This window comes from Pseudomonas sp. SWI44, from assembly GCF_002947915.1.
Lineage (GTDB): Bacteria > Pseudomonadota > Gammaproteobacteria > Pseudomonadales > Pseudomonadaceae > Aquipseudomonas > Aquipseudomonas taiwanensis.
The window spans coordinates 5,354,495-5,585,180 of the sequence record NZ_CP026674.1 but is presented as its reverse complement, the minus strand read 5'-3'; the positions used below and the strand labels follow the sequence as shown (position 1 = coordinate 5,585,180).

At 61.2% G+C, this 230,686-nt stretch carries 199 protein-coding genes and 9 pseudogenes (2 of these 208 cut by a window edge); 85 read left to right on the top strand and 123 right to left on the bottom strand.

From position 1 onward, the window contains the following. Positions 1–4 carry the beginning of a hypothetical protein gene (locus C4Q26_RS28535; protein ID WP_238346476.1) on the bottom strand. Its footprint begins 236 nt before the window's first position, so 4 of the gene's 240 nt are visible here — the first part of the coding sequence; its start codon is at positions 2–4; its stop codon lies beyond the left edge, outside the window. Between the two features lie 28 nt (positions 5–32). Between C4Q26_RS28535 and C4Q26_RS26290 the strand changes: the two genes are divergently transcribed. The 4 genes from C4Q26_RS26290 (at position 33) to C4Q26_RS26275 (ending at position 3,494) form a co-directional block, all read left to right on the top strand. Next, on the top strand, positions 33–911 hold the full coding sequence (locus tag C4Q26_RS26290) for a Dyp-type peroxidase (protein WP_104883936.1): 879 nt from the start codon (positions 33–35) through the stop codon (positions 909–911). Between the two features lie 89 nt (positions 912–1,000). Next, positions 1,001–1,909, top strand: a complete 909-nt coding sequence (locus tag C4Q26_RS26285; protein WP_027906956.1) for an aldo/keto reductase — start codon at positions 1,001–1,003, stop codon at positions 1,907–1,909. Positions 1,910–1,912: 3 nt separating this feature from the next. Continuing rightward, positions 1,913–3,211: an NTP/NDP exchange transporter gene (locus C4Q26_RS26280; protein WP_104883935.1), complete on the top strand. Its 1,299-nt coding sequence runs from the start codon at positions 1,913–1,915 to the stop codon at positions 3,209–3,211. 112 nt (positions 3,212–3,323) lie between these two features. Further along, complete coding sequence (locus C4Q26_RS26275) at positions 3,324–3,494, top strand: general stress protein (RefSeq protein WP_023380570.1); 171 nt, start codon at positions 3,324–3,326, stop codon at positions 3,492–3,494. 61 nt (positions 3,495–3,555) lie between these two features. Here C4Q26_RS26275 and C4Q26_RS26270 read toward each other — a convergent pair whose 3' ends face one another. Next, the gene (locus C4Q26_RS26270; protein WP_104883934.1) at positions 3,556–5,337 is read right to left on the bottom strand and encodes a phosphoethanolamine transferase CptA; all 1,782 of its coding nucleotides are present in this window, start codon (positions 5,335–5,337) and stop codon (positions 3,556–3,558) included. A 203-nt stretch (positions 5,338–5,540) separates the two neighbouring features. On the opposite strand from C4Q26_RS26270, the gene C4Q26_RS26265 reads away from it, so the two are divergent. Beyond that, positions 5,541–6,092, top strand: coding sequence for an ATP-dependent Clp protease proteolytic subunit (locus tag C4Q26_RS26265; protein ID WP_023380572.1), 552 nt, complete (start codon positions 5,541–5,543; stop codon positions 6,090–6,092). A gap of 93 nt (positions 6,093–6,185) precedes the next feature. Next, complete coding sequence (locus C4Q26_RS26260) at positions 6,186–6,434, top strand: DUF6555 family protein (protein WP_023380573.1); 249 nt, start codon at positions 6,186–6,188, stop codon at positions 6,432–6,434. A gap of 27 nt (positions 6,435–6,461) precedes the next feature. On the opposite strand, the gene paaZ is transcribed toward C4Q26_RS26260, so the two are convergent. The 15 genes and pseudogenes from paaZ to paaF all read right to left on the bottom strand — a co-directional run bounded on the left by paaZ (position 6,462) and on the right by paaF (position 22,023). Next, positions 6,462–8,513: a phenylacetic acid degradation bifunctional protein PaaZ gene (paaZ, locus tag C4Q26_RS26255; RefSeq protein ID WP_104883933.1), complete on the bottom strand. Its 2,052-nt coding sequence runs from the start codon at positions 8,511–8,513 to the stop codon at positions 6,462–6,464. A gap of 24 nt (positions 8,514–8,537) precedes the next feature. Next, entirely contained in the window at positions 8,538–9,770 is a 1,233-nt protein-coding gene (locus C4Q26_RS26250; RefSeq protein ID WP_023380575.1) for an OprD family porin, read from the bottom strand. 33 nt (positions 9,771–9,803) lie between these two features. Further along, a pseudogene (locus tag C4Q26_RS26245) lies at positions 9,804–11,372 on the bottom strand (cation acetate symporter); the annotation flags it as partial. Next, complete coding sequence (locus C4Q26_RS26240; RefSeq protein ID WP_023380577.1) at positions 11,363–11,671, bottom strand: DUF485 domain-containing protein; 309 nt, start codon at positions 11,669–11,671, stop codon at positions 11,363–11,365. The pseudogene C4Q26_RS26245 and the gene C4Q26_RS26240, both read right to left, overlap by 10 nt. A gap of 117 nt (positions 11,672–11,788) precedes the next feature. Further along, on the bottom strand, positions 11,789–12,865 hold the full coding sequence (gene paaE / locus C4Q26_RS26235) for a 1,2-phenylacetyl-CoA epoxidase subunit PaaE (protein ID WP_023380578.1): 1,077 nt from the start codon (positions 12,863–12,865) through the stop codon (positions 11,789–11,791). A gap of 15 nt (positions 12,866–12,880) precedes the next feature. Beyond that, the gene (gene paaD, locus C4Q26_RS26230) at positions 12,881–13,414 is read right to left on the bottom strand and encodes a 1,2-phenylacetyl-CoA epoxidase subunit PaaD (RefSeq protein WP_027906951.1); all 534 of its coding nucleotides are present in this window, start codon (positions 13,412–13,414) and stop codon (positions 12,881–12,883) included. Then, positions 13,401–14,159, bottom strand: a complete 759-nt coding sequence (gene paaC, locus C4Q26_RS26225; protein WP_023380580.1) for a 1,2-phenylacetyl-CoA epoxidase subunit PaaC — start codon at positions 14,157–14,159, stop codon at positions 13,401–13,403. The genes paaD and paaC overlap by 14 nt, the downstream gene beginning before the upstream one ends. An 8-nt stretch (positions 14,160–14,167) precedes the next feature. Then, the gene (gene paaB / locus C4Q26_RS26220) at positions 14,168–14,449 is read right to left on the bottom strand and encodes a 1,2-phenylacetyl-CoA epoxidase subunit PaaB (RefSeq protein WP_004374528.1); all 282 of its coding nucleotides are present in this window, start codon (positions 14,447–14,449) and stop codon (positions 14,168–14,170) included. Positions 14,450–14,474: 25 nt separating this feature from the next. Continuing rightward, complete coding sequence (gene paaA, locus C4Q26_RS26215) at positions 14,475–15,464, bottom strand: 1,2-phenylacetyl-CoA epoxidase subunit PaaA (protein ID WP_023380581.1); 990 nt, start codon at positions 15,462–15,464, stop codon at positions 14,475–14,477. 344 nt (positions 15,465–15,808) lie between these two features. Further along, positions 15,809–17,128 (bottom strand): phenylacetate--CoA ligase PaaK, encoded by a 1,320-nt coding sequence (gene paaK, locus C4Q26_RS26210; RefSeq protein WP_023380582.1) that lies wholly within the window; start codon positions 17,126–17,128, stop codon positions 15,809–15,811. Positions 17,129–17,240: 112 nt separating this feature from the next. Next, positions 17,241–18,461 carry a 3-oxoadipyl-CoA thiolase gene (pcaF, locus tag C4Q26_RS26205; protein WP_041925495.1) on the bottom strand — a complete coding sequence of 407 codons (1,221 nt, stop codon included), beginning with the start codon at positions 18,459–18,461 and terminating at the stop codon, positions 17,241–17,243. Then, positions 18,454–18,909, bottom strand: a complete 456-nt coding sequence (paaI, locus tag C4Q26_RS26200; RefSeq protein WP_023380584.1) for a hydroxyphenylacetyl-CoA thioesterase PaaI — start codon at positions 18,907–18,909, stop codon at positions 18,454–18,456. Before paaI ends, pcaF begins: the two co-directional genes overlap by 8 nt. After that, positions 18,902–20,419 (bottom strand): 3-hydroxyacyl-CoA dehydrogenase PaaH, encoded by a 1,518-nt coding sequence (gene paaH, locus C4Q26_RS26195; protein ID WP_104883932.1) that lies wholly within the window; start codon positions 20,417–20,419, stop codon positions 18,902–18,904. The genes paaI and paaH overlap by 8 nt, the downstream gene beginning before the upstream one ends. Positions 20,420–20,421: 2 nt before the next feature. Further along, the gene (paaG, locus tag C4Q26_RS26190; protein ID WP_104883931.1) at positions 20,422–21,213 is read right to left on the bottom strand and encodes a 2-(1,2-epoxy-1,2-dihydrophenyl)acetyl-CoA isomerase PaaG; all 792 of its coding nucleotides are present in this window, start codon (positions 21,211–21,213) and stop codon (positions 20,422–20,424) included. A 36-nt stretch (positions 21,214–21,249) separates the two neighbouring features. Then, on the bottom strand, positions 21,250–22,023 hold the full coding sequence (paaF, locus tag C4Q26_RS26185; RefSeq protein WP_023380587.1) for a 2,3-dehydroadipyl-CoA hydratase PaaF: 774 nt from the start codon (positions 22,021–22,023) through the stop codon (positions 21,250–21,252). A 352-nt stretch (positions 22,024–22,375) separates the two neighbouring features. Here paaF and paaY point away from each other — a divergent pair, with 352 nt between their 5' ends. The 3 genes from paaY to C4Q26_RS26170 all read left to right on the top strand — a co-directional run bounded on the left by paaY (position 22,376) and on the right by C4Q26_RS26170 (position 24,873). Next, positions 22,376–22,975 carry a phenylacetic acid degradation protein PaaY gene (paaY, locus tag C4Q26_RS26180; RefSeq protein ID WP_023380588.1) on the top strand — a complete coding sequence of 200 codons (600 nt, stop codon included), beginning with the start codon at positions 22,376–22,378 and terminating at the stop codon, positions 22,973–22,975. A gap of 77 nt (positions 22,976–23,052) precedes the next feature. Then, a complete protein-coding gene (gene paaX, locus C4Q26_RS26175) occupies positions 23,053–23,976 on the top strand; it encodes a phenylacetic acid degradation operon negative regulatory protein PaaX (RefSeq protein ID WP_023380589.1) in 924 nt (307 codons plus the stop codon). 315 nt (positions 23,977–24,291) lie between these two features. Continuing rightward, complete coding sequence (locus tag C4Q26_RS26170) at positions 24,292–24,873, top strand: nucleosidase (protein ID WP_027906948.1); 582 nt, start codon at positions 24,292–24,294, stop codon at positions 24,871–24,873. A 249-nt stretch (positions 24,874–25,122) separates the two neighbouring features. Here the strand turns inward: C4Q26_RS26170 and C4Q26_RS26165 are convergent, their stop codons facing one another. Beyond that, positions 25,123–25,554 carry a DUF4019 domain-containing protein gene (locus C4Q26_RS26165; protein ID WP_158664927.1) on the bottom strand — a complete coding sequence of 144 codons (432 nt, stop codon included), beginning with the start codon at positions 25,552–25,554 and terminating at the stop codon, positions 25,123–25,125. A gap of 744 nt (positions 25,555–26,298) precedes the next feature. Here C4Q26_RS26165 and C4Q26_RS26160 point away from each other — a divergent pair. Next, positions 26,299–27,744, top strand: a complete 1,446-nt coding sequence (locus C4Q26_RS26160) for a hypothetical protein (RefSeq protein ID WP_158664926.1) — start codon at positions 26,299–26,301, stop codon at positions 27,742–27,744. Between the two features lie 756 nt (positions 27,745–28,500). Here C4Q26_RS26160 and C4Q26_RS26150 read toward each other — a convergent pair. Both C4Q26_RS26150 and C4Q26_RS26145 read right to left on the bottom strand, forming a co-directional pair. Beyond that, entirely contained in the window at positions 28,501–29,469 is a 969-nt protein-coding gene (locus C4Q26_RS26150; protein WP_104883927.1) for a hypothetical protein, read from the bottom strand. Continuing rightward, positions 29,460–30,164 (bottom strand): hypothetical protein, encoded by a 705-nt coding sequence (locus tag C4Q26_RS26145; protein ID WP_104883926.1) that lies wholly within the window; start codon positions 30,162–30,164, stop codon positions 29,460–29,462. The genes C4Q26_RS26150 and C4Q26_RS26145 overlap by 10 nt, the downstream gene beginning before the upstream one ends. Before the next feature lie 1,253 nt (positions 30,165–31,417). On the opposite strand from C4Q26_RS26145, the gene C4Q26_RS26135 reads away from it, so the two are divergent. The 4 genes from C4Q26_RS26135 to C4Q26_RS26120 all read left to right on the top strand — a co-directional run bounded on the left by C4Q26_RS26135 (position 31,418) and on the right by C4Q26_RS26120 (position 36,903). Further along, on the top strand, positions 31,418–31,873 hold the full coding sequence (locus tag C4Q26_RS26135; RefSeq protein WP_104883924.1) for a hypothetical protein: 456 nt from the start codon (positions 31,418–31,420) through the stop codon (positions 31,871–31,873). A gap of 67 nt (positions 31,874–31,940) precedes the next feature. Next, positions 31,941–32,693, top strand: a complete 753-nt coding sequence (locus tag C4Q26_RS26130) for a hypothetical protein (protein WP_104883923.1) — start codon at positions 31,941–31,943, stop codon at positions 32,691–32,693. 32 nt (positions 32,694–32,725) lie between these two features. Next, positions 32,726–35,035, top strand: a complete 2,310-nt coding sequence (locus tag C4Q26_RS26125) for an AAA family ATPase (protein WP_104884081.1) — start codon at positions 32,726–32,728, stop codon at positions 35,033–35,035. Further along, positions 35,032–36,903, top strand: a complete 1,872-nt coding sequence (locus C4Q26_RS26120) for a UvrD-helicase domain-containing protein (RefSeq protein WP_104883922.1) — start codon at positions 35,032–35,034, stop codon at positions 36,901–36,903. The genes C4Q26_RS26125 and C4Q26_RS26120 overlap by 4 nt, the downstream gene beginning before the upstream one ends. Positions 36,904–37,229: 326 nt before the next feature. Here the strand turns inward: C4Q26_RS26120 and C4Q26_RS26110 are convergent, their stop codons facing one another. Further along, on the bottom strand, positions 37,230–38,162 hold the full coding sequence (locus C4Q26_RS26110; protein ID WP_104883921.1) for a LysR family transcriptional regulator: 933 nt from the start codon (positions 38,160–38,162) through the stop codon (positions 37,230–37,232). A gap of 105 nt (positions 38,163–38,267) precedes the next feature. On the opposite strand from C4Q26_RS26110, the gene C4Q26_RS26105 reads away from it, so the two are divergent. Beyond that, the gene (locus tag C4Q26_RS26105) at positions 38,268–39,011 is read left to right on the top strand and encodes an SDR family oxidoreductase (protein ID WP_104883920.1); all 744 of its coding nucleotides are present in this window, start codon (positions 38,268–38,270) and stop codon (positions 39,009–39,011) included. Between the two features lie 16 nt (positions 39,012–39,027). Further along, positions 39,028–39,705, top strand: coding sequence for a type 1 glutamine amidotransferase domain-containing protein (locus C4Q26_RS26100; protein ID WP_104883919.1), 678 nt, complete (start codon positions 39,028–39,030; stop codon positions 39,703–39,705). A gap of 164 nt (positions 39,706–39,869) precedes the next feature. Here the strand turns inward: C4Q26_RS26100 and C4Q26_RS26095 are convergent, their stop codons facing one another. Then, complete coding sequence (locus tag C4Q26_RS26095) at positions 39,870–41,039, bottom strand: hypothetical protein (protein ID WP_104883918.1); 1,170 nt, start codon at positions 41,037–41,039, stop codon at positions 39,870–39,872. A gap of 101 nt (positions 41,040–41,140) precedes the next feature. Then, positions 41,141–41,734, bottom strand: a complete 594-nt coding sequence (locus C4Q26_RS26090) for a hypothetical protein (RefSeq protein ID WP_158664925.1) — start codon at positions 41,732–41,734, stop codon at positions 41,141–41,143. 436 nt (positions 41,735–42,170) lie between these two features. Here C4Q26_RS26090 and C4Q26_RS26085 point away from each other — a divergent pair, with 436 nt between their 5' ends. Then, complete coding sequence (locus tag C4Q26_RS26085; protein WP_104883916.1) at positions 42,171–43,106, top strand: hypothetical protein; 936 nt, start codon at positions 42,171–42,173, stop codon at positions 43,104–43,106. Between the two features lie 621 nt (positions 43,107–43,727). Here C4Q26_RS26085 and C4Q26_RS26075 read toward each other — a convergent pair. From C4Q26_RS26075 to C4Q26_RS26050, 6 genes are all read right to left on the bottom strand, one after another. Continuing rightward, positions 43,728–44,471 carry a hypothetical protein gene (locus C4Q26_RS26075; RefSeq protein WP_158664924.1) on the bottom strand — a complete coding sequence of 248 codons (744 nt, stop codon included), beginning with the start codon at positions 44,469–44,471 and terminating at the stop codon, positions 43,728–43,730. Between the two features lie 29 nt (positions 44,472–44,500). After that, on the bottom strand, positions 44,501–45,445 hold the full coding sequence (locus tag C4Q26_RS26070; RefSeq protein ID WP_104883913.1) for a hypothetical protein: 945 nt from the start codon (positions 45,443–45,445) through the stop codon (positions 44,501–44,503). After that, positions 45,442–49,908: an AAA domain-containing protein gene (locus C4Q26_RS26065; RefSeq protein ID WP_104883912.1), complete on the bottom strand. Its 4,467-nt coding sequence runs from the start codon at positions 49,906–49,908 to the stop codon at positions 45,442–45,444. Before C4Q26_RS26065 ends, C4Q26_RS26070 begins: the two co-directional genes overlap by 4 nt. A gap of 233 nt (positions 49,909–50,141) precedes the next feature. After that, entirely contained in the window at positions 50,142–51,347 is a 1,206-nt protein-coding gene (locus tag C4Q26_RS26060) for a hypothetical protein (RefSeq protein ID WP_104883911.1), read from the bottom strand. A gap of 754 nt (positions 51,348–52,101) precedes the next feature. Next, positions 52,102–52,455 (bottom strand): hypothetical protein, encoded by a 354-nt coding sequence (locus tag C4Q26_RS26055; protein ID WP_104883910.1) that lies wholly within the window; start codon positions 52,453–52,455, stop codon positions 52,102–52,104. 155 nt (positions 52,456–52,610) lie between these two features. Next, on the bottom strand, positions 52,611–53,402 hold the full coding sequence (locus C4Q26_RS26050) for a hypothetical protein (protein WP_256583337.1): 792 nt from the start codon (positions 53,400–53,402) through the stop codon (positions 52,611–52,613). Between the two features lie 28 nt (positions 53,403–53,430). On the opposite strand from C4Q26_RS26050, the pseudogene C4Q26_RS29000 reads away from it, so the two are divergent. Together C4Q26_RS29000 and C4Q26_RS26040 are read left to right on the top strand one after the other, a co-directional pair. Then, positions 53,431–53,537, top strand: a pseudogene (locus C4Q26_RS29000) (integrase); the annotation flags it as partial. 683 nt (positions 53,538–54,220) lie between these two features. Further along, complete coding sequence (locus C4Q26_RS26040; protein ID WP_104884080.1) at positions 54,221–55,042, top strand: CmcJ/NvfI family oxidoreductase; 822 nt, start codon at positions 54,221–54,223, stop codon at positions 55,040–55,042. Positions 55,043–55,143: 101 nt separating this feature from the next. Here C4Q26_RS26040 and C4Q26_RS26035 read toward each other — a convergent pair whose 3' ends face one another. Beyond that, entirely contained in the window at positions 55,144–56,112 is a 969-nt protein-coding gene (locus tag C4Q26_RS26035) for an LLM class oxidoreductase (protein WP_104883908.1), read from the bottom strand. Between the two features lie 60 nt (positions 56,113–56,172). Here C4Q26_RS26035 and C4Q26_RS28995 point away from each other — a divergent pair, with 60 nt between their 5' ends. Beyond that, on the top strand, positions 56,173–56,307 hold the full coding sequence (locus C4Q26_RS28995; RefSeq protein WP_371919570.1) for a hypothetical protein: 135 nt from the start codon (positions 56,173–56,175) through the stop codon (positions 56,305–56,307). A 302-nt stretch (positions 56,308–56,609) separates the two neighbouring features. Beyond that, the gene (locus tag C4Q26_RS27985) at positions 56,610–56,786 is read left to right on the top strand and encodes a hypothetical protein (RefSeq protein WP_158664923.1); all 177 of its coding nucleotides are present in this window, start codon (positions 56,610–56,612) and stop codon (positions 56,784–56,786) included. Between the two features lie 149 nt (positions 56,787–56,935). On the opposite strand, the gene C4Q26_RS26030 is transcribed toward C4Q26_RS27985, so the two are convergent. The 7 genes from C4Q26_RS26030 to C4Q26_RS28525 form a co-directional block, all read right to left on the bottom strand. After that, entirely contained in the window at positions 56,936–58,717 is a 1,782-nt protein-coding gene (locus C4Q26_RS26030; RefSeq protein ID WP_104883907.1) for a monovalent cation:proton antiporter-2 (CPA2) family protein, read from the bottom strand. 228 nt (positions 58,718–58,945) lie between these two features. Further along, positions 58,946–59,449, bottom strand: coding sequence for an Hsp20/alpha crystallin family protein (locus C4Q26_RS26025; protein ID WP_104883906.1), 504 nt, complete (start codon positions 59,447–59,449; stop codon positions 58,946–58,948). A 26-nt stretch (positions 59,450–59,475) separates the two neighbouring features. Next, positions 59,476–59,847, bottom strand: coding sequence for an Hsp20/alpha crystallin family protein (locus C4Q26_RS26020; protein ID WP_104883905.1), 372 nt, complete (start codon positions 59,845–59,847; stop codon positions 59,476–59,478). Between the two features lie 27 nt (positions 59,848–59,874). Next, on the bottom strand, positions 59,875–60,330 hold the full coding sequence (locus C4Q26_RS26015; protein ID WP_104883904.1) for an Hsp20/alpha crystallin family protein: 456 nt from the start codon (positions 60,328–60,330) through the stop codon (positions 59,875–59,877). A 189-nt stretch (positions 60,331–60,519) separates the two neighbouring features. Beyond that, positions 60,520–60,990 carry a phosphate-starvation-inducible PsiE family protein gene (locus C4Q26_RS26010; RefSeq protein ID WP_103444535.1) on the bottom strand — a complete coding sequence of 157 codons (471 nt, stop codon included), beginning with the start codon at positions 60,988–60,990 and terminating at the stop codon, positions 60,520–60,522. A gap of 59 nt (positions 60,991–61,049) precedes the next feature. Next, positions 61,050–63,821 (bottom strand): heat shock survival AAA family ATPase ClpK, encoded by a 2,772-nt coding sequence (gene clpK / locus C4Q26_RS26005; RefSeq protein WP_104883903.1) that lies wholly within the window; start codon positions 63,819–63,821, stop codon positions 61,050–61,052. Between the two features lie 104 nt (positions 63,822–63,925). After that, the gene (locus C4Q26_RS28525) at positions 63,926–64,273 is read right to left on the bottom strand and encodes an Hsp20 family protein (RefSeq protein ID WP_256583336.1); all 348 of its coding nucleotides are present in this window, start codon (positions 64,271–64,273) and stop codon (positions 63,926–63,928) included. A gap of 291 nt (positions 64,274–64,564) precedes the next feature. On the opposite strand from C4Q26_RS28525, the gene C4Q26_RS26000 reads away from it, so the two are divergent. Then, on the top strand, positions 64,565–66,781 hold the full coding sequence (locus C4Q26_RS26000; protein ID WP_104883902.1) for a bifunctional diguanylate cyclase/phosphodiesterase: 2,217 nt from the start codon (positions 64,565–64,567) through the stop codon (positions 66,779–66,781). 166 nt (positions 66,782–66,947) lie between these two features. Here C4Q26_RS26000 and C4Q26_RS25995 read toward each other — a convergent pair whose 3' ends face one another. Both C4Q26_RS25995 and C4Q26_RS25990 read right to left on the bottom strand, forming a co-directional pair. After that, positions 66,948–67,142, bottom strand: a complete 195-nt coding sequence (locus tag C4Q26_RS25995) for a hypothetical protein (RefSeq protein WP_104883901.1) — start codon at positions 67,140–67,142, stop codon at positions 66,948–66,950. A 448-nt stretch (positions 67,143–67,590) separates the two neighbouring features. Further along, entirely contained in the window at positions 67,591–68,334 is a 744-nt protein-coding gene (locus tag C4Q26_RS25990) for an SDR family oxidoreductase (RefSeq protein WP_104883900.1), read from the bottom strand. A 133-nt stretch (positions 68,335–68,467) separates the two neighbouring features. Here C4Q26_RS25990 and C4Q26_RS25985 point away from each other — a divergent pair, with 133 nt between their 5' ends. From C4Q26_RS25985 to C4Q26_RS25970, 4 genes are all read left to right on the top strand, one after another. After that, positions 68,468–69,364: a LysR family transcriptional regulator gene (locus C4Q26_RS25985; RefSeq protein ID WP_256583335.1), complete on the top strand. Its 897-nt coding sequence runs from the start codon at positions 68,468–68,470 to the stop codon at positions 69,362–69,364. A gap of 562 nt (positions 69,365–69,926) precedes the next feature. Beyond that, positions 69,927–70,220, top strand: a complete 294-nt coding sequence (locus tag C4Q26_RS25980) for a putative quinol monooxygenase (RefSeq protein WP_104883898.1) — start codon at positions 69,927–69,929, stop codon at positions 70,218–70,220. Between the two features lie 10 nt (positions 70,221–70,230). Next, positions 70,231–71,250 (top strand): zinc-binding alcohol dehydrogenase family protein, encoded by a 1,020-nt coding sequence (locus tag C4Q26_RS25975; RefSeq protein ID WP_104883897.1) that lies wholly within the window; start codon positions 70,231–70,233, stop codon positions 71,248–71,250. A gap of 19 nt (positions 71,251–71,269) precedes the next feature. After that, complete coding sequence (locus C4Q26_RS25970) at positions 71,270–71,845, top strand: SGNH hydrolase domain-containing protein (RefSeq protein ID WP_158664922.1); 576 nt, start codon at positions 71,270–71,272, stop codon at positions 71,843–71,845. A gap of 94 nt (positions 71,846–71,939) precedes the next feature. On the opposite strand, the gene C4Q26_RS25965 is transcribed toward C4Q26_RS25970, so the two are convergent. After that, entirely contained in the window at positions 71,940–72,890 is a 951-nt protein-coding gene (locus tag C4Q26_RS25965; RefSeq protein ID WP_023380594.1) for a GlxA family transcriptional regulator, read from the bottom strand. 106 nt (positions 72,891–72,996) lie between these two features. Between C4Q26_RS25965 and C4Q26_RS25960 the strand changes: the two genes are divergently transcribed. Next, positions 72,997–73,794 (top strand): SDR family oxidoreductase, encoded by a 798-nt coding sequence (locus C4Q26_RS25960; RefSeq protein ID WP_023380595.1) that lies wholly within the window; start codon positions 72,997–72,999, stop codon positions 73,792–73,794. 21 nt (positions 73,795–73,815) lie between these two features. Next, a complete protein-coding gene (locus C4Q26_RS25955) occupies positions 73,816–74,580 on the top strand; it encodes an SDR family oxidoreductase (protein WP_023380597.1) in 765 nt (254 codons plus the stop codon). 176 nt (positions 74,581–74,756) lie between these two features. Here C4Q26_RS25955 and C4Q26_RS28520 read toward each other — a convergent pair. Further along, positions 74,757–74,902: pseudogene (locus C4Q26_RS28520) on the bottom strand (SDR family oxidoreductase); the annotation flags it as partial. Positions 74,903–75,070: 168 nt separating this feature from the next. Between C4Q26_RS28520 and C4Q26_RS25945 the strand changes: the two are divergent. Beyond that, entirely contained in the window at positions 75,071–76,027 is a 957-nt protein-coding gene (locus C4Q26_RS25945; protein ID WP_027906945.1) for a LysR family transcriptional regulator, read from the top strand. Between the two features lie 20 nt (positions 76,028–76,047). Here C4Q26_RS25945 and C4Q26_RS25940 read toward each other — a convergent pair whose 3' ends face one another. Further along, a complete protein-coding gene (locus tag C4Q26_RS25940; RefSeq protein WP_023380599.1) occupies positions 76,048–76,509 on the bottom strand; it encodes a RidA family protein in 462 nt (153 codons plus the stop codon). 263 nt (positions 76,510–76,772) lie between these two features. Here C4Q26_RS25940 and C4Q26_RS25935 point away from each other — a divergent pair, with 263 nt between their 5' ends. Together C4Q26_RS25935 and C4Q26_RS25930 are read left to right on the top strand one after the other, a co-directional pair. Beyond that, positions 76,773–77,459: a hydrolase gene (locus C4Q26_RS25935; RefSeq protein WP_023380600.1), complete on the top strand. Its 687-nt coding sequence runs from the start codon at positions 76,773–76,775 to the stop codon at positions 77,457–77,459. Positions 77,460–77,554: 95 nt separating this feature from the next. Further along, positions 77,555–77,938 (top strand): helix-turn-helix domain-containing protein, encoded by a 384-nt coding sequence (locus C4Q26_RS25930; protein WP_023380601.1) that lies wholly within the window; start codon positions 77,555–77,557, stop codon positions 77,936–77,938. 91 nt (positions 77,939–78,029) lie between these two features. On the opposite strand, the gene C4Q26_RS25925 is transcribed toward C4Q26_RS25930, so the two are convergent. From C4Q26_RS25925 to C4Q26_RS25900, 6 genes are all read right to left on the bottom strand, one after another. Then, positions 78,030–79,883 carry a DUF1302 domain-containing protein gene (locus C4Q26_RS25925; RefSeq protein ID WP_104881763.1) on the bottom strand — a complete coding sequence of 618 codons (1,854 nt, stop codon included), beginning with the start codon at positions 79,881–79,883 and terminating at the stop codon, positions 78,030–78,032. 172 nt (positions 79,884–80,055) lie between these two features. After that, positions 80,056–81,240 (bottom strand): acetyl-CoA C-acyltransferase, encoded by a 1,185-nt coding sequence (locus C4Q26_RS25920; RefSeq protein ID WP_023380603.1) that lies wholly within the window; start codon positions 81,238–81,240, stop codon positions 80,056–80,058. Between the two features lie 21 nt (positions 81,241–81,261). Beyond that, positions 81,262–81,696 (bottom strand): thioesterase family protein, encoded by a 435-nt coding sequence (locus C4Q26_RS25915; protein WP_023380604.1) that lies wholly within the window; start codon positions 81,694–81,696, stop codon positions 81,262–81,264. A gap of 2 nt (positions 81,697–81,698) precedes the next feature. Then, on the bottom strand, positions 81,699–82,862 hold the full coding sequence (locus C4Q26_RS25910; protein WP_023380605.1) for an iron-containing alcohol dehydrogenase: 1,164 nt from the start codon (positions 82,860–82,862) through the stop codon (positions 81,699–81,701). A gap of 41 nt (positions 82,863–82,903) precedes the next feature. Then, the gene (locus C4Q26_RS25905) at positions 82,904–84,691 is read right to left on the bottom strand and encodes an acyl-CoA dehydrogenase C-terminal domain-containing protein (RefSeq protein ID WP_104883895.1); all 1,788 of its coding nucleotides are present in this window, start codon (positions 84,689–84,691) and stop codon (positions 82,904–82,906) included. Then, positions 84,688–85,926, bottom strand: a complete 1,239-nt coding sequence (locus tag C4Q26_RS25900; protein ID WP_023380607.1) for a 3-hydroxyacyl-CoA dehydrogenase — start codon at positions 85,924–85,926, stop codon at positions 84,688–84,690. The genes C4Q26_RS25905 and C4Q26_RS25900 overlap by 4 nt, the downstream gene beginning before the upstream one ends. A gap of 100 nt (positions 85,927–86,026) precedes the next feature. Here C4Q26_RS25900 and C4Q26_RS25895 point away from each other — a divergent pair, with 100 nt between their 5' ends. Together C4Q26_RS25895 and C4Q26_RS25890 are read left to right on the top strand one after the other, a co-directional pair. Next, the gene (locus tag C4Q26_RS25895; RefSeq protein ID WP_023380608.1) at positions 86,027–86,926 is read left to right on the top strand and encodes a LysR family transcriptional regulator; all 900 of its coding nucleotides are present in this window, start codon (positions 86,027–86,029) and stop codon (positions 86,924–86,926) included. A gap of 101 nt (positions 86,927–87,027) precedes the next feature. Beyond that, a complete protein-coding gene (locus tag C4Q26_RS25890) occupies positions 87,028–88,986 on the top strand; it encodes an alkyl/aryl-sulfatase (protein ID WP_023380609.1) in 1,959 nt (652 codons plus the stop codon). A 19-nt stretch (positions 88,987–89,005) separates the two neighbouring features. Here the strand turns inward: C4Q26_RS25890 and C4Q26_RS25885 are convergent, their stop codons facing one another. From C4Q26_RS25885 to C4Q26_RS25875, 3 genes are read right to left on the bottom strand one after another with little or no spacing between them, the layout of a single operon-like run. Then, a complete protein-coding gene (locus C4Q26_RS25885; protein ID WP_104881758.1) occupies positions 89,006–89,305 on the bottom strand; it encodes a DUF202 domain-containing protein in 300 nt (99 codons plus the stop codon). Beyond that, positions 89,298–89,684 carry a YidH family protein gene (locus C4Q26_RS25880; protein WP_104883894.1) on the bottom strand — a complete coding sequence of 129 codons (387 nt, stop codon included), beginning with the start codon at positions 89,682–89,684 and terminating at the stop codon, positions 89,298–89,300. Before C4Q26_RS25880 ends, C4Q26_RS25885 begins: the two co-directional genes overlap by 8 nt. A 13-nt stretch (positions 89,685–89,697) precedes the next feature. Next, complete coding sequence (locus tag C4Q26_RS25875) at positions 89,698–91,035, bottom strand: DUF1329 domain-containing protein (RefSeq protein WP_104883893.1); 1,338 nt, start codon at positions 91,033–91,035, stop codon at positions 89,698–89,700. Between the two features lie 149 nt (positions 91,036–91,184). On the opposite strand from C4Q26_RS25875, the gene C4Q26_RS25870 reads away from it, so the two are divergent. After that, positions 91,185–92,147 carry a LysR family transcriptional regulator gene (locus C4Q26_RS25870; protein ID WP_104881756.1) on the top strand — a complete coding sequence of 321 codons (963 nt, stop codon included), beginning with the start codon at positions 91,185–91,187 and terminating at the stop codon, positions 92,145–92,147. Here C4Q26_RS25870 and C4Q26_RS25865 read toward each other — a convergent pair. From C4Q26_RS25865 to C4Q26_RS25855, 3 genes are all read right to left on the bottom strand, one after another. Beyond that, entirely contained in the window at positions 92,132–93,448 is a 1,317-nt protein-coding gene (locus C4Q26_RS25865) for an MFS transporter (RefSeq protein WP_023380614.1), read from the bottom strand. The two genes, C4Q26_RS25870 and C4Q26_RS25865, sit on opposite strands and share 16 nt — an antisense overlap. 61 nt (positions 93,449–93,509) lie before the next feature. Further along, positions 93,510–94,673, bottom strand: a complete 1,164-nt coding sequence (locus tag C4Q26_RS25860; protein ID WP_023380615.1) for an acyl-CoA dehydrogenase family protein — start codon at positions 94,671–94,673, stop codon at positions 93,510–93,512. A gap of 15 nt (positions 94,674–94,688) precedes the next feature. After that, the gene (locus C4Q26_RS25855; RefSeq protein WP_027906936.1) at positions 94,689–96,236 is read right to left on the bottom strand and encodes an AMP-binding protein; all 1,548 of its coding nucleotides are present in this window, start codon (positions 96,234–96,236) and stop codon (positions 94,689–94,691) included. A 227-nt stretch (positions 96,237–96,463) separates the two neighbouring features. On the opposite strand from C4Q26_RS25855, the gene C4Q26_RS25850 reads away from it, so the two are divergent. Continuing rightward, positions 96,464–99,007: an excinuclease ABC subunit UvrA gene (locus tag C4Q26_RS25850; RefSeq protein WP_104883892.1), complete on the top strand. Its 2,544-nt coding sequence runs from the start codon at positions 96,464–96,466 to the stop codon at positions 99,005–99,007. A gap of 106 nt (positions 99,008–99,113) precedes the next feature. Here the strand turns inward: C4Q26_RS25850 and C4Q26_RS25845 are convergent, their stop codons facing one another. Continuing rightward, positions 99,114–100,496, bottom strand: a complete 1,383-nt coding sequence (locus tag C4Q26_RS25845; RefSeq protein WP_023380618.1) for a cytosine permease — start codon at positions 100,494–100,496, stop codon at positions 99,114–99,116. A 248-nt stretch (positions 100,497–100,744) separates the two neighbouring features. Here C4Q26_RS25845 and C4Q26_RS25840 point away from each other — a divergent pair, with 248 nt between their 5' ends. Both C4Q26_RS25840 and C4Q26_RS25835 read left to right on the top strand, forming a co-directional pair. Continuing rightward, the gene (locus tag C4Q26_RS25840) at positions 100,745–101,878 is read left to right on the top strand and encodes an MFS transporter (RefSeq protein ID WP_104884079.1); all 1,134 of its coding nucleotides are present in this window, start codon (positions 100,745–100,747) and stop codon (positions 101,876–101,878) included. A gap of 81 nt (positions 101,879–101,959) precedes the next feature. After that, a complete protein-coding gene (locus tag C4Q26_RS25835) occupies positions 101,960–102,928 on the top strand; it encodes an endonuclease (protein WP_023380621.1) in 969 nt (322 codons plus the stop codon). 57 nt (positions 102,929–102,985) lie between these two features. Here the strand turns inward: C4Q26_RS25835 and C4Q26_RS25830 are convergent, their stop codons facing one another. Together C4Q26_RS25830 and C4Q26_RS25825 are read right to left on the bottom strand one after the other, a co-directional pair. Next, complete coding sequence (locus tag C4Q26_RS25830) at positions 102,986–103,366, bottom strand: hypothetical protein (protein ID WP_371919381.1); 381 nt, start codon at positions 103,364–103,366, stop codon at positions 102,986–102,988. A gap of 193 nt (positions 103,367–103,559) precedes the next feature. Further along, entirely contained in the window at positions 103,560–104,717 is a 1,158-nt protein-coding gene (locus C4Q26_RS25825; RefSeq protein ID WP_104883891.1) for an ATP-binding protein, read from the bottom strand. 208 nt (positions 104,718–104,925) lie between these two features. Between C4Q26_RS25825 and C4Q26_RS28180 the strand changes: the two genes are divergently transcribed. Further along, positions 104,926–105,093 (top strand): hypothetical protein, encoded by a 168-nt coding sequence (locus tag C4Q26_RS28180; RefSeq protein ID WP_167332793.1) that lies wholly within the window; start codon positions 104,926–104,928, stop codon positions 105,091–105,093. Here C4Q26_RS28180 and C4Q26_RS25815 read toward each other — a convergent pair. After that, positions 105,090–106,391 (bottom strand): ATP-binding protein, encoded by a 1,302-nt coding sequence (locus C4Q26_RS25815; protein WP_027906933.1) that lies wholly within the window; start codon positions 106,389–106,391, stop codon positions 105,090–105,092. The two genes, C4Q26_RS28180 and C4Q26_RS25815, sit on opposite strands and share 4 nt — an antisense overlap. A gap of 6 nt (positions 106,392–106,397) precedes the next feature. Then, positions 106,398–107,099, bottom strand: coding sequence for a response regulator transcription factor (locus tag C4Q26_RS25810; protein WP_023380626.1), 702 nt, complete (start codon positions 107,097–107,099; stop codon positions 106,398–106,400). Between the two features lie 157 nt (positions 107,100–107,256). Here C4Q26_RS25810 and C4Q26_RS25805 point away from each other — a divergent pair, with 157 nt between their 5' ends. From C4Q26_RS25805 to mobA, 3 genes are all read left to right on the top strand, one after another. Continuing rightward, a complete protein-coding gene (locus C4Q26_RS25805) occupies positions 107,257–108,432 on the top strand; it encodes an efflux RND transporter periplasmic adaptor subunit (RefSeq protein WP_104881750.1) in 1,176 nt (391 codons plus the stop codon). A gap of 11 nt (positions 108,433–108,443) precedes the next feature. After that, positions 108,444–111,566: an efflux RND transporter permease subunit gene (locus C4Q26_RS25800; RefSeq protein WP_104883890.1), complete on the top strand. Its 3,123-nt coding sequence runs from the start codon at positions 108,444–108,446 to the stop codon at positions 111,564–111,566. A 61-nt stretch (positions 111,567–111,627) separates the two neighbouring features. Beyond that, positions 111,628–112,209 carry a molybdenum cofactor guanylyltransferase MobA gene (mobA, locus tag C4Q26_RS25795; RefSeq protein WP_023380629.1) on the top strand — a complete coding sequence of 194 codons (582 nt, stop codon included), beginning with the start codon at positions 111,628–111,630 and terminating at the stop codon, positions 112,207–112,209. A gap of 92 nt (positions 112,210–112,301) precedes the next feature. Here mobA and C4Q26_RS25790 read toward each other — a convergent pair whose 3' ends face one another. The 5 genes from C4Q26_RS25790 to peaA form a co-directional block, all read right to left on the bottom strand. Then, positions 112,302–113,975, bottom strand: a complete 1,674-nt coding sequence (locus tag C4Q26_RS25790; RefSeq protein ID WP_104881748.1) for a fatty acid CoA ligase family protein — start codon at positions 113,973–113,975, stop codon at positions 112,302–112,304. Between the two features lie 102 nt (positions 113,976–114,077). Beyond that, positions 114,078–115,199 carry a quinohemoprotein amine dehydrogenase subunit beta gene (peaD, locus tag C4Q26_RS25785; protein WP_104883889.1) on the bottom strand — a complete coding sequence of 374 codons (1,122 nt, stop codon included), beginning with the start codon at positions 115,197–115,199 and terminating at the stop codon, positions 114,078–114,080. A gap of 31 nt (positions 115,200–115,230) precedes the next feature. Next, positions 115,231–115,554, bottom strand: a complete 324-nt coding sequence (gene qhpC / locus C4Q26_RS25780; protein ID WP_023380631.1) for a quinohemoprotein amine dehydrogenase subunit gamma — start codon at positions 115,552–115,554, stop codon at positions 115,231–115,233. Between the two features lies 1 nt (position 115,555). Then, the gene (gene peaB / locus C4Q26_RS25775; protein ID WP_027906928.1) at positions 115,556–116,986 is read right to left on the bottom strand and encodes a quinohemoprotein amine dehydrogenase maturation protein; all 1,431 of its coding nucleotides are present in this window, start codon (positions 116,984–116,986) and stop codon (positions 115,556–115,558) included. Between the two features lie 49 nt (positions 116,987–117,035). Further along, positions 117,036–118,601 carry a quinohemoprotein amine dehydrogenase subunit alpha gene (gene peaA / locus C4Q26_RS25770; protein WP_104883888.1) on the bottom strand — a complete coding sequence of 522 codons (1,566 nt, stop codon included), beginning with the start codon at positions 118,599–118,601 and terminating at the stop codon, positions 117,036–117,038. Between the two features lie 480 nt (positions 118,602–119,081). Here peaA and C4Q26_RS25765 point away from each other — a divergent pair, with 480 nt between their 5' ends. Then, the gene (locus tag C4Q26_RS25765) at positions 119,082–120,575 is read left to right on the top strand and encodes an aldehyde dehydrogenase (protein WP_104883887.1); all 1,494 of its coding nucleotides are present in this window, start codon (positions 119,082–119,084) and stop codon (positions 120,573–120,575) included. Between the two features lie 622 nt (positions 120,576–121,197). On the opposite strand, the gene C4Q26_RS25760 is transcribed toward C4Q26_RS25765, so the two are convergent. The 5 genes from C4Q26_RS25760 to C4Q26_RS25740 form a co-directional block, all read right to left on the bottom strand. Beyond that, positions 121,198–122,178: an RHS repeat-associated core domain-containing protein gene (locus C4Q26_RS25760; RefSeq protein ID WP_158664921.1), complete on the bottom strand. Its 981-nt coding sequence runs from the start codon at positions 122,176–122,178 to the stop codon at positions 121,198–121,200. Positions 122,179–122,275: 97 nt separating this feature from the next. Next, positions 122,276–123,568, bottom strand: a complete 1,293-nt coding sequence (locus C4Q26_RS25755) for an NAD(P)/FAD-dependent oxidoreductase (protein WP_027906926.1) — start codon at positions 123,566–123,568, stop codon at positions 122,276–122,278. Continuing rightward, entirely contained in the window at positions 123,561–124,238 is a 678-nt protein-coding gene (locus C4Q26_RS25750) for a S8 family serine peptidase (RefSeq protein ID WP_104883885.1), read from the bottom strand. The genes C4Q26_RS25755 and C4Q26_RS25750 overlap by 8 nt, the downstream gene beginning before the upstream one ends. Continuing rightward, entirely contained in the window at positions 124,228–125,961 is a 1,734-nt protein-coding gene (locus C4Q26_RS25745; protein ID WP_023380638.1) for an ABC transporter ATP-binding protein, read from the bottom strand. Before C4Q26_RS25745 ends, C4Q26_RS25750 begins: the two co-directional genes overlap by 11 nt. 3 nt (positions 125,962–125,964) lie before the next feature. After that, positions 125,965–127,878, bottom strand: coding sequence for a sigma-54-dependent Fis family transcriptional regulator (locus tag C4Q26_RS25740; protein WP_023380639.1), 1,914 nt, complete (start codon positions 127,876–127,878; stop codon positions 125,965–125,967). Between the two features lie 516 nt (positions 127,879–128,394). Between C4Q26_RS25740 and C4Q26_RS25735 the strand changes: the two genes are divergently transcribed. The 5 genes from C4Q26_RS25735 to alkB all read left to right on the top strand — a co-directional run bounded on the left by C4Q26_RS25735 (position 128,395) and on the right by alkB (position 134,753). Further along, a complete protein-coding gene (locus C4Q26_RS25735) occupies positions 128,395–129,723 on the top strand; it encodes a hypothetical protein (RefSeq protein ID WP_104883884.1) in 1,329 nt (442 codons plus the stop codon). Positions 129,724–129,755: 32 nt separating this feature from the next. Further along, positions 129,756–131,990, top strand: a complete 2,235-nt coding sequence (locus tag C4Q26_RS25730) for an Ig-like domain-containing protein (RefSeq protein WP_104883883.1) — start codon at positions 129,756–129,758, stop codon at positions 131,988–131,990. A 15-nt stretch (positions 131,991–132,005) separates the two neighbouring features. Next, complete coding sequence (locus C4Q26_RS25725) at positions 132,006–132,479, top strand: curlin-associated protein (RefSeq protein WP_023380642.1); 474 nt, start codon at positions 132,006–132,008, stop codon at positions 132,477–132,479. 16 nt (positions 132,480–132,495) lie between these two features. Beyond that, complete coding sequence (locus C4Q26_RS25720; RefSeq protein WP_104883882.1) at positions 132,496–133,941, top strand: curlin; 1,446 nt, start codon at positions 132,496–132,498, stop codon at positions 133,939–133,941. A gap of 167 nt (positions 133,942–134,108) precedes the next feature. Then, positions 134,109–134,753 (top strand): DNA oxidative demethylase AlkB, encoded by a 645-nt coding sequence (gene alkB, locus C4Q26_RS25715; RefSeq protein ID WP_104881743.1) that lies wholly within the window; start codon positions 134,109–134,111, stop codon positions 134,751–134,753. A gap of 161 nt (positions 134,754–134,914) precedes the next feature. Here alkB and C4Q26_RS25710 read toward each other — a convergent pair whose 3' ends face one another. The 19 genes from C4Q26_RS25710 to mnxG all read right to left on the bottom strand — a co-directional run bounded on the left by C4Q26_RS25710 (position 134,915) and on the right by mnxG (position 156,272). Further along, positions 134,915–135,766 carry a CsgG/HfaB family protein gene (locus C4Q26_RS25710; protein WP_023380645.1) on the bottom strand — a complete coding sequence of 284 codons (852 nt, stop codon included), beginning with the start codon at positions 135,764–135,766 and terminating at the stop codon, positions 134,915–134,917. 35 nt (positions 135,767–135,801) lie between these two features. After that, the gene (locus C4Q26_RS25705; protein WP_023380646.1) at positions 135,802–136,215 is read right to left on the bottom strand and encodes a curli assembly protein CsgF; all 414 of its coding nucleotides are present in this window, start codon (positions 136,213–136,215) and stop codon (positions 135,802–135,804) included. Beyond that, positions 136,212–136,604: a curli production assembly/transport protein CsgE gene (gene csgE, locus C4Q26_RS25700; RefSeq protein ID WP_023380647.1), complete on the bottom strand. Its 393-nt coding sequence runs from the start codon at positions 136,602–136,604 to the stop codon at positions 136,212–136,214. The genes C4Q26_RS25705 and csgE overlap by 4 nt, the downstream gene beginning before the upstream one ends. Next, entirely contained in the window at positions 136,601–137,128 is a 528-nt protein-coding gene (locus tag C4Q26_RS25695) for a type II secretion system protein (protein ID WP_027906923.1), read from the bottom strand. The genes csgE and C4Q26_RS25695 overlap by 4 nt, the downstream gene beginning before the upstream one ends. After that, a complete protein-coding gene (locus C4Q26_RS25690) occupies positions 137,103–137,477 on the bottom strand; it encodes a type II secretion system protein (RefSeq protein ID WP_023380649.1) in 375 nt (124 codons plus the stop codon). Before C4Q26_RS25690 ends, C4Q26_RS25695 begins: the two co-directional genes overlap by 26 nt. Positions 137,478–137,482: 5 nt before the next feature. Further along, entirely contained in the window at positions 137,483–137,956 is a 474-nt protein-coding gene (locus C4Q26_RS25685) for a type II secretion system protein (RefSeq protein WP_104883881.1), read from the bottom strand. Next, on the bottom strand, positions 137,953–139,827 hold the full coding sequence (locus C4Q26_RS25680; RefSeq protein ID WP_023380651.1) for a secretin N-terminal domain-containing protein: 1,875 nt from the start codon (positions 139,825–139,827) through the stop codon (positions 137,953–137,955). The genes C4Q26_RS25685 and C4Q26_RS25680 overlap by 4 nt, the downstream gene beginning before the upstream one ends. Next, complete coding sequence (locus C4Q26_RS25675; protein ID WP_023380652.1) at positions 139,824–140,324, bottom strand: hypothetical protein; 501 nt, start codon at positions 140,322–140,324, stop codon at positions 139,824–139,826. The genes C4Q26_RS25680 and C4Q26_RS25675 overlap by 4 nt, the downstream gene beginning before the upstream one ends. Next, on the bottom strand, positions 140,324–140,875 hold the full coding sequence (gene pilO, locus C4Q26_RS25670; RefSeq protein WP_027906922.1) for a type 4a pilus biogenesis protein PilO: 552 nt from the start codon (positions 140,873–140,875) through the stop codon (positions 140,324–140,326). The genes C4Q26_RS25675 and pilO overlap by 1 nt, the downstream gene beginning before the upstream one ends. Beyond that, entirely contained in the window at positions 140,862–141,404 is a 543-nt protein-coding gene (locus C4Q26_RS25665) for a PilN domain-containing protein (protein ID WP_023380654.1), read from the bottom strand. Before C4Q26_RS25665 ends, pilO begins: the two co-directional genes overlap by 14 nt. 1 nt (position 141,405) lies before the next feature. Continuing rightward, on the bottom strand, positions 141,406–142,185 hold the full coding sequence (locus tag C4Q26_RS25660) for a hypothetical protein (RefSeq protein ID WP_023380655.1): 780 nt from the start codon (positions 142,183–142,185) through the stop codon (positions 141,406–141,408). Continuing rightward, entirely contained in the window at positions 142,169–143,944 is a 1,776-nt protein-coding gene (locus C4Q26_RS25655; RefSeq protein ID WP_023380656.1) for a GspE/PulE family protein, read from the bottom strand. The genes C4Q26_RS25660 and C4Q26_RS25655 overlap by 17 nt, the downstream gene beginning before the upstream one ends. Positions 143,945–144,004: 60 nt before the next feature. Next, complete coding sequence (locus tag C4Q26_RS25650) at positions 144,005–144,541, bottom strand: response regulator (RefSeq protein WP_177429852.1); 537 nt, start codon at positions 144,539–144,541, stop codon at positions 144,005–144,007. Between the two features lie 237 nt (positions 144,542–144,778). Next, on the bottom strand, positions 144,779–145,420 hold the full coding sequence (locus C4Q26_RS25645; RefSeq protein WP_023380658.1) for a SurA N-terminal domain-containing protein: 642 nt from the start codon (positions 145,418–145,420) through the stop codon (positions 144,779–144,781). A gap of 12 nt (positions 145,421–145,432) precedes the next feature. Further along, complete coding sequence (locus C4Q26_RS25640; RefSeq protein WP_371919568.1) at positions 145,433–147,070, bottom strand: ABC transporter substrate-binding protein; 1,638 nt, start codon at positions 147,068–147,070, stop codon at positions 145,433–145,435. Between the two features lie 29 nt (positions 147,071–147,099). Next, complete coding sequence (locus tag C4Q26_RS25635; protein ID WP_104883879.1) at positions 147,100–147,765, bottom strand: SCO family protein; 666 nt, start codon at positions 147,763–147,765, stop codon at positions 147,100–147,102. After that, entirely contained in the window at positions 147,762–148,427 is a 666-nt protein-coding gene (locus C4Q26_RS25630) for an SCO family protein (protein WP_023380661.1), read from the bottom strand. The genes C4Q26_RS25635 and C4Q26_RS25630 overlap by 4 nt, the downstream gene beginning before the upstream one ends. Then, entirely contained in the window at positions 148,424–150,400 is a 1,977-nt protein-coding gene (locus tag C4Q26_RS25625; RefSeq protein WP_023380662.1) for a cytochrome D1 domain-containing protein, read from the bottom strand. The genes C4Q26_RS25630 and C4Q26_RS25625 overlap by 4 nt, the downstream gene beginning before the upstream one ends. A gap of 16 nt (positions 150,401–150,416) precedes the next feature. Then, complete coding sequence (gene mnxG, locus C4Q26_RS25620; RefSeq protein ID WP_027906918.1) at positions 150,417–156,272, bottom strand: manganese-oxidizing multicopper oxidase MnxG; 5,856 nt, start codon at positions 156,270–156,272, stop codon at positions 150,417–150,419. A gap of 322 nt (positions 156,273–156,594) precedes the next feature. Between mnxG and C4Q26_RS25615 the strand changes: the two genes are divergently transcribed. Beyond that, positions 156,595–157,458 carry a GGDEF domain-containing protein gene (locus tag C4Q26_RS25615; protein WP_104881739.1) on the top strand — a complete coding sequence of 288 codons (864 nt, stop codon included), beginning with the start codon at positions 156,595–156,597 and terminating at the stop codon, positions 157,456–157,458. 106 nt (positions 157,459–157,564) lie between these two features. Next, entirely contained in the window at positions 157,565–157,900 is a 336-nt protein-coding gene (locus tag C4Q26_RS25610) for a hypothetical protein (RefSeq protein ID WP_023380665.1), read from the top strand. 57 nt (positions 157,901–157,957) lie between these two features. Here the strand turns inward: C4Q26_RS25610 and C4Q26_RS25605 are convergent, their stop codons facing one another. Then, a complete protein-coding gene (locus C4Q26_RS25605; protein WP_104883878.1) occupies positions 157,958–160,765 on the bottom strand; it encodes an amino acid adenylation domain-containing protein in 2,808 nt (935 codons plus the stop codon). Positions 160,766–160,963: 198 nt separating this feature from the next. Beyond that, positions 160,964–161,155 (bottom strand): DUF1289 domain-containing protein, encoded by a 192-nt coding sequence (locus tag C4Q26_RS25600; RefSeq protein WP_104883877.1) that lies wholly within the window; start codon positions 161,153–161,155, stop codon positions 160,964–160,966. Between the two features lie 442 nt (positions 161,156–161,597). On the opposite strand from C4Q26_RS25600, the gene C4Q26_RS25595 reads away from it, so the two are divergent. Next, entirely contained in the window at positions 161,598–162,614 is a 1,017-nt protein-coding gene (locus tag C4Q26_RS25595; RefSeq protein WP_104883876.1) for an IS30 family transposase, read from the top strand. Between the two features lie 149 nt (positions 162,615–162,763). On the opposite strand, the gene C4Q26_RS28990 is transcribed toward C4Q26_RS25595, so the two are convergent. From C4Q26_RS28990 to C4Q26_RS25555, 12 genes and pseudogenes are all read right to left on the bottom strand, one after another. Further along, positions 162,764–163,009, bottom strand: a complete 246-nt coding sequence (locus C4Q26_RS28990) for a hypothetical protein (protein WP_353843712.1) — start codon at positions 163,007–163,009, stop codon at positions 162,764–162,766. Continuing rightward, positions 162,946–163,242: a DUF4265 domain-containing protein gene (locus C4Q26_RS28985; protein WP_371919567.1), complete on the bottom strand. Its 297-nt coding sequence runs from the start codon at positions 163,240–163,242 to the stop codon at positions 162,946–162,948. The genes C4Q26_RS28990 and C4Q26_RS28985 overlap by 64 nt, the downstream gene beginning before the upstream one ends. 352 nt (positions 163,243–163,594) lie before the next feature. Beyond that, positions 163,595–164,437 (bottom strand): annotated as a pseudogene (locus C4Q26_RS28515) (RHS repeat-associated core domain-containing protein); the annotation flags it as partial. Between the two features lie 410 nt (positions 164,438–164,847). Next, positions 164,848–165,237, bottom strand: a complete 390-nt coding sequence (locus tag C4Q26_RS28980) for a hypothetical protein (RefSeq protein ID WP_371919612.1) — start codon at positions 165,235–165,237, stop codon at positions 164,848–164,850. A gap of 54 nt (positions 165,238–165,291) precedes the next feature. Further along, a pseudogene (locus C4Q26_RS28975) lies at positions 165,292–165,603 on the bottom strand (DNA/RNA non-specific endonuclease); the annotation flags it as partial. 107 nt (positions 165,604–165,710) lie between these two features. Beyond that, positions 165,711–167,703: pseudogene (locus C4Q26_RS25575) on the bottom strand (RHS repeat-associated core domain-containing protein); the annotation flags it as partial. A 5-nt stretch (positions 167,704–167,708) separates the two neighbouring features. Then, positions 167,709–168,137 (bottom strand): SMI1/KNR4 family protein, encoded by a 429-nt coding sequence (locus C4Q26_RS25570; protein WP_104881734.1) that lies wholly within the window; start codon positions 168,135–168,137, stop codon positions 167,709–167,711. A gap of 39 nt (positions 168,138–168,176) precedes the next feature. Continuing rightward, a complete protein-coding gene (locus C4Q26_RS28510; RefSeq protein ID WP_256583334.1) occupies positions 168,177–168,308 on the bottom strand; it encodes a hypothetical protein in 132 nt (43 codons plus the stop codon). Position 168,309: 1 nt separating this feature from the next. Further along, positions 168,310–168,426: pseudogene (locus C4Q26_RS28970) on the bottom strand (hypothetical protein); the annotation flags it as partial. An 81-nt stretch (positions 168,427–168,507) separates the two neighbouring features. Continuing rightward, positions 168,508–168,746 (bottom strand): annotated as a pseudogene (locus tag C4Q26_RS28605) (RHS repeat-associated core domain-containing protein); the annotation flags it as partial. Continuing rightward, positions 168,694–169,887, bottom strand: coding sequence for a hypothetical protein (locus tag C4Q26_RS27975; protein WP_158664920.1), 1,194 nt, complete (start codon positions 169,885–169,887; stop codon positions 168,694–168,696). The pseudogene C4Q26_RS28605 and the gene C4Q26_RS27975, both read right to left, overlap by 53 nt. Before the next feature lie 229 nt (positions 169,888–170,116). Next, positions 170,117–170,593, bottom strand: a complete 477-nt coding sequence (locus C4Q26_RS25555) for an isochorismatase family protein (protein ID WP_023380672.1) — start codon at positions 170,591–170,593, stop codon at positions 170,117–170,119. Positions 170,594–170,790: 197 nt separating this feature from the next. On the opposite strand from C4Q26_RS25555, the gene C4Q26_RS25550 reads away from it, so the two are divergent. The 5 genes from C4Q26_RS25550 (at position 170,791) to C4Q26_RS25530 (ending at position 174,870) form a co-directional block, all read left to right on the top strand. Continuing rightward, complete coding sequence (locus tag C4Q26_RS25550; protein ID WP_104883874.1) at positions 170,791–171,189, top strand: hypothetical protein; 399 nt, start codon at positions 170,791–170,793, stop codon at positions 171,187–171,189. A 102-nt stretch (positions 171,190–171,291) separates the two neighbouring features. Next, entirely contained in the window at positions 171,292–171,630 is a 339-nt protein-coding gene (locus tag C4Q26_RS25545; protein WP_023380674.1) for a hypothetical protein, read from the top strand. Between the two features lie 200 nt (positions 171,631–171,830). Further along, a complete protein-coding gene (locus tag C4Q26_RS25540; RefSeq protein WP_104883873.1) occupies positions 171,831–173,072 on the top strand; it encodes an MFS transporter in 1,242 nt (413 codons plus the stop codon). 359 nt (positions 173,073–173,431) lie between these two features. Then, entirely contained in the window at positions 173,432–174,052 is a 621-nt protein-coding gene (locus C4Q26_RS25535) for a LysE family translocator (protein WP_104881731.1), read from the top strand. A 164-nt stretch (positions 174,053–174,216) separates the two neighbouring features. After that, the gene (locus C4Q26_RS25530; protein WP_023380677.1) at positions 174,217–174,870 is read left to right on the top strand and encodes a tetratricopeptide repeat protein; all 654 of its coding nucleotides are present in this window, start codon (positions 174,217–174,219) and stop codon (positions 174,868–174,870) included. Between the two features lie 3 nt (positions 174,871–174,873). Here C4Q26_RS25530 and C4Q26_RS25525 read toward each other — a convergent pair whose 3' ends face one another. Then, a complete protein-coding gene (locus C4Q26_RS25525; RefSeq protein WP_023380678.1) occupies positions 174,874–175,644 on the bottom strand; it encodes an IclR family transcriptional regulator C-terminal domain-containing protein in 771 nt (256 codons plus the stop codon). 221 nt (positions 175,645–175,865) lie between these two features. Between C4Q26_RS25525 and C4Q26_RS25520 the strand changes: the two genes are divergently transcribed. From C4Q26_RS25520 to C4Q26_RS25500, 5 genes are all read left to right on the top strand, one after another. Continuing rightward, positions 175,866–176,675, top strand: coding sequence for a shikimate dehydrogenase (locus C4Q26_RS25520; protein ID WP_104883872.1), 810 nt, complete (start codon positions 175,866–175,868; stop codon positions 176,673–176,675). A gap of 4 nt (positions 176,676–176,679) precedes the next feature. Then, complete coding sequence (locus C4Q26_RS25515) at positions 176,680–178,413, top strand: FAD-dependent oxidoreductase (protein ID WP_104883871.1); 1,734 nt, start codon at positions 176,680–176,682, stop codon at positions 178,411–178,413. After that, positions 178,398–178,718, top strand: coding sequence for an NIPSNAP family protein (locus C4Q26_RS25510; RefSeq protein WP_104883870.1), 321 nt, complete (start codon positions 178,398–178,400; stop codon positions 178,716–178,718). The genes C4Q26_RS25515 and C4Q26_RS25510 overlap by 16 nt, the downstream gene beginning before the upstream one ends. Before the next feature lie 119 nt (positions 178,719–178,837). Continuing rightward, positions 178,838–180,550, top strand: a complete 1,713-nt coding sequence (locus tag C4Q26_RS25505) for an FAD-dependent oxidoreductase (RefSeq protein ID WP_104884075.1) — start codon at positions 178,838–178,840, stop codon at positions 180,548–180,550. A gap of 130 nt (positions 180,551–180,680) precedes the next feature. After that, positions 180,681–182,006 carry an MFS transporter gene (locus C4Q26_RS25500; RefSeq protein ID WP_104883869.1) on the top strand — a complete coding sequence of 442 codons (1,326 nt, stop codon included), beginning with the start codon at positions 180,681–180,683 and terminating at the stop codon, positions 182,004–182,006. An 89-nt stretch (positions 182,007–182,095) separates the two neighbouring features. Here the strand turns inward: C4Q26_RS25500 and C4Q26_RS25495 are convergent, their stop codons facing one another. The 3 genes from C4Q26_RS25495 to C4Q26_RS25485 form a co-directional block, all read right to left on the bottom strand. Further along, positions 182,096–182,911, bottom strand: a complete 816-nt coding sequence (locus tag C4Q26_RS25495) for a sugar phosphate isomerase/epimerase (RefSeq protein WP_104883868.1) — start codon at positions 182,909–182,911, stop codon at positions 182,096–182,098. Between the two features lie 80 nt (positions 182,912–182,991). Then, a complete protein-coding gene (locus C4Q26_RS25490; protein WP_104883867.1) occupies positions 182,992–184,041 on the bottom strand; it encodes a Gfo/Idh/MocA family protein in 1,050 nt (349 codons plus the stop codon). 147 nt (positions 184,042–184,188) lie between these two features. Further along, the gene (locus C4Q26_RS25485; protein WP_023380688.1) at positions 184,189–184,968 is read right to left on the bottom strand and encodes an IclR family transcriptional regulator; all 780 of its coding nucleotides are present in this window, start codon (positions 184,966–184,968) and stop codon (positions 184,189–184,191) included. Positions 184,969–185,156: 188 nt separating this feature from the next. Between C4Q26_RS25485 and C4Q26_RS25480 the strand changes: the two genes are divergently transcribed. Next, a complete protein-coding gene (locus tag C4Q26_RS25480) occupies positions 185,157–186,869 on the top strand; it encodes an FAD-dependent oxidoreductase (RefSeq protein WP_027907376.1) in 1,713 nt (570 codons plus the stop codon). 33 nt (positions 186,870–186,902) lie between these two features. Here the strand turns inward: C4Q26_RS25480 and C4Q26_RS25475 are convergent, their stop codons facing one another. From C4Q26_RS25475 to C4Q26_RS28505, 4 genes are all read right to left on the bottom strand, one after another. Further along, positions 186,903–187,652 (bottom strand): hypothetical protein, encoded by a 750-nt coding sequence (locus C4Q26_RS25475; RefSeq protein ID WP_049818773.1) that lies wholly within the window; start codon positions 187,650–187,652, stop codon positions 186,903–186,905. 75 nt (positions 187,653–187,727) lie between these two features. Then, complete coding sequence (locus tag C4Q26_RS25470; protein ID WP_023380692.1) at positions 187,728–189,368, bottom strand: DUF5666 domain-containing protein; 1,641 nt, start codon at positions 189,366–189,368, stop codon at positions 187,728–187,730. Further along, positions 189,365–190,207: a DUF6502 family protein gene (locus tag C4Q26_RS25465; RefSeq protein WP_027907373.1), complete on the bottom strand. Its 843-nt coding sequence runs from the start codon at positions 190,205–190,207 to the stop codon at positions 189,365–189,367. Before C4Q26_RS25465 ends, C4Q26_RS25470 begins: the two co-directional genes overlap by 4 nt. A gap of 198 nt (positions 190,208–190,405) precedes the next feature. Next, on the bottom strand, positions 190,406–191,113 hold the full coding sequence (locus tag C4Q26_RS28505; RefSeq protein ID WP_256583332.1) for a hypothetical protein: 708 nt from the start codon (positions 191,111–191,113) through the stop codon (positions 190,406–190,408). A gap of 287 nt (positions 191,114–191,400) precedes the next feature. Here C4Q26_RS28505 and C4Q26_RS25455 point away from each other — a divergent pair, with 287 nt between their 5' ends. Further along, positions 191,401–191,871, top strand: coding sequence for a YMGG-like glycine zipper-containing protein (locus tag C4Q26_RS25455; RefSeq protein ID WP_104883866.1), 471 nt, complete (start codon positions 191,401–191,403; stop codon positions 191,869–191,871). Positions 191,872–192,023: 152 nt separating this feature from the next. On the opposite strand, the gene C4Q26_RS25450 is transcribed toward C4Q26_RS25455, so the two are convergent. Genes C4Q26_RS25450 through C4Q26_RS25435 form a run of 4 tightly spaced genes read right to left on the bottom strand, consistent with a single transcriptional unit; the run spans position 192,024 to position 195,451 of the window. Beyond that, positions 192,024–192,560, bottom strand: coding sequence for a membrane integrity-associated transporter subunit PqiC (locus C4Q26_RS25450; RefSeq protein WP_104883865.1), 537 nt, complete (start codon positions 192,558–192,560; stop codon positions 192,024–192,026). Between the two features lie 29 nt (positions 192,561–192,589). Continuing rightward, entirely contained in the window at positions 192,590–194,230 is a 1,641-nt protein-coding gene (locus tag C4Q26_RS25445) for an intermembrane transport protein PqiB (RefSeq protein WP_104883864.1), read from the bottom strand. Continuing rightward, positions 194,214–194,858: a paraquat-inducible protein A gene (locus C4Q26_RS25440; protein ID WP_023380698.1), complete on the bottom strand. Its 645-nt coding sequence runs from the start codon at positions 194,856–194,858 to the stop codon at positions 194,214–194,216. Before C4Q26_RS25440 ends, C4Q26_RS25445 begins: the two co-directional genes overlap by 17 nt. After that, complete coding sequence (locus C4Q26_RS25435; protein WP_023380699.1) at positions 194,855–195,451, bottom strand: paraquat-inducible protein A; 597 nt, start codon at positions 195,449–195,451, stop codon at positions 194,855–194,857. The genes C4Q26_RS25440 and C4Q26_RS25435 overlap by 4 nt, the downstream gene beginning before the upstream one ends. Positions 195,452–195,782: 331 nt before the next feature. On the opposite strand from C4Q26_RS25435, the gene C4Q26_RS25430 reads away from it, so the two are divergent. Beyond that, complete coding sequence (locus C4Q26_RS25430; protein WP_023380700.1) at positions 195,783–196,457, top strand: DUF3313 domain-containing protein; 675 nt, start codon at positions 195,783–195,785, stop codon at positions 196,455–196,457. Positions 196,458–196,546: 89 nt separating this feature from the next. Here the strand turns inward: C4Q26_RS25430 and C4Q26_RS25425 are convergent, their stop codons facing one another. Further along, positions 196,547–197,374 carry an amidohydrolase gene (locus C4Q26_RS25425; RefSeq protein ID WP_104883863.1) on the bottom strand — a complete coding sequence of 276 codons (828 nt, stop codon included), beginning with the start codon at positions 197,372–197,374 and terminating at the stop codon, positions 196,547–196,549. A 149-nt stretch (positions 197,375–197,523) separates the two neighbouring features. Here C4Q26_RS25425 and C4Q26_RS25420 point away from each other — a divergent pair, with 149 nt between their 5' ends. Beyond that, positions 197,524–198,477, top strand: coding sequence for a LysR family transcriptional regulator (locus tag C4Q26_RS25420; protein WP_027907368.1), 954 nt, complete (start codon positions 197,524–197,526; stop codon positions 198,475–198,477). A gap of 22 nt (positions 198,478–198,499) precedes the next feature. Beyond that, a pseudogene (locus tag C4Q26_RS28500) lies at positions 198,500–198,699 on the top strand (2,4-dienoyl-CoA reductase); the annotation flags it as partial. A 92-nt stretch (positions 198,700–198,791) separates the two neighbouring features. Here the strand turns inward: C4Q26_RS28500 and C4Q26_RS28170 are convergent. Further along, positions 198,792–199,238, bottom strand: a complete 447-nt coding sequence (locus C4Q26_RS28170) for a hypothetical protein (protein ID WP_177429850.1) — start codon at positions 199,236–199,238, stop codon at positions 198,792–198,794. A gap of 175 nt (positions 199,239–199,413) precedes the next feature. On the opposite strand from C4Q26_RS28170, the gene C4Q26_RS25415 reads away from it, so the two are divergent. The 6 genes from C4Q26_RS25415 (at position 199,414) to C4Q26_RS25390 (ending at position 207,205) form a co-directional block, all read left to right on the top strand. Beyond that, positions 199,414–199,845: an anti-virulence regulator CigR family protein gene (locus tag C4Q26_RS25415; protein ID WP_023380705.1), complete on the top strand. Its 432-nt coding sequence runs from the start codon at positions 199,414–199,416 to the stop codon at positions 199,843–199,845. Between the two features lie 303 nt (positions 199,846–200,148). Continuing rightward, positions 200,149–200,697, top strand: a complete 549-nt coding sequence (locus C4Q26_RS25410; protein ID WP_023380706.1) for a phage tail protein — start codon at positions 200,149–200,151, stop codon at positions 200,695–200,697. Between the two features lie 34 nt (positions 200,698–200,731). Then, positions 200,732–201,289, top strand: a complete 558-nt coding sequence (locus tag C4Q26_RS25405) for a phage tail protein (protein WP_023380707.1) — start codon at positions 200,732–200,734, stop codon at positions 201,287–201,289. Positions 201,290–201,327: 38 nt separating this feature from the next. Further along, on the top strand, positions 201,328–201,867 hold the full coding sequence (locus C4Q26_RS25400) for a phage tail protein (RefSeq protein WP_023380708.1): 540 nt from the start codon (positions 201,328–201,330) through the stop codon (positions 201,865–201,867). Then, the gene (locus C4Q26_RS25395) at positions 201,834–202,373 is read left to right on the top strand and encodes a GNAT family N-acetyltransferase (protein ID WP_104883862.1); all 540 of its coding nucleotides are present in this window, start codon (positions 201,834–201,836) and stop codon (positions 202,371–202,373) included. The genes C4Q26_RS25400 and C4Q26_RS25395 overlap by 34 nt, the downstream gene beginning before the upstream one ends. A gap of 149 nt (positions 202,374–202,522) precedes the next feature. Beyond that, positions 202,523–207,205: a putative Ig domain-containing protein gene (locus C4Q26_RS25390; RefSeq protein ID WP_158664919.1), complete on the top strand. Its 4,683-nt coding sequence runs from the start codon at positions 202,523–202,525 to the stop codon at positions 207,203–207,205. Positions 207,206–207,255: 50 nt separating this feature from the next. Here C4Q26_RS25390 and C4Q26_RS25385 read toward each other — a convergent pair whose 3' ends face one another. Next, the gene (locus tag C4Q26_RS25385) at positions 207,256–207,747 is read right to left on the bottom strand and encodes a GNAT family N-acetyltransferase (protein ID WP_023380711.1); all 492 of its coding nucleotides are present in this window, start codon (positions 207,745–207,747) and stop codon (positions 207,256–207,258) included. Positions 207,748–207,840: 93 nt separating this feature from the next. On the opposite strand from C4Q26_RS25385, the gene C4Q26_RS25380 reads away from it, so the two are divergent. Then, on the top strand, positions 207,841–208,509 hold the full coding sequence (locus C4Q26_RS25380) for a bifunctional 2-polyprenyl-6-hydroxyphenol methylase/3-demethylubiquinol 3-O-methyltransferase UbiG (protein ID WP_023380712.1): 669 nt from the start codon (positions 207,841–207,843) through the stop codon (positions 208,507–208,509). A gap of 66 nt (positions 208,510–208,575) precedes the next feature. Here C4Q26_RS25380 and C4Q26_RS25375 read toward each other — a convergent pair whose 3' ends face one another. Next, complete coding sequence (locus C4Q26_RS25375) at positions 208,576–209,457, bottom strand: hypothetical protein (RefSeq protein WP_104883860.1); 882 nt, start codon at positions 209,455–209,457, stop codon at positions 208,576–208,578. Positions 209,458–209,662: 205 nt separating this feature from the next. Here C4Q26_RS25375 and C4Q26_RS25370 point away from each other — a divergent pair, with 205 nt between their 5' ends. The 4 genes from C4Q26_RS25370 to C4Q26_RS25355 all read left to right on the top strand — a co-directional run bounded on the left by C4Q26_RS25370 (position 209,663) and on the right by C4Q26_RS25355 (position 213,768). Further along, the gene (locus tag C4Q26_RS25370; protein WP_104883859.1) at positions 209,663–210,643 is read left to right on the top strand and encodes an aliphatic sulfonate ABC transporter substrate-binding protein; all 981 of its coding nucleotides are present in this window, start codon (positions 209,663–209,665) and stop codon (positions 210,641–210,643) included. A 16-nt stretch (positions 210,644–210,659) separates the two neighbouring features. Then, on the top strand, positions 210,660–212,051 hold the full coding sequence (locus C4Q26_RS25365) for an LLM class flavin-dependent oxidoreductase (protein WP_023380715.1): 1,392 nt from the start codon (positions 210,660–210,662) through the stop codon (positions 212,049–212,051). A 106-nt stretch (positions 212,052–212,157) separates the two neighbouring features. After that, on the top strand, positions 212,158–212,994 hold the full coding sequence (locus C4Q26_RS25360; protein WP_023380716.1) for a bifunctional allantoicase/(S)-ureidoglycine aminohydrolase: 837 nt from the start codon (positions 212,158–212,160) through the stop codon (positions 212,992–212,994). 168 nt (positions 212,995–213,162) lie between these two features. After that, positions 213,163–213,768, top strand: a complete 606-nt coding sequence (locus tag C4Q26_RS25355; protein WP_104881720.1) for an START domain-containing protein — start codon at positions 213,163–213,165, stop codon at positions 213,766–213,768. 102 nt (positions 213,769–213,870) lie between these two features. Here C4Q26_RS25355 and C4Q26_RS25350 read toward each other — a convergent pair whose 3' ends face one another. From C4Q26_RS25350 to C4Q26_RS25335, 4 genes are all read right to left on the bottom strand, one after another. Continuing rightward, a complete protein-coding gene (locus C4Q26_RS25350; protein WP_104883858.1) occupies positions 213,871–214,578 on the bottom strand; it encodes an anti-sigma factor domain-containing protein in 708 nt (235 codons plus the stop codon). After that, a complete protein-coding gene (locus C4Q26_RS25345; protein WP_027907362.1) occupies positions 214,575–215,123 on the bottom strand; it encodes a sigma-70 family RNA polymerase sigma factor in 549 nt (182 codons plus the stop codon). Before C4Q26_RS25345 ends, C4Q26_RS25350 begins: the two co-directional genes overlap by 4 nt. Positions 215,124–215,253: 130 nt before the next feature. Then, positions 215,254–215,781 carry a DUF3455 domain-containing protein gene (locus C4Q26_RS25340; protein ID WP_023380720.1) on the bottom strand — a complete coding sequence of 176 codons (528 nt, stop codon included), beginning with the start codon at positions 215,779–215,781 and terminating at the stop codon, positions 215,254–215,256. Between the two features lie 317 nt (positions 215,782–216,098). Beyond that, a complete protein-coding gene (locus C4Q26_RS25335; RefSeq protein WP_027907360.1) occupies positions 216,099–216,578 on the bottom strand; it encodes an Lrp/AsnC family transcriptional regulator in 480 nt (159 codons plus the stop codon). 160 nt (positions 216,579–216,738) lie between these two features. Here C4Q26_RS25335 and C4Q26_RS25330 point away from each other — a divergent pair, with 160 nt between their 5' ends. From C4Q26_RS25330 to C4Q26_RS25320, 3 genes are all read left to right on the top strand, one after another. Next, complete coding sequence (locus C4Q26_RS25330; protein WP_023380722.1) at positions 216,739–218,565, top strand: tyrosinase family protein; 1,827 nt, start codon at positions 216,739–216,741, stop codon at positions 218,563–218,565. After that, complete coding sequence (locus C4Q26_RS25325; RefSeq protein ID WP_023380723.1) at positions 218,562–220,298, top strand: hypothetical protein; 1,737 nt, start codon at positions 218,562–218,564, stop codon at positions 220,296–220,298. Before C4Q26_RS25330 ends, C4Q26_RS25325 begins: the two co-directional genes overlap by 4 nt. A gap of 61 nt (positions 220,299–220,359) precedes the next feature. Beyond that, a complete protein-coding gene (locus C4Q26_RS25320; RefSeq protein WP_104883857.1) occupies positions 220,360–221,964 on the top strand; it encodes a hypothetical protein in 1,605 nt (534 codons plus the stop codon). Positions 221,965–222,030: 66 nt separating this feature from the next. On the opposite strand, the gene C4Q26_RS25315 is transcribed toward C4Q26_RS25320, so the two are convergent. Further along, entirely contained in the window at positions 222,031–222,573 is a 543-nt protein-coding gene (locus C4Q26_RS25315; RefSeq protein WP_023380726.1) for an Rrf2 family transcriptional regulator, read from the bottom strand. 278 nt (positions 222,574–222,851) lie between these two features. On the opposite strand from C4Q26_RS25315, the gene C4Q26_RS25310 reads away from it, so the two are divergent. From C4Q26_RS25310 to C4Q26_RS25285, 6 genes are all read left to right on the top strand, one after another. After that, the gene (locus C4Q26_RS25310) at positions 222,852–224,054 is read left to right on the top strand and encodes an NAD(P)/FAD-dependent oxidoreductase (RefSeq protein WP_104883856.1); all 1,203 of its coding nucleotides are present in this window, start codon (positions 222,852–222,854) and stop codon (positions 224,052–224,054) included. A 230-nt stretch (positions 224,055–224,284) separates the two neighbouring features. Further along, entirely contained in the window at positions 224,285–225,910 is a 1,626-nt protein-coding gene (locus C4Q26_RS25305) for a methyl-accepting chemotaxis protein (RefSeq protein ID WP_104881716.1), read from the top strand. A gap of 533 nt (positions 225,911–226,443) precedes the next feature. Then, positions 226,444–227,505, top strand: coding sequence for a 3-deoxy-7-phosphoheptulonate synthase (locus tag C4Q26_RS25300; RefSeq protein WP_023380731.1), 1,062 nt, complete (start codon positions 226,444–226,446; stop codon positions 227,503–227,505). 78 nt (positions 227,506–227,583) lie between these two features. After that, positions 227,584–227,865 (top strand): peptidylprolyl isomerase, encoded by a 282-nt coding sequence (locus tag C4Q26_RS25295; protein ID WP_023380733.1) that lies wholly within the window; start codon positions 227,584–227,586, stop codon positions 227,863–227,865. Between the two features lie 16 nt (positions 227,866–227,881). Continuing rightward, complete coding sequence (locus C4Q26_RS25290) at positions 227,882–229,726, top strand: extracellular solute-binding protein (protein WP_104883855.1); 1,845 nt, start codon at positions 227,882–227,884, stop codon at positions 229,724–229,726. Next, positions 229,723–230,686, top strand: the 5' portion of a protein-coding gene (locus C4Q26_RS25285; protein ID WP_023380737.1) for a microcin C ABC transporter permease YejB. Its footprint extends 95 nt past the window's final position; 964 of the gene's 1,059 nt are visible here — the first part of the coding sequence; the start codon lies at positions 229,723–229,725; its stop codon lies beyond the right edge, outside the window. The genes C4Q26_RS25290 and C4Q26_RS25285 overlap by 4 nt, the downstream gene beginning before the upstream one ends.

Genomic DNA, 230,686 nt, shown 5'->3' with positions numbered 1-230,686 from the left:
GCATTCGGGCTTTTGCCAAGGATTAGCCTGACATGCCGTATCAGCAAGGTCTGCTTGCCACGCCGGTGCCAGCCCACGCCCGTCACCTGTTCTTCGCCATCGAATCGCTCGAGGCGTTGCCCTCCGTTCTCGATGCCCTGCAACCACAGGTCGATGGACGCAGCCTGATCCTGGGTATTGGCGCACCGCTGGCCAAAGCGCTGGCTCGCGACATCGAAGGGCTGCGGCCGTTTCCGCTGCTGGACGCGGTGGTCGAGAACCCAAGTACCCAGCATGCCTTGTGGCTGTGGCTGCGGGGTGAAGAGCGCGGCGATCTGTTCCTGCGCGCCCAGCAGCTTGAACAATCGCTGAGCCCGGCCCTGCGCCTGGTGGACAGTGTCGACGGTTTCCTGCACCGCGCAGGCCATGACCTCACAGGTTATGAAGACGGTACCGAGAACCCGCGGGACGAAGCGGCGGTCGAGGCGGCCATCGTCGCTGGCGACCACGTTGGCCTGAGCGGCTCCAGTTTCGCCGCTTTCCAGCTGTGGAAGCATGACCTGAACTACTTCAAGTCGCTGCCCCAGCCTGAACAGGACGACATCATCGGTCGCCGCCTGAGCGACAATGAAGAGCTCGAAGACGCTCCGGAATCGGCCCACGTCAAGCGCACCGCCCAGGAAAGCTTCGAGCCAGAGGCCTTCATGGTCCGCCGTTCAGTGTCCTGGACCGACTCGCGTGGTGCGGGTCTGGCTTTCGTGGCCTTGGGCCGCTCGTTCGATGCTTTCGAGCTGCAGCTGCGCCGCATGAGCGGTCTCGAGGACGGTGTCATCGATGCATTGTATCGTTTCAGTCGCCCGCTCACTGGCGGCTACTACTGGTGCCCGCCGATGACCGAAGGTGCGGTGGATCTGCAGCGTTTGCTCGGCTGATCGCTAAACATCCAGATACAGAAACACCCGGCGGCCACGGATAGAGCAACTAGCCTTGGAAGTTTCCGACAGATGACGGGAGCTTTGCCATGTACGCACGTCGCGATGTCCTGCGCGCTGGGGCGACGCTTGGTCTGATGGCCGCCAGCCCCTGGCTGCGGGCGGCCAACACCGACGGGCTGATTACCCGCACCATCGCCTCTACCCAGGAAGCCTTGCCAGTGATTGGGGCGGGCACGTCAGGCAGTTTCGAGGTCCAGGCCGGCTCCGCGCAGTACCAGCAGCTCAAGGTCGTTTTGAAGGCCTTTTTCGAGGGTGGCGGCAAAGTCATCGACACCTCACCCAACTACGGCGGAGCGGATGCCATCCTTGGCCAGTTGCTGGAGGAGGGCGGATGGCGCCAGCAGTGTTTCATTGCCACCAAGATCGCTGCCAACAGCCGCGCCGATGCCCAGGAGCAATGGGCGGGTACCCTGCGCAGCCTGCGCACCGACAAGGTCGAGCTGTTGCAGGTGCACAACCTTCGCCAATGGCAGATCCAGCTGCCCTATGCCCGCGAACTCAAGCAGCAGGGCAAGACCCGTTACGTGGGCATTACCCATTACCTCAACAGCGGCCATGACGACGTGGCCGAGATCGTGCGCCGCGAGCCGCTGGACTTCATCCAGATCAATTACTCGGTCAACGCCCCGGACGCGGCGCGGACCTTGTTGCCGTTATGCCAGGAAAAAGGCGTTGCGGTGCTGATCAACCGGGCATTCGACGATGGGCGTCTGTTCGCCCGGGTCAAGGATATGCCCCTTCCGGGATGGGCTGGCGAGGCAGGCATCGGCAGTTGGGCGCAGTTGTTTCTCAAGTTCGCCATCAGCCATCCGGCGGTCACCACGGTGATCCCAGCCACCGGCCGCCCGGATCGCCAGCTCGACCAACTCAAGGCCGGGCACGGGCCGCTATTGACCCAGGCGCAGCAACAGGCGCTGATCGAACAGTTCGCCTGACCCATGAACACCTGGCGGCGTCGACTGGGCAAGGGGCTGAACTGGCAACCAGGGGAAGGCGCAGCGGTGGTGGCGGGCCTGGTGCTTTTCTATCTGCTGTTCACCGGCTATTTCATGCTGCGTCCGGTGCGCGAAACCATGGGCGTGGCGGGCGGGGTGGATAACCTGCAGTGGCTGTTCACCGGGACCTTCTTCGCTACCCTAGTGAGCCTGCCTTTGTTTGGCGTGCTCGCCAGCCGGGTACGCCGACGCCATATCTTGCCTTGGACCTACGGTTTCTTCGCCAGCAACCTTCTGTTGTTCGCTGTGCTCTTTGCCCGCAATCCGGATGATATCTGGGCAGCACGGGCCTTTTACATCTGGTTGTCGGTGTTCAATCTGTTGGCCATCTCCCTGGCCTGGAGCGTGCTCGCCGACATCTTCGACAACGAACAGGGCACGCGGCTGTTCGGGCTGCTGGCCGCCGGGGCCAGCCTGGGCGGGCTCAGTGGGCCGATCCTCGGCACCTTGTTGGTGGCACCCCTCGGCCACGCAGGCTTGCTGCTGCTGGCCACCGCTTGTCTGCTGGGCAGTATCGTTGCCACTGGGTATTTGCAACGTTGGCGGGCGCGCCACCCATTGCCCGCCATTTCCGAACACCCACCCTCCAAACCTCTGGGCGGAAATCCACTGTCTGGCGCCACCGCCGTGTTGCACTCCTCGTACCTGCTGGGCATTGCCGGTTTCGTGGTGTTGCTGGCCAGCGTCAGCACCTTCCTGTACTTCGAGCAGGCGCGGATCGTCAGCGAGACATTCACCGACCGCACTCGCCAGACCCAGGTTTTCGGGCTGATCGACACCATCGTCCAGGCCCTGGCGATTCTCACCCAGCTGTTTCTCACCGGACGTCTGGCCCGATATCTGGGGGTTGGTGTCCTACTGGTGGGGGTGCCGCTGGCAATGGCGGTCGGTTTCGTCTGCCTTGCGCTGTATCCAGTCTTTGCGGTGTTCGTGGTGGTGATGGTGGTGCGTAGGGCCGGAGAGTACGCATTGGTGCGACCGGGTCGGGAGATGCTGTTCACGGTGCTGACGCCCGAGGACAAGTACAAGGCCAAGAACTTCGTCGACACCGTGATCTACCGCGGCGGCGATGCGCTGAGCGGTTGGCTCAAGCGCGGGCTGGACGTGATGGCCGACCATCCCCAATTGGCCATGGTCATTGGCGCTCTGCTGGCACTGGGCTGGGGGCTGACCGGCAGTTGGCTGGGGCGACGTCATGGCCAGTCGCTTGGTGCGCCAAATACAGACTCCCCGCATATTTAACGCCACCGGTCAGAACCCTTCTTTTGAAAACGAATCCCTGCGGGAGACCGCACTCCGAACCTATGTACGGCGTACTGCCGTGCATATCCGAAGCCAAATGAGGTTAAAGACCATGGCTAACAAAGAAAATGGCCGCCAGGGTAGTCAAGGCGGCAGCAAGAACCCTGGCAACTTCGCCAACGACCGCCAGAAGGCCTCCGAAGCGGGGCGCAAGGGCGGCCAGTCCTCCGGCAGCAACATGGACCACGACCGCGAGTCGGGCCGCAAGGGCGGTCGCACTTGAGTGAAGGCGCTGCAGTGCCGGGCATGTCCTGGCACTGCATTGCCGCGTTTCGCTCAACCTCTCAGATCTTGCCAGGGGTAGGATTGGCGGCGTTCGCCGTGCCCTGCACCCGGGTGGCCTTGTCCAGGGTATCCTGCGGCAACTGGTCGAACTCATGCAGACCGTCCTTGCGATAGGGGTCGCCAATCCAACGTGGCGCCGCCACGAATTGCGAACTGACCAGGCTCTTCTTCGGCTCGTAGCGGTCATAGCTGAGCCCCGCGAGGTCTGACAGCGTATGGATCAGGTGCGAGCTGCTGTAGGCCCGGTTGGCCATCGCCTGGAAGTCGCGCGGATGCGTGGCCTGCCAGCTTGGCGAGGTCCAGAGTAAGAATGGAATGGTGTACATCGGCCGGGTCGGGGCGCCTTCGTTACGTCCCAGGCGGTCATGATTACCCGAGCTGTACACATCTTCGCCGTGGTCGGACAGGTACATCAGGAAGCCATTGGCAGCGCTTGCCGAGTAACGTTTGATCAGGCTCGAAACCACGTAGTCGTTATACAACACCGCATTGTCGTAGAAATTGTAGGTGTCTGCCTGGCTGTCGGTGAGCTGAGGCGGAACACCTTGCCGGTCTGTGAAGCGATCGTAGGCCTGCGGGTAGCGATAGCGGTAATCCATGTGCGTCCCTAGCAGGTGGACGATGATGAACTTGTTCGGTGCGGGGTCTTGCAATGCCTTCTCGAACGGTGAAAGCACCACGTCGTCATACTGGCTGGCGTTCTGATTGCGCTGGTTGTTCAGGTAGACCTGCTCGTCGGTCTGCTGGGAGAACGTGGTCAGCATGGTGTTGCGCTTAGTCATGGTCTGCTGGTTGGTGATCCAGAAGGTCTTGTAGCCCGCCTGTTTCATCAGGTTGATCAACGATGGATCGGTGAGGAAGCGGTCCGGGTTCTGCTGGTCACCGAACGTCAGGATCTGCTGCATCACCTCGATGGTGTAAGGGCGAGGCGAAACCACGTTGTGGAATACCGTCAGGCCTTTGTCGCTGGCCGCCAGAGCGTCGAGATTCGGGGTGGTCGGACGGTTGTAGCCATACAGGTGCATGTGTTCGCGGGTTGTGGATTCGCCCAGCACCAGCACCAAGGTGCGCGGTTCGGTACCGCTGCTGTCATGGAGATTTTTCAAGGGCGGCAACGAGGCGTTGCGGGCCAGCAGTGCCTGCATGTTGTCCAGTTGCTGGCGATACTGCCGGTAGCCGACCAACAACTGCCAGGGGACCGCCGGTTCCATGCGCTGCTCGACCTTTTCCATCGCGTCGGCAAAATTGCGCTGCTGATTGACCATCTGTTTGTAGAAGGGGTAGACGAGGTTCGCCGCCAACAGCAGAACAACTACCGGAACGCGACTGCGAAGAGGCAGCGAAACCGGGCGAATGCGCTTCCATAGCAGCACGGCGACCGCGGTGTACAGCAGCAGTGCCAAGCCCAGCCAGATACTGAAGTACTGGCTGAAGTACTCGCTCGCCTCTGCAGTGTTGGACTCGAACATCACGAAAATGACGCTTTGCGAGAACTCCTGGCGATAGATGCCGAAGTAGCTCAAGCCCACCAGGGAGGCGCCCCATAGCACCAGGCCAATCACTGCCGCGGTGGCGCGGGTGAAGCGCGGCAGCAATAACACCGGGGCAAGCCAGAGGCTGCTCAGGAACAAGGCGTCGCGAAAACCGGCAAAGCCTGTGGTACCGCTGAACAGCAAGAGCGCCTGGGTGACGCCGGAGAAGTACCAGAAGAACAGAAGTAGCCAGCCCAGGCCGGCCCAGTCCAGGCGTTTTGCGGTGGAAGGGGATGTAGTGTCTGACACGTTTGCCTCGTTGAACCATGGCGGCCGCGAGTCCTGCGGCTGCCGGAAAGGCCGTGACGCTAAAGGGAGGACTGTGAAAATAACGTCAACAGAAAGTCGCCGATGGGTCATTTCGAGGGAACTTTGCCAGCGCTTGGAGATTCCACCCAAGGGAGCTCTTTTTTGATGAGCGCCCCTGGGCCACCCCGAATGCGGAGACCAGCATGGCCAGACATATCATCCACTTCACCGGACCTATCAACTCGTCCACCTGTGGCAACCTGATCAGCACGTGCGGCAAGGCGATCCAGCAGGGCGCCGATGTGTTGCAGTTGAACATCGCCACCATGGGCGGTGAATGCAGTTACGGTTTCACCTTGTACAACTTCCTACGTAGCCTGCCCATCGCGTTGCATACCCACAACCTGGGTACCGTGGAGTCGATGGGCAACATTCTGTTCCTCGCGGGCGAGCACCGCACGGCCTGCAGCTACAGCAAATTCCTGTTCCATCCGTTTCACTGGACACTGCATGGCTCGGTGGACCATGCGCGGATGGCTGAGTACGCCATGAGCCTGGACTATGACTTGCGCCTCTATGCGCAGATCGTTGCCGAAAGAACCGAAGGCAGTGCCGAAGCCCTGGATGTACCTCGCTACCTGATGGCCTACCCGCGCATTCTGGGCCCCCACGAAGCGCTGCAAAGCGGGCTGATCCACGCCATCGACGAGCTCGCGATCGGTTCCGAGGCCACCCAATGGAGTGTGCATGCGTGAAACCCCTCTCAGTCGCTGAACAGCGTTTTGAATTTTCTGGAAAAACCCTGATCCATCAAAGGCTCATCCACGGAGAACAGGAGGCCCCCTGCGATGCCTAGCCCACAGCTGTATATCATCGACTATCAACTGCACGGCCAGCCGCGCAGCTTCATCATCCGCCTGGACCGGCTGGACAACGCCGACGCCTGGCATTGGGCCAGCTGTGACGCGGGGATCGGGGTGATTCCGAAGTTCGGGCGGGAAAAGCTCAGGAAAGTCAGCCGTCCGATGGCTGAGCGCTATGGCATCACCGAGGTCAGCTGGCGAGCTTCCGGTGACCGTCAGCGGCCCCCGCAGTGAGGCCTGCAGGGGCGCGCGTTCGCACACTCAGGAGCGTTTGAGCACCAGGGTCAGGATGTCGTAGCTGGCGACCAGCTCGCCCAACTGGTTGGTGACCTCCACGTCCCAGGCCACCACGCCTTGGGGTTGGCCAAGAGGACTGGTCTTGCCTTGGTCGATCTTGCGCTTGCAGGTCAAGCGCGCCTGAATGGTGTCGCCAATGCCAACCGGGTTGATGAAGCGCAGGGTGTCCAGGCCGTAGTTGGCCAGCACGGGCCCGGCGCCGGGGGAGACGAACAGCCCGGCAGCGGCAGACAGCACGAAGTAGCCATGGGCGATGCGCTTGCCAAACTGCGATTGCTTGGCGGCGATCTCGTCGAAGTGCATGTAGAAATGATCGCCCGACAGGCAGCCGAAGTTGACCAGGTCGGCTTCGGTGACGGTGCGACGGTGCGTCAGCAGCGACTCGCCGATGCGCAGGTCGTCGAAATGGCGGCGGAACGGGTGAACTTCGGTTTCGATCACTTCAGCGCCGCGGACATACTCGCCGGTGACGGCGGTGAGCATGCTTGGCGAGCCTTGCACGGCGGCGCGCTGCAGGTAGTGCTTGACCGCACGCAAGCCGCCCAGCTCTTCACCGCCGCCCGCTCGGCCGGGGCCGCCATGTTTCAATTGCGGCAGCGGCGAGCCGTGGCCGGTGGACTCTTGCGCGGCCTCGCGGTCCAGCACCAACAGACGACCATGCCAGGCGGCTGCAGCCGGAATGGCCTTGGCTGCCACTGCACGGTCGGCGGTGACCAGCGTCGCCACCAGGCTACCTTTACCACGGGCGGCCAGAGCCAGGGCCTCGTCCAGGTCGTCATACGCCATCAGCGTGCTGACTGGGCCGAAGGCTTCGATATCGTGGGCTCCGCCCTCGGCGTGAGGATCCCGGGCCTGAAGCAGGGTCGGGGCGAAGAATGCACCCTCGGCAACACCTTCGCCCACTGGGGCAAAGCCATCACCCGCACCGAACAGCTGGTCGCAACTTTCCAGCAGGCTGCTTACGCGCTCGCCGACATCGCGCTGCTGGTCGTGGGACGCCAGGGCCCCCATGCGCACACCTTCGACCGAAGGATCACCCACCACCACCTTGCTCAAGCGTTCACGCAAGCGGGTAGCGACAGCGTCAAGGTGCTTGGCTGGAACGATGGCGCGGCGGATCGCCGTGCACTTTTGTCCGGCCTTGGTGGTCATCTCGCGCACCACTTCCTTGATGTACAGTTCGAACTCTTCGCTGTCCGGGGTGACGTCCGGCCCAAGTATGGCGCAGTTGAGTGAGTCGGCTTCGGCGGTGAAGGGCACAGAGTTGCGCACCAGGTTCGGTGTTACCCGCAATTTGGCGGCGGTATCGGCGGAACCGGTGAAGGTCACCACATCCTGGCCTTGCAGGCGGTCGAGCAAGTCGCCTGTGCTGCCGATCACCAGTTGCAGGCTGCCGGCCGGCAACAAGCCGGACTCGTTCATCAGGCGCACCACGGCTTCGGTAAGGTAGCTGGTGGAGGTCGCCGGCTTGACGATGCACGGCATGCCAGCCAGGAAGGTCGGGGCAAATTTCTCGAGCATGCCCCAGATTGGGAAGTTGAAGGCATTGATGTGCACAGCCACGCCGGCGCGCGGCACCATGATGTGGCTACCGGCGAAATGGCCTTTTTTGCCCAATGGAATCGCCGGACCTTCATGCACCAGGTTGCCGGACGGCAGTTCGCGGCTGCCAATGCCTGCATAGGAAAACAGCGTGGCGTTGCCGCCTTCGATGTCGATCCAGCTGTCGGCGCGGGTAGCGCCGCTGTGGTGGGACAGGGCGTAGAGCTGTTCTTTGCGCTCGGCCAGGTAAAGGGCCAGAGCCTTCAGGCGGGCAGCGCGCTGCTGGAAATCCATGGCCATCAGTTCTGCAAGGCCACGTGCCCGGGCGAAGTCCACGGCTTCGGCGAAGTCCGGGCGCTCTTCGTGGCTATAGGCCAGGACGTGACCGTCCAGGGCACTGCGCAGGGCCTGGGCGCCGTGCTGGCCGATCCAGCGGCCGGCGATGAAACTCTGCAGGGTTGGGGCGTCGGACATGCTGTTCTCCTCAAGAAGGCGCTGTTACCACAGCGCCAGGGTGTAGCCGATGATCAGGCGGTTTTCGTCCACGGCATTGGTCAGGCCGTTGCCGGAACGGAAGGTGACGTTGCGCCAACGCAGGCTGACGTCCTTGAATGGGCCGCTCTGGATGACGTAGGTAAGGTCGGTGTCGCGCTCACGCTCACGACCATTGCTGAGCGTGGCGGTCTCGGCATGGCGGCCGTCGGTGTAGCGGGTCATGAAACTCAGGCCGGGGATGCCCATCGCCACGAAGTCGTAGTCGTAGCGCACTTGCCAGGAGTCCAGCCCGGCACGGGTGAAGGTGTTGTAGGTCACCAGGTTGACGGTGAACGGGTCACCGCCGTTGACGAATGGAAAGGCGCTGTCGCCGGACATCTGCTGCCAGGTGGCGGTGAACTTGTGGGCCTTCACGCCCAGTGTGAACAGGGCGTTGAAGTTGCGGTTGTCGATGTTGCCCGCGCGCTCGGCACCGTCGCCGCGGCTGTCGAAGTAGCGCAGGTCGCTACGCAAGCTCACGCCTTCGCCCAGGGGCTGGGTGTGCACCAGGCCGACGAACTGCTGGCGGTAGATCTCGTCGAGCTTGGCGTAGTAGTAGCTGACAGTGGCCTGCGGGGTGATGGCGTAGCTGCCACCGGCCAGGTCCAGGTGATCGCTGCTGGCGGCGCCGTAGCCCATATCGTCGCGGCCGGACGAGTCGCGCAGGTTGACTTTGCTCAGGCGCCCGGCGTTGACGGTCAGCCCATCGATGTCCTGGCTGGTCAGCAGTCCGCCCTGGAAGGTCGACGACAGCAGGCGGGTGTCGTTGTACACCACCACTGGCAGGATCGGTTGCAAGGTGCCCAGGCGCAGCGTGCTCTTGGAGACCCGCACCTTGCCGGTCAGGCCCAACTCGCTGTAGTCATCCACCGGCTCATGGCTGTTCGGTCCGAACGGCAGCAGGCCGGTGTTGCGCCGGTCGCGGCTGGAGTCGAGCTTGATGCCAAGCTGGCCCATGGCATCCACACCAAAGCCCACGGGACCTTCGGTGAATCCCGATTCCAGTCGTGCGGTGAAACCTTGGCCCCATTCCTCGGCCTTGGCCTGGGGAGCGTTAGCCTGACGGAAGTCGCGGTTGATGTAGTGGTTGCGCAATTCCAGCCGTGCATGGCTGTCGTCGATGAAGTCCGCCATGGCCGGCAAGGGCAGGGCAAGTGTGGCGAGCCAGGCGGCTGAAGTCAGATGCGTGCGGTTCATTGTTTTTTTATCCGACATGATGCTGTTCTGGGGTCAGTGCTTGCTGGCGCCAGCGGCGCCGATACCGGTCATGGAGCGGATGAACTGCGCCAGGTAGCGCCCACGCTCCTCGCTGGCACGCGCGGAGGTGTCTGTTACCGAGAACACCCAGGCGCAGAGGAAGGCCAGGCTCATGGAGAACAACGCGGGGTTGCTGTAAGGGAACAGCGCTTGTTCGTTGTGCAGCACGTTGACCCACACTGCCGGGCCCAGCACGACCAACACGATGGCCGAAACCAGCCCGGCCATGCTGCCGCACACTGCGCCTCGGGTGGTCAGGCCTTTCCAGAACATCGAAAGCAGCAGCACTGGGAAGTTGACCGAAGCGGCCACGGCCAGCACCAGTCCAGACAGGAAGGCGATGTTCTGCGACTCGAACACCAGTCCCAGCACGACCGCCAGCAAACCAATCACCAGCGTGGCGATACGCGAGACGCGCATTTCCTGCTGTTCGCTGGCCTGGCCCTTGCGCACCACGCACGCGTAGAGATCGTGGGACACGGCGGAGGCGCCGGACAGCGCAAGGCCGGCGACCACCGCTAGGATGGTGGCGAAGGCCACGGCCGAGATGAAGCCCAGGAACAGGTTGCCCCCCACGGCCTGAGCGAGGTGTACGGCGACCATGTTGCCACCACCGATGATCGCACCACTGGCGTCGCGGTAGGCTGGCTCGGTGCCGACCATGACGATGGCACCAAAGCCGATGACGATCAGTAGCAGGTAGAAATAGCCAATGAAACCAGTGGCATAGAACACACTCTTTCGGGCCTCCTTGGCATCGCTGACGGTGAAGAAACGCATCAGGATATGGGGCAGGCCGGCAGTGCCGAACATCATGCCCAGGCCGAGTGAGATAGCGTCGATAGGGTTCGACAGCAAGCCGCCCGGTGCCATGATCGCCTGCCCTTTGGCGTGCACCGCCACGGCATTGGCGAACATGGCCTCGGTGCTGAAACCGAAGTGCTTGAGCACCATGAAGGCCATGAAACTGGTACCCGACAGCAGCATCACCGCCTTGATGATCTGCACCCAGGTGGTGGCGAGCATGCCGCCGAAAGTCACGTAGGCGACCATCAGTACTCCGACCAGGATCACCGCATACAGGTAGCTGATGCCGAAAAGCAGCTCGATCAGCTTCCCGGCACCGACCATTTGCGCCACCAGGTACATCAGCGCCACGGCCAGGGTGCCGAACGCCGAGCTCAGACGCACCGGCGTCTGCGCCAGGCGGTAGGAGACCACATCGGCGAAAGTGTACTTGCCCAGGTTGCGCAGGCGTTCGGCGATCAGGAACAGAATGATCGGCCACCCGGCCAGTACACCCAGGGCATAGAGCAAGCCGTCATAGCCGTTCATGAACATCATCGCCGAGATGCCCAGGAACGAGGCGGCGCTGATCATGTCGCCCGCAATCGCCAGGCCGTTCTGCATGCCGGTCAGGCCTCCGCCGGCGGTGTAGAAGTCGCTGGCCGAGCGCGTACGCATCGCTGCCCAGCGAGTGACCAGCAGGGTAAAGCAGACGAACACCATGAACATCGAGATGGCAGTCCAGTTCATCGTGCGCACTCCTGCTTGACCTTGTCGTTCAGGGGGTCGAGGACGTTGTTGGCACGGTGCACGTAGAGGCCGGTCAGCGCGAAGGACAGCAACACCATCAGGACGCCCACCAGCATGCCGACGGTGGTGACGCCGCCGCTCAGGGACTGGCCCAGGGTGCTGGGGGAAAATGCCACCAGCAGCACGAAGCCGTAGTAAATCACCAGCATGGCCAGGGTCAGGCTGCCATTGAGGCGGCGCTTGGACCGGACCAGGTGCTGGAAGTCGGGGTGGTTGGCGATGCTGTCGATGTGTTCGGGTGTCATGGGAAGCGATCTCTGGGTGTTGTAATTGTTGTGTTGAGGTCACGCGGGTGTTGCTAGGCAGTTCAGCGCCATGGAGATCCCACAGCCGCTCCGGGAGAGGCTGCGGTAGTCCAGGTGTCAGAGCTGGTCGAAATCAAGGACCACCTTGTCGCTCACCGGGTAGGTCTGGCACGACAGCACATAACCGGCCGCCACTTCGTAGTCCTCCAGCGCGTGGTTACTGTCCATCTCGACTTCGCCCTCGATCACCCGACACTTGCAGGTGGAGCACACACCGGCCTTGCACGAGTAGGGCAGTTCGGCGCCGATGGCGTTGCCGGCGTCCAGCACGTTCTGGGTATTGCGCGGCAGGTCGAAGGTAAGGGCGCGGCCATCGCTGATCACGGTGATGTGGCTGAGCGCGGAGTCGACCTGGCGCGCCGCCTCGCGGGCTTCGCGACGGGCTTGGCTGCCAGCGGCGGCGAACAACTCGAAATGGATGCGCTCATTGGCCATGCCATTGGCCTGCAGACTTTCACGCACGGTTTCGGTCATCGCCTGCGGGCCGCAAACGAACGCGGCATCCAGGCTCGAAACATCCATCCAACGGGAGAACAGCTGGCCGCACTTGTCGGCATCGATGCGACCGTTGTAGAGGTCGACGTCCTGCTGCTCGCGGCTGAACACGAAAATCAGGTTCAGGCGGTCGAGGTAGCGGTTCTTGAGGTCTTCGAGCTTGTCGCGAAACAGCGCGCCGGAACTGGAACGGTTGCCGTAGAGCAGGGTGAAGCGGCTGTTCGGTTCGCTGGCCAGGGTGGTGGCGATGATCGACAGAATGGGGGTGATGCCACTGCCGGCAGCTACTCCCAGGTAATTGCCCTGGCGCGTGGGGTCCAGCGGCACGAAGAAGCTGCCGGACGGCGGCATGACCTCCAGCTGCTGGCCGGCCTTGAGGGCCTCGTTGGCGAACGCCGAGAAGCGACCGCCTGGCACGCGCTTGACGGCCACACGCAGTTCGCCGTCCTGCACTGCGCTGCAGATGGAGTAGGACCGGCGGACTTCTTCGTCATTCAGTTGGGTGCGCATCACCAGGTACTGGCCTTGGGTGAAGCGGAACGTTTCCCGCAGGTGCTCGGGCACATCGAAGGCAATGGACACCGCATCACGGGTTTCGGGGCGCACTTGCTTGACGGTCAGGCTGTGAAACTGGCTCATGGTGGTCTCCACGGCTCAAATGCATTTGAAATAGTCGAACGGCTCCAGGCACTCGCGGCAGCGGTACAACGCCTTGCATGCGGTGGAGCCAAACTGGCTGAGCAACTCGGTGTGGCGACTGCCGCACTGCGGGCAGCACACCTGCGGCGGTTCGCCCAGCAGGCTGCGCTTGCTGGGGTTGCCCTCAGGGGGAGCGATGCCGTAGGCCAACAGGCGTTCTCTGCCTTGGGGGGTGATCCAATCGGTGGTCCAGGCCGGGGTCAGTCGACGCTCCAGCTGCGGCGCGGCAAAACCGGCTTGTTCCAGGGCATGACGAATATCGTCCTCGATCACCTCGGTGGCCGGGCACCCAGAGTAGGTGGGCGTGACCACCAGGTGCAGGTGACCGGCGCGCCAGTCGAGGTCCCGGACGATGCCAAGGTCGACGACGCTGACCACTGGCACTTCGGGGTCCATGACCTGCTCCAGCGTCTTCCAGGCGAGGGACAGGTCATCACCGCGCAGCGCACGGGCGCGACGGTCGCTGGTAATCAGCTCACCAGGTTGCATCGGGATATGCCCTTGGCAGGAACTGCATCTCGGCCAACAGCAAGCCCAGATGTTCGGTGTGCAGGCCTTTGCGACCGTCGAGGTAGAAGTGACTGGCGGCTTTGGGCAACGGCAGGTCGACCGAGTCGAATACCGTGCTCACCTGCTTGAGCCAGGCAGCGCCTACCTGAGTTGGATCGGCAGCGATACCCGCCTCGGCCAGCTGCACTTCGCCGTCGCTGCCGGTGTTCAGCTCGACCGTGAAACGCCACAGCGCTGCAATCGCATCGAGCATGCGTCGGCGGCTCTCGTCGGTGCCGCCCCCGAGGCGCTGTACCCACTCGCCAGAGCGGCGCAGGTGGTAGGTGACTTCCTTGACCGCCTTGGCAGCGATACCGGCGATCCGCTCGTCGCTGGATGCCTGAAGCTGCTGCAGCACGGCAAGGTGCCAGGCGTCGTAGAGGAACTGCTTGGTCATGGTGACGGCGAAGTCGCCATTGGGCTGTTCGACCAGCAGCAAGTTACGGAACGCCCGCTCGTCCCGGCGAAACGCCAGGGCATCGGCATCGCGGCCGTCATCGAGCAGTTCTGCAGCATATTCCAGCCAGTTGCGCGCCTGGCCGACCAGGTCGAGGCCGACGTTCATCAGGGCCAGTTCTTCTTCGAGGGCAGGGGCGCGGCCGCACCACTCGCACAAACGCTGGCCCTGGACCAGGGCGCTGTCACCCAGCAGAAGCAGATACGCAATGAGGTTTTGTTCGTGCATGGCGGGCCTCACATGTGTCCGACTTCGTCGGGCAGCTCATAGAAGCTGGCATGGCGGTACACCTTGTCGTCGGACGGGGCGAACAAGGGGTCTTTCTCATCGGGCGAGGACGCGGTGATCAAGGCTGAGGGAACCACCCAGAGGCTCACGCCTTCGCTGCGGCGGGTGTACAGCTCACGGGCGTTTTCGATCGCCATGGCGGCGTCGGCGGCATGCACGCTGCCGACATGCTTGTGGTTCAGGCCGTGCTTGCTGCGCACGAACACTTCATAAAGGGTCCAGACAGACATTTTCGATCTCCGCATCAATCGCCGCTCAGGCGGCGTTCTTGTTCTGTTGCTTGCGTGCATAGGCCACGGCCGCTTCGCGGACCCAGGCGCCATCCTCGATGGCCTTGCGCCGGGTGGCGACGCGCTCCTGGTTGCAGGGGCCGTTGCCCTTGATGACTTCGTAGAACTCGTCCCACTGGATTTCGCCGAAGTCGTAGTGGCCACGGGCTTCGTTCCACTTCAGCGCCGGGTCGGGTGCGGTGCAGCCCAGTAGCTCGAGTTGCGGTACGGTCTGGTCGATGAAGCGCTGGCGCAGTTCATCGTTGGTCTGGCGCTTGATTTTCCAGGCCATCGACTGGGCGCTGTTGGGCGAGTGCTCGTCGCTGGGGCCGAACATCATCAGCGCTGGCCACCACAGGCGGTTGATGGCGTCCTGGACCATGTCCTTCTGGGCCTGGGTGCCGTGGCGCATCATGGTCAACAGCAGTTCGTAGCCCTGGCGCTGGTGGAAGCTCTCTTCCTTGCAGATGCGGATCATGGCGCGGGAGTAGGGACCGTAGGAGGTGCGCTGCAGCACCACCTGGTTGACGATGGCGGCGCCATCGACCAGCCAGCCCACGGCACCCATGTCGGCCCAGCTCAGGGTCGGGTAGTTGAAGATGCTCGAATACTTGGCCTTGCCGCTGTGCAGCTTGGCTATCTCTTCGTCGCGGTCCGCGCCGAGGGTTTCCATGGCGCTGTAAAGGTACAGACCGTGGCCGGCTTCGTCCTGGATCTTGGCCATCAGTTGCAGCTTGCGCTTGAGGCTCGGCGCGCGGGTCACCCAGTTGCCTTCCGGCAGCATGCCGACGATTTCCGAATGGGCGTGCTGGGAGATCTGCCTGATCAGCGTCTGGCGGTAGGCCTCGGGCATCCAGTTCTTGGCTTCGATCTTGACTTCGGCGTCGATCTTCTCCTGAAAGTTGCGCTCCTCGGGCGACATCTCCTCCAGTGACTTGACGCGCTTGACTCCGGTTTCCACTAGCTGTGCGTACATGTTCCGACTCCTGCTAAGGCATGAGTCATTTGTAAGCGATACAAAACATAACGTCAAACTGTTTTATGTGTATCACGTAACGTTTATGTATCGCTTTGCCTGTCTGGAGTTTTGAGGTGGCCAATGAATCGAGCGCCGCCCGCGCGGCGCATCGCGAGCAAAGCTCGCTCCTACGTCTGTTTCGGGCCAGTAACGTCAGTCACAAACGCGCGCGACCGCCTGGTTTGTACGACTCGATATTGCGTCGTTCACCAAAGGGTTCATTGGCCCGAAACAGGTGTAGGAGCGAGCTTTGCTCGCGATGCGCCGCGCGGGCGGCGCTCTATCTGAGGCACACCAAAAAATCAGCTGGCCAACCGTTTGTCATACACATGACAGGCCTTGCCCTCGGAACGCTTGAGCGTCCCGCAGGGCTGTAGCCGCACTTGGGTGCTGATACCGATGTACGTCTTGATCTGCTTGGTCAGCTCGCCGGTCAGCAGTTTGCGCTGCGCCTCGTCCAGGTGCTGGCACTCGGCACGCAGCTCGACATGCACTTCGACACTGTCCAAGTTTCCGTTGCGATACAGATGAATCTCGTATAGCTCTGAAAGCTGTTTTATTTTGAGTACCTGCTCTTCGATCTGCGTCGGGAACACGTTCACCCCACGGATGATCAGCATGTCGTCACTGCGCCCAGTGATCTTGCCAATCCGTCGCATCGGCCTGGCCGTGCCGGGCAACAAGCGGGTGAGGTCGCGGGTGCGATAACGCACCATCGGTAGCGCCTCCTTGCTTAGCGAGGTGAACACCAACTCGCCCAATTGCCCGTCTGGGAGCACCTGGCCGGTTACCGGATCGATGATCTCGGGGTAGAAGTGGTCCTCCCAGATGGTCGGGCCGTCCTTGGTCTCGATGCATTCCATGGCCACGCCTGGCCCCATGATTTCCGACAGGCCATAGATGTCCAGGGCGTCGATGCCCAGGCGCTGTTCGATGGAACGACGCAACTCGTCGGTCCAAGGCTCGGCGCCGAAGATGCCCAGACGCAGCTTGAGGTCCTGTGGGTCGATGCCTTGGCGCTCGATTTCATCGGCCAGGTTCAGCATGTAGGACGGCGTGACCATGATGATATCGGGCTGGAAATCGCGGATCAGCTGCACCTGCTTCTCGGTCTGGCCGCCGGACATCGGGATGACCGTGCACCCTAGACGCTCGGCACCGTAATGGGCGCCCAGGCCGCCGGTGAACAGGCCGTAGCCATACGAGACGTGTACCTTGTCGCCCTTGCGCCCGCCAGCGGCACGAATCGAACGGGCAACCACATTGGCCCAGGTGTCGATGTCGTTCTGGGTGTAACCCACCACCGTGGGTTTGCCGGTGGTGCCGCTGGATGCATGCAGGCGCACGACCTCTTGCTGGGGCACGGCGAACATGCCGTAGGGGTAGTTGTCGCGCAGGTCGTTCTTGCCGGTGAAGGGGAACTTCGCCAGGTCTTCCAGGCACTTGAGGTCATCGGGGTGGGCGCCGCATTCGTCGAAGCGCTGGCGGTACAGTGGCACGTTGTCGTAAGCGTGCTTCAGGCTCCAGCGCAGTCGCTCTAGCTGATGCTGGCGCAGGGCGTCGATACTGGCGGTTTCCATCGGGTCCAGCAGGGCACGATCGGCATCATGGTACATGTTCATGGCTTCACTCGAATTGTTCTTGTACGCCGGCGGTTTCTCTGAAAGCGCCTGGGCCGTGAGTGTCATGGGCGCAGCATAACCGGCTGCGCCGTCCTGGGTAACAAGCCGTTGGTCAGAGGCGCTCGATGACCATGGCAATGCCTTGGCCGACACCGATGCACATGGTGCAGAGGGCGTAATGGCCGTGGGTGTTTTCAAGCTCGTGCAGGGCGGTGGTGACCAGTCGCGCGCCACTCATGCCCAACGGATGCCCCAGGGCGATGGCGCCGCCGTTTGGGTTGACCCGCTTGTCGTCATCGGCCAGGCCCAGTTCGCGCAGCACCGCCAGACCTTGCGCAGCGAAGGCTTCGTTGAGTTCGATGACGTCCATGTCGGCCAGGGACAGACCGGTCAACTCAAGCACCTTGCGCGTCGCCGGTACCGGGCCAATACCCATGATGCGCGGCTCCACGCCCGCCACCGCCATGCCGACGACCCGGCCGCGAGCCTTGAGTCCGTAGCGCTGAGCGGCGGCAGTGCTGGCTAGCAGCAGCGCGCAGGCTCCGTCGTTCACCCCCGAGGCATTGCCCGCGGTGACGCTGCCGCCTTCGCGAAACGGCGTGCCAAGCTTGGCCAATTGTTCCAGTGTGGTGTCGCCGCGAGGGTGTTCGTCCTGTTCGACGCGCTTGGCCGGGCCTTTGCGCTGGGCGATCTCCACGGGCACGATCTCTTGTGCCAGGCGACCGCTGGCCAGCGCTGCTGCGGCCTTTTGCTGGCTGCGCAAGGCGAAAGCGTCCTGGTCGGCGCGAGAGATACCGAACTGGGCGGCAACGTTTTCTGCTGTTTCGGGCATCGAGTCGATGCCATATGTGGCCTGCATCAGCTGGTTGACGAAACGCCAGCCGATGGTCGTATCAAACAGCTCTGCGCTGCGGCCGAAGGCTTGCTCGGACTTGCCCATGACGAAGGGCGCTCGCGACATCGACTCGACACCACCGGCCAGCATCAGCCCCGCCTCGCCGCAGCGCAGGGCACGAGCAGCGTTACCGATGGCATCCAGGCCTGAGCCGCACAGGCGGTTGATGGTGGTACCAGGCACCGCAATGGGTAGGCCAGCCAGCAATGTGGCCATGCGCGCGACGTTGCGGTTGTCTTCGCCGGCCTGGTTGGCACATCCGAGGATCACATCGTCGATAGCCTGCCAGTCCAGCTCGGGGTGACGCTGCATGAGCGCCTTGATCGGCACCGCTGCCAGATCGTCTGCACGCACTGCGCTCAAGGCGCCCGCATAGCGGCCAATCGGGGTACGAACGGCATCGATGATCAATGCATCGAAGCGCATGGGTTCAGTCATCTTGCGTCTCCTGCGTCAGCACCGTGCCGCGCACTTTGTAGGATTTGCCGTGGAACAGGGCGATCAGCTCGCCGTGTTGGTTTTCAATGCGCACGTCGTACAGGCCTGTGCGGCCTTTACGGGTGAGCTCGATGGCCGTTGCCGTGAGTTGGTCGCCGAGCCGTGCGGGGGCGACGTAGTCGATGCTGCAGCCCGACGCGACCGTTGCCTCGTCGTAGCTGTTGCAGGCGAAGGCGAACGCCGAATCGGCCAATGCGAATAGAAAGCCGCCGTGGCAGGTGCCATGGCCCTGGATCATGTCGGCGCGTACCGTCATGCCAAGGCGCGCCTTGCCGGCAGCGATGTCTTGCAGACCGATGCCCAGGCTCTGGCTGGCCTGGTCGCGGGAGAACATGGCATCGGCGCAGGCCTGGGCGAGTTCGTCGGGCGTGCGTTGAGGTTCAGTCATGCAGGCGGCCTCCATTGGCATTGCTGCGTCGCAGCAGCAGGGAAGGGCGATAGCGGCTTTCGCCATAACTGCGTTGCAGGTTGTCAAGCACGCGCAGGGTGTAGTCGACACCGATGTGTTCGGCCCAGGCCAACGGGCCGCAGGGGTAATTGACCCCGGCGCACATGGCCAGGTCGATGTCGGCTGCCGTGCCGACGCCTTGCAGCACGGCATCGGCGGCTTCGTTGGCGAGCATGGCGACTGTCCTAAGCACCACCAGGCCGGGCAGGTCGGCCACAGCGGTGACCTGCAAGCCTGCACGTTGCAGCAGGGCCACTGCCTGATCCCGAGCGGCAGGGCAGGTGCCGGCAGCGCAACCGATGGCAAGACGGGTTGCAGTGGCATAGTCCAGGGCCAGGTCGAGCAGCACCAAGTTGCTCAGGCCATCCTCGCGTGCGCGCTGGCTGGCCAGGCGGCCATCGCTCAAGGCCAAGGTGGCGTCGCCGACGCGCAGCAGTCCCTTGCCTGCACGCTCGGTCACGCTGACACCTGCCGCGCGCAGGCGGTCAAGCAGCGGCTGCATCACCCCCAGATGACCTTCGACCACACAGTGTTCGACCTTTGCCGCACTCTGCAGTACCGATGCCGGGGGGCGCTCGGCTCCTTCGGCGTAGCTATAAAAGCCTTGCCCGGATTTGCGGCCCAGGCGGCCTGCATCCACCAACTCTTTCTGCACCAGCGAAGGCTGGAAGCGGAAGTCACCATAGAAGGCGTCGAACACCGAGCAGGTCACGGCATAATTGACGTCATGGCCGATCAGGTCGGTCAGCTCGAAGGCGCCCATGCGAAAACCGCCTGCATCGCGCAACAATGCATCAAGGCTCGCACAATCGGCGGCGCCTTCTTGCAGCAGTCGCAGGCTCTCGGCGTAGAAAGGACGTGCCACACGGTTGACGATGAACCCCGGCGTCGAGCGGGTATGCACCGGCGTCTTGCCCCAGGCTTTGGCGGTCTTGTACAGGGCGTGCGCCAACGCCGGGTCGGTCGCCAGGCCGGAGACGATCTCTACCAGTGCCATCAATGGCGCCGGGTTGAAGAAATGCATGCCGATCACATTGTGCGGGCGCTCAAGGCCAGCCGCCAGGCTGGTGATGGACAAGGAAGAGGTGTTGCTGGCCAGAATGCAGTCGTCGGCGCACAGGGTTTCGAGCTGACGCAGCAGGCTTTGCTTGACCTGGAGGTTCTCCACGATGGCCTCGACAACGAGACGTGCGTCTGCCAGTTCGGCGAGGGTCTCGACCGGTTGCAGGCGGCCGATGATGGTCTCACGGGCCTGACCCTGCAGCTTGCCTTTGTCGACCAGGCGTCCAAGCTGGCGGTCGATTCCTGCAATGGCCTGGGCGGCCGCGCCTGGACGGTTGTCGTACAGCTTGACCGGGTGGCCAGCCTGGGCGGCCACCTGGGCGATACCTGCGCCCATGGCGCCGGCACCGATCACGGCAACCTGGGCAGTGATGGCGAGTGCGCTCATGTTCAATGCCCCTCGAACGCGGGTGTGCGCTTGTTCATGAACGCGCTTACACCTTCGCGGTAGTCATCGCTACGCCCAGCCAGGCGCTGCAGGTCGCGTTCGAGTTCCAGTTGCTGATCGAAACTGTTGTCGAAGCTGGCGTTGAGGCTGCGCTTGATCAGGGCAAGGCCGTAGGTAGGCTGGGTGGCCAGGTGACGGGCCAGGGTAAGGGCTTCGTCACGCAGGTCTGCGTCATCGACGACGCGATGGATCATTCCCCAGCGCTCGGCTTGCTCGGCGCTCAGTCGCTCGCCCAACAGGGCCAGGGCCTTGGCGCGAGCCATACCGACAAGGCGCGGCAACAGCCAGGTACCGCCAGAATCCGGAACCAGACCGATCTTGCAGAAAGCCTGGATGAAACTGGCCGAGCGGGCTGCCAGCACCAGGTCGCAGGCTAACGGAATATTTGCCCCGGCGCCGGCAGCGACGCCGTTGACGGCACACACCACAGGCATCGGCAGGTCACGCAAGGCGCGCACCAGCGGGTTGTAGAACTGGTCGATGGATTCACCCAGGTCAGGCATCGCCGCTCCCGGCGCGACATTGCGGTCTGAAAGATCCTGGCCAGCGCAGAACCCGCGGCCCTCGGCGGTCAGCAACAGGACCCGCGCCTCGGCGCTCTGGCGTACCTGCTTGATGGCTTCACGTACCTCCATGTGCATTTGCCTATTGAAGCTGTTCAGCTGTTGCGGACGGTTCAGTGAGAGGAGGGCGACACCGTCCTCGATGGAAAACAGGATGTGCTCGAAGGTCATGGCGGGCTCGCTGTGTCGAACGATAAAGAAGGGGGATCAACGGCCTGTGAACCGGGCCGGGCGTTTTTCCATGAAGGCGCGTACGCCTTCGTCGCGGTCTGCGGTTCCGGCGAGCAACGTGAACGCATGGCGCTCGAAGCGCAGACCGCTGGCAAGGTCGATATCGCCGGCCTTGAGCAGGGCCTCCTTAGCCAGTCGCACGGCCAGGGGGGCTTTGGCGGCGATGCTTCGGGCGACCTGTAAAGCACGCTCTACAGTCAGTTCCGGCTGAGTGATTTCACTGACCAGCCCGGCCTGCAAGGCATGGCGGGCGCCAATGGCCTCGCCTGTCAGCACCATCTGCATGGCCAGCGGTTTGCCGACGGCACGCAGCAAGCGCTGGGTGCCGCCGGCGCCTGGAATGATGCCGAGGTTGATTTCGGGCTGGCCGAAGCGGGCATCCTCGCCAGCGATGACAATGTCTGAGCACATCACCAGCTCGCAGCCACCGCCCAGGGCATAGCCATTCACGGCGGCGATCAATGGCTTGGCAAAGGTTGCGATCCGCTGCCAGTGCGCAACGCGGGGATCGTTGAGGATGCCCACCAGATCACGCTCGGCCATCTCGCGAATATCGGCACCGGCGGCGAAAGCCTTGCGGCTGCCGGTCAGCACGACCACCTGGGTGTGCTCGTCGCGTTCGGCGTCTTCAAGCTCGGCGGCAAGCTGCTCCAACAACTCGGTGCACAGGGCATTGAGGGCTTCTGGCCGTTGCAAGGTGATCAGACGCACGCCGCTTTCAGGGGCCTGCACATCAAGGTAACGAGGCATGTCGTATTCCTCAGGCTGCTCGCGCGGCGCAGTGGACGGCCGGCTTTTATTGGAATTGTTTGCAGGGGCGCGGCACGAACCACGCTCAGGTATTTCAGTATATGCCTTATGCGATACACAATATCAAGCATGAATACGTGATTATGTATCCAATAGTGTGCGTGATGCATTGATGGAACCGCGGTTTGACCTGACGAAATCCCGCAGAAAATGGTTGAAAGGCGATTTCTGGCGGGAGCGAATCACGCGCATCCACGCTGAAAAAAGCGATACATGGATAATGGCAATTGACGAAAAATATCGAAGTGATACAAGATCAAGCAACGCTTCAAATCATTTCTGGAGGTGCGAGATGCCTTGCTATCGTTTGGACGGGCTGACCCCCGTCATCCATCCAACCGCCTACGTGCACCCCAGTGCGGTACTGATTGGCGATGTGATCGTTGGCCCTGATTGTTATGTAGGCCCACTGGCGTCCTTGCGTGGGGATTTCGGTCGAATCGTGCTCAAGGAAGGCGCCAACCTTCAGGACACCTGCGTGATGCATGGTTTCCCAGGGGGCGACACCGTCATCGAGCGAAACGGCCATGTTGGCCATGGCGCAGTGCTGCATGGTTGCCAGGTGGGGGAAGACGCTCTGGTGGGCATGAATGCCGTGGTCATGGATGGTGCGCGCATCGCACCCCGCTGCATCGTCGCCGCCGCGGCCTTCGTCAAGGCCGGCTTCGAATGTCCCGAGCAGAGCCTGGTGGTCGGCTCACCAGCGCTAGTCAAACGTTCGTTGAGCGAGCAGGAAGTGGCGTGGAAACAGCGGGGTACCGAGGCGTATCAGCAACTGACCCGGCGCTGCATGGCGGCACTGGTTGAGTGCCCACCCTTGAGCGAAGTGGAAGCGCAGCGCCCGCGCATGGGTGATTCGGGCTTCAGGCCCAAGAGCGAGGCGGGCGCATGAGTGTGGGCGCGCTCGGCAATGGCCAGGCAGCCCGCCGCACAGGTATAGTCGGTACTTTATCTGCGCACAGTTCCTCCATGAGCAACCTTGCCCCACTCAATACTCTGATCACTCGCTTTCAGGAACAGACGCCGATTCGCGCCAGTTCGCTGATCATTACCCTGTACGGCGATGCCATCGAGCCCCACGGCGGCACCGTGTGGCTGGGCAGCTTGATCAACCTGCTGGAGCCGATCGGCATCAACGAGAGGTTGATTCGCACGTCGATCTTTCGCCTGACCAAAGAGGGATGGCTCACGGCCGAAAAGGTTGGCCGACGCAGCTATTACAGTTTGACCGGCACCGGCCGCCGACGCTTCGAGAAAGCTTTCAAGCGGGTCTATAGTCCAAGCCAGCCAGCGTGGGACGGTGCCTGGACACTGGTGCTCCTGTCGCAGCTGGAAGCGGTCAAGCGCAAAAACGTGCGCGAAGAGTTGGAGTGGCAAGGCTTTGGCGCCATCGCCCCCAACGTGTTGGGCTGCCCCCGTGCCGACCGTACCGACCTCGCCGCGACCTTGCGCGAGCTCGATGCCGACGAGGACAGCATCGTCTTCGAAACCCATGCCCAGGAAGTGCTGGCCTCCAAGGCCATGCGCGCGCAAGTTCGCGAGAGCTGGCGCATCGATGAACTGGGTCAGCACTACAGTGAATTCATCCGCTTGTTCAGGCCGTTGTGGCAGGGACTGAAGGAGCAGGAACAACTGGACGCCCAGGACTGCTTCCTGGCGCGCACCCTGTTGATCCACGAGTACCGTCGTTTGCTGCTGCGCGACCCGCAATTACCAGACGAGCTGTTGCCAGGGGACTGGGAGGGCAGGGCCGCACGCCAGTTGTGCCGCAACCTGTATCGTTTGGTATTTGCCAAGGCTGAAGAATGGCTAAACAGCGCACTGGAGACCGCAGACGGGCCGTTGCCAGAGGTGGGGGAGAGTTTCTACAAGCGTTTTGGTGGCTTGGTGTAGATGATGCGCTTTCGTTACCAGGCCTTAGTAAAGGCGAAAACAGCCGCGGAAGCGGAGTTTACGGGTTGTAAATGAGCGTTCCGAGGCTGTTTTCAACGCAGCATCACCGAGTATGAAGGCTTTTCGAACAGAGCCTATGAAGCAGGGGCGGTCTTGATGCCGTTGGGCACATGATAGGTTGGCCAAGGTCACCAGCGACCAATTGCGAGCAACCGCGCCTAGACGGATGCGTCGGGGTGCTCCGGGACTTGCAATTGACCAAGGTTCACCGACAATAGCCTCGCCCTCTGCAAGCCAACTGGAATGCCCCATACCATGATGCTTACCCAGCAATTTTCTGATATCGCCCTGGCCGACACGCTATTCGTGTTCGCCCTAGAGGCAGAAGCTGGCAACCTGTTCACTGGCATGAACACCGTGTTCACCGGTATCGGCAAGGTCAACGCCGCCATCGGCCTGACCAAGGCCATTCAGCAGCGCAAACCCAAGCTCATCGTCAACCTCGGGTCGGCCGGCAGCCAGGGGCACGGTAAGGGTAGCTTGGTTTGCTGTACCCGTTTCGTGCAGCGTGACATGGATGTGACGCCGCTGGGCTTCGCCCGTTACCAGACGCCACTGTCGGAGATACCCGTGGTGCTGGAATATGGCGTTGCGCTGCCAGGGATCGCCCAAGGCATCTGCGGCAGTGGCGACAGTTTCGAGGTCAACCACGGCCAAGCCCCTTACGATGTGGTCGATATGGAGGCATATGTCCTGGCATTGATCGCGCGCGGGGAGGGCATTCCTTTTGTTTGCCTGAAGTACATTTCCGACGATGCGGGCGACGACGCGGCCAATGACTGGTCGGTGCAGGTGCACCTGGCTGCCGAAGCGTTCAAGCGTGTGCTGCTCGACTGACGTTCTAGACTGTCGCGAACGGGCGATAAGACGTTTTCGTACCTTCTGATTGTCGACAGCTGGCGCGCTACGGGAGTTTCGCGAAGTGCACACGTCTGTAATGGAAGCGAGATTGAATAACCCAAACTTTATTAAGGGTGGAGTCGGGTTATTCAACGGACGGGGATTTACTATATCTTAATTACACTAAATGATTATTTAGTCGAGTTAAAGGAAAAACGCCGGCAAGTGAGTTTGCCGGGGACAACGTCAGAGCAGCGGTATTGCTGCCTTCAACTGGATGTTTTTGCTGATGTTGTAGCCTACCACGCGCCATTGATCATCCTCTTCGACGAGCAACACAACTTCAACCACTTCGAGATTAGAAAAGGACGACTGTATCTGGACCGCGGCGTAGAGCCCTGGCGGTGCATCAGGCATTTCTCGAGTGAAGCTGATCTGTGCATGGTTACGATGTTTGAACTCGCCAACACCCGTGCGCAAACCACTGATGCCTTTGACCCAGTTGGACTCGGAGGTCGACGCCTTCAGCGCCGAACCGGCTGGGAGCCAAGTCAAATCGGCCCGTCCTTCATCGAGCAACATCAGGAACTCTAAGGCTCTGCTAGCGTTGGTATTGATTGAAACATCGCATGCTGAGAGTAACGACAGGCAGATAATCAGAGTGACGGATTGCTTCATGCAAATAGAGCCTCGTGGCGTAGAGCGGGCGTGATAGGCATTAGAGCGGATTGGGCCGAGACGGATAGTCGAAGGTTGGGATCGGGCTTGTAGCATGAAGAGTGATTCTTGCATCACCTAGCTCAGGTGCCTGCATACGGATCTGCGCATAATGCATATTATGTTAAATACAGTGTCACGTTCGAGCGCTCTTGATATGTCACCAGCCCCCGAAAACCAGACTTTGCCTCGATTGACCATACAACCCTCCAATCAAGCCGTTACGTTCCAATCCTTCAGTCTCTTCTCAGCTTCGCAGCCCCGAAATCCCTGAATGCTCGGTTTGAAAACCATAATTTTGCAACCAGAAACCCTGTCTCAAATCCCATCATCTAGTCCAATCATTTGATTAAGTTTAAACATCTCCAGTCATGCCTGTGCTCTGCTCGACGATCGGCACAATTGCGTAATGCAGCGCCCAAGCCGATTCACAATCAATTCTCACGGCTCAGGCAGTCTAGAACTGAACGGCCTCCGCCAGCATCCTTTAGCGTCTATAATTTCATTTCATGATTTGGCGCTCGATCGCCTAGGCCCCAGCGTCGGCTCACCTGGGCCAAGCTCGGACGCCAGCAAGCAGCTCAATGCCGGCGGTCTTATCACGCTGCGTCCTAGATACCTCGATGCGTCTCATGGCCACCGCTATGGTTTTCAAAACTCGAAGACCTCCCTAGCACTGGTCGCGCGCCCGAGGAGCTTTAAGTCATGATGAAATCAGCGCGGACATCGATTAAGAACCCATCGGGCAAACCACAACCAAAGCCGGCGTCCAGCGCACCGCACGATTCACCAGCGAAGGCAGCGGATAAATCAGCGAAACCGATGGACTCCTTCGTGCCATACCCTTTGTTCCCGCCTTTTGTGCTGCTGGGTGACCATCAAGGCCTGGAGCGCCCAATCAATAACGACGTCCGAACGCGGCTCGATACCCTAGACCCCGAACTGAAGGCGTTTCAAACGTGGCGCTTCGGGATCGACTTCCTGACCAAGCAGTGCCAACGGCCGCAATTCACTCCAAGGCACTACAAGATGGTATGCCCAGTGCTCGAGACGATGATGCATTGGAGCTGGTCAATTCGGCACAAGTCGATCCCGGAATGGCAAGAAACGGATGCCAGGGAGTTCATGCACTTCGTCATGCGCTTACCCATGTCGTGGATCTCTAAGACTGGTGGGACACGTTACCTACTGGGCAAAGCAGTGTTCGCGGTTAAGCCAATTAATGACAATTGGCGCCCGATAGTCAGAAAGCAGCTCGCAGGGGATTCCGTCCCAACCGATTCCATCCCGTCGTCAGCCTCCATACCAGAGTCAAGATCAGATTTCGCACTCGGAACCGATCAGCACCGACAGGTATTCATGCACGGTGGGAGGGATTTTTTCGACTATCTAGGTACCGTTCTGACTACAACGACACAGAATCCGTTCGATGGTCTAAAACCGACAGACTTCGAGGCTCGCCGGAGGAAAACACGGACGAATTTTACGCTGGCCCAGCTGGCAGATCTGATGTCGACGGCAGTATCCCTGGCCGAGCACGATAAGCAGTTGCAGCCGTGGCTCCTCGTCGCAGCTGTGGCCATCTACTCTGACGTCCCGCTGCGCGCGCTGGGGTCATCATCGGTACTGAGACTCACGTTTTCGAGCTTCAAAGCCGACGGCGCGGGTTCCCGAACGACAGGCAAAAAACAGACCTCACCGGCATGGTTTGAAAGCCCTCACTACCCTCGCCTGCGCTTTCCTTTGCATCCTCAGTTCGCGGCCTATTTCCGTCGTTACGCCCAGTTCAGACGCAGTCAGAATTCAGATATTACCCCTCAGAGTCTGCTGCTGCCTTTGATGGATGGTACTGGCGGGTACGCGGGCAACACCATGGTCGATCTTTTCGGCAGGTTCACGACTAGCATTTTGAGGCGACTACAGCAAAGTCCGCTCGCGGCGCACGCCCGCTGGCGCGGTTGCGATCAGTTTCAGGCTGGGGCATTAATCACCTTCCTCAACCTGAGGAAGTCGGCCAAGACAGCTGGATGGGTGCCGAGTGCGGTCAGTATCGCTGAGCCCCTACAGGATGCCAATACGTGGCCGGATATTGGCATCGGTAAGCATCTCCCGGCATCAGAGTGGCTTCGCAAATACGCCAGTACGATATAGTTTTGGGTGGGCCTCGCGGTGAAATCAGGGTCTTGGCCCTTCGGGCTTTCCATCCTCGTTCCGGCGCGCTCCGCTTGCGTCATGAGAAGGTTCTCTAGCGCTGAAGCATGAAGCTGGCATGGGTTTGGCTCAGCAAACATGCTTGTTGTTATCAGGCATCCTCCAGGGCGGGAGCGCCTCTGCACAGCCGTATAACCTGGCTATGCGCAGAGGGAACATTTTTACTCCTTTGGCGTCCCCGCCCTCCCGCAAGCCGCTGGATCCTCCCGTCAACTTGCCAGGATTTTCTGGTCGGTTCAGGAATTAGCCTGGTTGGCAGCAGACTTTTGGAGATACCAAGTTGGCAGCGGATGACGATGCATCCTGGCGGAGATAGCGACCAGCACATCCCACGGCGTGTTGTTCCACTCGAACTCATTCGGCGCCGCGCTCTGTGTTGGCCGGTGCAACGATGCGATGACCTCCTCCTCAAGCTGGATGAGACCACCGCAGCTCAAAGCTTGGCCACCGCGCGCTATGACCGATTAGCCTTTTCGTTGAAGATGATTTGTGGCCCTCTTCTGATTGGCATAGTGTTGGCGGTAGGTAGCTATGCAGCCATGAAGACCTACCCTCAGGCGTTGATCCCACTTCCCTTCATCACAGCCCTCGGAATCGGGTGCGTCCCACTGTTACTAGCGTTGCTGTACTCACCCAAGGTGACCGACTCCACTGCCAGCCTTGGCGCTGCTAACCATGCTCTGAGGCTGATACGACTCAGGCCGCTAGGAACATGATCTCTCTCGAGGTGGATGCCTTCTGCAGTAGGCCCGGGTGCATGGTTTCCAGGGTAATGACCTCGGCCTGGTAGGCCAGCGCGGGCATCATCTGCTTCCCGTGCTGCAAGAAGTCTGTCACATCGGCGAATTGCTTTTGGGAGATCGCGGACGCGGCGGCGCGGTCGCTGGTCAAACCCTCAATGCGGTTAATATTCAACGTCCGGATATCCGCCTCTAGCTGGGCTAGCGACTCATGAGCGTATTTCACAGCGCCTGATTTAGCCTGAACGTGTGACAACGCAAGGCCAAGGTTGACTAGGCGATCTTGCAGCAACTTGATGTCACTCAGGCGCTGAACGGTGCTTGCAGGTATAGCGGCGTGCCGCTCAAGAATGAGCTTTGTGAATTGATACTCCTTGTGGAAAGCAGGGATGAGCGCTTTGAGCTGCTGAACGTCGCCCTCTTCACAGAACTGCCGGGCGGAAAGCAGCAAGGATCGAAACTGCGCTTCGTCCGTTAGCTGGCCACGCTCGTGAGCCTCGCTGACTAATTTCCATGTCTCAGCAATAGTCTGAGATTGAGCCTGGATCTGTGAGCTGATCTTGTTTAGCTTTTGACATACGATCACAAATCCAGCTGTGGTCACCGCGAGGTTCAGGCCAGTCATCACCAGATTGGCTGTCTGCAAACCTTGCAGCACGCTCATGCTGTGCTGCAGGTGATCCATCCCGGTCTGGAGCGAACCCAACCCATTCGAGAGGGTGTCCTGGAGCTGTTGGAGTTGCGCTTGGGTTTGTTGACTATCTCCTGGGAAGAGAAGGTGCCCAACGATCTGCCCGCCTCTCTCAGTCCCTTTGGCATGGCGAACCACACCGCCAAATAACTCATACTCCCCGCTTTTGAGCTTGGCTAGGATATCCGGAAGGTCTGGAAGGGAGCGCAGCAGCTCTTCATTTATCACAGACATGCGCGTAGTTTCTCCGAATAGGTTGCGAAATCTGCTTCATATCGGGCCCGGCGAATTTTGGCCACCTGAAGCACTGCGGGAGTGGTGATGCGAAATGCAGGTGACGTGGCTTGGTAGATCGCAGCCCCAGCAGCGCCAAGCGCCAATGGAGGGGCTGCCAGCGAAAGCAGGCGACCACCCACAGCCCCAGCCACGCCCGCAGCTCCACCGGTAGCCGCAATGCCGCCAATAGCGCCCGCGGCGGAAATCAAGCCTTTCACGATCTGAGCGATGTACGCCGAAAGCTTTGCGATATCCCGGTATTCCACCGCCGCCACGTCCCCGATGTATTTCTTGACTGCCAGGCCGATGATCATTTCTTCAACGGCATAGATGTCATGAGATGAGCCGGGTTTTCCATCCAGCTTTTTCGCCACATCCGTCGCGAGCTCCATGTATGCCACTCCACTCGACCGGAAGAACGTGGCGATGCTGTTGCTGCCAAACGAACGGATTTCGGCCTCAAGCACATCAGGAATCGATTGCAGCTTACCCTGCGCCTTGCGATTGAGAATGGTGGCCTTGACCTTGCTGTCAAGAGCTACCCTGCCCTTGCCGTTATCGGTAATGAGGTCAGCCAATACGTCCAAATCAGCGCTTGATGCATTCGACAACAGGTCTTCGAGTGACCGGTTTCGCGGAACAACCAGATCCATGTTTCCCCCGTAGATTTGCTAGTGCCCGACCCGCCTGCAGTAATTGCTTTAGGCCATCATGAGATATCCGAATTGTAGCGAGTCGTTCCTACGGTGTCTCTTCGCGCACATCAATGCTAGAGATGCTGCGCGAGGCCATTCAGATTGCCGATGACCTCAAGGCCGGCTGCGTGCGGGTCGGCGTGCAGCGGAGACAGTTAGTAATCGTCCACAATGCTCGCCTGTTCACTCATCCACTATCGCAGACGATACCCGTCATGGAAGTCCCCGCTGCGCGATCTCCGATTCAGTGTTCTCCTTAGGGCGCATGCAGGCATCCAGACACTTGCGGTGTCTCCTACCGCAAAAGACAAGGCGGAAAACCTCGGCCGGCAGCACAGGCCTTGTTGTCACCTGTGGCGTTGTTCTGCACACAATGGCCTATTACCGGTGACGCTGAGTAAGGCGTCGTTTCGTCGGGCGATGCCGATGTGCGACAGAATGTCTCTGGATCTGTAGTTACTTAGCTTGCTAAGCTATCTTTCGTGTAATACAGCGGCCCAGCATGGCTTTGGCGAAGCGATGCCCAAGCGTGAAGCCGCATGCTCGCCCTACAATCGATCTAGTTGCGCCCCCTTCCCACGACCGACATTCTGAAAAAGACTGCTGATCTCATCTACAGCATTCGCTATGTCGTACCTGCCTTCGCACTTACGATTTACGTGATTGCCGGCCTCGCGTATTTCTTCGCCTTCAAGTATTGGCCCAGCCTTCCAGAGAACACCCAATCAGCGATCCTGGAAAACCTGTCTTGGGCGATGAACGCCACGTTTTAATCCATTTCATCGATGGCGAGCGGAGGCGTAAAGTGGCTATCAGTAACTCCTGAAGAGCGATACGCCCGAACCTTCAGTGCCCTCGCCCTCTCAAAGGCACTCCCAGTGCTTTGGCGGCCTCACCTTTATCACAGTCGTCGGTGCCAGCAGCCTCCCAATCATCCTCTATCAGGCCACTGATCTAGGGCGCATGCGCGGCGTCGCAGGCATGGTCGACATGAGGTTAAGCGCCCTCGTCTATTCATCATTGTCGAACTCTGACGGCGTGGCCAATGCCCCACCCTTTATTGGTCGGCGCCAGTAGCCTCCGTTGGCGATCCTGCTTGATTACGCGCAGGTGAGTGACAGGTGTGGCATTGTGCTACATTCCGTCCTGCAGCTCCTCGGCCTGCACCTCGTGAGCCCAGGAAATTGCACCTACTACGACGGATCGTATCAATGTCATTCCTTATACCTATCGTTCTTGCACTGCTCACCAAGCCATTCCTTCAAAGCCGCCTTTGCCAGGGGCAGTACGGCTTTTTAGCGACATATTTCGGCTGGGGCCTTCTAGGAACAATAGCGCTTTCAATCGGTGTCTTTTGGCTGCTTGGGCCAATCTTCCTCGAGCAAGACCACGGCAGAGGGGATAGAGCCCTGTCCGTGACATTCCGTATCTGGAGCCTCGTCACCACCCTTTACATGGTGGGGATTGCTGTTGGGCTGAATCACATTCGGAAAGTGAGTAGCTCCTCCCTGCTCAACCTCTACATCATCATGCTGATCGTCTGCACGGCATTACTGTTTTTATCCAGCCTAGCCGTTGCAGCGGTCTACTGGATCATCTACGCAGTGGCAGTGTTTGTTGTACACAAAATCGGTACCGGGCAAGGTGCGCCGGCACCAGAGAAATAATTGGAGCCATCGGCCCGGTCTCGATGAATGCCGATTACCCTTCCCTCCTGCACAAGACGGCAACGACATGCTGCACTCATTCAGGCGAAACAAAAGTCAGCTCTACAAGCGATATCTTGGACACCGAGAAGAAGGTGAGAAACGCGTTTGCGAAGAAGATGAAATCACGGGACTGATCGCCGGCCCTTTGGATTTCCTGCCCCCAGAAGCGAGTGGCGCGTTCTGGCGTGCACTAATCGAAAGTGACGTTGGTGAAGATCTGCCCCTCCCCACTGGGGCCGTCAGCTTTCTGCGAATGGACTTCTGGCCGAAACGAGCGGTCGAGCCTGATTTGGTTGTTGAGATGGGATGGTCGACCGGGGAGCGACGAATCATTGTCGTGGAGTTCAAATGGCGTGCGCCCCTGGGTACCGATCAGCTCCATCGGCAGTGGAATGAGTTTCTGACGGACGCTGAGCGCGAAGTCGCTTACCACCTGTTCATTGGGCCCGAGTTGAGTGTTGGTCTCAACGCCCTAGGGCAGAAGGACATTTGGAATGGTCGGCTGATCCTGCGGTCATGGCTAAACGTGCTTCAGATCCTCAATAAGCTGGACTGCACGACCTACCCTGGATTGAGCAAATGGCGAACCCAAGTCGCCAGCTTCCTTGGCCAGCTGGACATCAGGCGTTTCCAGGGATTTCAGCAACTGTCGCCAGTCCTGCTACCTATTCGGACGCACGTGTTCTGGAATCCGTTGAACGGGTTCGACACGAAGGCGCCAGCCTTGCCTGTTGTGAGCAACATCAAGCCTAATCATTTCCTATGGAGTTCCCTGTGATGTCGTCATTACGCCGCCACAGGGAAGAGGCTATGCAAATCCAGAATCTGGAGATCGCGAATTTCCGTAAGCTCCTGTCAGCTCGAATCGACCTGGCAAGCAGCACCACCCTGCTAGTCGGAGCGAACAATAGCGGCAAATCCTCGGCAATGTTGGCACTGCGCAAATTCCTGCTTTCAAAGGCCACGGCGTTCCGCCTCCAGGATCTAACGCTGTCGCATCTAGCGACCATCGATGACATTGGCGTTGAGTGGGAGGATGCCGGCGACGACTTCAAAATTCCGGTTGCGAATGACTGGGCACATTGGTTGCCTGCCTTGGATTTATGGGTGGAAGCGGTTCAAGGCGAGCTCCATCACGTCCGAGATCTGATTCCCAATTTTGCGTGGAAAGGCGGCCACGTAGGGATGCGCTTCCGACTCGAGCCAAAGGATATGGCAAAGCTTTACACCGACTACCGTAAAGAGCGGACTCGCGTGAAGGTGTTGCAACAGGAGATTACGAAGAAGACCAAGGCAGGTGACACACCGCCCACCCTCCCATTGTGGCCGCAAAGCTTGCACGATTACCTCAATCGACGGCTTGGCACCATGTTTACCATTCGCTGGTATCGCCTCGACCCTATTCAGCTTTGCGATCCTGACCACGACACTCGCCATGCAAATCCGCAGAAGCTCTCTGCTACTTCTACCCCGCTGGCAAACAACCCGCTAACTGACCTCATACGTGTGCACGAAATCAATGCTCAGCGTGGTTTTGGGGACAGTGCAGAAGAACGCGTTACTGAAGGAAAAGGTGGTTCAGGGAAAAAGCTGACTGAGCAATTACGTGCTTACTACAGTCGCCATCTGGATCCGGGAGATAGCCCCGACATTTCGGATCTTGAAGCTTTGACAGCCATCCAAGCCGCCCAGTCAGCCTTCGATACCCGTCTGACCTCGAGCTTTGCACCCGCCCTGCGAGAGGTGGCAGGCCTTGGGTATCCCAATAATTCTGACCCCGCCATTAGGGTCGAGACCCGCCTGGCTCCTACAGACGGCATGAACCATGAAGCGGCAGTGCTCTTTGAACTTGATTCGGCAGCAGGTGCTCCGGGAGCTCCACCCATGCGATTACCCGAGACGTCAAACGGCCTGGGTTATCAGAACCTGATATCGATGATTTTCCAGCTGATGGCGTTTCGGGACGAGTGGCTGAAGAAATACAAAAGCACTGATGAGCAGACGGACGCGGGGGTTGAGCCGATCCATCTTGTTCTGATCGAAGAGCCCGAAGCTCATTTGCATGTTCAGGTTCAGCAAGCCTTCATCAAGCATGCGTACCACGTCCTCTGCAACGACCCCCTGCTCACGAAGTATCCCAAGCTCAAAACACAGATGGTGGTCAGCTCTCATTCCAGCCACGTGGCTCACGAAACCGAATATGCGAACTTGAGGTACTTCCGCAGGCTACCTGCAGGTATGGCCGGCATACGAATTCCGGTATCCACAGTCTCCAACCTCAGCACCGTTTTCGGCCAGAAGAATCCGCACAAACAAACCAAGGAATTCGTCACTCGTTACCTCAGGGCGCAACATGCTGATCTCTTCTTCGCCGACGCGGTCATCCTTGTAGAAGGCGCAGCGGAGCGAATGATGCTGCCGCATTTCCTTCGAAAACACTTTCCTTTCCTCGACCGTTGCTACATCACTATTCTGGACATTGGGGGCAGTCACGCGCACCGACTCAGGCCTTTAATTGATGCCCTCGGCATCGTCACCCTGGTCATCACTGATCTGGACGCTGGCTTCAAAAATGCCGCCACGCCCGTCAAGCGCAGCGAGGCGCAATCCACCAACAATCCAACCTTGCGCCACTGGGTGACTGCTAGAAACCTGGGCCACGATGTGGACACGCTGCTGAATTTGGATTTCGAGCAGAAAGCTCAGCAAATCGACGAGCTGTTTGCTATCAGAATGGCCTACCAGACGCCTATCAGCATTGTCCTCCCTAGCACCGAAGCAGAAGCGGAAGCCCTGCCCAACACCTTCGAAGACAGCCTGGTTCTGAGCAACATCGAACATTTCGTGACCAAGCGAGGCAAAGGTTTGACCAAGAAATTTGCTAGCGCGCTCCGTGAGTCTGAAACCGCAGGCGACTTGGGTAAAGCACTGTTCGACGCGCTCAGAGACGGTGATAAAGCTGAGTTTGCGCTGCAGGTTCTGGGTGACTCTGACTTTGCCAATTTGAAGGTTCCAGCGTACATCCGCGAAGGGCTGGAATGGTTACAGACCAAGCTAGAGAAGAAGAGTAAGGAGCTTCTGATCATCCCAACAGCCAGCGTTAAGGTAACTGGACAATGAGCGCTGTAGTTGATGTCAACGACGACGAGAAGCCAACTGCTGATGACATTATTGAGGAGTGCTTGCATCTTGAGCATCCCCGCAGCTTTTTCCTGTACGCAGGGGCTGGTTCCGGAAAAACGCATTCTCTTGTCGTAGCGGTGAAATCCTTAATGAAACGGGAGCGACAGCGTCTCACTTTTGAGGGGCGGCAGATAGCGATCATTACCTATACCAATGCGGCATGCGAAGAGATTGCCCGTCGACTTGAGCATGATCCGCTTGTAGAGGTTTCGACGATCCACGCGTTTTCTTGGCGGTTGATCAAGGGGTTCAACGACGACATTCGTGAATGGTTGCGCGTCAAACTCGCTGACGACATTGATGATCTCGATGACAAGCTTCGCCGAGCGGTAGGCGTCAATAAGACCTTTCTTGCAAACCAGGCGAGTCGTGACAGCAAAACTCGCCGCCTGGCGAGTCTGGACGACATCCCGGTTTTCACCTACAGCCCGACCGGAGACAACAGCGGCAGGCAGTCTTTGAACCATAGCGAAGTCATCCAGATGGCCGCGGCGTTCATTCCCAAATCGCCATTATTGGACATCATGGCGGATCGGCATCCGGTGCTGCTTATTGATGAAAGTCAAGACACGAACGGGCCGTTAATGGATGCGTTTCTGCAAGCTCAAGCGGCTATTCCCCAGCGTTTTTGCCTTGGGCTGCTGGGAGACACAATGCAGCGCATCTACCACGACGGGAGAACGGGGCTCGATAAGGCTATTCCAACTGACTGGGCCAAACCTGAAAAACGCGTCAACCGTAGGTGCCCATCTCGAATTGTCGAGTTGATCAATGTCATCCGGTTAGGGGCGGGCACGCACCAGCAAACACCGAAACCAGACGCTAAACGTGGCGTTGTGCGGATGTTCTGCACCCAACTAGCGCCTGATAAGGATTTCAGTTTCGAGGAAAACGTCGCTAAGCGGATGGCCGATTTGACCGGCGACGGTCACTGGGCCGCCGGCAAGAAAGGACGTAAAACGCTGATCCTGGAACACAGAATGGCTGGGCGCCGTATGGGGTTCGAGGGTGTGTTTACCCCCCTCTATGATGTCGAGCATCTTAAAACGGGCCTGCTCGACGGAACCCTGCCCATTCTCAAGTTATTTTTTGAGCGAGTCGGGCCGATTCTCCTGGCCGCTCAAACGGATGATTTCACACTGATGGAGGCAGTGCGCCTGCATTCCCCGCTGCTTGATCCTAAGTACCTGGAGTCAGTATCGGATCAGCTGGATTTGCTGGAGTCAGTAGGTAAGGCCACTCAGTCACTGTGTGAGTTGCTAACCGACAATGACCCTTTGATCGAAGAAGTAGCTCGGATTCTTCTCGACACTGGACTGCTCGAGTTGCCGGAGCGTTTCATCACAGCCATGGCACTGGGCGCTACAACTGACGAAGCACCGGAGACGTCGGATCGTGAAGCGCTTGAGACACATGCATACCGAGTCGTGCTAGGGCGGCCCTACTCTGAAATGGCTGCCTTCGCCGAGTACGCAAATGGGCTTTCACCCTTCGATACCCACCAAGGGGTTAAGGGGCTCGAGTTTCCTCGCGTAATGGTCATTCTGAATGACGACGAAGCCGATGGGTTTCTGTTTAGCTATGAAAAGCTGTTGGGCGTTAAGCCCGCATCAACAAACGATGTGAAGAATCAGCGCGCGGGCAAGGATGACTCGTTGTCACGTACTCTCAGGCTCTTGTATGTGACCTGTAGTCGTGCCGAGGAAAGCCTCGCTATCGTGGTCTACAGCGCCCAACCAGAGACAGCTAAAACTCGTGTCATTGAAGCTGGTTGGCTGACATCCGATGAGATTGTCGTGCTCTGAGGCGCGTGTAGCATGCGAAACGACGGTAGGACAGATCAATGTAATCGTCCTACCGTCACTCAAATCCATAAGTAGCAATGGGCATGAGTGGCAAGCGATAGAGGGTAAGTCACCAGCGGGAACGTAAGATCAGGTGATGCCAGTCCTATCGACCGCGTTCTTGATTGGTTCAACCTCGAAAGAGCGGTTCACCTTGTAAAGCATCTGGGCGCCCAACCATTTGTCGAAATGGCCTGCATCTCGCCTGACGTTTCTAGCTCGCGTAAGGCAGTGTTCACAGCCTTCAGCAAGGCAGGCTCATCCTTGCGAATACCCAGGCCACACGATTACATGGCACCACCAATCAAGCCTACACCAGGAAACACGCTTTGATCGCCGAGTTTCCCCAGCAAGAAATCATATACCAGCCTTATCCTCCGAGGGACTGCCCCAGGGCGCGTCCGATAGAGCACAAGGTCAAGAGGTCGCGGAGCATAGTCGGGCAACACTTCTATGAGCCTGCCTTGAGATAGATGAGGCTCCGCGAGGTACAAGGGTATTTGGGCAAACACTGCCCCCTGAAGCACCATCTCCAGTTCGGTCTCCGGATCGTCACAGATGAAGTCCGGCTGCTCCGGAATGAAGCTCTCTTCATTGGAGAACATCCATGGCCAGCCGCGACCAGACCTTCGATCCAACAGTAAGGACAGGGGCATCGCTTTGAGTTCATGGAGAGTCGAGGGGGTACCTACACTGGCGATCAAATCAGGAGCAGCCACGACCTTCAATGGCACATTGGCTACAGTCCTGGCAACGAATCGACGATCGCGGACAGTTCCCACACGGATGCCGATGTCGATCTTCGCCATGACCGAGTCGGTCAGTTCGTCATCCAGGGTCAGCTCGATGCTCAGCTTGGGATGCTGCCGACGCAATTCAGCTAGAAAGCGTGCCAGGTAGAGCTTGCCGATCGCATGGGGCGCAGTAAGCCCTACCCGTCCAACCACTACATCATCTGCTCCGCGCCCAGCCCTCATGAAGAGCTGGTCGAAGTTGTCAACAGCGGCCCTCGCATCTGCTGCCAGCCCTTTGCCGAAATCAGTGATACGTATCTGCCTCGTGCTTCGGTGAAAGAGCGGCTCGCCCATAAGTCGCTCAAGTTCCTGCACCGCCCTGGTGACCTTTTGCGGTGATGTGCCTAGCTGATTCGCAGCCTCACGGAACGATGAAGCGTCAACGACCGCCAGGAAAACCCTAACCATTTCGAGTCGATTCAACATCTTATTGTTCCATATTTCGGAATTTTAAAATCCCAAATATTCCATTCTCCGTTATGAAATGACAACCCATAATCGGTGCCATATCCACCTGTTGAGGTTAATGAAATGAACAATGGTATCGAAGGGAAGGTTGTCGTAATCACTGGCGCAAGCAGCGGCCTGGGGGAATCCACCGCTCGTCACTTGGCCAACCTAGGCGCATCGGTGGTACTCGCCGCTCGCCGCGAAGCACACCTGAATGCAATCGTTGACGAGATCAAGGCCGCTGGGGGTCAAGCTACCGCCCTCAAGGTCGACGTTACTCGTCATGGCGATTTGGTTGGCCTCGCGCAACACGCCGTGGACACCTTTGGCCGTGTGGATGTAATGATCAACAACGCAGGCCTTATGGCCATCGCACCTATATCAGAACTGCGCGTTGATGAATGGGATCGCATGATCGACATCAACATCAAAGGCGTGATGTACGGTATCGCTGCCACCCTGCCCCTTTTCGAGCAGCAAGGCTGGGGTCACTTCATCAACATTTCATCCGTGGCGGGTATCAAGGTGTTTAGCCCTGGTGGCTCGGTGTATAGCGGTACCAAGTATGCAGTACGGGCGATTTCGGATGGCTTGCGCCATGAGGTAGGTCGAAACATCCGTACCACTACGATTGAACCGGGCGCGGTGGATTCTGAGCTTAAATTCGGGAGCGGGCACGAAGCCAGTGCTGAGGCCGTGGCGGATTTCTACAAGCTTGCAATCCCTGCCGAATCGGTTGCTAGGGCCATTGCGTTTGCCATTGAACAGCCGGCTGATGTGGACATCAACGAAATCGTACTTCGCCCTACATCCCAAGACTTCTGAGCGAGAGGAAAACGACATGAAAGTTTTGATGGTGCTGACCTCACACGACCAATTGGGTGAAACCGGCCAGAAAACGGGCTTCTGGCTTGAAGAGTTTGCCGCCCCCTACTACGTGTTCAAGGACGCAGGTGCCGAGGTTGTGCTGGCGTCGCCTGCAGGTGGCCAGCCACCGCTCGATCCGAAAAGCGCGTTGCCCGAATTCCAGACCGATATGACCCAGCGCTTCAACGCTGACGCGGCTGCACAAAAAGCTTTGGCCAATACCATCAAGCTGGATACGGTCAGAGCAGATGACTTCGACACGGTATTCTACCCAGGTGGCCATGGCCCTCTGTGGGATCTCGCCGAGTCGAAGGTTTCCATTCAACTGATCGAGTCATTCGAACGAGCAGGTAAGCCAATCGGTTTTGTCTGCCACGCCCCTGGTACGCTGCGCCACGTAAAAGCAGTTGACGGCGCTCCTTTGATCAAAGGCCGTCGGGTAACCGGCTTTACCAATGGTGAGGAAGCCGCGGTTGAGCTCACTGATGTCGTGCCGTTCCTGATTGAAGACGAATTCCAGCGCCTGGGTGGCCGTTATGAAAAGGGCCCCGATTGGGCGCCATTCGTCATCGAAGACGGCAAGCTGGTCACGGGGCAAAACCCAGCAAGCTCTGAGGGTACAGCGAAAGCGCTACTCGCCCAACTGAGGTAACGTCTACTGGCCGGGAGAGCGGGGTCATACAGCGGCCATCCTCACCCGAATGACTAAAGCGGGATGGCGTTAACAACTTCGACCAGCGCCCCACCCTGACCCAGAAGGACGTTAATATCTCCAGTGGTCAGGGTGCAGGGCTCACTCCATCTGAATTGGCGTAACTAGTTGTGCAAGCAGATTTCGACAATTTTTTGGAAGATCGAGCTCTTGGCTGCCTCTCGCAGCTTCACAATGTCGTAGGTGAAGCTCGAGAAGAACAATTCGCCCAGCGGATGACCGAGTACAGGTATACGGGTGCCGACCTCATCGGTGATCACGACGTTGTACACCAGGCTCTGTTTTACGATAGTTCCATTGGTGGCCTTGTTGGACGACACGAAGAACCACGCGCCTTCGGCGCCATTGTCTTGAATGAAAACGCTGTGTCGCTGCTTCTGTTTGGTGGGAGTGAGGTAATACGGCAACGAAGCGACCTCAATCCCCACCTCTCGCGACGGCGACGTACCATTGTCATGACGCTCCTGATTGTCGAATAACGTGTTGCCGATGATCGATGGAACCCGAAGGGTGCTGTAGGCATTCAGCCATGTGTTCGAATGCTTGTCGCGGATGGGGAAAGCACTGTTCCAGAGGACGTCAAACGCCTTGGAACCCTCCTTCCCAAAGACCGCACCAAGCTGCTTGAACTCATGATTGAACTCCCCTTTCGAGGCCTCGTCGAATCGACGGGAGCTGTCAATTTTGATCGTTTCGCCGTCAACCGTTACATCGAGAACCTGGATGTAGACATTTTCGCTCCAATCTCGGCGGCAGCTCACCAACTGTAGCGAGTGAGCTGGCAGCTTCGCACCGCTGATTGTCACTGCCTTGTCTCTGAAGATCGACTCTTTGAGCGCCAGTTCCTGCAAGCATTTTTCAATAGCCGCTACCGAGAGGGATTTCTTAGCTACCACGTCGAAGCCTTGACAGATCGTGTCAAGACTTGCAGTAAAGCGATGCAGCTTCACTGACGTGTAGTAATCGAAGGCTGCCTCCGGGCTCCGCTGGTGAACATTAAGAGCTTGCCAGAAGCTGTTGTACGACTCCTCTCCCTCGAGGCTGGTCTTGAGGATACTCGAACCATTCTTGCTCCCTCCCGCCACCCTTACCTTCTCACTGACAACAAGGTAGTTCGCACTGCCTACTTGAAGCTCTGTTGGTAAGGGCAGGTTTTCAGCGCTCAACACCTTGGATGCACCGAATTTATCCGCGAGCGTAGCGATGGTCTTTAGCCAACCCTCGCTATCTGAAGGAGTCTTCGCTGTATCGAGTAACCAAAGGGGATTTGACATGGTTGGCAGCCCTTCCAGGAATGCCTTGACCTGATGGGTAGCCTCATAGACTACAGGACTGAACTCAACGCCAGCGTGCCTTAGGAGACGGGCAATGCGGTTCAGACAGTCAGTCTGATGGTAGTTGATGCTATTGGGGTACTGATCAAGCGCCTTAAGCGAATTTGCTCACCTAGAGACTCGCCTTCCTCAAAAAATTCAACGGACACAAATTTTTTTAAACGATCAACCATGATGAACGCACCTAGGAGATAACCACAAACGTGCTCAGGGAGAGTCTTCCCGTTATTAGACCAAACATCACTGAACGTCTGCTTAGTCAGTGCGATGAGCCGGTTTCGATCTGACAAATTCTCTTCTTTTGACTTATCCGGCTTTGCCATTTCAACGGCAATCAGATTATCGTGAAGCTGCTCGCCGCGACTATGAACTATAAGGTCACAGGTAACCTGAATGACCTCATCCTTTCCGCGAATGATTGTTTTGATTTCGCCATGCTGCTTCCGGTTATGCTCAGCATCTGCATAGTAACCCGCCAATCCATATTCTCTTAGCAGATACTCAAACTGGTAACCCAAACGCGCGCAGAGGTTGCGCTCAGCGGCATTATCTCGAATTAGGGAAGCATCGACACGTAAAAATTCATTAAGGCCACGTTTGAACAGCTCATAGAGAGCTTTCTGAGTAATATCCATATCATCCTGCTCCGACCAATGCGAAAACCTGAGTAAACCACACTCAGCGCTTACCGCGTAGCAGTAATTTTGTTGCCTCATAAAAATTTCGTTGACCTCGTGCCTTAACGACCTTAACAGCTCCCAAACACGGAGCCAGCATCATGGGTCAGTTAATGTGCCGGGAGCCCTGCTAATAAAGCCATCCCAGGTCTTTAACGATATTTTAAAAACCTTCGCGCTCAAAGCCAATCTGCTCAGAAACCACCTTGAAGCCGCCAACACCGCGACTGGCCCCTCATTTATTAAGCAGCTACAGCCATTCTGCAGTCGGCGGTCTTCTCTGTCTTCTCAACGTCCAGCCGATCACCCTCATGCCAGGCGCCTCTATGTGATGGCGTAGAGCCACATCATCATCTAGCCTTCGACTACCAATTACGATCAAGGAGTGCATCGAATGAAACTTTTTCTAATATTAATTGCGAGTCTTGCACTGAGCGGCTGCGAAACGTTATCGCTGCTGACGATGAGCAAGGTTGAACCGGCGCCGGCAGCGGGCGATGTCATAGAGGCTGAACTGTTCTACTCTTACAAACACAAAAACTTCGCCATCAGTGAGCTTGGCCTATCCAAAGAGCAAGTTAAATCTGTCGAGGAGGCGTGCTTTCCTGAGCTGGATGCGGCTAGAAAAGAGGGAAGAGAGGATGATCTCGAAGAGCAAAAAATGATGGGGGATGGAATCTTTCTCCCAGCAGCTGGCGCAATGGTATTTGATGCCGCTGTCAACGCTGTAGGTGAACACGTCAAGGGAATAAAAGAGAAAGCCAGCCAGTCCTACTCCTCATACATAATGGTTCCGGCAAACGCGTTCGCCTACGCAAATTGTATCGTATTGCAGCGCAAGGGCGCAGACGGAGTTCGCAAGGCAGGATTCATTACACAACTAATCACCGATGGCGACCAGGGAACTTATTTCTACCTTCAGCCAGTTCTGGCGTGGGCGAAAAATAGTGTCGCCCTAACAAAATGCAATGACAATTGCTATTGGGGAAACAACAAGCAAGGTGAAATCAGTATGTCGATGGCAGTCGTTGCAATCGCCTCTGTTAAAGGCGCCAGTGAGTACAACGAAGTTCATCAGTTTGGCGCAGGTGCGGTATCAATCACCGCAGTGCCATTGAGGGGGGCTGCGATAGCCAAGAAGGACGCGATACCGTCTGATCTCTTTGCAATGCCCCCCGACGTATCGACAGTTAAGCTTTCCGTTGCTGTGACCGAAACCGGCAAGATCCCTGCAGACTTTACTAAAGCCGGCGAAGAGTTGAAGGCTTTCCGTGAGGCCATGAGCCCGATGATCTCCACTCGGCTCAAGGAGTTAAACACCAAGGATTGACGGAGCCTACCTGGGGCTCAAACTGATGAGCCCCATGCCCAACAAAGCAACTACCCTACCCCACCCGGTGTAAATCCCACCGAGAGAACGTGGTGGCTCGCCCACGGCTTCGTCACGGAGATAGAGCGATTCTCCAATCACGAGCGTCCAACTGAGCAGCAGAGACCGATATCCATTACGACCTTAGAGCTCCTGCCCCGCTGCAATTTCTGTAGCGACACCGAAAACGTTACGGTGCTTTGAATTACCTGACCAGCACTAAGAGACCGCGTTTGGCCCACACCGCTTCATCAATCCCCTTATTCACAGCCTCATAAATTTCGCGCGAAACTTCGTCAGGCTGTAATGACCACTGCGCTGATTGTGCTTTAAGTCGCTGGAGGTCTGCCGGGGCCAAAAATATTGAGCGATTTGAATCACTCCCGTCTCCTACGAGAGGATCCAAACTCGTGCCCGTTAGAGCATTGAGTAACACCTCTACCATGTGAGAGTTGATAGACAAGCTTTGTACTAGCGTACGGACACCGCCCCCTGTCGGCAGTGAAAAGTTATCGACCTGCGGCTCAGTGTAAAACTCGACGATCGTTCCCATACTAAATGCTCTCCACTGCAGGCTTGTCCTTAGAAGCCAAATTCTTGCGAATCTCTCTTGTTGTGGTGATCAAGCTTGTACCCGAAATCAACGATTAGCTGCGCCACCGCACCTTCAACCCAATCGACCATGTCGAACATCGTAATGTCGGAATCGGTACCCCGCTCCAGACGCCCGAGCTCTTGATCAACCTGCCGCATGAACTCCTTGTGAGAGAGCGACAACGCGTCGAGACAGCCTCGGAAATCCTGCTGGGCAAGCTTGCGCAAAACCTTTGCCCACGCCGCAGCCAAGACGCTGTCGCCCTTGTCAAACTCTCCGCTGGTAGATGCATCATACAGCCGTAGCGCGTACCGCTGGGCGGCGTCATAGTCAAGATCGACCAACGCAGCCAATGCTTGCGATTGCCCGCGCTCCAAATTGTAGAAATCATCGGATGGCACGGATTTGAGAATGGCGGACGCGAGTTGCCGGCGAGCGACGTGATCCTTGAATCTGATCGCCAGACTCAGCTCCACCAGCAGCAGTTCGGGGGCAGGCCTGAACGCTTCCGCGATCTTGCACCCCCACTGGATTACAGTCTTGGCACCAGATTCGAAATCGGCTACTTGTCCAAGAATGGCAATTGCAGCCAGCCACTCGAACAGCCCTCCCCGCGCAGCTAGCGCTACCGTGATGTCTTGGCTGGCACGCGCGATGTTCCAGTTGCGCTCCATTTGCGAGAATGCAGCCTGATTATCTTGTACGGCTTGCCCTGCCAGTTCCTTGGCCATTGCTTGGTGCTTAAAAGGCTTGCTTATGTTCATCTGCATTCAGCATTTACCCTTGATGTTTTAATTGGACTGTTCACCGTTGCATCTCCCCTAGCCGTCACATAACAAAGGCTCAGCGAACGGTAGGCGTCCATGATCATTTTCCCCGCCTGCTGTCGGGCGGCTACATGGGCCGGTGCAGCGCCACTCTTCCATTTCCGCATGGCCTTTTGCATATATAGCGCACGTGAAGGCGCGTACATGATCTCGTTCTGACTCACTGTCGGTGCAACGTGCCCCATTTGCCGAATGAGCTTTGAGGTTTTCACAACCCCGAAACCACTTTTCCCACCCTTCGCTTCACCTACCACAAGCAAAGGGTGCGATGCTCCAGGTATAGCCACGCGCACGACGACATTCACATTGTATGCACCAGCACACTCTAGGTACGCGAGCGCCCCAGAAGTGTCGGTGGCCCCCACATAACGACTTCCAGGATAGCTACTCGATTGGGCAACGATCCCTCCAGCCAGATCCTCCCCCAATAGAGCGGACGTTTCATACAGCCAGGCAATCAACCCAATCCCCTCCTTGATCGCTCTCAGCTCCTGAATTGTTCCGCCCTGAGCAACATGCAAGGCGAGTTGTTGTATCGCCGCATCGGAACGTGCTTTGAGCGCAGTGCTATCAAGTGGATGGATACTTTTCCAAGCTTGCGCACAGAGCTCCATTGCTTGCAAGTGCCTCGCGAGTGTCAGTGATCCGTTGAGCCAAGCTACAAACAAAGCATCGCGTGCGCGCTTCCCGTAAATGACGATACTCCGCGAGGGCATGTTGCCAACGGCTTGATGCAGCATTTGAATCAAGCGATCGGCTTCTGCCTGCAGTGGTTGGCCTCCAGGGATCAACAAAAGCTTGATCAGGGAGTCAATTTGGGCGCCGTAAGCACCTCCTCCACCCCCTGTGCGAGGATAGGACGTCAAACCGCCGCTCATGTGTTAGCACCCTGTGAGAGCGGAGAGATCAAGCCTCCACCCCGCTTATTAAGCAAACGATGGTGTTGAGCTTCCTCGACGGTTTCGAGCGAAGTCCAAATTTTCTCTTCAATCTCTGAGTAGTCCTTTTCATTTGATATCAACAGCGGCAGCAGTTGTGTCAGAGCGTCACGCACCTGGATCTTGTGCTCCTCTACGGCTTCAAGAAGCTCGGCAAGCCGCGTGCAAAAAAGCGGGGAAGACAGTTCCGGTGCGCCCCTCTCCAACGCTAAGGCAGTTCGAACCCCTGCTGGGGTCAAACGGAGCTGGCCCATGTGGACGGGCGCCTCCAGGAGTCCTTTCCTGACAAGCTTTTCAAGGGCGGATGCACAGGTCGATGGACGACCGATATTCATCTGCTCCATCTCAAGCAAAAGTCGATCAACCGACATGAACCAGCGCCCCGCCGACTCACCTTCAAGATCAACGGTCGCATCAGACAATTCCGAGAAGTGGTATTGCAGAAACGTGGCGTCATTGTCAGGCAACTTTTGTTCGAGAAGATGAAGTTGCTCCGGCGTAAGCTTCTCGCCAGTGACCCCCTCAAATCGGACGCCCAGCCGCCTCTGGCCAGAAAATACGTAATCAAGCCGGGCTCGGGTCAACTGTGCTCCTGCTTCCCCGACAGACTCCGCAAAGCTGAAACGATCCCAAATGATCTGGTAGATATCGCGGCACACCTGATTACTGAAGGCGCCTTGCAGGACAGAGGGTGGAGCAGCTCGATCCAACGGTGTTACAGGAGGATGGCCGCTCGTGAAAAAGACGGGAATGATCGGATCCTCAGGCTCAAAACCCTCATCGCCGAAGCTTTCTCCCCACGAGCCGTCATACAAGGCCTGTAACGCCTCCATGCTTTTCCATGGAAGGTGGCCAAATCGCTGCCAAGCCTCTGCCAGGAGAGAGAATGTGCCAGCTACAGGCGGCTGCGCTTGCTCTCGAGTTATCTCCGGTGGACTTAGCAGCTCTAACTTTGCAGACCCCAGCTTGGTAATGATCTGTCCCACCTGCGAGGTGCGAGTGAGGTCGCGCTGCTCATTGATGTCAAAAAGATAACCTGACAGTTGTTCGCTACCCACGCGTACCTTCACACGTATCCGACTATGCGACTGAAGCGATACTGCCCGCCTGGCATGCTCAAGAATCAAGCGAAGAATCGCCCCCTGAACTCGCCCCACCAGCTTAAATTTGGGAGATTGCCCACGAGGGCTTGTGCAAGCGCCACAGCTGACCAAATCGCTCAACTCACACATGTCGATGTCACTTCGGCGCAAATCGTCGCGGCAAAAACGCTGCGTAACCAACAAGTCGACGATCTCTCGCACTGATTCGGCGGCCACTTTGCGTTCATCGATGCTACCTGGAGAATTGAACGCCGCTCTAACTGCAGGGCCGTTGATTCCTCCCAAACGAACGCGTAACAGGCTCTTGCCTGAAGCTCGCCCCTTGAGCAACCGTTGGACTTGCCACGCGATCAGCTCTCCCATGCGATCATCATCGGTCGCAATGACGACATCCTCTACCGCGTCGATAATCTTGCTCACCTCACCAAGAAACGCACCAGCACCCATTTCATTTCGAGGAATCGGAATAAAGCCCCCTGCAACGTCCACTCCCCCTCGGACAGGAAGATATTGGAGAGCTCCGTGGGTGGCGATAACGGCACAGCTCTTGCCAAGGATTCGAGCCAGGGTCTGCTGCTTCCCGCCGGCCTCTATAACTACCAAGCGTCTTGGGTACAGCAATCGAGCCTGAGGAGTTTTACGCAGATAAGCGCCGAGAAGATGGATGGGCGCAAGACCGGCTTCATTTGCTTCGAGGGCGGGAAACAATCGCTTCGGATGCCCAAACACAATGAATGAGGATTTCGCGCGGGACACAGCCACGTTCAACAGAGAAGCATCCCTATCCATGAAGCTACCTGCAGCTTCATCAGGGCCTTCAACCAGACTGAAGCAGACGATGGGTCGCTCTGCACCTTGCAGTTGGTGGACGGTACCGACCGTGACCTTCTTGATGTCATCCACGGTGGGCCAAGGGATCGAGCCGGTACCTCTCAACTGATCGAACACCTTTTCGAGTTCAGCACGTAAGAGGTTGGCTTGCGGGCGGTAAGCAGTAATCAGCGCGACAATATCCTGAATGGATTTGCCCTTCGTGGCAGGATCGGCCTGCCAGGCGGGCCAGCGTTCACCAATCCAACTGGTGATGTGCTCCACCTCCATTGGATTGCATAGAGATCCGCCCTTTCGGACAGGCTTGTTCTCTATCGATACCCACGACATGGCGGGTTCGTGGCCAGGAGTGCCTTCCGAGGTTCTGGGTACCAGCGTCTTGTTGTAGCTCAGCGCATTGCAGTAACCGATGATGCTTGGTTTACAACGATAGTGGTACCGCAGAGTGATCCCAAGATCCTTTTCCTCTCGCCATTTCGATACCAGTCGGGCAGCAGCAAGCACGCTGCCATCAGCAATCGACAAGCGTGATTGCTTCAAATCATTGAGACGATTGAAGACGCCTGCAGCTGACGCGACAGCGATCTCGCTCAGCGACTTGTGGTTCCAAATAGGCTCTAGCTGCTTCAGATCCCCCACGACTGCCGCTCTTTTAGCCATCAGCAATGCTGGGCCAGCAAGCTCCGGAGATGCCTGTCCTGCCTCATCAATCACCAAGAGGTCAAACAGGGCAAAAGAGTGTTGGATCGCGCTATCGCCCTCGACCAAGGAACTTATTTGTCCAAGCGTTGACACGTTATGCAGCGTTGAAACCAGACATGGAGTCAGCATACAAAGCCGACGCAGCGACTCTTCGACATTGGCAGGGTGTCGGGAGAATAGGCGCTCGCGTTGAGCGAGAAGAAAACGTCCTTCCCAATACCGCGCCGCCCAGTGAAACGCGTCGCAGCTATACGTCAGGTCGATTGCACCTCGCGCTGCATCTGCATCCCCCCGGTTCTTTTTGAGATTGCCAATCAGCCTATCCAACTGTTCATGGCGATCGGCGTGCCAAATCGTTGCCGGGGTTGGCCGAGCGTTTTCAAGCAGCACCAACCAGCCTGGATCATCCTTGGCCAAACACTCCAAAAAGGTGTCTCGCAACTTAACGGTGGCGCGCAGTTTCCGGTGCACAACCTCAACGGCAGCTTCCATGCTCGACAACGCCTGCTGGGCGAAGACTTTTCTGGCGTGTACAAGATAGGCCTCCTCGAGCTCCAGGGCATTATTAGGTGTCAGGACAGCTGGCCTATCCTTGTACGACCAAAGCATGCCTGTAGAGCCCCAATCGCTCTGTACACAGACGAACCGAGCGAGCTCCGCTTGTTTGTCCGTATTGCCCAGCATGCTCTTGGAAGCAAAGTATGCCCCATAGCTGGGCACCCCTGCGATCCAACGCTGGGCATGAGGCAATGAGTCGTCTGGATGAGGCGCCTTGCCGAAAGCTTCGATAACGTTGGTAACTGATTGGTTGGTTGCCCCGCAGGCGACGACGATCGGACATGCCTCTTGGTTTAAAGCTGCACTGACCCATCGGCTGGCAACGACCGCACGCAACATCGAAGTCTTACCGCTTCCAGGAGGGCCATTTATCGCTTGAATCTCGCCCTCTTGAAGACTGGCAACAGCGCAGGCTGCTCTGCGCTGGGACTCATCCAATGGGAAAAGTGGACGATTGCCTTTGGAGTCGTCGTACTCGTCAATATGGCCGGTGATCAGGCTGGCAATCCCACCGGGCATGCTCGCGGCTTGGAGTGCCAGCTCGCCACCACAAAAACGTTCGAACAAAGAAACCTTGGGGCGCTCTTTGGCATCGAGGAAGCTGGCGTAAACATCAACCATCGCCTTTGCTGCAGAGCCTTGCGATGGGAACACGACAGCACGAAGCACCCAATTGGCGGAATCGACCTTGCCTCTGGTGGTTGAGGCCGCTGTCTCCTTGGCAAGCGTTTTCAGCGTTTCAAGCAATGCTTCATCCTGGTCGACCTTGAGTAGCTCGCGCATAACACTCAGCGGCGTCGACCACCACGTTGCCCAATCCACCTGCAGTGACTTGTCAGAAGAGAGCTGTCCCAGGGCATCGAACATACGCTCATTGGCCAGTTGGCCATCAGCGATCGCAAAGGCATCCCCCCTCTGATCGGGAGAGAGATAAGCAGGGTTCAAAATGGGTGCAGCTGTGGTTCGGGGTGCCAGGAGTTTTTCTTCTACCAGCAACGCGGGAACAGCAAGCAACGGATGACGACTCACGAGGCGCTTGTCACGACTGTTGAGTTGACAGAGCATAAATACGACCGCCACATCTTCGCCGGTCAGTCCTTCCTCAATCTGGGTTGCGAGCTGAGCAACCTCGTCCAGCGTCAGTATCATTTTGTGCGCCGGCGCGTCTTTAGACTTGCCACCAAAAGAGCTGAAGTTGACGTACTCCAACCCTCCCCTCCATTAGGCAGCCACATCTTCGGGAGAGACAACAGGCGAGCGAGATTTTGCAGACACCGGGTTGTCTTGCAGAAGCGGCACGGATGGCAAATGAGGCTTTGCCGGCGAACGTGGTGTGGTGGACAGCTCAACCAGGGTGGCAAGGCGTACCGGCGCAACGCTCTCATTTGTGTTCGTTGAAAAGAGAGCGGACAAGTTTTTCAGAAAAGTACTAAGTGCTACTCTCATGCCTCACCTCGCATCGGCAGGGATCGATGCAGACGGCTGACATTCCAGTAGGGTGGGTTGCCGACTAGCTGGACGATGGCCTTTGTTCCTTTGGTGAGTCCGCCGTAAACAATCTCCTCACATTTGAGGAATCCGCTGACGTTGCCCCGCCCTATCCTTCGATCCTTGATCTCAATTGTCACTTTCACTTTTTGAATCTTCTTCTTGGATGAGTCGCTTCCAGGTGGAGCGTCTTGGTGGGCGATCTCGTCATTTTCCAGTGGCTCGGCGTCCACCTCGATGGACTCGCTTTCATCGAGATCATCGACAGCGACGACAGTACACTCAACCCAATCAATGGCCTCTTTGGGGGTCGGCTCCCGCATCGGGATCGGGGCCACTAGCTTTTGAGTGTTCCAGAAGCCTCGGGCATTCCAGACTAGGGTCACCTCGATGCATCCGATTTTCAGGCAGTCGACTTCTTGGGGGGAGCCTTCCCGCAAGACAGTTTGCGCATGCTCGATATAGTGCTCTGCCCGGCTCAATGCGCTCGGGTCACTTAAGTCAACACTCATAAGGGATGGAATCGACTGACGTCGTAGCAATGTAGTGAAGACGTTTACCAGAGGCCAGATCGAAACGCCTGGCAGCCTGACGGCGAACGGCACACTTTTAACGGAATCGTTCGAGCTCCAGTCCCGCAATGAGAATGCGTGGAATGCGATAAGCGGATCAGTGATAACGGTTGATAGCGTCGGCTCCAGGATTTCTGTCACCGTCCAATCCGCTTCACTCGGCAGCGCCAAGAAGGTGAGTTCCTGACTCGGCTCTACATGAGCGAACCTTGCCGCCCGGAGCACCTTGGAATCCAGTGCCGCGTACGCTGCACCAGGTTGCCCAGGGGCAAGCTTGATCCGCCAGGAACGTTGGCCGCCAATAGCCGAATCAGACTCAACAATTCCCGTGAGTTCGACCTCAACCGGCTTGGCGCTTTTTGAAATCTCAACGACACGCCAGCGCCCTTTGCTGAACTGAATTTTGCAGTCAAATGGCACGCTGAGTTCTGGCTGACATTTCAACGCCTTCGGGCTGTAGATCGCCTCCGACACAGATGAACCAGGCGTCAACACCTTTGCCCGCGCGTATTTCCCGTAAGGCCCATCCAGCCACTGCTCTACGCAGGCACTGACTGCAATAGGTGAAGACTCCATTTCCTCGGACATTGGTGCGCTCTAACGTGTTGATGATGCCAAGGAGTGAAACCGCTCCAACGCATGGGGATGAACTAAAAGACGATAAGACTACCTCAAAATGCCTGATCTAGAGCCTTCCCTGTGCGATAAAGGTGGCCGACCTGCCATTTCGGATACGTGAAACGGACGACATTCTTCGTCCCTCCACCATCTGCTGCGCAGGTCGGGAATGGTCGTTGTAAGGCGCTCGAATCCATCCAACAACCAGGATAGGCAGGTGAGCTAAGACGTGAAATCTGGGGGGGCATGTCGATCGGCCAAGTGACCGTAGATCCCTAGCCGTGACAGACTTCATCCGGAACAGAGAAAAAGTGTGACGCCCATCACGCTTTGAAAATAAGTCGCCGTTTTGGTCTGTCAATTTTTTTTGCGAGACGGAGTTCTATATTTGAGACCCAAAGAAAAGCGAGATCTGCGCCGCTCCATTTCTTCCGTCTCTTCCGCGATCTTGGCGATATGCTTTTCGGTACAGTTTTACTTCTGATCTCGTGATGCAACGATGGTACTGATGCAGATCGGCCCCTTGGGGCTCGGGGCAGTCGCTTCTTTGGCCGCAGGCCGCTGCTTTTCATTTTGCGTTCAATGCCAAGGCGCGCAGCGCTCGATGGATCAATCCGTTCACAATGAACTGAAATTTCCGGTCGGTGACAGACAACAGGATATAAGCCTGGCGATGATTTGCTTAGAGCTGCCATGAACACCGCATCCCGCCCAATGGATCGCATCAAACGCCGATTTCGAAAGCCAGGAGATCCTCAGTGATGGCTTCCGGCGCGAACCCACTCAACACAAGTCGATGCTGTATGCCCCTGCAGATGTGCGCCCAGAGACGTGATCGCAACTCGATGTGCCATCCATGGTCGAAATACCTGACATTCCGCCGAGACTTCTCATTCAGGGCTATGACTAGGGAAGAGTAACCATCCTGGCCTACCCATTCGGCAGTGACCCGAACAGGCTCGTCCTTGCCGGGTTTGCGCTCATATTCGTCGAGCAACCCGTTCAAAACATGAACGAATTCGTCGCCGCAACAAGCCGAGGCGCGCCTCCAGATTTCAGTGAGGATGGTGCTATCCATTTCACGCGCTCGGTCGCCCAGGAGGCCATGATGGCTGCGCAGGGCAAAAGGCCATCAATATACCCCAAAACGATACTTTCGAATGAAGTAGGCTCACTATTCAGCCTTGCACAAGACTCATCAGAGTTACGGAGTCAGAAGCATGCGGCGTTTTTTCAGTCTGGCGCGAAAGCTTCCAGAGAGGCTAGTAGCCTTTCTAAGTCCACGAGCCTAGCCGCTTTGATGATATCGTACTCTCCCTTGCTGCTCAGCTTGTAGACCTCACGGGCCTTTTTGACACGCTCAAGCAATGGCACGACCACGCCAGATGCCATTTCCAGGAAGTCATTGATATCGGCTCTGGTCTGAGGGATCTTGTAGCCTTTGGACGTACTTGTGATGATGACATCAGCGTCCCGCAGCTTCGCAATGCCACTTGACCTGACACGTTGCTCAGAGAGATCGCCAAAACCCCTCTCACCCAAATGGGCAAGGATTTCAGCTGTCGGAATGTAATCCTTCGTCACGAACTCACTCTGGAACCTCAGGTAATCCAGAATGCTGAGCTGCAGACGCTCGTCCTCGTCCGGATACTGTCCGGCCTGGTCAATAAAGCGATCTGCCTGACGAAGGGCTTCTTGATGTACCTGGTAATCCGCGTACCTGGATTCATCCATCGGCGGCGGCAGCAGCGAGTTGAATTTGGGCGGCCACTCTAGCAGGCCCAAAGTATGCTCGCGCAGAATCCTTTTGTAGACCTGAGCAACCTCACCAGTGGCCTTCTGTTCATAGATCTGAGCAACAGATCCCGCGAAGAAGTCGGCGACCTGAATCATGACGTCATCCTTACTGGATTTCGTCTGGAATGCATGGTCGTCTCCAAAGAGATCGTCGACATAGCGATCATGGACGTAGCCCTTCAGGCTCTCTTGAAACTCAACCCCGCCATGCTCAAGCGCTTGTTCCATTTGCTTCGGAGTGAAGCCATCGATCAGGTTGCGCGAAGCCCGCAAAGCCCAGCGCGTCGAGGGGTTGCGGTGAGCAAGAAGACGGCCATCGCGCGCGAACCACTGCAGGCTATGCTTGCCACCTGCACTGACGGTTTTTCACGCAGCCTGGGTCGATAGCGGTCATGCGCAACCGTCCGCTTTCGACCCCAAAAGCGTGGCTTTTCAGCGCACAAAGAGCGGGACCACTGAAAACGTCGTTGCGCCAATCTGTTTGCACTTCCTCCACTCAGCATGTGCTGACCGCCCACCAAAGATGGACACTCAGTGATCTACTGCGCCGCTGGCACCCATACCAGTCTGCACGCTCGAGCCAGGTAAGCAGGCCGACCTGCTGGTGCTCGACGGCTCCCCCATGGCGGCATATGTCGTTCATGGTGAGATCCACCATTTGCAGGACCGGGGCTAATCAGCACGCACCTGACTGGAACACGCGCTGTCAATTGGGCAAACCATTGAAAATGGGTGCTAACGAAGCTTCCGCCGCAGACACGCAGGTCGTGCTACACGGCATGTACGTGAACAGCAGTGGTGCCATCCTTTCGACTCACGAAACGGGGGAAGGCCTGGGCAACTATCCGCCTCTTGCAGATTCCAAGCTTTCTCCTGCTGACAGCAAAGTTGTGGATAGCCACTTGTCACTCTTGGAGGGTTTGCTGCTGGAGGGCATTTAATGCGTCTGTTCGAGGGCATATGATTGAGAGCGAGCCTACATGCCAGCCACATCGCCGCCACAGCGCCACCACGCCGAGTACGGCCAGCAGAACGGGAGGCATTACTTGAAATGCACAACTGATATGCCCGATAGCGTTCTCACGAAACTCACCTACCTGGTCAGGCAAAATGCAAAGCCCTATATACATACCGAGGCTTTGACCGGTGACAGTGAGGCTCACTACTTTGCCGAGCAGGAGGAGCGCGAAGTCAAGATACAAAACGGACGTCCGTTAGCCGACAGCCTTTCACTGGACAAGCAGGGGTTTGAACTCCACCGGCGAGAGACGGTGGTAGACGATCTCTACGACGATACCTCGGTAGTAAAGGTCTACTATGACGAGATAAAGGCCTTGATCAAGCAATTGACGGGCGCGAGCCGGGTCGTGATCTTCGACCACACCAGGCGCAGTGACGCCGAACGGCGGGATTTTCGCGGCCCAGCCAGCCGTGTGCACAATGACTACACCGAACACTCGGGGCCTGAGCGTATCCGCGAAGTACTGGGCGCGGAACAAGCCGTCGCAATGGCAGCGATGTCAGTCGCTCAGATCAACGTCTGGCGCCCGATAAGCGGCCCTGTCAAGCGCTCGCCGTTGGCGGTGCTGGACGCCTCGACGCTCGACCCCAATGATCTGCTGGCTACCGACTTGGTCTATCCGGATCGTATTGGGGAGATTTATCACCTCGCCTACAATCCTCACCAGCGCTGGTACTATTTTCCGGACATGCGCCGTGACGAAGTGTTGCTGATCAAGGGTTATGACTCGCGTCACGATGGCCGTGCCCGCTTCACCCCCCATGCCGCCTTCCAGCTCCCCCATACGCCGCCGGGAGCCCCGCCACGCGAAAGTATCGAGGTTCGCACCCTGGCCTTCTTTGACTAGGTATTGATCACCGGGTGGGGCGGCGGCCATGTCGCCGTCTCGCGCCCGGCGCGGTGACCGGATAGAAAGCTCGGGGCGTAACATTCCTGCCCCGTGCCGCCTCACGTAGACAGGATGAAGTCAGGTACAACGAACTGACCGAGCTCCTCGATGACCTCACCAGCGGGGCGTTGCCCGTACTTCAAGTTGATGATCACATGGTTGACGCCCACCTCCTGCAAGTGTTGCAGCAGTGAGATCAGGTGATATCGCCCTAATTGATAGCCGAGGTGGATCGGTCGAGGGGGTGTCTGCGAGTTGTCCGTCAGGTCGATGTATAGGGACTGGGTGAAGGGTTTGAACAGCTCACCACATTCGGTACGCACTGCAGTGCGCCAGTTCTCGACAATTAGTTGCTGAGTCTTAGGCGCACGCGGATAACTGATCCAGCCATGACTGCAGCGGGCAATCCAATCCAGCGTCTGGCGGCTATGGCCGGTGACGAAGAATGGAATTTCCGCTGTGGTCGGTTTGGGAATCAGATCGCAGCCCTCAAGCGTGCCGCCGGACCAGGTCAAAGGCACAAAACTGCTGCGCTGAACCTGGCGAAATACCTCTAGGTATTCGCGGAACAGTCTTTCGCGCTGCTCCGGGTCGACACCGAATGCGGGAAACTCAACGGGGCGGTCCCCGGAAGCCACGCCTAGTAACAGGCGGCCACCACTGAGCTGATCGACACTGGTTGCGGCCTTCGCGGTGTGAAGAGGGTTGCGGATTGGCAGGATGATCGAGGCGGTACCCAGCGCAATCGAGTGCGTGTGTGCCGCCATGAAACCCAGGTAGACCCAAGGATCGAAGACCTGACCGGTGTCACCGAAACCAGGGTCACGTAACGGTACATCGCGAAACCAAAGGGCAGCGAAACCTAGCTTTTCGGCACGTTGGGCCAGGCTCACCTGGCCAGCCATACTCGGCATATCACCGCTAAAAGCTTCGAGGGGGAAGAAAAGGCCCAAGCTCAACCGACCTTGACGGTAAGTGCGCTGAAAGCCCGGTTGTCGCTGATAGGGAATGGAATTCGGAGTGAACATGCGCCCTCCAACTTACATCAGAACCTGGATGAGGGTGCTGAAAGAAACCTGGACTTATCCATGACAACGGACACCTTCGCCACTTCGGTTGGTGTCGCGTATGCGCACCGCGTCGGCTTCGAACCCCAACGCGCCCAGGGTCAGCACGGCTTGACGGCCGAGCGGCAGGGCGGACTCAAAGGTTTCCCGCCCTAGGTAGTCGGCATCGTGTATGAACCGCTCAATGTGTCAGAGCGGTCACCATCACCGTGATGGACCTTGAGACCAGAGGGCTCCACGGTGCGAATCAGTTGCGGATTTACATCGATATTCTAAAGTTTAGCTCCCTGTGCGAGCGGCGCCTGACAAGCAATCCGACCTGTACGGCCAACAGCTATGATGAGTTCAGGGCCTTGAAGACCGAGCTTCGGTAAAGAGCACAAAAGCACTTTCGCCACTCCAGGCCCTGCCTCGCGCCTTCCCTCGCTTGCATCGCACAGGAAATTGGCTTTGCTTGCGTGCCAGAGAGTTATATCGACCGTTTCGCGAGCCAGGCAGATACCTTTCAGGCCGATCATGTGCCAAGCCTGGATTCAAGCGATATCTATTTCGTCTGGCGAAAAAATCAGCAGTCGCCGTTGATCAAGAATTTCATCGAGGCCATTGATAATCACCAGGGCAAGGGCAATGTTTAATGTGCAATCCCCGCATCCCATGAAGATTTAATCTGTCTCGCCATCCAGGAAACTACACATCGCCCACGAAGCGGCAGAAAATAACCGCCCGCAGTTGTGTGCGTGCCTGCGATAGCGTGAGTGTGCGTATTGCCGTCAGGTTTTCATGCTCAATGAGCATCCCGTGCTTCAGGCTTCGGCGGATCAATGCGCTCGATATTTCCCAGGACCAACGCTCGCCCGGCAAATAGACCCCCGGATGTTTCCAGGGCAAAACGTTCAGCATCGCGGGTGCGCACCTCGTCGGTCACCGCGTCGGCTTCGTGCGCTGAGGCACCCAGGGTCAGCACGGCCTGGTGGCCAAGCAGCAAGGCGGATTCAAAGGTTTCCCGCACGATGTAGTCGGCGTCGTGCTTGACCAGCTCCAACGCATGCTCGCGGTCAAAGGCGCGCACCAGCACCTTCACCTGCGGGCAATAGTGCCGCGTGCTTTCGACGATGCGTGTCGCGGCCTTCTTGTCATTCACGCACACAATGATGGTACGGGCGTGATGGGCCCCGGCAGCATGCAACAGGTCGTGCCGGGCACCATCACCGTAATAGACCTTGAAACCATAAGGCTCGACGGCGCGGATCACCTCCGGGTCCATATCGATGATCGAAAGCTTGGCGCCATGAGCGAGTGGTGCCTGGCAAGCGATCTGGCCGACACGACCAAACCCTATGATCAGGATATGGCCTTGGAGATTCTGTGCCGGCTCCACACCGTCCATGGAAGCCGCCCGGGGCCGCGCGAAGCGCTTGTACAACAGAAGGTTGACCGGCGTAACGGCCATGGACAACACCACGATAGCCGTCATGTTGGCGTTGATTTCGGGACTGACGACCTTGAGTTTCAGCGCTTCGGCAAACAGCACGAACGCAAATTCACCACCCTGCGCCATCAGCACGGCGCGGTCCAGCGCATCACCATGCTGGCTTTTTGCGAGGCGCGCGACCCCATAGATACACAGCGCCTTGACCATCATCAGCGCCAGCACGCCGGAGGTGATCAGCAGCCAGTTCGCGGCCACCACGTGCAGATCCAGCGCCATGCCGACGCCGAGGAAAAACAGTCCCAGCAACAACCCGCGAAACGGTTCTATGTCAGCCTCAAGCTGGTGGCGGAAGGTGGACTCCGACAGCAGCACACCGGCAACGAACGCGCCCATCGCCATTGACAGGCCGCCGATTTCCATCAGCAGCGCTGCTCCCAGCACCACCAGCAGCGCGGCAGCAGTCATCACCTCGCGCGCCCTGGCTTGGGCCAATACCCGAAACAGAGGGTTGAGCAACCACAACCCGATGACCACCAGTGCGCTCAGGGACAGCGCTGCGGTCGCCATGCGCTGCCACAGGGGGGAGCTGGGTTCGGGCACCGATGCAGTAGGTGCCAGAAATGCCACCACCGCCAGCAACGGCACTATCAACAGGTCTTCAAACAGCAGAATGGAGACGATGCGTTGGCCCCTCGGCTCGGTCAAGTCACCCCGCTCTGAGAGAATTTGCATGACAATCGCCGTGGATGTGAGCACAAAACCGGCCGCGCAGACGAATGACACCTGCCAAGGGAAACCAAAGGCCTTGCCGACGACGGTGAGCAGAACGGCACAGATCACCACCTGCAGGCTGCCCAGCCCAAAGATCTGCCCGCGCAGGTCCCATAGATGCGAGGGTTTGAGCTCCAGGCCAATCACGAAAAGAAACATCACCACACCCAACTCGCCCACATCAATGATGGTGTGGGGGTCATTGATCAGTTGCAGCCCGAAGGGTCCGATCAGCATCCCTGCCAACAGGTAGCCCATCACTGAGCCGAACCCAATGCGCTTGAGCAGCGGCACGGCCACCACGGCGGCGGTGAGCAAAGTGATAACACCCAACAAAAGTCCTGCGTTGCCTTCAGCGGACATAGTCTCGACCTTCAGCCCTTGGCAGGACCGGTTTTGGGAAAAAATCCGGATGAGTTATCGCTGGGCGTCTCAGCTCGACAGAGAAGTGCAATGTCCATTGCAGGGGGGCGGCTACCGTTCTTCCCGTTGATCAACCGAAGAACTGGCCGCCCGCGAGGCTTTCGCGGGCGGGTAGTTCAGGTGACGAGGGTTGTACCTTGTCTGCGCAAAGAACATGCAGTGGCAGTATCAACCCGAGCGAACCTCGATGCGCCGGCCACGCGCACGCTCTTCCTTGGGCAGTTCGACACGCAGCACACCGTTGCTGCATATGGCTCTGGCCTTCTCGGCAATGACCGGAGCGGGAATCTGGAAGACGCGGCGGAAACTGCCGAAGGTGCACTGCCGGACGCGATAACGCCCATTGCCCTGCTCCTGCTCGATGCGTTTTTCACCGCGAATGATCAAGGCATCGCCCCGCACTTCCAGATTCAGATCCTCCTTCACCATTCCGGGCACCTCGAGGCGAATGACGACCTGGTCGCCATCCTCGTAAAGATCGTCGGCCAGCAATCCCCAGTTCGAGGCAAGTGCCGGTGCTGAAGTAGCATCCTCCGAGACATTCCTGCTCCGGTTGACAGGCGTGAAACGCGTCAGGGCCTCGCTGGTGCGATCGCGAAGCTGACGCCAGCCCTCGCCCAGCGAATGCCAGGTTTCCTCCAGGCCATGTTTGAGTTCAGCTAGTTTGTCCATGGGTCGTCCTCCACACGCTCAAGGCCCTACTCGCTTTTCACGACGATCTTGCGCGGCTGGGCATGTGCATGTTTGGGAACGCGCACGTTCAGCACGCCGTCCCGTAGCTCAGCGTCGATCCGGGTCGTGTCCAGCTCGGAGCTCAAGGTGAAGGCTCGCCTGAATCGCGACAGCTGGACCTCAGCGTAGACGGCCTCCAACTGTTCGCTCAACTGCGGCATGATCTCCCCTTCCAGCATAAGCGTGTCACCGTCCACATTGACCACGAGATGGTCCTTGGGCACGCCCGGTAGGTCCGCAAACAGTTGGATTCCGTTTTCGTCTTCAAATACATCGACACGCGGCAGCAGTGTTTGGGTTTCAGTTTCGCCGCGCACGACCGCTTGCTTGTCGTTCATGGTGATTCCTCCTTCAAACCGTTGCTGTTACTGAATGGCTATGCGCTTGGGCTGCAGCGCTTCGCGCCGCGGTAGCGAAATGCGCAGAACACCGTCGGAACAGTGAGCTTCGACCTTGTCGGTATCGACCTGATCATTGAGGCTCACGGTACGCTTGAACCGTCCGGAAAAACGCTCGTTGGCGTACACCGAGCAATTGCCCTCCTGTGCGCTGCGCGCCGGCCGGCGCTCACCGGAAATCGACAGCAACCCTCGGTGAATCTGCAGATCGAGGTCGCGCGGGTCGACGCCGGGAACGAAGGCGTAGACCTCCAGGCTGGACGGCGTGCTCGCGACATTGATGGCAGGAAAAGCACCACTGGCCAAGGCACGAATACTGCCTGGGCGCCCCAGACCCGTTCCCAGCACATGTTGCAGTTCGCGCTGCAGCCTCTCGAACTCGGCAATGGGATCGCTCGACAGATTAAGAAGGGACTCGTACATGACAATCCTCCTTCAAGCTGACTGAAATGATCTCGAACAGGAGGCACGAAGCGCCGGGCTGCGGCCCCTGACGACGGAATCATGTGAGCGATTTCGAGGTTTTCAAGCCCCGGTTTGAACGAATATGAAATTACAGATCCGCGCTCTTTTTCCCCTTGAATCTTTGCCTTGGCGCCATTCACACAGAGCCTAGGCAACTCGATCATCGCGCTCACGCAACAGCCAATAGGTCAGCCCCAGGGCCAGGGTCGCGCCAGCAAGCGCCGCGACTTTGGCCGGGCTGACATCGGGATCAAGGATCACGATCTTGCGGGACAGCGCGATCAACCCGATCAACAGGACCGTCTTGACCTGAATGATGCTGTCACGGCGCAAGACAACGCGCACGATGGAATGCTTGAATTCCATCGCGATCAGCAGCGTCATGACCATGCCGAACACATTCTGGAAGGTCCGGTGGTCCAGCGGATTGAACGCATCGATGATCAGAAGGCTGAAGACTATCTGGATCAGCTGCACCAGCGACACCACGATAACCAGCGCGATCACCATCGATAGAATGTGGGCGACGATCTGCTCGAAACGCTCGTAAAACGTCATCACCGCCCACTCGCGACGCAGTCGCATGCGTGTGGTCTCGGGCTGATTGCTGTCCTTCATGCGTCACCCCTTCAGCAGCAGATCATTGCAACGAGAAAGCGCAGCCTTCGGCCAGCGCTTCACGCATTTTCATTGTCGGACTCTTTGGCCGGCGCGAGTTGCCGCCGGTCGAACCCGACCCGCTCCGCCTTGTCGTCCCAGCGCGCATGGGCGTGATCACCCTTGCCAATGCCGCCGCCGAGCATTTCACGTGCCAGTGCCGTCTCCAGCTCGCTGCGGATCAGTCGCTTGAGCTCGCGGGCACCGAATTCGGGTTTGTAGCCCTCCTCCGCGAAGTGATCGACCAGCGTCTCGTCGAACGTCAGCGTCACGCCCTGGCTCGCGGCATTGCGGGCCACGCGATCGAGTTGCAGGCCGACGATGTGGCGGATCTCTTGCTTGCCCAGGGCATGGAAAACGATGATCTCGTCGATGCGGTTGAGGAACTCAGGGCGGAAGTGACCGCGCAGCACGTCCATCACCTCGGCCTTGGTCTTCTCGTATTCCTCGCCAGCCGCTCCGGGCGCATTCAGCCGGCGCTGAATGATCTCGGAGCCGAGGTTGGACGTGGCAATGATAATGGTGTTGGTGAAGTCTACCACGCGCCCCTTGCCGTCGGTAAGTCGCCCGTCGTCGAACACCTGCAGCAGGATGTTGTAGACGTCGGGGTGGGCCTTCTCGATCTCGTCGAGCAGCAGTACGCTATAGGGCTTGCGACGGACCTTTTCGGTAAGCTGGCCACCTTCGTCATAACCGACGTAGCCGGGGGGCGCGCCCACCAGCCGAGCCACGGAATGGCGCTCGCCATACTCCGACATGTCGATACGCAACAGGGCCCCCTCGTCGCCGTAGATGGATTCCGCCAGCGCCTTGGCGAGCTCAGTCTTGCCAACGCCAGTGGAGCCCAGGAACAGGAACGTTGCCACGGGCTTGCTGCCTTCGCGCAGACCCGCGCGCGACAGCCGCACCGCATCCGCCACAGCGCGTACCGCCTCGTCCTGCCCCACCAGGCGCTCATGCAACCGCTGCTCCAGGTGCAGCAGTTTCTCGCGCTCCTCCACCGTCAGCTCATTGACCGGTATGCCGGTCAGCCGCGAGACGATCTGCGCAACGTGCTCCGCCTTGACTTCGGCGCTGCCCGAACCGCGCTCGCGCTCCCAGTCCGCGACGCGCTCCTTGAGTTCGGCCTCCTTGGCTTCGATGCGCTTGCTGATCTGCGCCGCATTGTCATATTGCTTGCGGGAAGCCGCGTAGTTCTGCTCCCGGCGCAACTGGTGCAGTTCGGATTCCATTTCCTGCACCGCAACCGGGCGGGCCGTCGCCGATAGCTTCACGCGGGCGGCAGCCTGATCGAGCAAGTCGATGGCCTTGTCCGGCAGGAAGCGCGCGGTGACGTAGCGGTCGGACAGTTCGGCGGCAGCGATGATCGCGTCCTCGGTGATGCTGACCTTGTGGTGCGCTTCAAAGGTATCGCGCAGGCCGCGCAGGATCATGATGGTCTGCGCCACCGTTGGCTCGGGCACCATGACCGGCTGGAAGCGCCGCTCCAGCGCAGCGTCCTGCTCGATGTACTTCTGGTACTCGTTGAGCGTGGTCGCGCCGATCAGGTTCAGCTCACCGCGCGCCATCATCGGTTTGAAGACGTTGGCGACGTCCAAACCGCCTTCTCCACCGCCTTGGCCTGCACCCACAATGGTGTGCACCTCGTCGATGAAGAGAATCAGCTCGCCCTGGTGCTCGGAGATTTCCTTGAGCACCTTGTGCACGCGTTCCTCGAACTCGCCCCGGTACTTCGCGCCGGCCACCATGGAATTGATGTTCAGCTCTACCAGACGCTTGTCACGCAGCGTCTCGGGCACCTCGCCGGCCACCATACGCTGTGCCAATCCCTCGACGATGGCCGTCTTGCCCACGCCAGGCTCACCGATCAATACGGGGTTGTTCTTCTTGCGCCGCGCCAGCACCTCGATGGTGGTTTCGATTTCCTGCGCGCGTCCGATGACCGGGTCCAGCTTGCCCTCGCGCGCCATCTTGGTGAGATCGCGCGAATACTTGTCGAGCTCCGGCGTATTCGTCGGCGCCTCGGCGCGGCCATCCTCCGCGCCTTTGCCAACCACCTTGTTTACCCGCTGGCGCAGGGCCTGCGGCGTGAGGCCATAGCGGCGCAGCAAGTTGGCGGCCAGCCCTTCGCCCTCTTCTGCTAGCCCGATCAGGAGGTGCTCGGGCCCGACGTAAGCGTGGCCTAATTCATTCGAGGCGACGAAGGCGCGACTGAGCGCATCCTTCACACGAGGCGACACGCCGATTTCTCCTTCAAACGGTTTGTCGCCGCGCTTGGCTTCGGCCTCGATCTGGCGTTTGAGGTCATCGACCTTGATCTTGAACTGGCTGAGGATGGTCTTCACCACGTCGCTCTCGGCCAGGGCCAGCAGCAGGTGTTCGGTATCGACTTCGGACCGACCGAACTCCGTGGCACGCTTGGCAGCTTCCTGCAACAGGGCCTCGGAGTGTTCGCTGATGCGGCTGGCCAGCCCGCTGCCGCGACGCCGCGGCGTGCCAGCCCGTGCGGGGGCAGGTTCGCCAGACGACGCTTCGGCCACATCATCGGCACCCGCGGCAACGGATACTGAGTCTCCTCCGTTGCGGAAGAAATCGCTGGCGATGAAATCCTCAAACAAACCGCTGCGCGAGCCGAAAAGGGCCTCCAGTGGGGAAAGGGTGCGCTTTTGCTGGCGCACCAATTGGCGATAGTGATCATCACACAACAGCATTGTGCTGTGGCGGCCATTGACCTTGGCTTCCACCCGTGTCGTAGCGGGTTGGCCACAGACCTGGCACTGTTTGCTGGCCATGCGGGCGCTCCTTGAATCATTGAGGCGACGAAGTGGAGCCTGCCGCAGCTCCTCGTCTGCTGGAGGGCCTTCGTGACGACTGCTATGGAATCTCCGAGTCAGCTTCAATTCGGAATCAAACGGCTTTGCTTCGATGCACGCGCTTCGCGATCGTCGAGGATGATCGTCAGCAGCCCATTGTCGAATGGGCGCTTGATCAAAACCTGATCGGCATCGTCAGGCAGGTTCAAGGATCGCGGGCAACAGCCGTTGTAGCGTTCGGCACGAGGGACGGCGCACTTCTGCTGCTCTCGTAGCAGTCGGGCGTGATCGGGATGTTGATGTTCTTTCCTTGAGACCAGGCAATTCGAAGGAAAGCCAGCACTGCATCCGTGATGTCCAGCGCCAGCTTCAGCATGCCTGGCAGGCAAGCGCGGGCGGGCGAGCGCCGCAAACAGATGCGGCCAGCCCAAGGGAACTTTTGCAACACTCGCTAAAGTCTGCGCCTGGTAGTCTGGAAGTCAAGAAGTATCTGCGGTTTGCTCAGAGAAAGTCAGCGGGCGGTGGTCAGGCCGCTGCAAGCCGAATTCAGCCGCATGCACTCCATCTGATACGTTCTTTTATCGATCACCTGAGTCTTTTTCGTGGCAGGCCCACTGCTTTAAAAGATTTCGCGATCGGGGTGCGATCGGACTCCGCCCAGGCACTCACTTTTGCAGACGCTCAGGGAACCGGAAGGCCTCGCAAGCACACAGGAATCCACCATGAACACCTTCTGCACGAGCTATCACAGCATGGTGCTTCCCGAGTCTCAGCGCGACATACTCGGTATGATCGCGACCAATCATCAACTGCACGACATCCTCACCGCCATCTGCTTGATGATCGACGCCCAGGATCCCGGTACGCTGTGTTCGATACTGCTCACCGATGCGCAAGGCAAGCATTTGCTCAAAGGTGCCGCGCCTGGCCTGCCGCCGGCATACAGCGAGGCGGTCCATGGCATGCCCATCGGCCCTCAGGAAGGCACGTGTGGCACAGCGGCATACCGGCGCGAGCTGGTGGTGACGGCAGACATAGCCAGGGATCCGAGCTGGGAGCGTTTTCGCAGTCTGGCGCTAGGCTACAATCTGCGCTCTTGCTGGTCGTTGCCATTACTCTCCCATCAGGGCTCCGTTCTCGGGACATTTGCGCTGTACCAAGACCAGGCGATTGCGCCAAGCGAGATGCAGATCCAAAGGTTGACCTGCGCGGCGCAACTGGCTGCCATTGCTATCCGGCATGAGCGTGACGGCCAACGCCTGGAGGAAAGTGAACAACGGTTCCGCTCATTGTTCACCTACAACCCCAACCCGGTTTTCGCCCTCGACATGGCGGGCAACATCCAGAGTGTGAACCCGGCTGGCCTGAAGCTTAAAGCTGGCGCGGCAACTGATCTTGTCGGTCAACATTTCTCCCACCTCGTTTTCGAAGAAGACCTGCCGCGAGTGAATCAGCATTTTTCCGCGGCCCGCGCCGGTGAGCCGCAGCGATTCGAGGCAAGGGTGCGCGACGAGAGCGACGACAAGCAGTTGACCATGGATATCGCAAACCTGCCGATCATGGTAAATGGAGAGATCGTCGGGGTATTCGGTATCGCTCGGGATATCAGCGAGCAGAAGCATTACGAGCGCCAGCTGAGTATCAGTGCCAGCCATGACGGGCTGACCGGTTTGCTTAACCGCCTGTCCCTGGAAGACCGGCTTGTCCTAGAGTGTCGCAGCAGCCTTCAACGTAAGCGTCAACTGGCGGTCATGTACATCGACCTGGATGGATTCAAATCCATCAACGACTCCATCGGGCACTGCTTCGGCGATCAGGTGCTGATCGAGGTGGCACAGCGCATGACCCAGCAAGTCCGTCCGGCTGATGCCGTCGTGCGTATGGGCGGCGATGAGTTTGTCGTTCTGCTGACGGACCTGCTTCGTGACGAAGACGTTGTCCCGGTGGCCGAGCGACTGCTGGAAAGCATTGGCAAACCCTACTGTATCCAGGGCATTGACCTGCACGTCAGTGCAAGTATCGGTATTACGCTAAGCGATGGTCACCTCGAACAGCCGATGCAGCTGATCCAGCAGGCTGACATGGCCATGTACAAAGCCAAGCAACAAGGTAGGAACAACTTTCAGTGGTACACCAGCGATCTTAACGATCGAGTTTGCGAGCACCGAAGCCTACGTAATGACCTACAAAAGGCTATCGAAACTCAATCGTTCAGCCTGCATTATCAACCGCAAATAGAGGCCCACACGCGTCGGCTGGTCGGAATCGAAGCGTTGTTGCGTTGGACGCATCCGATCAAAGGATACATCTCTCCAGCGGTGTTTGTACCGGTGGCAGAGGACAGTGGTCAAATTATCCCGCTGAGCCTCTGGGTACTCGATACGGCGTGCGCACAGTTGCGCAATCTATGTGATCAGGGTTTCAACGGCATCTCGATGGCCGTAAATATTTCGCCGGTGCATTTTCAGCGCGGTCAGTTCGTTGAATGTATCCAGGCAGTGCTGAACAAATACGGGCTTAGCGCAGGGCAATTGGAATTGGAGATAACTGAGTCGCTCCTGCTGCACAACGTTGAAATCGCAATTGAAACCTTGCACCGCCTTAAAGACTTGGGTGTACGCATTGCGCTGGATGATTTCGGTACAGGATTTTCCAGCCTCAGTTATCTCAAGTGCTTGCCCATCGACAAAATCAAGATTGATCGCTCTTTCATCCGGGATATCTCGGCTAACCCACACGATGCAGCAATTACTCAAGGCATTATTTCCATGGCCCATCACCTCAGCCTGTCAGTGGTCGCGGAAGGCGTGGAAACTGCGGCTCAGGTGGACTTCCTGGAACGTGGTCGATGCGATATTTTCCAGGGATATTACTTTGCTAGACCCATGTCGCATGAGGCACTCAGGTTTTTCTTGGCCGATCAGATAACCTATAATTAACGGGTCTATTTAATAACCAAAAGATCGATTCCACTCATGCAGCGTTTTCAGCCTTCGTCGACCACGTCGAGCAGATCTGATCTACCGGGCGACCGACAGCAAAACCCTGCTGGATCTGGGGCCAAGGGCATACCCGCACCAAGTGCCCGTTCAATCAAAGCAGTCATTAGTCCATGGCCACGTCTGTTACAACGGTCAATACAGAATCCAGCGTGCCATCGGGCCGATAGCAAAATTGCACATGAACGGATTTTAAGGGGCAACAGGGTTGCTGTTCCGCCAACCATTCATTCAGCGCCCCGACCAGAATACGGGCTTCGACGATGGCGTCTTCCGTACCGTCAAAAACCAACATTGCCATGGTTATTTCCTCAGTTTGACGGGTTGATATCCTCTTGCTGCTTTGTGAGCGATGCCCATCATTGGCAGCACCATGGGGGCCCTGACTTCCTCTATCGAACACCTCCGATTGCACGATGATTCACACCGGGCTTATTGCCACTACACCGCCGCCCTCCGTAGCAACCAGTCTGCAACTTTAGCTGGCTTCATTCGCAACAGGGTCCGATATGATCAGTTGGGTACATTAGGCGGGCAGAGCCGCCTGCCGAACCCGAGAATCAGGAACGACTCGCCTTTGGAAGCTCAATCAATCAGCTAGGACATGGTGGTGTTGGCGCGCTGGATATTGACGTTCGGCATGCCGAGAGTTTCAGCCTGGATAGGCTGAGTTAACTATTTCTTAGCGCCAGAGCCTGGTCGCTTGGGTCCATGCCTGTGGATCAGGCGCAAACGGCACAGGACAAATGTCAGAAGTCTTGCGCAGTCGGACGCAGAACAATCTCGTTGATGTCGACATCTGCAGGTTGCTCGATCGCATAAGCGATGGCCCGTGCAACCGAGTCAGCCGGGATGGCCTTCTTGTAAAATTCGCCAACGACCTCGGCGCTCGGCTGGTGCCCGCTGCCGAACTTCAGTTCGGAATCCACTGCGCCCGGTTCGATAGTCGTCGTGCGAATATTCGCGCCGACTTCATGACGCAGGCCATCGGAAATGGCGCGCACCGCGTACTTGGTGCCGCTGTACACCGATCCACCGGGGCTGAATACTTTGATGCCGGCGACCGACGAAATGTTGATGAAGTGACCGCTTGCCTGTTGTTCGAAAAACGGCAATGCGGCCGCGATGCCATACAATACGCCCTTGATGTTGATATCGATCATACGATCCCACTCGTCGGTGCGCAGTTGCGAAATCGGAGAGATCGCCATCAACCCTGCGTTGTTGATCATTACATCGATGTGACCGAATACCTCGACTGCCTTGGCAACCAGCGCAGACAAGTCCTCCTTGCGTGTCACATCGGTCGGATGGGCAATCGCCTTGCCGCCTGCAGTGGCGATCTCCGCGACAATCGCGTCCAGACGGTCCTGGCGCCTGGCGCCAAGCACCACAAGGGCGCCGAGCGCCGCCAGATGACGCGCCGTTGCTTCGCCTAGACCGCTACTCGCACCCGTGATGACGACCACCTTATCCTGGATGTTCTTACTCATATCCAGCGCTCCTGTTGAGACCTGTCGGTATGGAGACTGCAGTCTGCGCTGGTTTTATTCGTCAGAGAATGGAAGTGTTAGGATTTGAGAATTCCATTTTCTGGAACGGGAGTTGAGGGCTATGCCTAATCGCATGGAACTGATTCGGATATTCACAGTGGCCGCACAATCGACCACGTTCCGCGATGCAGCCACCCGCCTCGGCACCTCACCGCAGACGGTGACACGTGCCATCAAGGAACTGGAGAGTACGCTGGGTGAGCTGTTGTTCCACCGCAGCACACGGCAGGTTCATGTCACCGCTTTTGGTGCCAAACTCGCCTTGCAGGCCCAGGAAACCTTGGACCGGGTGGATCAGTTGTTTATCACCCACAGTAAACAGGAGGCTAAAGGCGTAGTCGGCATCACGGCCCCACATGCCATTGGCAAGCTGTATCTGGTCGAATTTCTGAAACCGCTGATACGGGAAAACCCGGGCCTGAGCATCGACCTGAGCCTGGATGACCAACTCACCGACGCGGTGGCCAACAAGATCGACATCGGTATTCGTGTCGGCGCGGTGCGTGATAGGCGCTATATCGCTAGAACAGTGGCCCATGTCAGCCTGAAAATCGTTGCGGCCCCGTCACTCCTCGCCACCGTGCACCGCCCTGGCAGCATCGAAGAACTGAAACGCTTGCCGCTGTCCATGCTGATTGATCGAAAAAACGGTCGCCCCTGGCCGTGGGTGCTTGCCGAGGGGCGAACGTTTCTGCCTACCTCCCCTGCCTTCAGCTGCGATGACCCGGAAACCGAGCGAGAGATCGTTCTGGCCGGAATCGCCTTTGGGCAAATGCCCGATTACTTGGCAGAACCCTACCTGTCTGAAGGGCGCCTGGTCGAGGTCATGCAACAGGAAGCGCCGCCGCCTTCCGAACTGATCATGTACCGTCCTCAATCAGGGCCAGTGGCACCGCGAGTGAGGCTGATATACGACCACCTGGTTAACTGTTTCTCTGATCCGCGTGCTTTTGCGCGGACCAATCGCTGAGTTCGAAGGGACGCTCGAGTTTGCGCTACGCTTATATTTCGAATATTATCGAATCTTCGTAATATAAGCCCTCGGAGAAAATTGACTGTCGAGCGGACACGTCGTTTCAAGGAGGGTGGATTGGACTTGCTCAGCGTCAGTTTCGAGCTCACCATCGTTGTATAGAAAGCCGTCAAGGCCTAGGTTTCACGACGCGAAGCTACCGATGGTATGGGTTGAAGAGCCTCGGCTAGGGACCTCCGCACGCTGAGCGTCAGCGAAGACGCGCTTAAGGACTGCAACCGGACCTGGCGATTATTGGCCGGGCATATCTCGGCAATCCTGATTAGTCCAATTTCGCCGCTCATGAGTTGGGGGCAGGGAGCGTGTGACCTGGACTTGCCCGATCTACTGGTTTTAACGCTACAAGTGCTCTCGCCGGGTGAGGACGCTCGCACGGCCTTCGAGATCAATATTGATTGTCAGGCCGTCACCTAGAGAGCAGTTTCGGGCCGCACGGCCTCTATTCAGACGTGTCGGTTAGCGAGGTCCCATTTTTTTATGCTTATCGGCCGGAGGTTTGATGAACACCCCTTTAACACTGATTGCCACTTTGGTCGCAAAGGCAGGCTTCGAAGCCGAGCTCGAGCAGACGCTGCGGGCTCTGCAGGGCTCAAGCCGGGGCGAAGTGGACTGTATCCAGTATGACTTGCACCGTGATGCCGAGCAGGTGCGCACTTTCCACATGATCGAGCAGTGGCGGGACGAGGCGGCGCTAAGCGCTCACGAAGCGACAACACATTTTCGAGCAGCGCTCCCGCTCATCGAACGTGCTGCTGAAAAATTTTCGATCACGAAAATGCATCGCATGTCCTGAGGAGCTTCGAATGAAAGCCATTGCACACTTTAAATGTCTGCCTATTGAACATCCCGACGCCTTGGTGGAGATCGATATACCCGAGCCAGTGCCAGGGCCGCGCGACTTGCTCGTAGAGGTAAAGGCCGTGTCGGTCAATCCTGTCGATACCAAGGTACGGCAGGGCTATGTGCCGCATGCGGACGAAAGCCAGCCGCGGATCCTCGGCTGGGACGCTGCCGGGGTGGTCAAGTCGGTCGGCAGCGACGTGACGTTTTTTAAACCCGGTGACAGAGTCTGGTACGCGGGATCACTGATCCGCCCGGGGAGCAACAGTGAGCTGCAACTGGTGGATGAGCGTATCGTCGGTTCAATGCCACAGTCGCTGGAATTCGGCCAAGCTGCGGCATTGCCACTCACTTCCCTGACCGCTTGGGAATTACTCTTTGATCGCCTAGGTATTGCACGGGATCCCACCGACCGAGGAGAAACACTGCTGATCATTGGCGCTGCAGGCGGGGTAGGTTCAATTCTAATTCAACTGGCGCGTCAGCTAACAGGGTTGACGATCATTGGTACGGCTTCGCGCCCTGAAACCCAGGCCTGGGTTACCGAGCTTGGTGCGCATCATGTCATCGACCATACCAAGCCACTTAGTGAAGAACTAAAGCGCATCGGTATAGCGCAGGTCAGCCATGTCGCAAGCCTGACCCAGACCGATAGGCACTACGAACAAATCATCGAGTCACTGAAACCTCAAGGCAAGCTGGGCCTGATAGATGATCCGGCCACGCTTGACGCCGTGCCGCTGAAGCGCAAGAGCCTGTCGTTGCACTGGGAGCTTATGTACACCCGCTCGCTCTACGAAACAGAGGACATGCAGGAGCAGCGCAACATCCTTAACGAAGTTGCGCGGCGGATTGATGCGGGTGACTTGCGCACCACAGTTGGCGAAAACTATGGGCCCATCAGCGCAGAAAATCTTCGTCGTGCCCATGCTCTGCTGGAAAGCGGAAAGGCGAAGGGGAAAGTCGTGCTGGAAGGCTTTTGAGGGAGTTGATTAAAACAGCTTGTCCCCCTGTCCAGTTGCCTTGAACTCGTCCCTCGAACCGGGCGTCCGGCTAGCACCGAACGCCCTAGCCTACGTGATCATCGGCCTGACCTGGGAGACCTACGCCGACAGCAGCGCAGTGGTGTTGTCGATCGATGACCAACGCTCCCAGGCCCTGTCGCGCGAGCGCATGAAAGCCGCCCTGCTCAAGAACCTCGATATCATAGCGCGCTCCGGTGCCAGGCCCGTACTGATCAAGAGCAACATCGTCATGCCCGAAGGCGCCAATGACTGCCTGTACCGCAGCATCAAGCTCAGGGGCACGATCGAGGAGCATCATTGCGCGACGAGTATCGCGCAACCGGAAGAAAACCCCTGGCTTGCGCAGTTGTTCCGGGACGTCAAGCAAGCACATCCGGACTTGCTGATCATCGACCCCAAGGACGTGCAGTGCGTCGATGGCCAGTGCAAGCTGTCGATCGACGGCCTGCCGATCTACCGGGACATCGGGCACATCACCGATTTCGCCTCCACGGCAATGGGCAAGCTGTATTTACAGGCCAAGGGCAATCCCTTTGCCCAATCCAAGCCTTGAACCCCAGGCCGGACAGCCGCTGCATCTGCCTGTCCGGCCGCGAACGGCCAAGCGCTAGAGGCCCGGTTCACTCAAGCCTGGTTAGCTGTCGTCATCAAGCAACAACCACTCGCCGGGCATCCCTTCGTATCGTTTGAGGCGGTACGCCGAGACCGCGAATGAACACCTCGCGCATATGCCGGCGATCCCTGAATCCGGTTTCCTTCGCCACCACGTCCAGGCTGTGTCGGCTCTGCTCTATCATCAAGCGGGCTGCCTCCAGGCGCAAACGTTCCACGGCCTTGGCCGGAGATTGTCCCGTCTCGGCAGTGAATACGCGGGTAAACTGGCGGGGGCTCAAATGCACGGTTTCGGCCAGTTCCTCGACACTCAACGGGCGATTCAGATTCTTGCGCGCGAAATCCAGGGCGCTTTGAATTCGATCTGACTTCGGCGAAAGCGTCAGCAGTTCGGAATGTTGGGACTGCCCACCGGAGCGGCGTTGATGCATCACGAGCTTTCGTGCCACTGATCTGGCCATCTCAGTGCCCAGATCCTTTTCCACCATACCCAGCGCCATATCCAGGGCGGCGGTCATGCCCGCAGACGTCCAGATCTGTCCGTCCACAATGAATATCCGATCTTCTTCGACCTCGATCTTCGGGTGAAGCTCACGCATTTTTTTCGCATAGGCCCAGTGCGTGGTGGCGCGCCGGTTATCCAGTACCCCCGCCTGGGCCAAGACGAAACAGCCGGTACACAGCCCGGCCGTGCGCCGGGCACCGTCGACAAATCCTCGCACGCTGGCCAGCACTTCCTCACTCGGCGGCGTCAACGGGGTCAATGTTCCCGTAACCATCCAGGTGTCAGCCAGGCCAGGTGTTCCTAGTGGGAGCGTATCCATGTACATCCCCAGTGAAGAGCGGACGGTGCCGCCTTCGATGGAAAAATTCTGGATCTTGTAAACGGCTTCGCCCGCGACGATGTTCGCAAACTCGAATACGGCCTGCGTCGCCAACGACATGATCTGGAAGCCTTCGGTGATCAGATAGCCGACCCGGTGCACAGTGGAAGCTCCAATAGGTGATGACCTAAAAACGTATCCTATACGTCGTTTGAGACGAAAGCGATCGACTGCATCATGCGTCCATATCAAACAGCGGAGCACGACCATGACGCAGCAATCAAAAGGCACTGCCCTCATCACCGGCGCCTCCACCGGCATCGGCTCCATCTACGCAGAACGCCTGGCCCGCCGGGGATACGACCTGGTACTGGTCGCCCGTAATCGGGAGCGCCTCAACACCTTGGCAAATCGGCTCACCACCGAAACCCGCCAGAGCGTGGAAGTCTTCCCGGCAGATCTGGCCAACCCGGAAGAACTGGCCAAGGTGGAACACAAATTGCGCGAGGACGCCACCGTCACCTTGCTGGTGAACAACGCTGGGATCGGCACCCACACCAGCCTGCTGGAAAGTGACGTGGAACGGATGGCCGAAATGATCACCCTCAACGTCACCGCCCTCACCCGCCTTACCTATGCCGCTATCCCGGGATTTGTAGCCCGCAATCAAGGCGCCGTGATCAACATCTCGTCCATCGTTAGCCTGGCGCCAGAGCTGCTCAATGGCGTTTACGGCGGCAGCAAGGCGTATGTCACTGCCTTCACGCGGTCTTTGAGCAAGGAGCTCGCGGACAAGGGCATCCAAATTCAGGCGGTGCTGCCAGGGGCGACTGCCACCGACTTCTGGCAAATCGGCGGTTTGCCGGTCGAGCACCTCGACCCGGGGATCGTGATGTCGGCCCAGGATCTGGTGGACGGGGCCCTGCAAGACTTCGACGACCAGGTACTCATCTCCATCCCCTCAATGCACGACCTTCAGGCATTCGAACGCTACGAAGCCAGCCGGCAACACCTGTTCAGCCAGCTGTCGAGCAATCGGCTTGCCCCGCGTTACACCACCAACTGATCGGAAAAAAGGAAACGGATCATGAAACTCAGTGCTAACACCATTTTCATCACCGGTGGAACTTCAGGCATCGGCCGAGCCTTGGCAGAGGCCTTCCATCAGCGCGGCAACAAAGTGATCGTTGCGGGGCGCCGCCAGGCACTGCTGGATGAAATCGCCCAGGCCAACCCAGGCATCGATACCGTGCGCCTGGACATCAACGATCCGCAGCAGATCAAGGCGGTGGCCCAAGAAGTGATCCGCCGCCATCCTTCACTGAACGTGATCATCAACAATGCCGGCGTGATGCCATTCGACAACCCGGCCTCAGGAGACCATGACGACGAACAAGCAGTGAGCCTGCTACAGACCAACCTGTTGGGCCCGGTACGCGTCAGCGCTGCCTTCGTCGAGCACCTCAAGCGACAACCGGATGCCTACATCATCAACAACAGCTCGGTACTGGCCTACCTGCCGCTAGCGGCCACCGCGCTGTATTCGGCGACCAAGGCGGCCATACACTCCTACTCGCTGTCACAGCGATTCAGCCTGCGTGACACCAGCGTCAAAGTGTTGGAAATCGCGCCGCCTTGGGTCGACACCGACCTGATTCACAAGAGCGGTGATGAGCGTGCCATGCCATTGGGTGACTTCATCCAGGAGACCCTGGCCAAGCTCGAATCCGCCACTACAGAGGTCCTGGTGGATCGTGTCGTCCCACTGCGCGCTAATCAGGGCGCGAACGAGCACGAACTGATTCACCAATTCAACCAGTCGCTGGTTGACAACCCGATCCCCGTAGCCTGAACCCAACTCACCGAATCCGCGCCTGGATTCAGGCATGGCTGAACCTGAGCTCAGGGACAACAGTCTGTTCCGGTGAGAGTTTCGTCACGCTAATCGCCGAAGTCTTTTTCAAGTGGGTAGGACGTGCCATTCGCCAGAGCGATGCAGCGCTTGGCACATCCCCATCCATGCTGTTGGATCTGAGCTTGCCTCCCGTCGACAAACAACTCTGCACCATTCACAAAGCTTGAATCATTGCAGGGCAAGAACACCGCCGCGTTGGCGATCTCGATGGCTCAGCACCCTGCCCCCGCGGCACCTGCGATGCGAGGTAGTCGAGCAAACGGGGGTTGATACCCCACAGACACCAGAAGCTCCCCAATATGCCCCATCTCACGTTGGAAGCTTGTGCCATTGAGGCTCCTTCGCGGCTTGGGTTCCCCCCGGCCCTTCTCGTATGATCTGCCCATTCTGTTCTGGAACCAGACACGTGAAGTCGTTACCTGAAAACTTGCCAACTGGCCCACAAGCCGCCAAGGATGCGAAATGGAACGTGGGCGAGGCTGCCAATCAGCTTTCCTGGGATGATCTGCGGATCATCAAAACGCTGAGTGAATGCGGTAATCGCGCTGCCACGGCCAAGAAACTCGGCATCAACGTATCAACCGTCTCGCGTCGGGTTTCCCAGGTGGAAAAAACACTGGGCGTGGCTTTGTTCGATCACCGCAAGTCAGGCTATCTGCTCACCCTCGAAGGCGCGGAATTGCGAGCGCTCGCCGAGCGTGTGGAACTGGACATCGTCAGCGTGACACGGCGAGTATCACGTGCCGGCCAGGGGCCGCTCGGTAAACTGCGCATTACCACCAGCGACTCACTGCTTCTGTACTTTCTCACCCCAATCATCGCGGACTTCAAAGCCCTCAACGAAGGCATCACGATCGAAGTGCTGGTGGGCAACGAATCACTGAGCCTTGCCCGGGATGAATCGGATATCGCCGTTCGGGCGACCAAAAAACCCGCCGAGAGCCTGGTTGGTCGCAAACTGGCCTCGATCGCCTGGGCTCCCTATGGCAGCAGCAATCACATGACGCCTGCTGCGCTCTTCGCTGAAGGCCAGGCTTGGGTTTCCTATTCCGCCGCGCTAAGAGGCTTGAAAGCGACGAGCTACGTCGAAAACAGGGTCGCTGCCGAGTGCATCGCCTTCCGCACCGACTCAGTCGCAGCCGCAAGCGCTGCCATAGCCGCAGGACTGGGCGTGGGTTTTCTGCCCTGCATGCTCGGCGATATCACGCCAGGGTTGGAGCGCATCGGCCCGGTGGTGCCCGAACTTCAGGATGAACTGTGGTTGCTGACTCACCAAGACATCCGCAAATCCTGGCGGGTCAAAGCATTCATGACGTTCTGTGCTGCCGCCGTTGCCAACCAGAAGCCTTTGATCGAGGGTCAACGGGAACTCCCGGTCCTTTAGCCCGAGACCGGGAGTGCCGCTCACTCAGCCCGTGACCCGATCACTGCTTTGCAAGCAATTTCGATCAACTGAGGGCGTTGGGCCAGCCTCGATACGCCGATGATGTTGCTCGCGCATTGCGGCCGCTCGGTGCCGTAGGCAGCCTTTCGTACCTTTCCGACCACTGCGAATGCAGCGTCCATGTCCAACACGTAGAGCGTTTCCTCCACGACATCCTCGAGCGTCGCACCGTACAGGGCGAGTAACTTGGCGATATTGTCGTACGCAGCGCGCATCTGGTCGCCCATCGAAGAGAAATCGCTGGGCTTCCCGTCACGATCCAGGGGGGCAGGCGCGATCAGGCTGCCCTCCTCGTCATGGTTGAACTGGCCAGAGACATAAATGTCGTTTCCTACCCGCCGTGCCTGCGGGTAGCCGTAACTCTTCTCCCATGGCACGCCCCAATAGGCGGTTTGTTTGTTGAGCGGTTGTGAAGCTGTCATCGCATTCTCCTGAGGCGAACCGGATCAGGTGGATCCGCCTTTGCGTACGAATCCTAGCAGGCAGATGAACAAGTCTGTGGCGCATTAGTGCGTTCCTACTGGCGCAAAAATGCGCCACCGCTTCGCGTTGGGTTTGGCTATCTTGTACTCGGACTCAAGCAACGGGCGTCGCCGAGGACATCACCCGATGGCTCAGCGAAGCCTGCCGAACGCGGGCGCCGAGGCTTGTGCGATGACCTTCATCTAGCAGACAGGGAGCAACAATGAACAATCCAAAAACTGAAGTCCTGACCCCGCTCAACAGCCAGCTGATCTTCATCGATCAGCAACCGCAGATGGCTTTTGGCGTACAGAGCATCGATCGTCAAACGCTCAAGAACAACACGGTGGGCCTGGCCAAGGCCGCCAAGATTTTCAATGTTCCCACCATCATCACGACGGTGGAGACTGAAAGCTTCTCTGGGCATACCTACCCCGAGCTGCTTGCTGTCTTCCCCGACGCTCCGCTGCTGGAGCGGACCTCCATGAACTCCTGGGACGACCAGAAGGTGAGAGATGCGCTGAAGAAAAACGGTCGCAACAAGATCATCGTTTCCGGCCTATGGACAGAAGTCTGCAACACCACCTTCGCCCTGTCGGCAATGAACGATGCCGGCTACGAAATCTACATGGTCGCAGATGCCTCTGGTGGCACGACCAAGGAAGCGCACGACTACGCAATGCAACGCATGATTCAGGCGGGTGTGATTCCTGTCACCTGGCAGCAAGTGCTGTTGGAATGGCAGCGCGATTGGAAAAACCGCGACACCTACGACGCCGTCATGGCGCTGGTCAAGGAACACTCCGGCGCCTACGGGATGGGTGTCGACTACGCGTACACCATGGTGCACAAAGCGCCTGAGCGCGTTCAGCATGGGCCTACCCTAGCCCCAGTCGCTGCGCCTGTCTGACCGTCACCAGCCCCTTGCGTCAAGGGGCTGCTCATCGCCCCTGTGAGGGGTACGCCAATCGGTCGTACCCCTCTTCATTGAATAAATGGACTTGTATGAACAGTGACAACTGCACTGTGCTGGCCAGTGTCGCACTGAAAACCACCGGGCGACTTAAACCCTGGCAGGTGACGACCGCGAAGAAGTTGATGCTGGACAATCTGGACACCGGCATATCCGTTACTGAGCTAGCTCAAGCCTGCGCCCTATCGCGCAGCCATTTTACCCGCATGTTCAGGGATACCCTGCAGATGCCCCCGCAGCAGTGGATGCGTGCGCAACGGTTGAAGAAAAGCAAGGAGCTGCTCGGAGGCTCGGGAATGTTGCTGGCCGAAATTGCACTGGAGTGCGGCTTTTGTGACCAGTCCCACTTTTGTCGGACATTTGCCAAGGCCGAAGGCATTTCACCGCTGGCTTGGCAGCGGCAAGCAACGCTTTAGCACCAAGCCGCCGGCCCGCGAGTCGCACAAGTTGCCGATTCGCGGACGCTCTTGGCATCAACGGGTTTTCCATTCCCGACATTGGGCCGTTCTAGAAACTGGCGCCAACACTGAACGCCAGATAATCGCGATCGCCGCGGGTGCCATAGTCACCGTCGATGAAGTCGGTGTAGGCAACGCTTGCCCAGTACTTGTTTGCCAATGTGGCATCCACACCCACGCTGATCGAGCGCGACCCTTCATTGAACGCGGAGCCATCGGTGGGGGAATAGCCCTTGACGTCATGAGCCCAGGCCAGGTTTGGGCGGATGTCCACGCCCTGGAGCAAACTCGGGTAGCTCAAGGTTGCCCGCAGCCGATAACCCCAGGAGAATGGCGTGACGAACCCCTCCCCGTTGCAGTCACCTGGACTTCTTGAAATTTCCAGGCACACGTCGTTGTCCGCAAGCTCGCCATTACCGTAGGCGCCAGAGCGGCCATAGCGCGGGCCGAAACGCCCCTCTAGCCCACCTACATAGGTGGCCCCCACCTCCCCGATCAGCAACAGTTGGTTAGCGCCCATCACCTGGCTGAACGTCTGCAGCGCCGACACCTGGGCTTGGGTCACTTCCTTGCGCCGGTAGCCGTTGAACAAGGTATTGTCGGTCGGCGGTCGCAGTCCATCGGCGTTGAGCGGGCTGCGCCCCGGCGCATTGAGCAACGACTGCAGCAGATCGTTTCCGTTCAGCTGTACCGGCATGTTCGGGCGATAGCTCACCTCGCCTTGCACGGCGGTGCCGTTGCGCAGCGTGGTGGCAAAGGTGATGCCATAGAGGCGAATGTCCTCGGGGTACTGCGCAACGTACTGCGAGGTACCCATACGCAGCGCACCGGCCAGAGTCTGCCCGTTGCTCGACGTCAGGAAGGCCCCGCAGTTGGACAATGGCACGCCGATGCTGCCGCACAAGCGCCTGGCAAAGTCGGTATTGGCGTAATAACGGCTGCTGACCGTGCCCAGGTACGGAGAGCGACTGTGATAGTTGGCCGCGTACAAACCAAACTCGGTATCCATCGGCTCGACATACCAGTGCAGCGAAAAGCCCCACTGACCACCATTGCGCGCAGTCTGGTCGGCGCCACGCGGCACACGCACGCCCTCCTCGGTCAGCGTCACGCCAAAGGGGGCCAGTGCTTGGGTAACCGCTGGGTTGGTGACCATCTGCCCACCGACGTCCAGCCCCTGACAACCTTCTGGCATGAAATCGTTCGCGGCGAAGAAAGTTGCACAGTTATCCAGCCGGGTCTGCTCCCAATCGAGCTGGTAGAAAGCGTCGAATGACACGGCCTGGTTGAGGTTCTGGGTGATATACAGCAGGTTGACCGGCACCAACGCATCCTTTACTTCGGTGCCAGGTCGGCGTAGCGCGGCCTGGTTGAACGGACTGATTACGTTCAGACCACCTTGAATGAACAGGCTTTCGCCCCAGTTCACGACCTGTTTGCCCAGGCGAAGCGAACCGGGCTCACCGTCGATGTCGTAGAGAGCATAGGCAAACGTGTCCAGCAACTCGGCGCCCGCGGTCTTCGTCGAAACCAGACGGTTGTTGTCGTCGATAGCGACCGCGCGCTGTTGGTGATCACGCTGCATTGTGTCGTACCAGTAGCTGCCACGCACGAACAGACCGACGTTATCGTGTCGTAGCTCCAGGTCGTGCGTCCCTTTGAAGATCGCCGAGAAGACATCCCCCGAACGGTAGTTTCGCCGCCCATCGTTGCCATTGGCGTACTGAAGTTGCTGCTTGTCCGGGTTGGCAGTGCTGATGGCTGTAGCGAACGAAAGGGCCGAGTCAAGCCGCCCTTCGAGTGGGCCGACATCGAATTGCAAGGCAGTGGCCGGTGCGGCGAGCAGGCAGCAGAATACCGCCAGCGGCGCTCGGCGCCGGCAGGAAAGGTTGTATACGCTCACTCTTAACCTCTTGTTGTTGTATTCGAGAGTGACAAGACAAGTTCAACGGGGAAAACGCCGGCCGCACTGGCCGGCGGTAGTAGTGGGAAGATTATTAGTGAGGTGGCGCGGCGGTCACAAATAGCGTCTTCGGATCAGTGCCATGCCGGTTCGTTATGGCTGGTGGGCGCGTTCAAAGCACCTCGAACAATCCGGCCGCGCCCATGCCTCCGCCAACGCACATGCTGACCACTACGTAGCGCACGTTGCGCCGGCGGCCTTCGAGCAAGGCATGGCCGACCATGCGAGCACCGCTCATGCCATACGGGTGCCCGATGGCGATGGCGCCGCCGTTGACGTTCAGGCGTGCCGGGTCGATGTCCAACTGCTCGGCGCAATACAGCACCTGGCAGGCGAATGCCTCGTTGAGCTCCCACAGGCCGATGTCTTGCACCCGCAAGCCGTGCCGAGCCAACAGGCGCGGTATCGCCAGTACAGGCCCAATCCCCATTTCCTCCGGTGCCAGGCCGACCACCGCCATCCCTCGGTACAGCCCCAGCGGCCGTTGCCCCAGTCGGGCCGCGCGGTCACCGCTCATGAGCACGCATGCACTGGCGCCGTCGGACAACTGGCTGGCGTTACCGGCAGTCACACAGCCGCCCTCGATCACCGGACGCAGCGCCTGCAAGTCCGCCAATTGCGTGTGGGGCCGGTTGCCTTCGTCCTGGGTCAGATGCACGAGTTGATGAGTCTGGATGCCGGTATCCGGATCCACCAGCTTGCGCTGAGCGGTCACCGCAACGATCTCGTCGGCGAAGAGTCCAGCGTGTTGCGCGGCAGCCGTGCGCTGCTGCGACAGCAAGGCGTAGCGGTCCTGCGCCTCACGGTCGATGCCGTACTTCTGTGCCACACGCTCAGCCGTTTGCAACATGGGCATATAGGCGTGCTCGCACATGCGCCGCACCGTGGCATCTTGCGCAGCGTTGGCAGCCTGCATGTGCGCCTGCTGCACCAGGCTGATCTGCTCTTGCCCTGCCCCGACCACCACCTGCATACCCTCGCTGCGAATCTGCTGGGCGCCGATGGCGATGGCCATCAACCCCGAGGCGCATTGGCGATCGATGGTCTGCCCGGCCACCGACAGCGGCAAGCCGGCCGCCAACGCCGACAGGCGCGCCGGGTTGATCGCGGCAGTGCCGCTTTGCATGGCGGTGCCGAGCACCAGGTCCTCCACCTCTTGCGGTTCTATGCCGGCGCGCTCGACCGCCGCACGGATGGCGATGGCACTCATGCTTGGTGTAGTGAGGTCGTTGAAGGCGCCCCGCCAGGCTTTGGCGATAGGCGTACGCGCCGTGGATACGATGACTGCGTCTTGCATGAAACAGCTCTCCTTGTGCAATTACGCCGGCAGCAAGCGTTCGAACGCGCTGCGCAGTTTGGCGGGAATGGGGACAGGCCGGTGGTCGCGGCGGTCGACGAAAACATGGGTAAAACGACCGGCAGCACAGGCTTGGGGTTGGCCCGCGACGAACACGGCCAGCGCGTACTGCACCGAACTGTTACCCAGCTTGTCGATAGCGATACCCACCTCGATGCGCTGCGGAAACGCAACGGAGGCGTAGTAGTCGCACGCCGAACCGGCCACATAGGCCACAACTGGGTCGCTGTGAACGTCCAGGCCGGCATGCTCGATCAGCCAAGTGTTCACGGCGCTGTCGAAATAGCTGTAGTAGATGACGTTGTTCACATGCCCATACAGGTCATTGTCATGCCAGCGCGTGCTGATCGGCTGGAAGTGACGGTAGGCGCCGCGCAGCGGGCGCTCCCTGGCCATGTTCAGAACGCCGCCTGGTAAAGGGCAAGGGCGTCGGCAAGGGTCACCTTGCGCGGGTTGTTGACCAGCAACCGTTGTTGCTGCATGGCGTCCTCGGCAAGCAGCTGCAGACTGTGCCGCGGTACGCCAACGTCACGCAGCCGGCTGGGCAGGCCGCAGCGCGGCGCAAGTTTCTCCAGTTCATCGATGAACTGGCAGCACAGTTCGTGCGGATCACCCGGCAGCAATCGCTCGCCCAACAGTGCTGGAGCCAACGCCGCGTAGTCGGCGAACGCCTCGCGCCGGTTGTAGCGCATGACGTGAGGCAGTACCAAGGCATTGGCCAGCCCGTGTGGTACGTGATAACGCGCCCCTAGCGGGTAAGCGAGCGCATGCACCGCCGCCACCGGGGCATTGGCGAACGCCTGGCCGGCCAGGCAGGCGCCCAGCAGCATGGCCTGGCGCGCCTGTAGATTGCCGCCGTTGTGCACCGCCTGGTCGAGGTTGCGCGCCAGCAGCGCCAGGGCCTCGCGGGCCAACAGGCTCGACATTGGATTGCGCTTGAACTGGCTGGTAGAGGCTTCGATGGCGTGGACCATCGCGTCGATACCCGTGGCGGCGGTGATCGCCGGTGGCAGGCCCAACGTTCGCTCAGCGTCCAGCAATGCCAGGTCAGGCAGCAACAGCGGCGAAATCACCGCCATCTTCGCCGACTCGCCAGTGGTGATCACGGCGATGGGCGTTACCTCCGAACCGGTACCGGCGGTGGTAGGGACCTGGATCAGGGGCAGACGCTGGCCCTTGGCTTGGTTGATGCCGTAGACCGCTTCCAGGCTTTGCTCGCAGTCAGGGTGCGCCAGCAGCGCAACCAGCTTGGCGACATCCATGGAGCTGCCGCCGCCAAAGCCGACGATCAGCTCGGCCCCGATGTGGCGGGCACGACCGACCGCTGCCAGTACGCAGGCATGACTGGGGTCGGCACTGACTTCACTGAAAATCGCCGCGCTCAGGTTCGCCTGGGTGAAGCCGGGCAACAGGTCATCGAGCATGCCCAGGCTTGTGATGCCCGGGTCGGTCACGATCAACACGCGACGCGCGCCGCGTTGCTGACACAACTGGGCAAGGCGCCCCGCGGCGCCGACTTCGCACAACAGGTGGGGGGTGGTGGCAAAACTGAATGGCTGCATGTCCGAATTCCTTTTGTTCTTGTAGGGGAACGGCAAACCGGTCAGAAGGCGAAATGCGCTTCATCCAGGCTCATCAGGCACTGAGCACCGCCACGCAACGCCTCGCAGTGGGCACTGGCGCGCGGCAATATCCGCCGCCAGTAGAAAGCCGCCGCATGCAATTTCGCCTGGTAGAACGCGCCGTCGCCGCTGCCTGCAGCCAAGGCAGCGCTTGCGCGCTCGGCTGCCCGGAGCCACAGCGCTGCCAGCAGCACGTAGCCTGAATAGGCGAGGAAGTCCACCGACACTGCACCGATCTCCTGAGGGTCGCAGCGGCAGGCATCGAGCACTTCAGCGCTCAGGTTGCGCCACTCTTGTAGACGCTGGATCACCGCCTCGGACATGCCCACCAGTTCTTTTGCGTGGCATTGGCGCGCCGCCGCAAGTAGCTGATCGATCAACAGCCACAGCTGCTCGCCGCCGTCGGCCAATACCTTGCGCCGAACCAGATCCAGGGCTTGGATGCCATTGGTGCCCTCGTACAGCTGGGTGATTCGGCTGTCGCGCATCAGTTGCTCCATGCCCCATTCGCGGATGTAGCCATGCCCACCATAGAGCTGCACGCCAAGACTGGCGACCTCCTGGCCGACGTCGGTGAGAAATGCCTTCACGATGGGGATCAACAGTGCCGCCTGCCGGCCGGCGGCGGCCCGGTCCTCTGGCTGCTCGCCACCATGCTCCAGGTCGAGCGCCTGCGCCGCGAAAGCCGCCAACATGCGGCATCCTTCGCTGAGGGTTTTCTGGGTCAGCAGCATGCGCCGCACGTCAGGGTGGCAGATGATGGGGTCGGCACTGAGTTCGGGCGCCTGCGGCCCTACGAGGCTGCGCGACTGAAGACGCTCACGGGCATACGCCAGGCCGCCCTGGAAGGCCGCCTCGGCAATGCCCAGACCTTGTAGGCCGACCTGGAAGCGCGCGTCGTTCATCATGGTGAACATACAGGCCAGGCCCTGGTTGGCTTCGCCCACCAGCCAGCCACGGGCGCCGTCGAAGTTCATCACGCAGGTGGACGCGCCCTTGATACCCATTTTGTGTTCCAGCGCGCCGCATTCGAGCGCGTTGCGCGTGCCCAGTCCACCCTCGGCTGAGCACACGAACTTCGGCACCAGGAACAAGCTGATGCCGCGAACCCCGACGGGCGCATCGGGAAGGCGTGCCAACACCAGGTGGACGATGTTGTCGGTCAGGTCCTGATCGCCGCCGCTGATGAAAATCTTGCTGCCGCTGATGCGATAGCTGCCATCGCCGTGCGGCTCGGCCCGAGTGCGCAGCAACGCCAGGTCGGTGCCTGCTTGGGGCTCGGTCAGGCACATGGTGCCGGTCCATTCACCGCTGACCAGCTTGCCCAGGTAATCACGCTTGAGAGCGTCGCTGCCATGCCGGTGCACGGCCAAGGCTGCCCCCTCGGTCAGACCGGAATAGATCCGGAAAGACAACGAGGCGCTCATCAGCATTTCGTGAAAGCATGCCGAGACCATCTGCGGCAAGCCTTGCCCGCCGTATTCCAGCGAGCCGGTCATACCGCCCCAGCCCTGTTCCACGTACTGTTGGTAGGCATCGCGGAAGCCATCGGGCGTGATTACACGGCCCTGTTCGAGGCGACAGCCCTGCTCGTCGCCTTGGCGATTGAGCGGTGCCACCACCTCGCTGGCAAAGCGCGCACCTTGATCGAGAATGCCGTCGATGGTTTCACGGTCCAGCTCATTGCCCAAGCGGGTGCAATGGGCCGTCACGTCGAAGACTTCGTGCAGGACGAACTGCATGTCACGCAGGGGGGCCAGGTAGTTCATGCGCGGCCCTCGCGGACATTGGCCAACGGCTTACCCTCGGCCGCCAGACGCATCAGCAACCCAGACGGGCGCCAGTGCTCGCCGAACAGGCCTTGCAGACGCTCCAGGCGCCCCAGCAACGACCCCAGTCCCTGTTGGTCGGCCCAGCGCATGGGCCCACCGATATCCGCCGGGAATCCATAGCCATGCAGGTAGACGCGGTCGATGTCATCGCTGCAACTGGCAACCGACTCCTCGAGGATCTTCGCACCTTCATTGACCAGTGCCAGCAGGCATCGCTCGCGGATCTCTGCTTCGCCGATCTCACGCGGGCGCACGCCCAGGTCGTGGGCAACCTTGAGCACCAGCGCATCGACCTCGGGGTCGTGCACGGCTTCTCGGCTTCCAGGGGCGTAACGATAGTAACCCTTACCCGTCTTCTGTCCGAAACGACCCAGCGCACACAGGGCATTGTCGACCTGGGCCAGGGGGGCCTCCATTCCTACGCCGGCCAGCTGGCGGGCACGCCACTCCAGGTCGATGCCAACCACGTCGTACATGCGGAACGGCCCCATGGCCATGCCGAAGGCTTGCAGCGCCTCGTCCACCTGCCTTGGCGTCGCACCTTCCAGCAGTAGTTTGCGGGCCTCGGCGACATAGGTGGCAAGCATGCGGTTGCCGATGAAACCCGGACAGTTGCCAGCCACCACGACTTCCTTGCCCATCCGCTGCCCCAGGGCCTGGGCCGCATCGAGCACGGCAGGCGATGTGCGCTGACCACGTACCACTTCCAACAGCTTCATCACGTGCGCCGGGCTGAAGAAATGCAGCCCCAGTACCTGCTCAGGTCGCTGGGTCACGGCAGCGATCGCGTCTATGTCCAGCGCCGAGGTATTGCTGGCCAGGATTGCTTCAGCTTTGAGGGTATCGTCCAGCGTGCGAAAAATCTCCTGCTTGAGGGCAAGGTTCTCGTACACCGCTTCGATCACCAGGTCGACCTGGGCGAGGTCTGCATAGGTGGTTACCTGGCTCACGCGCGCCAGGCAGGCATCGGCCTCTGCCTGGTCGATGCGACCCTTGGCAACCTGCTGCGCCCAAGTCTGCTTGAGCATCGCCAGGCCCGTCTCCGTGGCGCGCGGGTCGTTATCCAGCCACAACACGGGCAGCCCTGCACGGGCCAGGCTGATGACAATGCCGCGACCCATCGTCCCGGCACCAATCACCGCCGTCTGCTCAACGTTATAGGGAGTATTCACGCATGACGCTCCTGATTCTCAGTGTGAAGGCATTGCCCCCACCCTAGTCAGGCGCCTACTATTTTTGAAATTTTCATTTTCCATCCCATGTATTTTTCGCATGAATATTGGCAACTTCGATCTCAACTTGTTGCGCGTGCTAGACATGCTGCTGCGCGAGCAAAATGTGTCTCGCGCCGCCGAGCGCCTGGCCCTGACCCAGCCCACGGTGAGCAACGCACTGGCCCGCTTGCGCGACCTGCTCGATGACCCATTGCTGGTACGGGTTGGCCGACGAATGCGGCCTACCCCGCGCGCGCTGGCCTTGGAGGGCCCGATCCGTGCGGCCTTACAACAGATAGAGCAGACCCTTGGCGGCGGAGACAGCTTCACGCCATCGGTGAGCCACCGGCAACTGCGCATCGCCCTCACCGACTTTGCCGAACAGCTATGCATGCCCGGGTTATTGACCACCTTGCACAACCAGGCCCCCCACCTGCGCGTGGATGTCGTGCATCTGGCGCCCAACCTGCCGGCCGAAGCCCTCGACCGGGGTGAACTGGACCTGGTACTGGGGCGCTTCGACGAAGTGCCGGCACGCTATGAGCGACGCCACTGGCGCAGCGAGACCCTGCATGTGGCAGTACGCCAGGGACACCCCGACGTCGATGGCGCACTCGACCTGCAGACTTTCCTGGGCTTGCGTCATCTTTGGGTGCACGGCGGCCAGACCCGTGGCATGGTCGATCAGTGGCTGGGCGAGCAGGGTCTAGCCCGGCGTATCGTCTACACCACACCCAACTATCTGCAAGCCGCACACCTTGCCGCCAGTTCTGACTTGTGTGTGGTATTGCCCACCGCGCTGGCGCGCCATTTCGCCCAGTTGCTGCCGCTGCAGGTATTCGACCTGCCCTTCGCCCTGGAACCGTTCCAGCTGGAGCTGGTGTACCTTGCTCACCGCCAGCACGATCCGGCGTTGGCCTGGCTGGTGGCCCGTATCATGGACATACGCGCCGGCTGAGCCATCGCATCCGGGCATGGCAGGGCATACAGCAGAGGTATTGGTTAGGCGCCAAGCTCTGTCCTTAGAGTGGTCGCCCTCAAAACAACAAGGAATGCCCCATGCGCCTACGATCTCTGCCCTACCTGCTGGCCATCGCTCTGCCCTTTACCGCGCACGCCGATTCGCCCGGCAAGGACGCTACCGACCTCACCCGCCAGAGTAATCAGCAATGGCTTCAACGCCTGCCGTTCGCCGACCGTAACGACTTCGCCGATGCTCGCCGCGGCTTGCTCGAAGCCGTGGACCAAGCCGTAGTCACTGCCGATGGCAAAACCGTCTGGGACCTGCAGCGCTATGCATTTCTCAACGGCGAGGCACCGGCCACGGTCAACCCGAGCCTGTGGCGTATCGCCCAGCTCAATACCATCGCAGGCTTGTTCAAGGTCACCGAGGGCATCTACCAGGTACGTGGCCTTGACCTGGCCAACATGACCCTGATCGAAGGCGAGCACGGCCTGATCGTCATGGACCCGCTGCTGTCGGTCGAGACTGCCAAGGCCGGGCTGGCGATGTACTTCCGGCATCGCCCGCAGCGTCCGGTGGTGGCGGTGATCTACACCCATCCCCACGTCGATCACTTCGGCGGAGTGCGCGGCGTGATCGACGAGGCCGACGTCAAGGCCGGGAAGGTTCAGGTCATCGCCCCGCAGGGCTTCTTCGAGCATGCCATCAGCGAAAACGTGTTGGCGGGGCCTGCAATGAAGCGACGAGCGCAGTACATGTATGGCGCACCGCTGCCACGCGGGCCGCGCGGCCAAGTGGACGCTGGCCTTGGCAAGGGTGTACCGGCCAATGCCACGGTCAGCCTGATCGCCCCCACGCGGCTGATCGAAAAACCCATCGAGACGCTGCGCATCGATGGTGTCGATATTGAGTTCCAGCTCACGCCCGGCACCGAGGCACCTGCCGAAATGAACCTGTGGTTCCCCACGTTCAAAGCCCTGTGCATGGCCGAGAACGCCTCCCACGTGCAGCACAACGTGCTGACCTTGCGCGGCGCCCAGGTGCGCGATGCCAAGGTCTGGGCGTACTACCTGGATCAATCGCTGTTGCGCTACGGCAACCAGGCCGAAGTGGTCTTCGCCCAGCACCACTGGCCGACCTGGGGTGGTGAGGCGATCCGCGAGTACCTGGCCGACCAGCGCGACATGTATGCCTTCATCGACAGCCAGACCCTGCGCCTGATCAACCGGGGCCTTGGCCCCACCGAGATCGCCGCCGAACTGACCTCGCTGCCGCCTCGGCTGGCCAGCAAATGGTACAGCCGCGACTATTACGGCTCGCTCAGCCATAACGTGCGTGCGGTTTACCAGCGCTACATGGGCTTCTACGATGGCAACCCGGCGACGCTGAACCCGCTGCCGCCACGCGAGACTGGCGAACATTACGTCAAGGCCCTCGGCGGTGCCGAGCGAGTGCTGACCTTGGCCAAGCAAGCGTATGACAACGGCGACTACCGCTGGGTAGCAGAGCTTACCCGCCACCTGATTTTCGCCCAGCCGGACCATCGCGCCGCGCGCGAGCTGCAAGCCGACGCACTGGAGCAACTGGGCTATCAAAGCGAAAACGCCACCTGGCGCAACGCCTACCTGACCGGCGCGCAGGAACTGCGTAACGGTGTGGCAACCACCGCCAGCAGGGGCGGTAGCGCCGATGACCTGGTGCGAGCGCTGACCCCATCGCTGTTCTTCGACTACCTGGGCGTGCGTGTCGATGCAGCCAAAGCTGCCGCGCAGGACCTGACCATCAACTGGCGCTTCACCGACATGAACGAGTCCTATGCCCTGACCCTGCGCAATGGCGTGCTTACCCACCGCGACCATACGCAACACGCCAAGGCGGATGTGCAAGTGTCGATGAGCAAGGCCACCTTGGACCTCATCGCACTCAAGCAGACCGGTTTCCTCAAGGAAACCAAGTCAGGTGGCATCGTCATCAGCGGCGAGCGGGAGAAATTCATGCGCTTCATGGCGCAGTTGGACGAACCAGATGGGCGCTTCAACATCGTCACGCCCTGATTGACTCGACAGCGCCGCTCTAGATTGAGCGGCGCAACCACACACACAGCACCAGCAGCGCCACCCCTATGGCACAGAGCGGCACGATGCAGGCGCCTGCGCGCCCTTGTTCGCTGCACAACATGCCCAGTCCTCGGCGGTAGATCCCCTGCTCCCGCACCCGCCCCAGCAACGCCAGCAGCACGCCCATGCCCGCAATGGCGAGCATTTCGCCGCGCCAGGCCAGGCATGCCACTAGCAGCAATGAGACTTGGGTACGCCGCCAGGCCAGCACCGTGCGTTCTGCCTGCAGTCCCTGGTCGACACTGCAATCAACCATGCCAACGCCCCCACAACGCCTCTACCAGCGCAATGCTGGCCAGCGCGCATGCGATGCTCAGCAGCGGTACCAGCCGAGGTAACGGCAATGGCGCTTCGCAACGCAGTGCGCGTTCCACCGTTAACCAGCGCCAGCCAGCGCCCAGGCTTACCAGCAAGCTGGCTGCCAGCAGTGCCATTTCCATCGCCACCCGACCCGGCTGGGGCCAGGCGTGAGCGGCGAATGTCTCGATGGCAATGGCCCCGCCGAGCAACGCCAGGGCTGTGCGGATCCACGCAAGAAAGGTGCGCTCATTGGCCAGGGTAAAGCGCGGGTCGGGAGGCTTGCCCTGCCCCAGCAACCAGCGTTCCCACGTACGGTGACGATGATCAGGATCCATCTAGGGTCCTTTTTCAGCGCAGCCCCTGGCTACGCAGTGCGCCGGGTGAGAAGTAAGATGCACTGGTGCGTACATTGAAGGCGAAGGGCCTGGGTTGCTCGTTGGTCAGGCCTGAGAGCTGGTAGCGGCCACTGCGTAGGTCGTAGATCGCCTCCATGGCGTTGACCAGTGACTGCCCCGCCACGTGGTAATAGCTGTGGGCCTGGGCCGTACGCCAAAGCTTTCCCTGGCGATCGTAGAAGTCCGCCTCGACGATGGCCCAGCTGTCCTCGTCCAGGTAGTAACGACGGCTCGCATAGATATGCTTCGCCCCCGGCTTCAGGGTGCCCACCAGTTCCCAGACCCGGTGCAGCTCGTAACGGGTCAACTGCGGGGTGACATGGCCTGGGCCGACCAGTGCTGCATAACCGACCAGCGGCGATGCCAGGCGATAGCTGTTATAGGGCACGTGCAGGGTCTTCTTACCGACCAAAGTCCATTCATAGAGGTCTGGAGCGCCGTTGAACATATCCCGGCTGTCGGCGGTTCGCAGGCCGGCAGTGCCCGGGGTGATGCTGTCATAGGCCAGCGCCGGTGCGCGACGAACCCTCCGCTGGCTGCTGCTGTACAACCACGACAAGCGCGGCTGCGCCACCTGGTCGAGGGTTTCGTGCAGCACCACGGCGTCACCGGCCAGGCGCGACGGCGCGGTCAGGCGGTAGCTCAGGTAGTACAACACGTTACCGGTCCGACCTTCGGCCAGTACATCGGGTCGGGCGAAGGTCTGTTGCATGCTCATCGTGACGAAGCGTCCGTCTCCCCGTGGGGTGACACTGTCCGAGGCCAGGCTGTAGCTGCCATTTCGCGGTCGCGTGAGGTGATTCCATAGCACTTGCAGGCCGTTGCTCGGCTGCGGAAATGCGAGCACTCCGGCAAAGCCCTGCAAGCCATTGCCATCGTTGGTCAAATGAACGCTGCTAGCGTTGTGCCGCGCCCACTCGGCCACTTGGGTCGACACCGCGACACTGCGATGCGACGGGTAGACAGGTAGGCGAAACGACTGGGGATAACGCTCGATCAAGGCCACTTGTCCATCCGTGAGCTGCTGACGATAGCGCTGGTAGTTCTGCGCGGTGATGACGTACAGCGGCTGCTCATCGGCGTAGGGATCCAGTGGCGTACCGTTGACCGACAGCGATACCTGACCCGCTTGCAAACCGCCAGTCCATGCCGGGACACTGCCATCGCGGGTAGGCCCTCGTTCGGCGCCCACGGGTGTCAGTTCCTCGGTCATCGGTGTCGCCCCCAGGTGCAGGGCCAACAGGCTGGCGTGGACGAGCAGGATGCAGCGCAGCAGTGCTAAAGATTTCATATCGCGTGGCCTCTTGTATTTACCGGACCTGACCGGGCTTGCCTTGGCCTGCCCTTTCGGGGTGATACTAGGAGCCGCGCTTCGAACCCCACAAATAACGTGTTCGGATACGTGCCATATCAGTTCGGCATACCCTTGGAACCGCTCCAATGACCTTGAAACAGCTCCGTTACCTGATCGCCATCGTCGAAGCTGGCAGCTTCTCTTCCGCCTCACGCCGGTCCTATATCGCCCAACCTGCGTTGAGCAGGCAGATCGGCCTGCTGGAGAGTGAACTGGAGATGCAGTTGCTCGACCGCCAGCACGACGGCATTGCCCTGACCGACGCCGGGCGCCAGTTGTACGAGGTGGCCCGCCAGGTTGTGCAGAAACTCGACTCGGTCAAGGACGAGCTGAAATCCAGCCGCGGCGACCCTAAAGGCCATGTGGCCATCTCCATTCCGGCCACGGCCGCCGACTTGCTGCTACCGGAAATCGTCAGGCGCGCCGAACAACGCTTCCCCGGGGTGACCCTGACGGTGTGGGATGGCCTGAGCCGAGAGGGTGGCCAGGCCATCGAACTGGGCAAAGTGGATTTTGGTGTGGTGCCCAACGCCGAGGAGCTCGAGCATGTGGAAGCCGAGGCAATCTTCACCGAGGCCCTCTACTGGGTCGGCGCCAGCGCGCCGGGTGCCGCCGACACCATCACCCTGGCCGAAGCGGCGGCCACCCGGTTGGTCCTGCCACCCCGCGCGCTACACCTGCGCCGCCGCATCGAGCAGGCAGCCATGGAAGCGGGCGTGCCCTTGGCAGCGGCCTATGAACAGCAATCGGCTCCCGGCATCGCCAGCCTGGTGCGTGCAGGCCTGGCGGCGACCATCAGCAACTGGCCGCCGCTCAGTGAACTGCTTGAACCCACGGCGGCGCGACGCATTGTCGAACCGCGCATCAGCCGCACCATCGCCTTGGCCCATTCGCGCCACAAGCCGCTGTCGTTCGCCGCTGGCTGCCTGCGCGACCTGGTGCGAGGCGTGTTGGTCGACCTGGTCAACAGTGGCCGTTGGCGGGGCGAGCTGATTGGGTGTGAGGCTGAGCCATTGGAGTCCGTGCTTGGTGTTCAGCTTGCGGTCTGAGAGCGCACCCGGACACCCCGCTTGACCACAGCTGGCTCGCGCAAGCGCTGTAACGTGCGCTGCGGATTCAAGGTCGCCAGGCCAACCAATCCGGCCAGCACCAGCACCGCGCCACATACCAGGAAACCCTGGGCGTAACCGGCCGGGTGTTCGGCCCCCGCGCCCTGCACCAGCAGACCAGTCACCACCGGTGCTGCCAGGCCGGCCAGTGAAGCGATACCATTGCCCATCGCGAGGATGCCGCCACGCTGGGCCGCCGGGGTGAACTCGGCGAGCATCGCCGGCCCCACCGAGTACATCACCAACGCCAGGCCCCCACTGAAGGTCAGCGCGGCAACCCGTACCGCAGTGCTCAGCCCAGGCAGGATCAACGATGCCGACAGTAGCCCTCCCAGCACCAGGCACAGCGAGACGAAGACTCCGCGCGCCACCCGCGACGGCATGCCTCGGCGCATCAGACGCTGCGATAGCCAGGCCAACAACAGGCTTAGCGGCGTGGTCACCACCACGAACATGACGAAGATGTGCCCCGTCTGCAGCGGATCGATACCCAGGCCGACCTGCAGGTAACTGGGCACCCAGGTCAAGGTCAGGGCCAGCGACCAGTTGGCTGCGAAGTGGCAAAGGTAGTTGCCAAGGACGCTGGGGTCGCTCAACAACCTGCGATACGGTATCGCCGTGTCATCCGCCCTGAGTTGGCTGGCACGCAGGCGCTCGAGGGTGCCCTCCTTACCCAGTCGCCACCAGAGCAGGCACCAGACCAGGCCGATCAGCGCAAGGATAATGAAGTTGGTGCGCCAGCCATAGTGCAGGCTGACCCAGGGGATCATCGCGCCCGCCACCAGCAGCCCCATGGCACTACCGGCATGCAGCAACGCTACCGGCAGGTTGCGTCGGTCATTGGGGAACCACTTGTACAGCGCATGGGTCGCCACCGGTGATGCCGGTCCCTCACCGATGCCCAGCAACACGCGGCAGGCAACGATCGCCCAGAGTGAGGTGGCGAACAGCATCGGCAGTTGTATCACTGCCCAGAAAAGGCCCATGCCCAACAGCAAGGTCCGTGTCGGGCGCCGGTTGGCCATGAAGCCACCGACCACGGCCGATGCGGCAAAGCACCAATGCAAAGCGCCACCGATCAGACCGAACTCAGTGGCCGTCAGGCCCAATTCGGCGCTCATCGGCACCGCCACCAGGCCGATCACCACCTTGTCGAGGAAGTTCACCAGCATCAGCAAGGCCAGCAGGACGGCCACCAGCCAGGCCGTACGAGGGTTGGGCAGCGAAGAATCTGCAGTCATGGCAAGTACTCTTGTTCTTGTTGTGGGGTGTTGCAAGGCCGCCCCAAGGGCGGCCCGACGGTCACGCAGGCATCAATACGCCTTTGGCGATGGTGTTGCGTTGGATCTCGCTGGTACCGGTGAGGATACGCATCATCCGCGTGGCGCGGAAAATCCACTCCACGGGATGGCCCTGCATCAGCCCGGCCCCGCCATGCACCTGCACCGCTTTGTCGGCGATACGAAACGCCGCTTCGGAGACGAACAGCTTGCACATCGGCGCCTGGGTGCGAATATCGCCTCCGGCGTCGTTCACCTGGGCGGTTGCATACACCATGCTGCGCGCGGCATGCAGTTCGGTGGCCATGTCGGCGATCATATGGTTCACCGCCTGGAACATGGCGATCGGCTGGCCGAACTGCTTGCGCGTACGCGCATGCTCGATCGACAGGTTCAGGGCCAGGCCGGCCATACCCAGCAGGGTTGGGCAATGTAGCAAGCGATTGAGGGTGATGCGGCCCATGGCGAGCTTGAAGCCCTGCCCCTCCTCACCGATCAGGTTGGCCGCTGGCACACGCACTTCGTCCAGCACGATATCGCCATGGGCTCCGCCGCCGGACATCACTGAATAGTCGCTCTCGACACGTACGCCCCGAGCCTTCAGGTCGACGAAGAACGCCGAAATCCCCTGGGCGCCCTGCCCCGGACCGGTCACCGCCAGCAGCACTGCCAGGTCGGCATAGGTCGCACCGGAAATGTAGCGCTTGCTGCCGCTGAGCACATAATGATCGCCTTCACGCCGTGCCTGGGTGCGAATGGCCGTTGCATCCGAGCCTGCCTCGGCCTCGGTCAGGGCGAAACACACGGCTTTTTCGGCGCGGCACACTGGCTGTAGGAAGGTCTCGACCTGATAAGGGCTGGCTACTTTGAACAGGTGGCCGACGCGCGGCGGCCCGGACAACTCGCCCAGTACATGCGGCGCGAGCATCGACCCGGTCAGCACCGTGGCCTCCTTCACCGCGCACAGGTCCGCGACGTTCAGGCCGGCACCGCCCATGCTTTCTGGCAACATGACCTTGTAAAGACCTTGTTCACTGGCGCGTTTCCACACCTGGCGCAGCACTGCCTGCGGGTGCGGACGTGCCCAGTCCAACTGTGCCTCTTGCTCCAGCGGACGAACCTGGTCGCGGACGAAACCTTCGATGGCTTCGATGATCTGCGCAGCCTTTGCACTTGGTTGATACATGCTGATGCTCCCTGATTAGATACGACGTTCGCTGTGTTGCCAGTAGGCTTCGCGGACCAGTCGGCGCACGACCTTGCCATTGGGGTTCTTCGGTAGTTCGGCGACGAAATCCACACCGCGTGGCTTCTTGAATCCGGCCAGGGCGCGGCCGCAGCGCTCGATCAGCTCAGCCGCATCCAGCTGTGCCCCAGGCTTGAGCACCACCACCGCGCGCACCGCTTCGCCCCACTGTTCGTCGGGGACGCCGACTACCGCCGCCTCGAACACTTCGGGGAAGCCATAGATCACCTGCTCCACTTCGCTGGGGTACACGTTGAACCCACCGGAGATGATCATCTCCTTCTTGCGGTCGACGATGAACACGTAGCCCTGGGCATCGACGGTCGCCAGGTCGCCGGTGAGGTAGTAGCCGTCACGCATGACTTCGGCGGTGAGCGCCGGCGCACGCCAGTAGCCCTGCATGATGTCTGGCCCCTTGACGACGATCTCGCCGACCTCGCCCGGCGCCACATCCTCGAAGGCCTCGTTCACCACCCGCAAATCGGTCTCGAAATAGCACCGCCCGCATGAAGCCAGGCGCTGGTAATTGCCATCCTCGACCAGATGGTCCTGCTCGGTCAGCACGGTCACCAGCGAACAGGTCTCGCCAGCACCGTAACCTTGCGCGAGGATCGGCCCGAACAGTTCGATGGCCTTCTTCACCAGGGCCGGCGCCATGGGGGCAGCGCCATACATGACCAGCTTGAGGCTGGACAGGTCGAAGCGCTCGACACCAGGGAAGTTCACCAGCCGGTTGATCATCGCCGGCACCAGGAACAGCCGGGTCACCCGCTCACGCTGGATGGTCTCCAGCAACAGCGAATCGTCAAAACGGTCCAGCAGGAGGTTGCATGCGCCGACTGCCAGCAGCGGCATGATCTGCATACCGCTGGCATGGGTGATCGGCCCTACGTGGGCCATGACGTCATCAGGTCCGGAGCGACGCGTGGGGCTGGCGATACTCTTGCGCACCAGGGCCTTACGGTTGCCGAACGACAGCATGGCCGCCTTCAGCACACCGGAGCTACCCGAGGTATAGTGCAGCACCGCCAGCGCATCGTCGTCAGGGTCCCGGCAAAACGGCGCTTCGCTACCGAGTTCGAGCAGCGCGTCGTATCGCAGGTCACCGTCATCGCCTTCCAGCGCGATAACCTTGCGCAACATCGGTAACGTCTCGCGTCGCTCGGCCAGCGCGCGGGCGAAGGTGGCATCGGTGATCAGCGCAACGCTGCAAGCGTCTTCCAGCACCCGCACCACTTCATCCAGCGACAACCGCGCGTTGATCGGCACCTTGACCATCGCCGCCTTGTACAGGGCGACCTCCGCCTCCACCAACTCCACACGGTTGGCTGCCAGGATCGCCACATGTTCACCGGCGGCCACACCCAGTGCCCCCAGCCCCGAGGCCAGTCGGTTGCTACGGTGCTCCAGCTGGGCGTAGGTCAAGCGCGTCTGACGGTCCGCCACGGCGGTGTGGTCAGGCCAGTAGCGGGCACTGCGGGTAATGATCTTTCCAAGGTTCACGTTGTTGTTCTCGTCGACAGGAAGACGTCGACGATGCTAAACAGCGCGGACCGGACAGATGTAATACCAGATTCCGATGCCGGCCATATCGAATTTGACTGGCTGGCGTTGGAAACGCCGAACGACACCAGCCGAAGTGTTTATGGCCCCTTGCATGACGCTCCGGGGTAGGCAGCCAAGCCAGACATTGGCTACCGTACCCTCTATTGCCCAACACCGAGCCGCCCATGACCCGCCCTCCTTCATCGACCAAGCCCAGCCACCTCGACAGCGAAGGCTGTGTGGTGGTGCGCGGCGCACGTGAACACAACCTCAAGGAGGTGGATGTCGCCATCCCCCGCGATGCATTGGTGGTGTTTTCCGGCGTGTCCGGCTCGGGCAAGTCTTCCTTGGCCTTCGGCACCCTGTACGCCGAAGCGCAGCGGCGCTATTTCGAATCCGTGGCCCCTTATGCCAGGCGCCTGATCGACCAGGTGGGCGTGCCGGATGTCGACGCCATCGATGGTTTGCCGCCGGCGGTGGCACTGCAACAGCAACGCGGGGCAAGCAATGCCCGCTCCTCGGTCGGCAGCGTCACCAACCTGTCCAGCCTGCTGCGGATGATGTACTCCCGCGCGGGCCACTATCCGCCCGGGCAGAGCATGCTGTATGCCGAAGATTTCTCGCCCAACACACCGCAAGGTGCCTGCCCGGCGTGCCATGGGCTGGGGCATGTCTTCCAGGTCACCGAAGCGACCCTGGTCCCCGACCCATCCCTGAGCATCCGTGACCGGGCGATTGCCGCATGGCCTCCGGCGTGGCACGGGCAGAACCTGCGCGACATCCTGGTGACCTTGGGCTACGACGTCGACAAGCCCTGGAAGGATCTGCCGCAGAAGGACCGCGACTGGATCCTGTTCACTGAAGAGTCGCCCACGGTGCCGGTTTACGCCGGACTCACACCCGCCGAAACCCGTATTGCGCTCAAGCGCAAGCTCAAACCCAGCTACATGGGCACCTTCACCGGCGCCCGGCGCTATGTGCTGCATACCTTCGCCAATAGCCAGAGTGCCCTGATGCGAAAGCGCGTGTCGCGCTTCATGCAAGGCCACCCCTGTCCGGCTTGTGCCGGCAAGCGCCTCAAGCCCGAAGCGTTGTCGGTGACCTTCTGTGGAGTGGATATCGGCACCCTGGCGCAGATGCCGCTGGACCAGGTGGCAGCACTGCTCGAACCGGTCGCCCAGGGCGAGACCAATGCGCATTTCACGCGCTCGGCAGAAAAACAACTGGCCGCGCAGCGCCTGGCCGAAGGCGTGCTGACGCGCCTGCGTACCCTGCAGCAACTGGGCCTTGGCTACCTCACCCTGGAGCGCGCCACACCGACATTGTCGACCGGCGAGCTTCAGCGCCTGCGCCTGGCCACGCAACTGAGTGCCTTGCTGTTTGGGGTGGTGTATGTGCTCGACGAGCCCTCCGCCGGGTTGCACCCTTCTGACAGCCAGGCGCTGTACGATGCCCTCGACCGGCTGCGCGTTGCTGGAAACTCGGTATTCGTGGTCGAGCACGACCTTGAGTTGATGCGCCGCGCTCAGTGGTTGGTGGACGTCGGCCCCGATGCCGGCGAGCGCGGTGGACGGGTGCTGTACAGCGGTCCGCCGGCCGGTTTGCGTGAAGTGGCCGAGTCCCACACTGCCCATTACCTGTTCGAGCAGTTGCCCACCCCCGCCAGTCATGCCCGCACGCCCACCGGTTGGCTGGAGCTACAGGGGATCCGCCGGCACAACCTGCAGGGCGTCGATACCCGCGTGCCACTTGGCGTGCTCACGGCGGTCACGGGTATTTCCGGCTCCGGCAAATCGAGCCTGATCGCCCAGGCTTTGCCTGAGTTGGTGCTGCTTCACCTGGGGCACGAACCGGAAGAGAACACCGACGACAGCAGCATCGAAGGGCCGACCATCATCGAACGCACCAGCGGCCACCTCGGTGGTGACGTGCATGCCGTGCAACGTGTCGTGCAGGTGGACCAAAAGCCAATCGGCCGCACCCCACGCTCCAACCTTGCCACCTACACCGGATTGTTCGACCCGGTTCGCAAATTGTTCGCCGCCACCGAGCAGGCACGCAAGCGCCGCTACGACGCCGGACGCTTTTCGTTCAACGTGGCCAAGGGACGCTGCGATACCTGCGAAGGTGAAGGCTTCGTCAGCGTCGAGCTGCTGTTCATGCCTAGCGTCTATGCCCCCTGCCCCACCTGCCACGGTGCCCGTTACAACGAAGAAACCCTCGCTGTCCGCTGGAACGGCCACACCATCGCCGACGTGCTGCGCATGACTGTGGAGCAAGCCTGCGACAGCTTCGCCGATGAACCGGCCGTATTGCGCTCACTGCAGGTCCTGCGTGAGATCGGCCTGGGCTACCTGCGCCTGGGTCAACCGGCCACCGAGCTGTCCGGTGGCGAGGCCCAACGCATCAAGTTGGCCACTGAGCTGCAGCGCAGTCAGCGCGGCCGCACCCTGTATGTGCTCGACGAGCCGACCACAGGCTTGCACGTAGCCGATGCCGACCGCCTGATGGCGCAACTGCAGCGCCTGGTCGATGCCGGCAACAGTGTAGTGGTGATCGAGCACGACATGCGCGTGGTTGCACAGGCTGACTGGGTCATCGACATCGGGCCGGGTGCGGGACATGCAGGTGGCCGGGTCGTGGCGACGGGGACAGTCGACCACGTCGCTCAGGTCAAGGGCAGCCGTACTGCACCTTACCTTGCACAAGAGCTGGCAAGGAGAGTCTGAAACTCCGGCCTTGCCAACCTACAGTCATCACTTGGCTAACGGCGGTCCCGGCTAGCCTCGACGAACGTCGCGTCAACCGTCCGCCGACGCCCACTGACGCGATGATTCACTCTACCGGGTGCTGGCCATACAACCCGGCGCTCGCACTAGCCGGTCGGCTGTTGACCATGCAGTACAGCGCCCCAGCCAGCACCAAACCCATGGCCCAGCTGATATCAGCGTCCAGCCACTGGGCAATGAACCCGGTGTAGAACGACAGCTTCATGAACGGTATCGTGCCAATGATGGAGACCGCATAGACCGCCAGGGTCCGCCGGTTGAAGCGCCCGTAGCGGCCCTTGATATCGTAAAGGTCAGCCACCGAGTAGTGGCCTCGGCAGACCCAGTAGTAGTCCACCAGGTTGATCGCGCTCCAGGGGATCAACAGGTACAGCTGACCGATCAGAATGTCGGCGAAGAAGGTGTCGAAGTGGTACTGGGTGGCGATCGCGATCAGGGTTGCGGCAATGCTCAGTACCGCCATCACCACGGCTTTGGCTGCTGCTGTGACCTGCTTGAGCTCGCCGAATGCACCGAAGATCGTCACCGTGGACATGTAAGCGCTGTAGAGGCAAAGCACGTTGTACTGGATGACGCCCAACGCGATCACAGCCAGCGCCAGCGGTGCCCACGGTCCGAACAACGAGGCAATCGCGGTGGCCGGGTCGTGGCCGAGCGCGGTGGGTATGGCCACGGCCAACAAGGCACCAAGCGCCATCATGGCGAATGAACCCAACGCACAACCGCAATAGGTCGTCCAGAATGTGTCGCGGGTGCGTACATTGGCCGGCAGGTAGCGTGAATAATCAGCCACATAAGGGCCATAGCCCAATGTCCATGAAGCTGCCTGGGCGATGACCAAATTGAACGCTGCGAACGAGAAACCGGTGCTCGGCGCCATGGTCGCGGCCGGGTCCAGCGGGTACAACAGGATCAGCACCATGGCGGTGGCGAACACCAGCGTCGACAAAACGCTCATCCAGGCGCCCAAGCGGTGGATCAGTTCATAGCCAACGAAACCGATAACGAAGGTCAGCACACCAACCAGTACGATGGCCTGGTCATCGCTCATCGGCATCAGCGCCTTCAAGGCATCGCGCATGAGCACGCCACTGGCGGCCAGAAACAACACTGCCGCAACAACCATCACCAACAGCGGAATGGCTGCGCCATAGACGCCGAATTGCGCGCGGCTCTGGATCATTTGTGGAATGCCCAGGTGCGGGCCCTGGGCCGAGTGCGCGGCCATGAACACGGTGCCGACCAGGTTACCGATCAACAAGCCCAGCAATGTCCAGCCGAAACTCAAGCCTGACGCAATACCCAGCGTGCCGACCATCAAGGCCGTGACCTGGAAATTGGAACTGAACCAGATAGTGAACAAACGTCGGGGGGTGCCGTAACGCTCGCTATGGGGGACAAACTCGATACTGCGCTTTTCCAGCTTCACGACAGCCTCCTGATTCATTTTCACGATTATCAGTGGGTTATCGATGGCCTCTCGGCCTGTTAGCGAACGCCTCATAGCTAGTAACGCCATGCCTCGGCGCAATGACCGACGGCCAACCCGGTCCTCGACGCTGCAGTCGTGGATTGTCTAAGATGCCCCCTTTACCGTTTCAGCATGTTTCAATAAGGATCTCGATGTCTGTTATTCAAGCGCCACCGCCAGTGCGCAGCACGTCCACCGTTGCCAAGATGGAGGCCGCCCTGGCGCTGGGCAGCTTCGCCATCGGTACCGGCGAGTTCGCCATCATGGGCTTGATGCCCGATATCGCCAATAACCTGCAATTGAGCGAGCCTCAGGTGGGCCATGCGATCAGTGCCTACGCCCTGGGGGTGATGGTCGGTGCACCGACACTGGCTATTCTGGGCGCCAGGCTGCTGCGCAAGCACCTGTTGCTGTGGTTGATGGCGCTTTATGCCATCGGTAACCTGGCCACAGCATTCGCACCCTCGTTCGCCAGCCTGGTCGCCTTCCGGTTCATCAGCGGGCTTCCCCATGGAGCATACTTTGGTATCGCGGCGGTAGTGGTTTCGAGCATGGTGCCGACCGATCAGCGTGCCAGCGCGGTGGCGCGGGTCATGATGGGGCTGACCTTGGCGATGTTGCTGGGCAACCCGGTCGCCACTTTACTCGGGCAATTCTTTGGCTGGCGTTCCGCTTTCGTGCTGGTCGGGATGATCGCCCTGTGCACCATCGCCATGGTCTGGCGCTTCGTGCCCCAGCGCCATGACGAGGTGCGCAGCGACCCACGCAAGGAGCTGCAGGCCTTCCGGCTGCCACAGGTGTGGATGGCACTGGCCATCGCCTCCATTGGCTTTGCGGGTATGTTCTGCGTGTTCAGCTACCTGGCCCCGACCATGCTCGAAGTCACCCAGGTGTCACCGCAGTGGATTCCATTTGGCCTGGCAGCATTCGGGGTCGGCGGCATCGTCGGTAACATCGCAGGCGGCAAGCTGTTCGACCGTTGGCAGTTCCGCGCCGTTGGGCTGGTGCTGGTATGGTCGATGGCGGTGCTGCTGTTCTTCTCGTTCGCCGCCAGCGCACTGTGGTCGCTGCTGCTGGGGATTGGCCTGGTCGGCACCATGATCGCATTGGCAGCGCCCCTGCAGATTCGTTTGATGGATATCGCCCATGAAGCCCCAAGCCTGGCAGCGGCGTCGAACCATGCAGCATTCAACCTGGCCAATGCGCTCGGTCCCTGGTTTGGCGGAATGGCGATCACTGCCGGCTTGGGGTGGACGAGTACGGGTTACATCGGCGCTGCTGCCGCCCTGGTTGGCCTGGCGCTCTACCTGTGCGCGCGCCGCATGAAAGGTGGGCACTGAACCGTGAGCAGTACGGCCGTGGGGCTCCCCCACGGCCTTTTATGTATACTCCGGCGCCCCAGAGTCAAATTACCGTGCGCCATGAAAAAACTGTTGTATGTCATAACCTTAGCCTTCTCTGCCATTCCCTGCGCCTTCGCTACTCCACCCGCCACGTTCACCGAAGCCAAAGTCATCGCCAAACAGCAGGTCTACCTTGACCAGGCCAACAGCGCCATGGGGGACCTGTACTGCGGCTGCAAGTGGACCTGGGTTGGTAAATCCGGCGGTCGGATCGATCCCGCCTCCTGCGGCTACGAAACCCGCAAGCAGAAAAACCGGGCCGAGCGCACCGAATGGGAACACATCGTCCCGGCCTGGACCTTCGGCCATCAGCGCCAATGCTGGCAGAACGGTGGGCGCGAGCAGTGCGTGGACGAAGACCCTATTTTCCGCGCGATGGAGGCAGACCTGTTCAACCTCTACCCTGCCGTGGGGGAAGTGAATGGCGACCGCAGCAACTTCAACTACGGCATGGCCTCGGGCGTCGCCCCGCAATACGGTCAGTGCACGACCAAGATCGACTTCCAGCAGAAGGCCGCGGAACCCCGCGACGAAGTCAAAGGCCTGGTTGCCCGCACCACCTTCTACATGTTCGATCGCTACAAGCTGAGCATGTCGCGTCAGCAACAGCAGTTGCTGATGGCCTGGAACAAGCAGCACCCGGTGTCCGCCTGGGAAAAAGAACGCAACGCCCGCATCGCTCGGATCATGGGGCACTCCAACCCATTCGTGACCGGTGAGCGCACCTGGTCGCTCGGCTACAAGCCAGTGGGTGACGGTGTGGTCGCCGCCGTGGCGGCAAAAAGTGCCACGGCCAAGCCTGCCGAGCGTACCGTTGCCAGCAACGCGACTTCCGGTGCCGTGCTCGGCAACCGCAACAGCCATGTGTATCACCTTGCCACTGGTTGCCCCGGCTACTACCAGCTCTCCCAAAAGAACCAGGTCATGTTCGAGTCGGAATCCCAGGCTCAGGCTGCCGGGTATCGCAAAGCGGGCAATTGCAAGTAAACGTGCAAGACAGGGAGCTCCAAGGCTCCCTGACCCTTCCCACGGCGATCAGACAACTCACGAGCACATCAGTGCTGCGTCCAACAACCTGCCCTTGTCGTACCAGGCATCGCGTTGATAAGCGGAATAGTGATGCTGCGTGCCAGACGGGCGAATCTCGACCAGGCCGGTGGACTGTCGTGGGTCCGTGCTTTCGAGGAACAGCGCCAGCGCATGGTTGTCTTCGCGCATGAATGCCTTCTCACCCGCAGGAAGCTCATCCCGTACGCATTTTATGAAGTCGGGCGGGCTTTTCAGCGTGGTCCCCGCCACATTGTCATGCCCCATCCGGATATCCGGGTCATGGGCGCACCCCGTCACCAGTAGGGCCGCAAACAGCGGTACCAGCGCATGACGGGTAATGGAAAGTGATGGACGAATGCTGGACGTGCGTTTCATGTGGCAATTCTCCGACGCGCCCCGATAGGAAAATCAACGTTCGGCGGATACAGCCCTTTTTTATTGTGGCGTCAGCAGGTCGACAGGCTCAACCTGCTCAGTCTAGCCCTGGGCATCCGCTGGCCATAGGCAGGTTCGCTATAGTCGTTATGAAGGTTCGTAGCTCAAGACCCCGCGCCGCCTTCGAGCGGGCTCATTCCAGACCTTCGAGCAGGCCATCGGCGCGAAGCACTTCGGCAATCACCGAGTCATCGACCGCGTACACGCCTCGCGAGGCTTTCCACACCAGTTTCTTCTGCTGTAGCGCGATCAGGGCCTGCTGCACGCCGGGAACCTCGACATGGACGTCACTCGCCTCGATGCCCGCCAGGGTCATGGCCTTGCCGTAAAGCACCATGGTCGGCGCTTCGAAGGGCGCGTAGTCATCGCCCTTGACGCTCATCACCCGAATCACCGCCGACTGGATCGGGGTCAGGCTGTGAATTACCTTCCTGAGGTTGGCGTTCAGCTCATCGGCCTGGGCGCGCACCCGTTCGGCAAAGCGTGCAGGAATCGCATCCGGCTCGATGACGAAGTCGAATCGGATCTCGTCGGCTGCCGCGCCCAGCAGTTCAGGACGATAACCACTCTCCTTGAACAGCTGGAACACCTGAGCAGGGTCCAGTGCTCCGGCAAGATCGACGTTGGCGCAGAACCAGTCGATGAAGTCCTGGTCCAGCGTTGGAAACTGCACCATCGAAGCGCCAAAGAATGCCTGGTCCTTGCTGTTGCGCAACATCGCCAGCTTGTCCCGATTCGAACCGGTGCAAACGATGCGCAGGCCGTAGTGCCTTGAGCTGTTGAGCTCGTCCCTCGCCGCCTTGAGCGCGAACAGTGCTGCCACGCCTTCGTCGGTGGTGATCGCATGTTGCGCTTCGTCGATGATCAGCACGATGATCTTCTTCGACTCATCGGAAAGTGCCACCAACGCTGCCGTCAGGTCGATGTCCTTGCCCAGGCCAATCTTGTCCAGGCTGAAGTTGAGGCCACCGACTACGACCTTCTCCATCCCCGACGACCGTGCCAGCCGTGTGATGAAACCCTCATTGCGCCCGACCGCTTCGCGTACCGCCTCGACGATGACCTGGCCAGGGTCTTTCTTCAGGTCTTTCCACAAGTCGGCGTACAGCACGATCGCCCCTGTCGCCTCCAAGGCAGGCCGCAGGTCTTCACGGGCGAAGGTGGACTTACCGGTACGCCGTGGCGCCGCCAGGAAAACGCCCGAGCTGGCAGCACTGCCCACCGCGACCTGCAAGACCAGTTTGGAAAGCCGCGCAGCCAGGGCGGGTCGGTGATAGAGGGTTTCGGTCATTCCGGTCCTTTGAGCGTCGGTTATAGGAAACTATAGAGCAATTATAGACAAATTATAGAAGCGCGATTTTACAGACGATTATAGGCCGACTATAGAACGCAGCGAAACGGAAAGAGAACATTTGTACCCCTCGATATTGGCGCTGCAAAATCGGATCCAACGCGTTAAGGTAGGGAACAGGGACGGACCAATCGCCACGGAGCTCGCTATGACCACCCTCTCACGCCTCAGTTTGTTGGTTTTAGTCCTCGGCATGGTCCTGGGCGACATCATCGTGGCCAGCGTGGGACTGGTTGGCCTGTGCGGCGCCGCCGTCTACTTCACCCTCAAGCAGGATGCTCAGGACCCGCCCACCTCACCCGGATTCCTCGCCTAGGAAGACGCCGGCAGACGAATCCTGAACTGCGCACCCCCTAACGCCGACTGCGCCACGGTCAATGTCCCGCCCTGCCCCTCGATCGCCCTTCGGCTGATCGCCAGCCCCAAGCCAAACCCACCGGTGTTGCGGTCACGGCTGCGATCCAGGCGATAGAACGGCTGGAAGATGCGTTCGCGTTCTTCGGGCGGAATACCGATGCCATCATCCTCCACGGTCAGCAGGCAGGCCCCGTCCTCCTCCTGCCGCAAGCGCAGCAACAGGCTCTGGTCGCAATAACGCATGGCGTTGCGCACGAGGTTCTGCACCGCACGCGCGGTCAACCTCGGGTCGAGCACGAAGCGCGGCAACATGCCCTCTGCGCGCACTTCCCATTGGATACCACGGCCGTCCAGCTCCTCGGCAAAACCGCCCAGCACGCTGTCGACCAACTCCAGCAGCGACACCTCGACCCGCTCACGGGCCTGGTCGGCGTTGTACAAGCGGCTATAGGACAACAACTCAAGCACCAGCTCATCCAGCTCGCGCACATGCCCAACGAGTTCCAGCAGGCGTTTGCGACTGGCTGGCGGCACTTCATCGAACAGCAGCACCAGGCCGAAATCCAGGCGGGTCAGCGGCGTGCGCAGCTCATGGGAAACCGCGTTCAGCAGTTCACGTTGCTGATTCACATGCCGTTCCAGGTCACTGGCCATGGTGTCGAACACTCCCGCCAGTTCTCCGATGTTGGAATGCGGCGAAATGTGCGTGCGCTCGGCCATCTGCCCTTGGCCCAGACACCTTGCGGTCTCCTTGAGTCGCTCAAGGTCACGCCAGTGCGGCCACACCCACAGCAGCAGGCATCCCAGCATGGCCGCGCCAATCAACACGGTAACGCCCCAGGACAACAGGTTGATGTCCAGCGGATCGGGCGGCGCATGCAAGCGTACCAGCCAGTCATTGTTCAGCGGGGCCAAAACGGTCTCGTAGTAACCCCAATCGCCGATACGCACCGCATAAAGCCCTTGCGCCAGACGCGCCTGTTCGTCGCGGCTCAAGCCCGCCTGGTCATTGCGCAGCAATTGGACCTGGAGCGGCTCGAACACCTTGGCCAGGTCCCGCTCCACCGTCGGCCACTGCTCGGACGGGGTCTGTTGGAACTGGCGGACGATCAAGGTCTGTACACCTTTGGCCTGCTCCAGGTTATAGGCCATGAAGCGGTCCTGGAACAGTCCGACGATGGCATCCGGAATCAACAGCAAGGCACCGGCGTAGGCGACGATGATCACTAGGTACAGGCGCACCAGGATTTTCAGCATGCGGGTTCAGCACTCCCACTCGACACGACTGAACAGGTATCCCTTGCCCCAAACGGTCTTGATCTTGCGCGCTTCGCCGGCATTGTCGTCGAACTTGCGACGCAGCTTGGAAATGGCGACGTCCACCGAGCGATCGGTGCCGTTGAATTCGATACCCCGCAGTTCCTGCAGAATGCGATCGCGGCTCAGCACCTCGCCGGCACTGCGCGCCAACACCACCAGCAGGTTGTACTCGCCGCTCGACAGTTCCACTTCTTCGCCCCGCCACGTCACCGCGCGTTCGGCCAGGTCGATGCGCAAACTCCCCACCTGGATCAGATCACTTTCCAGGCGCGGCTCGTTGACGCTGCTACGGCGCAACAGGGTGCGCACGCGGGCCAGCAATACCCTGGGCTCGCAGGGCTTGGTGACATAGTCGTCCGCGCCCATCTCCAACCCCAAGACCTGATCGTGACTGTCATCACGGGCGGTGAGCATCAGAATGGGCAGGCTCTGCGAGGCCTGGCGCAGCAAGCGACACACCTGCAGGCCATCGAGGCCCGGCAGCATCAGGTCGAGTATCACCAGGTCGGGCTTTTGTTGATGGAATGCGTCCAGGACATGGTCGCCACGGGCAATCACCTGCACATGGTAGTCGTTTCGTTGGAGGTAGCTGGCAATCAGCTCGGACAACGCGCTGTCGTCTTCGACCAGAAGAAGGTTTGGCATACGCACTTTGATACATAACAAGAGGCAGGCAGGATATAGAATCCTACGCTTCGTCAGGGCCATTCTTCACACTTTTTCACACTCGCCCTACAGCTGGTAACAGGCAGCCAGCCCTCGGCTGCCTTAGGATACGCACGCTCATCATCGGAAGATCGGTATGCCTATTTCTTTCCCTTCGCGCCTGCGCCCCATGGCGCTTCTGGCGCTTGTCACCCTGACTCTGGCCGGATGCGACGACAGCTCGCAACCCAATGAACAAACACCCAAGCCCCAGGTGCGCGTGGAAACCGTGCAGCTGCAGCCTCTGGCAGTCAGCACCGAGCTGAGCGGCCGGCTGCTCGCCCCGCGCACCGCCGAAGTTCGCGCCCGGGTGGCGGGCGTGGTGCTCAAGCGTGTGTACCGCGAAGGCAGCGACGTCAAGCAAGGCGATGTGCTGTTCCTGATCGACCCGGCACCGTTCAAGGCTGACCATGACAGCGCCCGCGCTACCCTGGCCAAGGCCCAGGCTACCTTGTACCAGGCCCGGCTGCAGGAGCAACGCTACCGCGAGCTGGTCGACGACAAGGCCGTCAGTCGCCAGGAGTACGACAATGCGCGCGCGGCGTTCCTGCAAGCCGATGCGGCGGTCGCCGAAGCCAAGGCGGCGCTCGAGCGGGCACGCCTGAACCTGGGTTACGCCACGGTCACCGCCCCTATCTCGGGGCGCATTGGCCGAGCGCTCGTCACCGAGGGCGCACTGGTCGGGCAGAACGAGACCACGCCCCTGGCGACCATCCAGCAATTGGACCCGATCCATGCCGACGTCACCCAGTCGACCCGCGAACTCAACGCCCTGCGCCGCGCCTTGCGGGCAGGCGAGCTGCAACAGGCAGGTGATGGCCAGGCCCGTGCCACGTTGATCCAGGACGACGGCAGCGCCTACCCGCTGCCGGGGAAGTTGCTGTTCTCCGACATCAGTGTCGACCCGAGCACCAACCAGATCACCCTACGCAGCGAGTTCCCCAACCCGGATCTCGACCTGCTGCCGGGCAGCTACGTGCGCGTTCGCCTCGAACAGGCGCTGCAACCCAAGGGTATCAGTGTCCCGCAACGGGCCATCCTGCGTGACAGTGCCGGGGTACCGAAGGTGCTGGTGGTCGACCAACGGTCCCAGGTCAGCGAGCGCCAAGTCGCGCTGGGCAACGCCCAAGGTGACCGCTGGGTCGTCAGCGAAGGCCTGGCCCCTGGTGAGCGCGTGGTCATCGAAGGGCTGCAACACATCAAGGCCGGCGACCAGGTGCAAGTCGACGCCCCCCAGGGTGCCCAGCCCATTGCCCAACACCTCGGCCAGTGAGGGCCTGATCCATGCCGCAGTTCTTCATTGAGCGCCCCATCTTCGCCTGGGTGGTGGCGCTGTTCATTCTTTTGGCCGGAGCGCTGTCGATTGTGCAGTTGCCGGTGGCCCAGTACCCCAACGTGGCGCCACCGCAGGTCGAGATCTACGCCGTCTATCCTGGCGCTTCCGCGGCGACCATGGACGAGAGCGTGGTCAGCCTGATCGAGCAAGAGCTCAACGGTGCCGACAACCTGCTTTACTTCGAGTCGCAAAGCAGCCTGGGCAGTGCCACCATCACCGCCACCTTCGAGCCCGGCACCCATCCGGACATGGCCCAGGTCGACGTGCAGAATCGGCTCAAGGTCGTCGAGTCGCGCCTGCCCCGCCCCGTCACCCAACAGGGCCTGCAAGTGGAGAAGGTCTCCACCGGCTTCCTGTTGCTCGCGACCCTCACCTCCGAGGACGGCAGCCTGGATGAGACCGCTCTGTCCGACATCCTGGCGCGCAACGTGATGAACGAGATCCGTCGCCTCAAGGGTGTCGGCAAGGCGCAGTTGTATGGCTCCGAACGGGCCATGCGCATCTGGATCGACCCGGCCAAGCTGATCGGCTACCAGCTCACGCCCAATGACGTCGCCGCCGCCATCGCCGCGCAGAACGCCCAGGTCGCGCCTGGCAGCATCGGCGACCTGCCCGCCCGTGGCACACAGGAGATCACCGCCAATGTGGTGGTCAAGGGCCAGCTGAGCACGCCGGAAGAATTCGCCGGCATCGTGCTGCGTGCCAATACTGACGGCTCCAGCGTGACCATCGGCGACGTCGCCCGGGTTGAGATCGGTGCTCAAGAATACCAGTACGGCACTCGCCTGAACGGCAAGCCAGCTACGGCCTTCAGCGTACAGCTCGCCCCCGGCGCCAACGCCATGGAGACTGCCGATCTGGTGCGGGCAAAAATGCAGGAGCTGTCACGCTACTTCCCCGAAGGGGTCCGGTACGACATCCCCTATGACACCTCGCCGTTCGTCAAAGTGTCGATCAAGCAAGTGATCAACACCCTGTTCGAGGCCATGCTGCTGGTGTTCGCAGTCATGTTCCTGTTCCTGCAGAACCTGCGCTACACCCTAATCCCAACCTTGGTGGTGCCAGTGGCGCTGATGGGTACCTTTGCCGTGATGCTGGCGATGGGCTTCTCGGTCAATGTGCTGACTTTGTTCGGAATGGTATTGGCCATCGGTATCCTGGTGGACGATGCCATCGTGGTGGTGGAGAACGTCGAGCGCATCATGGCTGAAGAAGGTCTTGAGCCCAGGGCGGCGACGCGCAAGGCCATGGGCCAGATCAGCGGCGCTATCGTCGGTATCACCCTGGTGCTGGTGGCGGTGTTCCTGCCGATGGCCTTCATGAAAGGCTCGGTCGGGGTGATCTACCAGCAGTTCTCGGTGTCCATGGCGGTGTCGATCCTGTTCTCGGCATTCCTGGCACTGAGCCTCACACCGGCCCTGTGCGCGACACTGCTCAAACCGGTGGCCAAGGGCGGGCATCCTGAGCGCAAGGGGTTCTTCGGATGGTTCAATCGTCGCTTCGAAGCGACAAGCGAAGGCTACCAACGCTGGGTAATGGCGGCGCTCAAACGCAGCGGCCGTTATCTGCTGGTCTATGGCGCGCTGCTGGCGGTTCTGGGTTATGGTTTCAGCCAATTGCCCACCGCATTCCTGCCCACCGAAGACCAGGGCTACACCATTACCGACATTCAGTTGCCACCCGGTGCCAGCCGCATGCGCACCGAGCAGGTGGCAGCGCAGATCGAAGCCCACAACGCTCAGGAGCCAGGGGTGGGCAACACCACGGTGATCCTCGGCTTCAGCTTCTCAGGTAGCGGGCAGAATGCCGCGCTAGCCTTCACCACGCTCAAGGACTGGTCCGAGCGAGGGAGTGACGACAGCGCCCAGTCGATTGCCGACCGTGCAACCGTGGCCTTCAGCCAGATCAAGGACGCGATCGCTTTCTCGGTGCTGCCACCGCCCATCGATGGCCTGGGCGAGTCGACGGGTTTCGAGTTCCGCCTGCAGGACCGAGGTGGCATCGGTCATGGCGAGCTGATGGCAGCCCGTGACCAGTTGCTGGCCGGCGCAGCCAAGAGCAAGGTGCTGACCAATGTCCGCGAGTCATCGCTGGCTGAAAGCCCACAAGTGCAACTGGAAATCGACCGCCGCCAGGCCAATGCCCTGGGTGTGTCGTTTGCCGACATTGGCTCGGTATTGGATACCGCGGTGGGTTCCAACTACGTCAACGACTTCCCCAACCAGGGACGCATGCAACGCGTGGTGGTACAGGCCGAAGGCGACCGGCGCAGTCAGGTGCAAGACCTGCTGAACATCCATGTGCGCAACAGCAGTGGCAAGATGGTACCTCTGGCTGCCTTCGTCCAGGCCAGGTGGGTCAGCGGACCCGTGCAACTGACCCGCTACAACGGTTACCCGGCGGTGTCGATCTCAGGCGAACCGGCGGCCGGTTACAGCTCGGGTGAAGCGATGGCTGAAATCGAGCGCCTGGTAGCCCAGTTGCCCGTGGGTACGGGTCTGGAATGGACCGGCCTGTCGCTGCAGGAGCGTCTGTCCGGCAGCCAGGCCCCCTTGCTGATGGGGTTATCGTTGCTGGTGGTGTTCCTGTGCCTGGCCGCACTGTACGAAAGCTGGTCGATCCCCACCGCGGTGTTGCTGGTGGTGCCGCTGGGTGTGCTAGGGGCGGTGCTGGCGGTGACCCTGCGCGGCATGCCCAACGACGTGTTCTTCAAGGTCGGCTTGATCACCCTGATCGGTTTGTCGGCCAAAAATGCCATCCTGATCATCGAGTTCGCCAAGAGCCTGGTCGACCAGGGGCATGATGCCGTCGACGCTGCGGTTCAGGCTGCCCGTCTGCGCTTGCGCCCCATCGTCATGACCTCCCTGGCGTTCATCCTCGGCGTGGTGCCCCTGGCCATCGCCACCGGCGCCAGCTCGGCCAGTCAGCAGGCCATCGGCACCGGAGTGATCGGCGGCATGCTCAGTGCCACCCTGGCGGTGGTGTTCGTGCCGGTGTTCTTCGTGGTGGTGATGCGTCTGGCCGGGCGCGGCAGCGCCATCCAGGGCAAGCTGTTGACCGACGAAACCTGACTGGACAAGCAGCCCGTTGAATGAGAGGGTTCCCGGCATCGACTGCCCGGAACCCTTTTTCATGCCAGACGCACTGCCCCCCTGCTCCATCCTCATCCTCGCCGGCGGCCGTGGCCAACGCATGGGCGGCCGCGACAAGGGCCTGGTCGACTGGCAGGGCGAACCGCTGGTAGCGCATGTGCAGCGCGTGGTACGGCCTCTCAGCGATGACCTGGTGATTTCCTGCAATCGCAATCAGGACACCTACCGGGCCTATGCCAACCAACTGGTTGGCGATGCAGACCCGGATTTCCCCGGCCCCCTGGCCGGGGTGATCGCTGGGCTTGCAAAGGCACGTCATGAGTGGGTGGTGGTGCTGGCCTGCGACGCGCCGCTGGTCGACCAGGCACTGATCGACGACCTGCGCAAATTGGCCGTGCAGCATGACCGCTGCGCGATGGTTCGCCAGGGTGGGTTCTGGCAGCCAATGTTCAGCGTCCTGCCGCGCCGGGTATTACCCTTGCTCGAACAAGCCTGGGCAGCAGGTGAGCGGAGTTTGCAGAGAGCGCTGATGCGCCAGTCGATTGAAGGGCTGGACTGCGCGGAAGAGGATCCAAGGTTGAGCAACTTCAACAGCCCGAATCTGCTGAAGCGGACTTTGTAGGAGCGGGCTCGCCAGCGATCACCGGCCAAGCCGGTGCCACACGGCAACCCCGGTTTCCACAAGCCCCACGCCAGAGCGCAAACTGCACGGACTCACTCCAGCGCCAATTCCTCGACACTGATCTCACGCATCCTGAACTTCTGCACCTTACCGGTGACCGTCATCGGAAACTCATCGACGAAGCGGAAGTACCTGGGCACCTTGAAGTGGGCAATCCGCGCCCTCGCCCATTCGCGTAACTCGTCTTCGGTGGCCATATGCCCTGGATGCAACCGCACCCAGGCAACGATCTCTTCACCATACTTCTTGCACGGGACCCCGATCACCTGCACATCGGCAACCGCTGGGTGGGTGAAGAAAAACTCCTCCAGCTCACGCGGGTAGATGTTCTCTCCCCCGCGAATGATCATGTCCTTGCTGCGCCCGACGATCCGCACGTAGCCCTGCTCGTCCATCACCGCCAGGTCACCCGTGTGCATCCAGCCCTCGGCGTCGATGCTCTCGGCAGTGGCCTTGGGGTTGTTCCAGTAACCCAGCATCACACTGTAGCCACGGGTGCATAGCTCGCCGATCTCACCACGGGGCAAGGTGCTGCCCTCGGCATCGATGATCTTGTTCTCCAGCCTCGGCTGGGTGCGCCCGACACTGGTCACCCGCCGTTCCAGATCGTCATCGGCGCCAGTCTGCAGCGACACCGGGCTGGTCTCGGTCATGCCGTAGGCGATCTGCACTTCGGCCATGTGCATCTGGTCGATTACCCGACGCATTACCTCGATCGGGCAAGTGGCCCCAGCCATGATGCCGGTACGCAGGCTCGACAGATCGAATTCGCCGCGCTGTGGGTGGTCGAGTTCGGCGATGAACATGGTGGGTACACCGTACAGTGCGGTGGCCTTTTCTTCCGCCACTGCCCGCAGCGTAGCCAGGGGGTCGAAGGCGTCGTTGGGGTAGATCAGGGCACTGCCATGGGTCATGCAGCCGAGGTTGGCCATGACCATGCCAAAACAGTGATACAAAGGCACCGGCACCACCAGGCGGTCGTGTTCGGTCAGGCCCAGGCTTTCACCGACCATGTAGCCATTGTTGAGAATGTTGCGGTGGCTGAGCGTGGCGCCTTTGGGGAAGCCTGTGGTGCCAGAGGTGTACTGGATATTGATCGGGTCGTTGCACTGCAATTGCGCCTGCCGCTCGGCCAAGGCTTCGCGGCTGATGGCTTCGGCGCGGGCTTGCAGGTCATGCCAGGCCAGGAAACCTGGAGGCGGCGACAGCGCCAGGCTCACGACACCGCGCAGGTCGGGAAAGCGCTCGCAGATCAGCGCACCCGGCTGCCCATGGGAAAGGCCCGGGATCAGGCCCTGCAGCATGGCGTGGTAATCGGATGTCTTGAAGGCGTCCGCGCAGATTACCCAACGGCAGCCAGACTGGCCCAGGGCGTAGTCCAGTTCATTGGAGCGATAGGCCGGATTGATATTGACCAGAATGGCACCGACCTTGGCGCTGGCGAACTGAGTGATGCACCATTCGGCGCAATTGGGCGCCCAGATGCCCAAGCGATCGCCAGGTTGCACACCAAGGGCCATGAGCGCGCGGGCATGCTGATCGACCGCGTCAGCCAGCTGTTGCCAGGTGTAGCGCAGGGCCTGGTGGCGGACCACGAGTGCCTCGCGATCGGGGAAGCGGGCGACGGTGGCGTCGAAGGCGTCGCCGATGCATTGGTCGAGCAGGGCCTTGTCCGGGTTGCCCTGTGAGTAGCTTGGCTGGGGCATGGGCAGTTCTCTTGTTGTTCTTGTAATGACTGGACCGGCGCTTTCGCAGGCAAGCCGGCTCGTGCAGGAGAGCGATGCAGGAGCCGGCGTGGCGACGCCGGTTTAACGGACGAACACCTGAGGCGTGGTGGTGGACATGTCGCCACCGGGCAACTTGATGTTCTTCACCTTTTCCAGGGTTTGCGGGTTGAACACCGCCAGGTCGTTGAAGGTGCCGCCCAGGTACAACTTGTCGCCCTTTTTGTCGAAGGTCACGCAGTAGTAAGTGTGGTCCAGATTCGCCGCCTTGATCAGCTTGCGCTGCTTGATGTCGTACTTGGCCAGGCGGTTGAGCACGCCGTACATCTGGTTCGGGTCTTTCGGCGAGCGTAAGCCGGTGAAGTACAGCTCCGTCAGGTCGGCGAACTCAGCGGTATGACGCTTGCCCGTCTTCAAGTCGACGCTCAGGTAGCCATACAGCAACTCCGCGGTGTTGGGGTCCTGCTTCTCATCCTTGAACTTGGCGATGGTGTACAGCATCGAGAACTCATGCCGGGCGCTTTGGTGCGGCCAGAAATACAGCACGTCCGGAGCGCTGTAGCCCTTGCGGTTCCAATTGCGCAGCGGCAACGCCACTTCGTACTTGCCCGTGTTGACATCCATCTTGTAGAGGTCCGGCCCGACCACGAACAGGCTGCCATCGTCGGCGGTGCGCATCAGGTAGACCTGGCGTGGCATCGGGAAGGTGCGCACGGGCTTGGCCTCCAGGCCATCAGCTGTACGGAATACCTCAAGGCGCGGCGGCTTGACCACGTAGTGGTCGTTCAGGCGCTGCGTCGGGTTGACCGTGGCATACACCTCTTTGCCGTCAGGGCTGATGGCGAACGAGTACATCGATTTGCCGACTTCGCCCGGCACGCTGGATAGGTTGGCGTGGAAGGTGGTCTTGCAGGTGTCCAGGTCGATGCCGTAGATGTCGGCAAAATGGTTGTTCAGCACGTAGGCGGTGCGGTTGTCCGGTGCCATCATCGCGGTGCCTGGGCCGAAGGCGTCAGGCATGCGGCAGCTCTTGTAGAGTGTGTCGCTGGCGACATCCACCACATGCAGGTTGTTCGGGTAGTTGGTGGCGATCAGGTATTCATGGCCAGCCTTCAAGGCGGGGCCGGTGTCTTCGGCCTGGGCTGCCCAGGCGCAGGTCATAGCGGCGATGGTGAGCGCGAGTTGCGCGCAGCGTCCAGCTTTCATGCGGTTTCCCCTTGTCATTCTTGTTGGACCGTCACTTGTCTTTCGGGAACACGGTGCCGAGGTTGCGCCAGTCTTCCTGGGAGTTGCTCGCCTGGGCGTTCCAGTCCTGGTAGGTGCTCATCATGTCCGGCACCTGGGCGGGCCACCAGCAAGGGTCGGAACAGCCATACAGGTCGGCTTCCATGGGCTGGCACAGCGAGCTCACGCCGCCAAAGGCGTCCACTTCCCAGCCCGGGTCGGTGGTGGCGGTGCAGCCGGCCACCGCGCTCATGGCCATGACTTCTTCGACGCGGTCTTCGGCGGCAGCCTGTTCGAGAATCCGTGCCTTGTTGTTCAGGGGCTTCAAATGCTTCATGTCAGTGCGCCTTCCGCGGAGTGATGTAGCGGTCGATGAAGGCCGGGTTGACGGCCATGATGCGGCTGTAGACCTCGATGCCGAAGTCGACCCAGTCACGCATCAGCTCGCAGTAGTGATAGGTCGGGTGCTGCGGGTCGCCGTAGCGGGCATAGCTTTCGTGGTAGCAACCGCCGGAGCACAGGTTGCGGATACGGCAGCTGTCGCAGCCCGTGTTGCTGCGGTCCAGACGTTGGGAGAGGAAGTCGTTGAGCTGCGCCTGCTTCACCCCCTGGTGCACATTGCCAAAGGTCGGCAGGCTGGAGCCGGTGAAGCGGTGGCACAGGTTCAGCTCGCCTTCGTGGTCGACGGCCAGCATCTTCAACCCGGCGCCGCACGGCAGTGCCTTCTTGTGGCCTTCGTGGATGTCCGTAATCAGTTGGTGCAGGTTTGAGAAGCCGATGTTGCGATGCGCCAGTGCCGCCTCAAGGTAGCGTCGACCCAGTGCCTTCATGTTGGCGAAGACCTCCACCAGTTCGTCACTGGTCAGGTTGAAGCTTGCCATGTCTCCGGAGGTGACCGGCGCAAAACCGACTTCGGCGAAACCCAGCTCGTTGAACAGGTGGTTCCAGATCGTCTCGACGTCGGTGATGCCACGGGTCAAGGTCACCCGCGCACCCACCGGGCGGCTGTGGTAACGCGACAGCAGCATGTCGACCTTGCGTCGCACCACGTCGTAGGTACCCTGCCCGCCCACGGTGATGCGGTTACGGTCGTGCACGGTCTTTGGCCCGTCGATGCTCACCGACAGACCAAAGCGGTGGGCGTTGAGCCAGTCGACGATCTCTTCGGTCAGCAAGGTGGCGTTGGTGGTCATGATGAACTCCACCTGCTTGCCGGCCTCGGCGAAGCGCCGCTCGCAGTAGCCCACCATGTGCTCGATCAATGGCCTGTTGGACAGCGGCTCACCGCCAAAGAACACCACGCTGTAGCGCTCTTCGTTGGGCGATTCCGTGAGCAGCATTTCCACCGAGGCCTCGGCGGTGGCCGTGCTCATCTTCTTCCCAGCCGAGGGTTTGTCCAAGTCTTCCTTGTAGCAGTAGGTGCAACTTAGATTGCAACCGGTGTTGACATTCAGTACCACAGTGTTCAGCGCCGTGCGCTCGACCTGCTTGAGGGCGATCTCCGGGGTCAGCGGCGAGCCGTCGCTGACCACTTCCAAGGCGATCAACTCCCGTAGGGTCTCTTCGATATCCTGCCCGGCGAACTGCTGGCCAAGCCGCTGCATCAGCTCTTCGGCCGAGCAGCCTCGTTGGCGCAAGGCATCGATGATGCCGCCAGTCACCGCATCCGCGGTGAACAAAGAGCTACTGGGAATGTGAAACAACATACGGTCGGCATCGACCTGCACTTCGTGCAGGTTGCGTTCGACCAGGTTCAGTAGTGCGCCCATGGCAACCTCCCGATAATCGATCCGTTGGAATACGCGTCCGCCACAGCCCTTAAGGCAACGGCGGGTTGTTCCAGCGTTGTACGGTGACGATCAGGTGGCCTTCGCCCTGCTGGCCGCCATCTTCGAGTTGGGCGATGACCTTCAGGTTGCCGGCGTTATTGGTCATCATCTTGCGCGCAGGGTTGGGGCCTGCGCCTCCCGGCACGAACACACCGTCAGCCTGCATGGTGCCGGCGAACTTCACGTCTTCGTCCTCGATCGCGCGTTCGTTGAACGGCTCGACCTTCCACTTCGCCGGCAGGTAGCCGATGCGCAGCGGCTGGCCACTGGCGTCCTTGCCCCAGGCCTCGGCCTCGAAGCGCCCCTGAACCTTGGGCACCGAAGCGCCGTTCTCGCCGATACGGGCAATGGAAAACGCCGGCACGACCTTCACTTCGTCGACCTTGTCGTAAACCGCCAGGCTTGCGCCCTTGAGCGCACCCACGGTCACTTCGCGCTGGCCAGGCGTGGCATCGGCCGCGGCTCGCGCCTTGACTCGAACCCACGTTGGAGTCGACTCCAGCACCTCGGTCACCTGTACACCTGCGCCAAGGTCCGGCTTGCCAGCAAGGTCACTGCCTACCAGGGTGACTTCCTGTTCGGTACCGGCCTTGATGAAGGCCGGCTGCACGGCCAGCAGACGCGCCTTGCCCGCCTGGGCGGCACTGAAGTCCAGGCCGCGCTCGTCGTGTTCGGCCTCGAACATGCGGCCTTTCATTTCGCCATCCAGCGCCGCGAACACCTGACGCAGGTGGCTGTCACCGACCTTTACGTTGCCGCGCCATTCGTAGCCGTTGTAGAGGATCGCCGAGCCGCTGCCATTGAATGGCGTGCCATCGGCGTAGGCGCCTTTGACGTCGACCTTGAAGGTGTCACCTTGGTCGGGGGTGACCGTCATCACGCCGCGTACATCACCTTTGGCCAACATATGGCCGCTAAACGCCCATTGTCCCTGAAGCGTATCGGCTTTGGGCTTGGCCTTTTCCCATGCCGCATAAGCGGGGCTCTCAAGCGGGAAGCGCTTGGCCAGGTCTGGCACCACTTGCTTGAGGGCGATTTCCAGCCAGTCGCGGTCACGGGCCTGGGCCTGGTATTCCAAGGACGGCCATTGTCCGAGGTGGAAGTTGACCAAGTGCTCCCATTCCTGGGCGGGACGACGTTGCAAGGCCACCCGGGCACCGGAGTGGCAGCGACCGCAGGTCTGGCTCAGTTGTTCGTCGAAGTGCTCGACGGTGTTGAGCCGGCGTTCCATAGCATAGCGCACGCCGTCGGTTTCACTCGGGGCGAGGCCCTGCTTGTCGGCCAGGTACTTGACCAGGGTGCGGCGATCGTCATCGCTGATCTGCAGGCCGTGCATGACTTGCATGCGGGCGATACTCATCAGCCAGCCTTCCGGAGTCTTGCGCTGGTGGCTGATGCGACTGTAGGTGTCGTTGCCTTCGGGGATATGGCACCCCATGCACTTGTTCTGTAACAGGCTCGGGCCCTGCTCGGCCGCCATGGCCTGGGTGCTCAGCAGTGCGGCGGCAACCAGTGCCAGCTTACCCGCATGCCGCCGGAGTCGAGTCGTCTTCAAGGTCAGACCTCCACGGTGTTTTTCTTATGGTTTTCGCACGCTTTGGTACAACAGGTGTGCATGTATCGGTTGCGATACAGAAACTATGCCAGGTCACGCAAAAACGTTGAATTTCAGGCGGTTGGACAGTTTGCACGGCCAACTCGAGGGATTGCCGCCTGAAGCGCAGCGTGCCATTTCGCGACACGGTGTTTCATCCTGAGACAGGGCCTGGCGGGCGGGGCGCGCGCGATCCCAGCCCGCGGCCACGAGTCCAAGGGCCAGTCAGGTACCTGCGAGCGCGCACTTGCTCGGGCAAGCGCGACAGTCACTGTTTCACAACCGTCTCACAGCGTCTCAATGTGCAACAGCGCAACGGCGCACCCCCTCGCGTGCAGCGCGACAAACCCTAGGCATTTCAGGCCCTTGCGCACACGGGGCGAGCTTGGCATGGCCATTGCGCCAGTGCCCGTCACATCCAATGACAAGAGGCTCAGCCCCATGCTTTGCGAACTGCCCATCCTGCCTGCTACCCGCGCCTTCCTCGAACGCAAGCTGAAGATGCGCATCGGCGCCGACTGGCAGGACGCCGCCAGTGGCCAGACGCTTTCCTTTCGCAACCCGGCCACCGGGGAAATCCTAGGCGAAGTGCCAGCCGCCGATGCTACCGACGTCGACCGTGCCGTGCAGGCCGCCCGCCAGGCCTTCGATGATTCGCCATGGAGCCGCATGCGCCCGCGCGAGCGTCAGAACCTGCTGTGGCGCCTGGCCGACCTGATGGAGCGCGACGCGCAGCAACTGGCCGAGCTTGAATGCCTGAACAACGGCAAGAGCGCGGTGGTTGCCAAGGTGATGGACGTGCAATTGGCCATCGACTTCCTGCGCTACATGGCTGGCTGGGCTACCAAGATAGAGGGTAGTACCGTCGAGGCGTCCATGCCGCTGATGCCCAACGATCAGTTTCATGGCTTCATCCGCCGCGAAGCAGTGGGCGTGGTCGGTGCCATCGTTGCCTGGAACTTCCCGCTTTTGCTGGCCTGCTGGAAGCTCGGCCCAGCCCTGGCTACCGGCTGCACCGTGGTGCTCAAGCCTGCCGACGAAACGCCGCTGACTGCCCTGAAACTCGCAGAGTTGGTGGATGAAGCTGGCTATCCTGCTGGTGTGCTCAACGTCGTAACCGGCACCGGCCTGAATGCCGGCGCCGCCCTTAGCCGACACCCTGGCGTGGACAAGCTGACCTTCACCGGCTCGACCGAGGTGGGCAAGCTGATCGGCAAGGCGGCCATGGACAACATGACCCGCGTCACCCTAGAGCTCGGCGGCAAGTCACCCACCATCGTCATGCCCGATGCCGACCTGCAGGAAGCCGCCGCTGGCGCTGCCACCGCGATCTTCTTCAACCAAGGCCAGGTGTGCTGCGCCGGTTCGCGGCTGTACGTGCACCGCAAGCACTTCGACAACGTGGTGGCCGACATCGCCGGAATAGCCAACGGCATGAAACTTGGCAATGGTCTGGACCCGGCGGTACAGATGGGCCCGCTGATCTCCGCCAAGCAACAGGACCGGGTCACCGGCTATATCGAACTGGGCCGTGAACTGGGTGCGACCATCGCCTGCGGCGGTGAAGGTTTCGGGCCGGGCTACTTCGTCAAGCCGACCGTGATCGTCGATGTGGACCAGCGCCACCGCCTGGTGCAGGAAGAAATATTCGGCCCGGTGCTGGTCGCCATGCCGTTCGATGACCTGGATGAGGTGATCGCCATGGCCAACGACAACCCTTACGGCCTGGGGGCGAGCATCTGGTCCAACGACCTGGGCGCGGTGCACCGGATGATTCCGCGGATCAAGTCTGGCTCGGTGTGGGTCAACTGCCACAGCGCGCTGGACCCGGCGCTGCCGTTTGGCGGCTACAAGATGTCCGGCGTCGGCCGAGAGATGGGCGCGGCAGCGATCGAGCATTACACAGAGCTGAAGTCTGTGTTGATCAAGCTCTGACCGTTCCTGTGCCGGCCCTTTCGCGGTGCTCCTCGAAAGGGCCGGCACAACCACGCCCAAAAATAACGACAAAAACAGGGAGCACACCCTTGGGCACACTCTCGCCTGCGTCCTCGCCCTGGTGGTCACCGCCCCCACCCAGGCCAACGAGCTGTACAACCAAAACGGCACGCCGTCAGGCCGTCGAATACGTGACCCAGGGCAAAACTGACGGGCGTTTGGTTAGGCTCTGTACGAAAAGCCTTGAAAGTCGGTGATAATGCATTGAAAACAGCCGCGGAATGCTCATTTACAACCCGTAAACTCCGCCTCCTCGGCTGTTTTCGCCTTGCCTGACCTTCGTCTCAAGACTTTTCATACAGACCCTAGACCTGTATGTGGAGTGGAGGGTCATGCTGATCAGCCTGCTGATGGGGTTCTAGTTAGCCCCTGCGCAGTGCGAACAATGGCGGCAAAAACAGGGCGGGGATATACCGGCGCCTACAGGGAGTTATTCACCGCTTATTGCTTCTAATTTGAAATGCCGAGGCTGCCGTAAAGGGCCATGAAGTTGCCCAACAACGCTGACCGCCTTAGGTCAATGTTACCAGTGCCATAACCTGCGCGGAACAATGAACGCGCTTCATAAATTAGCTCTTGCGCGATAAGCAGCAATTGATGTTTGGGCTAATTGCTCAAACATGCTTGCACTGCGCTCACGCCCCTCAGGCGTTGCATTAGTGAAGACGCGCAACAATCGCTCTCTGGTGACAGGTGTTACACTCCCATTTTCCAGGCTCAATTGGCGAGCAATGAAGATGGGAACGATAGCCTTAGATAGTTCTGTCGGAGGCTTTCCGAATTTATGATTGGCTAGCGCATAGGCCAAAATACTATCTGTCATTTGTCGCTCTCCAGGCGTAAAGCCTTCCATCAGGCGATTGAGATTGCCTATTGTGGATGCGCCCGATTGCTGAACGGCTCTAGTTTGCTCCTGTCGCTGTACAGGTGCGCCGTTGTGCATAGGATTGACAACCGCGATTTGCCGGGGAGTCCGTGAATTTTGCCTTTCCGCGATTTCCCAGACAGTCCGTGAATTTTGCCTTTCCGCGATCTCCCGAAGAGTCCGTGAATTTTGCCTTCGCGCGAGATCCCGGAGCCTCTTGGAATTTTCCCTTTCGCTCATTATTCGATACTTAATATTCCCGTTCGGATCCGTAAAGTTGATCGGATCATCACCACAGTACGCATATGTATTTATGCCACCCAAGCCGAAGGGGCTGTAGGTGTCAGGAGACAAGAAGCGCATAAGCGTCGAGCTGTATAATCTTTTTCCGTTCCCTAAAAGATCACATGCCGTCATTGAGTCACGGACCTGGCCATTGAATGCCAGTATGGCCCCATGCTTTAACACATCAAAATGGCCATAAGGGGCGTACACGACTGCGCGTGCTGCATGCATGATCGAGTTTGTGGCGCTGGTAGAAAGTAACAGGGTCTTGTCAAGCGCACCCGCCCGCTGCTCAGCAAGGGGGGAAGAATCACTTCGAAAGATTACGCTAATCTGGCCAATGGAACCGATAGCCGAGAGCCGGCCACCTTGGTAAAAACAGTGCTTTTTCATAACGGTTCTCGAAAGATCGGTGTCATATCTGAGCATTGCGAGACCGCTGTCCACAACTGGTAGTTCTGATAGTTTTCCGCGGTATTCCCCAGAAAGGTCAAATGAACCCCTGCTCCCATAGCCAGCGCCTCACCCTGGTCTGCTGCTGATCAGGGTGGCCTTGCAACACGCTCTCAAGTGGTTGGCCAGCCTGCAACGCACTCACCACCGGCGCTAACTCAATCCCCTGCAAATGCCACACCCCCAATGGCTGATCCGCCGTTACCACCACCTCGGTTTCGTCCACCAGCCCATCACGCAGCACTGGCCGCCGTTCGACCCGCACTGCATGCCAGTCTGCCGCCATGTGCAAAGGCTGCGCATCCGGCCAATCTTGCCGCTGAAGCCAGAACGGTTGCCCTGCGCGCCCCTGCTCTTGCCTGTAGAAATCCCGTCCGATCCGGGCAAAGCGCAAGAACAGCTGCTCGACCCGCTGCTGGTGAAACTGCCGCGCCAATCCTGCGCGCTCAGGCTTGCGCAACAATGTATTGATGACCACCGGCGCCTGAAACGCCGAGGACAGTGACTGGAAAATCCCGTTACCCGACAGTGGGTCAACGGCCATCGCTGCATCGCCCACCCGCACCCAGTCTTGACCAACACATGCGCCAGCCAGAATCGCGGTACTGCTACGTGCATGCACCGGTGCCGGAACCAGCGCCTGGACATCGAACAGTTCGGCCACCAGCGCGCTGTGGGACCGCCGCGCCACGCAGTATTCCGCCAATCCGGCCTTGCCTGGCAGGCCGGCCGCGTCAAGGGTGACTTGCCAGTAACAGCGGCCATCCTCTAACCGCGCCATCCACGCCCAGCCATCCTCCAGGCTTTCCACCGCCGACGCAGGCGCCCCTGGGCTGCCTTGCCAGACATTGAGCAGGCTGACCGTCTCCGGTCCGCGCAGCCGGTCCGGGGCCAGTGGAGCCTGACGGCCTCGCGCTTCGACGAGGAAATCAGCCATCAGTACCTGCCCATCGTCCAGACGCACCTGGTGACCGCCCTCATGCGCGACTTCGCGCACCCGCCCCTCGACCACACGCACGCCAGCACGCTGAAGGTCGTCGCGCAGCGCCCGGTCAAAACGCTGTCGATCCAGCAAGAACTCCTGGTTCGTTTGCAGGTGCTGGCCGTTCCAGAGCACCTGTCGGGCTGCGGGCATGGCGGCCTGGCGCAAGGCCCCGCCCAAACCTGCATGTCGCAAGCCGTCCAGCACCCGCTGCGAAACCCCTTCAACTGCTGCGAAACGGCGCCAATCTGACACCACCATCACGGCATAGCCCAGCCGCCGCAGGCCTATGGCCGTGGCGGCACCCGCAGGGCCGGCACCCAGCACCACAATGCGCGGTTCAGGCATGGCCCAGACCTCGTCGCTCGGGGCCGGCATACGCTGCATTGCTGCGCAGCCAGTCGTAAATCTGCTGGCGATCCATGCCCGGTTCGTCGCGCAACAAAGCTGCAATCCTACCGCTCAAGGCCGCGCAGCCCAGGCTCGCGCCCGCCCTGCCGCCCGCGCCCACGTAACCGCCAAAGTCCGCCTGCCGCGTACCCAGCCACGACCACTGACCCGGAGCGCAGCGGGCATCGCCGGTTACCCGAATCACCCCGCTGTAGCTGGCCGGGTACACCGCCCCGCCCTGCGCCGGGCTGGATGCGCATAACAGCACCCCCGCCGCCAACGCTTCAGCGCAGGCCTGGTGTAGCACCGGGCGGTCTTGTTGCAGGCCCAGGCTGAGGTTGACCAGCGTCACGCCTGCCTCCACCAGCCACAGCAACGCAGCAGCCACCTGCAAGGCACTGGTGCTGGCCTGGCTAGCGAATACCTGGGCCAGCAACAGGGGCACCGGCCCGCCCTCGCCCTGCAAAGCGGCAACCACCTCACTACCGTGCCCTAGCTGGTCCGGCAACATCTCACCTTCACGCAACTGGCCGTCCTCCAGCCAGAACCGCCGCCCTTGCAGCAAGTAGCTGGCCTGGTGAGGCGAGCAACCGCTGTCAATCACGCCAACCCGCACGTCAGTGGCCATGCTTGATCACCTCCTGAGGCAGCACCTGCAACTGGCCGTCATCCAGGTACAGGTGCAGGTCAGCATCGGCCAGGGTCGAAGCGCGGTGACTGATCAGGATGCGTGTGCGGCCGGCGAACAGCTGGTCGATGGCCGCGATCACTTCGCGCTCGGTGGCTTCGTCCACCGCCGATGTGGCCTCGTCCAGCACCAGGATCGCCGGCGCCTGCAGCACCGCGCGGGCGATGGCAATGCGTTGTTTCTGCCCGCCGGACAGCTGCTGGCCACGCTCCCCCAGCAGGCCGTCCAGGCCCAGCGGCAGGCTGTCGACCAGGCTGTCCAGCCGCGCCAGGCGCACCACCCGCTCCAGTTCCTCGCGGCTGGCCTCGGGCACGCCGTAGGCCAGGTTCTGTGCCAGGGTGCCGCGGAACAACACGATATCCTGGCTGACCACAGCAATGCGTCGGCGTAGCGCGGCCAAGTCCAGATCGCGCAGGTCGGTGCCGTCCAGCAGGATGCGCCCGGTGTCCGGATCGTAGAAGCGCTGCAACAGGTCGATCAGGGTCGACTTGCCGACCCCTGAGGCGCCGCTGATGGCCACTTTCAGCCCACCCGGCAGGTACACCTGCACGTTGTTCAGCACCGCGCCCTGGCGCCCTTCATGGGCAAAACTCACCCCCTCGAGGCGCAAATCGCCCGGGCCGTCAGGCATCGGCCGCGGGTCGGCCACCGGTCGCACGGCCACGGACTCCTGCTTCAACTCCATGACCCGCCCCAGGCTCACCGCCATGCGCTGCACCGCCACGTACAGGCCCAGCAGGCTCTGCACCGGCCCTACCGCCATGCCCATGTAGGTGGAAAAGGCGATCAGTGCACCCAACTGCCAGGTACCCTGGATCACCCACCAGCCGCCGACCAGGAACGCACAAGCGCGGCACCAGGAGGTCAGCGTGCCGGGAATGGCCTGGGTGAAGAATTCGGTCACCTGCACCTTGAGTAGCTGGCGCATGTAGCCCTGGCCCAGCTGGTCCAGGCGCCCCGCCTCGCGGCCTTGCTGGCCGGCTGCCTGGATGAACTTCATCGCCGGCAGGGTTTCGACCAGGAACGACGACACATCCGCCGAGCGTTCCCGCAGGTTGCGTACTTCGCGCTCTACCTTGCGCCGCATCCAGCGCAGCCAGAGCACTTCGATGGGCACCAGCAACGCCAGCAGCAGCGACAGTTGCCACGACAGCATCAGCATCAACGCCACCGCGCCTACCAGGCCGATCACCGCCGACACCGCCGAAAACAGCGAATCCACGGCAAAGCGCTGGATTTCCGCCACATCGCCATCCAGCCGCGAAAGGATGTCACCTATGCGCCGCCGTCCGTAGAACGTCGGCGACAGCTGCTGCAGGTGGCGGTAAAGGTCATCGCGCAGGGCAAACAGGATGCGCCCCGACAAGCGCGTATGCAGGTAGCGGTTGACCCCGGCCAGCACGGTGCCCAGCAGCCCCGCAGCGATCATGATCGCCGCCATGTGCCAGAGGGTCTGGTAATCCTTGGCCAACAGGCCTTCGTCGATCAGGGTCTTGACCAGCCAGGGCTGCGCCAGGGCCAGCAGCGATGCCCCCAGGGACAGCCCCAGCAACACCGCGATGGCACGTCCGTGTGGCCGCACGAAACCATACAGCCAGGCTAACGCCTGGCGCATGAGCACCGGGTCGCTGGACTCCACCAGCCTTGCGAACAATCGCCCCATGATTCAGCCGCGCAACTGCTTGAGCTTGCGGTACAACGTCGCCCGGCTGATGCCCAGCGCTTCAGCGGCAGCCGAAACGTTGCCGTGGTGCCGGGCCAAGGCGCCGCGGATCAATTCCAGCTCGTTGTCCTTCAGGCTGCCCGACGGTGCGCCGCCCGTTGCGAGCTCATCGAGCAGGCAGTCGGTGAGGTGATCGAGGGTCAGCACCTGTTCACCCTCCTCGCGCATGGCCAGTGCGGTGCGCACGACCATTTCCAATTGGCGGATGTTGCCTGGCCAGTCGAAACCTTCAAGCAGCGCAGCCAGCGCCGGGTCGAGGCTGACGCCCTTGGCGCCGGCCTTGTGCAGCAGGGCTTCGATGATCCTGGCCAGGTCATCGCGCTCGCGTAGCGCTGGCAAGCGCAGTGACACGCCATTGACCCGGTAGTAAAGGTCTTCGCGAAAATGCTGCTCCTGCACCAAGCGCTTGAGGTCGCGGTGGGTCGCACAGATCAGCGCGACGTCGATCTCTTGCTCATCGCCCGCACCCAGCGGCGCCACCCGGCGCTCTTGCAAGACGCGCAGCAGACGAGCCTGCAAGGCCACCGGCATATCACCGATTTCGTCGAGGAACAACGTGCCGCCGTGGGCCTGCATCAACCGTCCGACCATGCCGCCTCGGCGCGAGCCGGTAAAAGCGCCCTCGCGGTAGCCGAACAGCTCCGACTCGATCAAACCCTCGGGAATGGCGGCGCAGTTGACCGCCACGAATGGCTTGTCGGCCCGGGGGCTCGCCTGGTGCAGTGCGCGGGCCACCACCTCCTTGCCGGTGCCGGTTTCGCCCAACAGCAGCACCGGCAGACCATTGCCCAAACCCTGGCGCGCCATGCGCAGGTTGCGCGCCAGGCGCGGGTCGCCACCGGCCAATGACTCCAGCGCCTGCGAGCGGGCGGCCGGTGCAGGTTTGTTCGTCGCCACGCTGCCATTGAGGTGCCCATGTCGCGGCAACTGCAAGGCACGGAAAAAGAACTCACCCTTGGCGGTCTGTACGCTGCTCACCCCACCCTGCCACAGGCGCGCGATGAAGGCTGGCGAACGCTCCCCCAGCAGGTCGCTACTGCGCCGGCCGATCAGTCCCTGGCGCGGCAACTGCAGCAGCTGGCAGGCGTTGTCGTTGGCCGCCAGTACTTCGCCGTCCAGACTCAGCGCCAACAAGCCATGCCAGGCGCTGTTGAGGTATTGCGGACGGCTGTGGAAGGCCAGGACAAGGTGTTCGGGGTGGCACAGGCCGAACATTCGGCTTTCGATGTTGCCTGCCGCCAGCATCAGGGTCGACAAGCTGTCCTGTGGCTGGGCCATGACCCCCTCGCGGGTGATGTCGAGCACACCGATCACCTCGCCACGCGGGTCACGCAGCGGCACCGAGGTGCAGGAAAACGGGCTGAGTCGGTCCAGGTAGTGTTCGCCGCAATTGATCAAGGTCGGACGGCCCTCCACCACGGCGGTGCCGATGGCGTTGGTGCCGCGCAATGACTCGCTCCAGCAGCTGCCTGGGTGCAGGTCGCGCAGTCCTTCGCGCTGGAGCACATGCTTCTGGCCTTCGATGGCCAGCACATTGGCCTGGGCATCGCCGAGGATGATGATGCCAGCTTTGCCCTGGCGGGATACCAGGTAATCCAGTTCAGGGGTGACCGCGTCCAGCAACAAGCGATTGCGTTCGAGCAGTGCCTGCAGGTCGTGGCCGTGTTCAAGGCCCAGGCCGACTTGTTCGCCCTGTAGGCAATCGAGGCCATGGCCAAGGCTGCGCCGCCAGGAAGCGTCGATTTCGTCGCGCAGCATGCCCAGTGGCAACTCGCCTTCGCTGGCCAGCTTCAAACGGGCCTGGCGGGATTCGTGAAGCGTGTCCTGGGCGTTTGTTATGGGTATGTGTCGCGCCATCTTTTGCTCCAGCTGTTCCCCCTGCCGGGGGTCGCATGCTTGGTATTTTTTCCGCAGTGTGCGGGAGAAATTTCTGGGCGTCGAGGTGATTGTCTTTAGGAGGGCGGTGGGGTATGGATCGAGCGCCGCCCGCGCGGGCGCATCGCGAGCAAGGCTCGCTCCTACATCGGTTTCGGGCCAGTAACGCCAGTGTACGACTCGATAGTGCGCCATGCGCAAATCCCGCAGAACTCATTGGACCGAAACAGACGTAGGAGCGAGCCTTGCTCGCGATGCGCCGCGCGGGCGGCGCTCGATCCATACCCCACCCCATAGCCATCCACCTCCCGACCCCACCCCTAACCCCAACCTTGGGGAACCCACCCCACCACGCCATCACCCCCCACCCTGCCGCGATTCAGCAAAACCCAGGCCCCACGGGCCCTCCAGCCCGATTTAGGAGACTTGGCACGGCTGTTGCCGACTCCTGCACAGACGCCCCAAGTCCATGGGCTCGTTCGCAGGAGGAATTGACTCATGCTCCGACCGATACCCCACCCGCTGGCTGTGGCGATCTTCGCCGGCATGCTCCAGCTTCCCGCACAGGCTGCGCTCAACGCTGTCGATACCGGCACCTACACCGAAAACAACGGCAAATTCCCCGCCTGGTACCAGGACAGCCATGGTCGCACCCTCGACCTGTGCCTGACCAAGGCAGTGAGTTCGCGGGTTGCCGGTGCCCCCGGCGCGCCTTCATACATGTGCACGCTGTTGCCGACACCCGGTGTGTTCGACGACACACAACCCATCGCCTTCCCGACCAACTTCCCGGATGAAGCCTTCTGGTTCACCGCCGACGCGGCTATCGTCGATGCTGCCCGTGGCATCGACCTGAGCTATGGCACAGCGATCGAAGCGGCCTTCGGTGCTGGAGATCCGCTCGATGGCGACCAAGTCAGCTTCGCCCGGGTGCGTATCCGCGTCGACGTACCCGCGGCAGGTACCTATGTGATCACCCATCCCTATGGCGTCGAGGTGTTCGATGTACCTGCCGCCGGGCGCCGGGCAATCAACATGACCCGCGATATCGGTATCGGCAGCCCAGGCGACTTCAGCGGTGCGCTCAAGGGCGATGTCGGCCCGTTCCTGCGCAGCGTCAACGGCCCCTACACCGAGGGCAGCGAGCGCTTCATCGGCGACCCCAATATCGAGGAACGAGTCACCGGCAGCCCGTTCAACACCAACTTCGTACGCATCGAAGGCCCCAACGGCATCGACTTACGCACCGAACTGTTCGCCGTGTCGGGCAAGCTCTCCGACGTCAGCCTGCCCACGCCCTTGATGCCCCAGCGCAGCACGTATTCGCGGCGTACCGAGAATGGCGACCTGCATGCCCAGCAGGACATGTTCGTGCTCGCTCCCCCGCCACCGGCCACCGTCACACTCACCAGCCAGGACCCTAACCTGCCGCTGACCGAGGCCAATGGCACCGGCACCTGGTACGCCCAGTCGGTGGTCAACCCGGCGCCTGGTACCAACCTGCTCATCCACGCCGACAACAGTGTGGCCATCCCCACCAGCACCGTAACCACCGCCACCCTGCCGCTGATCGACCTGGTGACCATCGCCCGCGCCGAGTACAGCCTGTCCAATGGTCTCTTGACCCTGGTCGCCAGCAGCAGCGACGAAACATCGCCACCCGTGCTCACCGCCCACACCGGCAACGGTGCATTGATCGGCAACCTCAGTGGCGATGGATCGCTGAAGTCGCTGACCACCAACCTCTCGCCCATTCCGCCAGCCAAGGTGCAGGTCACCAGCGCCCATGGCGGCAGCGACAGCGAAGACGTGGTGCTGGTGCCATGAACAGACAAAGGTTTCGCCTTCAAGGAGGCACCATGAACACTTGGTCTCGCCGGGCGCTGTGCGCCGCTGGTTTCACCCTGACCATCAGCAGCGCGGCCTGGGCCGCGCTGTCCGAAGTCGACCCCGGCCCCTATACCTTCGCCACCGGCGGTTACCCCATGTGGTACAAGGACGCGGACGGCCTGTCCCTGGAGTTGTGCCAGTCGCGGGCCACAAGTTCGCGGGTACCCAGCGCACCGGGCGCGCCTTCGTATATGTGCACCCTGCTCCCGGAACCGGGTGTCTACGATGACGCACTGCCGTTGGTGTTCCCCGATAACTGGCCGCCAGAGATGTTCTGGTTCCTGGCCGAGGCCACCATCCCGGCAGTCGGCAACAGCGGCTTCGAGCTTGAGGCTTACGTCGCCGGCGTCGAGGCGGCCTTCGCCGCCGAAAACCCGGTCGATGGCGATCAGCAGAGCTTCGCCCGCATCCGCATCCGCGTATCGGTTCCCACTGCAGGCACCTACAAGATCACCCACCCCTATGGCGTCGAGACGGTCAACGTGACCGCACCCGGACGCCGGGCGATCAACATCACCCGCGATATCGGCATCGGCGCGCCAGGCAACTTCACCGGTGCGCTGAACGGCGCAATCGGGCCGTTCCTGCGCGGGGCAGCCGGGCCGTACGTCGAGGTCAACCCGGACACCGGAGCCAGCGAAACCTTCGTCGGTGATCCGAACCGGACCGAGACTGTGCTCGGCAGCCCGTTCAACACCAACTTCATACTCATCGAAGGACCGAACGGCCTCAGCATCACGACCAATCAGTTCACCGTCTCCGGTAAAGTGCTGGACCAACGCGCACAGACCCCAGTGAGCCTGGAACGCGCCACCTACTCGCGCGACGGCTCCGGCACGCGCGTCGCAGTGTTCGCCAAAGCGCCAGGCGATGCCAACCTGTGCATGCGAAATGGCCTGGCACTGGTCGGTACGCCACCCTCGCCCTGCGAGTTCAACCTGTTGGCGGACAACAACGGACTGTTCTTCGCCCAGCAACTGAGTCAAGCAGCACCGCCTCCGGTAGTGGTGGTCACCGCCAGCAGCAGCACAGCGGCGACCCAACCCACGGCCCTGTCCAGCAAGCTGTCCGATATGGTCAACGTCAGTACTGCACGCTATGACTGGGCCAACAAACGCCTGGTGATCGAGGCGCGTTCCAGCGACGAAGTGGTGATTCCCGATCTGGTTGCCCAGGGCTACGGGCGCATGTCCAAGTCCGGAACCCTGCAGACGTTGACGGTCAACGACCTCAAGCAGCCACCAGCCACCGTCACGGTGAAATCCGCCCACGGCGGAAGTGATGTCGAGCCCGTGCTGGTGGTCGGCAATGCCCCGGTCGAAGCCGCCAACCAGCCGCCGCTGGCCCAGGCCGACACCGGCGCCACCAGCGTCGGCGTACCGATCACCCTCAACCTGCTGCTCAACGACAGTGACCCAGACGGCAACGTGCCGCTGACCCTCAGCGACCTCACCCAACCCGGTACGGGCCTGGGCGGCGTAGTCCTTAACGGCACGACCTCGGTGACCTACACCCCGCCAGCCGGGGCCACTCAGCCGGTGGTGGCCACCTTCACCTACCGGGCCATGGACGCCAAGGGCCTGAAGTCCGAGCCTGCCACTGTCACCATCAACGTTGCGCCCAACCAGGCCCCGACCGCCGTGGCCGACACCGTCAACACCCTGGGCGTCCCCATCACCATCAACGTATTGGCCAACGACACCGACCCTGAAGGCAACTTGCCGCTCACTGTCGCCAGTGTCAGCCAACCCGCTGCTGGCAGAGGCACAGTGACCACCGACGGCGCCACGGTCACCTATACCCCACCCGCCACCGTCACCACAGCCTTCCCGGCCACCTTCACCTATGTGGTACGTGACTCCATCGGCGCTACATCCACCCCTGGCACGGTCACGGTCAACGTGTCGCCACGGCCGGCTGCGGAGACTTTCACGGTCACCACCGCAACGGTCACGGCCCGCTCGAACAACCGTTACAACTGGGACTTCAGCGGTACCTCATCGGTGACCACCGGCAATGTCGTTACTGTCCGGGCGACCACCACCACCGGCGTGCAGACCCTAGGCACCGCCACAGTACCGGCCAACGGTCGCTGGCGTCTGTCGGTCAGCAACAGCACCACGGCGGTGCCGACGGCCAGCCCGACGGCGACGATAACCACCAGCCCCGGCACCACGCGCACCGTCAACGTGGTGGTGCAGTAAGGCAGGGAGAACGCCATGAAACGCCTGTACCTACTGCTGCTGTGCCTGGCCCTCGGCGGCCAGGCCAACGGCGCCGAGGACCTGATGGACAACGCTGACCTGGCGGCCGGCAACGACCTGGGTGACCCGGTGATCATCCGCCTGCTGCCGGCTGGCGCCGGCCAGGTAGCGGTGATCGAGCAGCAAGGCGCGGGCAACCGCGCCGCCCTCGACCAGAACGGCCAGGCCCTGCTGGGCCGCATCGTCCAGGGCGGGGGTGCGCAGGAGGCGTTCATCCTGCAGGAAGGCAGTGACCTGATGGCCAGCATTAGCCAACAGGGATATGGCAACAGCGCCTCGATCCGCCAGAGCGGCAGCAGCAACAGCGCGACCATCGAGCAGATCGGCAACAACAACAGCGCCAGCATCGAGCAGTCCGGCTCGGGACTCAGCAGCGCCGTGACCCAGGCCGGCAATGGCCAGCATGTTCAGATCACTCAATATCGATAGACCTGGAGGCACCACCATGTACAAGCTCGCCCCTTTAAGTGCCGCTATCGTCCTGGCCCTGGCCGGCCAGGCCATGGCCGACGACAGCAACTCGAACCAGTCCCAGAACGGTAACCAGAACATCGCCGAGGTGAGCCAAACCCTGGCTCCCTTCGCCTCGGCGACACAGAACCAGAGCGGCAAGGGTCACAATCACATGGCCCTGCAGGACAGCAGCACCAGTGACATTCAACAGAGCGCCACCGGCTCGTACAACGCCGGATACGGTGAGCAATACGGCGAGAACGGCAGCCAGATCCAGCAACAGGCAGGCGGCAACTACAACGATGCCTTCGCCAGCCAGTCCTACGGCGAAGGCAATCAGACGCTGCAGGTGCAACAAGGCAGCGAGAACCGCTCGACCATCTGGCAGGACATGCAGATGGGCAGCCAGGCCATCACCGGACAGACCGGCCAGCGCAACGAAGCGTTCGTCGAGCAAATGTTCGGTGGCACCAACAACAAGAGCGTGATAACCCAGGACGGTGCCGACAACTATGCGGCCGCCGAGCACCTGAACTACCTCGACGGCAACGTCCAGATCTATCAGGAAGGCAAGGAGAACTGGGCCTACGGCGACCAGCGCGACGGCACCGGTGGTGCCATTGGCATCAACCAATATGGCACTGGCAACTCCGTGGAAGTCTGGCAAGACAACCAGATCGGCAGCCAGGCCAACGTCAGTCAGAGCGGCCAGCTCAACGAAGGCTATATCGACCAGAGTTTCGGCGAGGGCAACGTGGCCAACCTGTATCAGAACGGCAAGGGCAACGCCAGTTGGTCGGATCAGTTCGAGACCACCAACACCGTCGCCACCATTTCCCAGACAGGTAACAACAACCTGCACTTCACCTACCAGGAAGGCGACAGCCACAGCCTGAGCGTGACCACCAACGGTAACGGCAACAAGATCCAGGCGAGCAACTGGAAAGGCGACAAGCTCGGCGGCCAGTTCGGTGCCCGCCAACGCGCCGAGATCAACCAGAACGGCAATGGCAACACCGTCAATCTCACCCAGAACGACTCGGACAACCTGGCCCGCCTGAACCAGAAAGGCACCAACAACTCGATGACGACCGACCAGGCCGACACGTACAACGAGTTGTACTTCGAGCAAAACGGTACTGACAACGTATTGATCGCGTCCCAACGCGGCACCGACAACTATGCCTACGGCGAGACCAAGGGCAACACCAACACCATCACCCTCGACCAGTCGGGTACCGGCAACCAGAGCTACACCTATCAACTGTATGGGAGCGGCAACGAAGCCACCATCAAACAGACCGACACCTACAACGTGGCCTACGTGACCCAGGGTGGTCAGAACAACAAGGCCTTCGTCGACCAGAGTGGCGCTAACCAGAACGCCACCATCAGCCAGTTGGGCAGCGGCAACACGGCTACCGTGAACCAACACTGACCCCTTCCCCCTTTGAACCGCGGTGCTTCCTCTCCCTGGTGCCGCGGTTCCTTTTTTGCAAGCCACCCACACAGCGCCCCCCAAGTGTGGGAGCGCGTTTACCCGCGAATGGTCCAGCCGCACCAGCAGCGTTAGAATGACCACTCCCAACCGCCGATACCAGCGTAATGATCCAGTCCGATCTCGACCTGTTCGGTCCCCAGCCGCAACGCCTGGCCGCCCACACCGTGCTGCTGCCCGGCTTCGCCTTGGCCGAGATGGAGCCTCTGCTCGACGCCTTGCGCCCAGTGCTGCGTGCCGCACCCTTCAGGCACATGCAGACCCCAGGTGGCCAGCACATGGCGGTGGCCCTGACCAATTGCGGGGCGCTGGGTTGGGTCAGTGATGCGAAGGGGTACCGTTATACCCCGACCGATCCGCAAAGTGGCGAACCCTGGCCGGACCTGCCCCAGGTGTTACTAGGCCTCGCCCGGCGCGCAGCCGAGGTCGCGGGGTTCGAAGGTTTCGTACCGGATGCGTGCCTGGTCAACCACTATTTGCCCGGCACCCGGCTGAGCTTGCACCAGGACAAGAATGAACGGGATTTCAGCCAACCGATCGTGTCTATTTCACTGGGATTGCCCGCGGTGTTTCTGCTGGGCGGCTTGCTGCGCTCGGATCGGACCCAACGGGTACCACTGAGCCATGGCGATGTGATGGTCTGGGGTGGGGAGGACCGGCTGCGGTTTCACGGGGTGATGCCGGTCAAGCCCGGGGTTCATCCGCGAATGGGCGAGCGGCGGATCAACTTGACGTTGCGCAAGGCGGGTTGACGCCGCTGGTCGAACCCCGCTTTGGCAGACCTGTGGAAGGATTGGCACTGCTGGATGAAGCGGCACACACCCGGGTCGGTGCCAGGGTCAGCGTCATCCCTGTGGGTGCGGCCTTGGGCCGCTCCACAGCTGCAGTGCACGGCACTCGCCTGCATGCCGGCTCACTGCTGCTGATACTGGCTCAGGTACTTGTCCACCTCAGCCTTGCCATTGCCGGCCTCCCCCGCCACCTGCCACAAGCGCCGCTCGATCCCTTGCGCCAGCAGGTGCCCCACCGCCGCTTCGATCGCCGACAACACGCACAACTGCGCCGGTTCGTTGGTGGTGTACCCCACCTCTGCCTCGAGCAGCTTCTTGAATTCGATGAACTTGAACACTCCAGCATTGCGCCCGACCGAATAGATCGTCTTGCTGGTCATCACATTGGCCAACACTTGCCCGGTACGCACATCCACCGCCCGCAGGTTGACGGTCACCTGGTCGACCCGGTACTCGCGGGAGATGTCGATGCCCAGGTAGCGCGCGCCCTCGCCGCCGCTGCGCACGTTGGTGTCGTAGGCGATGATGCCGCCTTCGAGCATCAGGTTGGCAGCCTGCAGCGGTGGCAGCTCACCCTGGATGTTCTCGGGCACGTCCGCCTTTTTCTGCGAGGCGCGAATGATCTTGCGCTCGGTCAGCAAGTTCTGCAGGCCTTCACGCTCCAGCACCACGAACCAACCACTGGCATTCAGGGCATCCATCAGCATGCTGGCGGCTCCCTGGGTCACGCTGGTGGAGAACGAACTGGCCGGGGTTGGCTTGTACTGGCCCGTCTGGTCACGGAAGCCGTATACCACAGCCATCAGCCGTCCTTTGGGGCGCGGCATGTTGATCAGATCGTAGTAGGTCGAGGCCCTGGGCGTCAGGGTCGGGGTCTCGGAGTCCTGTTCGGCCGGCATCGGCTCGCGCAGGCTGCAACCTTGCAAGCCTTGCAGGGCGGCGAGAATCAGCAGTGTGCTCAGAAATCGTTTCATGATGCGCTCTCCCCAAAATCGAATACCTGTCCCTCTCAGGGGTTCAGGCCGCTGACCTCGATGATCGACGTCTCTCCCGTGGCGCGGTCGGTGACCTTGATGCTCAGGGCACCCGAGTCGTCGATCACGTCGATCAGGAAGGAATCGGTGGACATGCTCCCGGTCTTGCCGTTGCTGATGTTGTCCAGCAGTTGCGACAACATCCGCGACTCCAACTGGTTGCTGAAGCGTTCCAGGGCCGAGGTACCGCCGAAGGCTTTGCTACGGTCCTTGAGGTCCGGGTCTTCGTAGTCGTTCTGGGCCTGGGCATTGTTCAACAGCCAGGTGCCGTTGAGCGGGTTGCCGCCGAACGCGGGGTTGACCGGGGTGTACACCAGCTCCGTGGCCTGGCTGGCCAAGGCACAGGCCGCCAGGCACATGGCGACGCAACGGGGAACATGGGTGTTCATAGCTCATCCCTCTCCAGATCAGTGGTGTCCTGCAGCAGGCGTTGCAACTTGCGTTGGATGATCTGCTGCTTGACCAGGTCGGCGGCCGCGACGGCCTCTTCTTTGAGTTGGGTGGTATTGGGTGGCAGAAAACGCCGGTACAGCACCTCCCGTTCGTACTCCACCGTGACCAGGCTGCCCCACCGGGCATCCGGGCGTTCGCGCACCACCAGGTTGAAATCCAGGCGGCTGGTAGCGCGCAGCCGGTCGGTGAAGTCGTTGTAGAAGTTGTGGCCGATGTGCGAGATGGTGTTATCGACGATGAACCCCATCATCTCGTCCTCACCACCGGCCTGAGCCAGCGGGCCTGCCAGCAGCAGACTCAGGTACACGGCTGCCAGGCGGGTCATGGCGCTTCTCCCCCACCGGCGTGGGTACGGCTGCCGCCAGCGCTTTCACCGAAGGACTGTTCGGCGACGAACTGCCAGTCGCTGTAATGTTCCAGCCCTTCGAAGGCTGACCATTGGCTGTCGAAGCCCGAGCGCTTGAAGGGGGTCGCATCCGAACGACTGAACACACCGGTGATGCGCCCATCGATCGAGCGCAGCAGGCCCCAGTCGGCGGTGCCGGTCACTGGGTCGGGGTACAGCTTGCGGATGTGCCGCTTGGCTTCGGGGAAGCGGTTGTCCTGCAGCAGGTCGGCCAATTCCTGTGGGTACTGGGCCAGGCCAGGAGACGCCCGGTAGTAGCTGCGCAGGGCCTGGGCGTATTGGCCACCGACCCACAGCAACTGCCGTTCGCGCTCACGCTGGGCGGCGCTGGACCACACCGTGCCGGTAGCGGCCAGGGCCATGCTGCTAACGGCAATCAGCAACAGTACGCCCAGGTAGGTGAAGCCTGCGCAGGCTTTACCATTCGGCATAGAGGCTGCCATCACGCGCCCTCCCTGTGGCACCACTCTTGATATCCGCCACGCCGCCCGCGACGCCCTCCGGAGGGGGCACTAGCTGCCAGGCATCGCTGCGTTCGGTGATCGGGTCGACCGGGGTGTTGCGCAGGTAGCGTTGCTCCACCAGTTGCTCCAGGGATTCTGGGTAGTGCCCTGTATCGCCGTAGTAGTGATCCAGCGCCTCGCGGAGCACCGCCAGGCTCTGGCGCAATGTTGCCTCGCGGGAGCTCTCCAGGCTGTTGAAGTAACGCGGCATGGCGATGGTCATCAACGTGGCGATGATCGCCATCACCACCAGCAGTTCGATCAGGGTGAAGCCGCGGCTGCGTTTCATGGCGTTCACCATTGCCCGTAGGGGATGTCGTTGAGGCCTTTGCCACGGGCCTTGGAGTACACATCGAACACGTCCTCGCCTGGGCGGGGGTTGTCCGGGTCGCTGTCGTAGGCTCGCAGGCCCCAGCCACCTTGGTCCTGATCCTTTGCCGCGAGCATCGGGTCGTGGGGGATGCGACGCAGGAAGTAGAACTTGGCCCCTTTGGCGCTGCGCACATCGCGCACGCCTTCCACCAGCACCTGCAGGCTCGGCGGATAGCCGCTGGCATTCAATCGCTTCTCGATATAGCCGGCATCGAAGGCGCGCTTGTAGGCGTCGATGCCGTCGCGGATCTGGTACAGCGCTTCGCGCAGTTGCTGCTCCTTGCCACGGCGCACCACGGTTTCGGTCAAGGGCGCCGCCATGCTGGCGAGCAGCCCGAGCAGTGCCAGGGTCAGCACCACTTCGATCAGGCTGAAACCTTGCTGATGGCGTTTCATGGCCGTGGGCTCGCCTTGGTTGGCATGCCTGCCATTTGGCTGTCGACCACTGGTGCATCGTCATCCTCGGCCGGGGTCTCGCTCGGCGCTTCGCTGGACGGCAGTGGTTGGCGCATCTGGCGAACCTGCATCGCCGACTCAGTGCCGGTGCCGAATTCCATGTCCGAGGGGCTCTGGTACGGCAGGTTGCGTACGATGCGCGGGGTGATCGCCAGCACCAGCTCGGACTTGCTCATGTCATCTTTGTTGCTGCCGAACAAGCGGCCCAGCCCCGGAATGTCGCCAAGGCCCGGGATCTTGTTACCGCTGGCGTTGTGGTCGTTGCGCACCAGACCGGCCAGCACCTGGGTTTCACCGTCGTGCAGGCGCAAGCTGGTCTGGGCGTTACGGGTATCGACCTGGACCGGAATGGTGCCCTGACGGGTGGCCTCCAGCGGCGTGGCGTTGCTGACCTCGAGCGCCACCTTGATCGCCACTTCGTTGTTCAGGTGCACTGTCGGCTGGACTTCGAGCTTCAGGCCCACATCCAGGTAGGTAACGCTTTCGGTGATGACCGGGCCTTGGGTGGACGGCACCGAGGTGGCGCTGATGATCGGTACCCGCTGGCCGATGTGGATACGCGCCTGTTCGCGGTTGCTCACGCGGATCACCGGGCTGGCCAAGGTGTTGATGTCCTTGTCCTGGGCATTGATCTTGGCCTGGGGCGCCGGCGAGATACTGATGCGGCTGGAGTCGATGCCTCGCAACTGGTCCAGCACGCTGACCGACTTGCCGTCATCGGTCAGCACGCCGAACGTGTTCGGCCATTGCAGGCCGAGATCGAGGATGCGTGACCGGGCCACTTCCATCACCTCCACTTCCAGCACCACCTCTGGGTTGGACTGGTCCTGGGACTGCAGCAGCTTCTCGGCCATGCGGATGGCGTCCGGGGTGTCACGCATGGTCAGGGTGTTCAGGCGCTCGTCGACGAACACGTCGCGGGTCTTGAGCATGGTCTTGACCATGTTCAACGCGGTGTTGGCGTCGATGCTGGTCAGGTAGAAGGTGCGCATGACCAGTTCCTGATAGTCCTTGGTCTTTTGTGGCGAGTCGGGATAGACCAGCAGCGTGTTGTCGTTGACGATCTTCTGGCGCAGCTGGTTCTGCTCCAGCAGCAGGGCCACGGCATCCTCGATGCGCACCTCACGAACGAAAATGGTGGCTTTGATGTCCGGGCGCAGGTCTTTGTCGAAGATGAAGTTGATGCCCGCTACCTGCGACAGCACCTCGAAGATGGTCTTGAGGTTGGCATCGCGAAACTCAAGGGTCACCGGGCGTTCGAGCTTGCTGCGCAGCTGCGGGAACGGCTGGGCGGTGCGGGCCTGGACGTTCTCGATGTCGCTACGCAGCATGATGCCCTTCTGGTTCTGTGGGTCGAGGCGCAGCACTTCACGCATGTAGCGCTCGGCGCCGAACAGATCGCCCTGGCGCAACGCGGCCTGGCCCAGGGCCACGCGGTCATCGAGGGTACGCATCAACTCCAGCTGGCGGATGCCTTCCTGGGCGCGGCGGTTGTTCGGCTCGATGGTGAGCACCCGGCCATACCCCAACCGGGCGCCAGCGAAATCGTGGCGGATGCGGTCGGAATCGGCCTGGCCAAGCAGCGCCTCGACCGCGGCCTGGCGCCCATGGGCCAGGGCGATGTTCAGCTCGGTGTCGCGCGGGTCTTCGCGCAGCGCCTCTTCCAGGCGGGCGATACCCGCCTCGTACTGGCCTTCCTTCATCAGCTCGGCGCTGTCCTTGCGTACCGCACTGGAGCCACACCCTGCGATGGCCACGCACAGGGCCAACAGCAAGAACGGAGCAGGCTTGCACGACTTCGATGGCTTCATGGTGCGCTCCCGACAGACAAGGTCTGCGACTGATGCAAGGGCAGGTAGACCAGGTCCAGCTCGTTGGCCGAGACCCGATCGAGGCGGTAGGTATCGTCAATCACGTCGCCCTGGCGCACGACGTAGAGTTTTTCGCCGCGCTGCAGGAAGATCTGCAGGTCGTCGCGGTCGCCAAGGCGTCCAACGAACTGGAACGGCAGCTCGGGTGCGGTCGGGGCAACGGCCACGACAGGCGCTGCCTGGACAGGCTGTTCGGTGACAATGGCCAGGGCCTGGGGTCGGGTCCATTGCTGGCTGGGGAACAGATCTTTGGAAGCGTGTTCTGGTGTGATCGCCACCCTTTCGGTTGCGACCTGTTTCGTGCCCGTCGTTGGCGCCGGCTTGCCAGCGATGGAGTCTGACGCCTGGTCTTCGCCGAACCAGTGCCCAGGCGCCCAGGCCAGGGCCGCCGACACCCCGAGAAAGCCGATCCACATCACTGCGCGCTGAGTGTTCATCACGACCTCGACAGATAAAGGGTCATGCGCAGGCGGCCATTGAGCTCGCGGTCGCCAATGCGTTTGCGTTGCAATTCAAGGTCTTCCAGCACCAGGGTCGGCAGTTGGTTGAGCAAGCCTTTGAGGAAGCCGCGGATCTGCAGGTAGCTGCCACGTACCGGCAGCACGATCTGGTAGCGTGCCAACTGGGTCTTGGGGTCGATGCCCAGCGCATATTCGCCTCGCGCCAAGCTGATGTGCTCTGCGCTAGCCAGGTGGTACATGCGCTCGATCAATGCGCTGGCCTGGGGCTGCCCTGGCAATTGCTGGCGCAGGCTGTCGAGCGCCTGTTGCTCAGGCTTCACGGCGATTTTCAGTTCGCCACGCTTGACCCGTTCCACCTGCGCACTGGCATCGGCCTCGTCGGCGCGCAGCTCGCGCACGGTTTGCCATTGCGGCAACAGAGCGCCAATCGCCATCGCCAGGGCCAGTGTGCCAAGGGTCATCGCAGCAAGTCCCACAGGACCGAATCGGCGCAGCTGTTCGTGAAGTATCAGACTAGGGACGCGCATGGCCGGTCTCCCAGGTGGCGGTCAGGGTGAAACGCACGGGGTGCTCCGGCTGGCCGGATACCACTTCGTGGTTGAGCAGCGACACGTCGCTGAGCTCGGCGCTGGCTTCCAGGCGCTGGTGGTACTGCAGCATCGCCTCCAGGTTGCGTGCCTCGGCGGCGATGCGCACCTGGCCTTTGCGGGCGTCGGGGGTCAGGGTCAGCAGCGCCACGTCTTCCTGCGGCTGCGCTTCGAGCATGCTGAATAGCTGCTGCCAGGGGCGTTGCAGTTGCTGTGAGACGCTGCGCATCTGCGCCAGGCGTTCAGCCTGCTCGCGGCTGGCGGCGCTGTTCTGCGGGGCGGCGGTGGCCGGACGGCGGCCCAACTGCAGCTCCAGGTTGTGCACCTGGGCCTCCAGGGCGATCTGCTCGGCCTGAAGCTGTTGCAAAACCAGCAGCAGTGCGCTCAGCAGCACACCGCCCACGGCCAGTAGCGACCACGCCAAGGGCCCGCTGCGCCGGGGCTGGAACTCCAGGTCGAGGCGGCGCATGTCAGGCCACCGCCCGCCACATGGCGCACAGCGGGTCGGCCTCGCTGGCCGGCTGGCACAGCTGGACCGCCTCCAGTTGCGGCACGTCGCCCCGCCCCGGCGCGTGCAGGTAGACCCGTGGCGGATGCTCGCCGTACAGCTCGCAAGTGCGCTCGATCAGCGCTTGCAAGGCCTGGTCAGTGTCGGCGCAGCCTTGCGCGAGCACCTGCTGCCAGGCGCCACCTGCGGCCAACAGCAGCACGCTGCGGCGCGGTTCGGCCAGCACGAACAGAAAGTCCCCCTGTTCCAGCCGCGCCGAGCAGCGGTTGTAGGCGGCCATCAAGTAAGGTTGTACCGAGCGCAGGTTCAGGCGGCTTTCCCGACCGAGGGCCTGCAGTCCTTGCAGCAAGGCCTCCGGCAGCGCGGTGGCGATACGGGCGCTGCCGGCTGGCTCTGGCGACAGCACAATGCGCCAATCCTCTAGCGACTGCCCGTAGAGGTTCTCGAAGCACGCCCGGGCGTAGGCATCGAGCTCACGCGGATGGTGGATGGCATCGCTCCAGGGCACCAAGCAGAAGCGGCTGTAGCGGGCCGACAGCAGTACCCGTAACGGTGCTCCACGCACCGCATGCTCGGCCACCAGCCCGGCCAGCGCCTCCAGGGCAGGCACCCAGTTCGGTTGGGCGGCGTCGCAGCTAAACTCGCGGCTGCCGAGCCATTGGTGGTGGTTGGCGTGCCAGCGACCCAGGCCGACACCTTCGGCGCCAAGCACGGCGCAGAAACGATCAGATGAATGTGACACGGTTGATCTCCTCAAGGGTGGTACGGCCCTCGCGGACCAGGTCCAGGGCCGACGCCCGCAGCAGGCGCAGGCCGCGCTGGCAGGCCAGCGACTTGATCTGCGACACGGGGCGGCGTTCGACGATCATCTGCCGCAGGTCGTCGTCCAGGTGCAGTAACTCGGCGATGGCGCTACGCCCGCGATAGCCACTCCCACGGCACTGGCCGCAGCCCTGGGCGCGCACGAACGACCAACCGACGACCGCTTCCCTGGTCAACCCCGAGGCGGCCAGTGTTTCGTCATCTGGTTGATGGGCCGTGGCGCAGTGGGGACAGGCCAGGCGGATCAGGCGCTGCGCGAGCACGGCATTGAGTGCCGAAACGAAGCTGTACGGGTCGACCTGCATCTGGCTGAAGCGGCCGATCACATCGAAGACGTTGTTGGCGTGGATGGTGGTGAACACCAGGTGACCGGTAAGCGCCGATTGCACGGCGATCTGTGCGGTATCCGGGTCGCGAATCTCTCCGACGAGGATCTTGTCCGGGTCATGACGCAGGATCGAACGCAGCCCGCGGGCGAAGGTCAGGCCCTTTTTCTCGTTGACCGGTATTTGCAGCACACCCGGCAGCTGGTACTCGACCGGGTCCTCGATGGTGATGATCTTGTCCACCCCGTGGTTGATCTCGCTGATCATTGCGTACAGGGTGGTGGTCTTGCCGCTGCCGGTGGGGCCGGTGACCAGAATCATGCCGTAGGGTTCGGCGGCCAGCCGGCGCAGGGCGCGCAGGGTTTCGTCGGCAAAACCCAGGGCCTGCAACTGCACGCCGCTGACGTGGTCGGACAAGTCTTGCTTGTCGAGTACCCGCAGCACCGCGTCTTCGCCAAAGATGCTGGGCATGATCGAGACCCGGAAGTCGATCTGCCGCTCGCCCACGGCGACCTTGAAGCGGCCGTCCTGGGGGACGCGCTTCTCGCCGATATCCAGCTCGGCCATGACCTTGATCCGTGAGATGACCTGGTCGGCGAACGCACTGCCGCTGGCTTTGCCGGCGCCGTTTAGCACGCCGTCGATGCGGTACTTGATCGTCAGGCCCTGACCGGTCATGCCCAGGTGGATGTCACTGGCATGCTGCTTGAGGGCATCGTACAGCGTCGAGTTGACCAGCTTGACCACGCGACTCTGGTCTTCGCTGATGCTGGCCAGCGACAGGCGTTGCAGCGGGTCGCTCTCGTTGCTGGCCTCGTTTTCGTGGCCCAGGGCATCGACCGCGTGGAAGCTTTCTTCATGGCGGGCCAGGAAAGTGGCCAGGTCGGCAGCGTGGGTCAGGTACAGTGGCGCACCTTGCAGAATGTCGTCGATCCAGGCCAGCCGGGCCGGTTCGAAGGGGTCGGCGAACACACCCAGGCGCTCCCCGCCCTGCTCAATCAGTACGAACTCGCGTTTCAGGCACTGTGCCAGGCTGACCGTGTCGAAGCAGGCGGTGCTGGCCAGCAGCGCCTGGCTGCCCAGCACTGGGTAATGCAGGGTGGCGCCAAGGCGACGGGTGAAGGTATCGGGGGCATCGTTGGCCAGGCGTTCGAGGCAGGTAAGCAGGCGTTCACCGCAAGCTTGCTGGCGGGCCTGGGCCAGGAGCTCACGGGGGTATGCAACCCATGCCGAGGTGTCCGCCGATTCGGCGCCGTCTCGGCGTGCAAAGCCGTCCTGTGGGAGGGGGGTTACCCGCGAAAGGGCCGGTGCAGGCTCAGAGGCTTCCTTGGCTGTATCGACGACATCGGTCATGGCCTGCGACTCCGCTCAGGGGCGCGTCGCTGGCTGCTTCAGTCAGGGCCGCGGGCGCCGCTATTCCCCGGTGAGCAGTTGATCGTCGTCAGCTTCTGGAGGCTTGGCGCCATGACGGCGGCGATCGGCCAGTACCCAGCTGCCATCGTACAACTGCAAGGGGAACGATTCGTTCCTGTTCTGGCGTCGTTCGACGAACCCTTCGGCTGGGTGGTCCGTAGCCCTGCGCTGGCGTTGCATGCCCATCAGGTCGAAGATCACGCGGGCCAGTTCCGCCAATGGGAACGGCTTGAACAGGACATGGGTCACTCCCAGTTCGGCGGCTCGCTCACGGACCTCAACGGTCGGGTGGGCGGTGATCAGCACGAAGTGGCATTGCCTGTTCTTCTCACGCGCGCTCTGCAGAACCTGAAAACCCTCCATATCGGGCAAGCGGTAATCCAGCACGATCACATCCGGCGCCAGGCTCTCAGCCAGGCCAATACCGCTGGCACCGTCGTGGGCAACATGGACTTCCAGGCCTTGCGCCTGCAAATACGACTGCAGGTTCTGCGCAAGGGTCTGTTCGTCATCGACTACCAATACTCTGTTCACCAAGGTCGACTCCCAAGAACTACCCGGTTACCCAGTCTGCGAAGTGCGGCCTCGATAAGGCTTGAGCAGGCTTCGTGCCAGGCGTGAAGGGTCATGTTGCACCACTGTAAGTCATTGATTTGGCAGGCGTGTTTCGAACGCTTCACGCCAAGGATGTGCTCGGTTCCCCACTTCCGGGGGAGGTGATAGCACATTGCCAAGCCGGGTTTCCCCAGCATTGGGGAAACGCTACTGCCGGGCTCAGTCGGCGACCTCCACTGTAGCGGAATCTCGCAAACGTTGGCGCACGGCTTGCCGCGCCTGAGCTTGCAATTGCTCGATGAGCGCGGCCCTGGCCAGTTCCAGCCCTTGTTCCGGTATGACAGAAGGGTTATCACTTTGGTTCTGCGTTCCTTGCAGTCTTTGTCGATTGGCTCGGTAGAACGCCTCTACTTCGGGCTTGCCAGGCTCATCGACGACGCTTAGCTGGGCATAGACCTGCTGCGCGGCCAGTTCGTGACGCACGTAATCAGCGTAATTTGCCCTATCGAACCCCGCCTCTGCCAGCTTTCGTTCGAACACCGCCGGGCTGCCGAACGCCGCTTCCAGCTGGCTGACCTGAGCCGATACCTCCTCGTCGCTGATGACGATGCCGCGTCGTTGGGCTTCCTGCCAGAGCAGTTCCTTGTCGATCAATTCATCCAGCGCCTGGTCGCGAAGGCGCTTGTACAGGCCCGGATTGCGGATACTGGTCACAGCCCTGCCCTGGGCATCGAGGTATTCGCTGAAGTAGCGCTCCAAGCGCATTACACCGATTTCCACACCATTGACCCGCGCCGCTGGTTGCTCTGCCCAACCGGTGCTGGAAAGCAACCATAACAGCGCCAGCATCAGCATACGCATGGCCACCTCCACTCAAGGCATTTCCGGCAACGGCCGGTACGGGGCAACGGCGGTGAAGCGCGGCCCAGGCAATGACACGGCCACCACATGAGCGCCCGCCATGCCTTGGCGACGACCGGGGCCGAAGTTGAGGGCCGGAGTGAGGCCCGTGTTGACGTCATGCAAACCTTCCAGCGCCACCACCAGTCGTTCGCGACTAGCGTCGCGACCGATTTGCTTCAAGGCTTCGGTCAACAGGCGCAAGGCGCACAAGGTGTTGACCTGCAGCGAAGCCTGGCGCGGGTCCAGTCCCTGGCGGCGTTGTACGCCGGCCAAGGTCGCCAGGCCGTTCTCGGTCCAGTCATCGGGCACGAACGGATAGGCCAGGAATACACGCTGCGACCATTGCGCTGGCAACTGCGCCACAGCGCCCGCCACCTGACTGGAGGCCGCCAGCAAATAAGGATCCCGACCGGCTGCCTGCAGTGCACTGGCCAGTTCGGTGAAGGCCTGCGCACGACCGACGAACACAATGCCCTGCGCCTCCAGCGCCTGGCCGGCGAACAACTGCGCAGGCCTGGTAGCCCAGCCCTGCTTGTGCAAGCGTTCACGTACCTGCTCGGCCAACGATGCCTGTTCGGCGCCGGCGTAGACCACCTGCAAGCCATCGGCAGGCACACCCAGGGCCGTCCGTGCGTGCTCGGCCAGGCTCAATAACTGCGCGGGCAACCCTGGTAGAGGGTCGAATATCTGCGCGCTGCCGCCGCTGCGTGGTGTGCTGCCCACCAACGGCACACCACGCTGCTCGAGCGCAGCCACCAGCTGTTCATCGAGCATCGGTGCCAAGGGTGAAATCAACGCGAACACCTGCTGCTCGTCCAGCAGGCGTTCGAGTGCCTGGCTGGCGCTGGAGGGATCATTGCCTGGGTCCCGCACCACCAGCTCTAGACGCCGGCCGTGGATGCCACCCTGCTGGTTGAGCTGTGCCAGGCCATCCTCAATGACGGCGCGCACCACATGGCCAGCGTCGGCCAACGGCCCGCTGCCGGGCAACAGCGTGCCCAAACGCAGCACGTCCTCCTCGACACCAGGGTCGCGATCGTCGCTCAGCCGCTTTAGGTAGGCGGTCAGGTTGCGCTGGTCGGCCAAGGTCAGTTCGAAGCGTGGCATTGCCGCGTCCAGGCGGTTGCCAGCAGGGTCGATACCCTGCTGGATCGCGCGCGCCAGGGTGCTGTCGGTGTAGGCAGGGTAGCTACGGCCATTGGTTTGGCGCTCGCCTTGGCCAAGCCCCAGACGCGACCAGTCCAGGCTTGGTGGACGAACTCCGCCTTCGGCGCGGCCACGCCCATCGGCACCGTGGCAACTGGCGCAGGGCAGCACGTGGGCCGGCACGGTCAGGCCACTGGCACCGACCCGCGCCAACAGCTGGGCTTCGCTGCTGGAAATGCCTTCGCGGTAAAGGCGCTTGCCGGCCTGCTCGTGCTCGGTCAGATCCAGGGCCTGGGCGCAGAAACTCGATAGCAGGCTCAGGCACAGAACGCCTCCTCGCATCGCGCTGAGCGCGGATGTGGGAGTCAGTCGGAACGAGAGCGCGCACTGCGGCCCCTTCGCGGCACAACGCCGCTCCCATAGGGAATGCGCAGGCGTGGCGACCATGAACAGTCGGCGCATGGCCAAGAACACGGGGCCGCACATGGTGTTCACCGACCTGCAAGGGGTTGGGCCAACAGCTGCATACGCTGGGCGATGGCCACTGGCGGTGCGTCCGGACGGATCTTGCTCCAGCGTTTGCCTGCCACATCCCCGGCAATCAACTGGGTCGAATGCTGTTCGGGGCTAGGCAGGAACTGGCCGATACGCCCCAGCACCAGGTCGACACTGGCCTTGTCACCGGTCAGGAACAGCCAGTTGGGGCCATCGACACCTTGCTTACGGGCATAGGCCTTTAGCGCAGCAGGCGTGTCGTTTAGCGGGTCGCTGCTGATGGAGATGAAAGTCACCTGGTTGGCCAGTTCCGGCCCCATGGCGGTTCGTACCTCCTGCAACTTGCGAGTGATCAGCGGACAGGCGTCGTTACAGTGGGTGAAGATTACGTTCAGCATCACCACCTTGTCCTTGAGCACATCACTGTAGAAGCGCAGCGCGCGACCGTTCTGGTCCACCAGCAGGGTGTCGGTGAACCAGGTGTGGGCGTCGCGGGTGCCGCCGCCACTGCTGTACGCGTGCGGTGCCGGTTGTGGCGCCGGGGCATCCGGCGCATGGCCGTCGTGAGCCAACGCCACCGAGGTGAGGATCCACAGGCAACCGACAAGCATCAGCCAGTCGAAACTACGCATGCCGCAACGGCGAGAGGTCAGGCTGCTCATGGTTGCACCTCGGACTGCTCAGGGTTGGCGGCGATCGCCGTGCTCTTGGCGTGCACCCGGCGGGCGCTGAGGCGGTTGATTTCCTCGATCAGCACGGCCGGGTCGGTAAAGCCGTAATAGCGCGTCCAGTGGCCGCTGCGACCGTCGCCTACCAGAATCAGGGGCGGATGCTGGCGCAGGTCGGCGCTGAAGCTCCCCAGGCCCTTGAGGGTTTCGCTGATGGCATAGGGCGAGCCGGTCAGCCAGCTCCAGCCAGGCCCATGCTGGAAGGCCTTGGCATAGTCGCGCAGGCGCTTGGCGTCATCGCGCTGGGGGTCGACGCTGATCGACACCAGTTGGATCTCCTCACCTACGCGGCCGCCCAGTTGCTGCTGCACCTTGCCCATGATCGAAGACACCACGGGGCACACCGTGGTGCAACGGGTGTAGATGAAGCCCATGACCACCAGACGCTCGCCCACCAGGTCTGTCTCCAGGCGCACCGGCATGCCGTTCTGGTCCAGCAGTGCCACATCGGCAAAACGAACGCTGGCCTTCTCCTGACGCGCAGCCGGAGGTTGCTCGGCGGCACCGCTGTGGTCGTGGCCGGCGTGGGCCTGCGCCAGGTTGCTGGCCAGGACCAGGCTCAGGGCAAGCACTTTGCAAGCATGCAGGCTGTTCATCGCACACTCCTAGTTTCAGCTTCAGGGGCTTTTGACACGGTGGCCGGCAGGACACGCAGGCTGGTGTAGTTTTCCTCGGCGAACTTGCGACCCAGCGAAGGCGACTGGACATGCAGGTACCAGGCGCCCGCCTCGGGCAGGTTCAGCGCAGCCTGGTAGACCCCCTCGCCCACTTCCTTCAACGCCTCGGTGCGCGGCATTGAAGAAGGTGCCAGGAAGTAGCGCAGGCTCAGGTCGCTCAACCCTTCGCGTGGCTTGCCGTCATCGCCGAGAATGCGTACCCGAGCGGTGAACGCGCCCTGTTGCGCCAGAGGTTGGTCGGTGCCGATGAATTCGGCATGGGCACCCTTGCGTCTGAGCGCATTGGGAGCGCTCGTCACATCGGTACTGAAGCAGTGGATGATCTGCGGTTGGTTGAGCAGGAAGGCGACATCGAACTTGCCGGCCGCCGGCAGTTTCACCGTCGAACCATACACACCCGGCGCCAGTTCGCGCAGGCTGCGGTCGATGACGATGGCGGCGCGGGCCTGGTGGCCCCGGTTGTTGTAGCCGGACATAGGGGCATTCATGCCCTCGGCATAGAAGTAGGTGGTGTTGTCTACCGGGTTGACCACGAACACCGAGTTGTCATCGCGTGACACCGACAGGCCTTGTGCGAGCGGCAAGTCACCCGCCTGGCGCGGCGCGGCGGGGCCGGCTTCGAACCCCTGGGTGATTGGCTCACGTCCCTCGCCCAGGCTGCTGAGGTTGATCATGCTGACTTTGGGCGAGGCCAGGCCGCGCACATAGGCATAACCTTTGGTGAAGGTCAGCTGGTACGGTTCGGCTGCGACTGGGATGCGGTGGATCAAAACGTCGGTACTGGCATCGATGACCAGGGCCTGGCTCTCCAGCGTGTTCAGCACGATGCCGTAGCGACCGTCGCTGCTAAAGCGCATCGGTCCCAGGCCCTGCTCTGCCTTGATGATGTGGCGCAATTGATGACTGCGGGCATCGAACACCCGCACCGAGCCCTCCTTGCCATCGACCACATAGATCGCCTGGGACAGCTGCGAATAGGCCACCGAAAGCGGGTGCGGGCCTACCTGCAGGGTCTTGAGCAGGCGCATTTCGGGGATATCGATGATGCTGAGCGTGCCGCCATCGCGGTTGGTGATGAAGGCGTAGCGCGAGTCGCCGCTAAACGCGATTTCGTGGTGGCCGGAACCGGTGGCGAACGATTTCAGCGTCGTGCGTGCGGGTATGTCGATCACGGTCACCCCGCCCTTGGCCGGGTCGTCGCTGTTGTTGCCGACCCATAGCCGATGCTGGTCTGGCTGCAGCGCAACGCGCACAGGCTGATCGCCGGCGTCGAGCGTTGCCACGCGGGTGAAGGTTTCAGTGTCGATCACCGCCACCTTGCCGCGCTCTGGGATCGACACGAACACCTGTTTGTCGTCACCCGTGGCAGTCCAGTCCATCGGCCGCCCTGGCAGTTCGATGCGCGCCAAGGTACTGGTCACGCCGCCGACCGATACGGTAGGGTCGATCACGGTCAGGCTGGCGTCCTTGTTCAGCACGAGGAGGAAGTAGCTGTTGAGGTCGAGCAAGGGCCTGGCACCGATGCTGCTTTTGAGGAACAGCGCCACCCTCGCCTTGCAGCTGTTGTCACGCTCGCCGCTGGGTGCCGACTGGGCCGGGTCGATCCAGGCACCCGGCGCCATGCCCGACAGCGGCTGACCGCTGGTCTGGTCGCTCACCTTGAAGCGGATGTTGGCGAAATCGCCCTCGCGCAACTCGCCACCGGCCAGTGGCCGCGCCTCGAACTCCACGGTCACGCCGTCCCGGCTCATCCGGTGCAGGGCCTGCTCGTCGGCAGCCTCTTGCAACAACTCGCGAGGGTCGCACCAGAGCTTCTCATACGCAACGCCCAGGCCGATCAGCGCAACCCCCAGCATTACCCCCATCAAAGCAGGGCGAGTCTTCTTGTTCATGCTCGCGTTCCCCTCGTCACTGCGCTGGCGCCGTCGTCGGCGGTGCTTCGTTGGTTACCCGCAGGATGCCCCACAGCCCGGAAAGGTTGCCGTAAGCGGCATAGTCGCGGAACAGGTAGTCGCCTGGTATGGCATTGGCGCCCCCGGCACTTGGCAGCATGAAGCTGAAGTGCGCGGCTGGCAGCACACTCTCCTGGGCACCTATGTACATCGACATCGGGTTGTAGCCGAAGCGGACCGATCCGATCCCCGGCAAGCTGCTCGGGTAGCCATCGACATCGTTCTTCTCTGCCTGGTACGCGTGCAGTGGCCACAGATGCCCGTCCAGCTGGTAGGTCATGCCTCGGCTGCCCCCACTGGGCATGACGATGTGGTTGCGCACCGCCTGGCCAGGCTTGGCATACAGCACCGGGGTCAGCGGGTCGCCACCGACCAGGGCGTTGCTGTAGGCCATGTGGGCATTGGGCACGTCACCAAAGCCCAGGCCATCGGCGCGGCCGAACGGTGAGTCCGGGGCCATGCCGAAGCGCAGCCACAGCGGTTCGGTCTTGTAGTTGACGGCCATGTTGCCGTTGTCCTGGGGATCGCCCGCCGCCCCATTGCCCTCGGTGTTGATGCCTTCCACTGGACGGCCATCAGCCCAACGCATGTTCAGCGCTCGTTGCCAGACCGTGACGAAGTCGCGGTAGTCCGGCTGGCCAGAGACCTTCACCGTGGCCTGGGCGCGGCTGGCAGTGTCCTCGGTCCAGGTCGCGGTTTGCGGCAGGATGCTCATGGCGCCCACCAGGCCTTTCTGCGGCTGTTTGATGACGTCCGAAGGGGTCAGGTTGAGGCCACCGAACTCGATGGGGGTGGTGTTGATGTTGTCCACCGTGCGCCCCAGTTGCAGCGCCGGCTTGCCCTCCCGTTCCAGATGCCCGGCGTAGTACTGGTACACCTTGGTCGGGTAGGCACCACTGGTACCAGTGCGTGGTGGAACGGTCTGCACCGGGTTCAGGCCCACGTTCACGCCATCGGACTTGGTGATGTCATAGGCCAGCAGTTGCGCGTGCAGGCCCACATGGCTGGACGGACGCATCAGGTTGTTGGCGAAGGCTGTGGAACCTTCGCTGTCGAAGCGGTCGCGCTTGACCACGTTGTGCATCACGGCGGTACTTGGCAGGTCTGGCATCACCAAGGGCAGACGGTTTTCCAGGGTGATGCTGATGCAATCGCCTGCGTTGGCGCGCAGAATCAGCGGCTCCACCGGCACCCCCGCCTTGAGCTTACCGGTGGTGGCGTCCAGGTCGGCCTTGCGCACATACAGCACGGCGGTGGGGTCATGCAGCGGTGCGCTGTGGCCACCGATGGTGAAGGTCCCACCGTCCTCCGGATCGACACCCGAGACTTGCGCGATGCTGGTCCTGCGGCTGTTGAACACCAGCGTGCCGCCATTGGCCTTGAGCGGTCCGCCGACATGCTGGCCAATACCGGCAGGGTCGTTGATGCTGACCCCGTTGCGGTTTTCCAGAATGTCGTTGGCCAGCGCCGCAACGATCTCGTAGTTGCGCTTGACCGTCGTACGGGTGCCGATGCCATTGGGGTTGGCGGTGGTTTTCGGGCAGATACCGTCAAAGTTCACCGTGTTACGCATCGCCACCGGCTGTGGGTTGTTAGGCAGCGGGTAGAGGTCGGCGCGTTGGGCGGTATAGTTGCGCATGATGCCCCAGATGCCGTTCCAGTAACCCTCGAGTGCCGCATCGAGGGAGTACAGATAATCGCCATTGGTCGCGGCAGAACTGGAGATCATCGACACCGGCGCCATGAAGCCCAGCTGCTCGGAAATACCGATCATCTGCGAGGACTTCCAACCCGAGTTGGAGCTGTTGCCGAAGCCGCTGCCGTTCTGCAGCCACTTGACACCGTGCAGAGTGACGTTGTGCTCCTCTTCATGCCCACCAGCGTGCATGCGCAGGCGGACGTTGTCGCCCGAGTAGGTGCGCAGCATTGGGGTGAACGGGTCGCCTGGCTCGCTGCCAGCCTTGTTGATGTGCGGCGGGAACAGCGTGGTGCCACCGGTAGGCCCGACTGCCGAGGTGATCGCCGAAGGCGCCAGGTTCATTGCCGGAATCGCGCGGTCGGTCCGGCTTTGCAGGGCATAGCTCAGGTCGCCGCCGAGGCCGTCGGCCTGCATGCCACGCTTGCCGTCCGGACCGACCTTGTTCGGGTCGAACACACGCAGGGCAAGCGGCTCGTTGCGATAGTTGACGACGAACATGCCGGGGTCGTCCACGGAGATCGCCTGCGGGCATGGGCGGGTCGGGCAGCCAGGGTTGATGCCGCCGCGTTCTTCGACGATCGCTTCCAGCAGGTTCGACGCCTTACCCCGCACTGGCGGGTTGATGGCGTAGCGGAAACTATCGCCGGTAGCCGGATAGGCCTGACCATTGGGGATGCCGTCGGGACCGGCACCTACATACACGCCGGCTTCATAGGCATGCTGGAAGTCGCTGTACTCCAGGAAGAACTCGCGATAGCTGTCGTTCTTGCCGTCCCCATCGTTATCCCCCGTCTGGATTACTGCCTGCCACGAGGTTGGGCCGCCGTCCTGGCGCAGGGCCGGGTTGTACAATTGCTCGCCGGTTTCGGCGTGGTACCAGGTGGACCCTGCGGGTTCGGCCAGCACGGTGGCGTACAAGCCCAGTTGCTGGTGGGTCGATGGGCCGAGGTGGTCGTGGGTGAAGATGGTGCCCAAGCCACGGTCGACGTTGTACACGTTTACCAGTGGGTCGGCGAACCAACGCTGCATTGCCGAGCGCGCGCCGAGCCAGTCGGCCCTGCCGAAGCGACCGAAATACGGATGTTGCTTGGCTTTCGGGCAGGCAGCGGTGCCGTCCCGCGCGTCGCCTTCACTGCAGTTGTTGAAGGAACGGATGGCAGCTATGCGCTCGACGACGCTGCCAGGCGAGAGAATGCCGTCTTCATAGTTCCAGCCGTTGGCCGAACCATCGGCCGCCGTGAGATCCCATTTCGGCAAGTGAATGTGCTGCCCGATCACATCGGTCGGGGTACGTACCTGGTAGTCGTCCATTTCATAGAACGACGGGATCAGGTTGGTGTGGGTGTACATCGTGCAGTCGAAGGTGTTCATGCGCATCACCAGCGGCTCGGGTGGACGCTGCTTGGTGATGACCGGCCAGGCGTCCTCCCAGAGTGAGAGAATACGCGCCTGCGGGAAGTGGTAGCCGACCTTGTTGTACACCGCGTCGAACTGGATGTTGGCAGCTTTGTAGATACGTGGACGGTCGGCGGTGAAGGTGGACGAGCCGCGGAAGCTCATGCCCATCAGGCTTTCACCACTGAAGAAATCACCGGGGCCCGAGGTTTGGGTCAGGCGTTTGCCTCGGTCATCCATGCACGGCTCATAGAAGGGTGCACCCGCGGTTGGCAGTGCACCGTTGGTGCGAAACGCCTTGGCAACCGGCTGGCTACCGGGGATGAGCGCATAGCTTGGGTGTTCGGCCTTGGCGTGGAACTGCATGGCCGCCTGCTCGACGTCGGTACCTTCTTCCGGCAAGTAGATGGGCTTGGCCTTTTCAACCACCTTGGAGAAGTCCAGCTTGGTCATGGTGGTGACAGCCTCGCCACCTGCGGATACGCCGTCGAGTGCATGGCGGCCCAGCCCCCCGTCCCAGCCATCGACCTGGTTCGGGTCGAGGTTGGCCCACAGGGCCTTGCCGCTGTCCTTCAGTTGTCGGGCCAACGCCGGGTCGAGCATGTCCAGCGGTGGGGTCGGTGGCCGTTGGCCCACACTGCTCTCCATGCCGCCGATCCAGAACGGATAGCCGGGGTTCTTCAGTGTGCCATCGGCGTTGCGGTTGGCCTCGGTACGGTCCACCAGTGCCAGTGAGCCCACCGCCTTGGCTACTGCAGGCTCATGACCATGATCGTCGTCACCCTCCTCTTGACCCTCGTTTTCTTCCTGCCCAGCCACCAGGGACTCGGACAGCTTTGGCACCACCACGACCTTGCCTGGCATCGGCGCCATTGCCTTGCCCGGGAGCGGCACGATGGCCGGAATTGGCGTACCGGCGACAATCTCGCCGTCAGGCAAAGCACGGGCGCCCGCAGCGGGTTTGCCGCTGCGCAAGGCGAATGGCGTGCTGTGGTAGCCGCTCTCGCCCTGCCCGCTGACCTCCAGGCGCGTGCCTTCCTCGAACACATCGTGCACCCGCCACATTGCCCACATGCCTTGCGCGAAGTGTGGGTAGAAATGGCAGTGGTAGATGGCATCGCCTGCCACACGGTTACGGTTGCCCGAGCCACCGTTGGCGATTTCGTAGGTGTAGCCGATACCCGGCCCGATACCTTGGGCATCGATGTAGTCGGAGTTGTCGTCATTGGGGTTGAACAGCCACTGGTGCCCGTGCAAGTGGAAAATGTGCTGTTCATGACCATTATGAGTGTTGCGGAATTTGGTGAAATCACCGATGTAGCTGTGGTGCACGTTGGCCGGCTCCGCCGGGTACAGCGCCATGCTGGCCTTGACGCCGATGGCACTGGCCGGTGGTACTTCGCCTGGGCGGATGTGCTCCAGGCCAACGTTGGCCGGGACATCCACCAGGGTACCGATGTCTCCTACGGTATGGGCGCTCAGGAAGAACTCTTCATACGCGCACGACAGGCAGTCGTGCATCGGCCCAACGCCCAGGCGATTGGCCACCACCTCCGCGCCCATGCCGCCAGAGCCATAGTTGATCATGAACGAGTCGCGGGCCGGCTCCAGCACATGCCCCATCACCGGGTCGGCCCAATAGCCAGGAAACGCCTGGGTGCCTGCGACTTCATCGGCAAACTGCGAGGCGAAGTCGCGGAAGGCTTCCAGCCGGTTGGGCAATGCCGGGTTGCGTTTATTGATGCTTTCCAGCGGATAGGTCGAGCGCGGGAAACTGCCGTCCGGGTTGGGCCCCATGACGATCGCATCGGTGTCGCTGCTGAGAATCTCGTTGCCGTCGACCATGGCGATGATCGGCTTGCCGGCCTTGCCTTCGGCGATCCAGGGTTCGACCTGCGGGTATCGCGCTTCGTAGTCGATTACCGGCTGGCCAGTGGCAGTACGCCCCGTCGTGGCCAGGCGCATTTCCTCTTCAGTCAACGTGTTTCGGTAAGTACGACCCAGTTTGGGTACCACCACCACCTGCCCGAACAAGCCGTTGGCAACATTGCCAGCGGCACCTTCGCCGCCAAAGGTCGCGGCCTTGCTGGTGGCTGCAAATGCGCCTTCACGCTCGGCATACAGGGTGTAACTGCGAGTACTGCCGGGCGCAACCAGGAAATTGCCGTTACGACCGGTGTTGGCAGAGATGTCGGCAATGCTGTTGACCGCCTGCATGCCATTGACCTGGAAGCCGACCAGTCGCTCGGCGACCTGCTCATCGGCAACGAAACCTTCGCCGCCTTCATTCTCGACCTGGTTCTCGACTTCCGCCTCCCCCTCGCCTTCAGGTGCTTCCACATCGAAGCCATGTTTGTTGGGGTTGGCCTTGTAATCGAGCAGGTTGGTCAGGTTGACGGTCAGGCAATCACCGGCAGCCACCCGCAGCACGATCGGCCGCGGGCGCTTGTCCGGGCGCAGGGTGACCTTACCCGGTACGGCCGCACCGCCATTGCTGAGCGGTACGAGGTTTTCATCCACCACATCCTGGCGGAGTGCGAACATCATGCCGTTGGCGTTTTGTGCGCCGAGGCGGTTGAACATCAGGGGCTGGTCCAATGCCACCACGTTGGCGACCAAGGTGCGCTGGCACTGCACCGCCGCTTCGCTGGTAGCCTGCCAACCGAGGACGGCCAGCACGAGTGAGGTCAGGACAGAGCCTTTGATCGGGGTCGACATGCTGCACCTCCGGGACACAGGTAAACTGCGAGGAGACGGAGCAAGGTGTATGCCATTTGGTAAAATGGCAGTATTTTCAATTACTTGAACAATCTACCGAACGGTATTGGGGAGGATTCCCCACCCCTGTTCCCCCAATTGGGGGGACCCACTGGCAAGCGCCAGTTGGACTCAAGGTGCTTTCGCTTCCTATTCAGTACATATCGCCGCTGGCAAATCTTGCGTCGGCCCTTGCGCAAGCCCCCCGGAAATCTGCAGGATTACACGCCGCCCTTCTTCAAGAACGGGCAATGATCAAGTGCCGCACAGGACACCGTTGCCGATGCCCGTCGACCTGCAAACACTCTACCCAAGACTGATCCACCTGATGCTGGACACTGTGTTCGTAGTCGACCGGGACAACCAGATCGTTTTCGTCAGCGATGCGTGCGAGGCCCTGCTGGGTTACCGCGCTGAAGAGCTGATGGGCACCCTGATCACCGACTACATGCATCCAGATGACCTGTCGGCGACCCGTGCGTCGATCATCAGGGTGATGAACGGTCAACCCCATTTCGATTTTCGTAACCGCTACCTGCGCAAGGATGGCGAAGTCGTGCACATCCTGTGGTCGGCCTTCTGGTCCGAAGAGATCGGTGCTCGCATCGGCGTCGCGCGGAACGTGTCGGCTCTGACCAAGGCTGAGGAGGATCTGCGCTTTCTCGCCCACCACGACCCATTGACCAAGCTGACCAACCGCTCGATTTTCAACGACCGGCTCGAATCGGCACTGCGGGCTGCTCAACGTCACGGCCGCAGTCTGGCGTTGCTGTTCCTGGACATAAATGATTTCAAGCACATCAACGATGTCCATGGGCATGCGATGGGCGACCGCGTGCTGTGCATGATCGCCAGGCGTCTGGAAGGCTGCGTGCGCGAGACCGATACGGTGGCGCGCATCGGTGGGGATGAATTCACGGTGCTGATGACCGATGTCCAATCGCAGACCGCCGTGTCAGAGAAGGTCGCGCAGATACTGGCGGTGATGTCCGAGCCGTTGGGGACCGAATTCAATGGGCTGAACATGCCGTCCTGCAGCGTTGGCGTGGCCTACTACCCCGAAGATGGGGAAGACGCCGATACCCTGCTCAGCCGTGCCGATGGCGATATGTACCGGGTCAAACGACAACGCTCCACCACGGGCTGAATTTTTTAGGCAAAATGCCACTACTCTGACTTTCAATCCCTGAACCCTGCCGCTAGAGTGTCGCCGCCGGGAATTGGATCCCGGTCCTCGTGTCATGGAGAAGTCAGTGAAGTACCTCAGCAAATGTGCAGCAGCAACCGTTCTTGGCTTGGTTCTGGCCGGTTGCACCGGAGCACCGATCCAATCTCGGCACTATGACAGCAACGAATACACCGTGCTCGGCCACAGCCAGGCAAGCGCTACGGGTATCATGCTGTTCGGCATCATTCCGATCCGCCAGAACAACCGCTTCGTTCGCGCACAGAACGCGGCCATCAAGGCCAAGGGTGGCGATGCCATGATCAATACACAAGTGCAGGAAAACTGGTTCTGGGCTTGGGTCCTCAGTGGCTACACCACCACCATCTCCGGTGATGTGATCAAGCTCAACAACGTGCAGTAACCCTTTCGCGCCACCTGTCGAGCCAGCTCGGCCGGTGGCGCAGGCCTGATCGCTGCGTCAGGCCACCGGTTCCGCGGTGTCCACACGGCGTTTCTGCCCGGAGCCATTCCAACGCATCACGACCACACGTACCGCCCAGTTCCAGCAATACCCCACCAGCACCCCGCCGACAATGGCCAGCACCACGGCAAACGCCTGGTGATCGAAAAGACGCCGCGCCACGGACTGGAATTGGAAGTGCGTCAGGTAGATGTACAGGGTCGACGAAGCAATCGCCGCCGCCGCTCGAGCGATGATCGCCGGCACTGCGACCGGCCGCAGCCAGATCAACGCGAGAATCGCCGGCAGTGCAATGTCGATAAACCCAAGTTTCGCGACCTCCTCCCCACCATGGCCCGCCAGTGCGACCAAGTCCAGCTCACCGATCACCAAGACCGCCACCGCGCTGACGACCCATTTGCGTACCGTCGAATCGGCAAAGTGCACGGCCATGCCCAACACCATGATCGCGAGGAAATGCTGTGGTACTCGGTTCAATAGCACCGTGGCGTCGAAGACGAAGGACCTCAGCAGCACATCGAGCACCACCAGCGCACAGGATGCCAGCACCAGGTTGCGGAACGGGTTGGCCATGACTCGCCTACGAATCCGGTCGACCGACAGCAGCAGTCCGATGATCACGATCATCTGCAGCAGCACCTCGATGTACCAGGAGTTGAACACGCCGACCTCGGACGTCGGGAACCAGTTGTTGATCAACAACAGCGATTGCCAATGGAAGGTATCGAACACCAGCTGAGTCAGTACGTTGTAGCCGATAGTCGGCACCGCGATGGTAGCAACGGACTTCACCAGGGTTCGGGCGTCGCCACGTTCATCGATGGCCCGGAGTTGAAACCTGGCCAGGCTAAGGCCAGAGATGAGGAACAGAACCGAGGTCTCTCCCACCACGCGCCAGTTCTCGAACACATGGAAATGGCCGATGACGATGAGCAGGATGCACAGCACCCGGAGCAACACCGGTATTTCCATGGCCCGGGTTGCCAGCCCGGATGCCTTGGCCTGCCCGGCCATTTCCGCGAGCTCGCGCACCGCAGTGGTCTCCCACCGATCCGGTAGATGGCCAAGCAGTGACTCCAGCGCCATGGAGGCCTGGACGAAGGACAGCGAATCGCCGCCCAACTCGACGAAGGTCAGGTTGGCATCGACGTTCGGCACCTGGAGGATCCGCGCCCAGGCCTCGCTGAGCTGGACCGCCAGCGGGGATAGCTCATGGCTACCGAGCGCTGCCGTAGGTGCCTTGTCGAAGGCCGGGGGCAAGGCCCGCTTGTCTATCTTGCCGTTGGGCGTCAGGGGGATGGCATCGAGAAACACGAACAGCGCAGGCACCATATAGTCTGGCAATTCACTGCCCAAAGCATCACGCAGTGCAGCGGCCGTTACGGGCTGCGCAGGGACACAATAGGCCACCAGCCTGACCATCGGACCGTCGTGATTGGCCAGTACGACGCACTGTTTGACCTTCGGGTGGCGGGCGATGGCGTTTTCGATCTCTGCCAACTCGATACGATGCCCGCGAATCTTCACTTGACTGTCAGCACGCCCGAGGAAACTGACGCTGCCGTCTGGCAGATAGGTCCCCAGGTCGCCGGTGCGGTAACAGATGTCGTTCGCGGCCCCTGTGAAGGGGTTCACCACGAACTTGTCAGCGGTCAACTCGGCATCGTGCCAGTAGCCCAGCGACAGGTACGGGCTGCGGATGTAGATCTCCCCCGTTTCACCCTCGCTGACCTGTTGCCGGGCCTCGTTCACTAACAGCAACTGCGCGCCATCGATCCCCTTGCCAAGCGGGATCTTGCCGCTTTCGGTTCTAGGATCGACCTGGTGGAACGCCATGGCCTGTGGTGTTTCGGTGGTCCCGTAGAAGTTGACACTGACCGTGAGCGGAGCGATGGCCCGGATCTGCTGGTACAACGCCGGACTCAAGGCGTCGCCGCCCCAGAACAAGTAGCGCAACCGCTCGAACACCAGTCCGTTCATTCTGGCGCCGGTTTCGATCAGCTTGCCCAAGGGCGGCGTCAGGTGCATGACCGAGATACCCTGTTGCTCGATCCAGGCGGCCAGCGCCGCCGGGTTGGTCAAGGTAGCCTGGGCTGGGCAAATGACTTTCGCCCCGATCGACAAGGGCGTGAAGACGTCCCGATATACCGGGTCGTGGCCCAGGCCCGACAGCATCGAAAAGCAGTCGTCGCGGCTGAAACCATGATGACGGACATGCCAGTCGATGAAATGCACCAGCGGTGCGTGGTGGGTCACGACTCCCTTGGGTACCCCGGTGCTGCCGGAGGTGAAGGTGATGTACGCTGGCTGGCCAGGGTCGACCTCGGGTAACGGCAGGTAGTGGCCGGCGAATCGCCGCAGGGCCTCGCCGGGCGCCTCGGGCACTTCGATCAGGCCTGGCTGCGGGCCTGAGGGGTCGAGGTCGAGCTGGGCATCACCGCACAGCAGGACCTGCACAGGTTCAAGGGTGCGGATGATCTGGTTCACTCGCGCCGTCGGATAGGCGGCGTCGGCAATGGTGAACGTCAACCCCGCCCGCAGGGCGCCGAGCATGGCGTAGACCATGCCGGCACAACGGCTGGCGACGATCACCACCCGATCGCTGCCCTGGGCACCTTTGGCCAGCAACAAGACCGCCATGGCTTGGCTGATCGCTTCAAGTTCGTGGTAACTACAGTGGGTATCGTGGGCGATGATCGCGGTGGCATCGGGCGTTTGCCTGGCCTGATGCAGGAAGTCCAGGAAGATCGGCCGCTCGGCACGGTATTCCAGGAACAGTGTCGGGTCCGGACGCGAGTCCTGCATGGTGGGTGTCTGCTCCGAGAGATCGGGACGTGCCTTGCGTGAAAACCGCAGGACGATGACAGAACGTTAGTGCACGCTGGCCGTTATCGCCAATGGACGGCGCAACGACACATCACTGGCTGATGCTGCAAGACCCTGTGGAAGCGGGCTTACCCGCGAACAGGCGCAAAGCCCGACTTCCCGCATGCCTGTGGTCTTTCACTTGGAGTTGGCATTTTTCTTGTTGATGGCCTTCATTCGGGTGGCGGCCCGCTGCACGGTGGCCATCTTCTCCGGTCGTTTCATGCCGCGCCACTTGCGGATCTCTTCGCGCGTGCGACCACAACTCACGCACAATTCGCTGTTGAGCTGGCAGAGTGAGACGCAAGGGTTGTCGATGTCTTTGGCCATGGGTTGCTCCGTAATCGGGCGGAAATCATACAGCAGATACCCGTGACAGTTTGCATGGCGAGCCATGCGTTCGGGTGCAGGGTGTCGAGTTGCCACTGACTCTTCCACTTGCACCCACACTCCTCACATCCCCCCCGCGGTATGTAATGTGGCGCTTGGTGCGTTGCCTGTCGTTCCAGCCCGCGCTGGATTCGTGTCCTTTCCTATTCGTTCATGTGGCATTTTGCGTAGTCAGGGTATCTATCAAGAACGTCATTCCAAACATTTATTGATGCCTCTTCGAAAGCGGCCCCATCACACTCTGCCTTCTCTTCGCTGCCGCGTAACGCAATAAAATCTTCCGCTGTGTTAATCATAATAACCACTGCACGCAAGAGATTTAAAATCAAGGGCGGCGGCAAAAACTGAGTGCAACACCGGACCAACCCGGTACAGTGTGCCTATGTCCTATCAAGAACTCAGCATCGAAGAGCGCATCACGATTCAATTTGGCCAACTCCAAGGCATGAGCCAGAGGGCTATTGCCAGGCTGCTTGATCGCAGCCCCTCGACCAATAGCCGAGCGCTTCGTCGCAACGCCCCTGAGGCGGGCCGGTACTCGGCGAGTCAGGCTCATCAGCACATGCGACACCGGCGCCTGGCTTGCTGCCCCAAGCGTAAGCTGCTGCCCGGAAGCCAACTGTTTGACCTGGTGCTTTATCTGCCGCGTAAATGCTTTTCTCCCCAGCAAATTGCCGGCAAGCTTAACGCCATGGAATTTCCGAATATTGAAGATGCATACGTCTGTCGCGAGACGATCTACAACGCCATTTATGCGCTGCCGGTGGGCGAGCTTCGCAAGGAGTTGATCATCTGTCTGCGACAGGGCAAAACCAACCGCCGCCCACGTTCTGGCGGGGTGGATCGCCGTGGTCAAATACCCGACTTGGTCAGCATTCACGTTCGCCCGCCCGAGGTGGAAGATCGCCAAATGCCAGGCCATTGGGAGGGCGACCTCATCAAAGGCAAAGCCAATGCTTCTGCGGTGGGTACGCTGGTCGAACGCAGCACAGGTTACTTGATGCTTGTGAAAATGAGCGACGCGACGGCAACCTCGGCAGTCGAAGGCTTCAGTGCTGCCTTGAACCGTATGCCAGTAGTGGCCCGCAAAACGCTGACCTACGATCAAGGTAAAGAGATGGCGCGCCATGCCGAAATCACCCAGCGAACTGGAGTGGCGATCTATTTTTGCGACCCTCATAGCCCGTGGCAGCGCGGTAGCAATGAGAACATCAACGGCCTGATTCGCCAGTATCTGCCTAAAGGCACTGACCTTTCGGGCTATAGCCAAGAGCAACTGAATGCTATTGCGTACGAACTGAACATCCGACCACGCCAGCGTTTTGATTACAAATGCCCTATCGAAATGATGACGGCAATGATAGCCAAGCACCATGAGAGCCCATCCTTAACTCAATAGTCGGGTGTTGCACTCAGCCTCTGAAACCGCCCTGCAAAAAAAACTCGCGAAAAGCTCCACCACTATTGCATTATTAGCCTAATCCAAACGGCGCCCCAAAGTCTCTCACCCTAAAAAAATCGAAAAAATGGGTCAATTAAATTAACTACTCAGTCATCAATCCACCAGTCCAACAGCGTATCATCATCAAGGTCGTTAAAGTTTTTATAGATATTGGAATAGTACCAGTCAATCCCAGTCTCCTCCTTGAAACCATTGAATACAGACTCTATTTTATTTATGTCGTTTTTCGAGGGTACACTAAAAGCCAAATTACCCTTGTAAACACCATCTAGCGTCCCCCCCAACAACTCACCGACTTCAGCCTCAAGCTTTTCGATTTTTCCTCTAGCCACCCCCCTGCATATATATTTATACAGAAATTCCCCCCCCTTTTGACAACCACAGCAGGCGAATTTGTATCCTTAATGTCAATCAAATCCCCTTTCGCCAAATTAAGCGCCAGTCCAGGAGATGATAAAAGCTTATAAGTGAATTCGCCTTTATGTATCGCCGGAAGCTCCTCGTACACGGGCCCTCTATCTGACACGAAAACCTTGATCAAACATACATTTTCTTTATCGTCCATAGGGCGCTCCACAGCCTCCTCGTTCAATACAAGACATTCCTTCCTTAACATAACCGCTATTCCCAGCACTCAAGTTGCAAGATGCCCCTTCCAACGCGGTATTGCACGGAGCTAGATTCCCCCCTTTAGAAGTAGGGGCGTTGGTGTGACCGAGATGCATATCGTCAGCATTTGTAGAGTTTTGACCGCACCTCCAGCATGTATAAACACCATTATTATTTTTGTTGGCATCATCGATAAGCTCATTGCGCACTTTCTGCTGCCCTCTACGGCTGCCGCCATTCAATACACTTTGTGCCATTATATCTTGACTAACCCCTTGACCATCTATCCTAGCAAATGCTGATGGAGGCTTTTTAGCCAGTCCGAGCGGGTCGATCCATTGAACGGGGTTAGCCACATACGCAAAAAGATTCAGCCCTCCTACGTAGCGTATCGGATCCTGCCCGATGAAGCGCCCAATCCTAGGTTCATAGTACCGATGTCGATTGTAATGCAGCCCAGTCTCGTGATCGTGATACTGCCCCTGAAAGCGAATCGGGTTACTCATCCCGACCTGCTTGGCCCACTCCGAACGCTCCTCCCGCACCTCGCCCCACGCCTTGTACTGCCCCGCCCACGCAACGTTGCCGTGCGGATCGGTCAGCTCCATCGGCGTGCCGAGGTGATCGCAGTGGTACCAGGCAATCGCATCGAACGCCTGCGGTGGCATCGTCGTCTGCCACAACGGATCCTGATCGAAGTCGTACTCCCGCTGACGCCAATCCGGCTGCCTGTGCAGCACGATCGGGCGCTTGCGCAGGGCCTGGGCCACCGGCACGAAGCTGCCCGGTTCATACAGGTAATGCACGGTACGCCCGGTATCGCCATCGTCCCTTTGTGGTGAGCTTTCCCAGGCCAGGGTGTCGCCGTCCCAGCCGAACAGGGTGAAGCCACAGCCGAGATCACGTTGGCGCTTGGCCCGCTGCATCTGGTTCCAGCCGGTACCCGCTTCCGGCCTATCCCAGTAATGTGCGACCGAGTTCTTGTACAGACGTCGACCCAAGGCGTCGTAGGCGAAGTCGACCTTGAGCTTGTCGTCGCTGTAGCTGGCCAACCGGTCGAACAGGTCCCAGGTGAAGTGGGCGTGCGCGCCGTTTTGTAAGCGGTGCACCAAGTTGCCGCGTTCCTGGTCCAACAGGTTGCCGGCGGGGTCGTGTTTGTCCAAGCAATTGAGCAGTTGTTTAGCTGCCTGGCATATTAAAAACATTACCCCCCAGGTGCAACAAGTGCACCCGAGATATCAATGCAATAACAACTTGCAACTAAATTACTTACTACATTTTTTGCTGATCGCGCGCGATCAAAACCCAGAGCTCCGTCCTGATTAATCGCACAGATCAAAGCAAAGTCATCATCGCAATCAACCGGCAGCCCCTTATCCAATGGCTACTGACCTTACTGAACAGCTCAAACTCTGCCCGATAGCATATTACTTCAAACATCCATCACTCCGGACTAATAACCACAACGATTCGTTTTTCTATATATCGCAGAGTTAAAGCATCCGATTTCAGTGAGCGACACCAGATCAATCGAGGCTGATGCCGCCCAGAACTAAAACCTCTAGATTGACTCTCGGGAGCTCCACTTGGCCACTTCATTAGCTCGCCCATGAAGTGCATCTATTTTAAAATTTTCGTCCTCGACTATAACTGTGTATCGCCGAAACGGAGCTAGCGCCTTAGCGTTAATTGTTTCTATAAACAATTCCCCCCCTGACTCCGTACAGGAATCAGGGATTATGACCTGAGCAAATTCTGGCGGCCGCCCTGTATTTAGAAGATCCAAGCGACTGGAAGCAAGACTTTTATTTGCTTTCCGGCTAAGGCATGAATCGAATATTTCGCGCAGTTTCGCCTTAGCCTCGAAGTCAGCTTTTAGACGTTCATCGTTGTTCGACTTGTACTCGTCCGAACGACGACGCTTATGAAACTCTGTCTCCCATGCAAGCATCTGTTCTAAGAATTGCTCTAAAAACTCACGCGCATCCATTTCTAAAACCTCTACTTAACAATCGCATGAACAGGGATTATTGAATACTTGACTATGAGTAACACCGTTAACTCGCGCCTGATAGAGGATAGACGTTGGCCTAGGTCCTCCTGCATCGTAGTTAGGCACCACTCTAACAATTACATTATCTCCATTTTTAACTGCAGCTGCGATGTCGCCTTCAAACATCCTGAAAGCACCTCGATTAGTAGTGGGGTCTTGAGGGAATACGTTATCTTTACCGCCGCTACCGCCGAGTAATTTACTAATTGCATGACCTGCATCATCACCTGCACACCCCATTCCTCTCGCGTGTCCACGCGAACTGGCGTTTGTGGCCGAACCAGTCCCGATATCTGAGGGCCGGATCTTTGCAGTCACACTCTTCAAGCTGCCGTTTACATTGTATCGATATTTGTTTCGAGGATCCTCACCCCACAACCCTAATGGGTCAACCCAGCCGGTAGGGTTCGTCACGTAGCTGAAGAAATTGAGCCCACCCTCTAAGCGAACTGGGTCCTGTGACACATAACGGGCTGTTTTTGGATCATAGTATCTATATCTATTGTAATGCAGACTTGTTTCGTGATCTTGGTAGTGTCCTTGGAAGCGAATCGGGTTGCTCAAGCCATGCCGCTTGGCCAACTCCGATCGTGCCTCTCGGACTTCGCCCCAAGCCTTGTACTGCCCTGCCCACGCAATATTACCCTGCTCGTCGGTGAGTTCCATTGGCGTGCCGAGATGATCGCAGTGGTACCAGGCAATCGCATCGAACGCCTGCGGTGGCATCTTCGTCTGCCACAACGGATCCTGATCGAAGTCGTACTCCCGCTGACGCCAATCCGGCTGCCTGTGGAGCACGATCGGGCGCTTGCGCAGGGCCTGGGCCACCGGCACGAAACTGCCCGGTTCATACAGATAATGCACGGTACGCCCGGTATCGCCATCGTCCCTTGGCGGTGAGCTTTCCCAGGCCAGGGTGTCGCCGTCCCAGCCGAACAGGGTGAATCCGCAACCCAGTTCACGTTGGCGCTTGGCCCGCTGCATCTGGTTCCAGCCGGTACCCGCTTCCGGCCTATCCCAGTAATGTGCGACCGCGTTCTTGTACAGACGTCGACCCAGGGCGTCGTAGGCGAAGTCGACCTTGAGCTTGTCGTCGCTGTAGCTGGCCAACCGGTCGAACAGGTCCCAGGTGAAGTGGGCGTGCGCGCCGTTTTGTAAGCGGTGCACCAGGTTGCCGCGTTCGTCGTACTTGTAGTGGGTGCCGGCATATTCACGCAGCAGGTTGTCCATCAACTTGTTGCGACGTGGGTCGGCTTCCAGCGGGCGGTTCAGCTCCTGGGTCTTCTGGTCCAACAGGTTGCCGGCGGGGTCGAAGGCGAAGGTTTCGATGCCCAGGCGGCTGGTGGCTTTGAGCAAGCGGCCGACGGGGTCGTACTGGTACTCCAGGCCGCGTCGGGTGTCGTGGATGTTGGTGAGCTGGCCGGCGGCGTCGTAGCGGTACTGGCGCTTGAGCAGCGTGGATTGGCTGTCGTGGCTGCCGAGCCACTGCTCCTGCAAACGCCCGACCGGGTCCCAGGCTTGGGTCTGCATCAGCTGGTTGCCCTGGTGCCGAACCACTTCGCGGTGCAGGTCGTCGCGCTCGTAGGCGAGCATTTCGTGCTGGTCGAGGGTCATGCCCAGCAGGTGGCCGCTGCCGTAGGTGAGCCAGCTGACTTTGTGGCCGTCCGGGCGGAGGGTCGAGATGCGCTGGTTGAGGGCGTCGTAGGTGTGCTGCCAGACCGCAACCATCGGCGCACCCGTCATCAGGTAGTGCTGGTGCTCGCGGGTCAGGTTGCCGGCTGCGTCATGGAACCACTGCAGTTTGCTGACGGCGTTGATGGCCTGGATCAGCTTGCCGTTGCCGTCGTAGGCGAAGGTTTCGGTCTGGCTCTGATCGCCCAGGCGTGCGGTGCGTTCGACCAGCCTGTTCATGCGGTCGAAGCGCAGGTCGATGCGGCGTTGGCCGACCTGGGTGGAGGCCAGGCGACCGGAATACGGGTCGTATTGGTAGCGGGTCACCAGACCATCGAATCCGGTTTCCTGGAGCAAACGACCTACTGGATCGTAGAAGAACGTCGCCTTGCTTTCGTTTTCGTTCTCCAGGCCGATCAGGCGTCCGAGCTTGTCCCAGCGGTAGCGCAGGGTGTGCTCGTTGGCGTCGACACGTTCGGCCAGCAGGCCGACCGCGGTGTAGGACCAGGTGGTGCAACGATCAAGGCCATCGGAGTGAGCCAGCAAGCGACCTTCGGCGTCGTAGTCGAGACGCTCTTCGGTCTTGTCAGGGTGGGAGACCTTGGCCAACTGACCGGCCTTGTACTCGTAGGCGGTTTTGTTGCCTAGTGCATCGGCGAACTCGATCAACTGGCCGAAGGCGTTGTAGGCCCAAACATTTACACTTGGCGACTGGCTGAATCTATGAAGCTATCGAACCCGTCTGAAACTTTAGTGAACTCTCCGGTTTCATGGTCCCAAACGCCTACCACTGGCTCATTATTTAAGCCTAACTCACTGTAGTCAAAGCAATAAAAATCACCAGTCCCAAACTCTGCAAATGGTAACAGTCCTGAAAAATCCCTAACCTCATCAGAAAAAACATCAAGCCATTCAGTCCACGCCCCATTATAAACTCTGACAATCGACTCCCAAGTCTTGCGTGGATCCCTATCATCATATACTGGAAAGATATTCACCCCCCCAAGCGACCGTCCATTGTTAGACAACAGCCAGTTTACAAATGACTCAGGTAGCGTTCTTTGCAGCTCTAGCTCAGCTGCTTTTATGGCTGCAATAGTTGTTCCAATAACTCGAACTTTAGACATATTCTAACTCCTAAGGCAGCACGCCACGTTTTGGCAGGCTCAGTTTTCCGGTTCCAGGGTATCCTGACTTTGGCATTCGTGCGGACCAGCAACCTCCACGCTTTCGCCAGTACCGGTGTTGAATTCCACGATGGTCAGCAGCAAGCATTGGATCAGCATGCGAATAGTCATAACCTAAATCATTCTCGAATCGGGGGCTGTGTGCCAGTTCGTATCCAGGTGGAGCCTTGATGCTCGATTGCTTCCCGGCGCGAACACGACTGTCTTGGTTCTTTAGCCACCCTCGCATTGAACTCGGTGTACTAGGCTCCTCCATAATTTGTCGCCAACGTGCATCAGGATTTACATATGGTTCACCACAGCAACATTCTTTTGCTAGTCCTAGTGGGTCAATCCAACTTATAGGGTTTGGAGCATATACATATTGATCTAGCCCCCGGCATAGCTAATGGGGTCTTTACAAATGAATCGAGCACCCCGAGTATCATAATACCGATGTCGATTGTAATGCAGCCCAGTCTCGTGATCGTGATACTGCCCTTGGAAGCGGATCGGGTTACCCAACCCATGCTGCTTGGCCCACTCCGAACGCTCCTCCCGCACCTCTCCCCGTGACCGGGAACGGGCCGGACAGGCTGAAGTCGGTGTGCGACAGCAGCTCGTTACCCAGTGCATAGCCAATGCTGTGCGCCGTGCACGGGCATGGGCCGTTCTTGCGGGGATTGGGCGCCTGGCGCACCGGGGCCTGCCGGGACAGCGACTCGTTGTGCCCCTCGCTGAGCACGTGACGGGCCTGCCGGGTGGTGTCGGCCTTGACCGCCGCCGCCATCCCTCGCTGGGGCGGGTGGGCGCGCACGGTCTGCAGCAGGCGTTGCAGCAACCAGGCGATGCTCTGTTCGCGCTCGGCCTGGCCCAGCGTGTCGAGGAAGCGCGGAACACGGGCGGCCAGGCGCTCAAGGGTATCGATCAGGGGCTGCAACAGTTTCGGCAAGGCTTCGTCGAACTGTCGCGCAACGCCGTTGTAGGCGCTCTTGAGCAGGCCTTCTCCAGCATTGGCGAGGGCCGCGGCGGCCAGGGTCCAGGCGTCGACTTCGAACAGGGAGTCGTACAGCGCCACCTGGGCCAGTTGCTGGCGGGCCCGGGCATGATTGACCTCGGCGTCGAGGTTGCCGCTAGCGGCGTCCTTGAGCAGCCCGGCCAGCCCACCGAACAGTTGGCTGGCGGTCTGGCCGGCGGCTTCGAGCATGGCAGGCAATTGCTCCAGGGCGCCGTCGACGTAGTGCTCCAGCTCACCGCGAAGGTTGGCGTGCAGGTGGCCTTCGAGGATTTCCAGGAACACCGCGCCCAAGTTGGCCCGGGGGTTGCGCCGCAGCTTCTGCCGGGTCAGGTGCAGCACCGGCCGCAGCACCATGCGCGCCCGCGCCAGGCCGAGCGGAACCGGCACCACGCCAATCAGGTTGATGCCCAGGCTGACCCATTGCAGCGGATCGTTGCTGGGATTTCGTACCAGCTCGGCGATATCGAGCAGCGCATCCACCAGGGCGAAGGCGTTGGCCACAACCGGCACCGAAGCTTCGAGGTGATAACGCACCGATTGCAGGTCGAGCAGACCGCAGCTGATGTCCTGCAGCCACTGGTCGACGGCGGCGGCAGCGGCACCGAGGTCTTCGCGCAGCAGGGTTTCCAGCGGGGCGATGGCGATCTGGACCTCGCGCTCGGACAGCGCGGATCCGGGGGAACCTTGGGGCATTTGGCAGGCCTTCCTAGCCGGGGGATTACCCCGGGAAATCCGAGAAGGCCAAAGGGTATGAGTGGGGTTACCTGACTAGATGCCAGGCAAATTCGATCCGCACTGTAGGAAAGTTCGACACGCCCCCATCAAAGCATGTCTATCAATCTTTGTTGGATCGTCGTTCTCCCAGCATCCATGCCGTGTTGGCCCCCTGCGGCCAACGTTTCCGCCCCGCCAACCTATCAAGTCAGTCCAGCAAGGCATCCACCTCCGCCCGCGTGGTGACCTGGCCGAAATGATGCTTCCACAATTCGATGCCCAGTTGCCCTGACCGGTCCAGGGACGAGCCGACGGTGAGGTCGGTGACCAAGGTCGGCGTCAACCCTGCGTCGAACAACGCAAAGCCGGCCGCGAGCACGCAGGTTTCGGTCTGCATGCCACACACCAGCACCCGTTCGACGCCCAGTTGCCTGATGTATTCGACGGTTTCGACCGGTAGCCCGTAACCATGCTTGACGAACACGGTGTCGGCTTCGACCAGATGCTCGTCCTGCGCCGCAGGGTGCCAGCCAAGCTGGCGTTGAAACGGTGTGACCTGCTCGTCGTGAGTCACCACCATGGCAATGGTGAAGATCTTCGCCGAAAACGCTCGCAACCGGTCGACCAGCCATTCCGGGGGGTTGAACGTCGACTGCACATCGACAATAAGCAAGACCTGCTGCATGAAACGCTCCTGAAGACCGACGGCGGCCATTGCCATCAGTTTGAGCGTGGAGTGTGCCAAGCGCCGGAGTCGTTGGCTATTTGTGCGCTGTGCACTTAGAACTTTTCTTTATTTGTCGGTCTATGTGAATGGCCCAACTGGAAGGTTGCCAGCCGCCAAATGCCTACACGTCCCAACATCAGAGGTTGTCTTCGATCATGAAATTCCACGTCCCACGGATGGTGCTGTTTGGCCTGTTCGCCTTCGCGGCAGTGGGCTCGGCATCTGCAACAACCATGAAGACCACGCCCCCTGTTGCCACGTCCCAGGTCGAGGTCCTTCAGGCGCCCACCCAGGGTGGTGGTAACCCCTGGCCGAGCCTGGCCAGCCTGGCCGATCAGCGATCAGGGACGCTGCTGGCCCACGACGACCGTTACTACCACGATCACCGTGACCATTACCGCCGCGATGACTGGCGCCGGGAACAGTGGCGTCGCGACCAATGGCGCAGGGAGCAAGCCCGCCGCGAAGCAGAGCGCCGCCGCTACTGGGAGCGCCACCATGATCGGGCGATGCACCACCGCTACGACGACGATCACCGCTACTATCGTCGCTGATACCGCCAAGACCGCGACCCCAGGGAACAGGAACGACTGATCCGGCGTCGCGGTCAACATCCTCGAAGGTGACCAAAATCGGTTACAGCACGAGGATTGGCCATGAGTACCCTGACGATCGAAGGCTGGTGCAAACGCGATCCCACGCAGAAGTCCACGCCACTGGGCGAAATACACTTCGACATCCAAGGCGCTAACCACAGGCGATTGGAGCAGGCCGAAGAATACCTGCAACAGAGCCATGAAACCGAAACCATGGTCGATGTCGACCTGGCGAGCATGAACCTTGTATTGCCGCCAGGGTGCGGCCCCCTGGCTGACTGCCGTCTGCGTGTCTACTTGAGTGAAGAGCAACGCGGGCAGTTTCATCTCGTTGGCCATCGTGCCAGTGATGGCAGCCTTATCTACAGCAATGCAGTGTTGATTGCTCAACTGAGTTGAGCCTGGTGAACGAACCTGCAGGGGCCGGTGATCGCCGGCAAGCCGGCTCCTACATGCTGCGGATCCATCGAATGCGTTGATGATTACTATCGAGACACCCGCCTGTCGGGTCGGCAAAACCGCCCCCTATAATCGCCCCTCTGTTTCTCCCCGCTCCTCTCGCCTGCTACAGGCGACGTCCGTTCCTGGAATTTAATACCATGCCGACACCCAACCCGTCCGCGCACGTCCCCGAACACACCCAATACAGCGTCAAGCAGCAGTGGCTTGCAATTCTCTCGGTCGCCGTCGGTGCCTTCTCCCTGGTCACCAGCGAGTTTCTGCCGGTGGGCGTTCTCAACGATGTCGCCAGCGACCTGGGCATCAGTGCTGGCCAGGCCGGCCTGATGGTCACCCTGCCCGGCATCATGGCTGCCCTCGCCGCGCCTTTGCTGTCCGTGGGCATCGGCGCCCTTGACCGGCGCTATCTACTGATCGGCCTGACGCTGATCATGATCATCGCCAACGCGGTGGTGGCTTATGCGAGCGACTTCAGCCTGCTGCTGTTCGGCCGCGTACTCCTGGGTATCAGCATCGGCGGTTTCTGGGCGACAGCCATCGCCCTTAGCGGACGCCTCGCGCCCAAGGGGGTGGGCGTAGCGCAGGCCACTTCGATCATCATGGTCGGTGTCACCTTGGCGACCGTCCTGGGTGTTCCGGTTGGTACCTGGCTCAGCGGCCTGATGGGCTGGCGCATGACCTTCCTGATAACCGCGCTGGTGGGCGTGCCGGTACTTCTGGCGCAGGTGTTGCTGCTTCCGCGACTGGCGCCGGACAAGGCCATTCGCATCAGCGACCTGCCGGCCTTGTTCATCAATCCACAGGCTCGGGTCGGATTGATCGCAGTATTGTTGATTGGCCTTGCGCACTTTGCCGCATACACCTATGTCGCGCCTTTCTTCAAACAAAGGGCTGGCTTCGATGGACCTACCATTGGCTCGCTGCTTCTGCTTTATGGCGTGGCCGGGGTGCTGGGCAACATCTTCGCCGGTTTCGCCGCCAACCGAAGCGTGCGTCACACCCTGTTGCTGGTTGCGCTGATGATCGGTACCAGCACTGCGCTGTTCCCTTACTTCGCCACCGGCATGACCGGCGCCGCGATGCTCATCGCCCTCTGGGGCTTCGCCTTTGGTGCGTTCCCGGCCTGCGCCAGCATCTGGATGTTTGTCGTGGCGCCCAAGGACGTCGAGCGCGGCATGCCTTTGTTCGTGGCCATGTTCCAGGTGATCATCGCGCTGGGCTCGTTCTTCGGTGGGCGGATCGTCGACCAACTGGGCAGTTCGGTGCTGCTGAGCCTGGCCACGGCGCTGGTGGGTTGCGGTGTGGCGACGGTGCTGGTGCTGGGGCGTAGCGTCAGTAATCGCATGGTGGCTCAGCCGGAGGGTGTTGTGGATGCGTCGTAAGTGGTGAGAAGTGCAGCGCGTTTGAGATCGAGCGCCGCCCGCGCGGCGCATCGCGAGCAAGGCTCGCTCCTACATCTGTCTCGGGCCAATTACGCCTGTGGGATTTGCGCGCGAACGCTTTGGCGCATGGCGCACTATCGAGTCGTACACACCAGGCGTTCGCGCGCGTCTGTCACTGGCGTTACTGGCCCGAAACAGACGTAGGAGCGAGCCTTGCTCGCGATGCGCCGCGCGGGCGGCGCTCGATCTCAAGACCGCTGCATGCCCCTCGCCATACCACGACTTGCCGCCGCGCAATGACCACCCCGAGCACGCCCATGCTAACCTGCGCTCACCTCCTCCCGCAGGCGCCGAAGCTAATGTCCATTGCAGACAACCTGATTGCCTTCACCCTCGCCGCCACGCTGCTGACCGTGACACCAGGCCTGGACACTGCGCTCATCCTCAGGACAGCAACCGTCGAGGGCCGTCGGCAAGGGCTGCGTGCGGCGCTGGGCATCAACGTCGGTTGCTTGCTATGGGGCGCGGCGGTTGCGTTCGGCCTGGGCGCGCTATTGGCCGTGTCCGAACTCGCCTACAGCATTCTGAAGTATTGCGGCGCGGCGTACCTGGCCTGGCTTGGGGTGAACATGCTGATGCGGCCACGGCATTCACTGGCGCCGATCGCAACGCAGCCGCGGACGCAGTCCAACTGGTTCCTCAAGGGCATGATGGGTAACCTGCTGAACCCTAAGGTCGGTATTTTCTACGTCTCGTTCCTGCCGCAATTCATCCCCCACGGCCAGCCGCTGATAGCCTGGACCTTCATTCTGGTCGGCATCCACGTGGCACTCGGCCTGCTCTGGGCGATGGTACTGGTCAGCGCGACGCATTCGCTGGCGGGGGTGTTGCGCCGCGAAAAGGTCATCGCTGCGCTCGACCGCGCTACCGGGCTACTGTTCGTGATTTTCGCGGTGCGTCTGGCCCTGAGCAGGCGTTGATTGATCCGATCTCGAAAAAGGTGAGTCGGATGCCATCGCCAACCCTCAAAGGTTGCGCAGCCTGGGAACTTCATTGCACGGACTGGGTCGATAGCATCCCTTGCATCCACGGGCAAGGGCCATGTTCCTTTCCGCCAGACCAGGCACTGTCGAGTCAGTACCCGATGCCCAGCCAACGCATGCTGCCGGCCGTTCTCCTGTTGTTCAGCGCCGTCGCAGCCTGTGGCGCGTTCGCAGGCGACCGCTCGATGCCAGCCCATAGCAACAATGCCTCCACCATGCTGATCGAAAGCGCCTCGCAGCAGTACGCCGCCGGCCATCTGGACCAAGCGGCGGCAACACTGGAACGAGCACTGCAGATTCAGCCGAACAACCCTGCAACCTTGCATTACCTTGGCGTGCTGCGCCTGCAACAAGGCCAGTACCAACAGGCCGAAACCCTCGCCGTGCGCTCGAATATGCGGGTCGGCAGCAACAACGCGCTGCGCAACCGCAATTTCCAGTTGATCCAGGCGGCTCGCAATGGCCAGGTTTACGGCGCACTGCCAGCGGCCGACCAGCCCCCTGCCTCCGCTCAAGCGGTGAACCTAACGCCCACCGATCCCTTCACGCCGCCACCGCAGCCTGCGGCACCACAGCGCTTGAGCAACCCGGTAACACAGGCCGAGGACATGGACATACCCCAGGGTCACCGGCCACCCCCGGGCAAGTGCCGAATCTGGTTCCCAGGTGTTCCGCCGGGGCACCAGCCCGCGCCGGTCAAGTGCAAGAAGCTCAAAGGGCGTATTCCGCAAGGCGCCTACCTGATCCGTCACTGACCGTCAGTCCAGCACCGGCTTCAACAGGGCCTGCGCCTCGTACAACGCAGGCAGGTAGCGCAGGCGAATCTCATCGACGCTCAGCCGCGACGCATGGGTAGTGATGGTCAGTGTCGCCTTCAGTTGCCCAGCACGATCCACCAGCGGCACGCCAAGCACGCGCATACCGATTTCGTACTCCTGATCGACGATACAAAAACCCTGCGCTCTCACCTGCTGCAGCACCGCCTCCAGGCGCGCCCTGTCAGTTTGCGTGTAGGGCGTGAGCGGGCGAAGCGGGTTTCGCGAGAAGTAGTCGTCCCGCGCCGTTGCATCCAGCGACGCCAGCCAGATCCGCCCGCCAGCGGTGCAGTACATCGGTACCCGCGAGCCGGGGCGAATCGACAGCGAGGCGACGTGGCTATACCGGCTGCGCACCAGGTGGATGATTTCGTCACCGTCGCGGGTGCCCACCGACACATGCTCCTGGGTCTGGCGCGCGACCTGCTCGACGATAGGCCTCAACATGCGCGGCAACTGCGCCGAATCCACATAGGCCTGGCCAATACGCAGCACCTTGGGTGTCAGCCAGTAATGGCGGTTGTCGGTGTCGGCAAAGCCTTCGTGCACCAACGTCAACAGAAAACGTCGAGTGGCACTGGGCGTCAGCCCTGAGAGCCTGGCCGCGTGTGGCACGCTCAAGCGTGGCTGGTCGGCGCTGAACAGTTGCATCAATGCCAAGCCTTTCTGCAGACCGGCGATGAGGTCGCGGGGATGAGTTTCGTGTTTGTCCATGTGTTCGGCTCGTGGGGTGGGCTGGACGGTTGTCGGGCGGCTCTAGGGCCAATCGCCGGCAAGCCCGCTCCTAAGGGTGTTCACCCACTCATACACCAATTCAATGCGAATACCGATACATGACTGCGATTATCGCACTAATGGATCGCTAAGCGCATTGCCGTACCCCCACGCCGCGCGCCACGCTTGCCTCCACAACAACGCCAAAAACGGAGGTCAGCATGATTCGGGGTTCGACAGAACTGGTCGCCATCGTCGGTTCACCCATCGCCCAGGTGAAATCGCCCGACAACTTCAACACCTGGTTCGCCAACAACAACCGTAACCTGGCGATGCTGCCCATCGATATGCAGGAAGCATCGCTTCAAGCATTCGTCGGTAGCCTCAAGGGCTGGCGCAACCTGCGCGGTTGCGTGGTCACCGTTCCCTACAAACAGGTGTTGGCCGCGCATCTGGATGGACTCAGCGATCGTGCCACCGCGCTGGGTTCGGTCAACGTGATTCGCCGTGAACCCGATGGCCGCCTGCTGGGTGACAACGTCGACGGCGCAGGCTTTCTCGGTGCTGCGCGCAAGCATGGATTCCAACCAGCCGGCAAACGTGTGCTGGTGATCGGTTGCGGCGGGGTCGGCAGCGCCATTGCCTATGCATTGGGTGAGGCAGGCGTCGCCCAGGTGACCCTCAGCGACCCCAGCACTCCGCGCGCCGCCGCACTTTGCGAACTGCTCGGCAATACCTTCGCCAACCTTGAGGTCGCCACGCACTACGAATCGCTGGAGCGCTTCGACCTGCTAGTCAACGCCTCACCCGTCGGCATGGGCGATACCGGCGAGCTACCGCTGCCGGCGAGTCTGCTGGAAACCCTGCAACCCCGGACCCTGGTGGCCGACGTCGTCACCTCCCCGGAAATCACCCCGTTGCTGGCTCTTGCGCGCCAGCGCGGCTGCGCGATCCAGACCGGAGCGCAGATGGCATTCGCACAGCTTGGCCACCTCGGCGCCTTCATGGGCGTCACGCCGCTGGAGATCTGAGGCCATGTCCGCTATCGAACAATCGCAACAAGTGTTTGACCTGGTCGTCCTTGGCAGCGGTGCCGGGGGATTCGCCACCGCCGCCACCGCTGCCCGCCTTGGCCTGAAGGTATTGATCGTGGAAAAGGCCGACACCTTTGGCGGCACCTCAGCCATTTCCGGTGGCGCGGTGTGGATCCATGGCAGTGATCAAGCGAACGCCGCCGGCGCCGAGGACTCGCCCGAAGCCATCCGCACTTACCTCAAGGCGATCATCGGCGCCGGTTATAAATCTGAGCTCGTGGACGCCTTCGTCGAACGCGGCCACCAAGCGTTGCGTTGGCTGGAGGCCAACACCGAGCTGCGGTACAGCCTGCGCCCGCACTCACCGGACTACTACCCGGATGCACCCGGCGCCACCGAGTTCGGACGCGCACTGGAAATGGTCGAGTACGACGGGCGCCACCTCGGCCCGCGCTTCAAGGACCTGAAGATGCCCCCGCCCGGCATGCTGCTGTTCGGCGGGATGATGGTCAACCGCGTGGACATCCAGCACTTCCTGAGCATGCGCCGCTCGGCTGCATCGCTCTGGCACTGCATAAAGCTGATGGCTCGCTACGGGGTGGATCGGCTGCGCCACCACCGTGGCACCCGGCTGACGACCGGCAACGCGCTGATCGCCCGGCTGGCTGGCAGCGCTTTGGCCGACGGTGCTCAATTGTGGCTGCGCAGCGAGGCGCAGGCGCTGATCGTCGAGCAGGGGGTGGTCCGTGGTGTGGTGGTACTGCGCGAGGGCCGTCGCGAACGGGTTCTCGCCCACGGCGGCGTTGTCTGCGCCATGGGCGGTTTCGCAGCAGGCGCGCTAGCCGCCGCTAACCGGCCCGACGCAAGCGCACCGCACCTGACCATGTCTCCTCCCACCAATGACGGGGCCGCCCTGCGCCTGGGCGAAGCCGTGCAGGCAGCCAAGGGCGAGGACCTGGCCGCCAACTTCTTCTGGGCTCCGGTGTCCGAGCTGCGCCATTCCAATGGCGAGCGCGAACGCTTCCCGCACCTGGTCACCGACCGCGCCAAACCGGGTGTGATTGCGGTCGATCCGACCGGTCGGCGTTTCGTCAACGAGTCCAACTCCTATCATCATTTTGTGCAGACCATGTTCGCCCAGGGCATCAGCAGCTGCTGGTTGATCTGCGATGCTGATGCCATGAACCGCTATGGCCTCGGGCTGGCGCGACCAAGGCCGGTAGACAACAACGCGCTGATCGAGGCCGGCTACCTGCATCGGGCCGACACCCCGCATGCCCTCGCCCAAGCCATCGGCATCGACCCGCAAACACTTGCGCAAACACTTGAGCACTTCAACGCCGATGCTCGTATCGGCATCGACCGTGCATTCGGGAAGGGAGCCAACAGCTACAACCGCTACATGGGCGACCCACAGCACCAACCCAACCCGTGCCTGGCGCCCTTGGCCAAGGCGCCGTTCTATGCGATCCGAATCCACACCGGCGACCTCGGCTCGGCACGCGGCCTGGCGACCGACGCCAACGCCAACGTACTGAGCGAAGCCGGCGCGCCGATCACCGGCCTGTACGCCGTTGGCAACGACATGAACTCGATCATGGAGGGCACCTACCCAGGCCCAGGCATCACCCTTGGCCCCGCCCTCACCTTCGGCTGGATCGCTGCCAGCCATATCGCCGAACGCCTGCGGGCGCCGGCCACTCACGCGGAGAAAAACCCATGTACTACGAACTGAGAACCTACACCCTCGACCCACTGAAACTCGCTGACTGGCTGGCCCTGTACCAAAGCCATGCGCTGGAGGTGCAAACCGAACACCTGGGCAAGCTGATCGGCTTTTTCACCACCGAGTTCGGCGAGGCCAACCAGGTGGTGCACCTGTGGGGCTACACCAGCCTTGACGAGCGGATGCAGCGACGCAAAGCAATGGCCGCCGACCCACGCTGGGCGGAATTCTCGCGGCGCAACCGCGAGTTAGGTGCGGTGCTCAAGCTGCAATCGCGTGTGCTGCGGCCAACGGGCTTCTCGCCGTTGCAGTGAGGGAGTTAGATCCGCTCACCGGGCCTCTCCCCTCCAGGAAGGGGCCGCAAAGCACCGAAGGTGCCGAGGTGATGGGCCTTGGCAATTGACAACCTGACTGGAATCCCTCGATGTCAACCCTGCCCACTCTGGAATGCGATGTCCTTGTCATCGGCTCAGGTGCCTCTGGCCTCACCGCCGCAGTCACTGCCGCGCATCACGGCTTGAACGTGATCGTCGCGGAAAAGGCCAGCCAACTGGGCGGCACCAGCGCCTGGTCGGGTGGCTGGTTGTGGATACCCCGTAACCCCCTGGCCGTCGCAGAGGGTTTCATCGAGGCCGACGACGGGCCTGAACGGTACTTGCGCGCACAAACCCAGGTAACCGAACTGGACTCCCGCCAGCGCGCCTTCTTGCGCCATGGTCCGGACATGGTGGCGTTCTTCCAGCAACATACCGCCGTGCAGTTCTTCTGCGGCTCGACAATGCCCGACATGCACGAAGGGGAAGGCAGCGCACGGGGCGGACGGTCACTGTGTGCGCTACCGTTCGATGGACGCCAACTCGGGCCATGGATACACAAGCTGCGGCCACCACTGGACATCGTCAGCCTGGCAGGCATGGGCATCGCCGGTGGCGCGGACATGGCCGCGTTCTTCAATGCCACAAGCTCGGCAAAAGCCGCCATGCACGTCAGCAAGCGCCTCCTGCGCCATGGACGCGACCTTCTGTTGCATCGACGCGGCCTGCAACTGGTCAACGGCAATGCCCTGGTAGCGCGCCTGCTGCGCAGCGCTCTGGACCTTGACGTGTGTTTGCTCACCGACCTTGCCGCGACAGGCTTGCTGGGCGACGACGACCGAATCACCGGGGCACGGTTCGCCAACGGCCAACGGGTGCGGGCCCGGCGTGGCGTGATACTGGCTTGCGGTGGTTTTCCCCATGACCGCCAGCGCATCGCTCAGTTGGTCGGCCATGCACCCGACGGTAATGCTCATCATAGCGCCGCGCCAAGGGAAAACAGCGGCGACGGCCTGCGCCTGGGCGAACAGGTCGGCGGCCAGGTCAGCCCTACGCTGGCCCATGCCGGCGCGTGGGCCCCGGTCTCCCTGGTGCCGCGAGGGGATGGCAGCCTGGGGCATTTTCCTCACCTGATCGACCGCGCCAAGCCTGGCTTCATCGTGGTACGCCGCGACGGCCGGCGCTTCGTCAACGAGGCCGACAACTACCACGACTTCATGAATGCACTGTTCGCCGCAACGCCTGAAGGTGAGCCCCATGAAGCCTGGCTGATCTGCGATCACCCCGCCCAACGTCGATATGGCATCGGCTGGGCCAAGCCCTTCCCCTTCCCCACAGGCTTCTACGAGCGGCGCGGCTATTTGTTCAGCGGCCAGACGCTGGACGCGTTGGCCGAGCACTGCGGGATCGATGCCCGTCAACTGAAAACGACAGTGGACGCTTTCAATCATCACGCAGCCCAAGGCGAGGACCCTGAGTTTCAGCGCGGCGCCACCGTCTACAACCGGGCGCAAGGCGACCCACTGCAATCGCCCAACCCATCACTGCGACCGTTGCGGCAAGGACCGTTCCACGCCGTCAGGCTGTTGCCGGGCAGCCTTGGGACCTTTGCAGGGCTGCGTACGGACGCCTGTGCGCGGGTAGTGGACAGCCATGGACGAGCGATCCCCGGCTTGTTCGCGGTCGGCAATGACATGCAGAGCATAATGGGCGGGCATTATCCAAGCGGTGGCATCACCCTTGGTCCGGGCATGACGTTCGGCTACCTGGCCGGCCTGGCGCTGAGCCAGACTCAGGCAACCTCTCGCTATTGTTCGGTTACCGAACAATAGCCCCTCCCATGAATTGACGCCTCTCCATTCACTACTCACCATTGCCTGGCCTTGCGTGTGCCCCCTGCCTGGGAAACAGCCACGACCGAGACGTACCGCAGTCATTACAATTTCAAGAAATAGCCTCGACATGACCCAATCCAAGTTCGACACCGCCTTGCCACGGCCTGGCCACGGCTCCATCGGCGACAAGCTTCGCGGCGCCTTCGCCGTCGGCAAAACCCGCTGGGGCATGCTTGCTCTGGTGTTCTTCGCCACCACCCTGAACTACATAGACCGAGCGGCGCTCGGCATCATGCAGCCGGTCTTGTCCAAGGAAATGGGCTGGACGGCGATGGATTACGCCAACATCAACTTCTGGTTCCAGGTTGGCTACGCCATCGGTTTTTTGCTGCAAGGCAGGCTGATCGACAACATTGGCGTCAAGCGTGCGTTCTTCTGCGCGGTGCTGCTCTGGAGCCTGGCCACCGGCGCCCACGGACTGGCCACTTCGGCAGCCGGCTTCATGGTGTGCCGGTTCATTCTCGGCCTGACCGAGGCGGCCAACTACCCGGCCTGCGTGAAAACCACGCGCCTGTGGTTCCCCGCAGGCGAACGTGCCATCGCCACAGGGCTGTTCAACGCCGGCACCAACGTTGGCGCCATGGTCACCCCGGCCCTGCTGCCGTTGGTTCTGGCCGTGTGGGGCTGGCAGGCTGCATTCATCGCCATGGGTTGCCTGGGCCTGGTCTGGGTAGTGTTCTGGGGCCTCAAATACTTCAATCCTGAAGATCATCCACGCCTGCGCCAGAGCGAGCTGGAATACATCCAGCAGGACGCAGAGCCTGACGTGCCACGCCTGCCGATCAGCCGTATCCTGCGCTTGCGTGGTACCTGGGCCTTTGCCGTAGCGTACTCGATCACAGCACCGGTGTTCTGGTTCTACCTGTACTGGCTGCCACCGTTTCTCAACCAGCAATATTCCCTGGGCATCAGCGTGACCCAGATGGGCATCCCGCTAATGCTGATCTGGCTGACTGCGGACTTCGGCAGTATTGGCGGCGGCATCCTTTCATCCTGGCTGATAGGCCGTGGAGTGCGCGCCACCCGCGCCCGATTGATTTCGATGCTGGTCTTCGCCTGCACCATCATCAGCGTCGTCTTCGCCGCCAATGCCAGCGGTCTGTGGATCGCGGTCCTGGCCATTGCCGTGGCGGTGGGTGCCCACCAGGCCTGGACGGCGAACATCTGGAGCCTGGTGATGGACTACACGCCCAAGCACCTGGTGAGCACCGTGTTCGGCTTCGGCAGCATGTGCGCAGCGATCGGCGGCATGTTCATGACCCAGATCGTCGGCAGCGTCCTGACTGCCACCCACAACAACTACGCGGTGTTGTTCACCATGATCCCGGCGATGTACTTCATTGCGCTGGTCTGGATGTACTTCATGGCACCGCGCACGATCGAATCGGCCTAAGCGCGAATCCCTTTCCTCTACGGGGCCCTTCGGGGCCTCTTTTTTGGCCAAGCCGTAGGAGCCGGCTTACCGGCTCCTACAGGCAACGATCAGACTTGCGCCAATACCCCGCGTGCTTTTTCCAAGGCCATCCGCGCCCGTTGCTCGGCACTCACGCCCTGCTCCATCAAGTGCCGTGTCGGAATTTCCAGGCTCAGCGGCACCGTGGCCGGCAAGGTACGTAGCAAGCCGACCAGGTCAGCGTCGCCCTCACCGGGGAAGCGCCGCTCGTTGCGGGCCTGGCGCAGGATCTCGTCCATATCGTCCGGCACCGGCCCGGCAACGTCGCAAAGCTGCGCATAATGCATGCGCTCGGGCGCCAGACTCGCGAGCGCCTGGAGGGAAGATCCGGAACGGTTGAAATGGAAGGCGTCAACCAGTACGCAGCCGTTGACTCGGTCAGCCGCTGCAACGATGTCCACCGCCTGGCTCAGGTTGCGCACGTCAGTCCAGGGCATGAATTCAAGGTGCGGGCGAATGCCATAGCTCACCGCCAGATCGCACAACGCGGCAAAGCGTTCGGTCAATCGCCCATGGTCAGGGTCGTTCCCCGCCACCAGCAGCTCGCTCCCCCCCAACTCAGCCCCCACCGCCAGGATAGGCTCGAAATCGGCGACACAGGTCTGCGGTTGCAACCGCAGGATTTCCAGGTCCAGCACCTTGATGCCCGTATCACGCAGTCGCGCTTGCGTTTGTCGGCGCAGCTCGGTATCCGCCACCAGCGGGAAATGTCGCTCTTCCCTGGTAGCGGGCACCAGACGCAGGCCCACGTGGCTGTAACCGGCGCGAGCGGCGACTTCCACCATCTGCGGTGGGGGAAGTTCAAGCACCGTCAGGGCGGCAAGGGAAAAGATTCGATCGGTCATGTGTTTCACCAAAAGCATGAAAAAGAAAGGTCTCGCCGCTGACCTGCCACAGTGGCAATCCCAGCGGCGAGGTGTAGACGTCAGATGGGGGCTGGAGCGCAGGCTCGACCGCTTTCGGCTGCCTGGCGGATGGCTTCGATCAGCGCCAGGGTGCGGCCACCATCGGCGGCATCGATCAGTGGTGCTTCCTGACCACGGGCAACGCGGATGAAGTGCTGCAACTGCAAGGTCAACGCCTCACCAGGGGGAATGGCTTCTTCGCTTTGCAGCAGCGGTGTGTGCCAGCCCGAACCCGTCTCGGCGTAGTGCCAACGCTTGAGCTGCGGAATGCTCAGCGCACCTTCGGTCCCGGCCAGCAAGTAGCAAGGCTGGTCGGCCTGGCGTGGGTAGACTGGGCTTTCGCCGGAGCCCAGCTCCCAGCTCCAGGGCGCGGCCACCGCGTCGGATCCGGTCAGGCTGCCCAGTGCGCCGTTGGCGAACTGCAACAGCACAGCAGCGCTGTCCTCGTTGGCGAAGCCCCGCACGTCATTGCGGGTGAACGCCTGCACCTGGACCACCTCGCCACAGAGGTAGCGCAACAGGTCAAGGTCGTGAATCAGGTTGGTCAGCAGAAAACCTGCGCCCGGCTCTCGGCGCCAAGGCGTCTCGAAGTAGCTGTCGGGCTTCTGCAACTGCCACAGCGCGGTGACGTTGATCAGCCGGCCCAGTCGCCCGTCCTGAATCACTTGGCGGGCACGGGCGATCAAGGGGTTATGCCGCCGGTGATGGCCGACCAGGACCGGTACACCATGGCGTTGCGACGCCGCTACCAGTGCGCGGACCTCGTCCAGGTGTACGCCCACTGGCTTTTCTACCAGTACCGGCACCCCGGCCTCGACACAAGCCAGGGCCGTAGCGACATGCTGGTTGTTCGGGTTGGCGATGATCACCGCTTCAGGCTTGGTCTGCTCCAGCATCTGGCGGTGATCAGCGAACCAAGCCACGCCACACTCGGTGGCGAAAGCCTCGGCCTGCGGGCCTGGGTCGGCCACCGCGCACAACTGCGCTTGAGGAACATTGCGCAGGTGCTGGTAATGCTGGCGGCCCATGATCCCGGCACCGATGAGTGCGATACGAAGGGGTGCGTTCAACAGTCTGTCCTCTTGTCATTATTGTCATGGCAATTCCAGAACCAGGTTCCAGAATCAACCAACAATAATTTAGAACCAAGTTCCAGATACCAGAAGCGCCCTCGACACAGACTGTGCGGTAATCGACCGCAAAATGCCCGGATACCTTTACGACGCGAACAATTCGCTGGCCTGACTGGCCGCCGACAGCTCCTCCACCGCCGCCAGCAACTGTGGCGCCAAGTCTGGCAAGCGCGCCTGGGCCATACGAGCGCTGGGGCCGGCGATGCTCAGTACGCCGATGACCTCATCACTTTGCGGACGACGCACCACGGCAGCCAGCGCCGAGGTGCCGACCGCGGAGGTTTCCTCGACCCAGGCGTAACCACGTTCGCGGGCGCGGTGCAGGTAACCGAGCAGTTCCTCCGTGGAACGCGGTGCATTCGGGCCGAACTGCGCAGGGTCGGCAATGCCTTGACGCAAGACCATCTGCAGCGCCGCTTCATCGCTCAAGCTGGCCAGCCAGGCATGCCCGGAGGCGGTGTAGAACAGCGGCGCATCCCGGCCCATGTCGGGGTCGTAGCGCAGCCCGGACCGAGCCCCCTGGGACTTGGCGATCCATGTCTGGCGGCTGCCGTCGATTACACCGAGGCGAACCAGTTCGCCGCTGTCCTGGGCCAGACGGTCGAGAATCGGCTGAATGATGTCGGCGCCGCTGTTGGAAAGGTAGCGAAAGCCCAGCGCCACCAGCTTGGCTGACAGTTGGTAGCGGCTGTTGTCGCGATTCTGACGCACGTAGCCCAGGCGAACCAGCTCGGCGAGCATGCGGTGGGTGGCACTTTTGGGGATGTCCAGGCGCTCGGCCAGGGTTTGCAATGCCAACCCGTGCGGTTCGCCGGTAAGGCATTCAACAAGACTGAAGGCGCGTTCGATCTGACTACCAGCCATGACTACGAGATCCCTTAAAAATTGGGCGAATTCTAGAAGAAAATGCCGCATCCACAGACGTCTTGACAGCCAAGTGTCCGGTTATCGACCACTAATTGCCTCTAGCCTGCGCGAATCGCTTGCATCACGCCCGGCCTGCCAAGAACATTGTGGAACCAAGTTCCAATAATAATGCAGGAGACCCCCCGATGCCCACCGATACCTTCCAAGCCGACTGTGACGTTCTGGTCATCGGCTCCGGCGCAGCCGGGCTGGCTGCTGCCGTCACGGCCGCCTGGCACGGGCAGAGCGTCATCTTGGTCGAGAAGGAGCCGGTGTTCGGCGGTGCCACGGCCTGGTCCGGCGGCTGGGCTTGGGTGCCGCGCAACCCATTGGCCCAGCGTGCGGGTATCGAGGAAAGCATCGAACAGCCACGCACCTACTTGCGCAATGAACTTGGCGAGCACTTCGACGCCGAGCGTGTCGATGCTTTCCTCGAAGCCTGCCCGCACATGGTGGCGTTTTTCGAGAAGCACACCGCGCTGCAGTTCGCCGACGGCAATGGTATCCCGGACATGCACGGCGATACCCCTGGGGCGGCCACCGGCGGCCACCAAGTGATCGCGGCGCCATACGATGCCCGCGAAGTCGGCGCCCTGCTGCCGCGCCTGCGCAAGACCCTGCGCGAAACCTCATTCATGGGCATGCCGATCATGGCCGGTACCGACCTTGGCGCGTTCCTCAACATGACCCGCTCACCGCGGGCCTTCCTTCACGTGTGCAAGCGCTTTGGCCGTCACCTCTACCACCTTGCCCGATACGGACGTGCCATGCACCTGGTCAATGGCGTGGCGCTGGTGGCGCGGCTGGCGAAATCGGCGCAGGACCTGGGTGTGCGTCTGCTGGAGTCCGCACCGGCCAGGCACTTGCTAATGGAAGATGGCCAGGTGAAAGGGGCAGTCGTCACGACGCCCCAGGGTGAGATGCGCATTCGGGCCAAGGCAGTGGTGCTGGCCGCCGGAGGCTTTCCCAATGACACCAAACGGCGTCAGCAACTGTTCCCGCGCGACGCCACTGGCCAAGACAACCTTGCCCTGCCCCCGCTCTCCTGTTCGGGTGATGGGCTGCGCTTGGGCGAGTCGGCGGGCGGCGTGGTCGCGACCGACCTGAAGTCACCGGTGGCCTGGGCGCCGGTGTCGAAGGTGCCGCACCGTGACGGCAGCATGGGCCACTTTCCGCACATCATCGAGCGTGGCAAGCCAGGGATCATTGGCGTGCTGGCCAGCGGCGAGCGTTTCGTCAACGAAGCGCACGGCTACTACGACTACGTTTCGGCCATGGTCGATGCGGTACCACCAGGAAAAGAAGTCTGCTCATGGCTGATCTGCGATCACCGCTTCCTGCGCCGCTATGGCCTTGGTCACGCGCGTCCGGCACCGCTACCGGTATGGCCCCACCTTCGCAGCGGCTACCTCAAGCGCGGCGCGACACTGGAACAGTTGGCGCTTGCCTGTGGTATCGACGCTGCTGGATTGATCAACACCGTCGTCGATTTCAACCGCCATGCACGAACCGGCCAGGACCCCGCATTCGGACGCGGCTCCACGCCATTCAACCGAAAGCAAGGCGACCCTCTGCACAAAGGCCCTAACCCCTGCGTGGCGCCCATCGAGCAGGGCCCGTTCTACGCCGTTAAGGTTCAACCCGGTTGCTTCGGCACCTTCGCCGGCCTTCGCACCGACGGCCATGCACGAGTGCTGGACGAAGCGGGCCAGCCGATAGCCGGCTTGTACGCTGTCGGTACCGACATGGCCAGTGTGTTTGGCGGTTGGTACCCCTCTGGCGGAATCAACCTGGGTCCGGCACTGACTTTCGGCTATGTGGCTGGGAGGCACATTGCCGGGGCGACCGCCTACGAATGAACCGCTGGCACTGCTGGCGCCAGGGGCACATCATCAGAACGCATGAAATAGCATCAGGCCGCCTTCCGCATCGGGACTGGCGTCGGAGAAACCTTTGACCGCGTACAACTGAACCTTCCATTGCGCGCTCAGCTTATGGGTGACGAACAGGGTGAGTTCCTTGATTTGCGACCCAGTGGACACGACTTTCTGCCGCCAGTCATAGGAAGCACCTGCCGTGGTACCCCTCGCCACTGGCAGGGCGAACCCCAGGCTGGCGAATACCGGGTCATCGAAATCGCTGCCTGGCGGGTCGCCGTACTTCTTCCAGCCCAGAGTGGCGAAGCCGGTCACCGGGCCAAATGCCTTGGCGATGTCGACCTGACCGGTGTAGTCGTACTCACCGGTACCCAGGCACTGGTCTTCATCGGCAGTAGGGAATTTGACCTTGCCGATCAGGTCGAGCAAGACGCCACCTGCACTGCCGTCAAGCAAGGCGTAAGCCGCGCTGGTGACCGTGTCGCCCAGACCGCTTTCCACATCCCTGCAACCGCCGGGCAGCGGGTCGCCATCGGGGCCCACCTCAGGGTTGGTGATGCGTAACCAGGGTACAGTGACCTTGTACGTCATCGGGCCGGTCTCGTATTTCGCCACCACAGGGACGTACCAGATCTCCGATGTGGTGCCGGTGCCGTAGTCGCCACTGGAATAGTCCAGGCCTGAGGCCAGGGTGAACGTGTCAGCCATCGCCGATGCGCTGATGCTCGCCAGCAAGCTGGTGAACAGAGGGAGCATGGGTCTCATCCGCACCTCAACTTCCCGTTGGAACGTGTGATCCGTTTCTCCCAGCCTAGTTGTTCCATGCCGAACTGCTTACCTCTAATGCCCGGAACGTTCGGGGCGCTCGACCTTCTCGGTTTTTTCTACTTTCTCGACCTTCTCCACTTTTTCGATTTTTTCTACCTTCTCGACTTTCTCAATCTTTTCAACCCGCTCTACTTTTTCGACTTTGTCCACCTTGTCGATCTTTTCTACCTTTTCGACTTTCTCGACCTTTTCGACTTTCTCGACCTTATCGGGCTTTTCGACCTTCTCGCCTTTCTCGATCTTCTCCACTTTCTCGGCCTTCTCTACTGCCCCGGCCCTCTCTACCCTTTCGGGCCGTCCACTGTTGCCGTGGCTCTCCTGCTTTTGCGCCGCCTCGACCCGCTCTGATCCAGCGTGGTCAACCGACTCGGTCGCTCCGTGGTCATCTGCCCCGACCTCGACTCGTACGCTTTTCCCGCTGTGGTCGTCGTTGAAAGCGCGGGTATCGCCCCCGCCATGCCCACTGTTGCGCGAGCCTGTCGTACTGTTCGAGTTCTGGTCGGTGCTGCGCTCCCGATTCCCCTTGCCCGAATGGTCGAGGCGTTCGCCAGGGCTTTCGACACGTGCTGCCCGTAGCTCACGATGGCCAGTGAACACCCCACTGACCCGAACGCGCTGATCCACTGCCAGGGTCTGCGCCTGCTCGCCTACGATCACCGTGTCACGCCCCAAGGTCACCTGAATGCCGCCAACGACCAGTCGTTGGTTCTGCCGACGCTGCACAAGCCCCTCGATCACAGCCGTCTGCACCCGACCGGCGAACGGCAGGCTTGGGTCGGGTCGGCTCTGTACGACTTCCAGCTGGCGCCCGGTCCATTGTCCCCGCACCAGCACTTCCTGCGCGGGCGCCATGCGGGTCCCGAGCTTCAGCCCCTGGAGGGAGCCAGCACGGTCTATCGTGCCAATCGCGCTGGACGCCTTCAGGCCCGGCGCACGCTCGATACGGCTGGCCACCACTGCGCCATTGGCATCGCGCAGGCCGCTGACTTTGACCGGCTCGCCAGGGCGTAACCCCTCTGCCACCCTCGCCCCTGCGGCCAGCCGCACTGGCTGGCCCATTACCCGCAGTGGCCCAGCAGCATTGGGCAGCGCGGTCAACGGGCCTTCGTAGACATTGAGAATCGAGATGCGCCCAGCATTCAGACCACGCTGGGTGACGAAGGCTTCTATGGCAACGACCTGGCCGATGGCAAGGTGGGCACTACTGGCGGGCATGCCGTTCTCGCTGACTGGCACGTCTTTGCCAAAGTGAACTTCAAGGCCATTGACGCAAATCGACGCAAACCCGGTTATGGTGCCGACGATGCCTGTGCCACCGGTTCCTCCAGGGCGCAGCACCGGAGCCCCCGTTCCGCCAACACCACCGTTATCGCGATCGAACAGGATGCCGTCCACGCCGTCTGCCACTGCCCCGGTACCGCCCGTGCCACCTGGACGCTGCTGCGCAGGTGCACCCGTGCCGCCTACACCACCGCTTGCGCTCCGTACACCAGTACCACCCATGCCCCCCGGAGACTGCAGGCCCGCAGCGCCCGCCATGCCCACTTCGTCACGGCTAACACACACGGGGGCGGCTTGCACGCCGGCACAGGTCGCCAGCCCCAGACCCAAGGCCAGCATGACGACACTGAGGCAGCGCGAGAAGGCATTCATGTGTCAGGCGTCTTGTGCGAATCGGGTTGGGTAGGCTCAGTGTAGAAATAAAGCCCGATGGTGATGCGCTGACGTTGTTCAGGACTGGGCGAGTCGGCGCTTTCAAGGTCGGCGGCCATCCGACTGAAGCCTAGCAGTGTTTGCATGCCGTCCTTGGCCACCAACTCACGCAGACTTTCCACGCTGGCCAGGCTAAGGGCATCGTAGTGCACACTTCGCTCGAAAAAGGGCAGACCCTGGCCGCTCAAGTTGTGCACCGCCGCGCTGGCGTGGTCATGCAGGTTATGACCAAAGTACGCGGCTTTTTCGTCGAACCCCTTCTGCGGCACGAATGCCTCGGCTTCCAGGTGCACACGGTCTTGCTCGTCCAATCGGACGATGCCCAGTCGCAACCACTCATCGAGCACCACCCGGGCACGGATGTCGGTGCTGACCTTCGCCACCAGAGCATCGAACGAACACGCCCCTCCGACGCTGGCCAGCCGCGGCAACGGCAGCGCCTGCCCGACATTGGCGCAGAACGGCGGGCTGTTGGTCCAGAGATTGACCAGTTGCGCACCAAGCGTGATGTTTTCCGGCAGCGCTTGCGACGCTTCACTCTCGCCGCGTAGGCGCCTGACGTCCTTGCGATGCACCCCCGTCAACAGACTGATGCGGCTATCGCTAGGCGCCTTTTCGTCCAGTCGAAACTCCCGATGGGCAACATCGACGAACACCTGCTTGAGCAGGTCGGCGAACACCGTATAGGTGACCCCCTTGCGCAGCATCAACCGCACCAGCGGGTACATCACCCGGCGCAAGGCATTGAGCATGGAGGGCGGTAATGTCGGCGATTGCATTGAGCGCATTTCCTTGACAGGTGGAAGCCGTATACGACGCGGGAAATAATCCCATACGTCCCGTAACCATTTCCTTCCCGAAACACCAAATTAACTGTCAGCGCTCATTGCACATGCGTTGAGAGGGGCAGTCGTGGACTGGGCAAGCCCAGGCAAAACCCGCCCCCCAAGGTTTTGCTTATGGCCTGTCAGCGTGGCTCAGCTCCTGCTGTTGTCATCCCCCGCTTCGCCGCCGGCGTGAGTGCCGCGGTCATCACCCGGTTCGCCACCCACAGGGTTGCCGCGATCATCGCCAGGCTCGCCACCGACGTGATTGCCATGGTCATCGCCAGGCTCACCGCCAACATGATTGCCATGATCGTCACCCGGCTCGCCGCCAACATGGTTACCGTGATCGTCGCCGGGTTCGCCGCCGACATGATTGCCATGATCATCGCCTGCTTCGGCGTGGTTGCCGCTGCGCCCGGCATTGGAGTTGCCGTCGTGACCACGGCCTGCATCGCCATGACCGCTGCCGCTGTGGCCGCCGCTGTGGCCTCCATGACCGCCACCGTCGCCGCCATGACCACCACTACCGCCGTGGCCACCACCATGACCACCGCCACCGCCATGGCCACCGCCGCCACCACCGTGGCCACCACCACCGCCATGGCCTCCGCCACCACCGTGGCCACCACCACCGCCATGGCCTCCACCACCACCGCCATGGCCTCCACCACCACCGCCATGGCCTCCGCCGCCACCGTGGCCACCGCCGCCACCTCCATGACCGCCACCCCCACCCTCCTTGGCGTACGCGCTGGCGCTTTGGGAAATCGTGTCCGGAACCAAAACGATGGACGCTGACAGCACGGCGCCTATGGCCGCCGCCAGTAATGCCCTCTTGAACAACCTCTGGATTTGCATTTTCCGTCTCCTGGTCATCACCGCGAGAAACGCCAAATCAAGTCGGGAATCGTTGGAAGCTTTTACTTTTCTTAGCGTGGGAATTTTTCCCACACATATTAATTAGTCCCTTTCGCCGCGCGGTTCAAGCCGCGTCGGGAAAAGCCGACCGGTGGTGAGTGATGGCAAGTGGAGACAATCGCGACGAGGGGCGGCTTGGCGGGCTCAGAACACAGACCAGCGGGCATCAGCGCCCCGCGCTTGGAACTATTCTCTTCGATGGGGTTAGCTTCCAGTGGAGAAGAGCCATGCGTACATTCCCATGGGGATACTTGCTGGTACTGCTGCTTACCGCCTCCACAGCCCAAGCGCAGTCAGTCGTGCCGCTCAAGGGCCAAAGCAGCCAGCAGATGCAACTGGATATCAATGATTGCAACACGGTCGCCAACAATGCGACCAGCACTGCAACCCACTCCGAGCCTCACGTCGGCGGCAGGGTTCGCGGCGCGGCCGCCGGGGCCGCGGCAGGTGCGGTAGGGGCCCAGGTACGGGGCAACCAGCACGAACAGATCTATGACCGGGCCAGCGACGAGGCCAAGCAGCAGTACCGGCAGAACCGCGCCGGTGAAGGGGCTGCGGCCGGGGCCGCCGTGGGCGGTATGCGCCAGCGCCAGGACCGCCGCCAGGACCGCCGCACTCAGGACCAGGCACAAAGCTCGGCCTATGCCAGCGCCTACAGCGGATGCCTTCAGGGACGTGGGTATCAGGTCAATCCATGATCAGCAGTACGAGGCTCTGTACGAAAAGCCTTGGTACTCGGTGATGCTGCGCTGAAAACAGCCTCGGAGTGCTCATTTACAACCCGTAAACTCCGCTTCCTCGGCTGTTTTCGCCTTGCCTGAGCTTCATCTCAAGACTATTCACACAGAGCCTAAGCGGCAGGGCAACGACCCTGCACTGCCGCGCTACGCACCTCACCGGCCAGTTGGCGCAGGTTGCTTTGCTGGGCGCTGACCAAGCTGCTGACACTGGCTTGCGCCGGTGTCTGTACCGTGGTGCGACAAGTCAGCTCGTCCTGGCCAGGCCGCTTCAACCGCCATACCGCCTCCAGCAAAGCGTGCTGGCCTGGCACTGAATCGAAGCGCTGCACGTCAACCCGCAGCACTGAGCGGACACTGCTGCCCACAGGTCCGCCAAGCTGGTCCTGCAGGGCGCTGCGGAACTCATCCACAAGGTTGGCGCCCCACCATTCGGTATCAAGTATTGCCAGGCCGCTCTGGCCCTGGCGCACCACCAATTGCGGTCGATCCACCTGCGGCGGAACACTGACCCGCTCCACCAGCACGTTCGTACCCTCTTCGCCGGTCGGCTGTGGCGGCACCAGAGTATGGTAGTGGGTGGGCGAACTGCTGCAGCCTGCAGCCAGCACCGCCAACGCGACCAGTATCACAGCGTGAATCTGAGGCATCAGGTATCACTCCTCGATCGGGTGCGGGGTCAAGGCTGCACGTCATCGGCACCCGCCGCCTTGGGCCGCCCACGAATCAGCGATTCGGGGTGCCGCCCCAGGAAGTCGGCAAGGTCACGCAGCGAACGCGACATGCGCTCCAGTTCCTGCAGCGCATCGCCCAGTTTCTCCCGCTGCGGCGAATCTTCGGCGATGGCCGAGTTGGCCGTCCGCAAGGCTTTCTGGACATCTTCCAGCGTCGCCTTCACGCCCGGCAGTGTCTGGCCGTCAAAGCGCTTGAGGGTTGCCCTGAGCTCCCGCAGGGTACCGTCCAGGTTGCCGGCGATGCTCTCCAGCGGCAGCTTGCCGAGACGTTCTACCATGTGCTGCAACTGCTCCTGCAGCTTCTCCAGGCTGCCAGGCACCGTGGGCACCGTGATCGGGCTGGCGTTCATGTCGAAGGCCACCTTCGGCGCTGCGGGGTAGAAATCCAGCGACACATACATTTGCCCGGTGATGAGGTTGCCGCTACGCGCCTGGGCTCGCAGTCCGTGCTCGACGAAAGTGCCAATCAGCCGGCGGGCACCGGCATCGTCACCGGGGGTATGGTTGAACGCCTTGAGCATTTTCTGGTGCACCGGGCCCAAGCGTTGCGGATAGATCACCGCATCCACCACCACTGGGAAAGTCTGCTTCTGTTCGTCGTAGTCGAGCGTCACTGCCACCACCTTGCCGAACTCGACCCCCTTGAATTCCACCGGCGCGCCTGGAGACAAGCCGCGCATCGACTGCTCGAAGCGCATGCGCAGGTGCTGCTGCTTGCCCGTGGGTGGCGCCAAAGCCGCGTCGCGGTCGACGAACAGACGAAACTGCTGTTGATCGGGCGCGGGGTCGGCAGGTGCCGCGAAGTCAGGCGCGCCGAACGCCAGGCCACCCATGAGGATGGATGACAGCGACTGGGTTTCGACTTTCAGTCCATTGGCACCGATCTGCATGTCGACCCCGCTGGCATTCCAGAAGCGGGTATCGGCGGTAACGAAGGCATCGTAGGGCGACTGTACGAACACGCCGATGTCCACCCCTTTGCCATCCTGCTGCAGGGCGTAGGAAACCACCTCGCCGACCGGGATCCGCCGGTAGTAGATCGACGAGCCGACATCCAGCGAACCGAGGTCGTCCGCACTCAGGGTGAAGTGCTTGCCCTTCTCGCCATAGGTGATCGGAGGTGGTAGTTCGAGCCCGGTGAAGCGCTTGCGCGGCGCCGTCGACTCACCGGCATCGGCGCCGATGAAACTGCCCGAGAGCAAGGTGTCCACCCCTGAAACGCCCCCGGCCCCGATGCGAGGTCGCACTACCCAATAGCGCGCACCTTCGGTGGCGAACGATTCGGCTTCCTTGGCCAGTTCCACCTGCACCACCACGCTTTCGCGGTCCTTGGCCAGTTCTACCGTGGTGACCTCGCCGATCACCACGCTGCGGTAACGTACCTGGGTCTTGTGCGCCACCAACCCCTCCCCGCTGCGAAACGAGATGGTAATGACCGGCCCCTGCTGCATCCAGTTGCGCACCACCAGCGAGGCGCCCACCAGCAAGGCCAGGATAGGTACGATCCACACCAGCGACACATTCACCCGCCGGGTCCGCACCTGAGGCTGACCTGCTGCCACGGGTTTGTCAGTCTGCTGCGCCATCGCTGCGCTCTCCGTCTTGTGGCTCGCCATCCCAGATCAGTCGTGGGTCGAAGCTCATCGCAGAAAACATCGTCAGCACCACCACCAAACCGAAGAACAGAATGCCTGGACGCGGTTCGATGGTTCCCAGGCCACGCAGTTGCACCAGCGCAGCCACCAAGGCCACCACCATCACATCGAGCATCGACCAATAACCGATCAACTCGACACAGCGAAACAGTTGCGAGCGCTGACGCCTCGCCCAGGTGCTGCGTCGCTGGGCGGTTACCAACAGCAGGCCGAGGGAAAAAAACTTGATCGCGGGCACACCGATGCTGGCGATGAAGATGATCAAGGCAATGTCCCACGCCCCCGCCTCCCAGAACTCCAACACCCCACCAACGATGGTGCTGTCGGTACCCTGGCCAAGCATTTCGGTGTTCATCACCGGCAAGGCATTGGCCGGCACATAGAAGATCAGTGCTGCGCACAGAAACGCCCAGCCACGGGCAATGGGATTGACCTTGCGTCGGTGCAGCGGCGCACCGCAGCGTTGGCAGTGACAGGCATCTTCGCGCAGGTCGCAGGCCTGACCGCAGCCGTGGCACAGGCACACCTGCAGGTCGTCGGCCAACACCGGGACTGTCATACCTGCTCCCACAGGTCGCGGATATCGCGCCCGGCGATGTAGATCAGCAATACACTCAGCGCCGCCAGGGCAATCAGGCCGATACCAGGGATCACATCGAGCAAGCCGGCAAGCTTGATCACCGCCACCATCGCGCCGAGCAGGCAGACTTCCAGCATGCTCCAGGGCCTCAGCCTTTCCAGGGCCTGCATGCAAGCGCCAAACGCGGGTGAACGGCGGCCGGCCATGGCAAAACTCAATACCCAGCACAGCACGGCGATCTGCAGCACCGGCGCGAAAATGATCGACAGCGCCAGTACCAATGCCATGAACGTAATGCTACCGCTACTCAGGACCATCACCGCGTCCCACAGCGTCGCCGAGTTGGACAGCCCGCTCATGCTGATGGTCATCACCGGGTAGGCATTGGCGAACACCAGCAGCACGCCACCCGTGATGCTGAGCGCCAGGCGCTGTTGGGGAGTCAGCCCATTGTGCCGATACAGCACGCCGCCACAGCGCGTGCACACAGCACTCTGGTGGCGCCGCAGCGGAGCACGGTGATAGACCGCGTCACAGTACTCGCAGATGATCAGGTCATTGCCCTTGCTCATGGCTTCTCTCGCGGCAGGTCCGAATGCCCTGCACAGCCCATGTCGCAGGCAAGATTAGTCAAGAAATGGCCAGTGCGTATTGGCCTCGATGTACAGTCGAACAACACCGGGAAACAGTATGTTCACCTCACCCGTGGGCACTTGCGAGTAATAAGGCCTCGTCTAAAGTTTAAATGCCCGAAGCCGACGTTCGCGGGTCTCTCACCATCGCCTCGCAAACCGCGAGAAGAGTGCCTTGTTCCACGATCGCAGAGTTCAAACTTAAATCTTGCGCCACCAAGAGTCGCCCGCATGCCTGCGGGATATCACTCAACGTAGGAAGGAGTGCTGCATGAAAACCCGGCCATTGGTTGCAACCTTATGTCTTGCTACAGTCATGCTATATGGCTGCGCGAGCAAGTACGTGGAGTCCGATCAGTACTCGGGCTTCCTGAAGGACTACAGCTTACTTAAGGAAGACAAGTCGCCTTCCGGCGCGCCAGTCATGCGCTGGATCAAACCGGATGTCGACGCCAATCGTTATACCAGCGTCTACATCGAACCGAGCCAGCTTTATCCGAAACCCCAACCCACCGAAAAAGTCCCACAGTCGACTTTGACTGGCATTACCCACTACTACGACCAGACCCTCAAAAGCCACTTCTCTGAGGTGTTACCTTTGGCCAAAGGACCGGGTCCACGCGTCCTGGTAGTGCGTCCGGCAATCACTGCAGTCAGTGCCAAGACCAAAGGCCTGCGCCCGTATGAAGTCATCCCGATCGCCCTGATCGCAGCAGGCGTAAGCACGGCCACCGGTATTCGCGACCAGGACACCACCATCGCCACCGAGGCGGCGTTCATCGACGGCGGCAACCAGCAGGTGGTCGCCCAGGTGGTCCGCAAGGGTGCAGGTAGCGAGCTTGAAAACGCCGACCAGGTGATGCAAACCAAGGACGCCAAGGCTGTGCTCGATGGTTGGGCCAAAGACATGGTGGCCTCCTTCCAGGCCGCCAAAGGCAGGAAGTGAATCACCCTGCCCCGTTGCCGCGCATGCTTGCAGCGGGGCAGCCCAGCGGACTCCTGCAGTTCACTCATCCTGCACGGGTATCGCAGTGCTCAGGCAAAACCAAACAAGCGCCTTGGGGTGTCCCACATGATCTGACGGCGCTGCGTGGGGTCGGGCACCAGGCGCTCGGCGAGTTTGAGCAACGGGCCGTAATCGACACGTGAGCGTTGGCGGATAAAGGGCCAATCCGAGCCCCAGATGCAGGCGTGGGGGCCGAACGCCTCGATCAATGCCTGGACATAGGCAGCACTTTGCTCGAACAGTGCCTGCGGCGCGGCGAACTTCTGCATGCCTGACAGCTTGACGGTCGCCCGGCCAGAACCTGCCAGGCGCAGTAACGCCTGGAAGCCCGGTTGTTGCAAGCCGGCAGCAACGTCAGGGCGGCCGCAGTGGTCGATCAGCAACCGCGTTGGCAGGCGCAACAACCGCGCTTGTACGTCCAGCAGCTGGTCTTCGCACACCTGGACCTGGGCGAACAGATCAAGCTCGGCCAGCTTGCCGAACAGGCTTTCGCAGCCGTCGAGGCAGCCTACCCCATAAAGCGCTGGATTGAAGGCAACCCCGACCACGCCTTGCTCCTTCAATGCCGCCAGCTGGCCAAGTTTCATGCCCGGCTCGACCACCGCGATGCCCCTGAAACGGCCCTGCCCGCGCGCCAGCGCATCGAGCAGGCAGCGGTTGTCGGTGTGATAGCCGCTGTTGGGGCCGACCAGCAACGCGTGTTGCACGCCATAGGCCTCCATCACTTGGGTGAACTGCTCTAGCGTGGCAACTTCCTGGCCCGAGGGGGCATAAGGCGCATGCGGATGGTAGGGAAAGCGATCGGGATCAAACAAATGGTTATGGCAATCGATCTTCGGTTCATCAAAGATGTTCATGGACAGCTCCCTGGTTGACGCTTTCTGCGCCTGAACGTAGATCCTGTTATCGTCCGCCATCGTGGCGGCGAGGCTGGAGCGACGATACTGCGCGCCGACGTTTGGCGCTCATACCCAGATGGCAGACATCATAACCAAAGGTAATACGCATGCCCCAAGACCCGGACAGCCCAGCATCCAGCGCGATGGTGTTCAAACTGCGGCACATGGAGGTGTTTCGCGCGGTGATGCTGACCGGCTCGATCAGTGCCGCGGCCAAGATGCTGTACGTGTCCCAACCAGCCGTGAGCAAGCTGATCCATTACGTCGAAGGGCGTTTGGCATATCGCTTGTTCGAGCGCATCAACAATCGCCTGGTCCCCACCGAGGAGGCACATGTCCTGTTCCGTGAAGTAGAGCGGGTGTACCAGGCCGCCCTGCAGGTCAACGAGTGCGCGTTGTCATTGGCCTCGGGCAGCCACCGCAACCTACGCATTTCGTGCAGTGCATCGTTGTCGACAGTGGTGATCCCCATCGCCCTGGCGCAGCTCAAGCGCGAGTCGCCATCGCTGACCATCGAGTGGCAGACCTCGCTGATGAACGAGATGCCCAACCAGATCCTGTCGAAGAAGGTCGACCTGTCGATTGCTGCCCTTCCAGTGGTGCATGACCATCTGGTGTCCCAACCGTTCATGCGGGGGCGCATGGTTGCGGTAATGCCTGCCGATCACCCCTTGGCCCAGGAGCCGGCGCTGACGCTGCAGCAGTTGGTGGGGCACGCGCTGCTGCTGTTCCGGCCCGACATGCCGTTTGGCCGGTTGTTGGCGCATGAAATCCAGCGGCGAGGCCTGCACCTTGAGTCGTTGCTGTCGTTCACCAACGCCAACGAAGCTGTGGCCTTGGTAAAGCAAGGCATGGGCATGACCCTGATCGACGAGTTCGTGGCACAGGACAGTGGCCTTGAAGTGGTGCCGCTGGCGGAGGACATTCACTTCGATATCAGTTTCGTCTACTCACGCTTCGAGCCCCCATCCCAAGCTTCATTGCACCTGATGCGGGTGCTGCATGCCCAGGCACTGAAACTTGACAGGGCCATCACCGGGTTCGAACTGCCCCAAGGCTGAACGTCTGTTGCTGTGGCTCACCGCGCTGCCGGTGGACCGCGCGGAGTTGCCTGGGGCAGCCACCAAGCCCTGGCCATGCAGGGCGATGTCCGGGACGGTCGGACGCTGGCGCAGGAGGCCTAGTGCCTGGGGTTCGCTCACGACATTGCGCCGATTGCGCGGATGCCAGTGATGGTGCCTGGTGGTAATCGTCGCCTGCCGGTTGTCGAGCAGATACTGGCAGAGCTGCAGCGCTCGCCTACTTGTCGCGGGTGAAGTCGCGGAGAACGACCCAGCCTATGGCGAGCATAGACTGGGCGTTGCTCATTCAGCCTTCAGCGGTCGTTCTTGGAGGACGAGCGAACGGCATTGCTCAAGCCCTTGGTGTTGTGATCGCCCGGCGTGGTGCGCGACACGGCGGTCGACTTGGCCAGGCCACGGGTATCCTTGGAATGCGCAACACCGGAGGTGGCGGTGCCATGCCCACGGTCGTCGTTACGGGTACTGCCGTAGTGATTTCCGCTTACGCCATGATCACGGGTGGCTTTGCCCGCATGCTCACCCGTCGAGCCTTTACCGTTGCCATTGCCGCCCATACCACCCTGGCCGCCGCCATTTCCGTTGCCACCGCCATGACCGCCGCCATTGCCGCCGCCGTGGCCACCCCCGTTACCACCGCCCTTGGCATAAACCGCGCCAATCGGCGAAACATCAGCCGGTAACAACGCCGCACTCCCCAACGCAAAGGCACAGGCAAACACGGCTACCAAGGTCTTTTTCATTTTCTATACGCCTCCATGGGCGAGGTGGGATCGCCGTAAGACCGGTGAACCGCCTTTAAGTTTTGTACCAGGCGACGAAATGCAGTGCGCTACACATAGCCACACGGGCTTTCAACACACGCTGCCGGCTTGGCTAAGCTGTAGTTGACCTTCATGTGCTCAAGGAACAGCCCACATGCTCAAGCTCAAGACGCTGCTGTCGACCGCCCTCAGCCTGCTGCTGATGGGTACAAGCCCTGCCCTGCTCGCCGACCCAGGCAAGGGCAAAGGCCACGACAAGGGCGGGCAACACGGAAATTCGGGGCATCAGGGAAACGGCAACGACTGGCATGGTGGCCCATCGATCGATGTGGGCGGCGTGCGGATCATTCTCAACGATAACCGGGACTATTGGAACGCCGGCACTGCGCTGCCACCCGGCATCCAGAAAAACCTGGCACGCGGCAAGCCCTTGCCACCCGGCATAGCCAAGAAGCTCGATGGCCGCCTGCTGGGGCGCCTGCCGCACTACGACGGCTATGAATGGCGGCAGGCTGGTACCGACCTCATATTAGTGGCCCTCGCTTCAGGCTTGATCTACGAAGTGCTGCACGACGTGCTGGACTGATGCACTTACGCGCGGCCTTCGACAGCCGCATCTGATCGTTGCAAATAATCTTCAAATATCCCTGCAAAAATGATGGCATTTTACCCATCAGCTAACTAGACTCCAGCTATCTCCGAGGCATCCAGCCTCCTCTGTTCGGGCACCAAGGAAAGGATCATGCCCAAGCTACTAGCACGGAAGTAGTAGTCGGCCTCCGGCCAAAGCGGTTCTGTCTATCACCTGTTTCGTCGTACGCGGCGCTCAGCTCCCTGCGGAGATGGGCATTTACAGTGCATGCAGTTTGGGTAATGGAGACGTTGAAGCATGGAGAATTTTCTAGGTGAAATCCGCCTGTTCAGCTGGCCGGTGATACCAAAAGGCTGGTTGCCCTGCGACGGCCGGCTGCTGCCGATCGTTCAGAACCAGGCACTTTTCGCATTGCTGGGTGTGCAGTTCGGAGGAGACGGCAAGGCCACCTTCGCACTGCCCGACCTGCGTGGTCGGGTGGCGATGGGGCGCAACGACTGGCCACCCGTGAACCCGGCATTCGCCTCTCACAGCACCGGACAAGCGGGTGGCGTCGAGTCTGTGATGCTGCCGCTCAGCGCACTGCCCGAACACACCCACAGCGTACAAGTCAGCAACGCCACTCTCGGCAATGGCGGCCCGGCCGGCAACTACCCCGCGACCAGCGCCAATGCCAACGGTGTTGCCGCGCAGCCGACCTACATCACCGCCGACACGAACAAGCTGGTGACCCTTCACGCTGACACCATCGCAGCCACCGGGCAGACGCCGATACCCAACATGCAGCCCTCGATCTGCCTGAGCTACTGCATCGCCACCCAGGGCGTCTTCCCGCCACGCCAGTAACGGCTACCACACCTATCATCTCAAGGGGCAAGTCATGTCAGATAACTACCTCGGGGAAATTCGGCTGTTCGCAGGTTCATACGCACCCGTTGGCTGGGCTTTTTGCGACGCATCCGTGCTACCGATCAGCCAGAACGAAGCGCTGTTCTCGCTGATCGGCACCACCTACGGTGGCGATGGCATAACCACCTTCGCCCTGCCCGACCTGCGCGGCCGGGTGGCTGTTGGCACCGGCGCAGGCAACAACCTGACACCCCGTACCCTGGGGCAGATCGTCGGCACTGAACAAGTGGCGATGACGGCTGCCAATACCCCGGCCCACAGCCATGGTTTCAGTGTCACCAACGCCCCCGCCACCACGGCGGAGCCGGCAGGCCCTTCCGCCCACAACACCTGCACCTTCGCCGCCTTCACCCCAGCCGGTCCGGTCAAGGGGCTGTACAGCACGGCAAACACGGATACCGCCGTCACGCTGAACAACGGCGCCTTGGTGCGCTCGGGCGGCATCGGTTCACCACACGACAACATGATGGGGTCGCGCGCCATCAACTACATCATCGCCCTGACCGGCATCTACCCGAGCCAATTCTGAGACCCAGGCCTGCTCTTCACTTTTCAGGGATATGACTCATGGACGCTTTCACTGGAGAAATTCGACTGTTTCCGTATACCTACATTCCCGATGGTTGGCTGCTCTGCGACGGTTCGGCAAGGCCGATCCAGCAGTTCCAGAGCCTCTTTGCCGTTTTGGGGTACGGGTTTGGCGGTAACACCAACCAATTCAACCTGCCCAATCTCAACGGTCAGGTCGCCATGGGCGTTGGTGCCGGCCCCGGATTGACCGCGCGTGCGCTCGATGCCAGCGCCGGAGCGGATGAGGCCACGCTGACACCAGCCAACTTCGCGCCTCATACCCATGCGCTCCGGGCCCAACCTGGGACGAATTTCGCGGCGGCCGTCGATACGCCCACCAGCCAAAGTTTTCTCAGCCAGCCGCGCAACCTGCGCCTGTACAACGGTGTAGCCGGCAACACCGACTACACCTTGGCCCCTGTCACCGTGAGCAAGGCGGGTACCCCGTTCAACAGGACGACCCGCAACGCCCAGCAACCTTATCTGACCCTGGCCTACTGCATATGCTACGACGGCAACTTCCCTGCGCGCCCCTGAGCGAGCGTCTTGCGCTGGCGCTGCCAGTAGGCATCGGGTTTGGTCTTCGGCGGCAGGGCGAAGGTGATGTCAGTCTGCTGCGGGCGCTGTTCGTGGCCCGACGAGGCATCGAGTTCGAGGGCTTGCCCTTGAGCGATGCACAGCGTCTGGCGTTTCTCGACGGCCAGGCCGACCTGCAGTCACGTCACTATGCCGAGCACTATCCACAGGCCGCATTCCTGGTCGTCGAACGGGCCGGACAGGCCATCGGTCGCTTGTGCGTAGACGAGAAACAGGCCGAGCTGCGGGTGGTGGACATCGCCCTTATGCCGGCCTGGCAGCGCCAAGGCATCGGCACCGCACTGCTGCGGGCGGTACTGGCGGTGGCGGACCTGCACGACAAGGCTTGTGCGCTCAGCGTCGACGCCTGCAACCCGGCCCAGGCGCTTTACCAGCGCCTGGGCTTCGAGGTACAGCCCGGCGATGGCCTTTACCTGCCTATGCACCGTTTCCCTGTAACGGCCTGACACGAACACCCAACGCAATGGAATGCGCACATGGACAGTTAGCCATTTTGCCTGAAGTCATGAAGAGGGCCGGCCCATCGCTCAGCCCCAGTTCTCCCCCACTCTGAGTCCGTAGGCGATCACTGATCGGAAACATGGCAGGAAGCCCCATGATGCACTCACTCGCGTACCACCGTGCCTGGCTGACCAGGTCGTTCCTTCTGCTGTGGCTGTCGGCGCTCGCCCTGATGATGCCAGCCCAGGCCATGGCGATGACGTTCAGCCCTGCCCCAGGCAGCAACCTGGGCAGTTTCCCCGCAGGTCAGAGCCTGAGTATCCCGCTGAGCGTCTCAGGCGGCGTCCTGCCGATGACCGGCTGGTACGAGTGCGATGTCAGCGTGACCTACGACCCCTCATTGAAGTGCTTGCCAACAGGCCTGACCATCGCCGAGTCCACGAACAGTGAGTCGACTACCATCAATGGCACCCCAAACGTCGCGCCCGGCGTTTACAGCTTCACCCTGACGGTGTTCGACAGCTTCACTCCCGCGACCGTGAACTACTCGATCACCATCACCGGCGGCCCCACGGTGACCAGCTTGAGCCCCACCTCGGGCAGCACCAGCGGGGGCACCAGCGTGACCATCAGCGGCACTGGTTTCACCGGCGCCACAGGGGTGGCATTTGGCGGCAACGCAGCGACATTCTCGGTCAACAGCGACACCTCGATCACCGCGACCACCCCCAGTGGGTCAGCGGGTACCGTGCCGGTGGTGGTCACCACGGCAGCGGGCTCCTCCGTGATCAATGGCAATAGCCAGTACACCTACGTCGCACCGCCCATTGCCGGTGCGGTGAGCGCAACTGTGGCAGCCAACAGCAGTAGCAACCCCATCCCCCTGAACCTTAGCGGCGGCGCGGCCACCAGCGTGGCGGTGGCCAGTCAGGCCAGCCATGGTACGGCGACCGCCAGCGGTACCAGCATCACCTATACGCCCACAGCAGGCTACTCAGGCCCAGACAGCATCACCTATACCGCTAGCAACGCCATTGGCACCTCCGCACCGGCAACCATCAGTTTCACGGTTTCGCCGCCCACCTTGGCACTAAGCCCTGCGACCTTGCCCAGCGGAACCGCTGGCACCGCCTATAGCAGCACGTTGAGCGCCAGCAACGGCTCGGCGCCTTATAGCTTCAGCCTTACCAGCGGCGCGCTTCCCCCCGGACTGAACCTCAGCGGCAACACGCTGGGTGGAACGCCGTCCGCCAGCGGTACCTTCAACTTCACCGTCACCGCAACCGACAGTTTCGGTGCCACAGGGTCGCAACCTTACGCCCTGTCCATCGCAGCGCCGACGCTCAGCCTCACGCCGACCTCCCTGAGCGATGCCAGCGCAGGAGTTCCTTACACCAGCACCTTCAACACCACGGGCGGTACGGCACCCTACAGTTATGCCATCATCGCGGGCAGCCTTCCGGCTGGATTGGCCCTGATCGGGAATGCGCTGAGCGGTACGGCCACCGTCAGCGGCACCTTCACCTTCACCGTCACGGCAACCGACGCCAACAGCTTCACCACCTCGCGCAGCTACACCTTGACCGTGGCGTCACCGACCATCACCGTCTCACCGGTCTCCCTGAGCGGTGGCATCGCTGGCGCGGCCTACAGCGCTACCCTCGGTGCCAGCGGCGGGACTGCGCCCTACACCTTTGCCGTGACGGCGGGTGCTCTGCCAAGTGGCATGACCCTCAGTGGCGACACCCTGAGCGGTACGCCTACCGCCGATGGCACCTTCAATTTCACCGTCACCGCAACCGACGGCAATAACTTCACTGGTTCGCGGGCCTACAGCCTGACCATTGTCCAGCAGCCCCCCGTGGCGGGCACCGTCAACCTGTCGGTGGCGGCCAATAGCACCACCAACGCGGTCACACTCAACCTCGGTGGGGGCCCTGTCAGCAGTGTTGCCGTGGTCAGCGCGGCCAGCCATGGCACGGCAACCGCCAGCGGCACCAGCATCACCTACACCCCGAATGCCGGTTACTCCGGGGCCGACAGCTTCACCTACACCGCCACCGGCCCGGGCGGTACCTCGGCACCGGGCTCCGTCAATATCAGCGTGGGCGCCCCAACCCTGGTCATCACCCCTGGTACCTTCGGCGGTGGCATCGTCGGCTCGGCGTACAGCACCCCACTCAGCAGCGTGGGCGGCACCGCACCCTACAGTTACAGCGTCACTGCCGGCAGCCTGCCCACCGGCCTCGTCCTGTCCCCGGCCGGCGTACTCGGCGGCACACCGACCAACAGCGGCAGCTTCAACCTGACCATCACCGCCACCGACGCCTACGGTGCCACCGGCAGCCAGGCGTACACCTTGGTAATCGCTGACCAGGCGCCGGTGGCCGGTGCTGTCAGCACTACGGTCGCTGCCAACAGTTCGACCCATGCCATCCCCCTCGCTTTGAGCGGCGGTCCGGTCAGCAGCGTGGCGATCAGCACCGCCCCCAGCCACGGCACCGCAGTGGTCAGCGGCACGGCGATCAGCTATACCCCCACGGCAGGTTTCTCAGGCAGCGACAGCTTTGCCTATACCGCCACCGGCCCCGGCGGCACTTCGGCGCCCGCCACGGTCAGCCTGAGCGTGACCGCACCGACCCTGGCGCTGAATCTCGCCAACCTGGTCGATGGCACCCTGGGCACTGCGTACAGCGCCAGCCTGGGTGCTTCAGGGGGCACCGCGCCTTACACCTATGCGATCAGCACAGGCAGCCTGCCAGCCGGTCTGAGCCTGTCACCGGCCGGCGTGCTCAGCGGCACGCCGACCAGCAATGGCAGCTTCGCCCTCACCTTCACAGTAAGCGACGCCTATGGCGCGGTCGGTAGCCAGGCTCATACGCTGGTGATCGCCGACCGCGCCCCCATAGCTGGCAACAGCAGCGCCACGGTTGCTGCCAACAGTTCAGCCAACGCCATCAGCCTCGCCCTCAGCGGCGGCGCCGCGACCAGCGTGACCGTGACCAGCGCTCCCGCACATGGCAGCGCCATCGCCAGTGGCCTGGGTATTCGCTACACCCCCAGCGCCGGGTACTCCGGCAGCGACAGCTTTGCCTATACGGCCAACGGCCCTGGCGGTACTTCAGCACCGGCGACGGTGACAGTGTCCGTCAGCGCACCGACCCTGGATGTCGAGCCCAGCGCTGGCAGTGTCGAAGGCGGCACCTTGGGCAGTGCCTATCGCATGAGCTTGCGCGCCCTCGGTGGCATGGCGCCGTACCGCTTCACCCTGAGTGCGGGCAGCCTGCCGACAGGCTTGGTCCTGGACAGCGGCAGTGGGGTGATCAGCGGCACGCCCCAGAGCACAGGCACCCACACCCTTGAGGTGACTGTCACCGACGTCAACGGCGCGGTCGGTACCTTCAGCTTCGCCCTGAGCATCGCGGCCCAGACGGTCACCGTGGTGTCGTCCAACGAAGCCCTGGTACCTGGCCAGGTGGCGAGCGTCGACCTGACCCAGGGTGCCACCGGTGGCCCGTTCCTGCGCGCGCGGCTGTTATCGCTCAGTCCGGCATCAGCCGGTAGCGCAAGCCTGAGCGGCCCGTTCACCCTGCGCTTCGCACCGACCACGGTGTTTGCCGGCACTGCCGTAGCCACCTTCAGCCTGGAAAATGGCAACGGCGGCAGTGCAACCGGCACCGTGACCTTCACCGTGCAGGCCCGCCCAGACCCCGGCCAGGATGCCGAAGTGATCGGCGTGCTCAACGCCCAATCACGCGCCGCTGAACGTTTCGCCAGCACCCAGATGGACAACTTCAACCGCCGCCTGGAACAACTGCACCGGCCAACCTGTGACCGCAACGCGTTCAACGCCAGCGTCAAGCATGGGCGCGAAGATGTGCGCCTTGGCGATCTGGGCAAGGCGCTGCGCGATGAACTGCAAGGCAACGACGCGGAGTCGGATGAGCAACGACGCAAGGAACGGGACAGCGCGCGGACAATCGATGGTGAATGCCGTGAGGCGCCGCTGGCCTTCTGGACCGATGGATTCATCAACACCGGCTCCAATCGCGCCCGTGGCGCCAAAGACAATAGCTACACCACCTATGGCTTGAGCGCCGGCGTGGACTATCGCCTTTCGCCACGGACCGTGGTGGGCATGGGGGTCGGTTACGGCACCGACCGCACCGATGTCGGCGACCATGACACCCACAGTGAAGGTGATGCGCTGGGCCTGGCGGCCTACCTGAGCACCCATCCGCTGTCGGAGGTGTATGTGGACGCGCTGCTTGGCTACAACCGCATCCGCTTCGACTCGCGCCGCTACGTCACGTCCGACCCGTCGAACGGCTACGCCCACGGCTCGCGGGATGCCGACCAGTGGTACGCGTCGCTGACCGCCAGCTACGAGTACCGTGCCGGCGCGCTTTCACTGGCCCCGTATGCACGGGTCAACGGCAGCGTCACCACGCTGGACGACTACCGCGAGCGTGGCGGTGGCATCTATGGCCTGAGCTACGACGAGCAGCATCAACGCACCTTCACCTCGTTCCTCGGCCTGCGCGGTGCCTACGACATCCAGACCCGCGCTGGCGTGCTCACGCCGCGAGTGGGGCTGGCCTGGGGCCACAACTTCAGCCATAGCGACGACTACCGCATGCGCTACACCGACCAGGGTGACGACGGTGTGCTGTATCGGCTGTCACCCGACCCGATGGACAGCAACTTCATCGACCTGGACACTGGGCTTGAGTTGAGCCTTGGGCGCAGTTGGCGTCTGGGCCTGTCCTACAAGACGGCCCTAGGTAGCGACGAGCGCAACGAGATGTTCCGAATCGGGCTGGACGGACGCTTCTGACCCGCGCGCCGCTTCAGGGGCTGCCCCATCAGCCTGTGAAGCGGCATCGCTCATAGCGTCATTTCCATCTCGTGCCAGGCCATGCCACCATGGTCGGATGCCGAGGGCTGCACGTAGCGGTATCCCATCTTCTCGTACAGCGCCACGTGCCGGTCCTTGCACATCAAGTGAATGCGGCGCTTGCCCATATCCCGCATGCGTTTGACGAATTCGCTCATCAAACGACCCGCATGGCCTTTGCCCTGGTGGGCCGGATCGACCACTACCGACATGATCACCACGTTCGGCGCAGCGGCGTCATGGCCTACCAGCGATTTGAACGCTTCGTCCGACATCACCACTTCCCAGGCACAGCCACTGTTGATGAAGCCGATCACCTCACCAGCGTCCTCGAGAATCAAAAACCCTTCAGGGTACTGGTCGATCCGCTTGCGGATCTTTTCCAGGGTCGCTGCCTCGTCGCCTTCGTAGGCCGTCGACTCGATCTGGAAACAACGCTCGGCGTCGGTGGGTACGGCAGTTCGGAAGGTTGCAGCGCTCATCGGGTTCCTCGCAAATAGCAGGCGGCAAAAAGCGATAGCTTACCGCTTTTTATTGCCTATGCTTGAACCGCCTCCCCCTCATTGGACCTTGCCATGTCATCACCCGAGAGCGATCTGCAAGCGAGCTGGCAGCGCAACGCCCAATCCTGGATCGACGCCGTGCGCAGCGGTGCCATAGACAGCAGGCGGCAGGTGACGGACCAGGCGATCTTACTGGCCATTCTCGGTCGTCAACCCAAACGGGTGCTGGACCTGGGCTGTGGCGAGGGCTGGTTGCTGAGGGCACTGGCAGAACGCGGCATCGAGGCCGTGGGGGTCGATGGAGACGACGGATTGGTGCAAGCAGCGCGATCGGCTGGGTCGACACAGGTCTACCAGGCCAATTATGGGCAGTTGGTCGATGCCGAAATAGACGTGGGTTCAGGTTATGACCTGATCTGTGCCAACTTCGCGCTGCTGCATCAGAACATCATCCCGCTGCTGGCGGCCATGAACGCATTGCTCACCCCAGGCGGTGCGCTGGTGGTCCAGACGCTGCACCCCTGGAGCGTGGCTGCCGGAGACTATCAGGATGGCTGGCGAGAGGAATCATTCGCCGGAATGGCCGGGCAGTGGCAGCCGATGCCCTGGTACTTCAGGACCTTGTCCAGTTGGCTGAATGCGCTGGAGATGGCTGGGTTGCAGTTGGTCTGCCTACAAGAGCCCCAGCACCCGCAAAGCAGTGTGCCCCAGTCGTTGTTGATGATTGCGCAGCGCCGTTGACGTCATCGGTCCTATCGCCTGCAAGCCGGTGCCTGCTGTGTCACTCCTAAGGAGGCCGTGGGTCATTCACTGCAGTGTCGCGGTGACGGGCGCCACAGGCGGACGCAGGTGCAACACGCGGTCTCGCCCACCTTCAGCCAGCAAGTATCCGCCCTTGCCGTCCGGCACGATCGCCTGGGGCGCTTTGAGGAAGGACAGCACGGTGTGCTGGTCGCCCTGGGCATCGATACGCAGCAACCGTGCACGATGGGTGTTGTCTTCGCTGATCCACAGGCCGCGCTGGTCGCAGAAGAGGAAGGTCGGGTTGCGCAGGCCTTCGACCACCACCGGGTCCTGACCATCGTCGGACACCGCACGCACTTTGCCAGTGGCTTTCTCGGTATACAGCAAGCGCCCGTCGCTGCAGCGGGTCAGGCCTTCAGTTTCAGTCAGGCCCGAGCGCAAGACATCGAGCTGGCCACTGTGCCAGTCGTAACGCAGCAAGCGGCCATTACCTTTGCGGTCTTCGATGGCGTAGAGCGTGTCGCCGTCGTTCCACAGGCCCTGCACACTGTCGCCCTCGAACAGCGCAGTGACCTGACCATCACGGGCAAGGCTTACGGGCGCTCGGCCACCTTCCTGGCTGAACACCCATCCCCCTTGGGCGGCCACCATGCCATCTGGCTTGGACAGATGATCGACCAGCACCACCCGGTCGCCTTGGGCAGTGATCTTGAGGATGCTGCCTTTGCCATCGTCCAGTTCGCGGCTGACCAGCAGGCTGCCGTCGGCCTGGGGCAGCAAGGAAGCGGCTTTGTCTACCTGGCGATGCAACACTTCGACGTCCCAACCCTTGGCAGCCTGCACTGGATAGAAGCTCTGCCAGGCGAAGAAACCCAAGGTGGCAGCCAGCAGGCTGGCGGTGGCGGTCAGGGCAATACGCGTGCTGCGCTGGCGCAGGGTGGGCATGGACACAGGCTCCTTGAAATGGCCCGTCGATGCTAGCAAGGCAATGTGAAAAAAATGTCGTTGACACCGCTGAAGGTAATCAACAAAAAGGATATAAAAATAAGAAAACAATCTAACTAAGGAGAATAAAGGAATTGAAAGCAACAGGCCTCCTCCTTAGGCTGGGTTCACGGTTTGCCCTATAAGAACTGAAGGAGCGTCAGCCATGTCCAAACGAACTTTTTCCCCTCTGCGCCGCCTGCTGCTCGGAGGCCTGCTGGCCGGTGTCGCCAGTGCCCTGCTGCCGTGGTCCAACGCCCTGGCCGAAGAGGCCAGGACACTGCGCATCGGTTATCAGAAATTCAACAGCATCAACATTCTCAAAGGCAGCGGCGCACTGGAAAAAGCCCTCGCGCCACAGGGGGTGAACGTCAGCTGGCATGAGTTCGCGGCTGGCCCGCAATTGCTCGAAGCCCTGAGTACCGGCGCCATCGACCTCGGCCACGCCGCCGATGCCCCGTCGGTGTTCGCCCAGGCCGCTGGCAAGCCTGTGGTGTACCTGGCCGCTGAGCAACCCTACCCACGGGGCATCGGTGTGGTGGTGCGCGAGCAGGACAACCTCGGCTCGGTACAAGACCTCAAGGGCAAGCGCGTGGCCACTGGCCGTGGCTGGAACGCCCAGTACCTGCTGGCGGTGGCCCTGGAGCAGGCTGGCCTGAGTTACAGGGACATCACCCCGGCCTATGTCAACAATGCCGCCGATGCGGTGGCAGCCCTGCAGTCGGGCAGCGTCCAGGCCGTCACCCTTTGGGACCCGTTCCTCGCTGCAGCCGAAAGCCGGCCCGGCCTCAAGAACCTGCGCGATGGCAGCGGCCTCTCCAACAACCGCACGTTCTACCTGTCCACCGCAACATTCGCCGACCAGCACCGCGACCTGCTCAAGACCTTCTTCTCCGAGTTGGGCAAAGTCAGCCAGTGGGCCAACGCCAAACCGGGGGAAGTTGCAGCCTTGCTGGCACCGCAATTGGGTATCGACGCCAAGGTGCTGGAAGTGGCCAGCGAGCGGCGCAACTACAACGCCGTGGCCATCACTGCGCAGATCGTCGCCGAGCAGCAGAAACTGGCCGACACCTTCCAGGGCCTGGGCCTGATTCCGCACAAGCTGCACGTGGCCGACGCGGTCTACCCAGCCTCCGTGCTGCCCTGAGCGGAGCTTGCCTACCATGCCACGCCCGATCCGCTTCAACGCCTTCAGCATGAACGCTGCCAGCCATCAGTCCCCCGGCCTGTGGCGACACCCGCGCAACACCAGCGTGGCGTTCAATCGCCTCGACTACTGGACCGACCTGGCCCGCCTGCTGGAGCGCGGACTGTTCGACGCCTTGTTCATCGCCGATGTACTGGGGATCTACGACGTGTACCAGGGCGGGCCACAGGCAGCCCTGCGCGGTGGTGTACAGGTGCCGGTCAACGACCCGTTGCTGCTGGTGCCGGCCATGGCCGGGGTGACCGAGCACCTGGGTTTTGGCGTGACTTTCTCGCTGACGTACGAGCACCCCTACCCGTTCGCCCGGCGCATGTCGACGCTCGACCACCTGAGCAACGGCCGGGTGGGCTGGAACATCGTCACCGGGTATCTGGACAGTGCCGCGCGCAACCTGGGCCTTGCCCGGCAATTGGGTCATGACCAGCGCTACGACCTGGCCGAGGAGTACCTGGAGGTGTTGTACAAGCTCTGGGAAAAAAGCTGGGACGAGGACGCCGTGGTGCTGGAGCGCGAGACGGGCCGCTACGTCGAGCCGTCCAAAGTGCACGCCATCGGCCATCTGGGCGAGCACTTCCAGGTCCCAGGCATGCACCTGAGCCAACCGTCGCCGCAGCGCACCCCGGTACTGTTCCAGGCTGGCGCCTCGGCGCGCGGCCAGCAGTTCGCCGCGCGCCACGCCGAATGTGTGTTCATCAGTGGGCCGACGCCCACGGTGTTGCGCCGCTATGCCGATGGCATCCGTCAGGCCAGTGACGCACAGGGTCGCGGGCGTGATGAGGTGTTGATCTACGCCCAGGCACTGTTGATCGTGGCGCCAACGCGGCAGGAGGCCGAGGCACGTTTTGCCCAATACAGACGCTATGTCGACCTGGATGCCGCCCTGGCCCTGCTATCGGGCTGGACCGGTATCGACTTCGCAGGCCTGGACCCGGACGCGCCCATCGAGTACGTCGAGAACGACGCCGGCCGCGCCGCGCTGGCCGCGTTCACCGCCGCCGACCCGAACCGCCGCTGGACCGTACGCGAAGCCGCCGAGTTCATCGGCTTGGGCGGGCGTGGTCCGGTGCTGATCGGCTCGCCCGGCGAAGTTGCCGACCAACTGGAAACCTGGCTCGACCAAACCGGTATCGACGGATTCAACCTGACCTACGCGGTGCAACCGGACGACCTGACCAACGTGGTGGAGCTGCTGGTGCCGGAGCTCCAACACCGTGGCCGCTACCCCACGGCCTATACGGAGGGCACCTTGCGGCACAAATTGTTCGGTCAAGGCGCGCACCTACCCGGGGCGCACGCTGGGCGTCAGGTCCGCATTCAGCCGGCAAATACCGGGTATTCCAACATTTAATTTGTGGATGATACAGGCTCGCCCCTATGCTGTCCGTGCATCCCCTGCGCCGCACCGGCCGGTGCGGTTCACGGCACGGGGAGAGAACAACAAGTCGAGATTGTCCATGTCGAATCATTCGTACTTCGCCCCCCACGGTGGGCACCCGGCTCAGACCGAGCTGTTGACTGACCGTGCCATGTTCACCGAAGCCTATGCCGTCATCCCTAAAGGCGTGATGCGTGACATCGTCACCAGCCACCTGCCGTTCTGGGACAAGATGCGCATGTGGGTCATCGCCCGCCCGCTGACTGGCTTTGCCGAGACCTTCTCGCAGTACATCGTGGAAGTGGCCCCGGAAGGCGGCAGCGAGCGCCCGGAACTGGACCCTAACGCCGAAGCCGTGGTATTCGTCGTCGAAGGCGAAATCGACATCACCGTCGAGGGCAAGCACCACACCCTGGGCCAAGGTGGCTATGCCTTCCTCGCCCCTGGCGCCGAGTGGAGCCTGCGCAACAACAGCAAGGCCAACTGCACCTTCCACTGGCTGCGCAAGCACTACCAGAAAGTCGAAGGCCTGGACGTGCCGGAATCCTTCGTGACCCACCGCGACAACGCCACCGTCATTGAAATGCCGGGCACCGAAGGCCGTTGGGTTACCACCCGCTTCGTCGACATGGCCGACATGCGCCATGACATGCACGTCAACATCGTGACCTTCCAACCGGGCGGCGTGATCCCGTTCGCTGAAACCCACGTCATGGAGCATGGCCTGTACGTGCTGGAAGGCAAGGCGGTGTACCGCTTGAACCAGGATTGGGTCGAAGTGGAAGCCGGCGACTTCATGTGGCTGCGCGCCTTCTGCCCGCAAGCCTGCTATGCCGGTGGCCCAGGCAAGTTCAGCTACCTGCTGTACAAGGACGTCAACCGCCACGTGCACCTGACCCTCAACCCACAGCGTTGAGCCCAGGCTGACGGCCATCGATCACGCCGACTGCCACAGGAACGAGCAGGTCCTGTAGCAGTCGGTTCGCCGGCGCAGCGCTACCTCGCAGCCACATGCCACTGGCGCTTGTGGCGCGCTTTTTCTTTGCCGCGCATACTGCTACTCCCCCCTTGCGCGGTGTCCATCATGCTCCGCTACCGCCTGTTCGCTGCCCTGCTTTCTCTCTCGCCCATCGGCCCGCTGGCCGCTGAAGACTGGAACCTGGCCTATGACCGCGAAGGCATCAAGGTGTACCTGAGCGCTGTCACCGACTCACCCTACCAGCAGTTTCGCGGCGTCAGCCGGATGAAAGCCAGCGTGCGCACCCTCACCGACCTGCAGGAAAACCTGCGTGTCGCCTGCAAATGGCTCTACGCCTGCGCCCAAATGCGTCTGCTGGAGGTAGCAGGCGACAGCACCTGGGTCTACCTCACTACCAACCTGCCCTGGCCCACCATGCCGCGTGACATCGTGGTGAAGGTGACTACCGAGCGCCTGGAAGACGGCACCCTGTTCCGTCATCTGAGCGCCGACCCGGACAAGCTGCCCGAGGTGCCGGGACTCATTCGCGTACGACGGCTCAGTGGACAATGGATCATGAAGCCGTTGGGTGAGCGCGATACCGAAGTGACCTATGCCCTACAGGCAGATCCCGCCGGGGATGTACCCGGTTGGCTGGCCAACCGTTTCGTGGTGGATGCGCCAGTGGTCACCCTGCGCACGTTACGCGCCGTGGCTGAGCGCCAGCGTTGAGGCCAGGCCCGCGCATGTGGTTGCTACGCGGTGCCAGCAAGCGCCGCCAGCGAGGGCCTGCATCTGGGTTTCGCGGGCAAGCCCACGCCCGGCCCGCCCGGATCAGATCACCTTGACTGCACGGCCGATGAACTTTACCGGGCCCGTGGGGGCACCGGTAGGAGACCCTCCCGCTTTTTCAAGCGTCAACTCGAACAACTGGTTCGGCTCGAGCGCCGGCAGGCGCTTCACAGGCACACGGTAGGGCTCGCCCGGCTTGACCAACCCCAGCGAAACAGGTGCGCGCCACTGTTCACCTTTGGTCCAGAACTGCAAGGTCATGCCATCGGGCACAGTATCGCGGCCAAGGGGTATCAGTTCGATCATCCGCGCATCATTGGCGTGCACTACCCAGCCAGGGGCTTGGCCCGACGGCGCCACGAGCACGACTACATAGGTGGTCTCCGGTGGTGTGCGAGTCCACAGCGCCAGGGCCAGAAGCAAGCTTGCAGCCAGCCCGGCAGCACTCAAGCCTTGCCACAGGCCGACGCGGCGCCACCGACTGGCAGAGCGCGGACCTGGAGATTGGGACTCGTCAAGGCTGCGCTCAATCCGCCACCATAGGCGACGCGGGGGCTCGAGGGGCTCGGCCAGCTGGGTCAATGCGAGCAGTCGGGCCTCCCAAGACTCGACCGCAGCGCGTGCGGCGGGCTCTGCTGAAAGCCGCGCGTGCAAGGCGGTACGCTGCTCTGCATCCAGGGTTCCCAGGACGTACTCGGCCGCCAGATCGTCCAGCTCCTGATCACCTGCATCCACTGGGGTACCTTTCATGTCATGCACTCCCGCAAGGCCTTCAGGCTGCGCTTGATCCATGCCTTCACAGTGCCCAAGGGGGCGCCGAGCAGAATCGCGATTTCAGCGTTGCTACAGCCATCGACATAAGCGTGCAAGATGCAGCGCTGCGCGGCGGGCTGCAGTCGCTCAAGGCAGCGGTAGATCTTCGTCGACCCTGACCATAACTGCATGTCGCCACCGTCGGCCGGCAGCGTCAGCGCGGCCACCATGGAGGTTTCGTCCAGGTCGGTTTGGCAACGACTGTCGCGCACGTAGTTCAAGGCCAGGTGACGCGTGACGCTGTAAACCCAGCCGCGCGCTGAACCTCGCGTCGAATCGTAACTGGCGGCGCGCGTCCAGATGCGCAAGAAGGCATCGTGAACGATGTCTTGCGCTGCCGCCGGGTCCCGCGCGATGCGTTGAACGACCCCGAGCAAGCGGGCCCCCTCATGCTCGTACAGCGCCTGTAAGGCGCGGCGGTCTCCCTGGGCGCAGGCAGCGAGGCAGCCCTCGTAGTCAAAAGCAACAGCGGGCGCGTTCAAAGGTGGGACGCTCCTTTCATCATGCTCACGACGATGCCCCTGGCAACCCGCCAGGGGCTCGTCCAGCAGCGTAGCTGAGCAATGGAGACAGCGCTTCAAGCCCTGGTTACCCAGGCCGTCGGGTGGATCGTCACTTGGCTGACCAGAACACGTAGTCCGCCTGGTACTTGACGATCTGCTGCGCCCCTTTGTTTTGCTCCGTGCAACTCACCGCCGGTGCCACACCGCCACGGGTGGCGAGGCGCTGTATGTAGCTGACGCCTTGCATGGCGCCCGCACCGTCTGCCGGGTTAGCTTTGACCAGTTGATAAGGCAGGTCGCCTTTGGCCGCAGGCGCAACGGCGAGCTGGGTGCCAGTCACTTTCGAGCCATCCTTGGCTTGCCAGGTGGCGGGCGGACCGAAATAGTCACCCACTGGCTTACCAGCGCGGTCATTCAGAACGGCTTTGGGGCCAATGAAGAACCATTCTGTTTGACCTGGCGCATTGGCCTTGTCTCTGCACTCGTAGGTAATGTCCCCCACCCCCACGGTTTCCAGCATGACTTTGTGGCCGTCGGGTACCTTGACGGCATCCGGAATGCCAGACTGGGCATGGACGGGGGTAACCCCGAGTGCAAGACAAATCGCGAGCATTGCGGTTACGGGCTTGGTGCTCATAAGGAAGCTCCTGAAGAGGGTATCGGCAGCGCGATGAGCGACTGCCTGATAATCACTACCCGCCAACTGCCGATATGGATGCACTGCCGCGAAAAAATAGAGGGGCCGGAAAAGACCTCGAATGGATAAGGGCCAATGGCGACTGCGCAGAAAGGTCTTTTGGTTTCCGCGAGGAAGCAGCAGGGTATGTTCCTGCAACTGCTCATCCCGCTGATGTCGAGCAGCTCATCACGCGTCAGTGGATGGGGCTGGGAAATGGAAAGAGAGACCCACCGTGCGAATCTGCGATGGTTGCCCTTCATTCAGCTGACACAACGTCAGACATCGACGGCCCGGTGTAACCCACCTTCCAGCGGTAGCTCGTAGGATTTCTTCACCGTACGCACCACCAGGGTGGAAGAGTAAGTGCGAATCGGAATATCCCGGTACGTATCGAGAAACCGGTAGATGTAGTCGGTGTACTCGGTGGCGTCGCGAAACTTGGCAACCATCACGAAATCGAACTCGCCGGTCATCAGGTAGCAATCCTGGATCTCCGGGTGGCTGGCGAGGATGTGCTGCATCTTGCGGTCGATGTCGTTGCTGTCGCGATCGAGCTTGACCAGAAAGAACGCGGTCACCTGAATTCCCAGTTTGCGCTCGTCCAGTATGGCGACCTTGGCCTTGATGATGCCCGCGCTCTCCAATCGCCTGATCCGCCGGTAGCAACTGGTGGAAGACAGCCCGACGCTGTCGCTGAGCAATTCCAGATTCTGGCTGCAATCCTTTTGCAGCTTTCCAAGAATCTTCAGATCCATGGCGTCTGTCATTTTTCCCGTGTCTTCCTTGAAAAACTGCAATGAATCCGCCACGAGGACGCGCCAATTTGCACGATTCCCTGCGGGCTGGCTCTTTACCATCAACTGAGCTTAGCAGCCCGGCCAAATCTGGCCCGCAGGGCCGCATGAGAGGGACCTCATGATCATTGCCAAACCCACATGGGCCGCGGACATCCACGGCCTTTTCACCGCCCCGTACTGGATTCCCGCCGCGCAGCGAGCGGACGTGGCCGCCTCTTGGATCGGGTGCATGAATGCCTATTTCGTGTATCTGGACGACCCTGGGTCGGTAAAGGCCTGGTCAGAAACCATTTACCAGCACCTCGCCTCGCGCAACATGCCGCTGACGCTGGACCAGCAGCAGTTCTGGCCAATCGATGCGCTGGAAACCTTCAGGTTGTGGGTCAACCAGGGCTGGCGCCTGGACGACAGTTCTCCCTTCGACCTGGCCGAGCGCATCCCACCGCCGGACCTGCCGCAGCCGGTCAAGCGGGTGAGGCAGGACATCCGCGCCCTGAGCCTGGAGGAGCTGAACCTGTACCGCGCGCGCTTGGACGACGTGATGCACGTGGGCGACCCTGACAGCGGCTCGCCCTGGCAACGTTACGCCTATATCCACACCAATTGGTGCCTGCATTATCAGGAGGCCTTTGCGCTCTGGCATCGGGCCTACCTGTTGTACCTCGAAGAACTGATCGACTGCGCAATCCCTTACTGGGACTGGATGGCCGAAGACGCCAGCGTCGATGGCAGCGCGCAAGCCGGCCTGCCCCAGGCCTTCCTCGATGAAACCTATGTGCACCCGCACACCGGCCAGACCCGGCCCAACCCCTTGCGCTATGCGGCTGCCAAGGATGGCTGTTCCAAGGTCTGCGCCAGCGGCGCGGGCGACGGGGTGGATTGCCGGTATGTGCAGCGCGATCCATTGTTCTACACCCATGGCGACGAGTCGCGCTTCGCTCGCACGCGCTTGTTCGGCATGAGCCGGATCTTCCAGCAGCAGGTGGTCGATGCCCTGAAGTTCGCCACCTTCAGCCAGCCACAGGGCGTGCCCGGCTATCCATGGGCCAACATTCCAGTGTTCGATCCACCCCAGGAAGACCGCCTGTACCCCAATCGCAGCCTCAACTTCGATGGCCTGTACGAGCAACCTCATGACAACTACCACGGTTGGATCGGCGGCGACATGGCCGATAACGCCTACACCGCGTTCGATCCGGTGTTTTGCTCCTACCACGCCAACATCGACCGCATGCTCGAAGTCTGGATCAGGGCCCACCCCGGGGCGCAATTCACCACGCAGTGCCTGCTCCAGCCGTTCGTTGGGCGTGACGCCACGCAACTCAACTTCACCACTGCCGACCCTTGGCGCTACACCACCCTGGGTGACATGGCCCAGGACAGCCGACACATCGGTTACGACTACGGCGTGCCGGTAGCCCCGCAGTTTGGCGCACCCAAGGCAGCCAACAGTGCCTGCTGCAAGCACAGCGCAACATCCGCCTCGACTGCGGATACCGCTGCAGGGCCCGGGCCGTGGGTGGTGTTCGACCATGTTCGTTGCACCCATGATACCTACCTGATCGACGTATTCCTCGACCAGCCCGACGCCAGTGCGCAACACGTAAGCGCCGACAACCCTCATTACGTGGGGCGCTTCAGCCGTATCGGCATGGGGTTGGTGGACGACAAGGGCCGCTGCATCACCCACGGCGTGTCCCGCGCACTGAATGCGGCCCGCAATGCCAGCGCGCTGGGTCTCTCGCCCGACGCTACGACGCCGTTATCGCTGGTGGTCACACATGTGGACAGCGGCCGCGTGCTGACACCCGACCAATACACGACCCTGCCTGGATTCATCGCCCGACTGGTGTGGGATGACCCGCGCCAAACCCCTGCCGGTCCGCCCCCGGTGACCGGCTGTTGTTCTGCTTCCACCTCACGCCTACCAGGAGAACCGACATGAGCACGTCCTTCACACAGTTCACCTCGCCCGCCGGCCAAGCCCCCAAGGACTACAACAAGCTGGGCCTGGAAGACCAGTTGCCGCAGTTTGAAACCGACTGGAACAACAACCTCACCGGCTGGACCCAATCGTCCATCATCGGCAACCCCTGGTCCAACCTTAACGACGCCCCCCGCTCGGGTTACTACAATCCGCTCGTCGAAGGCTTCGGTGACGTGACTGTCCCCGCGATCACCTGGGCGCCCTTCCCCAACCGGCTCTGGACGTTTTTCTACAACAACGGTGCGGCGATCGTTCCCCAACTGGGCGGCAACGCCATGACTCTGGAGCAGGTGATGGAATTGGCCGATCACGGCCAGATCACCCTCAACAACACCCTCTACAAACTCTACGATCCCGACAACCAAGGGACCTTGCTGCAACTGCCGGCCAAGCGCTGCCCCAGCATCGACTGGAAAGGCCAGTACACGGCGTTCTCGCCCTCCGGCCCACGGGGCTGGCTCGACGAGTACTGCGAGTGGTCCATCGTGCGCGATACCGACGGCAACATGCGCAAGATCACATTCACCTGCGAAAACCCCGCCTATTTCCTGGCCATGTGGCGCATCGATCCGAACGCGGTACTGGGCCTGTACCGGGACTACATCGACCCGAACGTGCAACTCGAAGACCTGTACCTGCGCTATGCCGTCGATTGCCCGACCGGCAAGGCCGGAGATCCAGTGATCGACCCCACCACCGGCCAGCCGGCCTATGACACGGTCAACAAATGGAACGCCGGTACGGCCTGTGTACCCGGCCAGTACGGCGGCGCGATGCACCTGACGTCCGGCCCCAACACCCTCAGTGCCGAGGTGTACCTGGCTGCCGCCGCCACCCTCCTGCGACCGGTGAGCAGCAGCCAGAACGCCCAGTCGCTGATCTGCTGCGCGCAGTACGGACAGAACTATCGCAACTCCGACCCGCACATCGGCTTCATGGCCAATACCAAGGCGGTGAACAATCGGCTGTCGCTGACCAACCCCATTGGCCTGTACCTGCAACAGCCCACCGATTTCAGCGCCTGGAAAGGCCCGCAGGGCCAGGACGTGAGCCAGTATTGGCGCATCACGCGCGGCACGGCCAAGTCGGCGGCCAACGGCTCCGACCAGATCCTGCAGGCGGTGTTCGAGGTTCCGCAAAGCGCAGGCTTCTCGATCAATGACATCACCATCAATGGCCAACGGGTCGACTATGTGTGGGTCATCGCCCAACAACTGCTGGTGGGCCTGAGCGTCACCGCCAAGCCGATCACCGTCACACCCCCGTCGTTCCCTTGCGTACAGGCGCGGGTTGAGGGGCTGCAACCCTGGCCGGTTCAACTGCTGCCAGTAGACCTGTTCTACGGACAATCACCCACCGACCTGCCCGCCTGGCTTGCACCGGGCAGCAGCAACTCGTTCGTACTGGTGGTGCAGGGCGCCGACCCGAGCACCACGACGCAGAATGCACGGGTGCAATTCTCCAACCCCGGCATCACGGCGCAGGTCACCCACTACCTGCCAGACGCATCCGCCATTCCCGGACAGACCAACTCCGGCGGTACCCAGGCCTACATCCTCACCATCACGGTGAGCCCGACGGCAGCACCCGGTCTGGTCATGGTGCGCGCGCTCAATCCGGGCGAAGACGCGAACGTGAGCGCGGCCGATCACCCTTGGGAGGCCGGCCTGGCGCTGGTGCCCGGCGCCTGAACCACGCCCCTCTCGTGCCGCACCTTCGGGTGCGGCTTCACAGCTTGCAAGGAGCGCAATGATGTCCAGGTCACGCTTGAGTCTCATCTCGCTGTTGAGCGGCATGTTGCTGTATCTGTCGGCCCTGCCTCCTGCTGCGGCAGCCACGATGTCGGATGCCGACAGCTGTGTGCAGCAGCAATTGGTGTTCAATCCGGCCAGTGGAGGGTTCCTGCCGGTCAACAACTTCAATGCCACCAACCAGGCATTCATGAACTGTTTTGCCTGGCAGTTGTTCATCGCCCTGAACTGGCCGGTCAATCCCGGCTGGCCTGCCACCGCCAGCCTGGCGGGTGAACCCGACATGAACAGCACCCTGGCGCAATTCGGAGTGCCCTCTTCCCCGGGGCAACCCATGAGCGTGGCGCCCGTGTGGGCCAGCTACAAAGATGCCAACGACATCTTCCTGCCCGGCGCGCCCACGCCCACCGGTTGGGGCGTGCAAACCATGGTACCGTCCGGTTGCAGCACCCAGGGCAGTCTGAAGGCCCTGAAGGTAGGTGCACGCAAGTTCATGAATGCCACCTCAGAAGGCGCGATCAACGCCTTGCATGGTTTCCACCTCTCGACCGGGACGGTCGCTTCTATTCCCGACCCCGTCATGGAAGCGTCCGGCGGCTGGCTGACGGACCAGTCTGGCAACTTGGTGTTCTTTGAACGCAAAGTGGGCAAGGCCGAGTTCGACTACATCGTCGAGAAGGGGCTCTATGATGCCGCCAATCAGTTGAAGGTCGCGCAAAACCTCGATGGCAATACACCGGAAGGCCTGTCGCTGCCCCTCGGCGAGCCAATGCGTTCGCTGCCGCCGACCCCTGTGCCACAGGAGCAGCTGGGCGCGCTTGAGCTCAAGGCCGCGTGGCGTGTGCTGACCGGCAAACCCGAGCTGTTCGGGCGCTACCTGACCACCGTCGCCTGGCTCAAACGCCCCGACACACTGGAGTGCACCCAGGAAGTGGTGGGGCTGGTGGGCCTGCATATCATCAACAAGACCCAGGCGTCGCCCAATTTCATCTGGACCACCTTCGAGCAGGTGGACAACGTGCCCGAACCGGACCAGGCCCCGCCGCAAGGAACCCCGCCGAACGGTTTCTCTTTCAACAACCCCGACTGTGGGAGCGGCCCTGCGTGTGAACCCAATGTGGCTCGTATCCAGTGCAAGCAATACCACCCCGACAAGGACTGCACCGATCTCTTTCCACGCGACCAGCCGGTACAGACCACCCGTGAGCACCCCGTCCCCAGCGACCTGCAAGCCCTGAACAGCGCGGTGCAAACCAACTTTGCACAGCAGACCCACGGCCAGTCGGTGTTCCAGTACTACAAGCTGATCAACGTACTGTGGACCCTCGCGCCCAATCCTCCCAGCCCGGAGCCGGGCGCCAATGCCCAGGTGCCGCTGTCATACGGGCCGTTCATCAGTCAGGGCAACGTGCCGGTGGCCAACACCACCATGGAGACTTACGTACAGGGCGATGACTGCAACAAATGCCATCAGTACGCGACGATTGCCGGCAGCCCCTCCTTGGCCTCGGACTTCTCCTTCCTGTTCAACAGCGCGAGTTCCGCCGGCCATAAAAGCCTGATCAAGCGCGTCAAAGCCTTCGAAACGCTCAAGGACCGCCCCTGACGCGCAAATGAGGTGATCGCTGGTCGCACCGAACTGGGCCCCGGAGCCGGTGACGCAGGATGAAAGCTACACCTGCTTCACCGGTATCTCTAAGGCGCCGCCCTTTCCCTCGCGTCGCTCACTGATCCACGCGTTGACCTGCTGGCCAAACGCTGCCGGCGCTTTGCGCCCGAAACGCCGGGCAAGGTCAAGGATAGTTTGCTGGGCCAGCGCTTCCTCCATGCGTTTTTGTGCATTGAGCATCACCGCGTGGATCGCACAGGTGCCCTCGGTCGCCCATCCAGGAGGCGAGCCATCAAAGAGTGTGCAGCGCTCGCGAATTTCTCGGCAGTCGAAGATTTTCTTCGGGCCATCGATCGCCGTGACGATGTCGAGCACGGTGATTTCATCCGACGGCCGCGCCAGGCGGAAACCGCCACGCACCCCTTCGGTCGCCGCCACCAACCCCGCGCGCGCCAACTTGGTGAAAACCTTGGCCAGGTACTCCTGCGGCACGCCTTGCAACTCGGCCAGGTCGCGGACGCTGGACTCGCGCGTCTCACCACGCTCGTCCACCAAGTACAGCAAGCAGTGGATGCCGTATTCGACCCCAGCACTGTAGAGGGACATATCTATCTCCGACTAATCCTGTCGCAAATGTTACGCGCTAACCGTCGTAATAGCAAAGTAGTCGATCGCCGTTCGTCGTTCGCAAACATGCCTAAGCCGCTGTTAAAACCCCGGGATAAATGGCTTTCTCTGCGATTGATCGTCATCTTGCCAGGCGCCGAAGAGAAAAAAAGCTTGCGGCCATCAACTACGATCAATACAGTCGTAGTTATTCGAACGACTCAGCTGACGTCATCGAATCCTTCCAGACCTCGTGAACGACCCCTGCGGAGCCCCTCATGAAATCCAACATCCTGATCATCGGTGCCGGCTTTGCCGGTGTTTGGAGCGCCCTGAGCGCCGCCCGCCTGCTGGACCAGGCTCGACGCGACGATGTGCGCATCAGCGTGCTTGCACCACAACCTGAGCTGCGCATTCGCCCGCGCTTTTACGAAGCGGATGTCCACAGCATGAAAGCGCCGCTGGGCGAGCTTTTCGAAGCCGTTGGCATTCACTTCATCCAAGGCAGCGCCGACACCATCGACGCCCAAGGCCGCAGCGTCAGCTACACCGACAATCACGGCCAGCTGCAACGGATCACCTATGACCGTCTGATTCTCGCCGCCGGCAGCCAAGTCGCGCGCCCCGCCGTGCCGGGCCTGGTCGAATACGCTTTCGATGTCGACCAGATGGAGTCGGCCATGCGTCTTGAACAGCATCTTGTAGCCCTCGCGTCGCGACCGGAGTCGCCAGCACGCAACACCGTGGTCGTGTGTGGCGGTGGTTTCACCGGCATCGAAACAGCAACTGAAATGCCAGCTCGCCTGCGGTCGGTGCTGGGCGAACAGGCTTCGTTACGGGTACTGGTCATCGACCGTGGTGCCACCGTGGGAGGGGCGCTTGGCGCAGGCATCACACCTTCGATCGTCGCGGCCTGCGAACAAGCGGGCGTGCAATGGCTGACCGGCAGCTCGGTAGTAGCAGTCGATGCCGGAGGCGTGACCCTCGACAACGGCGAATACGTCGCTAGCCATACGGTTATCTGGACAGTCGGCGTGAAGGCCAGCCCACTGACCGCGCAAATTGCCGGAGAGCGCGACAGCCTTGGACGTCTGCGGGTCGACGAGCACCTGAAAGTGATCGGCCAATCGCATATCTATGCCACCGGCGATACCGCTTGGGCGGCGGTGGACGATCTGGGCAACCACGCGCTGATGACCTGCCAGCATGCCATCCCCATGGGCCGCCACAGTGGTAACAACGCAGCGGCCGACCTGCTCGAGCTGCAACCGGTCGCCTACCGTCAACCCAAGTACGTCACCTGCCTGGACCTTGGTGAATGGGGCGCGGCATTCACCGAAGGCTGGGAACGTGAGCTCAAGCTGCAAGGCCTGGAGGGTAAGCATCTCAAACGCCAGATCAACTCGGTATGGATCTACCCGCCCGCTGCGGACCGTACCCAGGCCCTCGCAGCTGCCGACCCGTTGATTCCTGTCGTCTGACCGCCAGGGAACTGACAAGTCCGCCAACGAGGGCGGACGCGTCTTTTGCACAACGAAGTTGAATGGCTGTTCAGCAATGATGGCACCGTGGCATCATTCAAACAAAAAAGAAATGAGGGTGAGAAAAACACACTTAATTCGCAGCGCATCAAGAGCCTGGCGCCAGCCCCAGTGACCCGGCCTTGCGACCATGCTCTTGACGCCTGCACGACGACGTCAAGGAGCAATCAATGCAGCTAAGGAATATGAAGATCGGCATTCGCGCTGCCAGCGTGTTCGCCTTGTTGGGCATCCTGGTCCTGGCCATGGGCCTGATCGCGCTGTTCGAAACCCGGCAAATGGACAAGGCCACGGATGAGATCCGCATGACGTGGATGCCTTCGGTGGTCGCATTGAGCGAGATCAGCAGCAATCTCGGTCGAGCCCGTGCCATCACCCTGCGCGCCGCACTGGACGATAACGACAGCGAACGCGCCCGCAACATCGAGCAGCTCAAAGGCATCAACGAGCAGTTGCAAAGCGGCCTCAAGGACTATGAGACAACCATCATCGACGCCGACGACCGCGCCCTGTTCGCTGCATTCACCACGGCTCACCAGCAGTACTACGAGGGCCAGGCCCTGGTGATCGAAGACCTCGCCGCCGGCCGTATCGCTCAAGCCAAGCAGCGTATCAGCGGCCCGCTGACCCAGCACGCCGATAGCATGATGAAGGCCATGAGCGCCCTCATCGCCTACAACGGCAAAGGCGCCGAAGACGCTTCGCAACGCAGCAGCGACATGGCGGACGAAGCCTTCCTGGCCATCACTGTTTCGCTGGTGGTCATCATGCTCGCCCTTGCCGCCATCGCCACCCTGCTCACGCGCAGCATCGTCGTGCCACTGGGCGAAGCCGTGAGCGTGGCCGAGCGCGTCGCTACCGGTGACCTGACCCAGCCGATCAAGGTGAGCGGCCGCGATGAGCCCGCCCTGCTGCTGGGCGCACTGAGCCGCATGCAGGAGAGCCTGCGCGACACCATTCGCAAGATCGCCGCGTCTTCCGACCAGCTGGCGTCGGCATCCGAAGAGCTGCACACCGTCACCGAAGACACCAGTCGCGGCCTGCACCAGCAGAGTGCGGAAATCGACCAGGCCGCCACTGCGGTCAACCAGATGACCGCCGCGGTGGAAGAAGTGGCCAACAATGCGGTGAGCACCGCCGATGCCTCCAAGGGCGCCGACCGCACCACTCGCGACGGCCGTGACCAGGTCAACCAGGCCCTGGAGTCGATCCAGCATCTGGTCCAGGACGTCTCCGGCACCTCACAGGAGATCGAACAGCTGGCCAGCAACGCCAACGAAATCAGCCGCGTGCTCGACGTGATCGGTGCCATCGCCGGTCAGACCAACCTGCTGGCGCTCAATGCCGCCATCGAGGCCGCACGCGCCGGTGAAGCGGGCCGAGGTTTCGCCGTAGTGGCTGACGAAGTCCGCGCCCTCGCCCACCGTACCCAGCAGTCCACCGCCGAGATCGAGCAGATGATCGTCGGTATTCAGTCTGGTACCGAACGGGCAGTGTCCGCCATGCACAGCAGCCAAGGCCGGGCCAACGGCACCCTGGAGGTGGCGCAATCAGCAGGTCAGGCGCTGGAAGTGATCGCCGAGGCAATCGCCTCGATCAACCAGCGCAACCTGGTGATCGCCAGCGCGTCCGAGCAGCAGGCGCAGGTGGCACGCGAAGTGGATCGCAACCTGGTGAACATCCGTGATCTGGCGATGCAGACCTCAGCGGGGGCCAACCAGACCAGCGCGGCAGCCCAGGACCTCTCGCGCCTGGCGGTTGACCTGAACGGCATGGTGGCGCAGTTCAAGGTGTGATCGGCTCAATAGTATTTATCCATTGAATACCGCGCGGCACCTGAAGTATGCTCGGGCTCATTCATTGGAGAGCAACATGCCGAAACACACCTGCAACCCCGCCAAACACACCGGTCGCACCGCGCGTCCTGTGCTGGCCGTTGCTGGCTGCGAGGCTGTCGCCAGCTTTTATTTTGGGTATTGGTTTAGCCACTAGGCGCCGCTGATACCCACACGGCGCCCACTTTCGAGGGGCCGCCGAATACGAGAATACTCAAACCCCCGGTCGGCTCCCCGACCGGGGGTTTTGCTTTTCAGGCCATCGACAACACCGATTCACACTGAGGACAGATTCATGAACTACGCCACTTACTGCTACGCAAATACCTATGCCTGGCGATTTAGCCAACCCCGTTCGGGCCAGCCTGCCGCCTCCGTACGGTCGATCTCCGGTGGCACTGCCGCACAAGAACCGAATTTGACGATCTGTCGAACACCTCGATAGGGCCGATCGAGCGGGCCAGCACCCGCCGTCCGCCCAGGGATACCACGCCATGCAAGCTTCCAACCTCGCCCTGCCCCTTTCCCAGCCTCAAGCTGCCAACACCACCGTCAGCAAGCGCCTGCCCAGCCCGCACTTGCTCAAGCAGCAGATGCCGCTGTCCCTCGAGCTCGCCCAACAAGTCCAGGCCCACCGCCAAGCGATCCGCGCCATTCTCGAAGGCCGCGACGAACGTCTTTTGGTAGTCGTCGGCCCGTGCTCGATCCACGACCCGCGCTCGGCCCTGGAATACGCCGACCGCCTCGCAGCCCTCAGCCGCGAAGTGAACGACCAGCTGTTGCTGGTGATGCGTGCCTACGTCGAAAAGCCACGCACCACCGTCGGCTGGAAAGGCCTGGCCTACGACCCGCACCTCGATGGCAGCGATGACATGCACTCGGGTATCGCCTTGTCCCGTGGCCTGATGCTCAACATGATCGAGCGCGGCCTGCCGATTGCCACCGAACTGCTGCAACCGATGGCCGCCAGCTACTTCGACGACCTGCTGGGCTGGGCCGCCATTGGCGCACGCACCACCGAGTCGCAGATTCACCGCGAGATGGTCAGCGGGCTCGAACTGCCAGTGGGCTTCAAGAATGGCACCGATGGCGGTGTCGGAATCGCCTGCGACGCCATGCGTAGCGCCGCCCATCCCCATCGCCACTTCGGCATGGATGCGCAGGGCTACCCGGCGATCATCGAAACCCTGGGCAATCCGGATACCCACCTGGTACTGCGCGGTGGCCACAAAGGCCCCAACTACGACGCACAGAGCATCGCCCAAGCCCGCCAGGGCCTGGCCAAAGCAGGGCTGGCAGCACGGATCATGGTCGATTGCAGTCATGCCAACAGCGGCAAAGACCCGGCTCGCCAACCGGCCGTGTTCGAGCAGGTGCTGAGCCAACGCCTGGCCGGTGATCGCTCGATCGTCGGCGTGATGCTCGAAGGGCATCTGTTCGACGGTTGCCAGGCACTGGACAAGGGCACGTTGAAGTACGGCGTGTCGATTACCGATGGTTGCCTGGGCTGGGCGTCGACCGAAACGCTGTTGCGTGACGCGGCAGCGCGCTTGTAGGAAACGTACAGCAAGCCTTGCGAGACATATCCCAGACAAGTGCGTTAGGCTTGCTTTTTTACCCAAGGAGTAGTTCCCATGGCACGTGCCACTGCCCGCCACATCCTGGTCAGCTCGGAAGAGAAATGCAACGAGCTCAAAGCCCAGATCGAAGCCGGTGCCGACTTCGCTGAAGTCGCCAAGGCCAATTCCACCTGTCCGTCCAGCCGTCAAGGCGGTGACCTGGGCTCGTTCGGTCCAGGCCAGATGGTTCGCGAATTCGATACCGTGGTGTTCAGCGCCCCGCTGAATGTTGTCCAAGGCCCGGTGAAGACCCAATTCGGTTACCACCTGCTGGAAGTGACCAGCCGCCAGGACTAAGTCACCGTTGCCGGTGATGTTCCCCAGGGGAGCAAGCGTGTGGGGGCTCGCACTGTTGTGCCTGTCCCTCACAGCCAAGGCAGCCCCCACCCACGCCCTCACCGTCTATGGTGAAGCCCCCCGTTATGGCCAGGCCTTCCGCCATTTCGACTACGTCAACCCCGATGCACCCAAAGGCGGTAGCATTCGCCGTTCGGCCATCGAAATCGGCCAGTTCGACCACATCCTGCCCTACATCGACAAAGGCATCGGTGTTTCCGAGGTCGACGGCTGGCTGTATGCGCCCCTGGCAGTGCGCTCGTTCGACGAACCCTACACCGTCTATGGGCTGATCGCCCGGCGCATGGAGCGTGGGCCAGACGATGCCTGGCTGCGTTTGGAGATCGACCCGCGCGCCACCTTCGCCGATGGCAAGCCGGTGCGCGCCGAAGACGTACGGTTTACCTACCAGTTGCTGATGAGCAAGGGCAGCCTCAAGTTCCGCACCCAGTTCGCGGAAGTTACCAGCGTGACGGTGGAAAGCCCGCATCGGGTACGCTTCGATTTCAAGCAACCCCATGGCCGTACCCTGGCCTTGGACGTGGCCAGCCTTCCGGTACTGCCTGAGCACGACTGGCAGAACCGTGACTTTGCCAATGGCGCAGGCTTTGAAAAGCCCGTCGGTAGCGGCCCTTACCGAATCGGCCGGATCGACAACGGCCGCAGCATCACCTTCGAACGCAACACCGGCTGGTGGGCCAAAGATTTGCCGGCCAGCCGTGGCCGCTACAATTTCGACCAGATCCGCATCGAGTACTTTGGCGACACCGAAGTGGCCCGCCAGGTGCTCAAGGGCGGCGGCTACGACTACAACCGCGAGTTCTCCGCAACGGCCTACACGCTAGGCTACAATGGCGCGCAGCTGGACGATGGTCGCTTGCAACGGGCCCATCTAGGCCCTGCCAAGCCGCAAACGGCCCAGGGCTTCGTGTTCAACCTGGACCGCCCGCAATTCAACGACCGCCGTGTGCGCCAGGCGCTGGCGATGCTCTGGGATTTCGAATGGAGCAACCGGCAGATGATGCGCCGCCTGTACATCCGCCAGCAGAGCATGTTCTCCAACACCCCCCTTGCTGCCCGTGCGCTGCCCGACGCCAGCGAACTGCAGGTGCTCGAACCGCTACGGGGCAAGGTCCCCGATGAAGTATTCAGCCAGGTGTATACGGCACCGGTGACCGACGGCTCTGGCATCATCCGAACGCAGCAGCTGCAGGCACTGGCCTTGTTGCAGCAGGCCGGCTGGCACCCCCAGGGTGACCAGCTAGTGAATGCGCAGGGCGAACCGCTGGCGTTCACCTTCTTGAACGGCCAGTCCGGGATGGAGCGGCTGCTACTGCCGTGGAAGCGCAACCTGGCGCAGATCGGCATCACGCTGAATATCCGCAACGTCGACTCGGCTCAGTACATCAACCGTCTGATGGCCCGAGACTACGACATGATCGTCACCGGCTACCCTGTCACCTTGTCGCCCGGTGCCGAACTGTACAATTACTTCGGCTCGGCAGCGGCCAACGACCCGGGGTCGAACAACCTGATGGTGCTCAAGGACCCGGCGGTGGACACCTTGATCGATGGCCTGGTCCGCGCCAGCACCCAGGCCGACATGCTGCGCCACGCCCATGCCCTGGACCGGGTGCTGCAATGGAACTACTACTGGATCCCCAACTACTATCCACCCGGCAGCTCCACCGTCTGGTGGAACCGTTTTGGCCTGCCCAAGGTCCAGGCTGCCTATGATGAAGGCCTGGACACCTGGTGGGAAATCAGCCCGACCGCACTGACCAATGCGCAGATGGCCGAGCGCCGGAAGATGTCGCCATGACTGCCTATATCCTGCGTCGCCTGTTGTTGATCGTGCCTACCCTGCTGGCCATCCTGCTGGTCAACTTCGTCATCGTCCAGGCTGCGCCGGGCGGTCCGGTCGAACAGGCGGTGGCCAGGCTGCAGGGGCTGGGTGGCGGTGCGCCCGGGGCACGGGCCGAGGCCGTGCATGGCGAGTCTCGCGCTGGCCGTGGCCTGGACCCCAAGCTGCTCGAAGAGATCAAGCATCAATACGGCTTCGACAAGTCCGCCCCCGAGCGCCTCTGGTTGATGCTCGAACAGTATGCCCGGCTGGATTTCGGCCAGAGTTTCTTCCGCGGCGCCAAGGTGACCGACCTGATTCTGGAGAAACTGCCGGTGACCCTGTCCCTGGGTTTCTGGGCCACCCTGATCACTTATCTGGTGTCCATCCCGCTGGGGATCCGCAAGGCAGTGCGCCACGGTAGTCGCTTCGATGCCTGGAGCAGCGCGCTGATCGTGGTCGGCTATGCCCTGCCCTCGTTCCTGTTCGCCCTGTTGCTGATCGTACTCTTCGCAGGTGGCACCTCGCTCAACTGGTTCCCGGTGCGTGGGCTGGTCTCGGAGAATTTCGACCAACTCAGCCTACTGGGCAAGGTCGCGGACTATTTCTGGCACCTGATACTGCCTGTCGGATCGCTGGTGATCGGCGGTTTCGCCACGCTCACGCTGCTGACCAAGAACGCTTTCCTCGACGAGATTTCCCGCCAGTACGTGGTCACGGCGCGGGCCAAAGGCCTCAGTGAGCGCCGGGTCCTGTACGGGCATGTATTGCGCAACGCCATGCTGCTGGTCCTGGCCGGCCTGCCCCAGGCATTGATCACAGTGTTCTTCGCCGGTTCGCTGATGATCGAGGTGATTTTCTCCCTCGATGGCCTGGGCCGCCTGAGCTATGAGGCCGCGGTGTCGAGGGACTACCCGATCGTGTTCGGCACGCTGTTCA

Bases quoted from the DNA above. Each gene is read 5' to 3' on its own strand.
- C4Q26_RS25935 (WP_023380600.1), top strand. From the start codon at position 76,773: ATGAACAATCCAAAAACTGAAGTCCTGACCCCGCTCAACAGCCAGCTG.
- pcaF (WP_041925495.1), bottom strand. From the start codon at position 18,461: ATGACTGAACCCATGCGCTTCGATGCATTGATCATCGATGCCGTTCGT.
- C4Q26_RS28995 (WP_371919570.1), top strand. From the start codon at position 56,173: ATGACAACGGACACCTTCGCCACTTCGGTTGGTGTCGCGTATGCGCAC.
- C4Q26_RS25355 (WP_104881720.1), top strand. From the start codon at position 213,163: ATGCTCCGCTACCGCCTGTTCGCTGCCCTGCTTTCTCTCTCGCCCATC.
- C4Q26_RS25450 (WP_104883865.1), bottom strand. From the start codon at position 192,560: ATGCCTCAGATTCACGCTGTGATACTGGTCGCGTTGGCGGTGCTGGCT.
- C4Q26_RS25735 (WP_104883884.1), top strand. From the start codon at position 128,395: ATGCTCCGACCGATACCCCACCCGCTGGCTGTGGCGATCTTCGCCGGC.
- mnxG (WP_027906918.1), bottom strand. From the start codon at position 156,272: ATGTCGACCCCGATCAAAGGCTCTGTCCTGACCTCACTCGTGCTGGCC.
- C4Q26_RS25850 (WP_104883892.1), top strand. From the start codon at position 96,464: ATGACCCGCCCTCCTTCATCGACCAAGCCCAGCCACCTCGACAGCGAA.
- C4Q26_RS25640 (WP_371919568.1), bottom strand. From the start codon at position 147,070: ATGCGCCGACTGTTCATGGTCGCCACGCCTGCGCATTCCCTATGGGAG.
- pilO (WP_027906922.1), bottom strand. From the start codon at position 140,875: ATGCGCGTCCCTAGTCTGATACTTCACGAACAGCTGCGCCGATTCGGT.
- C4Q26_RS25755 (WP_027906926.1), bottom strand. From the start codon at position 123,568: ATGCCTGAACCGCGCATTGTGGTGCTGGGTGCCGGCCCTGCGGGTGCC.
- C4Q26_RS25300 (WP_023380731.1), top strand. From the start codon at position 226,444: ATGCAAGCTTCCAACCTCGCCCTGCCCCTTTCCCAGCCTCAAGCTGCC.
- paaB (WP_004374528.1), bottom strand. From the start codon at position 14,449: ATGTCTGTCTGGACCCTTTATGAAGTGTTCGTGCGCAGCAAGCACGGC.
- C4Q26_RS26070 (WP_104883913.1), bottom strand. From the start codon at position 45,445: ATGAGCGGCGGTTTGACGTCCTATCCTCGCACAGGGGGTGGAGGAGGT.
- C4Q26_RS25320 (WP_104883857.1), top strand. From the start codon at position 220,360: ATGTCCAGGTCACGCTTGAGTCTCATCTCGCTGTTGAGCGGCATGTTG.
- C4Q26_RS26120 (WP_104883922.1), top strand. From the start codon at position 35,032: ATGAGCGCTGTAGTTGATGTCAACGACGACGAGAAGCCAACTGCTGAT.
- C4Q26_RS25360 (WP_023380716.1), top strand. From the start codon at position 212,158: ATGTCGAATCATTCGTACTTCGCCCCCCACGGTGGGCACCCGGCTCAG.
- C4Q26_RS25420 (WP_027907368.1), top strand. From the start codon at position 197,524: ATGCCCCAAGACCCGGACAGCCCAGCATCCAGCGCGATGGTGTTCAAA.
- C4Q26_RS26260 (WP_023380573.1), top strand. From the start codon at position 6,186: ATGCCTAGCCCACAGCTGTATATCATCGACTATCAACTGCACGGCCAG.
- C4Q26_RS26170 (WP_027906948.1), top strand. From the start codon at position 24,292: ATGATGCTTACCCAGCAATTTTCTGATATCGCCCTGGCCGACACGCTA.
- C4Q26_RS25515 (WP_104883871.1), top strand. From the start codon at position 176,680: ATGTCCGCTATCGAACAATCGCAACAAGTGTTTGACCTGGTCGTCCTT.
- C4Q26_RS25600 (WP_104883877.1), bottom strand. From the start codon at position 161,155: ATGGCCAAAGACATCGACAACCCTTGCGTCTCACTCTGCCAGCTCAAC.
- C4Q26_RS25825 (WP_104883891.1), bottom strand. From the start codon at position 104,717: ATGACCGAAACCCTCTATCACCGACCCGCCCTGGCTGCGCGGCTTTCC.
- C4Q26_RS25875 (WP_104883893.1), bottom strand. From the start codon at position 91,035: ATGAAATCTTTAGCACTGCTGCGCTGCATCCTGCTCGTCCACGCCAGC.
- C4Q26_RS25975 (WP_104883897.1), top strand. From the start codon at position 70,231: ATGAAAGCCATTGCACACTTTAAATGTCTGCCTATTGAACATCCCGAC.
- C4Q26_RS25340 (WP_023380720.1), bottom strand. From the start codon at position 215,781: ATGAGCACCAAGCCCGTAACCGCAATGCTCGCGATTTGTCTTGCACTC.
- C4Q26_RS25645 (WP_023380658.1), bottom strand. From the start codon at position 145,420: ATGCGTATGCTGATGCTGGCGCTGTTATGGTTGCTTTCCAGCACCGGT.
- C4Q26_RS26165 (WP_158664927.1), bottom strand. From the start codon at position 25,554: ATGAAGCAATCCGTCACTCTGATTATCTGCCTGTCGTTACTCTCAGCA.
- C4Q26_RS25940 (WP_023380599.1), bottom strand. From the start codon at position 76,509: ATGACAGCTTCACAACCGCTCAACAAACAAACCGCCTATTGGGGCGTG.
- C4Q26_RS25910 (WP_023380605.1), bottom strand. From the start codon at position 82,862: ATGCAGCCATTCAGTTTTGCCACCACCCCCCACCTGTTGTGCGAAGTC.
- C4Q26_RS25555 (WP_023380672.1), bottom strand. From the start codon at position 170,593: ATGCAGCAGGTCTTGCTTATTGTCGATGTGCAGTCGACGTTCAACCCC.
- peaB (WP_027906928.1), bottom strand. From the start codon at position 116,986: ATGGGCGCACTACTGAACCTGGTCGAACGCAACCTGCACGAAGTGCAG.
- C4Q26_RS25385 (WP_023380711.1), bottom strand. From the start codon at position 207,747: ATGAGCGCTGCAACCTTCCGAACTGCCGTACCCACCGACGCCGAGCGT.
- C4Q26_RS25400 (WP_023380708.1), top strand. From the start codon at position 201,328: ATGGACGCTTTCACTGGAGAAATTCGACTGTTTCCGTATACCTACATT.
- C4Q26_RS25550 (WP_104883874.1), top strand. From the start codon at position 170,791: ATGAAATTCCACGTCCCACGGATGGTGCTGTTTGGCCTGTTCGCCTTC.
- C4Q26_RS26275 (WP_023380570.1), top strand. From the start codon at position 3,324: ATGGCTAACAAAGAAAATGGCCGCCAGGGTAGTCAAGGCGGCAGCAAG.
- paaH (WP_104883932.1), bottom strand. From the start codon at position 20,419: ATGAGCGCACTCGCCATCACTGCCCAGGTTGCCGTGATCGGTGCCGGC.
- paaI (WP_023380584.1), bottom strand. From the start codon at position 18,909: ATGACTGAACCTCAACGCACGCCCGACGAACTCGCCCAGGCCTGCGCC.
- C4Q26_RS25840 (WP_104884079.1), top strand. From the start codon at position 100,745: ATGGAGGCCGCCCTGGCGCTGGGCAGCTTCGCCATCGGTACCGGCGAG.
- C4Q26_RS25390 (WP_158664919.1), top strand. From the start codon at position 202,523: ATGATGCACTCACTCGCGTACCACCGTGCCTGGCTGACCAGGTCGTTC.
- paaK (WP_023380582.1), bottom strand. From the start codon at position 17,128: ATGAACATGTACCATGATGCCGATCGTGCCCTGCTGGACCCGATGGAA.
- C4Q26_RS25415 (WP_023380705.1), top strand. From the start codon at position 199,414: ATGCTCAAGCTCAAGACGCTGCTGTCGACCGCCCTCAGCCTGCTGCTG.
- C4Q26_RS25760 (WP_158664921.1), bottom strand. From the start codon at position 122,178: ATGAAAAAGCACTGTTTTTACCAAGGTGGCCGGCTCTCGGCTATCGGT.
- C4Q26_RS25445 (WP_104883864.1), bottom strand. From the start codon at position 194,230: ATGGCGCAGCAGACTGACAAACCCGTGGCAGCAGGTCAGCCTCAGGTG.
- C4Q26_RS25335 (WP_027907360.1), bottom strand. From the start codon at position 216,578: ATGGATCTGAAGATTCTTGGAAAGCTGCAAAAGGATTGCAGCCAGAAT.
- paaX (WP_023380589.1), top strand. From the start codon at position 23,053: ATGAGCAACCTTGCCCCACTCAATACTCTGATCACTCGCTTTCAGGAA.
- C4Q26_RS25790 (WP_104881748.1), bottom strand. From the start codon at position 113,975: ATGCCCCAGCCAAGCTACTCACAGGGCAACCCGGACAAGGCCCTGCTC.
- C4Q26_RS25615 (WP_104881739.1), top strand. From the start codon at position 156,595: ATGCCCGTCGACCTGCAAACACTCTACCCAAGACTGATCCACCTGATG.
- C4Q26_RS25365 (WP_023380715.1), top strand. From the start codon at position 210,660: ATGCCACGCCCGATCCGCTTCAACGCCTTCAGCATGAACGCTGCCAGC.
- C4Q26_RS28170 (WP_177429850.1), bottom strand. From the start codon at position 199,238: ATGAAAAAGACCTTGGTAGCCGTGTTTGCCTGTGCCTTTGCGTTGGGG.
- C4Q26_RS25630 (WP_023380661.1), bottom strand. From the start codon at position 148,427: ATGAACAGCCTGCATGCTTGCAAAGTGCTTGCCCTGAGCCTGGTCCTG.
- C4Q26_RS25525 (WP_023380678.1), bottom strand. From the start codon at position 175,644: ATGGACAAACACGAAACTCATCCCCGCGACCTCATCGCCGGTCTGCAG.
- C4Q26_RS26145 (WP_104883926.1), bottom strand. From the start codon at position 30,164: ATGGATCTGGTTGTTCCGCGAAACCGGTCACTCGAAGACCTGTTGTCG.
- C4Q26_RS25305 (WP_104881716.1), top strand. From the start codon at position 224,285: ATGCAGCTAAGGAATATGAAGATCGGCATTCGCGCTGCCAGCGTGTTC.
- C4Q26_RS25930 (WP_023380601.1), top strand. From the start codon at position 77,555: ATGAACAGTGACAACTGCACTGTGCTGGCCAGTGTCGCACTGAAAACC.
- C4Q26_RS25765 (WP_104883887.1), top strand. From the start codon at position 119,082: ATGCTTTGCGAACTGCCCATCCTGCCTGCTACCCGCGCCTTCCTCGAA.
- C4Q26_RS26020 (WP_104883905.1), bottom strand. From the start codon at position 59,847: ATGAACGACAAGCAAGCGGTCGTGCGCGGCGAAACTGAAACCCAAACA.
- C4Q26_RS25885 (WP_104881758.1), bottom strand. From the start codon at position 89,305: ATGGTTGATTGCAGTGTCGACCAGGGACTGCAGGCAGAACGCACGGTG.
- paaA (WP_023380581.1), bottom strand. From the start codon at position 15,464: ATGTACGCACAGCTAGTGGAAACCGGAGTCAAGCGCGTCAAGTCACTG.
- C4Q26_RS25405 (WP_023380707.1), top strand. From the start codon at position 200,732: ATGTCAGATAACTACCTCGGGGAAATTCGGCTGTTCGCAGGTTCATAC.
- C4Q26_RS25295 (WP_023380733.1), top strand. From the start codon at position 227,584: ATGGCACGTGCCACTGCCCGCCACATCCTGGTCAGCTCGGAAGAGAAA.
- C4Q26_RS25440 (WP_023380698.1), bottom strand. From the start codon at position 194,858: ATGACAGTCCCGGTGTTGGCCGACGACCTGCAGGTGTGCCTGTGCCAC.
- C4Q26_RS26105 (WP_104883920.1), top strand. From the start codon at position 38,268: ATGAACAATGGTATCGAAGGGAAGGTTGTCGTAATCACTGGCGCAAGC.
- C4Q26_RS28980 (WP_371919612.1), bottom strand. From the start codon at position 165,237: ATGCTTGCATGGGAGACAGAGTTTCATAAGCGTCGTCGTTCGGACGAG.
- C4Q26_RS25530 (WP_023380677.1), top strand. From the start codon at position 174,217: ATGCCCAGCCAACGCATGCTGCCGGCCGTTCTCCTGTTGTTCAGCGCC.
- C4Q26_RS25605 (WP_104883878.1), bottom strand. From the start codon at position 160,765: ATGCAGGACTCGCGTCCGGACCCGACACTGTTCCTGGAATACCGTGCC.
- C4Q26_RS25625 (WP_023380662.1), bottom strand. From the start codon at position 150,400: ATGAACAAGAAGACTCGCCCTGCTTTGATGGGGGTAATGCTGGGGGTT.
- C4Q26_RS26085 (WP_104883916.1), top strand. From the start codon at position 42,171: ATGAAACTTTTTCTAATATTAATTGCGAGTCTTGCACTGAGCGGCTGC.
- C4Q26_RS25750 (WP_104883885.1), bottom strand. From the start codon at position 124,238: ATGGCCACTGACGTGCGGGTTGGCGTGATTGACAGCGGTTGCTCGCCT.
- C4Q26_RS26130 (WP_104883923.1), top strand. From the start codon at position 31,941: ATGCTGCACTCATTCAGGCGAAACAAAAGTCAGCTCTACAAGCGATAT.
- C4Q26_RS25510 (WP_104883870.1), top strand. From the start codon at position 178,398: ATGTACTACGAACTGAGAACCTACACCCTCGACCCACTGAAACTCGCT.
- C4Q26_RS25290 (WP_104883855.1), top strand. From the start codon at position 227,882: ATGTTCCCCAGGGGAGCAAGCGTGTGGGGGCTCGCACTGTTGTGCCTG.
- C4Q26_RS25380 (WP_023380712.1), top strand. From the start codon at position 207,841: ATGTCATCACCCGAGAGCGATCTGCAAGCGAGCTGGCAGCGCAACGCC.
- C4Q26_RS26135 (WP_104883924.1), top strand. From the start codon at position 31,418: ATGTCATTCCTTATACCTATCGTTCTTGCACTGCTCACCAAGCCATTC.
- C4Q26_RS25595 (WP_104883876.1), top strand. From the start codon at position 161,598: ATGTCCTATCAAGAACTCAGCATCGAAGAGCGCATCACGATTCAATTT.
- C4Q26_RS25635 (WP_104883879.1), bottom strand. From the start codon at position 147,765: ATGAGCAGCCTGACCTCTCGCCGTTGCGGCATGCGTAGTTTCGACTGG.
- C4Q26_RS26060 (WP_104883911.1), bottom strand. From the start codon at position 51,347: ATGTCCGAGGAAATGGAGTCTTCACCTATTGCAGTCAGTGCCTGCGTA.
- mobA (WP_023380629.1), top strand. From the start codon at position 111,628: ATGCCAGACGCACTGCCCCCCTGCTCCATCCTCATCCTCGCCGGCGGC.
- C4Q26_RS25465 (WP_027907373.1), bottom strand. From the start codon at position 190,207: ATGCAATCGCCGACATTACCGCCCTCCATGCTCAATGCCTTGCGCCGG.
- C4Q26_RS25350 (WP_104883858.1), bottom strand. From the start codon at position 214,578: ATGAAAGGTACCCCAGTGGATGCAGGTGATCAGGAGCTGGACGATCTG.
- C4Q26_RS26035 (WP_104883908.1), bottom strand. From the start codon at position 56,112: ATGTTCACTCCGAATTCCATTCCCTATCAGCGACAACCGGGCTTTCAG.
- C4Q26_RS26010 (WP_103444535.1), bottom strand. From the start codon at position 60,990: ATGAAGGACAGCAATCAGCCCGAGACCACACGCATGCGACTGCGTCGC.
- C4Q26_RS28505 (WP_256583332.1), bottom strand. From the start codon at position 191,113: ATGCAAATCCAGAGGTTGTTCAAGAGGGCATTACTGGCGGCGGCCATA.
- C4Q26_RS26015 (WP_104883904.1), bottom strand. From the start codon at position 60,330: ATGTACGAGTCCCTTCTTAATCTGTCGAGCGATCCCATTGCCGAGTTC.
- paaF (WP_023380587.1), bottom strand. From the start codon at position 22,023: ATGCCTCGTTACCTTGATGTGCAGGCCCCTGAAAGCGGCGTGCGTCTG.
- C4Q26_RS25435 (WP_023380699.1), bottom strand. From the start codon at position 195,451: ATGAGCAAGGGCAATGACCTGATCATCTGCGAGTACTGTGACGCGGTC.
- C4Q26_RS26265 (WP_023380572.1), top strand. From the start codon at position 5,541: ATGGCCAGACATATCATCCACTTCACCGGACCTATCAACTCGTCCACC.
- C4Q26_RS25880 (WP_104883894.1), bottom strand. From the start codon at position 89,684: ATGGATCCTGATCATCGTCACCGTACGTGGGAACGCTGGTTGCTGGGG.
- C4Q26_RS25425 (WP_104883863.1), bottom strand. From the start codon at position 197,374: ATGAACATCTTTGATGAACCGAAGATCGATTGCCATAACCATTTGTTT.
- alkB (WP_104881743.1), top strand. From the start codon at position 134,109: ATGATCCAGTCCGATCTCGACCTGTTCGGTCCCCAGCCGCAACGCCTG.
- C4Q26_RS26000 (WP_104883902.1), top strand. From the start codon at position 64,565: ATGAACACCTTCTGCACGAGCTATCACAGCATGGTGCTTCCCGAGTCT.
- C4Q26_RS26090 (WP_158664925.1), bottom strand. From the start codon at position 41,734: ATGGATATTACTCAGAAAGCTCTCTATGAGCTGTTCAAACGTGGCCTT.
- C4Q26_RS25710 (WP_023380645.1), bottom strand. From the start codon at position 135,766: ATGAAACGATTTCTGAGCACACTGCTGATTCTCGCCGCCCTGCAAGGC.
- C4Q26_RS26095 (WP_104883918.1), bottom strand. From the start codon at position 41,039: ATGTCAAATCCCCTTTGGTTACTCGATACAGCGAAGACTCCTTCAGAT.
- C4Q26_RS25705 (WP_023380646.1), bottom strand. From the start codon at position 136,215: ATGAACACCCATGTTCCCCGTTGCGTCGCCATGTGCCTGGCGGCCTGT.
- C4Q26_RS25675 (WP_023380652.1), bottom strand. From the start codon at position 140,324: ATGAACACTCAGCGCGCAGTGATGTGGATCGGCTTTCTCGGGGTGTCG.
- C4Q26_RS25955 (WP_023380597.1), top strand. From the start codon at position 73,816: ATGAAACTCAGTGCTAACACCATTTTCATCACCGGTGGAACTTCAGGC.
- C4Q26_RS25395 (WP_104883862.1), top strand. From the start codon at position 201,834: ATGCTACGACGGCAACTTCCCTGCGCGCCCCTGAGCGAGCGTCTTGCG.
- C4Q26_RS25865 (WP_023380614.1), bottom strand. From the start codon at position 93,448: ATGACTGCAGATTCTTCGCTGCCCAACCCTCGTACGGCCTGGCTGGTG.
- C4Q26_RS26290 (WP_104883936.1), top strand. From the start codon at position 33: ATGCCGTATCAGCAAGGTCTGCTTGCCACGCCGGTGCCAGCCCACGCC.
- C4Q26_RS25815 (WP_027906933.1), bottom strand. From the start codon at position 106,391: ATGCTGAAAATCCTGGTGCGCCTGTACCTAGTGATCATCGTCGCCTAC.
- C4Q26_RS25455 (WP_104883866.1), top strand. From the start codon at position 191,401: ATGCGTACATTCCCATGGGGATACTTGCTGGTACTGCTGCTTACCGCC.
- C4Q26_RS25995 (WP_104883901.1), bottom strand. From the start codon at position 67,142: ATGGCAATGTTGGTTTTTGACGGTACGGAAGACGCCATCGTCGAAGCC.
- C4Q26_RS25720 (WP_104883882.1), top strand. From the start codon at position 132,496: ATGTACAAGCTCGCCCCTTTAAGTGCCGCTATCGTCCTGGCCCTGGCC.
- C4Q26_RS25330 (WP_023380722.1), top strand. From the start codon at position 216,739: ATGATCATTGCCAAACCCACATGGGCCGCGGACATCCACGGCCTTTTC.
- C4Q26_RS25830 (WP_371919381.1), bottom strand. From the start codon at position 103,366: ATGAAACGCACGTCCAGCATTCGTCCATCACTTTCCATTACCCGTCAT.
- C4Q26_RS25915 (WP_023380604.1), bottom strand. From the start codon at position 81,696: ATGGCCAGGGAGCGCCCGCTGCGCGGCGCCTACCGTCACTTCCAGCCG.
- C4Q26_RS25860 (WP_023380615.1), bottom strand. From the start codon at position 94,673: ATGTATCAACCAAGTGCAAAGGCTGCGCAGATCATCGAAGCCATCGAA.
- C4Q26_RS26055 (WP_104883910.1), bottom strand. From the start codon at position 52,455: ATGGATAGCACCATCCTCACTGAAATCTGGAGGCGCGCCTCGGCTTGT.
- C4Q26_RS25725 (WP_023380642.1), top strand. From the start codon at position 132,006: ATGAAACGCCTGTACCTACTGCTGCTGTGCCTGGCCCTCGGCGGCCAG.
- C4Q26_RS25500 (WP_104883869.1), top strand. From the start codon at position 180,681: ATGACCCAATCCAAGTTCGACACCGCCTTGCCACGGCCTGGCCACGGC.
- C4Q26_RS25680 (WP_023380651.1), bottom strand. From the start codon at position 139,827: ATGAAGCCATCGAAGTCGTGCAAGCCTGCTCCGTTCTTGCTGTTGGCC.
- csgE (WP_023380647.1), bottom strand. From the start codon at position 136,604: ATGACCCGCCTGGCAGCCGTGTACCTGAGTCTGCTGCTGGCAGGCCCG.
- C4Q26_RS25570 (WP_104881734.1), bottom strand. From the start codon at position 168,137: ATGTCTAAAGTTCGAGTTATTGGAACAACTATTGCAGCCATAAAAGCA.
- C4Q26_RS26075 (WP_158664924.1), bottom strand. From the start codon at position 44,471: ATGGCCAAGGAACTGGCAGGGCAAGCCGTACAAGATAATCAGGCTGCA.
- C4Q26_RS25475 (WP_049818773.1), bottom strand. From the start codon at position 187,652: ATGAGACCCATGCTCCCTCTGTTCACCAGCTTGCTGGCGAGCATCAGC.
- C4Q26_RS27975 (WP_158664920.1), bottom strand. From the start codon at position 169,887: ATGCCCCAAGGTTCCCCCGGATCCGCGCTGTCCGAGCGCGAGGTCCAG.
- C4Q26_RS25835 (WP_023380621.1), top strand. From the start codon at position 101,960: ATGAAAAAACTGTTGTATGTCATAACCTTAGCCTTCTCTGCCATTCCC.
- C4Q26_RS25870 (WP_104881756.1), top strand. From the start codon at position 91,185: ATGACCTTGAAACAGCTCCGTTACCTGATCGCCATCGTCGAAGCTGGC.
- C4Q26_RS25665 (WP_023380654.1), bottom strand. From the start codon at position 141,404: ATGCGCCGCCTCGACCTGGAGTTCCAGCCCCGGCGCAGCGGGCCCTTG.
- C4Q26_RS25890 (WP_023380609.1), top strand. From the start codon at position 87,028: ATGCGCCTACGATCTCTGCCCTACCTGCTGGCCATCGCTCTGCCCTTT.
- clpK (WP_104883903.1), bottom strand. From the start codon at position 63,821: ATGGCCAGCAAACAGTGCCAGGTCTGTGGCCAACCCGCTACGACACGG.
- C4Q26_RS25470 (WP_023380692.1), bottom strand. From the start codon at position 189,368: ATGAATGCCTTCTCGCGCTGCCTCAGTGTCGTCATGCTGGCCTTGGGT.
- C4Q26_RS26050 (WP_256583337.1), bottom strand. From the start codon at position 53,402: ATGGAACAAGCGCTTGAGCATGGCGGGGTTGAGTTTCAAGAGAGCCTG.
- C4Q26_RS26280 (WP_104883935.1), top strand. From the start codon at position 1,913: ATGAACACCTGGCGGCGTCGACTGGGCAAGGGGCTGAACTGGCAACCA.
- C4Q26_RS25370 (WP_104883859.1), top strand. From the start codon at position 209,663: ATGTCCAAACGAACTTTTTCCCCTCTGCGCCGCCTGCTGCTCGGAGGC.
- C4Q26_RS26025 (WP_104883906.1), bottom strand. From the start codon at position 59,449: ATGGACAAACTAGCTGAACTCAAACATGGCCTGGAGGAAACCTGGCAT.
- C4Q26_RS25325 (WP_023380723.1), top strand. From the start codon at position 218,562: ATGAGCACGTCCTTCACACAGTTCACCTCGCCCGCCGGCCAAGCCCCC.
- C4Q26_RS25545 (WP_023380674.1), top strand. From the start codon at position 171,292: ATGAGTACCCTGACGATCGAAGGCTGGTGCAAACGCGATCCCACGCAG.
- C4Q26_RS26150 (WP_104883927.1), bottom strand. From the start codon at position 29,469: ATGTCTGTGATAAATGAAGAGCTGCTGCGCTCCCTTCCAGACCTTCCG.
- paaE (WP_023380578.1), bottom strand. From the start codon at position 12,865: ATGAGCCAGTTTCACAGCCTGACCGTCAAGCAAGTGCGCCCCGAAACC.
- C4Q26_RS25985 (WP_256583335.1), top strand. From the start codon at position 68,468: ATGGAACTGATTCGGATATTCACAGTGGCCGCACAATCGACCACGTTC.
- C4Q26_RS25800 (WP_104883890.1), top strand. From the start codon at position 108,444: ATGCCGCAGTTCTTCATTGAGCGCCCCATCTTCGCCTGGGTGGTGGCG.
- C4Q26_RS26110 (WP_104883921.1), bottom strand. From the start codon at position 38,162: ATGTTGAATCGACTCGAAATGGTTAGGGTTTTCCTGGCGGTCGTTGAC.
- C4Q26_RS28510 (WP_256583334.1), bottom strand. From the start codon at position 168,308: ATGACTATTCGCATGCTGATCCAATGCTTGCTGCTGACCATCGTGGAA.
- C4Q26_RS25315 (WP_023380726.1), bottom strand. From the start codon at position 222,573: ATGTCCCTCTACAGTGCTGGGGTCGAATACGGCATCCACTGCTTGCTG.
- C4Q26_RS25495 (WP_104883868.1), bottom strand. From the start codon at position 182,911: ATGACCGATCGAATCTTTTCCCTTGCCGCCCTGACGGTGCTTGAACTT.
- C4Q26_RS25375 (WP_104883860.1), bottom strand. From the start codon at position 209,457: ATGCCCACCCTGCGCCAGCGCAGCACGCGTATTGCCCTGACCGCCACC.
- qhpC (WP_023380631.1), bottom strand. From the start codon at position 115,554: ATGAAGCATTTGAAGCCCCTGAACAACAAGGCACGGATTCTCGAACAG.
- C4Q26_RS28985 (WP_371919567.1), bottom strand. From the start codon at position 163,242: ATGGACGATAAAGAAAATGTATGTTTGATCAAGGTTTTCGTGTCAGAT.
- C4Q26_RS25310 (WP_104883856.1), top strand. From the start codon at position 222,852: ATGAAATCCAACATCCTGATCATCGGTGCCGGCTTTGCCGGTGTTTGG.
- C4Q26_RS25805 (WP_104881750.1), top strand. From the start codon at position 107,257: ATGCCTATTTCTTTCCCTTCGCGCCTGCGCCCCATGGCGCTTCTGGCG.
- C4Q26_RS25990 (WP_104883900.1), bottom strand. From the start codon at position 68,334: ATGAGTAAGAACATCCAGGATAAGGTGGTCGTCATCACGGGTGCGAGT.
- C4Q26_RS25745 (WP_023380638.1), bottom strand. From the start codon at position 125,961: ATGGGGCGATTGTTCGCAAGGCTGGTGGAGTCCAGCGACCCGGTGCTC.
- C4Q26_RS26160 (WP_158664926.1), top strand. From the start codon at position 26,299: ATGATGAAATCAGCGCGGACATCGATTAAGAACCCATCGGGCAAACCA.
- paaZ (WP_104883933.1), bottom strand. From the start codon at position 8,513: ATGTCCGACGCCCCAACCCTGCAGAGTTTCATCGCCGGCCGCTGGATC.
- C4Q26_RS25685 (WP_104883881.1), bottom strand. From the start codon at position 137,956: ATGAAACGCCATCAGCAAGGTTTCAGCCTGATCGAAGTGGTGCTGACC.
- C4Q26_RS25655 (WP_023380656.1), bottom strand. From the start codon at position 143,944: ATGACCGATGTCGTCGATACAGCCAAGGAAGCCTCTGAGCCTGCACCG.
- C4Q26_RS25895 (WP_023380608.1), top strand. From the start codon at position 86,027: ATGAATATTGGCAACTTCGATCTCAACTTGTTGCGCGTGCTAGACATG.
- C4Q26_RS25535 (WP_104881731.1), top strand. From the start codon at position 173,432: ATGTCCATTGCAGACAACCTGATTGCCTTCACCCTCGCCGCCACGCTG.
- C4Q26_RS26125 (WP_104884081.1), top strand. From the start codon at position 32,726: ATGCAAATCCAGAATCTGGAGATCGCGAATTTCCGTAAGCTCCTGTCA.
- C4Q26_RS26240 (WP_023380577.1), bottom strand. From the start codon at position 11,671: ATGACACCCGAACACATCGACAGCATCGCCAACCACCCCGACTTCCAG.
- C4Q26_RS25740 (WP_023380639.1), bottom strand. From the start codon at position 127,878: ATGGCGCGACACATACCCATAACAAACGCCCAGGACACGCTTCACGAA.
- paaC (WP_023380580.1), bottom strand. From the start codon at position 14,159: ATGCACGAACAAAACCTCATTGCGTATCTGCTTCTGCTGGGTGACAGC.
- paaY (WP_023380588.1), top strand. From the start codon at position 22,376: ATGCCTTGCTATCGTTTGGACGGGCTGACCCCCGTCATCCATCCAACC.
- C4Q26_RS26100 (WP_104883919.1), top strand. From the start codon at position 39,028: ATGAAAGTTTTGATGGTGCTGACCTCACACGACCAATTGGGTGAAACC.
- C4Q26_RS25480 (WP_027907376.1), top strand. From the start codon at position 185,157: ATGCCCACCGATACCTTCCAAGCCGACTGTGACGTTCTGGTCATCGGC.
- C4Q26_RS26250 (WP_023380575.1), bottom strand. From the start codon at position 9,770: ATGAACCGCACGCATCTGACTTCAGCCGCCTGGCTCGCCACACTTGCC.
- C4Q26_RS28180 (WP_167332793.1), top strand. From the start codon at position 104,926: ATGACCACCCTCTCACGCCTCAGTTTGTTGGTTTTAGTCCTCGGCATG.
- C4Q26_RS25430 (WP_023380700.1), top strand. From the start codon at position 195,783: ATGAAAACCCGGCCATTGGTTGCAACCTTATGTCTTGCTACAGTCATG.
- C4Q26_RS25520 (WP_104883872.1), top strand. From the start codon at position 175,866: ATGATTCGGGGTTCGACAGAACTGGTCGCCATCGTCGGTTCACCCATC.
- C4Q26_RS26285 (WP_027906956.1), top strand. From the start codon at position 1,001: ATGTACGCACGTCGCGATGTCCTGCGCGCTGGGGCGACGCTTGGTCTG.
- C4Q26_RS25920 (WP_023380603.1), bottom strand. From the start codon at position 81,240: ATGCAAGACGCAGTCATCGTATCCACGGCGCGTACGCCTATCGCCAAA.
- C4Q26_RS26030 (WP_104883907.1), bottom strand. From the start codon at position 58,717: ATGTCCGCTGAAGGCAACGCAGGACTTTTGTTGGGTGTTATCACTTTG.
- C4Q26_RS25410 (WP_023380706.1), top strand. From the start codon at position 200,149: ATGGAGAATTTTCTAGGTGAAATCCGCCTGTTCAGCTGGCCGGTGATA.
- C4Q26_RS25695 (WP_027906923.1), bottom strand. From the start codon at position 137,128: ATGGCAGCCTCTATGCCGAATGGTAAAGCCTGCGCAGGCTTCACCTAC.
- paaD (WP_027906951.1), bottom strand. From the start codon at position 13,414: ATGCAACCTGGTGAGCTGATTACCAGCGACCGTCGCGCCCGTGCGCTG.
- peaD (WP_104883889.1), bottom strand. From the start codon at position 115,199: ATGAAAGCTGGACGCTGCGCGCAACTCGCGCTCACCATCGCCGCTATG.
- C4Q26_RS25485 (WP_023380688.1), bottom strand. From the start codon at position 184,968: ATGGCTGGTAGTCAGATCGAACGCGCCTTCAGTCTTGTTGAATGCCTT.
- C4Q26_RS25905 (WP_104883895.1), bottom strand. From the start codon at position 84,691: ATGAACTACCTGGCCCCCCTGCGTGACATGCAGTTCGTCCTGCACGAA.
- C4Q26_RS25540 (WP_104883873.1), top strand. From the start codon at position 171,831: ATGCCGACACCCAACCCGTCCGCGCACGTCCCCGAACACACCCAATAC.
- paaG (WP_104883931.1), bottom strand. From the start codon at position 21,213: ATGACCTTCGAGCACATCCTGTTTTCCATCGAGGACGGTGTCGCCCTC.
- C4Q26_RS25810 (WP_023380626.1), bottom strand. From the start codon at position 107,099: ATGCCAAACCTTCTTCTGGTCGAAGACGACAGCGCGTTGTCCGAGCTG.
- C4Q26_RS25960 (WP_023380595.1), top strand. From the start codon at position 72,997: ATGACGCAGCAATCAAAAGGCACTGCCCTCATCACCGGCGCCTCCACC.
- C4Q26_RS25690 (WP_023380649.1), bottom strand. From the start codon at position 137,477: ATGAAACGCAGCCGCGGCTTCACCCTGATCGAACTGCTGGTGGTGATG.
- C4Q26_RS25730 (WP_104883883.1), top strand. From the start codon at position 129,756: ATGAACACTTGGTCTCGCCGGGCGCTGTGCGCCGCTGGTTTCACCCTG.
- C4Q26_RS25980 (WP_104883898.1), top strand. From the start codon at position 69,927: ATGAACACCCCTTTAACACTGATTGCCACTTTGGTCGCAAAGGCAGGC.